Origin of the sequence: Corynebacterium matruchotii, from assembly GCF_011612265.2 — a bacterium.
Lineage (GTDB): Bacteria > Actinomycetota > Actinomycetes > Mycobacteriales > Mycobacteriaceae > Corynebacterium > Corynebacterium matruchotii.
Genome location: NZ_CP050134.2, coordinates 1,325,546 through 1,556,231 on the forward strand (window position 1 = coordinate 1,325,546; position 230,686 = coordinate 1,556,231).

At 58.0% G+C, this 230,686-nt stretch carries 181 protein-coding genes, 4 tRNA genes, 3 rRNA genes, 11 pseudogenes and 2 riboswitches (2 of these 201 cut by a window edge); of the genes and pseudogenes, 57 read left to right on the plus strand and 142 right to left on the minus strand.

Annotated features, from left to right (window positions below):
* On the plus strand, positions 1–413 hold the 3' portion of the coding sequence (gene cobM, locus HBA49_RS06010; RefSeq protein ID WP_005525692.1) for a precorrin-4 C(11)-methyltransferase. Its footprint begins 361 nt before the window's first position; only the last 413 of its 774 coding nucleotides appear in the window; its start codon lies off the left edge, out of view; it ends in the stop codon at positions 411–413.
* Positions 401–1,135: a cobalt-precorrin-6A reductase gene (locus HBA49_RS06015; RefSeq protein ID WP_005526107.1), complete on the plus strand. Its 735-nt coding sequence runs from the start codon at positions 401–403 to the stop codon at positions 1,133–1,135. Before cobM ends, HBA49_RS06015 begins: the two co-directional genes overlap by 13 nt.
* Here the strand turns inward: HBA49_RS06015 and HBA49_RS06020 are convergent.
* The 4 genes from HBA49_RS06020 to HBA49_RS06035 all read right to left on the minus strand — a co-directional run bounded on the left by HBA49_RS06020 (position 1,132) and on the right by HBA49_RS06035 (position 4,960).
* On the minus strand, positions 1,132–1,545 hold the full coding sequence (locus HBA49_RS06020; RefSeq protein WP_005521196.1) for a hypothetical protein: 414 nt from the start codon (positions 1,543–1,545) through the stop codon (positions 1,132–1,134). The genes HBA49_RS06015 and HBA49_RS06020 overlap by 4 nt on opposite strands.
* A gap of 81 nt (positions 1,546–1,626) precedes the next feature.
* On the minus strand, positions 1,627–3,153 hold the full coding sequence (gene cobJ / locus HBA49_RS06025) for a precorrin-3B C(17)-methyltransferase (RefSeq protein ID WP_005521197.1): 1,527 nt from the start codon (positions 3,151–3,153) through the stop codon (positions 1,627–1,629).
* Complete coding sequence (locus HBA49_RS06030) at positions 3,150–3,803, minus strand: precorrin-8X methylmutase (protein WP_005525615.1); 654 nt, start codon at positions 3,801–3,803, stop codon at positions 3,150–3,152. Before HBA49_RS06030 ends, cobJ begins: the two co-directional genes overlap by 4 nt.
* A 5-nt stretch (positions 3,804–3,808) precedes the next feature.
* Positions 3,809–4,960: a precorrin-3B synthase gene (locus tag HBA49_RS06035; RefSeq protein ID WP_040431832.1), complete on the minus strand. Its 1,152-nt coding sequence runs from the start codon at positions 4,958–4,960 to the stop codon at positions 3,809–3,811.
* Positions 4,961–5,150: 190 nt separating this feature from the next.
* On the opposite strand from HBA49_RS06035, the pseudogene cobN reads away from it, so the two are divergent.
* The 4 genes and pseudogenes from cobN (at position 5,151) to HBA49_RS06055 (ending at position 11,732) form a co-directional block, all read left to right on the plus strand.
* Positions 5,151–8,775 (plus strand): annotated as a pseudogene (gene cobN / locus HBA49_RS06040) (cobaltochelatase subunit CobN).
* Positions 8,776–8,845: 70 nt separating this feature from the next.
* On the plus strand, positions 8,846–9,397 hold the full coding sequence (locus HBA49_RS06045) for an FxsA family protein (RefSeq protein ID WP_005521207.1): 552 nt from the start codon (positions 8,846–8,848) through the stop codon (positions 9,395–9,397).
* Between the two features lie 39 nt (positions 9,398–9,436).
* Positions 9,437–10,852: pseudogene (gene lnt / locus HBA49_RS13150) on the plus strand (apolipoprotein N-acyltransferase).
* Between the two features lie 91 nt (positions 10,853–10,943).
* Positions 10,944–11,732: a polyprenol monophosphomannose synthase gene (locus HBA49_RS06055; protein WP_005521211.1), complete on the plus strand. Its 789-nt coding sequence runs from the start codon at positions 10,944–10,946 to the stop codon at positions 11,730–11,732.
* A gap of 45 nt (positions 11,733–11,777) precedes the next feature.
* On the opposite strand, the gene HBA49_RS06060 is transcribed toward HBA49_RS06055, so the two are convergent.
* Positions 11,778–12,176, minus strand: coding sequence for an RNA polymerase-binding protein RbpA (locus HBA49_RS06060; RefSeq protein WP_034995327.1), 399 nt, complete (start codon positions 12,174–12,176; stop codon positions 11,778–11,780).
* Between the two features lie 181 nt (positions 12,177–12,357).
* Between HBA49_RS06060 and HBA49_RS06065 the strand changes: the two genes are divergently transcribed.
* The 3 genes from HBA49_RS06065 to HBA49_RS06075 are packed head-to-tail and all read left to right on the plus strand — an operon-like array spanning position 12,358 to position 13,547.
* On the plus strand, positions 12,358–12,693 hold the full coding sequence (locus HBA49_RS06065) for a hypothetical protein (protein WP_034995600.1): 336 nt from the start codon (positions 12,358–12,360) through the stop codon (positions 12,691–12,693).
* 9 nt (positions 12,694–12,702) lie between these two features.
* Positions 12,703–13,398, plus strand: a complete 696-nt coding sequence (locus HBA49_RS06070; protein ID WP_005525654.1) for a YceI family protein — start codon at positions 12,703–12,705, stop codon at positions 13,396–13,398.
* Positions 13,395–13,547, plus strand: coding sequence for a hypothetical protein (locus HBA49_RS06075; RefSeq protein WP_005521216.1), 153 nt, complete (start codon positions 13,395–13,397; stop codon positions 13,545–13,547). The genes HBA49_RS06070 and HBA49_RS06075 overlap by 4 nt, the downstream gene beginning before the upstream one ends.
* On the opposite strand, the gene HBA49_RS06080 is transcribed toward HBA49_RS06075, so the two are convergent.
* The 4 genes from HBA49_RS06080 to HBA49_RS06095 form a co-directional block, all read right to left on the minus strand.
* Entirely contained in the window at positions 13,539–14,519 is a 981-nt protein-coding gene (locus tag HBA49_RS06080) for an alpha/beta fold hydrolase (protein WP_005525696.1), read from the minus strand. The genes HBA49_RS06075 and HBA49_RS06080 overlap by 9 nt on opposite strands.
* A gap of 38 nt (positions 14,520–14,557) precedes the next feature.
* Positions 14,558–15,919: an MFS transporter gene (locus tag HBA49_RS06085; RefSeq protein ID WP_005526039.1), complete on the minus strand. Its 1,362-nt coding sequence runs from the start codon at positions 15,917–15,919 to the stop codon at positions 14,558–14,560.
* Positions 15,920–16,040: 121 nt separating this feature from the next.
* Entirely contained in the window at positions 16,041–16,556 is a 516-nt protein-coding gene (locus HBA49_RS06090; RefSeq protein ID WP_005525888.1) for a cyclophilin-like fold protein, read from the minus strand.
* 83 nt (positions 16,557–16,639) lie between these two features.
* Entirely contained in the window at positions 16,640–17,953 is a 1,314-nt protein-coding gene (locus HBA49_RS06095) for a class I SAM-dependent methyltransferase (RefSeq protein ID WP_005526558.1), read from the minus strand.
* Positions 17,954–18,112: 159 nt separating this feature from the next.
* Here HBA49_RS06095 and HBA49_RS06100 point away from each other — a divergent pair, with 159 nt between their 5' ends.
* A complete protein-coding gene (locus HBA49_RS06100; RefSeq protein WP_005526161.1) occupies positions 18,113–19,465 on the plus strand; it encodes an NAD(P)/FAD-dependent oxidoreductase in 1,353 nt (450 codons plus the stop codon).
* A 4-nt stretch (positions 19,466–19,469) separates the two neighbouring features.
* On the opposite strand, the gene HBA49_RS06105 is transcribed toward HBA49_RS06100, so the two are convergent.
* Positions 19,470–20,081, minus strand: a complete 612-nt coding sequence (locus HBA49_RS06105; RefSeq protein ID WP_005521225.1) for a class I SAM-dependent DNA methyltransferase — start codon at positions 20,079–20,081, stop codon at positions 19,470–19,472.
* Between the two features lie 55 nt (positions 20,082–20,136).
* Between HBA49_RS06105 and corA the strand changes: the two genes are divergently transcribed.
* Complete coding sequence (gene corA, locus HBA49_RS06110) at positions 20,137–21,276, plus strand: magnesium/cobalt transporter CorA (RefSeq protein WP_005525539.1); 1,140 nt, start codon at positions 20,137–20,139, stop codon at positions 21,274–21,276.
* On the opposite strand, the gene HBA49_RS06115 is transcribed toward corA, so the two are convergent.
* The gene (locus HBA49_RS06115; RefSeq protein ID WP_005521228.1) at positions 21,273–21,749 is read right to left on the minus strand and encodes a PaaI family thioesterase; all 477 of its coding nucleotides are present in this window, start codon (positions 21,747–21,749) and stop codon (positions 21,273–21,275) included. The genes corA and HBA49_RS06115 overlap by 4 nt on opposite strands.
* A gap of 117 nt (positions 21,750–21,866) precedes the next feature.
* On the opposite strand from HBA49_RS06115, the gene HBA49_RS06120 reads away from it, so the two are divergent.
* The 6 genes from HBA49_RS06120 to HBA49_RS06145 all read left to right on the plus strand — a co-directional run bounded on the left by HBA49_RS06120 (position 21,867) and on the right by HBA49_RS06145 (position 29,997).
* Complete coding sequence (locus HBA49_RS06120) at positions 21,867–23,015, plus strand: tyrosine-type recombinase/integrase (protein ID WP_112767189.1); 1,149 nt, start codon at positions 21,867–21,869, stop codon at positions 23,013–23,015.
* A gap of 547 nt (positions 23,016–23,562) precedes the next feature.
* Positions 23,563–25,017 carry an NADP-dependent phosphogluconate dehydrogenase gene (gene gndA, locus HBA49_RS06125; RefSeq protein WP_005521234.1) on the plus strand — a complete coding sequence of 485 codons (1,455 nt, stop codon included), beginning with the start codon at positions 23,563–23,565 and terminating at the stop codon, positions 25,015–25,017.
* A gap of 76 nt (positions 25,018–25,093) precedes the next feature.
* Positions 25,094–26,458, plus strand: coding sequence for a hemolysin family protein (locus HBA49_RS06130; RefSeq protein WP_005525946.1), 1,365 nt, complete (start codon positions 25,094–25,096; stop codon positions 26,456–26,458).
* Positions 26,459–26,468: 10 nt separating this feature from the next.
* Entirely contained in the window at positions 26,469–27,557 is a 1,089-nt protein-coding gene (locus HBA49_RS06135; protein ID WP_005521236.1) for a hemolysin family protein, read from the plus strand.
* Complete coding sequence (locus HBA49_RS06140) at positions 27,554–28,423, plus strand: hypothetical protein (RefSeq protein ID WP_005526376.1); 870 nt, start codon at positions 27,554–27,556, stop codon at positions 28,421–28,423. Before HBA49_RS06135 ends, HBA49_RS06140 begins: the two co-directional genes overlap by 4 nt.
* Before the next feature lie 95 nt (positions 28,424–28,518).
* Complete coding sequence (locus HBA49_RS06145) at positions 28,519–29,997, plus strand: vWA domain-containing protein (RefSeq protein WP_005526268.1); 1,479 nt, start codon at positions 28,519–28,521, stop codon at positions 29,995–29,997.
* Between the two features lie 26 nt (positions 29,998–30,023).
* Here HBA49_RS06145 and HBA49_RS06150 read toward each other — a convergent pair whose 3' ends face one another.
* The 5 genes from HBA49_RS06150 to secA2 all read right to left on the minus strand — a co-directional run bounded on the left by HBA49_RS06150 (position 30,024) and on the right by secA2 (position 35,174).
* Positions 30,024–30,575, minus strand: coding sequence for a MerR family transcriptional regulator (locus HBA49_RS06150; protein WP_005525633.1), 552 nt, complete (start codon positions 30,573–30,575; stop codon positions 30,024–30,026).
* A 187-nt stretch (positions 30,576–30,762) separates the two neighbouring features.
* Entirely contained in the window at positions 30,763–31,344 is a 582-nt protein-coding gene (locus HBA49_RS06155) for a bifunctional nuclease family protein (protein ID WP_005521240.1), read from the minus strand.
* Positions 31,345–31,356: 12 nt separating this feature from the next.
* Positions 31,357–32,073 carry a transcriptional regulator FtsR gene (ftsR, locus tag HBA49_RS06160; protein WP_005526124.1) on the minus strand — a complete coding sequence of 239 codons (717 nt, stop codon included), beginning with the start codon at positions 32,071–32,073 and terminating at the stop codon, positions 31,357–31,359.
* A gap of 150 nt (positions 32,074–32,223) precedes the next feature.
* Positions 32,224–32,652, minus strand: coding sequence for an oxoglutarate dehydrogenase inhibitor Odhl (gene odhI, locus HBA49_RS06165; RefSeq protein ID WP_005525903.1), 429 nt, complete (start codon positions 32,650–32,652; stop codon positions 32,224–32,226).
* A gap of 230 nt (positions 32,653–32,882) precedes the next feature.
* Positions 32,883–35,174, minus strand: coding sequence for an accessory Sec system translocase SecA2 (gene secA2 / locus HBA49_RS06170; RefSeq protein ID WP_005526402.1), 2,292 nt, complete (start codon positions 35,172–35,174; stop codon positions 32,883–32,885).
* 135 nt (positions 35,175–35,309) lie between these two features.
* On the opposite strand from secA2, the gene HBA49_RS06175 reads away from it, so the two are divergent.
* Both HBA49_RS06175 and HBA49_RS06180 read left to right on the plus strand, forming a co-directional pair.
* A complete protein-coding gene (locus HBA49_RS06175) occupies positions 35,310–36,503 on the plus strand; it encodes a bifunctional alpha/beta hydrolase/OsmC family protein (protein WP_005525768.1) in 1,194 nt (397 codons plus the stop codon).
* A gap of 64 nt (positions 36,504–36,567) precedes the next feature.
* Positions 36,568–36,641, plus strand: a tRNA-Pro gene (locus HBA49_RS06180).
* Between the two features lie 43 nt (positions 36,642–36,684).
* On the opposite strand, the gene HBA49_RS06185 is transcribed toward HBA49_RS06180, so the two are convergent.
* From HBA49_RS06185 to HBA49_RS06195, 3 genes and pseudogenes are all read right to left on the minus strand, one after another.
* On the minus strand, positions 36,685–37,014 hold the full coding sequence (locus HBA49_RS06185) for a hypothetical protein (RefSeq protein ID WP_005526085.1): 330 nt from the start codon (positions 37,012–37,014) through the stop codon (positions 36,685–36,687).
* 19 nt (positions 37,015–37,033) lie between these two features.
* On the minus strand, positions 37,034–38,545 hold the full coding sequence (glpK, locus tag HBA49_RS06190) for a glycerol kinase GlpK (protein WP_005526515.1): 1,512 nt from the start codon (positions 38,543–38,545) through the stop codon (positions 37,034–37,036).
* 3 nt (positions 38,546–38,548) lie between these two features.
* Positions 38,549–40,266: pseudogene (locus HBA49_RS06195) on the minus strand (glycerol-3-phosphate dehydrogenase/oxidase).
* A 129-nt stretch (positions 40,267–40,395) separates the two neighbouring features.
* On the opposite strand from HBA49_RS06195, the gene HBA49_RS12925 reads away from it, so the two are divergent.
* Positions 40,396–40,797, plus strand: coding sequence for an EamA family transporter (locus HBA49_RS12925; protein ID WP_244248387.1), 402 nt, complete (start codon positions 40,396–40,398; stop codon positions 40,795–40,797).
* A gap of 98 nt (positions 40,798–40,895) precedes the next feature.
* A complete protein-coding gene (locus HBA49_RS12930; protein WP_244248388.1) occupies positions 40,896–41,504 on the plus strand; it encodes a DMT family transporter in 609 nt (202 codons plus the stop codon).
* Positions 41,505–41,566: 62 nt separating this feature from the next.
* Here HBA49_RS12930 and HBA49_RS06205 read toward each other — a convergent pair whose 3' ends face one another.
* Complete coding sequence (locus tag HBA49_RS06205; RefSeq protein ID WP_005525530.1) at positions 41,567–41,731, minus strand: Rv0909 family putative TA system antitoxin; 165 nt, start codon at positions 41,729–41,731, stop codon at positions 41,567–41,569.
* A 127-nt stretch (positions 41,732–41,858) separates the two neighbouring features.
* Here HBA49_RS06205 and HBA49_RS06210 point away from each other — a divergent pair, with 127 nt between their 5' ends.
* The gene (locus HBA49_RS06210; protein WP_225866118.1) at positions 41,859–42,650 is read left to right on the plus strand and encodes a class I SAM-dependent methyltransferase; all 792 of its coding nucleotides are present in this window, start codon (positions 41,859–41,861) and stop codon (positions 42,648–42,650) included.
* A 270-nt stretch (positions 42,651–42,920) separates the two neighbouring features.
* The gene (locus HBA49_RS06215) at positions 42,921–43,565 is read left to right on the plus strand and encodes a hypothetical protein (RefSeq protein WP_005526614.1); all 645 of its coding nucleotides are present in this window, start codon (positions 42,921–42,923) and stop codon (positions 43,563–43,565) included.
* Between the two features lie 111 nt (positions 43,566–43,676).
* Here the strand turns inward: HBA49_RS06215 and der are convergent, their stop codons facing one another.
* From der to pheS, 32 genes and pseudogenes are all read right to left on the minus strand, one after another.
* The gene (gene der, locus HBA49_RS06220; protein ID WP_005526435.1) at positions 43,677–45,131 is read right to left on the minus strand and encodes a ribosome biogenesis GTPase Der; all 1,455 of its coding nucleotides are present in this window, start codon (positions 45,129–45,131) and stop codon (positions 43,677–43,679) included.
* On the minus strand, positions 45,132–45,836 hold the full coding sequence (gene cmk / locus HBA49_RS06225; RefSeq protein ID WP_005526618.1) for a (d)CMP kinase: 705 nt from the start codon (positions 45,834–45,836) through the stop codon (positions 45,132–45,134).
* Positions 45,837–46,694 (minus strand): pseudouridine synthase, encoded by an 858-nt coding sequence (locus HBA49_RS06230; protein ID WP_005525831.1) that lies wholly within the window; start codon positions 46,692–46,694, stop codon positions 45,837–45,839.
* Between the two features lie 57 nt (positions 46,695–46,751).
* Positions 46,752–47,306 carry an SMC-Scp complex subunit ScpB gene (gene scpB, locus HBA49_RS06235; protein ID WP_005525971.1) on the minus strand — a complete coding sequence of 185 codons (555 nt, stop codon included), beginning with the start codon at positions 47,304–47,306 and terminating at the stop codon, positions 46,752–46,754.
* Positions 47,307–47,324: 18 nt separating this feature from the next.
* On the minus strand, positions 47,325–48,911 hold the full coding sequence (locus HBA49_RS06240) for a cation:proton antiporter (protein ID WP_005526208.1): 1,587 nt from the start codon (positions 48,909–48,911) through the stop codon (positions 47,325–47,327).
* A 104-nt stretch (positions 48,912–49,015) separates the two neighbouring features.
* Positions 49,016–49,813, minus strand: a complete 798-nt coding sequence (locus HBA49_RS06245; RefSeq protein WP_034995605.1) for a segregation and condensation protein A — start codon at positions 49,811–49,813, stop codon at positions 49,016–49,018.
* Between the two features lie 23 nt (positions 49,814–49,836).
* Positions 49,837–50,682 (minus strand): ParA family protein, encoded by an 846-nt coding sequence (locus HBA49_RS06250; protein ID WP_005526349.1) that lies wholly within the window; start codon positions 50,680–50,682, stop codon positions 49,837–49,839.
* Positions 50,683–50,738: 56 nt separating this feature from the next.
* Positions 50,739–51,656: a site-specific tyrosine recombinase XerD gene (gene xerD / locus HBA49_RS06255; protein ID WP_005526501.1), complete on the minus strand. Its 918-nt coding sequence runs from the start codon at positions 51,654–51,656 to the stop codon at positions 50,739–50,741.
* Positions 51,649–52,302: an NUDIX domain-containing protein gene (locus HBA49_RS06260; RefSeq protein WP_005521270.1), complete on the minus strand. Its 654-nt coding sequence runs from the start codon at positions 52,300–52,302 to the stop codon at positions 51,649–51,651. Before HBA49_RS06260 ends, xerD begins: the two co-directional genes overlap by 8 nt.
* Before the next feature lie 20 nt (positions 52,303–52,322).
* Positions 52,323–53,141 carry a copper transporter gene (locus tag HBA49_RS06265; RefSeq protein WP_005521271.1) on the minus strand — a complete coding sequence of 273 codons (819 nt, stop codon included), beginning with the start codon at positions 53,139–53,141 and terminating at the stop codon, positions 52,323–52,325.
* Positions 53,141–54,319, minus strand: coding sequence for a putative cytokinetic ring protein SteA (gene steA / locus HBA49_RS06270; RefSeq protein WP_050773712.1), 1,179 nt, complete (start codon positions 54,317–54,319; stop codon positions 53,141–53,143). The genes HBA49_RS06265 and steA overlap by 1 nt, the downstream gene beginning before the upstream one ends.
* Before the next feature lie 53 nt (positions 54,320–54,372).
* Positions 54,373–56,084, minus strand: a pseudogene (recN, locus tag HBA49_RS06275) (DNA repair protein RecN).
* A 9-nt stretch (positions 56,085–56,093) separates the two neighbouring features.
* Positions 56,094–57,020 carry an NAD kinase gene (locus HBA49_RS06280; RefSeq protein ID WP_005521274.1) on the minus strand — a complete coding sequence of 309 codons (927 nt, stop codon included), beginning with the start codon at positions 57,018–57,020 and terminating at the stop codon, positions 56,094–56,096.
* Positions 57,020–57,841: a TlyA family RNA methyltransferase gene (locus HBA49_RS06285; protein WP_005521278.1), complete on the minus strand. Its 822-nt coding sequence runs from the start codon at positions 57,839–57,841 to the stop codon at positions 57,020–57,022. The genes HBA49_RS06280 and HBA49_RS06285 overlap by 1 nt, the downstream gene beginning before the upstream one ends.
* Positions 57,841–57,975 (minus strand): hypothetical protein, encoded by a 135-nt coding sequence (locus HBA49_RS13155; protein WP_005521279.1) that lies wholly within the window; start codon positions 57,973–57,975, stop codon positions 57,841–57,843. The genes HBA49_RS06285 and HBA49_RS13155 overlap by 1 nt, the downstream gene beginning before the upstream one ends.
* Positions 57,966–58,967 (minus strand): HAD-IIA family hydrolase, encoded by a 1,002-nt coding sequence (locus tag HBA49_RS06290; RefSeq protein ID WP_005525612.1) that lies wholly within the window; start codon positions 58,965–58,967, stop codon positions 57,966–57,968. The genes HBA49_RS13155 and HBA49_RS06290 overlap by 10 nt, the downstream gene beginning before the upstream one ends.
* A gap of 2 nt (positions 58,968–58,969) precedes the next feature.
* A pseudogene (locus tag HBA49_RS06295) lies at positions 58,970–59,788 on the minus strand (tetratricopeptide repeat protein); the annotation flags it as partial.
* Positions 59,789–59,912: 124 nt separating this feature from the next.
* Positions 59,913–60,029 (minus strand): 5S ribosomal RNA (rrf, locus tag HBA49_RS06300).
* Positions 60,030–60,210: 181 nt separating this feature from the next.
* A 23S ribosomal RNA gene (locus HBA49_RS06305) occupies positions 60,211–63,308 on the minus strand.
* Between the two features lie 530 nt (positions 63,309–63,838).
* Positions 63,839–65,390 (minus strand): 16S ribosomal RNA (locus HBA49_RS06310).
* Together the 16S, 23S and 5S rRNA genes form the textbook arrangement of a ribosomal RNA operon.
* 303 nt (positions 65,391–65,693) lie before the next feature.
* On the minus strand, positions 65,694–66,950 hold the full coding sequence (gene tyrS, locus HBA49_RS06315) for a tyrosine--tRNA ligase (RefSeq protein WP_005527241.1): 1,257 nt from the start codon (positions 66,948–66,950) through the stop codon (positions 65,694–65,696).
* Positions 66,951–66,953: 3 nt separating this feature from the next.
* The gene (locus HBA49_RS06320) at positions 66,954–67,133 is read right to left on the minus strand and encodes a Trm112 family protein (RefSeq protein ID WP_005527291.1); all 180 of its coding nucleotides are present in this window, start codon (positions 67,131–67,133) and stop codon (positions 66,954–66,956) included.
* Positions 67,130–68,563 (minus strand): argininosuccinate lyase, encoded by a 1,434-nt coding sequence (argH, locus tag HBA49_RS06325; RefSeq protein WP_005527065.1) that lies wholly within the window; start codon positions 68,561–68,563, stop codon positions 67,130–67,132. Before argH ends, HBA49_RS06320 begins: the two co-directional genes overlap by 4 nt.
* Before the next feature lie 5 nt (positions 68,564–68,568).
* Entirely contained in the window at positions 68,569–69,765 is a 1,197-nt protein-coding gene (locus HBA49_RS06330) for an argininosuccinate synthase (RefSeq protein WP_005522929.1), read from the minus strand.
* A gap of 16 nt (positions 69,766–69,781) precedes the next feature.
* Positions 69,782–70,261, minus strand: coding sequence for an arginine repressor (locus HBA49_RS06335; protein ID WP_172458875.1), 480 nt, complete (start codon positions 70,259–70,261; stop codon positions 69,782–69,784).
* A gap of 23 nt (positions 70,262–70,284) precedes the next feature.
* Positions 70,285–71,247 (minus strand): ornithine carbamoyltransferase, encoded by a 963-nt coding sequence (argF, locus tag HBA49_RS06340; RefSeq protein WP_005527487.1) that lies wholly within the window; start codon positions 71,245–71,247, stop codon positions 70,285–70,287.
* Positions 71,237–72,394 carry an acetylornithine transaminase gene (locus HBA49_RS06345; RefSeq protein ID WP_005527249.1) on the minus strand — a complete coding sequence of 386 codons (1,158 nt, stop codon included), beginning with the start codon at positions 72,392–72,394 and terminating at the stop codon, positions 71,237–71,239. The genes argF and HBA49_RS06345 overlap by 11 nt, the downstream gene beginning before the upstream one ends.
* Entirely contained in the window at positions 72,394–73,326 is a 933-nt protein-coding gene (gene argB / locus HBA49_RS06350) for an acetylglutamate kinase (protein WP_005522933.1), read from the minus strand. Before argB ends, HBA49_RS06345 begins: the two co-directional genes overlap by 1 nt.
* A 16-nt stretch (positions 73,327–73,342) precedes the next feature.
* The gene (argJ, locus tag HBA49_RS06355) at positions 73,343–74,485 is read right to left on the minus strand and encodes a bifunctional glutamate N-acetyltransferase/amino-acid acetyltransferase ArgJ (RefSeq protein WP_005527220.1); all 1,143 of its coding nucleotides are present in this window, start codon (positions 74,483–74,485) and stop codon (positions 73,343–73,345) included.
* On the minus strand, positions 74,482–75,510 hold the full coding sequence (gene argC, locus HBA49_RS06360) for an N-acetyl-gamma-glutamyl-phosphate reductase (protein WP_005527373.1): 1,029 nt from the start codon (positions 75,508–75,510) through the stop codon (positions 74,482–74,484). Before argC ends, argJ begins: the two co-directional genes overlap by 4 nt.
* Positions 75,511–75,545: 35 nt before the next feature.
* Positions 75,546–78,014, minus strand: coding sequence for a phenylalanine--tRNA ligase subunit beta (gene pheT, locus HBA49_RS06365; protein WP_005527404.1), 2,469 nt, complete (start codon positions 78,012–78,014; stop codon positions 75,546–75,548).
* Between the two features lie 16 nt (positions 78,015–78,030).
* Positions 78,031–79,047, minus strand: coding sequence for a phenylalanine--tRNA ligase subunit alpha (pheS, locus tag HBA49_RS06370; RefSeq protein WP_005522943.1), 1,017 nt, complete (start codon positions 79,045–79,047; stop codon positions 78,031–78,033).
* A gap of 139 nt (positions 79,048–79,186) precedes the next feature.
* Between pheS and HBA49_RS06375 the strand changes: the two genes are divergently transcribed.
* Positions 79,187–80,377 (plus strand): HNH endonuclease signature motif containing protein, encoded by a 1,191-nt coding sequence (locus HBA49_RS06375; protein WP_005527212.1) that lies wholly within the window; start codon positions 79,187–79,189, stop codon positions 80,375–80,377.
* Here HBA49_RS06375 and HBA49_RS06380 read toward each other — a convergent pair.
* The 4 genes from HBA49_RS06380 to infC form a co-directional block, all read right to left on the minus strand.
* Positions 80,349–81,149 (minus strand): TrmH family RNA methyltransferase, encoded by an 801-nt coding sequence (locus tag HBA49_RS06380; RefSeq protein ID WP_005527043.1) that lies wholly within the window; start codon positions 81,147–81,149, stop codon positions 80,349–80,351. The genes HBA49_RS06375 and HBA49_RS06380 overlap by 29 nt on opposite strands.
* A 69-nt stretch (positions 81,150–81,218) precedes the next feature.
* Positions 81,219–81,602 (minus strand): 50S ribosomal protein L20, encoded by a 384-nt coding sequence (gene rplT, locus HBA49_RS06385; RefSeq protein WP_005522946.1) that lies wholly within the window; start codon positions 81,600–81,602, stop codon positions 81,219–81,221.
* Positions 81,603–81,642: 40 nt separating this feature from the next.
* Positions 81,643–81,837, minus strand: a complete 195-nt coding sequence (gene rpmI / locus HBA49_RS06390; protein WP_005522947.1) for a 50S ribosomal protein L35 — start codon at positions 81,835–81,837, stop codon at positions 81,643–81,645.
* Between the two features lie 31 nt (positions 81,838–81,868).
* The gene (gene infC / locus HBA49_RS06395) at positions 81,869–82,390 is read right to left on the minus strand and encodes a translation initiation factor IF-3 (protein ID WP_081446640.1); all 522 of its coding nucleotides are present in this window, start codon (positions 82,388–82,390) and stop codon (positions 81,869–81,871) included.
* A gap of 268 nt (positions 82,391–82,658) precedes the next feature.
* Between infC and HBA49_RS06400 the strand changes: the two genes are divergently transcribed.
* Positions 82,659–84,155, plus strand: coding sequence for a DUF2339 domain-containing protein (locus tag HBA49_RS06400; protein WP_081455700.1), 1,497 nt, complete (start codon positions 82,659–82,661; stop codon positions 84,153–84,155).
* Here HBA49_RS06400 and uvrA read toward each other — a convergent pair.
* Entirely contained in the window at positions 84,104–86,956 is a 2,853-nt protein-coding gene (gene uvrA / locus HBA49_RS06405) for an excinuclease ABC subunit UvrA (RefSeq protein ID WP_005526933.1), read from the minus strand. The two genes, HBA49_RS06400 and uvrA, sit on opposite strands and share 52 nt — an antisense overlap.
* 29 nt (positions 86,957–86,985) lie before the next feature.
* Here uvrA and HBA49_RS06410 point away from each other — a divergent pair, with 29 nt between their 5' ends.
* From HBA49_RS06410 to HBA49_RS13160, 3 genes and pseudogenes are all read left to right on the plus strand, one after another.
* Positions 86,986–87,576: an MBL fold metallo-hydrolase gene (locus HBA49_RS06410; protein WP_005527367.1), complete on the plus strand. Its 591-nt coding sequence runs from the start codon at positions 86,986–86,988 to the stop codon at positions 87,574–87,576.
* 63 nt (positions 87,577–87,639) lie between these two features.
* Positions 87,640–88,398, plus strand: coding sequence for a DoxX family protein (locus HBA49_RS06415; protein ID WP_034996052.1), 759 nt, complete (start codon positions 87,640–87,642; stop codon positions 88,396–88,398).
* A gap of 36 nt (positions 88,399–88,434) precedes the next feature.
* Positions 88,435–90,620 (plus strand): annotated as a pseudogene (locus HBA49_RS13160) (HelD family protein).
* Here the strand turns inward: HBA49_RS13160 and HBA49_RS06425 are convergent.
* The 5 genes from HBA49_RS06425 to HBA49_RS06445 form a co-directional block, all read right to left on the minus strand.
* A complete protein-coding gene (locus HBA49_RS06425) occupies positions 90,617–91,057 on the minus strand; it encodes a universal stress protein (protein WP_005526949.1) in 441 nt (146 codons plus the stop codon). The pseudogene HBA49_RS13160 and the gene HBA49_RS06425 sit on opposite strands and share 4 nt — an antisense overlap.
* An 85-nt stretch (positions 91,058–91,142) precedes the next feature.
* Positions 91,143–93,197 carry an excinuclease ABC subunit UvrB gene (gene uvrB, locus HBA49_RS06430; protein ID WP_005522959.1) on the minus strand — a complete coding sequence of 685 codons (2,055 nt, stop codon included), beginning with the start codon at positions 93,195–93,197 and terminating at the stop codon, positions 91,143–91,145.
* Positions 93,198–93,206: 9 nt separating this feature from the next.
* Complete coding sequence (locus tag HBA49_RS06435; RefSeq protein ID WP_005522960.1) at positions 93,207–93,620, minus strand: hypothetical protein; 414 nt, start codon at positions 93,618–93,620, stop codon at positions 93,207–93,209.
* Positions 93,621–93,623: 3 nt separating this feature from the next.
* On the minus strand, positions 93,624–94,211 hold the full coding sequence (coaE, locus tag HBA49_RS06440) for a dephospho-CoA kinase (RefSeq protein ID WP_005522961.1): 588 nt from the start codon (positions 94,209–94,211) through the stop codon (positions 93,624–93,626).
* Positions 94,212–94,267: 56 nt separating this feature from the next.
* A complete protein-coding gene (locus HBA49_RS06445; RefSeq protein WP_005527407.1) occupies positions 94,268–96,310 on the minus strand; it encodes a glucose PTS transporter subunit IIA in 2,043 nt (680 codons plus the stop codon).
* A 544-nt stretch (positions 96,311–96,854) separates the two neighbouring features.
* On the opposite strand from HBA49_RS06445, the gene HBA49_RS06450 reads away from it, so the two are divergent.
* Positions 96,855–98,429, plus strand: a complete 1,575-nt coding sequence (locus tag HBA49_RS06450) for an aspartate:alanine exchanger family transporter (RefSeq protein ID WP_172458870.1) — start codon at positions 96,855–96,857, stop codon at positions 98,427–98,429.
* Between the two features lie 66 nt (positions 98,430–98,495).
* Here HBA49_RS06450 and HBA49_RS06455 read toward each other — a convergent pair whose 3' ends face one another.
* From HBA49_RS06455 to polA, 3 genes and pseudogenes are all read right to left on the minus strand, one after another.
* Entirely contained in the window at positions 98,496–99,224 is a 729-nt protein-coding gene (locus HBA49_RS06455) for a hypothetical protein (RefSeq protein ID WP_005527245.1), read from the minus strand.
* Positions 99,225–99,852: 628 nt separating this feature from the next.
* On the minus strand, positions 99,853–101,334 hold the full coding sequence (gene rpsA / locus HBA49_RS06460) for a 30S ribosomal protein S1 (RefSeq protein WP_005522970.1): 1,482 nt from the start codon (positions 101,332–101,334) through the stop codon (positions 99,853–99,855).
* Positions 101,335–101,555: 221 nt separating this feature from the next.
* A pseudogene (gene polA / locus HBA49_RS06465) lies at positions 101,556–104,188 on the minus strand (DNA polymerase I).
* Between the two features lie 124 nt (positions 104,189–104,312).
* Between polA and HBA49_RS06470 the strand changes: the two are divergent.
* Positions 104,313–104,386: transfer RNA gene (locus HBA49_RS06470), tRNA-Leu, on the plus strand.
* 169 nt (positions 104,387–104,555) lie between these two features.
* On the opposite strand, the gene HBA49_RS06475 is transcribed toward HBA49_RS06470, so the two are convergent.
* Positions 104,556–105,083 carry a hypothetical protein gene (locus HBA49_RS06475; RefSeq protein ID WP_112767194.1) on the minus strand — a complete coding sequence of 176 codons (528 nt, stop codon included), beginning with the start codon at positions 105,081–105,083 and terminating at the stop codon, positions 104,556–104,558.
* Positions 105,084–105,488: 405 nt separating this feature from the next.
* On the opposite strand from HBA49_RS06475, the gene HBA49_RS06480 reads away from it, so the two are divergent.
* Entirely contained in the window at positions 105,489–106,313 is an 825-nt protein-coding gene (locus tag HBA49_RS06480) for a helix-turn-helix domain-containing protein (RefSeq protein WP_005527381.1), read from the plus strand.
* A gap of 5 nt (positions 106,314–106,318) precedes the next feature.
* Here HBA49_RS06480 and HBA49_RS06485 read toward each other — a convergent pair whose 3' ends face one another.
* Positions 106,319–107,116 carry a DNA methyltransferase gene (locus tag HBA49_RS06485; RefSeq protein ID WP_005527519.1) on the minus strand — a complete coding sequence of 266 codons (798 nt, stop codon included), beginning with the start codon at positions 107,114–107,116 and terminating at the stop codon, positions 106,319–106,321.
* Positions 107,117–107,292: 176 nt separating this feature from the next.
* On the opposite strand from HBA49_RS06485, the gene HBA49_RS06490 reads away from it, so the two are divergent.
* Positions 107,293–107,910 carry a glucose-1-phosphate adenylyltransferase gene (locus HBA49_RS06490; RefSeq protein ID WP_208634960.1) on the plus strand — a complete coding sequence of 206 codons (618 nt, stop codon included), beginning with the start codon at positions 107,293–107,295 and terminating at the stop codon, positions 107,908–107,910.
* Between the two features lie 31 nt (positions 107,911–107,941).
* Here the strand turns inward: HBA49_RS06490 and HBA49_RS06495 are convergent, their stop codons facing one another.
* The 9 genes and pseudogenes from HBA49_RS06495 to HBA49_RS13225 form a co-directional block, all read right to left on the minus strand.
* Positions 107,942–108,517 (minus strand): TetR/AcrR family transcriptional regulator, encoded by a 576-nt coding sequence (locus HBA49_RS06495; RefSeq protein WP_005522984.1) that lies wholly within the window; start codon positions 108,515–108,517, stop codon positions 107,942–107,944.
* 10 nt (positions 108,518–108,527) lie between these two features.
* Complete coding sequence (locus HBA49_RS06500; protein ID WP_005527174.1) at positions 108,528–109,259, minus strand: ABC transporter permease; 732 nt, start codon at positions 109,257–109,259, stop codon at positions 108,528–108,530.
* A gap of 11 nt (positions 109,260–109,270) precedes the next feature.
* Positions 109,271–109,987, minus strand: a complete 717-nt coding sequence (locus HBA49_RS06505; protein WP_005522987.1) for an ABC transporter ATP-binding protein — start codon at positions 109,985–109,987, stop codon at positions 109,271–109,273.
* A gap of 99 nt (positions 109,988–110,086) precedes the next feature.
* Positions 110,087–110,569 carry a pantetheine-phosphate adenylyltransferase gene (gene coaD / locus HBA49_RS06510; protein ID WP_005527512.1) on the minus strand — a complete coding sequence of 161 codons (483 nt, stop codon included), beginning with the start codon at positions 110,567–110,569 and terminating at the stop codon, positions 110,087–110,089.
* A gap of 3 nt (positions 110,570–110,572) precedes the next feature.
* The gene (rsmD, locus tag HBA49_RS06515) at positions 110,573–111,154 is read right to left on the minus strand and encodes a 16S rRNA (guanine(966)-N(2))-methyltransferase RsmD (protein WP_005527522.1); all 582 of its coding nucleotides are present in this window, start codon (positions 111,152–111,154) and stop codon (positions 110,573–110,575) included.
* A gap of 6 nt (positions 111,155–111,160) precedes the next feature.
* Positions 111,161–111,406 (minus strand): biotin/lipoyl-containing protein, encoded by a 246-nt coding sequence (locus HBA49_RS06520; RefSeq protein WP_005527051.1) that lies wholly within the window; start codon positions 111,404–111,406, stop codon positions 111,161–111,163.
* Positions 111,407–111,449: 43 nt separating this feature from the next.
* A complete protein-coding gene (locus HBA49_RS06525; RefSeq protein ID WP_005527226.1) occupies positions 111,450–113,585 on the minus strand; it encodes an ATP-dependent DNA helicase RecG in 2,136 nt (711 codons plus the stop codon).
* Between the two features lie 2 nt (positions 113,586–113,587).
* Positions 113,588–114,544, minus strand: coding sequence for a hypothetical protein (locus HBA49_RS13220; protein ID WP_244248363.1), 957 nt, complete (start codon positions 114,542–114,544; stop codon positions 113,588–113,590).
* 314 nt (positions 114,545–114,858) lie between these two features.
* Positions 114,859–115,263 (minus strand): annotated as a pseudogene (locus HBA49_RS13225) (DAK2 domain-containing protein); the annotation flags it as partial.
* Between HBA49_RS13225 and HBA49_RS13230 the strand changes: the two are divergent.
* Positions 115,262–115,411: a hypothetical protein gene (locus HBA49_RS13230; RefSeq protein WP_425267531.1), complete on the plus strand. Its 150-nt coding sequence runs from the start codon at positions 115,262–115,264 to the stop codon at positions 115,409–115,411. The pseudogene HBA49_RS13225 and the gene HBA49_RS13230 overlap by 2 nt on opposite strands.
* Before the next feature lies 1 nt (position 115,412).
* Here HBA49_RS13230 and HBA49_RS06535 read toward each other — a convergent pair whose 3' ends face one another.
* Together HBA49_RS06535 and HBA49_RS06540 are read right to left on the minus strand one after the other, a co-directional pair.
* Positions 115,413–116,165, minus strand: a complete 753-nt coding sequence (locus HBA49_RS06535; RefSeq protein WP_005527365.1) for a uracil-DNA glycosylase — start codon at positions 116,163–116,165, stop codon at positions 115,413–115,415.
* 3 nt (positions 116,166–116,168) lie between these two features.
* On the minus strand, positions 116,169–117,230 hold the full coding sequence (locus HBA49_RS06540) for a thiamine-phosphate kinase (RefSeq protein WP_208634949.1): 1,062 nt from the start codon (positions 117,228–117,230) through the stop codon (positions 116,169–116,171).
* Here HBA49_RS06540 and HBA49_RS06545 point away from each other — a divergent pair.
* From HBA49_RS06545 to HBA49_RS12975, 3 genes and pseudogenes are all read left to right on the plus strand, one after another.
* Complete coding sequence (locus HBA49_RS06545; protein ID WP_040432213.1) at positions 117,225–118,172, plus strand: DUF3515 domain-containing protein; 948 nt, start codon at positions 117,225–117,227, stop codon at positions 118,170–118,172. The two genes, HBA49_RS06540 and HBA49_RS06545, sit on opposite strands and share 6 nt — an antisense overlap.
* A 111-nt stretch (positions 118,173–118,283) precedes the next feature.
* Positions 118,284–119,246, plus strand: a complete 963-nt coding sequence (locus HBA49_RS06550; RefSeq protein WP_005527223.1) for an SPFH domain-containing protein — start codon at positions 118,284–118,286, stop codon at positions 119,244–119,246.
* Positions 119,247–119,249: 3 nt separating this feature from the next.
* Positions 119,250–119,452: pseudogene (locus HBA49_RS12975) on the plus strand (type II toxin-antitoxin system antitoxin).
* Positions 119,453–119,464: 12 nt separating this feature from the next.
* Here the strand turns inward: HBA49_RS12975 and HBA49_RS06555 are convergent.
* A complete protein-coding gene (locus tag HBA49_RS06555) occupies positions 119,465–120,535 on the minus strand; it encodes a D-alanine--D-alanine ligase family protein (protein WP_005527087.1) in 1,071 nt (356 codons plus the stop codon).
* A gap of 64 nt (positions 120,536–120,599) precedes the next feature.
* Positions 120,600–121,625 (minus strand): NAD(P)H-dependent glycerol-3-phosphate dehydrogenase, encoded by a 1,026-nt coding sequence (locus HBA49_RS06560; protein ID WP_005527238.1) that lies wholly within the window; start codon positions 121,623–121,625, stop codon positions 120,600–120,602.
* 191 nt (positions 121,626–121,816) lie between these two features.
* Here HBA49_RS06560 and HBA49_RS06565 point away from each other — a divergent pair, with 191 nt between their 5' ends.
* Positions 121,817–122,842 (plus strand): NUDIX hydrolase, encoded by a 1,026-nt coding sequence (locus HBA49_RS06565; RefSeq protein ID WP_050773728.1) that lies wholly within the window; start codon positions 121,817–121,819, stop codon positions 122,840–122,842.
* 29 nt (positions 122,843–122,871) lie between these two features.
* Here the strand turns inward: HBA49_RS06565 and leuD are convergent, their stop codons facing one another.
* Both leuD and leuC read right to left on the minus strand, forming a co-directional pair.
* Positions 122,872–123,462 (minus strand): 3-isopropylmalate dehydratase small subunit, encoded by a 591-nt coding sequence (gene leuD, locus HBA49_RS06570; RefSeq protein ID WP_005527192.1) that lies wholly within the window; start codon positions 123,460–123,462, stop codon positions 122,872–122,874.
* 18 nt (positions 123,463–123,480) lie between these two features.
* Positions 123,481–124,935: a 3-isopropylmalate dehydratase large subunit gene (leuC, locus tag HBA49_RS06575; protein WP_005527389.1), complete on the minus strand. Its 1,455-nt coding sequence runs from the start codon at positions 124,933–124,935 to the stop codon at positions 123,481–123,483.
* 61 nt (positions 124,936–124,996) lie between these two features.
* On the opposite strand from leuC, the gene HBA49_RS06580 reads away from it, so the two are divergent.
* Entirely contained in the window at positions 124,997–125,722 is a 726-nt protein-coding gene (locus HBA49_RS06580; RefSeq protein WP_005527171.1) for an IclR family transcriptional regulator, read from the plus strand.
* On the opposite strand, the gene HBA49_RS06585 is transcribed toward HBA49_RS06580, so the two are convergent.
* A complete protein-coding gene (locus tag HBA49_RS06585) occupies positions 125,717–126,283 on the minus strand; it encodes an HD domain-containing protein (RefSeq protein ID WP_005527030.1) in 567 nt (188 codons plus the stop codon). The two genes, HBA49_RS06580 and HBA49_RS06585, sit on opposite strands and share 6 nt — an antisense overlap.
* 577 nt (positions 126,284–126,860) lie before the next feature.
* Here HBA49_RS06585 and HBA49_RS06590 point away from each other — a divergent pair.
* The 5 genes and pseudogenes from HBA49_RS06590 to HBA49_RS13235 all read left to right on the plus strand — a co-directional run bounded on the left by HBA49_RS06590 (position 126,861) and on the right by HBA49_RS13235 (position 130,806).
* Positions 126,861–127,598, plus strand: coding sequence for an ABC transporter ATP-binding protein (locus HBA49_RS06590; protein ID WP_040432216.1), 738 nt, complete (start codon positions 126,861–126,863; stop codon positions 127,596–127,598).
* 184 nt (positions 127,599–127,782) lie between these two features.
* The gene (locus HBA49_RS06595) at positions 127,783–128,991 is read left to right on the plus strand and encodes an FtsX-like permease family protein (protein WP_338107275.1); all 1,209 of its coding nucleotides are present in this window, start codon (positions 127,783–127,785) and stop codon (positions 128,989–128,991) included.
* Positions 128,992–129,086: 95 nt separating this feature from the next.
* Positions 129,087–129,320, plus strand: a pseudogene (locus tag HBA49_RS13280) (class III lanthionine synthetase LanKC N-terminal domain-containing protein); the annotation flags it as partial.
* A 23-nt stretch (positions 129,321–129,343) separates the two neighbouring features.
* Positions 129,344–129,913, plus strand: coding sequence for a recombinase family protein (locus HBA49_RS06600; RefSeq protein ID WP_040432218.1), 570 nt, complete (start codon positions 129,344–129,346; stop codon positions 129,911–129,913).
* Entirely contained in the window at positions 129,817–130,806 is a 990-nt protein-coding gene (locus HBA49_RS13235; protein WP_420888496.1) for a hypothetical protein, read from the plus strand. Before HBA49_RS06600 ends, HBA49_RS13235 begins: the two co-directional genes overlap by 97 nt.
* Here the strand turns inward: HBA49_RS13235 and HBA49_RS06610 are convergent.
* The 3 genes from HBA49_RS06610 to HBA49_RS06620 all read right to left on the minus strand — a co-directional run bounded on the left by HBA49_RS06610 (position 130,766) and on the right by HBA49_RS06620 (position 132,137).
* A tRNA-Glu gene (locus tag HBA49_RS06610) sits at positions 130,766–130,841 on the minus strand. The two genes, HBA49_RS13235 and HBA49_RS06610, sit on opposite strands and share 41 nt — an antisense overlap.
* A gap of 24 nt (positions 130,842–130,865) precedes the next feature.
* Positions 130,866–130,937, minus strand: a tRNA-Gln gene (locus tag HBA49_RS06615).
* Between the two features lie 177 nt (positions 130,938–131,114).
* Entirely contained in the window at positions 131,115–132,137 is a 1,023-nt protein-coding gene (locus HBA49_RS06620; RefSeq protein WP_005527514.1) for a CE1 family esterase, read from the minus strand.
* Between the two features lie 265 nt (positions 132,138–132,402).
* Positions 132,403–132,559: riboswitch (FMN riboswitch) on the plus strand.
* 90 nt (positions 132,560–132,649) lie between these two features.
* Here HBA49_RS06620 and HBA49_RS06625 point away from each other — a divergent pair.
* On the plus strand, positions 132,650–133,411 hold the full coding sequence (locus tag HBA49_RS06625) for a nicotinamide mononucleotide transporter family protein (protein WP_005527379.1): 762 nt from the start codon (positions 132,650–132,652) through the stop codon (positions 133,409–133,411).
* 86 nt (positions 133,412–133,497) lie between these two features.
* Here HBA49_RS06625 and gltX read toward each other — a convergent pair whose 3' ends face one another.
* Together gltX and HBA49_RS06635 are read right to left on the minus strand one after the other, a co-directional pair.
* Positions 133,498–134,991 (minus strand): glutamate--tRNA ligase, encoded by a 1,494-nt coding sequence (gene gltX, locus HBA49_RS06630; protein WP_005527131.1) that lies wholly within the window; start codon positions 134,989–134,991, stop codon positions 133,498–133,500.
* Between the two features lie 114 nt (positions 134,992–135,105).
* The gene (locus tag HBA49_RS06635) at positions 135,106–135,723 is read right to left on the minus strand and encodes a class I SAM-dependent methyltransferase (protein ID WP_005523038.1); all 618 of its coding nucleotides are present in this window, start codon (positions 135,721–135,723) and stop codon (positions 135,106–135,108) included.
* Between the two features lie 93 nt (positions 135,724–135,816).
* On the opposite strand from HBA49_RS06635, the gene HBA49_RS06640 reads away from it, so the two are divergent.
* The gene (locus HBA49_RS06640) at positions 135,817–136,617 is read left to right on the plus strand and encodes a MerR family transcriptional regulator (protein ID WP_005523039.1); all 801 of its coding nucleotides are present in this window, start codon (positions 135,817–135,819) and stop codon (positions 136,615–136,617) included.
* A gap of 41 nt (positions 136,618–136,658) precedes the next feature.
* Here the strand turns inward: HBA49_RS06640 and HBA49_RS06645 are convergent, their stop codons facing one another.
* A complete protein-coding gene (locus tag HBA49_RS06645; protein WP_005527492.1) occupies positions 136,659–137,186 on the minus strand; it encodes a TetR/AcrR family transcriptional regulator in 528 nt (175 codons plus the stop codon).
* 36 nt (positions 137,187–137,222) lie between these two features.
* On the opposite strand from HBA49_RS06645, the gene HBA49_RS06650 reads away from it, so the two are divergent.
* Complete coding sequence (locus tag HBA49_RS06650; protein ID WP_005527021.1) at positions 137,223–137,612, plus strand: DUF5360 family protein; 390 nt, start codon at positions 137,223–137,225, stop codon at positions 137,610–137,612.
* Between the two features lie 73 nt (positions 137,613–137,685).
* On the opposite strand, the gene HBA49_RS06655 is transcribed toward HBA49_RS06650, so the two are convergent.
* From HBA49_RS06655 to HBA49_RS06715, 14 genes are all read right to left on the minus strand, one after another.
* On the minus strand, positions 137,686–138,483 hold the full coding sequence (locus tag HBA49_RS06655; RefSeq protein ID WP_040432315.1) for a fumarylacetoacetate hydrolase family protein: 798 nt from the start codon (positions 138,481–138,483) through the stop codon (positions 137,686–137,688).
* 99 nt (positions 138,484–138,582) lie between these two features.
* Entirely contained in the window at positions 138,583–139,602 is a 1,020-nt protein-coding gene (locus HBA49_RS06660; RefSeq protein ID WP_005527257.1) for a 3-isopropylmalate dehydrogenase, read from the minus strand.
* A gap of 111 nt (positions 139,603–139,713) precedes the next feature.
* On the minus strand, positions 139,714–140,730 hold the full coding sequence (locus HBA49_RS06665) for a hypothetical protein (protein ID WP_005527359.1): 1,017 nt from the start codon (positions 140,728–140,730) through the stop codon (positions 139,714–139,716).
* A 48-nt stretch (positions 140,731–140,778) separates the two neighbouring features.
* Positions 140,779–141,558: a SufB/SufD family protein gene (locus tag HBA49_RS06670; RefSeq protein WP_005527504.1), complete on the minus strand. Its 780-nt coding sequence runs from the start codon at positions 141,556–141,558 to the stop codon at positions 140,779–140,781.
* A gap of 62 nt (positions 141,559–141,620) precedes the next feature.
* Positions 141,621–141,911: a hypothetical protein gene (locus HBA49_RS12980; RefSeq protein ID WP_225866129.1), complete on the minus strand. Its 291-nt coding sequence runs from the start codon at positions 141,909–141,911 to the stop codon at positions 141,621–141,623.
* A gap of 31 nt (positions 141,912–141,942) precedes the next feature.
* The gene (locus HBA49_RS06675) at positions 141,943–142,674 is read right to left on the minus strand and encodes an ABC transporter ATP-binding protein (protein ID WP_005527325.1); all 732 of its coding nucleotides are present in this window, start codon (positions 142,672–142,674) and stop codon (positions 141,943–141,945) included.
* Between the two features lie 202 nt (positions 142,675–142,876).
* Positions 142,877–144,472 (minus strand): phosphoglycerate dehydrogenase, encoded by a 1,596-nt coding sequence (gene serA / locus HBA49_RS06680; protein ID WP_005527270.1) that lies wholly within the window; start codon positions 144,470–144,472, stop codon positions 142,877–142,879.
* A 214-nt stretch (positions 144,473–144,686) separates the two neighbouring features.
* Positions 144,687–146,333, minus strand: coding sequence for a hypothetical protein (locus HBA49_RS06685; protein WP_005527420.1), 1,647 nt, complete (start codon positions 146,331–146,333; stop codon positions 144,687–144,689).
* Positions 146,326–148,128, minus strand: coding sequence for a GmrSD restriction endonuclease domain-containing protein (locus HBA49_RS06690; RefSeq protein WP_005526986.1), 1,803 nt, complete (start codon positions 148,126–148,128; stop codon positions 146,326–146,328). The genes HBA49_RS06685 and HBA49_RS06690 overlap by 8 nt, the downstream gene beginning before the upstream one ends.
* A 44-nt stretch (positions 148,129–148,172) precedes the next feature.
* Positions 148,173–149,222: a cation diffusion facilitator family transporter gene (locus tag HBA49_RS06695; protein ID WP_005527159.1), complete on the minus strand. Its 1,050-nt coding sequence runs from the start codon at positions 149,220–149,222 to the stop codon at positions 148,173–148,175.
* 126 nt (positions 149,223–149,348) lie between these two features.
* The gene (locus HBA49_RS06700) at positions 149,349–151,853 is read right to left on the minus strand and encodes a tetratricopeptide repeat protein (protein ID WP_005527518.1); all 2,505 of its coding nucleotides are present in this window, start codon (positions 151,851–151,853) and stop codon (positions 149,349–149,351) included.
* Positions 151,854–151,979: 126 nt separating this feature from the next.
* On the minus strand, positions 151,980–152,993 hold the full coding sequence (gene ilvC, locus HBA49_RS06705; protein ID WP_005523066.1) for a ketol-acid reductoisomerase: 1,014 nt from the start codon (positions 152,991–152,993) through the stop codon (positions 151,980–151,982).
* A 148-nt stretch (positions 152,994–153,141) separates the two neighbouring features.
* Positions 153,142–153,672, minus strand: a complete 531-nt coding sequence (ilvN, locus tag HBA49_RS06710; RefSeq protein ID WP_005523067.1) for an acetolactate synthase small subunit — start codon at positions 153,670–153,672, stop codon at positions 153,142–153,144.
* A gap of 12 nt (positions 153,673–153,684) precedes the next feature.
* Positions 153,685–155,529 carry an acetolactate synthase large subunit gene (locus tag HBA49_RS06715; protein WP_225866133.1) on the minus strand — a complete coding sequence of 615 codons (1,845 nt, stop codon included), beginning with the start codon at positions 155,527–155,529 and terminating at the stop codon, positions 153,685–153,687.
* A gap of 383 nt (positions 155,530–155,912) precedes the next feature.
* Here HBA49_RS06715 and HBA49_RS06720 point away from each other — a divergent pair, with 383 nt between their 5' ends.
* The 5 genes from HBA49_RS06720 (at position 155,913) to HBA49_RS06740 (ending at position 163,119) form a co-directional block, all read left to right on the plus strand.
* Complete coding sequence (locus HBA49_RS06720; protein WP_005527158.1) at positions 155,913–157,814, plus strand: mechanosensitive ion channel family protein; 1,902 nt, start codon at positions 155,913–155,915, stop codon at positions 157,812–157,814.
* Positions 157,815–157,908: 94 nt separating this feature from the next.
* On the plus strand, positions 157,909–158,421 hold the full coding sequence (locus tag HBA49_RS06725) for a PH domain-containing protein (RefSeq protein ID WP_005526982.1): 513 nt from the start codon (positions 157,909–157,911) through the stop codon (positions 158,419–158,421).
* 104 nt (positions 158,422–158,525) lie between these two features.
* The gene (ilvD, locus tag HBA49_RS06730) at positions 158,526–160,367 is read left to right on the plus strand and encodes a dihydroxy-acid dehydratase (protein WP_005523080.1); all 1,842 of its coding nucleotides are present in this window, start codon (positions 158,526–158,528) and stop codon (positions 160,365–160,367) included.
* Between the two features lie 217 nt (positions 160,368–160,584).
* On the plus strand, positions 160,585–161,871 hold the full coding sequence (locus HBA49_RS06735) for a glycosyltransferase 87 family protein (RefSeq protein ID WP_005527279.1): 1,287 nt from the start codon (positions 160,585–160,587) through the stop codon (positions 161,869–161,871).
* Between the two features lie 693 nt (positions 161,872–162,564).
* Entirely contained in the window at positions 162,565–163,119 is a 555-nt protein-coding gene (locus HBA49_RS06740) for a hypothetical protein (RefSeq protein WP_225866134.1), read from the plus strand.
* 29 nt (positions 163,120–163,148) lie between these two features.
* Here HBA49_RS06740 and HBA49_RS06745 read toward each other — a convergent pair whose 3' ends face one another.
* The 4 genes from HBA49_RS06745 to HBA49_RS06760 form a co-directional block, all read right to left on the minus strand.
* Positions 163,149–164,243, minus strand: coding sequence for a DoxX family protein (locus HBA49_RS06745; protein ID WP_040432229.1), 1,095 nt, complete (start codon positions 164,241–164,243; stop codon positions 163,149–163,151).
* Positions 164,244–164,490: 247 nt separating this feature from the next.
* Positions 164,491–164,841 (minus strand): hypothetical protein, encoded by a 351-nt coding sequence (locus tag HBA49_RS06750; protein ID WP_146743674.1) that lies wholly within the window; start codon positions 164,839–164,841, stop codon positions 164,491–164,493.
* Between the two features lie 20 nt (positions 164,842–164,861).
* Positions 164,862–165,692: an HNH endonuclease family protein gene (locus HBA49_RS06755; RefSeq protein ID WP_005527345.1), complete on the minus strand. Its 831-nt coding sequence runs from the start codon at positions 165,690–165,692 to the stop codon at positions 164,862–164,864.
* A gap of 39 nt (positions 165,693–165,731) precedes the next feature.
* Positions 165,732–166,625: a LysR family transcriptional regulator ArgP gene (locus HBA49_RS06760; protein ID WP_040432317.1), complete on the minus strand. Its 894-nt coding sequence runs from the start codon at positions 166,623–166,625 to the stop codon at positions 165,732–165,734.
* An 82-nt stretch (positions 166,626–166,707) separates the two neighbouring features.
* Here HBA49_RS06760 and HBA49_RS06765 point away from each other — a divergent pair, with 82 nt between their 5' ends.
* Positions 166,708–167,442, plus strand: a complete 735-nt coding sequence (locus HBA49_RS06765; RefSeq protein ID WP_005527183.1) for a LysE/ArgO family amino acid transporter — start codon at positions 166,708–166,710, stop codon at positions 167,440–167,442.
* Positions 167,443–167,536: 94 nt separating this feature from the next.
* Here the strand turns inward: HBA49_RS06765 and gatB are convergent, their stop codons facing one another.
* From gatB to HBA49_RS06810, 9 genes are all read right to left on the minus strand, one after another.
* Positions 167,537–169,045: an Asp-tRNA(Asn)/Glu-tRNA(Gln) amidotransferase subunit GatB gene (gene gatB / locus HBA49_RS06770; RefSeq protein WP_005527068.1), complete on the minus strand. Its 1,509-nt coding sequence runs from the start codon at positions 169,043–169,045 to the stop codon at positions 167,537–167,539.
* A 32-nt stretch (positions 169,046–169,077) separates the two neighbouring features.
* Positions 169,078–169,749, minus strand: coding sequence for a response regulator (locus tag HBA49_RS06775; RefSeq protein ID WP_005523109.1), 672 nt, complete (start codon positions 169,747–169,749; stop codon positions 169,078–169,080).
* Entirely contained in the window at positions 169,746–170,903 is a 1,158-nt protein-coding gene (locus HBA49_RS06780; protein ID WP_005527369.1) for a sensor histidine kinase, read from the minus strand. The genes HBA49_RS06775 and HBA49_RS06780 overlap by 4 nt, the downstream gene beginning before the upstream one ends.
* A complete protein-coding gene (locus tag HBA49_RS06785) occupies positions 170,900–171,652 on the minus strand; it encodes an ABC transporter permease (RefSeq protein ID WP_005527203.1) in 753 nt (250 codons plus the stop codon). Before HBA49_RS06785 ends, HBA49_RS06780 begins: the two co-directional genes overlap by 4 nt.
* Positions 171,653–171,658: 6 nt before the next feature.
* Positions 171,659–172,387: an ABC transporter permease gene (locus HBA49_RS06790; protein ID WP_005526948.1), complete on the minus strand. Its 729-nt coding sequence runs from the start codon at positions 172,385–172,387 to the stop codon at positions 171,659–171,661.
* Positions 172,384–173,295 carry an ABC transporter ATP-binding protein gene (locus HBA49_RS06795; protein ID WP_005527539.1) on the minus strand — a complete coding sequence of 304 codons (912 nt, stop codon included), beginning with the start codon at positions 173,293–173,295 and terminating at the stop codon, positions 172,384–172,386. Before HBA49_RS06795 ends, HBA49_RS06790 begins: the two co-directional genes overlap by 4 nt.
* A 213-nt stretch (positions 173,296–173,508) precedes the next feature.
* Positions 173,509–174,624, minus strand: a complete 1,116-nt coding sequence (gene ald, locus HBA49_RS06800; RefSeq protein WP_005527098.1) for an alanine dehydrogenase — start codon at positions 174,622–174,624, stop codon at positions 173,509–173,511.
* 87 nt (positions 174,625–174,711) lie between these two features.
* Positions 174,712–175,740 (minus strand): ATP-dependent 6-phosphofructokinase, encoded by a 1,029-nt coding sequence (locus HBA49_RS06805; protein WP_005523118.1) that lies wholly within the window; start codon positions 175,738–175,740, stop codon positions 174,712–174,714.
* A gap of 94 nt (positions 175,741–175,834) precedes the next feature.
* Positions 175,835–177,274, minus strand: a complete 1,440-nt coding sequence (locus HBA49_RS06810; protein ID WP_005527027.1) for a DHA2 family efflux MFS transporter permease subunit — start codon at positions 177,272–177,274, stop codon at positions 175,835–175,837.
* 56 nt (positions 177,275–177,330) lie between these two features.
* Here HBA49_RS06810 and HBA49_RS06815 point away from each other — a divergent pair, with 56 nt between their 5' ends.
* Positions 177,331–177,993, plus strand: coding sequence for an SGNH/GDSL hydrolase family protein (locus HBA49_RS06815; RefSeq protein ID WP_005527383.1), 663 nt, complete (start codon positions 177,331–177,333; stop codon positions 177,991–177,993).
* Here the strand turns inward: HBA49_RS06815 and HBA49_RS06820 are convergent.
* The 7 genes from HBA49_RS06820 to HBA49_RS06850 all read right to left on the minus strand — a co-directional run bounded on the left by HBA49_RS06820 (position 177,985) and on the right by HBA49_RS06850 (position 184,651).
* Positions 177,985–179,208, minus strand: coding sequence for an MFS transporter (locus HBA49_RS06820; protein WP_005527502.1), 1,224 nt, complete (start codon positions 179,206–179,208; stop codon positions 177,985–177,987). The two genes, HBA49_RS06815 and HBA49_RS06820, sit on opposite strands and share 9 nt — an antisense overlap.
* A 67-nt stretch (positions 179,209–179,275) precedes the next feature.
* Entirely contained in the window at positions 179,276–180,499 is a 1,224-nt protein-coding gene (locus HBA49_RS06825; RefSeq protein WP_005527239.1) for an MFS transporter, read from the minus strand.
* Positions 180,496–180,636, minus strand: a complete 141-nt coding sequence (locus HBA49_RS06830; RefSeq protein WP_225865999.1) for a hypothetical protein — start codon at positions 180,634–180,636, stop codon at positions 180,496–180,498. Before HBA49_RS06830 ends, HBA49_RS06825 begins: the two co-directional genes overlap by 4 nt.
* A gap of 174 nt (positions 180,637–180,810) precedes the next feature.
* Positions 180,811–181,029: a hypothetical protein gene (locus tag HBA49_RS06835; protein ID WP_005527530.1), complete on the minus strand. Its 219-nt coding sequence runs from the start codon at positions 181,027–181,029 to the stop codon at positions 180,811–180,813.
* A gap of 667 nt (positions 181,030–181,696) precedes the next feature.
* A complete protein-coding gene (locus HBA49_RS06840; protein WP_005527207.1) occupies positions 181,697–182,770 on the minus strand; it encodes an ABC transporter substrate-binding protein in 1,074 nt (357 codons plus the stop codon).
* Positions 182,771–182,830: 60 nt separating this feature from the next.
* A complete protein-coding gene (locus HBA49_RS06845; protein WP_005527019.1) occupies positions 182,831–183,598 on the minus strand; it encodes an ABC transporter ATP-binding protein in 768 nt (255 codons plus the stop codon).
* Positions 183,599–184,651, minus strand: coding sequence for a FecCD family ABC transporter permease (locus HBA49_RS06850; protein ID WP_005527471.1), 1,053 nt, complete (start codon positions 184,649–184,651; stop codon positions 183,599–183,601). It abuts the gene before it with no gap.
* Between the two features lie 226 nt (positions 184,652–184,877).
* Between HBA49_RS06850 and HBA49_RS06855 the strand changes: the two genes are divergently transcribed.
* Entirely contained in the window at positions 184,878–185,201 is a 324-nt protein-coding gene (locus tag HBA49_RS06855) for a hypothetical protein (protein WP_005526976.1), read from the plus strand.
* A 369-nt stretch (positions 185,202–185,570) separates the two neighbouring features.
* On the opposite strand, the gene HBA49_RS06860 is transcribed toward HBA49_RS06855, so the two are convergent.
* On the minus strand, positions 185,571–185,747 hold the full coding sequence (locus tag HBA49_RS06860) for a hypothetical protein (protein ID WP_155808089.1): 177 nt from the start codon (positions 185,745–185,747) through the stop codon (positions 185,571–185,573).
* Positions 185,705–185,902, minus strand: a riboswitch (cobalamin riboswitch). (Overlaps the previous gene by 43 nt.)
* 964 nt (positions 185,903–186,866) lie before the next feature.
* On the opposite strand from HBA49_RS06860, the gene HBA49_RS06865 reads away from it, so the two are divergent.
* Positions 186,867–188,105, plus strand: a complete 1,239-nt coding sequence (locus HBA49_RS06865; protein WP_005527180.1) for an RtcB family protein — start codon at positions 186,867–186,869, stop codon at positions 188,103–188,105.
* A 148-nt stretch (positions 188,106–188,253) separates the two neighbouring features.
* On the opposite strand, the pseudogene gatA reads toward HBA49_RS06865, so the two are convergent.
* Both gatA and gatC read right to left on the minus strand, forming a co-directional pair.
* Positions 188,254–189,746, minus strand: a pseudogene (gatA, locus tag HBA49_RS06870) (Asp-tRNA(Asn)/Glu-tRNA(Gln) amidotransferase subunit GatA).
* A 7-nt stretch (positions 189,747–189,753) separates the two neighbouring features.
* Positions 189,754–190,047, minus strand: coding sequence for an Asp-tRNA(Asn)/Glu-tRNA(Gln) amidotransferase subunit GatC (gene gatC / locus HBA49_RS06875; protein ID WP_005527424.1), 294 nt, complete (start codon positions 190,045–190,047; stop codon positions 189,754–189,756).
* 360 nt (positions 190,048–190,407) lie between these two features.
* Between gatC and HBA49_RS06880 the strand changes: the two genes are divergently transcribed.
* Positions 190,408–191,070 (plus strand): ACT domain-containing protein, encoded by a 663-nt coding sequence (locus tag HBA49_RS06880; RefSeq protein ID WP_005527303.1) that lies wholly within the window; start codon positions 190,408–190,410, stop codon positions 191,068–191,070.
* A 136-nt stretch (positions 191,071–191,206) separates the two neighbouring features.
* On the opposite strand, the gene HBA49_RS06885 is transcribed toward HBA49_RS06880, so the two are convergent.
* Positions 191,207–191,533 carry a hypothetical protein gene (locus HBA49_RS06885; protein ID WP_005527193.1) on the minus strand — a complete coding sequence of 109 codons (327 nt, stop codon included), beginning with the start codon at positions 191,531–191,533 and terminating at the stop codon, positions 191,207–191,209.
* Between the two features lie 61 nt (positions 191,534–191,594).
* A complete protein-coding gene (locus HBA49_RS06890; RefSeq protein WP_005527336.1) occupies positions 191,595–192,398 on the minus strand; it encodes a hypothetical protein in 804 nt (267 codons plus the stop codon).
* A 334-nt stretch (positions 192,399–192,732) separates the two neighbouring features.
* Between HBA49_RS06890 and HBA49_RS06895 the strand changes: the two genes are divergently transcribed.
* Positions 192,733–192,951 (plus strand): hypothetical protein, encoded by a 219-nt coding sequence (locus HBA49_RS06895; protein WP_005526947.1) that lies wholly within the window; start codon positions 192,733–192,735, stop codon positions 192,949–192,951.
* A gap of 28 nt (positions 192,952–192,979) precedes the next feature.
* On the opposite strand, the gene HBA49_RS06900 is transcribed toward HBA49_RS06895, so the two are convergent.
* The 14 genes from HBA49_RS06900 to HBA49_RS06965 form a co-directional block, all read right to left on the minus strand.
* On the minus strand, positions 192,980–193,774 hold the full coding sequence (locus HBA49_RS06900; protein WP_005527429.1) for a carbon-nitrogen hydrolase family protein: 795 nt from the start codon (positions 193,772–193,774) through the stop codon (positions 192,980–192,982).
* A 28-nt stretch (positions 193,775–193,802) separates the two neighbouring features.
* Positions 193,803–198,230 (minus strand): hypothetical protein, encoded by a 4,428-nt coding sequence (locus HBA49_RS06905; RefSeq protein ID WP_050773739.1) that lies wholly within the window; start codon positions 198,228–198,230, stop codon positions 193,803–193,805.
* Between the two features lie 104 nt (positions 198,231–198,334).
* The gene (locus HBA49_RS06910; protein ID WP_005527195.1) at positions 198,335–202,765 is read right to left on the minus strand and encodes a hypothetical protein; all 4,431 of its coding nucleotides are present in this window, start codon (positions 202,763–202,765) and stop codon (positions 198,335–198,337) included.
* Between the two features lie 18 nt (positions 202,766–202,783).
* A complete protein-coding gene (locus HBA49_RS06915) occupies positions 202,784–203,650 on the minus strand; it encodes a DUF4132 domain-containing protein (RefSeq protein WP_005526995.1) in 867 nt (288 codons plus the stop codon).
* Between the two features lie 139 nt (positions 203,651–203,789).
* Positions 203,790–206,495, minus strand: a complete 2,706-nt coding sequence (locus HBA49_RS06920) for a hypothetical protein (RefSeq protein WP_005527442.1) — start codon at positions 206,493–206,495, stop codon at positions 203,790–203,792.
* 92 nt (positions 206,496–206,587) lie between these two features.
* Positions 206,588–208,309 carry a hypothetical protein gene (locus HBA49_RS06925; protein WP_040432234.1) on the minus strand — a complete coding sequence of 574 codons (1,722 nt, stop codon included), beginning with the start codon at positions 208,307–208,309 and terminating at the stop codon, positions 206,588–206,590.
* 36 nt (positions 208,310–208,345) lie between these two features.
* A complete protein-coding gene (locus HBA49_RS06930) occupies positions 208,346–211,084 on the minus strand; it encodes a hypothetical protein (protein ID WP_005527108.1) in 2,739 nt (912 codons plus the stop codon).
* Between the two features lie 68 nt (positions 211,085–211,152).
* A complete protein-coding gene (locus HBA49_RS06935) occupies positions 211,153–214,449 on the minus strand; it encodes a hypothetical protein (RefSeq protein WP_005526968.1) in 3,297 nt (1,098 codons plus the stop codon).
* Between the two features lie 39 nt (positions 214,450–214,488).
* Complete coding sequence (locus HBA49_RS06940) at positions 214,489–217,206, minus strand: hypothetical protein (RefSeq protein ID WP_005527385.1); 2,718 nt, start codon at positions 217,204–217,206, stop codon at positions 214,489–214,491.
* A gap of 55 nt (positions 217,207–217,261) precedes the next feature.
* The gene (locus HBA49_RS06945) at positions 217,262–222,016 is read right to left on the minus strand and encodes a hypothetical protein (protein WP_005527004.1); all 4,755 of its coding nucleotides are present in this window, start codon (positions 222,014–222,016) and stop codon (positions 217,262–217,264) included.
* 212 nt (positions 222,017–222,228) lie between these two features.
* A complete protein-coding gene (locus HBA49_RS06950) occupies positions 222,229–226,974 on the minus strand; it encodes a hypothetical protein (protein WP_005527351.1) in 4,746 nt (1,581 codons plus the stop codon).
* 14 nt (positions 226,975–226,988) lie between these two features.
* Positions 226,989–227,855, minus strand: coding sequence for a DUF4132 domain-containing protein (locus HBA49_RS06955; RefSeq protein WP_040432237.1), 867 nt, complete (start codon positions 227,853–227,855; stop codon positions 226,989–226,991).
* Between the two features lie 237 nt (positions 227,856–228,092).
* Positions 228,093–229,694 carry a hypothetical protein gene (locus HBA49_RS06960; protein WP_005527529.1) on the minus strand — a complete coding sequence of 534 codons (1,602 nt, stop codon included), beginning with the start codon at positions 229,692–229,694 and terminating at the stop codon, positions 228,093–228,095.
* Positions 229,691–230,686, minus strand: the end of a protein-coding gene (locus HBA49_RS06965) for a DUF5682 family protein (RefSeq protein ID WP_005527031.1). Its footprint extends 2,328 nt past the window's final position; the window shows 996 of its 3,324 coding nt (coding positions 2,329–3,324); its start codon lies beyond the right edge, outside the window; its stop codon occupies positions 229,691–229,693. The genes HBA49_RS06960 and HBA49_RS06965 overlap by 4 nt, the downstream gene beginning before the upstream one ends.

Below are 230,686 nucleotides of genomic sequence, written 5' to 3' on the forward strand. Positions count from 1 at the left end.
GCCATGAGTTGACGGTGCCGACGGTGGGGCAGACGGTGATTTTGACTAGAGTGTCGGGTCGGGCGTCAGCCATGCCGGAGGGGGAGGATTTACCCACGTTGGGGGCGTCGGGGGCCACGATGGTGATTCATTTAGCGGCGCACGATATTCGCCGGGTGGTGGCGGAGTTGACGCCGAATTATGGACCTGATTGTCCGGTGGCGGTGGTGGCGTTTGCTAGCCGCCCGGCGGAGGTGATTGTGCGGGGCACGTTGGCGGATATTGCGGAGCAGGTGGAGTTGGCGGGGATTACCCGCACCGCGGTGATTATTGTGGGTCGGGTGTTGCAGGCGACGGAGTTCCCGGATTCGTTTTTGTATTCCGATGATCGGCCGCGTGATGATGAAGGGCGTACTATACCGTGCATGCATTAATTTTGGGTGGTACTCATGAGGGCCGGGAGTTAGCCCGGTTGCTTGTCGACGCTGGGTGGTATGTGACTAGTTCGCTTGCTGGTCGGGTTGCGGCGCCACGCCTGCCGGTGGGGGAGGTGCGGGTTGGTGGTTTTGGTGGGCCTGCCGGTTTGACCCGGTGGCTTATGGGTAGTCAGATTGATGTGATTATTGATGCCACTCACCCGTTTGCGGAGCGGATTTCGTATTCCGCGGCGGAGGCCGCGAATGCTACCGGGGTGCCGCTGATAGCATTGCACCGGCCGGCGTGGACGCCGGAGCCGCGGGATAAGTGGATTCTGGTGCAGTCCATGGCGGAGGCGGCTCGGATTGCGGCCCAGCAGTTTCATCACGTGTTTTTGACGATTGGCCGGCAACAGTTGGCTCCGTTTGCTGATGATCCGCATAATTTATATGTGATTCGGGCGGTGGAGCCGCCGCAGGTGGTGTTGCCGAAGCGGAATCGGGTGATTTTGTCCCGTGGCCCGTTTACTGTGGCGGATGAGAAGAAGCTGATGCGGGATAATCAGATTGATTGTGTGGTGACAAAAAACTCCGGGGGCGAGTTAACTCGTGCGAAGTTGGTCGCCGCCCGGGAGTTGGGGATTACGGTGATTATGGTGCAGCGCCCCCAGTTGCCGAAGGTGAAAACGGTGGTGCACACCCCGGCGGAGGTGCTGCAGATGCTGTCAGATTCTGTTTAGATGTGGAAGAAGTTGTACACGGCTACCCGCAGCGGCCCAATGACCAGGCCGATGACACCCATGACGCCGAGGATGAGTACCGCGGTTTGGATGGTGGGGTTTTGCCGCTCAAACCAAGCTTCGGATTTGGAGCTGCCGTCGCCGACTTTGAGTTTTTTCACCTCTGCGGAGCCTGAGGAATTCTTCGTCACACCCGGCACGCCGGCGGTGTGGTGCAGGTCCGTGTTGTTGTTTTCCGACGATAACCCGTTCCCTTGGGCGGAGCCTTCTTCCGGTTTGGAAGAGAGTGATTGCTCAGCGGAGGTTGCCTGGTCAGCGCTGCCGGTGTTGGGGGCGGCGTAGGCGGCGGTAGTACCGGTAGCAATCAGGGCAGTGGTGGTTGCAACGATGAGAGCGCGGGTGATCTTCATGCGAAACAAAACGAGTCCTCCTCGATGGACAAAAAATTCAATAAGAAAGTTATTGGATGAGACTAATACAAACTTAGTTCACTAGCCATATCGTCGAGAAGTAAAGACCCGTTTCACTCCCCCCTCATCAGTGCCCACACCCGCTTGGTATGTGCGGGTGGTTGAGGCGCCGATGATGAGCATGGTTTGCATGTCAACCACGGACGGATCGAAATCAGCAAGAGTGGTAACGGTGACTTGTTCGTGGTTGCTACCCACCGCCCGCGCCACGATAACGGGGGTAGTGGGAGCCTGATATTCCGCCACGATTTTCTTGAGGATGGCCACTTGATCGCGGCGTTCTTTGGACGCTGGATTGTACACGGCGAACGCCATGTCGGCGCCGGCGAGTGCCCGCACCCGGTTTTCCACCACTTCGAATGGTTTTAGCCGGTCCGAGAGGGAGATCATGCCGAAGTCATGCCCGAGCGGGGCGCCCACCCGGGACGCCACCGCCTGGGCCGCGGTCATGCCCGGCACGATCCGCACCGGCACATCCCGCCATTGGTCGTCGTCGGCGGTTTCGATCACGGCCGCGGCCATGGCGAATACCCCGGGGTCCCCGGAGGACACCACCGCCACCCGCCGACCACGTTTGGCCAGGTCCAGGGCCATGGCGGCCCGTTCCGCCTCCACCTTGTTGTCCGACGAATGCCGTTTCTGGCCGGCCCGGTGCGGCACCCGGTTGACATAGGTGGAGTAGCCAACAATGTCGGTGGCGTGGGCGAGTTCCATGGTGGCTTCCGGCGTGATCCATTGGGGGGAGCCCGGACCCAGGCCCACAACCACGACTTCGCCGCGTGGCTTATCGCCGGCGGGGATCGCGTCGGTGGCATCGATTCCCCCGGTGGAGGGCACGACCGCCACCGCGAAATAGGGGATGGTTTCCGGGTCGGCGGCTAGCACCGGGATAATGGTTTCGTCGGTCATACTGGCCCGCACCACAACGTAGGCTTTGTCGGCCACACCGGCGTCGATGAGGGCCTGTTTCACCTTGGGGAAGGTTCGCCCAAGCTTCATGATGACGGCGCAGTCGGTGTCCCGCAGCCGGGCGGTCAAAACCACCTGGTCCAGGGTTCCTGGCAGCACCGTGAGTATTTCTTCTTCCTCGCACAAAGGTTGGCCGAGCGCGTCGGCGGCCGCGGTGATGGAGGGAATGCCGGGGATGATGGTGCTGGGGAATTGTTCCGCCAGCACCCGGTGCAAGTGCTGGTAGGAGCTGTACAGCATGGGGTCGCCCAGGGTGAGGACGGCCACGGTTTTGCCGGCCGCCAGGTGGGCGGCAAGCCGGGTGGTGGCCTCCAGGTAGAAGTCCGCCATGGCGCCGGCGTAGCCACCGGGGTGGTCGACAATGCCGGTGGTGACGGGGTATTCCAACAGTTCCAGCTCGTGGTTATCGCTGAGGTAGTTGGTGGCGATGGTTTTCGCGGCGGATACTCCACCGGGTCGGGCGTGGAAGGCGATCACGTCGGCGGTTTGGATGGCCTTGACCGCTTTGATAGTGAGCAGTTCGGGGTCGCCGGGCCCAACCCCAACGCCGATGAGGGTACCGGTAGGTGGCTGTGTCATGATTGTTCTAGGATCTCTTTTTCGGTGGCGAGGGCGTTGATGGCGGCGCAGGTGATGGCCGAGCCGCCTCGACGCCCGTGGACGGTAAGGAATTCGGTGCCGACCGCCGTGGCGGCGGAAGCGAGTGCTTGTTTCGATTCCGCCGCCCCAACGAATCCCACGGGGATGCCGAGGATAGCGGCAGGGCGGGGGCGGGCCGGGTCCGCCAGTAACCAGTTCAGGAGGTGAAACAGGGCGGTGGGGGCGTTGCCGATGGCCACCACCGCGCCATCGAGGTGGGGTTCCCACAGCTCCACGGCGGCGGCGGTGCGGGTGGTCCCTAACTGTTTCGCCAATCCCGGAACCCGATCGTCGCGGAGGAAACATAGTGCCTCGTTGTTGTGGGGGAGTCGGGTCCGGGTGATGCCAGAGTGCACCATGAACACATCCGTGAGGATGGGCTTGCCCACGGCCAACGCCATCCGGGCGGCCGTCACCAGGTGTGGGGAGAACTCGATGTCGCGCGCCAGGTCGGTTTGCCCCGCCGCGTGGATCATGCGCACGGCAACTTGCGCCTGATCCGGGGTGAACGCGCCAAGGTCGGCCTCGGCGCGGATGAGGGCAAAGGACTGGCGGTAGATTTCATTACCGTCGGTGAGATATTCAAACATGTTTTCTATCGTTGGTGGGTGATGAGGTATTCGCCTTCGGCAACGGCCAAATATTCGGTGTGGGCGACCCGGGGATGCCCACACCGGCGATCACAGCCGGAGAAATGCACCAGGCCATCGGGAATATTATCACTGTTCATGAGGGCCACAGCATCGTCGTGGGTGTGCGACTTGGATTTCGCGCACCCGGGGAGCCCGGTGCAGGCGGTGATGCGCAGCCAGGGGGAGTCCGCGTCGAAAATAAGTCCGAGCGGGGCGAGCGCCTTAATGGCGGCTTCGGCATGGGATTCGTCAAGGTCGTGGATGACAAGTGACGCCCACGGGGTGATGGTGGTTTCCGCACCCAAGGTGGCGAGCATAGCGGCGACGGCGGCGGGGAAGAACCCGAACCGCAGCCCGGCGCCCAAGGTGACGCGCCCGTGATCGTTATCGATCCAGCCGATGGGTGCGGCGGTGGTTTCCGGCACGGCGGGCAGCTCATCCAGCTTGTCGACGGCAAACGCTTCGGCAATGTCTGCCAGGATGAGGGAGATGTCCTCGGGGGTTTCGTGCAACCGCCACGCATCACCCCGGTGGGCTTGCCACCAGGCAGCAGCGAAGGCGAGCACCTCCGGCACATCCGACTCGGAGACGGTGACGTGTTGGGGGGCTCCGCCTAACACCAGTTGGTAGCGGTCACCAACCTTGCGGGCTGCGAAGTCGGGTTCTTGGCTAATGATGGCCCCATCCCCAGCGTCGATGCCGAAAAGGGTGCGGCCGGACAGGCCGGCGGTTGCGTCGGTGGCCAGGAGGGCTGCATCCAGGGCGTCGACAAGCGGCCAAAGTTCAGGGGACAGGGGAGATGCGATGATGTTGCGGATTTTGTCGTGGGGCTGGGAGGGGACAAAACCGGCTTGGGTGACCACGCACCCAAATTCTTGGTCTTGGGTGACGCCGCGGAATTGCATATTACCGCGGGTGGTGACGTGAATGTTGCCGTCGCCGAGTTCGGTGGCGATGCGGGCAATGTCGGCCCATTGTTGAGGTCGCACGTGGCCGCCGGGGAAGCGGACCCGCCCGATAGAGCCGTCGGTGGCGTGGTGGAGTTTGAATGCACCTGGGCAAATATCGCCTCGGGTGCGGTCTGGGGCTGAAATAAGGGAAGTCATGGTGCTCATCCTAGTGCGAAATCTCATTATCCGACCAAGTAGGCTAATGTGATTTTATGCTGTGGTCCTGGAAACCAGTGGAATTCTGGGCGGTCGCGCCACTGTCATAGTCAGACCCTGGACCAGGCGTTATTGCCTTTCGCTCCTAGATTAAAAGGCGCGTCACCTTAAACCAGTTTTTGAAAGGACTATTTTTCTCGTGATTACGTTGCTTTCCACTTCGGACACGGATTTGTTGTCGGCGCAGGCCGCCACCCACACCGAGGATGTGCACTACCAGTACGCCAATCCGAACCTGCTCACCGAACAAACCCTGGCCCAGCTGGTGGACACCACGGATGTGTTTGTGGTGCGCCTGTTGGGCGGCAAACGGGCCTGGGAGTGGGGGCTTGATGCGCTGCTGGCCAGCAAAAAGCCCCTGGTGGTGGTGTCCGGTGAGTTGGCGGTCGATGCGGAGCTCACCGACCTGTCAACGGTGCCGGCCGGTGTGGTCACCACCGCCCACACGTATTTAGCGGAAGGTGGCAAGCAGAACCTTGTTAACCTGCATAATTTCCTTTCCGACACGGTGCTGCTCACCGGTTTAGGGTTTGAGGCGCCCAGCCACATGCCGATCTGGGGCCACCTGGAGGACGGCACGTGGGATGCGGGCGCGGATGCGCCCCGGGTGGGGATCGTGTACTACCGGGCGCAGCATTTGGCCGGTAACACGAATTATGTGCATGCGTTAGCGGATGCGCTTGTGGCCCGGGGCGCCACCGCGGTGCCGATTTTTGCCGCCTCGTTGCGGCAGGCCGAGCCGGAGCTATTGGCGGAGCTTGCGACGTGTGATGCGCTCATCACCACGGTGTTGGCGGCCGGCGGGACGAAGCCCGCCAGTGTGGGGGCCGGCGGGGATGATGAGGCGTGGGATGTTGCGGAGCTCGCCGCATTGGACATTCCGATTATCCAGGGGTTGGCCTTGACGAATTCCCGGGCCGAGTGGGAAGAATCCGATGAGGGGTTGAGCCCACGGGATGTGGCGTCGCAAATTGCGGTGCCCGAGTTTGATGGCCGGCTGATTACCGTGCCATTCTCGTTTAAGGAATATAACGCCGAGGGGCTGATTACCTATGTGCCGGATCCTGAGCGGTGCGCCCGCCTGGCCGGTATCGCCTACCGGCATGCCCGGCTGCGACATATTCCGAACGGGGAGAAGAAGTTGGTGCTGATGTTCTCCGCGTATCCGACTAAGCATGCCCGCATCGGTAACGCGGTGGGGTTGGATACCCCGCTGTCGGCCTTGCGGGTATTGCGGGCCCTGCACCAGGCCGGCTACGACCTTGGTGATGTGGAACACATTCCCGGGTTCACCGTTGACGGTGATTTGGATGGGGACGCCCTCATGCACGCAGTCATTGAGGCCGGCGGGCACGACCCGGAGTGGCTGACCGAGGAAGTGTTGGCCACGAACCCGCTAAAACTGTCCGCCGACGACTACAAGGGGTTTTTCGCCACCCTGCCCGCAACCATGCAGGAGGAGATGACGAAGCATTGGGGCGCGGCCCCCGGCACGCACTATGTGAACCCGGACACGCAGGAGATTTATATTGCCGGCCTGCAATTCGGCAATGTGGTGGTGATGGTGCAGCCGCCCCGCGGGTTTGGCGATAACCCGGTGGGGATTTACCACGACCCGGATTTGCCCGCGAACCACCACTATTTGGGCACCTATTTTTGGTTGCGTGAGGTGTTCGGGGCGGACGCTATCGTACACATGGGCAAGCACGGCAACATGGAGTGGCTGCCGGGGAAGAACGCCGGCCTGTCCGACGGGTGCTACCCGGATCAGGCGATTCATGAGCTGCCGCTCATCTACCCGTTCCTGGTGAATGACCCGGGTGAGGGCACCCAGGCGAAGCGGCGCGCCCACGCCACCCTGATCGACCACATGATTCCGCCCATGGCCCGGGCGGAGTCGTATGGGGATATTACCCGCCTGGAACAGTTGCTTGACGAGCACGCCACCATTGCGGCAATGGACCCGGCGAAGCTGCCGGCCATCCGGCAGGAGATTTGGACGTTGCTGCAGGCCGCCAAGATGGACCATGATTTGGGTTGGTCGGAACGCCCCGACGAGGATGCGTTCGACGACAAGATCATGGAGATCGACGGTTGGTTGTGCGAGATCAAGGACGTGGCCATCCGAGGTGGCTTGCACGTGCTGGCCGAGGCCGTAACCGGTGACATGCGGGTGGAATTGGTGCTCGCCATGCTTCGGGCCCGCCAGCTGTGGGGCGGGGAGACCGCCGTGCCGGGGCTACGGGAGTCATTGGGCCTGTCGGAGGCCGGCGATGAGTCCCGCACCCGGGTGGATGAGGTGGAGCGGATCGCCCACGGCCTGCTGGCGGATTTGGAGGCCGCCGAATGGCAAACCGACGCGGTCGAACGGGTGATCGAGGATAATGCGGTGTACCTGCCGGAGGATGCCCGCCGGGATGAGCTGCGTTCCCTGCTGGTGTTCGCCTGCACCGAGATCATTCCCCGCCTGGCCCGAACCGAACGAGAGATCGACCAGATTCTGCGCGCCTTGGAGGGGCGGTTTATCGAGGCCGGCCCGTCCGGTTCCCCCATGCGCGGTTTAGTGAATGTGCTGCCCACCGGCCGGAACTTTTATTCCGTCGACCCGAAGTCGTTGCCGTCGCGTCTGGCGTGGGAGACCGGCCAGTTGTTGGCGGATTCCCTGGTCGCCCGCTACAAGGAGGAGCACGGCGAGTATCCCAAGTCAGTGGGCTTGTCCGTGTGGGGCACGTCGGCGATGCGCACCTCCGGGGATGACATTGCCGAGGTCTTTGCCCTGCTGGGGGTGCGGCCGGTGTGGGATGAGGCATCCCGGCGCGTCGTGGATTTGGAGCTGATTCCGTTGGCGGAGTTGGGTCGGCCACGGATTGATACGACGGTGCGGATTTCCGGGTTTTTCCGGGATGCGTTCCCGCACGTGTTGGCGTTGTTGGATGATGCGGTGCAGTTGGTGGCGCAGGCGGATGAGCCGGTGGAGCAGAATTTCGTGAAGGCACATGCGCTCGCTGATAGCGGTGCGGCGGGCGTCGATAAGCATGTGCGGCGGATTTTCGGTTCGAAGCCGGGGACGTATGGTGCCGGGTTGCTGCAGTTGATTGAGTCGGGGAACTGGCGTGACGATAAGGATTTGGCTGAGGTGTATACCACGTGGGGTGGGTATGCGTATGGTCGGGGCCTGGAGGGGGTTGCGGCTGCCGATGATATGCGGACGGCGTATAAGCGAATTCAGGTTGCGGCGAAGAATGTGGATTCGAAGGAGCATGATATTGCGGATTCGGATGATTATTTCCAGTTCCATGGGGGGATGGTGGCGACGGTTCGGGCGCTGACCGGGTCGGATCCTGAGGCTTATATTGGGGATTCGACGCGGCAGGAGACGGTGAAGACGCGGACGTTGCATGAGGAGTCGCGGCGGGTGTTCCGGGCTCGGGTGGTGAATCCTCGGTGGTTGGCTGCTATGCGGGAGCATGGGTATAAGGGGGCGTTTGAGATGAGTGCGACCGTGGATTATTTGTTTGGTTATGATGCGACGACGAACATGATGGAGGATTGGATGTATGAGACGTTGACGCAGACGTATGTGGCGGATGAGGTGAATCGGGAGTTTTTTTGCGAAGTCGAATCCGTGGGCGTTGCGGGATATTTCGGAGCGGTTGTTGGAGGCTGCGGAGCGGAAGTTGTGGGAGAGCCCGTCTGAGGAGGCGTTGGAGACGCTGCGGGAGACGTATTTAGCTATGGAGGGTGAGTTGGAGGATCGAATGTAGTAATAAGTTTTCGGCATGCCCTGAGCGAACATACAGCTTTTACGCAGGTGTGGTCGGTATCGTTAGGGGCATGCGAGCTTCTGTGATTTTTGGTTATGTTCTTGTTGAGACGTTGGTGTTTTATGCGGTAGCGAAGTGGCTGGGGGTGGGTACTGCGCTGCTGCTGCTTTTGGGGGTGTTTTTTGGGGGATTTTTGGTGGCGTTGTGGCAGATGTCGCGGTTGGGTCGGTTGGCGCAGCGTCGGGGGTTGTCGCCGCGGGATTCGTCGAGATTGCTTGGTGATATGGGGTTAGTGGCCGCCGGTACGGTGGGGGTGGCGTTGCCGGGGTTTGTGTCGAGTGTGGTGGGGTTGGTGTTGATTGTGCCGGTGACGCGGGCTGTGGTGCGTCGAGTGGTGGCGAAGCGGTTGCAGGAGCGGATTTCGGTGGCGGGGGCCCGGAGTTTTGCGCGGGTGTATCAGTCGCGGCCGCGGACGAGTTATGGGAGTTTTGGGGGCCAGTCGGCGCCGATTGTGGTGGATGAGTCGGAGATTGTTGAGTGGTCGAAGTCGGTGAAGCCGGAGGATTTTGCTGGTCCGCGGGGTTCGTCGGATAATGATTCGGGTAAGGATGTGAAAGGATAGTTAGTCTGTGAAGTTTGCGCTGGTGCGGCTGGTGGGGGGATGGTTGCTGGGGGTTTGGTGTTTTTGTCGTATCAGCCTGTGGGGTGGTGGTGGGCTGCCATAGTGGGGGTGGCGTTGTTGTTTGTGGTGCTTGCGCCGTGGCCTAGGGGTGGGGGACCGTCGTTGCGGTTGGGGGCTGGGATTGCGGTGGCGCATAGTTTAGTGTTGTTTTTGTTGTTGTTGCCGTGGATTGGGTCGTTTGTGGGGACGATGCCGTATGTGGCGTTGGCGATCTGGTTGTCGCTGTATAGCGTGCTGTTGGGGGTTTTGGGGGTGGCGGTGGCCAGGTTACGGTTTGGGCCGCTGGTGTTTCCGCTGGTGTTTATGGCTGTGGAGTGGTTGCGGTCGACTGTGCCGTTTGGGGGGTTCGCGTGGGTGCGGTTGGGGTGGGGTCAGGTGGGTGGCCGTTGCAGGATGTGGCGAGTGTGGGGGGTCCGGCGTTGGTGAGTGGGGTTGTTGTTGCGGTGGGGTGTTGTGTGGGTGCTGTTGCTTTGCGACGCCCGGTGCTGCCGGTTGCGGGCTTGTTGGGGTTGTAGTGTTGTTGGCGGTGGGTGCTTCGGTGTCGTTGGGGTCGGCGGATGTTGGTTCGGTTCGGGTGGCGGCGATTCAGGGGAATGTGCCCAGGTTGGGGTTGGAGTTTAATGCGCAGCGGCGGGCGGTGTTAGCGAATCATGTGGCGGAGACAAAGAAGTTGGCGGGGTCGGAGCCGGTGGATATGGTGGTGTGGCCGGAGAATTCGGCGGATGTGAGCCCGTTTTATGATGCCCAGGCGGCGGATATGGTGTCGGAGGCGGTGGCTGCGGCAGGTGCTCCGGTGTTGGTGGGGACGATTACTCGGGATGAGGTGGGGTTGCGGAATACTATGTCGGTGTTTAATCCGGGTCGGGGGCTGGGGATTTTCACTATAAGCGGTATTTGCAGCCGTTTGGGGAGTATATGCCGTTGCGGAGTTTTTTTCGGCTGTTTTCCGAGAAGGTGGATTGGGCTGGGGATTTTAAGCCTGGTGTGACGAGTGATCCGGTGCGGATGGGGGATGTGTTGGTGGGGGTGGCGACGTGTTATGAGGTGGCGTTTGATAATGCGGGCCGGGAGGCGGTGCGTCGGGGGGCGCAGATTTTAACGACGCCGACGAATAATGCGACGTTTGGGTTTTCGGATATGACGTATCAGCAGTTGGCGATGAGCCGGATGTTGGCGATTCAGACGGATCGGGCGGTGGTGGTTGCCGCGACGTCGGGGGTGTCGGCGATGGTGCACCCGGATGGGAGTGTGAGCCAGGAGACGGGGATTTTCACGGCGGCGACGCTTCGGGAGTCGTTGCCGCTTCGGGAGAGTCAGACTGTTGCGGTGCGGTTTGGGTTTGTGATCGAGTATGTGCTGGTGTTGGCCGGGTGGCTGGTGGGGCCGGTGCGGTAATTCGGGCTCGGCGAAGTGGTGGCGGGTTTCCCTGATTTGGGGTGTGCTTGGTTATCATGGAAGTAATTATCGAACATGTAGAAGGTTTAATATGAAGACATTGGTTATTATTCCCACCTATAATGAGCTGCAGAATTTGCCGCTCATTACGTCCCGGGTGCGGGCTGCCGCCCCGGAGGTGGATATTTTAGTGGTTGATGATAATAGCCCGGATGGGACGGGGGAGGCCGCGGATAAGTTAGCGGCCGAGGATTCGAAGATTCATGTGCTGCATCGTGCCGGTAAGGGCGGGTTGTGTGGCGCCTATGTGGCGGGGTTCCGGTGGGGGTTGGAGCAGGATTTTGATGTGTTGTGCGAGATGGATGCGGATGGGTCGCATGCGCCGGAGGAGTTGCATCGGCTGTTGGAGCAGATTGCGTTGGGGGCGGATTTAGTGATCGGGTCCCGGTATGTGCCGGGCGGCAAGGTGGTGAATTGGCCGAAGCAGCGGTGGGTGTTGTCGAAGGGCGGCAATGTGTATATTTCGGTGGCGTTGGGGGCGGGTTTGAAAGATATGACCGCCGGCTATCGGGCGTTTCGCCGTCAGGTGTTGGAGACCGTGGACCTGGATGAGTTGTCGAATGCCGGCTATATTTTCCAGGTGGATATGGCGTGGCGGGTCGTGCAGGAGGGGTTTGATGTGCGTGAGGTGCCGATCACGTTCACGGAGCGGGCGATTGGGGAATCGAAGTTGGATGGTTCGTTCGTGAAGGATTCCTTGTTGGAGGTCACAAAGTGGGGGATTCGGCACCGGAAGCAGCAGGTGACGGGGTTGGCGCGGGAGATGCGCCGGCTGGGGGCGAAGGGGATTCAGAATTGGCGGAAGAAACACATGATATAGAAAAAGGTGCACCACCTGCGGGGTAATGCACCTTCATCAGTAGGTTTATTGTTCTGCTGCTGCGGCCGCTGCTGCTTCCTCTTGCTGTTGTTGTTTCAGTAGGCGGGCGGCGTTGCGGCGCCGCTTGCGTAGTTGTTCGATGCGTTCTTCCAGGAGAATGTCGAGGTCTTCGATGCTGCGGCGTTCCCGGAGCATATCCCAGTGGGTGCGGGCGGGTTTGGAGGGTTTCGCTTCGATGCCTTCGCCCTCCATGAGAATGCCCACTTGCCCGTTTTTGCACAACCATTCGCCGGGTATTTCGGCGTCGTGAGCGAAGGGGACTTCGAATACTTCGTTGGTTTCGGTTTTGTAGCGCACCATTTGGCGGGGTGCTAAATCGTGGTCCCGGTCAGTTTCGTAGCTGACCGCCCCCATACGGGAACCACGGAGAACACGATCTGCCATATACATCAACCCTTTCGTATTAGGCCCATAAGGTCATACATTATAACGTAATTTCGGTGGGGTTTGTTCCCCATGGGGTTAGTTCCATCCGTGCATCTTTGTGATGACCTGCCAAAGTTGCACTTACAATGGGGGTAGGTTCATGCTTGGAGATGGGATGGATATGACTAGACTAAAGCGAATGGCAGCCAAGAGGCACCCAACCTGTCAGTGGTGTGGTACGGAGCTTCGTAGTTCGAGGCGTGGTCGGCCGCGGAAGTACTGCAGCCAAGCATGCCGGCAGCGAGCGTATGAGCAGCGGAACGCTATTGCGGGTACCCAGATTCCGGCGGAGGCGATTATACTCCGGCCGGAGTTGGCGCAACGGTTGCAGGATTCGTTGTTTGAATTGCGGTGTGCCGCCGAGGACGTGAAAACAGCAGTCAATGAGGGCGCTACCTCAGCGGAGATTACCCAATTATGCAACGAGTTTGTAGCATTAGCGCATAAAACTGAAAAGTTTCGCATGAAGGAATAACTATTTTCGATGGATACTCGACGTAAACCTATTATCATCGGCGGTGTTGTCATTATTGTGCTGTTGGCGATATTCGCCCTGGGCACGGTGGTGATGTCGTTATTAAGCACTCCAGGGGTGCACACCCCGGAGTTGAATGCGGATAACGCCAAGCCGGCATCAACGGATGTGGGGGGCGAATGGCAAGTGGTCACCGGTGACGCGCCAAATATTTCCTCGGTAGGGTTTACGTTCGATGAGATTTTACCGTCGGATAAGCGCACTACCTCCGGCTCTACCCAGGCGGTGCGGGGAACCATTACTGTCGACGACGTAACGTTGCAGCCTGGTGGCCGGATCGAGGTGGACATGACGTCGATTAACACGGACACGCAGCGGCGCGACGTGAACGTGCGCACCAAGCTGTTCGACACGGACAACTACCCGGATGCGGCTTTTGAGGTGACCGAGCCGGTGGATTTGTCCGCGTTGCCAGATGACGGTTCAGTGGGCATGGTTACAGTGCCGGGGAAGCTCACTATCAAGGGGGAAACCCGGGAGGTAAAGCCCGAGTTCCAGGCGGTGCGTGATGGGGACAAGCTCACGGTGAGTACGGTGCTGCGGTTTAACCGGTTGGATTACGGGGTAAAAACCCCCGAGTTCATTGCGGCAAAAGTGTCCGAGGAGGGTGACCTGAATGTGCTCTTGACTTTCAAAAAGTCATGATCCTTCCAATGCTATGGCTGCGGCTCGTCGTGGTCATTGGGTTCACCATTTTCGTGGCCATCCAACAAATGTGGCTCATCACGGCCATAGGGGTGGTGTTGACGCTGCTCACCGGCTATCAAATCTACCACGCCTATTCGTCACGATGACGTTTCCCAGAAGTCGGTGAGTTTCTTCCCCAGCGGTTCGGCAACCTGCATGGGGAGCGAATGAGTGGTATCCGGCCACACCTCCACCTGGGCGTGGGGGAGTAGCTCACCTGCGCGGTGCTGAGCTTTGTCCCCGCCGGCGAGCGAATCCGTGCTAGCTATCGCCACATAGCAGGGCATGGTGAGGGCACGCGCATCATCGTCGGACAGCAGGCTGGGGGTGGGCAGGTGCGCGTCATAGTGGTGGGTGCCGGCGTCAATCATGCGGGCCATGGGTTCGGTGGGATCATAGTCGGTACCACCAATGCGGCCCAAGGCGTGGTTCCGCCAACCGGTGGGAAGCCCCGGCAGTGAGGCAACCATGGTCCAGGCCATGAGCCGGGCGGACGGGTAGCTGAACGTGAATACCGGCTCCAGCAGCGTGAGTGATCGCACCTCGGTGGGGTAGTGGCGGGCATAGGCCGCGGCAGTGGCGCCGCCGAAGGAATGCCCAACAATATGCGCCCCGCGGGGCGCCTGCCTAACTAAAACCTGGTGAATCCACGCAGCCTGATCGGCCATATCCGCCAAGGGGGCGGCCTGGACCGACAGGCCAGCGTCCCCCAACGCGTCGAACGCTATCACCCGGTGGCGGCTACTGAACGCGGCAAGATTATCCGCCCACATTGGGGCTCCAGACGACCTCCCGGGAATAAGCACCACCGGCATGCTGTCCCTCGTCTCTGGGGTGTGCCATTCGTACACCCGGACCGCCCCAAAATCCGTGTCAACATCAGCCGTAACACTAGGCGGGGTGGGGAAGCGTCGCATAGCCTCCCGATAGTGCGTGACATATTCCTTCCGGCCGGCGACAGAACGGAACTGCCCAACAGTGGCATCGGAATCAGGGTGCAGGAACCAACCAAACGCGATCATAACAACCGACACCACAACGAGGGTGCGTTTCCGGCCGCGGAGGTCAGCAAGCTTCATACCCCCAGTATGGCACGCCAAACCCCCAGAAACATGTGTTAAATGTCAGACATATCAAAATGCTTGGTTTCCTTCATCAGCAAGATAGCGATGAGGGAAAGCACGGACACAACAATAAGATAAATACCAACGGCACCCACACCATAGGACTTCACCAACGCCGTCGCAACAAACGGGGCGATAGCGGCACCCAGGATGGACGCCACATTATAGCTAATCCCGGAACCGGTGTAGCGCACATTGGTGGGGAACAGCTCGGGCAGCACCGCGGACATGGGGCCGAAAATAAGGCCCATGATGAACATACCAACCGTGAGGAACACTAAAACCGTGCCCTCAGTGGCGGTATCCGGGCGCAGCAACCAGGAGAAGGTAAGACCAAACGCAATCATGACGGCGGAAACCGCTATAAGAGTGCGCTTCCGGCCCCGGGAATCAGCAAGCCGCCCCGCAACCGGAATGCTCACGATGAACGCGAAAATCGAGACGAGCTGCAGCTTCAAAAAGTCCAGGTAGGGGATACCCAACCCAACACCCTTCTTGGCAATACCATAGGAAAGCACCCAGGTGGTGACCAGGTAAAACAGGGTATAGCAGGACACCATGATGAACGTGCCCAGAATTAACGGCTTCCATGAGGTACGGAACACCTCGGCCAGGGGAGTCTTCACCTTCTTCCCGGACTCCACAGCCTTCTTAAACACCGGGGTTTCCTCCAGCCGGAACCGCACATACAACCCAACAATGACCATGATGGCGCTGAGCAGGAAGGGAATCCGCCAACCCCAGGTCATAAAGGCCCCCTCAAAATCACCATCAGTGTGGTTTAAGACGGTGACAAGGATCAGGAAGAAACCGTTAGCAACCAGGAAACCAAACGGGGCACCCAGCTGCGGCCACATGGCGGCCCAGGCACGTTTCCCCTTGTCGGCGGTTTCCGTCGCCAGCAACGCGGCACCGGACCATTCGCCACCCAGCCCAAGGCCCTGACAGAACCGCATGAGAGCCAATAGGGCAGGGGCGATAATACCAACCTGGCCATAGGTGGGGAGCAGACCAATGAGGAATGTGGCAATACCCATGGTCAGCAACGAACCAACCAGGGTGGCTTTCCGGCCGATACGATCACCGAAGTGACCGAAAACAATAGAACCCAAAGGGCGGGCGACGAATGCCAAGCCAAACGTAGCGAAAGACGCTAAAAGCCCAATGGTGGGGTCGTCGTTTTTCGGGAAGAACAAATACGGGAAGACAGCAACGGCGGCAGTGGCGTAGACGTAGAAGTCATAAAACTCAATGGTGGTGCCCACCATAGACGCGATAATAATCCGCCGGCGAGTGGCCGCGTCAACTCGGGGCGCGGCTGTAGGTTTGGTGACTGTTTGTTGCAGTTGAGACATGTTGGTGCGAGAATCCGGGGTTAGAAAATGTGGAACCTTGTGGGTTCATATTTGATTGTGTGGTTATAAACGTAGTTCATCAGTAGCAGCATTGCAATCATACGGCGATATAATTTCAAACTTACGATGCACGCTCAATAGTGGCGTGAAAGAACCCCGTCTGCGCCTTCACAAGATCAATAGGATCATCAAACCGGCCAATACGGGCAATCCCACCCGAATAACTAACATCACCATAATAAAAAGCAAGAGTATTCCACGGCCGAAACCACCCAATATCACCAGGCTGCGGATCATCACCCTCGGGCATACCATCCGCAGACAACGGTGGTTTCGGCAAATACCCAACCTTTTCCTGATTATCTACATCCTGCAGTCTTACCGTCAGCGGCAACCGATCAAGCAGATCCCGCGCCGGAGCATTGTCCCATAGGCGGGCATGTAGCACCTGACCGTTGATGGTGACCCGGATCGGCGTGCTTGCGGCCGAATCGTTCCCAGACGCAGATGATGTGGATGGGGACGGTGATTGTTGCGACGGCGTGCTGGAGCAGGAGGCGAGTGCGAGGATCCCGGCAACTATAAATATGAGCGATAGGGCACCCCGGGGGCGCGCTGGAGCCAATGAAACGATCATATCCCTTTATACTATTAGCGGATGCAGCAACAGGGTAGGGCGCCTAATACAGCCGTTTTGACATAATGTACATTATCGGCGCGTTACCCCCAGGCGCGTCGATACCGAGACGTCACCACTAGCTGCAGCGCATCGAGCGCCCCCACCCGGAATAATGCCTCCCGCAGCGCCAGCTGAAACACCCACAGGTTCCGATACACCCGATCATAACCATTCGCGGCGGCCTCCCGGGACTGCGCCTCAAACGTCTCCCGCTGCATCGCTAGCCCCTCAACATAGTGCGACCCCATGTGCGTTTGCGCAATGATCCGCAGGTCCGTGTTCACGTCGAAAAGACGATGCAGTTGCTCGATAGTGAGATAGTTCAATGCCGGCCAAATATACGCCCGCAGCACATCCGCACACCGGTCAAGCGTTACCGACAGCTTATCTGTCGCCACCACCGTTTGGATCGCTAAAAACCCACCATGCACCAGCATCCGGTTTAACGATTGCGCATACACTCGCTGCGCTTGGGTATCCATGACTTCGAGCTTTTCGACGCTGGTAATCACATCGTAATGGCTTGGCCACGTGCGCGGATTAGGGAAAAGCGACTCCAACAGCCGCACCTGCACCGACGAATCCACATCCGCCAGCGCCACCACATCCTGCACATCCGCCACCTGCTGAGCGTCACTGCTTAACACATCCACGGTGGCCGACCGCCGGGCCGCCGCAATGGGAATCGTCGGACCCGAACTGGGAAAATCCAGCACATGGGTGCCTATGCCTACATGCGCCGCGTCTAACAACCCCACGGCCGCCCGCACCTGGGCGTCCCCCAAATCCGCCCGTTCCACCAGTGTGGGGGGCGATAATTCGGTGATGTCCACAAAATGCTGGCCCGGCTCGTCTTTCTTCCCGGCTCCCGGCACATAGCTTTTCATGTACACCCGTTCCGTTGTGGGCACCCCAGAGGAAAATACTGGACCGTGCGTGCTCATCCCATCACCGGAATACAGTCGCACCAAACTGTCGGGGATTTCCTCCCCTAAATATAATCCGCCCACCTCTAGTTTGCCGCACCTAGGACGGTAGCCCGCCTCCAGCAGGCCGGTGAGTACCCGCACCAGATTATCACTTTCCCACTCCCCGGCCATATAACCTTCGGCCAGCCCCAGCCAACCGGAGTACGCAATCCGGGTAAAGACCTCCTCGTATAGCACCCGCAGATCCGGTTGAGGGCCGTCAAGATCCAGCCCGGCCTTTTCGCAGGCGGTAGCAAACTCGGCTTCCGCCCGGCGGGCTTTTGACGCTGCGAACATTCCTGTAGGAATCGTGACGATGCCCGGCCACACATCCGCATTTATCGCAGCTAAATGATGATACCTGCCGGTATCTTGCAGAGCTTGCACGCACCCTCCTCACATACGTATCTAACCCAAATAGTGTAATTCGCACACTTCCCCACCCCGCGGTGCCACACCGATCCCGATTCGAATGTGTTATTTGCTGAAACGCCGACTACCATAGGTGAAGCATTATCATTGCCTAACTGCAGGAGTTATACTGTCATGACTGACGCTCCCTATCGTCCCGAGGGTGGTCGCCATCACGTTGTCGTTATTGGTTCCGGCTTCGGCGGGCTTTTCGCCGTCCAAAACCTCAAAAACGCAAATGTGGACATTACCCTCATCGACCGCACAAACCACCACTTATTCCAACCCCTGTTATATCAGGTGGCGACCGGCATCCTCTCTCACGGCGAGATTGCGCCCTCCACCCGGCAGATTCTCGCTAACCAGGATAATGTGAGTGTGTTTAAGGCCGAAGTCACCGGCATTGATACCAAACACAAAACCGTCACCGCGGAACTATCCGAATACACCAAGGTGTTTTCCTATGATTCCCTCATCATTTCCGCCGGCGCCGGCCAATCCTATTTCGGTAACGACCATTTTGCCGAGTTCGCCCCCGGCATGAAGACCATTGACGACGCCCTAGAGCTTCGCGCCCGGATTCTGGGCGCGTTTGAACGCGCCGAAGTCACCGAGGACCCCCTAGAACGGGAACGCCTGCTCACTTTCGTGATCGTGGGTGCCGGCCCCACCGGTGTGGAATTAGCCGGTCAGGTTGCCGAAATGGCGCACCGCACCCTGGCGGGTTCGTTCCGGCGTTCGAATCCCGCCAATGCGAAGATCATTCTGCTCGACGCCGCACCCCAGGTGTTGCCGCCGTTCGGGAAACGGCTCGGCCGTAACGCCCAACGCCAATTGGAGAAAATCGGGGTGACCGTCAAACTGAACGCCATGGTCACCGACATCACCGACAGCACGGTGAAATACCAGGTGAAGGGCGACGATACGGTTTACACCATTGAATCGTTCTGTAAGATCTGGTCCGCCGGCGTGGCCGCCTCCCCACTGGGGAAGATGGTTGCCGACCAATTGGGTGCCGAGGTGGATCGTTCCGGCCGGGTGCTGGTCAACCATGATTTAAGCGTTGGTAGTGACAAAAACGTGTTCGTCATTGGGGACATGATGAACTACCAGAATCTTCCCGGCGTAGCCCAGGTAGCCATCCAGGCTGGCGAATATGTGGCGGAACAAATCGCTGCCGAGGCCCAGGGCCGCTCCGACATGGAACGCCCCACCTTCGAATACTTCGACAAGGGGTCCATGGCCACCATCTCCCGGTTTAATGCCGTGGTGAAAATGGGCAATGTGGAGATCACCGGTTTCTTCGGCTGGGTGTTGTGGCTGGTGGTGCACGTCATGTTCCTGGTGGGGTTCCGCAACCGGATCACCTCCATTGTTTCTTGGGGCATTAATGCCCTGTCTCGGAACCGGTGGAACCTGGCAGCCACCCGCCAACAGTTATACGCCCGCGCCGCCATGCACGAGGTAGAGAAGAAACCCGAACACTAATCCCCTACTGCCCCAGGCCATAGGGCTTGGGGCGGCGCAGCACTGCCACCAAGAATTCCGACCGGTCCGTGTACGGGTCCAACTCCCAGGAGGAGAATTTATGCTCCACCACGAAACCGGCGGTTTCCGCATTAGCAAAGAACTCCGGGAAGCTCCAGGCCCGGCCGGGGCCACTACCATAAGCGATCACGGCCCGCCCACCGTTTTTCAACGCCCGGTATAGGTGGTCAAGGGCTGGTTGGCGACCCTCCGGCGCGAGGAACCCCATGACGTTGCCGGCGGACACGATGAGATCGAAGTCGGATTCGGGGATTTCGTCTGTGCTTAAATCCCCCACATAGAAGGTGGCGTCAGGATTCGCTTCCTTGGCTATGTCGATCAGCACCGGGTCAACGTCAAACCCCACCACGGTGTGCCCCCGATCGGTGAGGAATCCCGTGAGTCGACCCTGACCACAGCCGGCGTCCAAAATGCGGGATCCCCGCTGCGCCATGGCGTCGATAAGCCGCGCCTCACCAACAATGTCATGCCCCTGCTCCGCCAACATCTGCCATCGGTTGGCATAGTTGATAGAGTGAGCAGGGTTGTTTTTTACAATTTCGTTCCAGGTTGGCATGCGCTACAGTCTAGCTGCTAGTAACCCCACACTAAAAATATTTAAGGAGAGTGATATGTCTCGCCGCAGGTTTCCCCTTACCCCTAAAAACCTCATCCCCTCAGCCACCGCCGCGGCGCAGAAACCTCCCGCCCCGCATCGTTCGTTCGCCGACGTGGTCGATCATTGTTGCATTTTCATCGACGGCATCCGCATGCCCGGGGAACTCAAGCAGCATGCTGGCGCCCTGGAAACCCTGCATCGTCATTTGGCCGAGGCGAAACGGGAGGGTGGGCACCCGCACGGGTTTGTGTGGCTGAGTCTCAACGCACCTAACGCCAACCACATGCACGCGGTTGCAGACTCATTTAAGGTCCATGATCTCATCATTGATGACATCGTTGCTGCCCACCAACGCCCCAAGGTGGAAACCTACGATGACCAAATATTCATGGTGCTGAAATCCGTGAAATACTCCGATTTTGATAACCGACAGGATTCGGTGCAGCAATCCCGCCAGGTTATTGAGGTTGGTGAGGTACAAATGGTGTTGGGTAAGCATTTCATTATCACTATCCGCCACAACACTCCCCTGCCGGACCTGAAATCCCGCATCACCATCACCGACAACGAGCCCGCCACCAAGCAAGGACCATTGGGGTTAGCGTGGGCCATTGCCGACGCGCTTGTCGACGACTACCGCAGGGCTGCCAACGAGCTTTCCGAAGACGTCGACGTGTTGGAAGAAGAAGTCTTCACCCCCCAATCAGAACTCAACGTTGACCAAATCTATCTGCTCAAACGCGAGGTTCTAGAGATGCGGCACGCTATTAACCCCCTCGAACCCGCGCTGAGTACCTTCAACCAGTTGTTGAAAACCCGTAAGGAGGGTGAGGAGCTGCGCAGCTATTTCCGGGATGTGCTGGACCACGAGATCGTGGCCAAAGACTCGGTCAATAGCTCCAACGAGCGGCTCACCGCCCTCATTGATGCCGCCGTGGCGAAGATTTCCCTGCAACAAAACGCCGACATGCGTGCCATCTCCGCCTATGTAGGCATGGCGGCCGTGCCCACACTGGTGGCCGGCATTTACGGCATGAACTTCCAAAACATGCCGGAACTGGCGTGGAAGTATGGTTATTTCGGCGCCCTTGGCCTCATGGTCGTCATCGTCATCGCAGTATGGTGGGCGTTTAAACGCCGCAATTGGCTTTAGTTCTTTTCATCAATCACCATGGTTCGCACTATCGAGGTGGCCACCAAGTGGCCCCGGTGGAACATGTCCACGGAAATGAGTTGGGTCCGCCGCCCCGGCTGAATGACTTTCGCCTCGGCGGTAATAACCCCGGCAGATACCGGGGCAATGAAGTTCGTGTTGTTATTAATGCCCACGACCACTTTCCCATTGCTGGCGGTGATCCCCATGATCGACCCCACGGTTTCCGCAATCGCGCAGCACACCCCACCGTTAACGATGCCGGTGATCTGCAAATGCTCCTGGGTCACATGCAATTCGGCCACAATGTGTTCCCGATCCGCCTCGGTGAACCGCAACCCGAGCTGATTGCAGAATCCGCCGGAAAGATCATTGAGACGGGCTAGTTCTCGAATGTGTAGCCCATTTTCCCCCATGTTATGCAGTAGTTCCAACAAGTCAGCCGCAGTATTGGGGATTTCTGTATGTGTCATAGTAATTAGCCTACTTATTTTCAGTAGCACGTGGATAATAAGCTTCCTGGCTCACATAATTTTCACTATCATATATGGGATAGCCAAGAGAAAATTTTTATCGTAGGGGCGCGGACTATGCCAACAAAGCGGATACGAAACACCGGGATCAGCTGGCAGGGGCGGTACCGCGATGCCTCCGGCAAGGAACACAGTAAAACATTTAGAACCAAACGGGAGGCGAAGGCGTGGGAAGACGACCAGATCCGCGCCGTCCGCCGCGGCGAGTGGCTGGACCCGCAAACCAGCACCATCACCGTGCATGAACTGGTGAAAAAGAAACTCTCCCAGTCGGCGAAACCCAATACCCAGCAGGCACGGAACTACCTATTGGCAAACCTTGGTGACCTCTCCCCCATCCCAATCACGGCGCTGCGGCCGGCAATGGTCCGCTCCTGGCTGCACGTTTTAGAAACCGGGCGGCCGTGGGTGTCGGACCGCAGCCCGCTGGCGGCAAACACCATCAGCATGATCGCCGGCCAGCTGCGGGCGATTTTGACCCAGGCGGTCAACGACGACGTGATTTTACGCCACCCCATGCGGGGTGTGGTGATTTCATCCGCGTCAAAGCAGGTAGAGCGCGACGATATCCCAGATACCGAGGAAATCCAGGCCCTGATTCGGGCGGCCTACTCGTCCGGCCGGGGAGTGTCGCCGAACCCGCAACTGGCCCGCATGATTATCGTGGCGGCCACCACGGGGCTGCGCGGCGGCGAAATCGGGGGGTTGCGGGTCAAGGACGTGGATTTCTTCCGCCGGGAACTGCACGTTTCCCAACAGGTGAGCCAGAATAGTGCGGAGCCGACCGCCCCGAAATCGCGGCGGGCCTCCCGAACCGTTCCACTCACGGAGGAAACCCTGGCGGCATTGAACACGCAACTGCGGGAACGACCCCGCGGCCGGGAGGAAACCATTTTCGCGGCGAAAAGCGGCGAGCCCTATAATTCCCTAGCGATCGGAACCCAATTTAAAAACCTGACGAAACGAGTTGGGGTAACCACAACCTTTCACGCTTTACGTCACTATTACGCTTCTAAGCTGATCGAGTCCGGGGTGAGCGTGTCGGTCGTGCAACGGGTGTTGGGACATTCGTCGCCGGCAACAACGCTTGGGGTGTATGCGCACCTGTGGCCGGGGGCGGAAGACGAGGTCCGCGACGCGGTGCGGTCATTCTGCGGTATTTCAGACCAAAAACCCACGAAAGATATTGGTAAAATACCAGGTTAAACGGTATAAATATTTTTTCACATGGTCCATGTTTTACATATAATATGCGAAAGATTCCTGACGACGGTCACCCATGAAATAAGTGACCGTCGTCACTTTTTATGAGTGGTTTTTATCTCATTTTGCCCACAATCATATCTATTATTTCTTAAAAATTAGCACCCATCTTTTCGCAATGTTGTCAGTATGCCTCAATTCTATTGTACGGAAATACATTTCACGCACATCACTACACATGCCAACTAATGGGCAATTTTAGCGAAACACTATTTTTAAAACATGCTTTTACCTGCGACTACGTTATACATAAAGATATTATTATACATCGCCTGGTACGGTAATCTTGATGAAGAAACTAACTGCTTTTTATATAAAACATGATATCAATATGGAAATTAAAAATAAGAATACTACGCAAATAAAATGATTGTAGACGATAATATATTAAGACAAATATAAAAATATGGGCGGGAAAATCGTGCCGCAACCTTGCATCAACACCGCTGCATATTTCCTATTCCCCCATTGGGGGCTAGACTAAGAAACCATGACTGAACAAGGCAATCTCGCCCAAATCGGCGTCGTCGGACTCGCCGTCATGGGATCCAACCTCGCACGCAACTTCGCACGCAATGGCCACACCGTCGCGGTCTATAACCGCAGCACGGAAAAAACCCGCAATTTTATGGCCAACCACGGCGCCGAAGGCGACTTCATCCCCTCCGAAACCATCACTGATTTCGTGGCATCCCTCGAAAAACCCCGCCGCGCCATCATCATGGTCCAGGCAGGGAACGCCACCGACGCTGTCATTCACCAACTCGCCGACGCCATGGACGACGGCGACATCATCATCGACGGCGGCAATGCCTTGTACACCGACACCATCCGACGCGAACAAGAAATAGCCGATCGTGGCCTCAACTTCGTCGGCGCCGGCATCTCCGGCGGCGAGGAAGGCGCCCTCAACGGGCCAGCCATCATGCCCGGCGGCCCGGAAAAAACCTGGGAAGCCCTAGGCCCCCTCCTCGAATCCATCGCCGCCAACGTCGACGGTGTCCCCTGCGTCACCCACATCGGCCCCGACGGTGCCGGCCACTTCGTCAAAATGGTGCACAACGGCATCGAATACGCCGACATGCAGGTCATCGGCGAGGCCTACCAGCTCCTCCGCTACGGCGCCGGTATGACCCCCGCCGAAATCGCCGAGGTTTTCCGCACCTGGAACGCCGGCGACCTTGACTCCTACCTCATCGACATCACGGCCGAGGTACTCGCCCAGGTGGATGCCGAAACCGGCAAGCCTCTCATCGACCTCATTGTTGACTCCGCCGGTCAAAAAGGCACTGGCCGCTGGACCGTCAAAGCCGCCCTCGACCTTGGGATTCCCGTCACCGGCATCGGCGAAGCTGTCTTCGCCCGCGCCCTCTCCGGGGCCACGAACCAACGCCAAGCCACCATCGGCAACCTGCCCTCCGGCACCCTCACCACCCTTGCCGAACTCGGCGTCGACCGCGACACCTTCATCGAAGACGTCCGCCGCGCCCTCTACGCATCCAAACTTGTGGCCTACGCCCAAGGGTTCGACGAAATCACCGCCGGCTCCGCCGACCACAATTGGAATGTTGACCCCCGCGACCTTGCCACCATCTGGCGTGGTGGCTGCATCATCCGCGCGAAATTCCTCAACCGCATCGTCGAGGCCTATAACGCCAATCCCGAACTACCAACCCTCCTGCTTGATCCCTATTTCAAGGCCGAGCTCGCTGGTCTCATCGATTCGTGGCGTCGCGTCGTCACCCTGGCCACCCAAATCGGCCAGCCCATCCCCGTATTCGCGTCCTCCCTGTCTTACTACGACAGTCTCCGCATCGACCGGCTTCCCGCCGCTCTCATCCAGGGCCAACGCGACTATTTCGGCGCCCACACCTACCAGCGCGTCGATAAGCCCGGCACCTACCACACCCTTTGGTCCGGTAACCGCACCGAAATCGAAGCCTAACCCACACCACAACCAGCGGACCTAGGATTTTCTCCTAGGTCCGCTCAACCAATCGTCGACACCGAAACTAGCCACCATGGATCTCCTCTTCTCCATACTGTCACTCATAGGATTCATCCTCCTCACCGCCAGCACCGGCCTCTTCGTTGCCGTCGAATTCGCCCTCACCGGTCTCGAACGCGCCACCATCGACCAAGACCTTAACACCCATAACGATTCCCGCGCCCACGCAGTCAAACGCGCCTTCCATAACCTTTCTTTTGTTTTATCCGGCGCCCAACTTGGCATTACTATCACCACTCTCACCACCGGTTACCTCGCGGAACCTATCCTCGCTAAATTCCTCAATCCTCTGCTTCGCCTCACCGGACTGAGTGAAACCTGGACCACCCCAACGGCCCTCGTCCTTGCTCTCATCATCGCCACTTTCCTTTCCATGGTCTTCGGCGAGCTTGTCCCTAAAAACATTGCTATCACCAACCCCATTCGTACCGCCCGGTTTACTATCCAACCTGCCCACGCCTTCAACCTCATCTTTAAAGGATTCATCACCCTCCTTAATAAAACCGCCAATGCCCTCGTCCGCGCCATAGGTATCGAACCTGCCGACGAGCTCGCCACCGCCCGGTCCGCCCAAGAGCTCACAACCCTAGTCCGCAATTCTGTCGGCGACGACGGCTTCGACGAAACCATCGCCAACTTCCTAGGCCGCTCCCTCCTTTTTGGCGCCACCACCGCCGAGGAGCTCATGACCCCCCGCTCCACTATCGAAACCCTCTCCCACGACGACACCATCCTTGACCTCCTCGCCAAGGCCGCCACCACCGGCTATTCCCGCTTCCCTGTCGTCAACGGCGACCTTGACGACACCATCGGTATCGTCCATTACAAAGACGCCTTCGCTATCCCCACCCACCAGCGCGCCACCACCACCTTAGGCAGCATCGCCCACACCGTCCGCGCCGTCCCCGAATCCCTCGATGGTGACGCTGTCCTCAATACTGTCCGCGCCGCTGGCGCCCAAGTCATCCTGGTCAAGGACGAATACGGCGGCACCGCCGGCCTCATCACTATTGAGGACGTCATCGAAGAAATCCTCGGCGACGTCTACGATGAACACGACAACGAAGAAGAACAGCAAGAATTTCACCAAAACACCACCAGCACCTGGACTATCTCCGGTCTCGTCCGTCTCGATGAACTGGAAGAAAACCTCGGATACCTCGCCCCCGAAGGCCCCTACGAAACCCTCGGCGGGCTCATCATGTATAACCTCGGACGCATCCCCAAAACCGGCGACGAACTCATACTCCCACCCACCGCCAACCAGCCGACCGACGACATTACCCCACCGCCAACCACCTGGCATGCTACTGTCCTCGCCATGGAAGACCGCCGCGTCGACAAAGTACTCCTCACCCCCACCACCAACCTAAACTAAGGAATAAGCTATGGGAGTCATCACCACCATCACCCTCATTATCGCCCTCCTCGGCGGCAATGCCCTTTTCGTTGCTGCCGAATTCGCCCTCATTTCTTCTCGCCGCGACCGCATCGAAAACCTCATTGCCAACGGCAATACCAGAGCAAACCGAGTTCTCGGCGCCATATCACACCTCTCTATCAACCTCGCCGCCTGCCAACTCGGCATCACTATTTGTTCCCTCATTCTCGGCAAAGTCGCCGAACCTGCCATCGCCCACTACCTAACAATCCCCTTCGAACACCTCGGCATTCCCCACCAGCTTCTGCATCCCCTTTCTTTCGTTCTCGCCCTCGCCATCATTACCTATCTCCATATCCTCCTTGGCGAAATGGTGCCCAAAAACATTTCCCTCACCAACCCGGAAACCCTCGCCATCTGGCTCACTCCCCCACTACTGTTTTGGGCACGACTCTCTCGTCCCCTCATCAGCATGATGAACGCCGTCGCCCGCCACACCCTCAAACTCGTTGGCATCGAACAGCGCGATGAGCTCAATGCCACCGTCGACGAAAACCAGCTCAAAACCATGATTACCGAATCCCGCTCCGAGGGCCTCCTCGATGCGGAAGAACACGCCCGCCTCAGCAAGGCCCTCCGCAGCGGTCGCACCCTCGCCGAAGTCATGATCCCTCTCACCAAAGTCCGCACCCTCACCTTCGGTGCCCGCGGCCCCCTGCTCACCGACGTCGAACAAGCCGTCAGAGAAACCGGTTTCTCCCGCTTCCCAGTCGAAATCACCCCCGGCACCTTCCAGGGATATGTCCACGTCAAAGACGTCCTCGACCGGTTTGACGCCGGCAAAACCTACCCACCCAACGCTATTGTTCACCGTAGCGAGATTCGTCCCTTGCACAATATCGACGTTAATGAAACCCTCGACCGGGCTCTCCACGACCTCCACCACAAATCCGCCCACATGGCCCAAGTCCGGGACCACGGCCGCGTCGTCGGCGTCGTCACTCTCGAAGATCTTATCGAGGAATACCTTGGCACCTTCAACGACTGGACCCACAGCAATAACCGTGGCGGCAACACCACACCACCAGCAGCATGAACATCCTCACCGAAACCGAATGGCGCGCCCACAACAATAACCACATCACCCGTGCCCGCCGCTACACCGACGACCACCTCGCCCGTCGTAAAGCCGGCACCGCCCACCCCATCTTCGATTTCCTGTTCGAGTACTACCCCATCCGAATCTCACACCTCCACCGCTGGCACCCCGGCATCGGCATTGGGCTCGCCGACCCTCACCGTGCTAGCCCTCACAGCGCCTGGCGGTACTACTACCACCACAATGGGGTAACCACAACAGACGTGTCCGCCTTCCTCGCCGCGCATAAACCTGCCATCACCCAAATCCGCACCATCCTCACAAACACCACCGCCAACCCCACCCGTTTCGACTGCTTTGGCCTGCACGAATGGGCCATGGTTTACCGCACCGACCATCCCCGCCACAATCTTCCCCTCCGGCTCACCCCCGCGGAAACCAACCAGGTCGTAGAACAGCACACCATCAAATGCACCCACTTCGATGCTTACCGATTTTTCACCCCCGAAGCCCAACCCCTAAATCTCACAGTTTTAACCCGTGAAAACCGGGAGCATGGGGAACAACGGGGGTGCCTACACGCCACGATGGATTTGTATAAATGGGCGGCGAAATTGGGGCCGCTCATTCCCGGGGATTTATGGTTGGACACGTTTGAATTGGCATGGCAAGCCCGTATTTTGGATATGGAAGCGTCCCCGTATGATTGCCGAAGTTTAGGGTTTGGGGTGGTCCCGATTGAGACCCCCGAGGGGAAGCACGAGTATGTACATCGGCAACGATTATTGGCTCATGCGGGGGATTTATTACGGCACCGGATCCTGACCACGATCGAGCAGGCATTCGCGTTCAACTATAACTAAACGGTAACATTGGAGATTAATGCCGGCCCTTTGAATAAAAGTTATATGCCGGAAAATCTTTGTCGCGGCAACATGATAGAAAGGGTATCTCTGCCATGGGGCGCCATTCCGATGGACTCACCAATTACAAGTTTTCCACGCATGTGTATGTGGTTATCGCGTGTTTAGTTGTTGCCGTCATCATTATTGTGTTTTGGGTTAAGGCAATTCATGGTGATTCGACTACGGATAAGTCGAAGTGCTTGGCTGGTGATCTCACGGTGAAAATAGCGTCGTCGGCGGGGGCAGAGTCGCTGGCCACTAACGTTATCGACCAATATAATGCGAAGAAACCGGTGGTGCGGGATCATTGCATTACTGCGGAGGCCACCAAGTCGTTGGCGGAGGCGAGTGCGTATATTACTGACGAGTCGGACGGTATGGCAGCGCAAGCGGTGACCCAGGCACAGCGGGCGCCGGCGCAGGCCGCAGCTGAATGGCCGATCGTGCAGGTAATGAAGGTGGGAATTGCGTCGACGGAACACGATGTCAGCCGGGAGAAACTCACCGATGTGACCTACCCGGTCAAGGATAATGCGATGGCATCGGCGCTGGTTGCGGCCAGTTTGAATAATAATTCGGTGGACGCCACGAAGCAGGCGTTGACAAAGGATAAATCGGTGACGGTCGCGTCTGCGGTACAGGACGGCAAGAAATTCATTGTTGTCAACGAAACAAGTGCGCCGGCGAATTACACATTTACCGAGATCAAGGATGTGGTGCAGCCGGTACGGGTGGTGTCGTTGACGGCCACGGATACGGTCGCGGAGGATGCGGTGCGAGCCGGGGCGGATCTTGGTTCTAGCATGGTCAACGCGGATGCTGGAAAGCAGGCCACGTCGGTGACGTCATTGGCGGCGACGCAGGCGTTGCAGCAGTTTGATACGGAAGCGAATTCGGCGGCGCCAGCATCTCCTGCTCCCGCTCCGGCCCCGGAGGCCCAGCCGCAGGCCGCGGCAAGTGCTGTGACGAGTGCGAATACGTTGTTCCTGTTTGATACGTCGGCGGCGATGGCGCAGGCGTCGGATGATGGCCGAACCTGGTTCCAGGTGGTTTCGAATGCGATTGCGCAGGCGGTGCCGATGGTGGGGGCACAGCACCAGGTGGCGTTGTGGAATTATTCGTCACCGCTGAACCCGGGGGTGAAAAAGGGGTGGCGGGAGAATGTGAGTTTTGCCTCGTCGATGACGAATGAGCAGATTGGTAATACGGCGATTGGGTTTACTACCGGTGGTGTGCCGCAGACTCGGGCGGCGACGGTGGCGGCGGTGAATTATGCCACGTCGTATGCGAAGGAGTCTGGTCAGCCTGCCCGGGTGGTGCTCGTTACTACTGGCACGTCGGATTTGGGGGATATGTCGGCGGTGACGCAGGCGCTGTCCGCGGCGAAGGCTGCGAAAGTGGAGCTATCGGTGGTGCATGTGGGTACTGGTACGCAGGACAGCGAGTTAATGAAGGCAGCCCAGGCATCTGAGGTGGTGACGACCGCTGATAATGTGGCGGATGTGATAGAAAAGCTCAGTGGGGTGAAATAAGAGAAACCGACTGTTACGTCGGTTTTTTAGGAGCTTTTGCGACGCCTAGCGGCGAGTTCATCGACCTCCGATTCTGGGGTGGTGTCGGTGGTGGCGGGTTGGTCGACTCGTTCCGAGGGGAATGCGGAAATGGTGCCGGTGAGTTCTTTCATGATGCCGGGCACCGCAATGCCGAACACGCCTTGTCCGCCGCCGAGCAGGTCAATGACTTCTTCGGCGCTGCGGCATTCGTAAACGGTGGTGCCGTCAGAGACGAGGGTGATTTCGGCGAGGTCTTCGACGCCGAGGTCCCGGAGCTTGTCGACGGCCTGTCGAATGTTTTGGAGGGAAATGCCGGTGTCTAACAGTCGTTTGACGATTTTTAGGACCAAAATGTCTTTAAAGGAGTAGAGGCGTTGCGACCCGGAGCCGCGGGCGGTGCGGATACTAGGTTCGACGAGTTTGGTGCGGGCCCAGTAGTCGAGTTGCCGGTAGGTGATGCCGGCGACTTGGCAGGCTATGGGCACTCGATAGCCGAGGGCTTCGTCGGGTCCTCCCATATCGAAGAGTGATTCTTGAATGGGGTGGTCATTAGTCATTATTGTTCGCACTCCTTGCGGTCTTATGCTCCATTAAAGAACTTCATGGTTTTGTTAGGGCGTTAGGGCAAGGTTAACGAAGCTCCACTGTGAGGGCCTGCGACACGCCGCTAATTTAAACCTCAGGTTGAAGTTTAAACTTATTTTAGATCTTTGTCACTCACCCGCGACAAAAGTATCTTCATTATTATTCTTTCGAATCTTTTGGGGGGTTATCATCCGAACCCAATAAATCCGCTTCGCTGACTCCCATGCTCTCCATGAGCTTGGAAAAATCCGCATCGGCGGCCGCGTCACCGGATGCTGACTCCTCAAGGTGAGATTCGACTGGATCCGTGGTGAGGTAGAGGCCTAACCAGGTTTCCAGGTCGGCTTCGGAAATAAAAACGCTGGCATGTGATAACACATCCTCACTCGCCATGATCGGCAAATTTAGTAAATATGCCACCCCCATGGCGTCGCTGGGGCGACATTCAAGTTCGTCCCCATTATTGGTAACCAAGCTGGCAATGTAGTCACCAGCAAAGTAGGAATCGATGTGAACTTCCTTGAACCCACCCGCCGTTGCAGCTGCCAAATCAATGAGAACATTGACCATGCGTGGGCGTCGCGTTGGCACCCCAGCCTCGTGTTGCAACAGTTCAAATGCATCGGCGGCGTCGATCCACACGGGTAGTATTCGGTTTTTCTCAATCCACCGCAGCACGATGCAATATTGGTTTTCGGGGAATTCCGAAATTTGGAGGTATTCAACGAGATGGTAGGTCATAAAAAGCCAACTTTAACCTGATTGGTTACGCAATTCATTCTTCACCAGAACCGCATGCAAGGAAACTACAAGTGCTGACATTCGCCGACTCATTTCTTCGGCCTGTTCTCTAGCCACATCCTTGTTGGACTTGGCTAGGGGGGTAACAACCTGGGAAATCAAACCAGCCTGCCGGCTTGCAGCATTTTTCACCGATTTTAAATGGCGGGCGTCAATACCAAATTCGCTCAAGGCATTAGCGGTACTCACCACTTGGATGTCATCAGCGGTGAAAAATCCTGACTGATCCGGTCCGATAATTCCTACGTTAGCCAAATCAATAACAAATTGCAGTTCTACCCCCGCTTTCTTGGCGACTTCCACATCACTTAGGCGGGTGATAGCCGGTTTTCGAAATTTTTCGGGGCTGATAATGGTTTGGGCCGTTGCGGCTTTAGTGATGGGAATGACTGAACGGGAATCCATGGCATCCAGCTGCTTTTTGATTTCTTTGAGGGGCATATAGGTTTCTTGCTGGATGGTGAGGACATAACGCAGCCGCTCCACATCCGCGTTGGTGTATTTGCGGTAGCCGGAACTGGTTCGTTGGGGAGACACCAGCCCCTCCGACTCCAGATACCGGATTTTCGACAGGGTAATGTCAGGGAATTCTGGTGTTAGCAGCTTGAGTACCTCACCGATATTAATCGGTTTGGGATCGGGCCCAGTAGGTTGTGGGATTGCGCTCATGGACTAGTGTTTCCGGCTCGGGGGATGGACAACGACAAAATTATTTTGACTTTATAAGGATGCCGAAATACCGCATCCCTAGTGCTACCTACCGATTGTGCCCGAAAAAACCACGGCGGTGGGCTAAACGTCAACTTTAACGTTAAATTCTCAGTTTTCCGGACCCGCAATGAACACTAGTCGGAACTTACCGATTTGGATTTCATCACCAATAGATAGCACCTGTGAGTTGCGAGGTTCCCTATTGACATAGGTGCCGTTGAGGGATCCCACATCCACAACTTCGAAAGTTCCGTCGTTAAGCCGAAATTCAGCATGCCGGCGAGACACGGTGACGTCGTCGAGGAAAATGTCCGACTCGGGATGCCGGCCGGCGGTGGTGGTTTCCTGATCCAGTAAGAACCTAGCGCCGGCGTTCGGCCCCCGCTTCACGATCAAAATGGCGGCGCCGGCTGGTGGGGTGATGTCAGAACCGGTGGCGGGTGCTGCCGCTCCGCTCTCCATTTCTTTCAGCAGATCAGCGCGAAACACGGATGTGGTCTCAACCTGAACATCCTGGTTATCGTTGTTATCACTCATGCGTGAACCCTCCATCAACAAAGTTTATAATTACCGGATGCATTCACAATGTGATGCAAGGAAAACATCGGAACCACCCGCATAATAATTTTCAACCAATGTAAACATAATAGCGCCTGAACTCTGTTTTTGGGCAGAACTCATAAGCTATCTCCAGCTTGTGGCGTCGTTGTAAGCTATCGTAACACAAATAACAGCTGTGTAATTTCATCTCACCTGACGCATAAAACTCACCGGAAGATATTACCAATGCCGCGGAGCAGCGAATTCCCCGAGCCAGCTAGCGGGTTGTCCGACACCATATAGGTCCAGGTTGCGGACGGCCGCGCGAGTCCTTGCTCCTCAAGATGTGCCCCGTCGGCGTCGATTGGTACTTCGTTAAACGTATCCACGGCGTTATCCACCGCCCGCTGTGCTAATTCTTTGAATTCGCGTACCGCGATCCGGTGGAATTCGTCGATGGGGGTTTCCCGGGCAATGGCCCGCAGGTGGATGGATTCCCGCACATCATCCATGAGCGCCAGGTGGTCGCTCCACCCAAGGTCTAGGTGGTAGAGCATGATTTCCCGAGCCGCCCGCACCAGGGTGTCGCGGGGTAGCTCCTTGTCTAATAAGGTGGCGCGGGCGGAGCGTTCGAAGATTTCCTGCCAGGCCCGGTCGGTGTCGAGCAGTTCCGCCCGGCGTTTGTCAATGATATCGCGTTGGTCGGCGAGGAGTTTATTATATTTCCAGGTTTGGGAGTGGATTTCCAGCAGTTGGCCTTCGGTAACCCGCTGGCAGTGTTCGATCCAGTCCCGAATCCGTTTCGATTCGATACTGCCGTCCGCCGCGGGTCGGGCAGTGACTTCTTCCCCAGCGCCGCCCACGACTACCACATCGTCTTCCAGGGAGACGAAGAATAGGGCAAGCCCAGGATCCCCCTGCCGGCCGGCCCGACCCCGCAGTTGGTTATCCAGCCGGGCGGTGCGGTGCCGGGAGGTGCCGATCACGGCAAGCCCGCCGAGTTTCACTACCGCGTCGTGGTCGTTTTCGTCCGCCCCGCCGAGTTTAATGTCGGTGCCCCGACCGGCCATTTGCGTGGAGACGGTGACCCGACCAATGTCCCCGGCTTCGGCGATGATTCGGGCTTCCTCCGCGTCGTTTTTCGCGTTGAGCACGTTCACGTCGATGTCGTATTCCCGCAGGGCTTCGGCCAATGCTTCGGATTCCGCCACGTCTTGGGTGCCGACCAGCACCGGCTGGCCCGTGTCATGGATGGCTTTGATTTCGTCGATGATGGCCCGGTTTTTATCCCGGATTGTGGCGTACACCCGGTCTGCCTCGTCGAAGCGTTGCAGTGGTTCGTTCCGGTCGATCACGCTAACCCGCAGGTCGTAGAAACTGCGGAGCTGGTCTGTGGCTTCCACCGCGGTGCCGGTCATGCCGCACACCATGGGGTATCGGTGCATGAGGGCCTGTAAGGTGATGGTGTCGAGAATGCGGCCCCCCTCCGTCACGGCCAGGCCTTCCTTGGCTTCCACGGCGGCTTGTACCCCATCGGGCCACCGCTGGAGGTCCGCCACCCGGCCTTTGGAGGCGTCGATAAGTGCCACTTTGCCGTCCCGCACGATGTAGTGCACGTCCCGGGTGAGGAGCGCGTGCGCGTGCAGTGCCAGGTTGACCTGCACTAATGTGCTGCCCACGTGTTCGTCATCGTAGAGTGAGGCAATGCCGAGTTGGCGTTCCAGCAGCCGCGCCCCCACGTCGGTGAGTGAGGCGTTCCGCCCGTCCTCGTCCACCACATAATGCTGGTTTTTCTTTAGCCTGCGCACCAGGTCCGTGATTCGGCCGCCGGGTGCGGTTCCGGGCTCGTTGCCAGCCAGCACCAGGGGCACCAGGGCCTCGTCGACTAGCACCGAGTCGGCCTCGTCGATAAGCGCCACGTCCGCCCCGTGTTGGACCGCATCTGCCCGGTCGGTGATGAGCTGGTCGCGTAGCACGTCGAAGCCGATTTCGTTGACAGGCGCGTACACAATGTTTGCTTTGTATGCTTTTCGACGCTCATCCGTGGTCATCGACTCCGTGACCGCCGCCACCGTCAGGCCGAAAAATTTCACCAGCGGACCCATCCATTCCGCATCCCGGGCCGCCAGGTAGTCGTTCACGGTGACCGAATGCACCCGCTTGCCCATCAGCCCGAACCCGGTGTTTGCCATGGCTCCCACCAGGGTTTTGCCCTCACCGGTGGCCATTTGGATCACGTCGCCTTCCAGCAGGCGCAGCACCGCCTGGAGTTGCACGGGAAACGGGGTCATCCCCAGGGTTCTGGTGGCGGCTATGGATAATATGGCCAAAAATTCTGCCGCGTCCGCAACCTCACCCGATGCGGTGATCTCCCGGGCCCGAGCTACCAGATCCTCATCTGAACGGGCGTTTAGTTTCGCCACCCGGGCTGCGGCCTGGTCCACAATGGCCAAGCTGCGTTTTTGATTGCGGCCCTGTTTGCCGCCCATTGCTTTCCAAAACCAGTCGAAACCAGCCACCACATGCCTCCTCATACCGTCGCATCTTAAATTTATCCTTAATAGTAATCACAACACCAGAGAATTTATCCGCCCCCGATTATGTCCTAAGCTAGTGATGCGTTTTTTCCTAGCCTACGAAAGAGAACAATCTTCATGCATTCGATGAGTGTTCAGCTGCCTAGTTCCGCCGGCCACACCATGGCCGGCACCATTGACATGCCCGACACCGAACCAGTCGCCTACGCCCTTTTTGCCCACTGTTTTACTGGCTCTCGGTTCACCCCCGCGGCGGCCCGGGTGAGTAAAACCCTCGCCGAGCAGTCCATTGCCTGCCTCCGGTTTGATTTTCCCGGCCTGGGCCAGTCCACAGGTGATTTTCATGAAACCTGTTTCAGTGAAAACGTGGCCGATATCATCAGCGCCCACCAGTGGCTTGCCGACAATTACCGCACCCCCCAGCTGCTCATCGGCCATTCCCTCGGCGGCGCCGCCGCGCTTAAGGCCGCAACCAGCATCAAGGATCTCAAGGCGGTGGCGACCATTGGTGCCCCATTTGATCCGGCCCACGCGGTCCTGCATTTTGCCGACCGGATCAGCGAGGTGGACGCCACCGGAGCAGTCACGCTCACCCTTGGGGGCCGCGACATCACGATTTCCCGGGAGTTCCTAGAGGACCTGGCCGAAACCAACCCCGAATCCTACCTGCCCCGCCTGCGGAGACCCTTGCTCATTCTGCACTCCCCCATCGACCAAACCGTGGGTATCGACAACGCCCAAAACATTTACCGCACCACCCGCTACCCCAAGTCCCTTGTCACGTTGAATAAGGCGGATCATCTCCTCACCAAACCGGGTACCGCCGCGGCGGCAGCCCGCATGATTGCCACCTGGTCACAGCAGTACCTCATCCCGGACACTGCCCCTACCGCTGCCGATGTGATCCCCGAGGGAGTGGCTATTTCCCGCACCACCAAGGCCGGCCGGTTTACCGACGTTGTCCGCACCGGCACCCACACGCTGTACACCGACCGGGATAAAGCCCATGGCGGCCGAAACCTAGGTGTGGCCCCCACCTCGCTTATTCTCACCGCGCTGGCCGCCGCCACCAGCCAGGCCATTCGGGTGGCCGCCAACGAATCCCGCATCACCACGTTGGATGATGTTTCTGTCACGGTTTCCCGCATTGTTACCGAATCCGCCACCATTCACCTGCGCCGCGAAATCGCCCTCATCGGTGACCAGCTCACCGACACCGACCGCATGGAACTCCTCGCCGCAGCCAACGATAATGAGATCCAGGCCATGCTCGCCCACGGCATCATCATTGAGGACGTGCAACCAGCATAAACGCCCCCGGTTGGCGCTTTAGGGCCTCATGATGTAACCTAAACAAGTCGCCAAAAGCGACACTCGGACTGTGGCGCAGTTTGGTAGCGCACTTGACTGGGGGTTAAGGGGTCGCAGGTTCAAATCCTGTCAGTCCGACAAGATAAGGCTCACACCATATTGATTATGGTGTGAGCCGTTTTTAATTACGCAGCCACGAAAGCAATCTCATGGCAATAAGCGTGCTCAGCATTGATGCCAACGCAATCATCCACGCCGGCATCCCACCGGATTGCGCCTGCGGCTGCGCTACCGGCACCACTACCTGTGGGGGCATCACCACCGGCGGCTCCGACTCGGGTTCTGGTTCCGGTTCCGGCTCAACCAGCACGAATTCCGCCTGGCCCACCACCCGGTTTGTTTCATTATCAAGCAGCACCCCCCGATATGAGCCCTCCGTATCTTTCGATGACGCTAAATGCGTCCCCTCCGGGTGCACCGCCCGATACAACTGTTCCCGATTATTATCCATAAGAAAACACTCCTTTTCATCATTCCCAATCATAAGTTCGTTCCACGGCTCGGTTCCATTCCGAATATAACATCGCAACCTCTTGCGGCATCCGCCTGGGCGACCAGGTTTTTTCCGGCCGAATCTGATTCCGTAACTGTGTTAAATCCTGCACCAACCCCACACTCAACCCGGCCGCGAACGCCGCCCCCAATGCGGTAGTCTCAATCAGCCGCGGCCGCACCACATCCGTGCACACCACATCCGCCTGAAACTGCATCAATAAATTATTCCGCACCATTCCCCCATCAACCTTCAACTGGGTAAGCGGCACCCCGGAATCCGCCACCATCGCATCCACCACCTCTTTCGTTTGAAACGCTGTTGCCTCCAACGCCGCCCGCGCCAAGTGGCACCTATTCGCAAACCGCGTCAATCCCACAATCACTCCCCGCGCATCCGGCCGCCACCGAGGCGCAAACAACCCCGAAAACGCCGGCACAATATACACCCCACCGTTATCCGACACCTGCAACGCTAACTCCTCCACCTCGGAGGCGTCACGAATAATCCCCAGGTTATCCCGCAGCCACTGCACCAACGCCCCACCAATGGCCACCGACCCTTCCAACGCATACACCGGCCGCTGCCCCCGAATCTGGTAGCACACCGTTGTGATGAGCCCATTCTCACTCCATTTCGGCTCCATTCCCGTATTGAGCAACAAAAACAGGCCCGTACCGTACGTGTTTTTCGCCTCCCCCGGGGAAAAACACGCCTGCCCGAACATTGCCGACTGCTGATCCCCCAACACCCCCGCAATCGGCACCCCGGCCAACACGCCCCGCTGCCGCACCTGCCCGAACTCCCCCACACTGGGGCAGATCTTCGGCAGCATGCTCATGGGAATCCCCAACTCCGCACAAATGTCCGCATCCCACTGTAACGACCGGATATCCATCAGCAATGTCCGCGACGCATTCGTCACATCCGTCACATGCATTGCGGGTTTCCCCTGGTCGCCGGCCGCACCACCCGTCAAATTCCACAACAACCAGGTGTCCATCGTCCCAAACAGCAAATCCCCCGCCACCGCCTGCTCCCTAGCGTGCGGCACATTATCTAAAATCCACCGCAACTTCGGGCCGGACGAATACGAATTCACCAATAACCCCGTGGTCTCCCGCCACCGATCCGCGCCCCCACCAGCGGCAGCCAACTCCTCACACAACTTCGTCGTCCGAGTATCTTGCCACACAATCGCATGACACACCGGCTTCCCCGTATGCCGATTCCACACCACCGTCGTTTCCCGCTGATTCGTAATCCCCACCGCAGCAATATCTTCCCGGGCCACATTCGCCTCCGCCAATGCGGCCGCAACACTAAGTCGCACATTATCCCAAATCTCCACCGGATCATGCTCCACCCACCCCTTATGCGGAAAAATCTGCTCATGCTCATACTGGCCTACCCCCACCACCGAAAAATCCGCATCAAAAATAACGCACCGAGTCGACGTCGTGCCCTGGTCAATAGCAGCAATAAACATGTCTCACCTATCCTGACTCACATCAATCCGACTCCGGGGATCCGACACCCGAGCCACCATCTCATTCGCCCCAGCATCGGTTGCCTCCTGCTCCGCAGATAGTAATGCCGCAACCGTTGCGGCATAACCATCCACCTCAGCAGTCACCTCCGTAGCCGACCACCCCAAATATGGTGCCACCACCTGCGCAATCGGTGCGGCGCACTCCACCCCCCGATGCCCATACTCCATAGCGATCCGCAACCGCCGCTCAATAATATCCGCCACATGCAGCGCCCCCTCATGGGTGACCGCATACACCGCCTCCACCAGCAAATACCGGGGCGCACCCGGGATCGGGGCCAACAGGGCAGGATCACTCACCCCCAAAGCCAGCACCTCCCGCACCAACGACCCGTACCTTCCCAACAAATGCTCAACCTGCGCCGTCGTCAACCCATATTGGTGAGCCAGCGCCGGGGTGTGATTCGCCACAGCCTGATACCGCTCCGCCCCCAACAATGGCGTGGCATCCGTCACCGACTCTGGTACCATCCGGCCCCGAATATCTTGTACCGCCGCCGCAACCGCATCCCGACCAATAACCCGGTAGGTGGTGTACTTCCCACCAGCCACAGACACCAATCCGGGCGTCACCCGCGCCACCGCATGGTTACGGGACAAATTCGTGGTGGACTCCGACGTCCCACTCACTAATGGCCGCAACCCCGAATACACGCCCACAATATCCGCCACCGTGATCGGGTGCCGCACCTTCTCATTCACATGCGCCAAAATATAGTCAATGTCCGCCCGGGTTGCCGCCGGATACGCCAAATTCTTATCCCAATCAGTATCAGTCGTACCAATAATCCAATACTCCCCCCACGGGATCACAAACAACACCGACTTCTCAGTCACAAAACACAACGCAGCATCCGCATCCAAACAATCACGCGGCACCACAATATGCACCCCCTTCGACGCCCGCACCGTAAACGGCCCCGTCACCCCGGCAAGCTTATGGATCTCCTCCGTCCACACCCCCGTAGCATTAATAAACACATCCGCCGATAGTGTGGTCTCCGAACCCGTGTCGGTGTCCAACAGCCTTGCCCCCACCACCCGACTCCCCACCTTCGTCAACCCCACCACCTGCGTCGACGGCCGAACAACCGCCCCCAACTCCGCGGCCGTACGCAACACCGTCAACGTGTGGCGGGCATCGTCGACAAGCGTGTCAAAATACCGCACCCCACCAACTACCACGTCATCTTTCAACCCGGGGGCCAACCGCAACGTGCCCGCCCGCGACAAATGCTTCTGCATGGGCACAGACTTCGCCCCACCCATCAAGTCATACAGCGCAAACCCCGACGCCATATACGGCCGCTCCCACACCCTATGCGTCAACGGGAAAATAAACCGCAACGGTTTCACCAAATGCGGCGCCAACGTCGACATCGAAAGCTCCCGCTCCCGCAACGACTCCGCCACCAGCCGAAAATCCAGCATCGCTAAATACCGCAACCCGCCATGAAACATTTTCGACGACCGCGAACTCGTGCCAGAGGCAAAATCCCGCGCCTCCACAACCGCAACTTTCAACCCCCTACTCGCGGCATCCAACGCCGCACCCGCCCCCACGGAACCCCACCAATAACACACACATCAAAATGCTGCGCCCCAAACTCCGCCCACGCCTGGGAAAATACGCAGGATTCCAACTCACCATGGCCCATGCTCCTTACCTGGTTACTAATTTCCCAGTCTAAAGGCTCCCACCCGATCAGGCTAGCAATTCTTGTGTGAGTCTCACCCACAATCTACAATTTCCATTGTTCACAACCCCAACCAGGCAGGAATACGGCATGCCTCTAACATCCAAGAAAAACACCGCCATCCTCTTCGCCATCCTGGCGGCAGCGTTCTACGCGCTCTCCGCCCCCGCCTCAAAATACATCCTGGCCACCACCACCCCCACCATGATGGCGGCCTTCCTCTACCTCGGCGCCGGCAGCGGCATGCTCCTCATCACCCTGGGCCACCGCATCACCCACACCCCCAACCCAGCCGACCGCCTCACCCGCGCCGACCTGCCCTACACCATCGCCATGATCGTGCTGGACATCGCCGCCCCCATCCTGCTCATGCTCGGCATCGCCCGCACCACCGCCGCCAACGCCTCCCTACTCAATAACTTCGAAATCGTCGCCACCTCCCTCATCGCCCTCGTGGTGTTCAAAGAAATCATTTCCCCCGCCTCTGGGTAGCCATCGGACTCGTCACCGCGGCCAGCATCATCCTCAGCCTCGACATCACCGGCGGTTTCCACCTCGACTATGGCTCACTCCTCGTCCTCGGCGCCTGCGTGTGCTGGGGCATAGAAAACAACTGCACCAACCGGCTCGCCACAAAATCCAGCGAACAAATCGTCATGGTCAAAGGAATTTTCTCCGGCCTCGGCAGCCTCACCGTAGCCCTCATCATCGCCAACCCCATCCCCCCAATCGCCACCATCCTGGCCACCATGATCCTCGGCTTCGTCGCCTACGGGCTCAGCATCAACTTCTATATCCTGGCGCAAAAAGACCTCGGGGCCGCAAAAACCTCCGGCTACTACGCTATCGCCCCCTTCCTCGGCGTGCTGTTCTCCATGGTGCTCCTGCGGGAACTACCGGCATGGAACTTTTGGCTGGCACTGGCAATCATGGCCGCAGCCACCTACCTCATGATAAAGGACTCCATCGGCCTACAACACACCCATGAACACGGGCACACCCACACCCATCCCCACAGCCACATCTCAGGAGGCCGAATCATCACCCATAATCACGAGCACACCCACCATCATGTTCACGCCCACACGCATGCTGCCGGCACCGACCCCAACAGCCACGATCACGACCATGAATTCCTCCACGCCGAACACTCACATGATGACCACACGCACGAACACCCCGAACTCTTAGGGCTATAAACCAAAGACAAACCGGCCGGCACCAGATAGACAACGTGGTGCCAGCCGGTTTATTTCTGCAATTATTCGCTGCCGACCTTCTTGTCAATAAAATCTCTAGCCATATCAACCTGGCTCGCCTTGTCCTGACCAAGCTTGCTCTTGGCGGCGGCAGCGGCTTTATCCAAAACCGCATCGGTGATAAGTTCAGATTTCAATGCATCCTTGGCTTTGTCAAAGGTACCCATATATACGTCCTTTCGTCACGGGTTGTCCAAGAACATGATAGCTAAAACTTGACGCACCGGCACCATGGGCGTCGAAAAGCTAGAAACGCATAATAAGCATGAAAAAGATAGAAAACCTAGAATTATTGTGAATATTCCTCCGGTCTCTCGCCGCCACAGCCCCAAATTCGCCAGCGACTCGCACCGACTCACCAGCGCCAGGGCGTTTACCAGCGGTTCTAACACATACCACGATGTGCGACCCAGTTACCCGCCTGACATCCTGCGTCTGCTACGGCCGGCGCGCCGGGTGCTTGATGTGGGGGCGGGGACCGGAAAATTCACGCAGTTATTATGCGAAAGCCCACGGTTCGACCAGGTTTATGCCCTCGACCCCAGTATGGACATGCTGCGCACGCTGGTGCGGTTTGCGCCGGTTCCGGCGTGGCAGGCGACCGCCGAGCATACCGGTTGCGCCGCGCAGCTTTTCGACGCCGTAACGTGCGCCCAAGCCTGGCATTGGGTGGATACGAAACAGGCTAGTGCGGAATTGGACCGCATCACCACCCGTGACGCCCAGGTGTTGTTGGTGTGGAACACTCTTGACGTGAGTGTGCCGTGGGTGCATAGGCTCAGCCGCATCATGCATTCGGGTGACATGCTCACCCAGGGGTTTCTTCCCTCGGTATATAAGCCGTGGATAATAACCGATCAGGTTCATGACAGATGGGAGCAGGAATTATTACCAGCTCAGGTTCACGAATTGACTCACACCCGGTCGTATTGGCTGCGGAGTAATGAGCGCATTCGCGCCCGGGTGACGGCTAATTTGTCCTGGTACTTGGGCGAGCATCTGGGGTATGGGCCCAATGACATAGTGACGTTACCGTATCGGTTGGATGGGTTTGTGCTGTCGAAAATAGCACAGAAATTACCTTAAAATTACCCCCGTGCGCGGCTCACAAAGATCTCAATTTGATAACTGAAATCCCCCCAAAATGTGTGAGGGTGTTATTTGTCATTTTTGCTGCTTCTACCAGTTATATTCACCCGTGTGTTCAGTATCACCTGTGCGTTATGTAACGTTTTGGTCGACGACCATGGGGGATAAAACTTGAGTAAAGGATTAGCCAGACTCTCAGAAAGTATTTATGATGGGGACTGTTCCTCATGAGGAGAGGGAAAAACTTAAAACTTTCAAGGAGAGATTATGCGTAACCGCGCAATCGCAATCGCACTTGCTGTAGCAACCGCTACCGCTACCGCCATTTCTGCCCCCCAGGCTTTCGCCCAGGAGACATCTGCTCCCGCTTCCGCTTCTGCATCTGCAACCGCAGAAAAGCCGGCAGATAAGAGCAACGACCAGTCCAAGAAGGACGGGGACAAAGATCCCAGCGCCGACCTCAAGCACAAGGCTGAACAGTCCAGCGATAAGATCAAGGAAGATCTGAACGGCGCTTCCTCCAAGCTCGGCCTGGGTGGCAATACCAGCGAAGTGAAGCCGAGCCCCAGCGCCCCCAAGGTTGACGACAAGACCAAGGATCCCAGCAGCGACATCAAGAACCAGGTCGACAAGTCCAGCGATAAGATCAAGGAAGATGTGAACGGCCTGTCCTCCAAGCTTGGCCTGACCAAGACCACCTCCGTCACCCCGAGCGCCAGCGCCCCCAAGGACAAGGATTCCAGCAAGGATAAGCTGAACGACCTGTCCAATAAGCTCGGCGGCAAGGATAAGGTTGCTATCTTCGCCGGTGTCATTGCCTTGATCGCCGCTATCGGTGGTGCTATCGCCGCCTTCCTGCCGCAGATCCCCGGCCTGAAACTCCCCGCCATCCCTGGCATCCCCGGCCGCTAAATCGCAATAACTAGCTGTTTCCCCAACAAACAGCTGGCGTGTGAATGCTACGAAAACCCCCTTTTACCATCAATGTTGGTGGTGGTAAAAGGGGGTTTTGCTCTTGCCCAGTTATTTTTGTCGGCGTTCCCGCACCCGCACCGCTATGCGCACCGGGGTGCCCTCAAACCCAAAGGCTTCCCGGAATTTCCGCTCCAAATATCGGCGGTAGCCGGCGTCTAAAAACCCGGTGGTGAACAGCACAATCACCGGTGGTTGGGTGGATGCCTGCGTGGCAAATAGCACCCGTGGGATCCGGCCGCCCTTCATTGGCGGAGGATTCTGCGCCATGGTTGCCCGCAGCCACGTGTTTAACTGGCCGGTTGTGATCCGCTTATCCCAGTTCTCCAGGGCCTCTTCCATGTAGGGTTCTAGTTTTTGCAGCGCCCGACCGGTTTTCGCGGAAATATTGACCCGCCGCACCCACGGGATGTGTGCTAGCTGCTGTTCAATATCGCGCTCTAGCTCCCACCGGCGGTCCTCGGTCATGAGGTCCCATTTATTAAAAACCAACACCAGGGCTTTACCAGCATCTAAGATCATGCTCAGCACCCGCTGATCCTGCTCAGATACGGGTTCGGAACTATCAATCATGAACAAGCACACTTCGGCCGCGTCAATCACCCCCCGGGTGCGTAGTGACGCATAATATTCGTGCCCCTGGGCGTTTTTCACTTTCTTCCGCAGGCCGGCCGTGTCAATGAATTTCCACAAGTGCCCATCCAGTTGCACCAGGGAATCTACCGGGTCGACGGTTGTGCCGGCCACATCATCAACGACGGAGCGTTCCTCACCAGCAATCTTATTGAGCAGCGAGGATTTACCCACATTGGGTTTCCCCACCAGCGCCACCCGGCGGGGCCCCTCAGTGATCGAGGGTTGCCGGGGCTGGTCCGGAAAGCTGCGGAGAATCTCGTCGAGCACGTCGGCGCCACCCCGACCGTGTTGGGCGGACACCGGCCACGGGTCGCCCAAGCCCAAGGCATAAAATTCGGCCATGTCCGCGTACTGCATGTCCGAGTCGAATTTATTGGCCACCAGGATGACCGGCACGGATGCGCCGTGGAGTTTCCGGGCCATGACCGCATCGGTTTCGGTGATCCCCACCTTGGTGTCTACCACCATGACGATCACGTCCGCGGTTTCCATGGCGGTTTCAGCCTGCCGGGCGATCGCCCCGTGGATGCCTTTCACGTTTGGGTCCCACCCACCGGTGTCTTGCACCCAGAATCGTTGCCCACCCCAGTCCGCAATATACGAAATCCGGTCGCGGGTCACCCCAGGAAAATCCTCCACGACGGCTTCCCGCCGCCCTAAAAACCGGTTGACCAGGGTGGATTTGCCCACATTAGGGCGGCCCACGATGGTCACGGTGCACAGATTTTCTTCCAGGTGCGGGGTTTCACGTTCGAACCCGAATTCTTTTTCTAACTGTTCCCAATCCGATTCGGAAAAATCCTCGCCAAAATGCGGGTCGAGGAATTCCGACTCGTCAGGAATGCCCATGGCGTTTTCTTCGCTACTCATTTATGAGGTGCCCCCTTCGGCTGATTCTTCCACGAGGGAAATAAGCGTATCGATGGCTTCCGGCAGTGACAGGTCGGAGGTGTCAAGGATGATGGCGTCATCCGCCGGGTGGAGCGGGTCCACGGCCCGCATGGAATCCGCAGTGTCCCGCTGGATGACGTCGGCAAGCACAACTTCGTAGATTGTGTGCCCGCCGGAAGCGATGATCTGTTCATACCGGCGTTGCGCCCGCACCTTGTGGCAGGCGGTGAGGAATACTTTCAGCGGCGCATCCGGCAGCACATTCGTGCCCATGTCCCGCCCGTCGAAAATGCACCTGGGGGCGGTGCTTGCCCACTCCCGCTGCTGGGCGATGAGTGTCGCCCGCACCTCGGGGATCGCCGACACTGCTGACACCATGCGCGTGACTTCCTGCGACCGGATTTCCTCGGACACGTCCTCCCCGTCCAGCAGCACCGTCTGGTCGTCGAGCGTAATGTTCAGATTATTCGTCGCCGCAATGACCGCCGCCCGCTCCGCCGGGTTTACGCCGGCCCGCAGCACCGCAAGTGTGGCGGCACGGTACATGGCGCCTGTGTCAAAATACTGTGCCCCGAAATGCTTTGCGACGGCGCGACACAGCGTCGACTTCCCCACCCCGGAGGGACCATCCACGGCCACAACCAGCCGATTGTCGGGGGTGTTTACCAAATTTTGTGCAGTCATTTACATCTCCACCGCTTTATACAAGCTTCGCAGCTCATTATCGTTTAACGCCCGAATCGTCCCAGGCTTTTGTTCACCTAGCTGCACCGTGTGCAGCTTCGTGCGGACCAGATACTGCACGGGATACCCCGCGGCTTTCAGCATCCGCCGCACTATATGTTTCCGCCCCTCATGGAGTTGCACCCGGACCAGCGACCGGCCCTGGTGCACGTCAACAATCTGCACATAATCCGCGGCGGCCGGGCCGTCATCCAGCTCCACCCCATTTTTCAATGTGGTGACAAGCGACCGATCCGCTTCCCCCAGCACCTCCGCAATATATGTTTTCGACACCTCATACTTCGGATGGCTCAGCCGATTCGCTAACTCCCCGTCGTTGGTGAGCAGAATCAGCCCTTCCGTGTCCGCATCCAGCCGGCCCACATGAAACAGGCCCTGGCCGGCACTAATCCGCTCCGACACCAGGTCACCAATGCAAGGCCGCCCCAAATCATCACTCATGGTTGAATGAATTCCCCGCGGCTTATTCAACACAAAATACTGGTGGTTGTTGTTCACATTCACACGCACCCCATCAACCCGAATCACATCAACCTTCGGGTTCACGCGCACCCCCTGCTGCATCACCACGGCACCATTGACCTCAACCCGACCCGAGTCAATCATGATCTCGGCATTCCGTCGGGAAGCCACCCCAGCCTGCGCCAACACCTTTTGCAGCCGCACCCCATCGGTGTAGCTTTTCGGGTCGGAGGAAACATTCCGTGGCGACACATGCTGCCGCCGCGCAGGTTTCGCGTTAGAAAGAAGCTGCTTTTTTGAATCCGGTGTGCCATCACGGCGAGCGGGTTTTTTCACAATACGTCCTATCCCATATGCGGTTATTCAACATGGTTACTTTAATCTATCCGACTACTACAGGTCGAATTCGTCAATGCTATCAATATCCGGCAGGAGCGGCGCTAAATCCGGCAGCCGATCCAACGAATCAATCCCCAATAACTCCAAAAACAACTCCGTCGTCTCATACCGCCGCGCATGACCACCCGCAACCTCCCGAATCAGCCCCCGTAACACCAACGTGCGGATCACCCCATCAACATTCACCCCCCGCACCGCCGACACCTGTGCCCGCGTCGCCGGCTGCCGATACGCAATAATCGCCAACGTCTCCATCGCCGCCCGCGACAATTTCGATTGCGCACCACTCAATAGGAAGTGTTCCACCACCTCCGCATTCTCCCGCCGAGTATACAGCCGCCACCCCTCCTCAGTCTCCCGCAACTCAAACCCGCTCCCCCGCTCATCCAACTCCCGACGCAACTCCAATAACTCCCCCACCACAACATCCTCCGACACCGCCAACCCCACCGCCAACGCCGACACCGACACCGGAGCATCAACAACAAGCAACACAGACTCCAACTGGGAACGCACCAACGACACCGACGGCAATGAAAAATCAGTCATTGCCCCAGTGTATTCGGTTTAATCCATCTTCCGGGCCTTCGCCCCCAAAATCTGCCGATCAATCAAAAACAACACTTCATCCAAAATCGCCGGATCAATATCCCGCTCCCGCCGAGCCCGCAACAACTCCAACTGGGCAGCCCGCAACGCCTCAATCTGCGCCTGCTGCAACTTCACCTCAATATGCTTCGCCTTCTCCCGACGCTCCTCCGGGGTAATACCCTCCTCATTCACCTCCTCCAAATTCGTCTCCTCATCAAACCGTGACATAAGCGCCTCCAACCGCTCCTGCGGAATCTCACCAGCATACGACTGCATCTTATTCCGCGCAGCCCGCCGAGCCCGATTCACCAACTTCTCCCGCGACACGTCACCAAACGCATCCGGATCACTATCCAACGTCAGCTTCTTCATCAACGCCGGCAACGTCAACCCCGGAATCACCATAGTAAACAACAACACCACCAACGCAACCACCGGAGCCTCCTGATACAAACCAAAATCACCAGTATCAGGAATAGACAAAATCAACGCCAACGTCACCAACCCCCGCATACCAGCCCACGTAAGCAACAACGTCTCCTGCAACCGCAACGGACCCCCCACCCGATACCTCGTATACTTATTCGTCGCATACATCCCCAAAAACCACAGGCCACGCACCACAATAGCCACCGCAGACAACACCACACCCAACATCACGGCCTCCCCCCAATCCGAACCAACCGTGAAAATCGCATCCCGCGCCATAATCCCAATCAGACCAAACGCCACACCAGTAAACAACAACTCCACAATCTCCCAAAACACCGTGCCCGACAACCGGTCCTCCGCACCAATCGCCACCCGGGAGTTATACTCAATCGCAGCAATCACCACCGCAATCACCCCAGACGCGTGAATCTCCTCCGCCACCAAATACGTAATAAACGGAATCACCCACGTAAACGCATTCCGGGCAGTCGCCGACGTCATCCAACTAGACAAAAACGCCGCCCCCCGACCAATAAACCACCCAATCAACACAGCCGCACCACTGGAATACCCAAACTCCCAAATAGCCTCCCACCACTTCACCGTCTCCCCCTGAGTCAAAACCCCCAACGCAAGATTAAACACCAAAATCGAAGCCGCATCATTAAACATCCCCTCCGTCTGCAACGTATTCATCAACCGCCGCGGCACCCCAGCCGGCTCCGCCACCGCATCAACAGCCACCGGGTCCGGCGGCGAAATCGCCGCCCCAATCATCATCGCCCCAGCCACCGACAACGTAGGCACCAACCAACTAACCGTCAACCCCACAGCCACCGCCGTCGCAATCACCAACAACACCGACAACATAATGATCGACCGCCACTGCCGTCTAACCTGCGCCCACGACGCCCGCCGCGCCAACGCCCACAACAACGGCGGAATAAAAATCGGCAACATCAAATGCGAAAACTGCGACAACGAACCCGCCGACGGAACCCCCGGAATAAAAATCACACCAGCAGTCACAATCGTCAACAACACCGGCCACGGCAACCCAACCCGATCACCAATCGCCACCATCACAACCGTGGCAAACAATAACCCAAACAGCCAAATCATCACCGACACAAATCACATCCTTTCCACCCGACCCCCACAAAAGTGGGGAAAACAGGCCAAAACACCAAAATAATTCGTGATTTATGTTACCAATCTTCCGGCGACAATACGGCCTACTCCCACCGCCCCGCCAACACCACCATCGGATCCACATCCACCCCAGTCCACGCCACCTTCAACTCCCCCAACGACTCTACCTGCTCAAACACCACCACCTGAGCCTTATACAACTCCAACAACGCCAAAAACCGCCCCACCACCTCTAACGACACCCCACAATCCCGCGTCAACGCCTCAAACCCCAACCACCGATCCGGCCCCACCAACCGAAACATATCCAAAATCCGCACCGCCTGCTCCGGCACCGACACCCCCACCTTATGCACATGCCCCACCTCCACCACCTCCGGCGGCCGCGGCCGAAACACACTCGCAGCAAACTCCGCAAAACTCTCCGCCGAATGCCCCAACACCACCGGCGGCAACAACCCCACAAACCGCTCCTCCAACCCCACCACCCGCGGATACCGCAACCGCGCCGACGCCTGCCACACCGCAAACAAATCCGCCACCTGCCGATACGCCCGATACTGCAACAACCTCGCAAACAACAAATCCCGCGACTCCAACAACGCCAAATCCGCCACATCATCCACCTCCCCCCGAGGCACCAACCGCGCCGCCTTCAAATCCAACAACGTCGCCGCCACCACCAAAAACTCCGTAATCTCATCCAGCCGCGCCGACACCCCCAACTGCTTCACATACCCCACAAACTCATCCGTCACCTGCGCCAACGCCACATCAGTCACATCCAACTTCTGCGCCGAAATCAACTGGAGCAATAAATCAAACGGCCCCTCAAAATTATGCAAAACAATACGAAACCCCGTAATCTCCGGCTGCTGCACATCACTATCCACAACCACACATCCTAACCCCCCAACCGCCCAATCACCTCCCGCGCCAACTGCCGATACTGCACCGCCCCCTGCGACCCCGACGCCCACGTAATAATCGGCTCATGATGATACGACGTCTCCGGGAACCGCACCGTCCGGGTAATCACCGTATCAAACACCTTCTCCCCATACGCCGCCACCACACTAGCAATCACCTCCCGCGAATGCACCGTCCGACGATCAAACATCGTCACCAAAATCCCCACCAACTCCAAATCAAAATTCACCCGATCCCGCACCGTCTTCAATGTATCAATCAAAATATTCAACCCCCGCGACGCAAAATACTCACACTCCATCGGCACAATCACCCCATGCGCACACGCCAACGCATTCACCGTCAACAACCCCAACGACGGCAAACAATCCAAAATAATAAAATCATACTTTCCCACCACCGGCCGCAACACCCGAGCCAACGCCTGCTCCCGCCCTACCTCATTCACCAACCGAATCTCCGCCGCCGACAAATCAATCCCCGCCGGCACCAAATCCAACCCCGGAACCTTCGTCTTCACCGTCGCCGACTCCACCCCTGACTGCGCATCAAATAATAGATCATAAATAGTGAAATCCTGCTCATCCGGCCGCACCCCCAACCCCGCGGACAACGCCGCCTGCGGATCCAAATCCACCAACAACACCCGCCGGCCCGCCTCCGCTAAACACGCCCCCAAATTAATCGCTGACGTCGTTTTCCCCACGCCACCCTTCTGATTACACATGGCAATGATCCGCGCCGGGCCGTGGTGGGTGAGTGGTTGGGGTTCGGGGAATTCGCGGATGGGCCGGCCGGTCAGGCCAAGTTCGGGAACCATGTCAATCCATCTTCCTTGATCGCACTAGTGTTCGCGTTTTATAGTACCGGTATTTTTTAGGCCCTCGGGTGCGACATGACCCATGCTTGCCGTAAATTCTCGGCGGACACGTGAGTGTAGATCTGGGTGGTGGTGACCGATGAATGCCCTAACAGTTCTTGCACTACTCGTTCTCCCGCGCCGCCTTCGAGTAGGTGGGTGGCGAAACTATGCCGGAGTGTGTGGGGGGAAATGTCTTTGGTGATGTGTGCCCGAGCGGCGGCGGTTTTCAGGACAGCCCAGGCGCTTTGCCGCGATAACGTCCGGCCGCGGGTGTTGAGCAGGAGCGCGTGCGAGGCCCCGGTGGCGAACACGGGTCGGGCCCGCACCAGGTATTGGTCGACGGCCGCCATGGCTTGGCTGCCCACTGGGACGAGGCGTTGTTTGTTGCCTTTCCCGGTGATGCGCAGCATGCCGTCGTTGTCGTGAAAATTATCGACAGTGAGGGCGGTGATCTCGCTAATGCGCGCACCGGTTCCGTACAGGAGTTCGATAAGGGCTCGGTCGCGGAGGTCTATGGGGCTGGCGGTATCGTCGGTAGGGATGGCGTCAATGAGCTGGGTGACTTCGGCAATGGTGAGTACGTCGGGCAGGTGCCTTCCGGTCGCGGGTGGGGACACATCGGCCGCCACATCCGTGGTGACCAAGCCCTCCAATAACGCGAATTTATGCAGGCCCCGGGCAACGATGAGGGCCCGGGCCGCGGAGCTCACAGCTAGGGGTTTGATGTTCCGATCGGGGTCGCCGCGGCGCAGCTCGGTGACATACGCCTCAACCTGACTGGTCGTGACCTGGTTGAGGTCGGTCACCCCCACGGCATGCAGCCAGGTCACGTAGCGGTACAGGTCGCGGCGATAATTGCTTAAGGTGTTGCTGCTATACCCCTTTTCCACCTTGAGGTGCGTCAACCACGCGGCGACCACATCGTCAAGCATGGGGTTGTTTCTTCATGTCTCCGACCATGCCTGCCGCTTTACGACGCCGCGTCAGCGCCGTGGGCCGCAATTCAAACGGAGTTTGGGCCGACCGAGGCCTGCGCACTTTCCGCTCCACAGCGTCCGCCGTCATGATGCCGGCAATGGCAATCCCATTGGTGATCTCCCCTTTGAGCACCATATCCACGGCATAGTTCAATGCCACCCACCGGTTTTCCAAGTCCGCTTCTTCCCCCTCGCCGGCGGGCCGATCCTGCTTATATAAGCCCGTGGCCAAATACACCCGGACGGCTTCGTCGCTAAACCCCGGGCTGGAAACCAGGTCCACCAACACCGACCATTTCGTCGCCCCCAGGCCGGCTTCTTCCAATAGTTCGCGTTTCGCCGCATCAAGCGGATCCTCATCAGCAATATCCAGCAAACCCGCAGGTAATTCCCACAGGCGTCGATCCACCGACCTACGATACTGTCGCACCAGCGCAATCTTTCTACCGTCATACGCCACCACAGCAACCGCACCAAAATGCTCCACAAGATCCCGGGTTGCGGTGCCCCCCTCGGGCATGGTGAGGGTATCCCGACGAACCCCAAAAATGGCCCCGTCAACCAACAGCTCAGAATCAACAACCTGATATTCAAACGCCATAACTGTACAGATTACACAGACTATTCGGCATCCCCCACCGAATCCGGGTCGTTCGGGGGCACCAGGAGGGCTACCTGCCGCACAACCGCGAACTGCCCAGTCGCCCGATCAATAGAATCCACCGTAACAACCCGCCCCTGTAACGCCGCAAGCTGCGCAGATCCCGTGTCGCCGGCAACCACTAACCCCCCACCTCGTGAGCCCAATGCCGGGGCGAACCGAGTAAGGAATTCCGTTGGAACATCCGGCCCCACTATGAGAACCACCGCATCCGCAGGCTTGACACCCCCATCACCATAGGTGAGAAACCCAGCATTCCGCAGTGTCCCCAACCCCGAGGCGCGCTCCTCATCGGTGGCCGATGAGTGAAACACCAGCGACCCCAATACCTCACCCGCGTGAGTCCCCACATCCAACTTATCCTCAGATAAGGTCGCCCCCGCCGGCAAAACATTGCTCGCAATATTCTTCATGGCAGGGGTGAAAAATTCCTCTCGAAGCCGCATGCTACCGGCATCCCGCGCCCCAGCGTCGGCAAGCAACCCCCGTACCTTCGTCACATCCGCATCCCGAACCCCACCGGCATACACCACCATCACCGACCGCTCCGCTAACGTCCCAGCCAAAGTCTCCCGACCCACATCCAAAACCACCGAATCCGCCGACCGCAACTGCGCCCGCGCCGCCTCTAGCTCACCCCGCGCCTGCGCTACCGCCGTCGACAAGCCAGCAACCCGCGAATCGGCGCTCCCCGCCAAGCTAGGCGCCAGGCCTAAACACCCCACAACAATACCGACAGCAAACGCCACTGCCGCCTTAAATACCCCACCGCCACGCATCACGACGCCACCCGACCAATAATATTATTCCACGTATCCACCACATTCACCATAAACGACCCCTCCCCAGCCAAACCAGCAACCATAATCACCGTAGCCAACGCAACCAACACGCCCATCACCCCCCACAAAAACGCAATATTCTTACCAGACCGTATATTATACAAAGTGGCTATCGCGGACGCATCCACCAACCGCGGCCCCAACTTCATCCGCGACAACAACGCCGACGGGCTCGCATACCCCGACTGTGCAAACAACGAATCCAACGTCACCGACGCCCCCACATTCACCACTAACTCCGCCTGATGAAAATCAGCCAAAAACAACGCCAAATCCGTCGCATTCTCCACCGCCGACGGAAACGTCAACGCCCCCACCCCCAAATCCTGGATCCGCTCCAACCCCACCACATGCCCATCAGGGCCCGCAGGAACCACCACCCGCGCCCCCGAACGCAACGCCGCAGCCCCAATACCACCAGGATCCCCCACTATAAAATCCACCCCATACCCCAACTCCACCAGCGCATCCGCGGCCTCATCAACCGCGATAATCACCGGCGAAAACTCCCGGATAAAATTCCGTAACTCCTTCAACTCCGACCGGAAATACCGGCCCGGACTCACCACCAACACCTTCCGATCCCGTAGCGCATCCCCCACCTCGGGAATCCCCAACCCATCAATCAATAATGGCGACTCGGAATGAATAAACTGAATCGTATTCCCAAAAAACGCCTCCATATAATCAACCAACCGCTGCTGCGCCACCAAAAACCGCTCCTCAGCATCCGCCGGCGTCACCACCACCCCCGAACCAAGCAACTTATCCCCACAAAATAACTCACCCGACTCGGTCAACCTCCCCTTCTTCCCATCCTTCAACCCCACCAACACACCATCCCCCACATCCTCAACCAACATAATCCCCGCATCCAACATCATCTGCGGCCCAAAATTAGGAATAGCACCAGTACTAAACTCCCCCGTGTTCACCACCGCAACCACCTGCGAATCAATCAACCACTGCGCCACCGCCCGCGACACATCCGGCGCATCAATCACCGCAATATCCCCCGCACCCAACTTCTTATAACCCTTCTTACCCCTCACCGAAAGATCACGCATTACCGCCTGCACACCAGGCAAATCCACAGTCCGAGAAAACAAACTCATACCCCCATTCTCCCCAACCACCCCCACAAACCGGGGAACGCCACGCACACAACCTACCGGAAATCCGCCACCTCAGCCTGCGCCTTATCCAACAACTCCTGCGCATGCGCCCGACCCGTCTCCGTATCCTCCAACCCCGCCAACATCCGCGACAACTCAGCAACCCGAGCACCACCAGTCAGCTCAACCACCCCCGACGACACCGACAAATCCCCCACATCCTTCGACACATGCCAATGCGCATCCGCATACGCCGCCACCTGCGGCAAATGCGTCACCACAATCACCTGATTATGCACCGCCAACCGAGCCAACCGCCGCCCAATCTCCACCGCAGCCCGACCCCCAACACCAGCATCAACCTCATCAAACACCAACGTCACCCCCCGACTATTCGACGACAAAATCACCTCCAACGCCAACATCACCCGCGACAACTCACCCCCCGACGCCGACGACGCCACCGGCCGCGCCTCCCCGACGCACCAACCGACAACAAAAACTCCACCACATCCACCCCCAACTTCCCCGGAACCGCCACCTGCGACACCGACACCGAAAACACCGCCTTCGCCATCGCCAGTCCCCGCAACTCCGCGGTCACCGACTCCCCCAACCGCCGAGCCGCCCGCCCCCGAGCCGCAGACAACTCTCCTGCAATCCGCCACACCTCAGCCTCAGCCGACTTCACCTCAGCCTGCAACCGCTCCACAGCCTCCGGCGACGTATCAATCCCCGCCAACTTCACCTCAGCCTTCCGCAGCCACTCCAACACCCCATCAACATCCGGCGCATATTTCCGCGTCAACCCCTTCAACTCCTGCTGCCGCAACAGTAGCCCCTCCAACTCCGCAGGATCCCCCGACAAATTCGACAAAAAACTCCCCAACTCAGCCGAAACCTCCCCTAACTCCGCGGTCACAGCCCCCAACCGCACAGCCAACTCCTGCAACTTCTCATCCCCACTCTTCTGCAACGCCGACACCGCCTGCCCCACCAAATCAGACGCCCCCGCCATCTCGGAACCAAAATCACCATCAATAACACCCAACGCCACCGACGCCTGATGCCGCAGCTCATCCACATCCTGCAACCGGCGAATCAGCGACACCAACTCCACATCCTCACCCGGCTGCGGATCCACCCCCCGAATCTCCGAAATCGCAAACTGGAGCCGATCAGCCTCCTGCGCCAACTCCCGCCGAGACTCCGTCCGCGACCGCAAATCCCGCACCAACCGACGCCACCGACCAAAAGCCTCCCGATAACCAACCAACAACTCAGCAATCTTCGGATCACACCGATCCACCGCTGCCAACTGCTCCTCCGGCGCCAACAACCGCAACTGATCGTTCTGACCATGAATCGTCAACAACTCCGCACTAAACTCCTGCAACGCCGCAGCTGGCACCAACCGGCCCCCCAAATGCGCCTTCGAACGACCCCCCACAGACACCGTCCGCGACACAATCACCTCACCCCCCTCATCCAACCGGCCCCCAGCCGACACCACCACATCCCGAGCAGCCCCCGCCACCTCGGAATCCACCCCATCCAACACAAACCGCCCCTCCACCGCGGCCTGCGCAGCACCGGAACGCACACGACTAGCATCAGCCCGACCCCCCACAAGCAACCGCAACCCAGTCACCACCATGGTCTTACCAGCACCAGTCTCACCAGTTAACACCGTCAAACCCGGACTCAACTCCATAGCAGCCCGGGAAATAACACCTAAATTCTCAATAGCAATATCGGCGAGCATTCCGACATCCTAGCACTCATGCCGCCGCTGCCCCGGACCCCGCCAACCCTCAACCGGCAACCGTAACTTCGACACCAACCGATCCGTAAACGGCCGCTCATCCAACCGCACCCACTTAATGCTCCGCTCCCCCCGAACCACCTCAACCCGACTCCCAGGCGGCATCTCAAACTTCCGAAACCCATCCATCACCACATGCGCCGGAAACGACGCCGACCGGGACTCCACCGCCACCTCCGACCGCGGACTCACCACCAACGGCTTCGTAAACAACGCATGCGCATTATTCGGCACCACCAAAATCGCATCCAACTCCGGCCACAACACCGGCCCCCCAGCCGAAAACGCATACGCCGTCGAACCCGTCGGCGTCGAAATAATCACCCCATCACACCCAAACGAACTCACCGGCCGACCATCAACCTCCAAAATCGCATCCAACACCCCAGACCGATTCTGATTCTCCACACTCACCTCATTAAGCGCCCACCCAGAACCCAACGACTCACCGTTACGACCAATCCCCTGCACCGCAATCGTCATCCGCTCCTCAATACTGAACTCGCCAGACACCACCCGCTTCACAGCCTCATCCAACGAATCACGCTCCCACTCCGCCAAAAACCCAATATGGCCCAAATTAATACCCAACATCGGCAAATCCGCCATATACGCCAAATCCGCCGCCCGCAAAAACGTCCCATCACCCCCCATCACTAACACAAAATCCACACCAACAATCGCATCGCTACAATGCGGCACCAACTCATACCGACTCAACACCGGATGCGCCGCAATCGCACCATCATTCTTCGGCACCACCACCCGCACCGAAATACCAGCATCACGCAATAACTCCGCCGCCAGCGCAGCAGTCTCAATATTCGACTTCCGCCCAGCATGCGACACCAATAACACTTTCCGGGGCTGAGACATTACTCCGGTCCTTCCCTCACTGCCCGATCAACCATAGCGGCAACCTCCCCCCGAGGTAACTTTGCCACCCCACCATCTTTCACGAGCCACAAAAAATATTCCACATTACCCTTCGGGCCCGGAAGCGGCGACGCCACCACCCCCCGCAAACTCAACCCCAACTCCTGGGCAGAAACCGCAACATCGGTAGTCACCTCGGCCCGCAACTGCGGACTACGCACCACCCCACCGGACCCCAACCGATCCTTCCCCACCTCAAACTGCGGTTTCACCATGGGCACCACATCCCCACCATCAACCACACACGACACAATCGCCGGCAACACCAACGTCAACGAAATAAACGACAAATCCCCAACCATCACATCACATAACCCCCCACACTGATCCGCCGTCACATAACGAATATTTGTTCGATCCACCACCCGAACCCGATCATCATTCTGCAACCGCCACACCAGCTGACCATAACTCACATCAACCGCAACAACCTCCCGCGCCCCCCGACGCAACAACACATCCGTAAACCCCCCAGTAGACGCCCCCGCATCCAGCACTTTCTTCCCCACAACGCTTAAACCCGCAGGCTCAAACGCCTCCAACGCCCCCAACAACTTATGCGCACCCCGCGACGCCCAATCATCAACCGCACCCCCCAACACCTGAATAGACACCCCAGACGACACCTGAGTGGCAGGCTTAATAGCGGGCATACCCTGCACCAACACCTGCCCACCCCGAATCAACTCCACGGCCTGCTCCCGCGACCGCGCAATCTTCCGACGCACTAACTCCGCGTCAAGACGCCTCCGATCCGACATTACTGCAATGCCTCATGCAAAATCTCATGCGCCTCGTGCAAAACCGCAGCCTCCTGCGCTAACGTGTCCATCGGCTGCGCCAACACCGCATGAAGCCGTTCAATCACCTGCTCCGGCTCCACAACTACTGCCACCCCGCCAACGCTCGCTCCGCCCCAGCATCCGCAGGTACAACTTCACCGGTAAACCCTGCGGAAGGATCAGTCCAGGCAACAGCCAACACGGTACGCAACGCCTCCACAGCACCCCCACCGGAAGCATCGCCGCTGGTGAGCACAATCGTGTTATCGTCGGCGCGCCGGGCAGCGAATCCGGCTTGTGCGTGTGGGGTGAGTTCGGCTGCCGGCAGGTCGAGTCCCCGTAGGTCTTCCGCGATATAGGTGGGGCGTTCGGTTGGTTCTGCGTGGACGAGCGCCCAATGGCGGGAGACACCGGTGAGCACGTGGAAGGTGTCCATGTTGGCGGCGACGCCGCCGGCAATGTCAGTGTTAAGTCGATCGCCCACGGCAAGGGGGCGGGTGGATTGCACTTTCGCGGCGGCGGAGTGGAACATTGCCGGTTCGGGTTTTCCTGCCGATAGCGGGGTGACGCCGGTAGCGGTGGTGACCGCAGCCACCATGGAACCGTTACCCACCATGAGTCCCCGTTCCATGGGCAGTGTGGTATCCAGGTTGGACGCGAAATAGTAAGCCCCGTTGCGGATGCTGAGTGCAGCCTCGGAGAGTTCCGCCCAACCGGTTTCGGGATTATGCCCATGAAGTACGGCCTTGGGGTTGTCGTCGGCAGAGTCAACGACGCGGAGACCGCCGTGGCGGGCCAGGTTTTTGAACGATTCGGAACCAAGCACATAGACAGGGTCACCGGGTTGCAGTCGCTGTTGAGCGAATTCCACGGCCGCCTGCGCCGAGGTCACTACATGGCGCTCATCTGTGGGAACCCCCAGTTTGGTGAGTATTTCTGCCACTACTTCCGGGCCCCGCGAAGCATTATTGGTGATGTACATGACGGGTATGGAAGCGGTGGTGAGGTATTTTTGGGCGTGCGGCAGGAGGCGGCCGCCTTCCCATACTGTGCCGTCCAGGTCGAAAAGTAAACTGTCGTATGTGGTGAGAAGTGATTCGGTCATGGTTAACCTAACTCTGCTAGCCGTTCTTGTGCATCTAAGAATTCTTCCGCGTCCTGCTCGACGGCGTGGGTGAACCAGGTGCGGGCCTGCGCGATCTGCCCGGCGGCGGCCAGCGCGTCGGCGTAGGCGTAGGACAGCCGGGCCCATGCCGGTTCGATGCGACTGGGATCGGGATTCATGTCCTGCAAGGTAACGACAGCGGCGTCGAATTGCCCCATGTCTTGGTGAGCGCCGGCGGTGACGATGGCTAATTCGATACGCATGGGCATGTCGAGGTTTTTCGAATCAGCTTCGGCGGCAAGTTCTATGGCTTTTTCGGGCCGGCCGAGACCGCGTTCGCAGTCGGCCATGACGGCAATGAGCCCCGGACCACCACTGATGCGCCGGGCGGCACGCAATTCGGAGAGTGCTTCTTTCCATTCGCCGGCTTTATAGGCGGCAATCCCACAGGTTTCCCGCACGACTGATACTCGCCCTGCCCGCTCTTTGGCCGCCCGCGCATGGCTGAGTGCTAGTTTGGGGTCTTCCTCCATTAAGAGCGCAGCCATGAGGATATGCTTTGCGACGGCGTTAGCGTTGTCCTTCGATAGGACCCGGAGATCTTGTAATACTAGCGGGTCGAGGTCTCGAATATCGAGATCATCGGGTAAATCGGGTTCATTCAGCCGTGACGTCATGCGGTCTTCTCGATAGTTGGGGCGCTGAGTACGAAACCCGTTTTGTTTTTTATTGGCCCCAGCCCGGTTAGCGTGTCGACGTCCCCGGGAACGATCTGGACGGCGATTATTATTGCGTTGCGGCTTCCGACGGGAAGAACCGGGGGATTTATGATCGTCAGTCATGCTGTCCTTTGGGGATATAGAAAAAGCGTGGTGCATTATTGGAAAATAACAATAATACACCACGCTTTCCTTATACTATTTTTTCTTTATTAAGTTTTTGGTGTGTTGGCGGTGTCTTACTCTCCCACAACCCCACGATTGCAGTACCATCAGCGCAGTCAAGCTTAGCTACCGGGATCGGAACGGGACCGGGCGTACCCTCGACGCTAAAACCACCAACACAAACCCATTTGAAACAAACCACCCCCACACCCCAACAGGGTACGGGCAGCGTGTTGCGTCAAACACTGTACAACAAACACAAACACAATAATCATTCTTCTTTTTGCGGCAAACACATGCTCTCGGCGCAATCAACTGCTCATTTTTCATCGCCCACACACGTGAAAAACACTCTAGGTGTGTTTTTTTGTGTCGGTGTATTAGTACCAGTCACCTCCAACACGTCACCATGCTCACAGCCCTGGCCTATCAACCCCATCATCTACAGGGAACCTCAACAGAAACCTCATCTCAAAACAGGCTTCCCGCTTAGATGCTTTCAGCGGTTATCCCTCCCGCACGTAGCTAACCAGCCATGCCACTGGCGTGACAACTGGCATACCAGAGGTACGTCCATCCCGGTCCTCTCGTACTAGGGACAGCCTTCTTCAAGTTTCAACGCGCGCGGCGGATAGAGACCGAACTGTCTCACGACGTTCTAAACCCAGCTCGCGTGCCGCTTTAATGGGCGAACAGCCCAACCCTTGGGACCTACTCCAGCCCCAGGATGCGACGAGCCGACATCGAGGTGCCAAACCATCCCGTCGATATGAACTCTTGGGGAAGATCAGCCTGTTATCCCCGGGGTACCTTTTATCCGTTGAGCGACACCACAACCACACGTAGGTGCCGGATCACTAGTCCCTGCTTTCGCACCTGCTCCACCCGTCAGTGTCACAGTCAAGCTCCCTTATACACTTACACTCACCATCTGATTGCCAACCAGACTGAGGAAACCTTTGGGCGCCTCCGTTACCATTTAGGAGGCAACCGCCCCAGTTAAACTACCCACCAGGCACTGTCCCCAACCCGGATCACGGGCCAAGGTTCAGGTACCCAATCACACCAGAGTGGTATTTCACCTGCGACTCCACCACAACTAGCGTTGCGGCTTCACAGTCTCCCACCTATCCTACACAAGCATGACCAAACACCAATACCAAGCTATAGTAAAGGTCCCGGGGTCTTTTCGTCCTGCCGCGCGAAACGAGCATCTTTACTCGTACTGCAATTTCACCGGGCCTGTGGTTGAGACAGCAGGGAAGTCGTTACGCCATTCGTGCAGGTCGGAACTTACCCGACAAGGAATTTCGCTACCTTAGGATGGTTATAGTTACCACCGCCGTTTACTGGGGCTTCAATTCTCCGCCTCGCACACACATAAGGCGTGCTCACGGGTCCTCTTAACCTTCCAGCACCGGGCAGGCGTCAGTCCGTATACCTCAACTTCCACGTTTTCGCACGGACCTGTGTTTTTAATAAACAGTCGCTTCCCTCTCTCCTCTGCGACCACCACCAGCCAATTCGCTGTCAGCAACCAGTAATGGTCCCCCTTCTCCCGAAGTTACGGGGGCATTTTGCCGAGTTCCTTAACCACAGTTCACCCGAACGCCTTAGTATTCTCTACCTGACCACCTGTGTCGGTTTCCGGTACGGGCCATGCACGCACTCGCTAGAGGCTTTTCTAGACAGCACAGGCACACTAACTACCACCACAACATGGTGTCCGCATCACGCCTCACCTCATATGCGGGGCGGATTTCCCAACCCCACAGGCCACACGCTTGCACTCCAATCCAATAAGGAAGCCTAGCTACCACTCTGCGTCACCCCATCACTTGACTACTACCCACGAAGATCCCACGCACCTGAAACCACCAACCAAAAAGATCAGCGGAAACAAGCGGGCGGTTAGTACCATAAGATTCATCACTTGTCGCACGCACACGGGTACGGGAATATCAACCCGTCATCCATCGACTACGCCTGTCGGCCTCGCCTTAGGCCCCGACTCACCCTGGGAAGACAAACTTCACCCAGGAACCCTTAGTCATCCGGCGGATATGTTTCTCACACATCAATCGTTACTCATGCCTGCATTCTCACTCGCACACACTCCACCACCTGTCACCAAATAGCTTCAACACATGCACGACGCTCCCCTACCCAACACACCTTTACGTGTGTTGCCGCGGTTTCGGCGGTGTACTTAAGCCCCGCTACATTATCGGCGCAGAACCACTCGACCAGTGAGCTATTACGCACTCTTTCAAGGATGGCTGCTTCTAAGCCAACCTCCTGGCTGTCTTCGCGATCCCACATCCTTTCCCACTGAGCACACCCTTAGGGGCCTTAACCGACGATCTGGGCTGTTTCCCTCTCGACCAACGGAGCTTATCCCCCGCAGTCTCACTGCCGCACCCACATTGCTGGCATTCGGAGTTTAGCTGATGTTGCTAAGATTATCGTCCCGCTCAACCAACCAGTAGCTCTACCTCCAACAAGCACACTATGCGACGCTGCACCTAAATGCATTTCGGGGAGAACCAGCTATCACGGAGTTTGATTGGCCTTTCACCCCTACCCACAACTCATCCCCTCAGTTTTCAACCTAAGTGGGTTCGCGCCTCCACAAAGTCTTACCTCTGCTTCACACTGGCCATGGGTAGATCACCCCGCTTCGGGTCCAGAACATGCCACACACACCCTAATTAGGATTCGCTTTCGCTACGGCTCCCCACACTCATGGTTAACCACGCAACATGCCACTGACTCGCAGGCTCATTCTTCAAAAGGCACGCCACCACCCCACCCAAAAAAAAGGGGGGGCTATGACGGATTATCAGCACATGGTTTCAGGTACTCTTTCACTCCCCTCCCGGGGTACTTTTCACCATTCCCTCACGGTACTTACTCCACTATCGGTCATGCTAAGTATTTAGGCTTACCGGGTGGTCCCGGCAAATTCACGACAGATTCCACGAGCCCGCCGCTACTCAGGAAACACAACAACCCCGCAAGCGAGTGTTTTCGTGTACCGGACTCTCACCGTCTCTGGCAGGCGATTCCACACCACTTCCACTAACACACACCAACAACAGCACCAGCCGAGGTAGAACTGATACGCCGTGCTCCTCTAACCCCGCATGCGTAACCCCTACCCGGTATCACACGCACACGGTTTAGCCTTATCCACGTTCGCTCGCCACTACTAGCAGAATCACTCTTGTTTTCTCCTCCTACGGGTACTAAGATGTTTCACTTCCCCGCGTAACCCCCCAACCAACTATTTCATTCACTGGCGGGTGACCACACATAACCATGGCCGGGTTTCCCCATTCGGACACCCTCGGATCAACGCTCATCAGGCAACTCCCCGAGGCTTAACGCAGCCTATCACGTCCTTCATCGGCTTAGCATACCCAGGCATCCACCATGCGCCTAAAAAACAAAAAACACACACATTTTTCACGCACAGACAACAAAAAATACCAAGAACAAAACCACAAAAAAGAAAAAACAAACAACAACCATTCATTGTTGCTTTTTTTATCGCATTCGCGTCCACTATACAGTTCTCACACAACACACCACCCCACACACAACACCCAACCAGACACAACCCAAACACACGGGCCGCAACCAGCAAAAAGGCCTTGCTCACCAGGGGTGATCCATAGAACAACACTCGTGCTGCTCTAGACACCCAACAGCATGCCACAAAACAAAACAAACCCGAACACAAACACACTTGTTACTCTGCAAAACCCTTTACAACCAACAAGGGCTGAAAGACCGCAAAAAATTCTTGTTTCATCAACTCCCAAAACCACACACATGAAATGCGTGCGATACCTGTCTTCACCTGAAAACAAAAACTTGCCACCACCAGGCGCCCAAACCAGACACCAAACAATGACAAAAACTTGTCACCACCAGGTACTAACCAGCACCCAGGCGACAAAACAAATACTCTATTCTCCTTAGAAAGGAGGTGATCCAGCCGCACCTTCCGGTACGGCTACCTTGTTACGACTTCGTCCCAATCGCCAATCCCACCTTCGACCACTCCCCCCACCAAATGGTGGTTAGGCCATGGGCTTCGGGTGTTACCAACTTTCATGACGTGACGGGCGGTGTGTACAAGGCCCGGGAACGTATTCACCGCAGCATTGCTGATCTGCGATTACTAGCGACTCCGACTTCATGGGGTCGAGTTGCAGACCCCAATCCGAACTGAGATTAGCTTTCAGCGATTCGCTCACCCTCACAGGTTCGCAGCGCGTTGTACTAACCATTGTAGCATGTGTGAAGCCCTGGGCATAAAGGGCATGATGATTTGACGTCATCCCCACCTTCCTCCGAGTTAACCCCGGCAGTCTCTCATGAGTCCCCACCCAAAGTGCTGGCAACATAAGACAAGGGTTGCGCTCGTTGCGGGACTTAACCCAACATCTCACGACACGAGCTGACGACAACCATGCACCACCTGCACACCAACCACAAAGGGAGGTACGTATCTCTACAACCGTCTGGTGCATGTCAAACCCAGGTAAGGTTCTTCGCGTTGCATCGAATTAATCCACATGCTCCGCCGCTTGTGCGGGCCCCCGTCAATTCCTTTGAGTTTTAGCCTTGCGGCCGTACTCCCCAGGCGGGGCGCTTAATGCGTTAGCTACGGCACAGAAACCAAACCGGTCCCCACACCTAACGCCCACCGTTTACAGCATGGACTACCAGGGTATCTAATCCTGTTCGCTCCCCATGCTTTCGCTCCTCAGCGTCAGTTACTGCCCAGAGACCTGCCTTCGCCATCGGTGTTCCTCCTGATATCTGCGCATTCCACCGCTACACCAGGAATTCCAGTCTCCCCTACAGCACTCTAGTTATGCCCGTATCGCCTGCCACCCCGAAGTTAAGCCCCGGAATTTCACAGACGACGCAACAAACCACCTACGAGCTCTTTACGCCCAGTAATTCCGGACAACGCTCGCACCCTACGTATTACCGCGGCTGCTGGCACGTAGTTAGCCGGTGCTTCTTAACAAAGGTACCGTCACCACACCCAAAACAGGTGCGGCTTCGTCCCTAACGAAAGGAGTTTACAACCCGAAGGCTGTCATCCCCCACGCGGCGTCGCTGCATCAGGCTTGCGCCCATTGTGCAATATTCCCCACTGCTGCCTCCCGTAGGAGTCTGGGCCGTATCTCAGTCCCAATGTGGCCGTCCACCCTCTCAGGCCGGCTACCCGTCGACGCCTTGGTAGGCCATTACCCCACCAACAAGCTGATAGGCCGCGAGCTCATCCTGCACCAAAACAATAATCTTTCCACCATGAGACACTAAACCATGGTCCTATCCGGTATTAGACCCAGTTTCCCAAGCTTATCCCGAAGTACAGGGCAGATCACCCACGTGTTACTCACCCGTTCGCCACTCGAGCACCCCCACCAAAAAAGTGGGGGCCTTTCCGTTCGACTTGCATGTGTTAAGCACGCCGCCAGCGTTCGTCCTGAGCCAGGATCAAACTCTCCAAAAAAACAAACAAAAAATTACAGGCAAAAAACAAAGAAACCAACAAAACAACAACAAACAACAAACACCAACAACTATCAATAACTATTTGGTGCCCACGTTCGCGTTCATGTTCAAACAATAATTCGTTTCATCAAATGACACAACTATCGAGTTCTCAAACAACACCACCACCCACAACCCCACCCAAAACCAGGCAAGGGCCGCAAACAGCGACCACACAAATATACAAACCCCACCACAAAACCACAAACCACCACGTCACAACAACAAAAACCAGGATGGTTCTCATGCCATCCCGGTTACGCTATTGGATTTTTGCCCCTGCGAAGGTTTTCTTGCCTCGCCGCAGCACTAGCCATGTGCCATACAGCAAATCATCGGCTGTTGGTTCCCAGTCCTCGGAGGAAATACGCTGGTTATTCACGTATGCGCCGCCTTCATTTATTGTGCGACGCGCAGCTCCTTTGGATGCTGCCAAACCGCTGGCCACCAATAGGTCCACGATTGTGCGTGGGTCCTGTGGCGCAATCTCTGCCACCGTGGTTTCCTGGAGCGCCCCCCTCAGGGTTGCTTCATCCAGTTCGGTCAATTCTGCCCGACCGAATAGCGCTTGAGCTGCTAGTTCTACCGCTTCAGTTGCCGCTGAACCGTGCACCAGGGTGGTCATTTCTTGCGCCAAGCGTCGTTGCGCTTCCCGCAGATGCGGTCGTTCCTGCACCGCCACTTCGTATTCGGCGATTTCCGCTTGGGACAGGAACGTGAACCAGCGCAGGTAGTCAATGACCACGGAGTCTCCCGCGTTGAGGAAGTACTGGTACCACGAATAAGGGCTGGTCAGTTCAGGATCTAACCAAAGTTTGCCGCCACCCGTGGATTTGCCGAATTTTTGCCCTTGCGCATCCGTAACCAATGGCACGGTTAAGCCATGCACCTTGGTTTGGTTCATGCGACGGTTGAGATCTACGCCGGAAACAATATTGCCCCACTGGTCACCACCACCGATTTGCAGCACACAATCGTATTCCCGATTGAGGTGCACATAATCGTAGGATTGGAGCAGCATGTAGGAGAATTCGGTGTAGGAAATCCCATCGGATCCTAGTCGTCGTTTCACGGTTTCCCGATCCAGCATCGTATTGAGCGAAAAGTTTTTGCCCAGGTCACGCAGGTAGTCAATGAGCGAGAATTTCCCCAACCAATCGGCGTTATTGACCATGATGGCTTTACCATCCGTATAGTCGATAAAGGACCGAATTTGGTCTTGGATCGCCGCAATGTTGTGGGCGATTTCTTCCTCGGACAGCATGGACCGCTCCCCCACATCCCGCGGGTCACCGATCATGCCGGTGGCGCCACCTGCCAAGGTGAGTACCCGGTGCCCCGCGTTTTGGAAGCGTTTCAGCATGATGAGGGGCACAAGGTGCCCCGCATGAAGCGACGCCCCGGTCGGGTCGAACCCGCAGTAGAGGGTGATGGGTTGCTCGCAAGCGGCACGTAACTCGTCAACATCGGTGGCTTGATTGATAAGCCCCCGCCACAGTAGTTCATCAACGATATTCATGTGTTAGTCCTCCAGGGAATAGGGGGTAGCTTCGTCGATAAGCATTACGGGGATGTCATCAATAATCGGGTAGGCAATCTTGAGTCGCGGGTTGACCAGCACATTTTTGTCTTCCAGATAAGTGAGCGGCCCATGGTCCTGGGGGCATGCCAGCACTTCTAATAGTTGGGGGTCGAGGCTCATGCGTAATCCCCTTGCGCCCATGCCCGATAGTCAGCGGTCAACGTGTCTACCCGGTGCCGCTGCTCGTCGACTCGCACCTGCGCGGTCCCGCCCCGGGTGGTGCGTGATGCCACCGCACCCGCAACCGTCAACACTTCCCGAACCCCCGGATGCAGCTGCTTGTGAGCGCTGGCCAGTTCCTCGTCCGTGAGCTCGTCAAGGCCCACGCCGCGTTCCTCAGCGATGCGTACACAGGCACCGGACGCCTCGTGTGCTTCCCGGAACGGCACACCTTCCCGAACCAACCACTCGGCCAGGTCCGTGGCCAGCGTGTAGCCGGCCGGCGCCAGTTCCAGCATTCGCCGCGGATGGAACACCAGAGTGGCAACCAACCCGGTCATGGCCGGCAACAGCAGGTGCAGCTGCGTCACCGAGTCCACGATGGGCTCTTTGTCTTCCTGCAAGTCCCGGTTATAGGCCAATGGCATAGCCTTGAGGGTGGCCATGAGCCCGGCCAGGTTGCCGATGAGCCGACCGGTCTTGCCTCGGGTGAGTTCCGCCACGTCGGGGTTTTTCTTTTGCGGCATGATTGATGATCCTGTGGACCAGGCATCTGCCAAGGTCACATAGCCAAATTCCGGGGTGGACCAGGCGATGATTTCTTCCGCGAGGCGAGACATGTCCACCGCAATTTGGGCCAACACGTATGCGGTTTCGGCGGCGAAATCCCGGGAGCTGGTGGCGTCGAGGGAGTTGTCTGCAGCCTCGGCAAACCCCAATTCGGCGGCGATTGCCTCCGGGTCGAGGTGCAGGGAGGATCCCGCCAAGGCCCCCGACCCATAGGGGCTCACCGCGAGGCGTTTGTCCAGGTCTTGGAGCCGTTCAATGTCCCGCAACAACGGGTGCGCGTGCGCGAGCAACGCATGGGCCAACAGGATCGGCTGGGCCGCCTGAAAGTGGGTTTTCCCGGGCATGATAACCCCCGGATGATTGGCAGCCTGAGTGCTGAGGGCCGCAATCAGGTCGGTCACCTCGACCGCAATGTCCCGGATAGCGTCCCGCACCCACATGCGGAAAAGGGTCGCCACCTGGTCGTTTCGGGAACGACCGGCCCGTAACCGACCGCCCACCTCGGGGCCCACAATCTCAATGAGGCCGCGTTCCAAAGCACCGTGCACGTCTTCGTCGGTGGGCAGGGGGACGAAATCGCCGCTGGCTACTTTTTCACCAAGACGATCAAGGCCGTCAAGCATGGTGTCCAGGTCGGCGTCGGAAAGCAGGCCCGCCTTGTGTAAGACCTTGGCGTGCGCCTTGGATGCCTGGACATCGTAGGGGGCAAGCACCCAGTCGAAATGGGTGGATACGGACAGGGCGAACATGGCGTCGCTGGGGCCGCCGGCGAATCGGCCACCCCATAATGCACCTTGGTTGGTTTTGTGTTGCTGTGCCATGAGGATTATGCTTCGCGGTCCCGCCGGTTCGAAATCTTGGTGGAAAGGCCATGGAGTTCCACGAAGCCCTTGGCCAGGGTTTGATCGAAGGTGTCACCGGTGTCGTAGGTGGCCAGGTTAAAGTCATAGAGAGAGTGATCGGAGCGCCGACCGTTTACCACCGCACTACCGGCATGGAGGACCATGCGGATATCACCGGTCACGTGCTCTTGGGTAGAGTCGATGAAGGCGTCCAGGGAGCGTTTCAGCGGGGAGAACCACAGGCCATCGTAGACTTCTTCGGACCAGCGGGCGTCAACAAGCCGCTTGTAGCGGGCAAGTTCGCGCTCCACAGTGACGTCTTCCAGGGCCTGATGGGCGATGAGCAGGGTGATTGCCCCGGGGGCTTCGTACACCTCGCGGGATTTAATGCCCACCAGGCGGTCTTCCACCATGTCGAGGCGGCCCACGCCTTGAGCGCCGGCACGCTGGTTGAGCTCTTCGATGGCTTCGAGCACGGTGACGGGCCGGCCGTCGATGGCCACGGGCACGCCGGATTCAAAGGAAATCGTGAGCTCGTCGGGGGCATTGCCCAGCCCTGGGTCCTCGGTGTATGCGTAGAGGTCCTTGGTGGGCGGGTTCCACAGGTCTTCGAGGAAACCGGTTTCCACGGCACGACCCCACACGTTTTGGTCGATGCTAAATGGGGACTTTTTCGACTGTTCGATAGGAAGGTTGATTTCCTCAGCAAAGGCGATGGCCTTGTCCCGGGTCCAGGCGTAGTCGCGGGCGGGGGCAATGATTTCCAGCTCGGGGGCCAGGCTGCGGAACCCGACTTCGAAGCGGACCTGATCGTTGCCCTTGCCGGTGCAGCCGTGGGAGACGTGAGTGCCGCCGAACTCTTGGGCGGCCTGCACCAAATGCTTCACAATGAGCGGCCGGGAAATGGCGGAGACCAGCGGGTATTGCTTCATGTACATGCCGTTGGCCCGAATAGTGGGCAGGCAGTAATTATTGGCGAATTCGTCTTTGGCGTCAATGACGACGGCTTCGACGGCACCACAATCGAGGGCGCGTTGGCGCACGGATTCCATGTCCTCGCCGCCCTGACCCAGGTCGAGGGAAACAGCAACGACTTCACCACCGGTCATTTTCGCCAGGTATGGGATAGCAACGGAGGTGTCGAGGCCACCGGAATATGCGAGGACTACACGGTTGGTCATAATGTAATTTTTCTCCTTATCGAACGTTGAGTAAGTCGACGAGTTCCTTGCCCGTCAATGGGTCGCGGGCCAGGACAAACACGGTATCGTCACCGGCGATAGTGCCCACCACTTCATCCATGCTGACCCTATCAATAAAGCTAGCAAGGAAGGCCGCGGCCCCGGGCGGGGTGCGCAACACCGCAATGTTCCCGGAATGATCGCTGGATACCAGCAGGTCATCCAGCATTTTTCGTAGTTTTTCCCGGGTGCCGACGGTGGTGGGGGCAAGGGTTTCTTCGGTGTTACCGACGGCATAGAATGCGCGGCCGCTGTCCGGCCGAATTTTTTTGGCCCCGAGCTCGTCGAGGTCACGAGACAGGGTTCCTTGGGTGATTTCAACGCCTTTGTTTTTGAGCAGTTCCGAGAGCTGCATTTGGCTGGAAACTAGATTCTGTTCGAGCAGTTCCAAGATCAATGCTTGGCGGACCGTTCTAGTGATTGGTCCAGGGCTCACGGGACTCATGGGCGCTCCTTCGATTATTTATTTGGTTTAGGCTGATTCCACAGTAGCCACGTCATCAAAGCCTTTTGGGCGTGGAGCCGGTTTTCGGCTTCGTCGAAAACTACGGATTGTGGGCCGTCAATCACCGAGGCAGTGACTTCACTACCACGATATGCCGGTAAACAATGCATAAAGATGGCGTTTTTATTAGCTTTACTCATTATTTCATCGTTTACCTGGTAGGGCAAGAATGGGGTACGCCGATCCAGACCGTCATTTTCCATGCCCATGGATACCCAGGTATCCGTGATGACCACGTCGGCACCGGCTACCTGGTTAATGTCACTAGTGACGGTAATGGTAGCACCGGTTTCCGCGGCCCGAGTGCGAGCTCGTTCCACAAAATAGGGTTCCGGTTGGAAATCGGCGGGAGCGATAATACTGATGTCCAGGCCCGCGGTAGCGAAGCCCAACATGTAGGAATTGGCCATATTATTGCAACCATCGCCCAGGTATACCGCTTTATGCCCCCGAAGCCCACTAGGCCCCTGTTTGGGGCATAAATTTTCGATAATAGTTTGCAAGTCGGCAAGCACCTGACAGGGGTGGAAACTATCGCACAGCGCGTTAATGATAGGCACTTGCGAGGTTTCGGCCATGTCCCACAGGTTTTGATGGGCGAAGGTGCGCCACACAATAAGCGATACCATGCGCGACAGGAGCGCCCCGGTGTCCTGGTAGGTCTCGCCTTTGCCCATTTGGGTTTTGCCGGATTCGACCACGATGGCGTTACCGCCGAGCTCGGCGATGCCCGTCGCAAAGCTAAATCGGGTGCGTGTAGAGGTTTTATCAAAGAGCACCGCCACAGATTGCGGCCCTTTCAACGGCTGTGAGGCAAATCGCGCATGCTTGAGCTCCGCGGCCATGGTGAGCACTTCGGCCTGTTCGGCGGGGGTGAGGTGGTCGTCGGCGAGAAAATGCCGCACATTAGTAGTCATCGTGGGAAACTCCTTTAAGAAGGTCAGCGAAGCGTGCTACCGCTTGGGTGATCTGGTCATCACTAATAATAAGCGGTGGTGTGAGTCGCACTACATGAGGTTGCGGGGCATTCATGAGAATTCCGTAATTCGGCGCCTCGGCCACGGCTTGCTTTGCGACGGGCTCCCGCAGCACTACCCCAAGCATCAATCCCCGACCCCGCACCGACTCGACCTGGGGTAATTTGAGTAGTTCTTGACGCAGCAGCTCCCCTTTGCGCGTGACCTCCGCCAGGAATTGCTTATCGACGACATCCAGGACCACTCGGGCAGCGGCACAGGTCACCGGATTGCCACCAAAGGTACAGCCGTGGTCCCCAGGTTGGAAGAGCTTGGCGGCCTGGCCTGCGGCGATGCATGCCCCCATTGGGAGGCCACCACCGAGCCCCTTGGCCATGGTGACCACGTCGGGGCGAACATTGTCGTGTTGGAAAGCGAAGAACTCACCGGTGCGACCAACCCCGGTCTGCACCTCGTCGCAGATCATGAGGATGCCATGCTCGTCGCACAACTGGCGCACCTGGGCGAGGAACCCATCGGGGGCGGGTACCACGCCGGTTTCGCCCTGAATGGGCTCCAGGAAGATGGCGGCCACGTCGTCGTCAAGCGGTGGGAAGCTCTCAATGTCGCCGTAGGTGTAGTATTCGACGCCCGCGGGCATGGGCTCGAATTTTTTCCGCTTGTCGGGCTGGCCAGTGAGGGCCAGCGCCCCCATGGTGCGACCGTGGAACCCATGCTCAGCGGCAAGGATTCGACTCCGGCCGGTGGCACGGGCGATTTTGAACGCAGCCTCGTTGGCCTCGGTACCGGAATTGCAGAAAAACACCCGGGCATCCGGGTCGCCAAACCGGTCGATGAGACCAGCAGCCACATCAATGACCGGCTGGGAGGCGTACAGGTTGGAAACATGCCCCAGGGTGGCAATCTGTTCGGATACCGCCTGCACTACTGCCGGATGACCGTGCCCCAAGGCGTTCACCGCAATGCCCGCCAACAGGTCGATATGGGTTCGCCCCTCGGAGTCGGTGACCTCGGCACCGGCACCGCTGACCAGGGTGATGGCCGGGGTGCCATAGGTGTTCATTATTACGTCAGGCCAGGTTGGCATTATTCGTCTCCTTCGTTGCGATAAATCGTGGGGCTGGCGGGGTCGGCCACCACGTCGTCCGGCACCACCATGGTGCCGATACCGCCGGCGGTAAGCAGTTCCAGCAGCACGGAATGACCCACCCGGCCGTCAATCACGTGGGCCGCCCGAACCCCATGCTCCACCGCCCGCAGACAGGACTCCATTTTCGGAATCATTCCGGTGTCGAGCTGTGGCAATAACTCCGCCAGCTCGCTCACGGAGGTTTGGGAAATGAGCGAAGTCCTGTCCGGCCAATTGGCGTACAACCCCTCAACATCGGTGAGGATCAGGAGCCGCTCGGCACCCAGGGCAACCGCCAGGGCACCGGCGGCGGTATCCGCGTTGATGTTATACACCTCGCCGTCGTCGAAGCCGGGGGCAATGGTGGAGACCACGGGAATGCGTCCGGCATCAATGATGTCCATGAGGCTGCTGGCGTCCACATTTACGATCTCGCCCACCAGGCCGATGTCGGTGAGCTTCCCATCGACCTCCACCAGGCGTTTTTCCGCCTGAAACAGGCCGGCGTCCTCCCCAGAGGTGCCCACCGCGTAGGGGCCATGATTATTAATGAGCCCCACCAGGTCGCGGCCAACCTGGCCGAATAGCACCATGCGAACAACCTCCATGACCTCCGGCGTGGTGACCCGGAAACCGCCCTTGAATTCCCCTTCGAGGCCTAACCGGTCCAGCATGGCGGTGATTTGGGGTCCGCCGCCGTGCACCACCACGGGTTTCACGCCGACGGTGCGCAGGAACGCCATGTCTGCGGCGAAGGCGGCCTTGAGCTCATTGTCGATCATGGCATTGCCGCCGTACTTCACTACCACGATCTTATTGTTGAGATGCTGGAGCCAAGGCAACGCTTCCACCAGAACTTGTGCACGTTTTTGAGGGGTCATATACCTCATTATGATCGCTTCTTTCCTAGGTAGAATAGGCGGAATTGAATTCGACGTAGCCTAATGACAGATCAGTCGTTCGAATCGTGGCTTGGCCGGGGCCGCCGGTGCCTAGGTCCACCACCACATCAATATCCACACCGGTCAGGTCCACGTCCCGCGCCCCCGGGGTTCCGCACGAGTCAATGCACACGGCTTGATTATTGAAATACACCGAGATTTTTTCCGGATCCATATCAGCATCAGCCATGCCCACCGCGGCAAGGGTGCGACCCCAGTTGGGATCCGAACCGAACATGGCGCACTGAAACAGATTATCCCGCGCGATCGTCCGGGCAGCATTCAGCGCCATGTCATCGGTGGTGGTGCCGGTAACGGTGACGGCGACCCGCTTGGTCACGCCCTCGGCATCCGCCTGCATCTGCTGCGCCAAATCCGCACAGGCCTCCCGAACCGCCTCGTCTAATTCCTGCTGGGTTGGGGTGATCCCCGACGCCCCCGACGCCAGCAATAACACGGTGTCGTTTGTGGAGGTAGACCCGTCAATGTCCAGGCGGTCAAAGGTGACCGCGGTGGCCTGCCGCAGCGCGGCATCCGCCATGTCCGGGGTGATCGACGCATCGGTGGTGAGGCACACCAGCATTGTGGCGAGTGACGGGGCCATCATCCCTACCCCCTTCCCCATGCCGGCCAACGACCAGCCGCCGGCGTGCGTCACCAGGGTGGTTTTCCGCACCGTATCCGTGGTCATGATGGCTTCCGCCGCCGCATCAGCGTGATCCCCCAGGCCGGCAACCAGCGGGTCGACCGCATCGAGCATCAGGTCCAGGGGCAGCTGCTCCCCGATGAGCCCGGTGGAGCATGCGGCCACATCCGCCGCCTCGCAACCAATGGCATCCGCCACCCGCCGCACCACGGCAGCGGCGTCCGCATCCCCCTGCGCCCCGTTGCAGGCGTTGGCGTTGCCGGAATTATAAACCACCGCCACAAGCCGGCCATCAGCCACGGCCTTCCGGGTCAGCTTCACCGGTGAGGCCACCACCCGGTTCCGGGTAAACACGCCGGCCGCAACAAACTCCGGTCCGGTATTGACCACCAGCGCCATGTCCGGCTTCCCCGATGGTTTAATGCCCGCGGTCACCGCCGCGGCAACGAAACCTGGAATCATGGTGCCACCCCGTTCACGGTCAAACCGGCAGCCTCATCCAGCCCCAACGCAATATTCATGCACTGCACCGCGGCGCCGGCAGTACCTTTGACCAGGTTGTCGATGGCGCTCACCACCACCAGGCGGCCGGCGGCTTCGTCGACCTCCACCTGGAGCTGACACATGTTCGCCCCCACCACGCTCTTGGTTTGCGGCTGCTGATCCCCCGGCAACACCGATACAAATTGCTCGTCTGCATAAAATTCCGCATAGGTGGCATAGGCCTGTTCCGCGGTCACCCCGGCAACCAACGGCGCCGTGGCCGTGGTCAGGATGCCCCGCGACAGCGGTGCCAGCACCGGGGTGAAACTCACCGTCACCGGCACCGTCGAATACGCGCCCAGGTTTTGGCGAATCTCCGGGTTATGGCGGTGTTTACCAGCGGTATTATAGGCCCGCAGGTTACCCATCACCTCCGAACCCAATAGGCCCACGCTGGCTTTCTTCCCCGCACCCGAGGTGCCCGTAATGGACACAAATTGCAGATCCGGGTGCACCAAATCATGCACCACCGCCGGCAACATGGCTAAGGTCGCGCCGGTAGGGAAACAACCAGGCACCGCAATCCGGTTCGCCCCCCGTAGTTTACTGCGCTGACCAGGAAGTTCCGGCAACCCATAAGGCCAGCTGCCGGCGTGTTCCCCGCCATAAAATTTTTCCCAATCATGGGAATCCGTTAACCGGAAATCGGCGGCACAGTCAATCACCAGCACATCATCACCCAAATTTCGGGCGATTTCGGCGGAATGCCCGTGCGGCAACCCCAAGAAAACCACATCATGGCCGGCTAAAATATCCGTGGTGGTGGGCTCAATCGTGCGGTCCGCCAAGCTCACCAAATGCGGCATGAGCTCGGCCACGGACTGGCCCGCGGTGGTGGCGCCGGTCAGCGCGCCGATCTCCACGTCTGGGTGCGCGGAAATCAGGCGGAGAATTTCGCTGCCAGCATAGCCGGAGGCTCCGGCGACGGCTACGTTAATTGTCATGCACCCAGCATAGCAATTATTCGGAAACTTGCAATTTATGCACGCATGTGGGCGCCGAACCGTTTCGCTGCCAACTCCGCGGCAGCTAGCCGGCCCACCGAGCACTCCTCATCTGTCAAGGTCCGATCTGGGGCCCGGAACACCAGGGCAAAGGCCAACGATTTCACGTCGGCCCCCAACCCTGCCGAGCGGTACACGTCGAAAAGCTCCACGGTTTCCAACAGGTCGCCGCCACCAGCAATAATGGTCTGCCGCACCGTCTCGGCCGGCACATCCTCCGGCACCACCAACGCCAAATCCTGCTTCACCGCCGGAAACGCCGACAGCACCGGCGCCGGCAACACCTGCGTGAGCGGCAACGCCGACACATTGAGCTCCATGGCGCACGTGCGCTTCGGCAGACCCAACCGCTCCACAACCTGCGGATGCAGCTCACCGGCATGCCCCACCACGACACCATCCACCAACAATGCGGCACACCGGCCTGGATGCCACGGCAAATACTCCGCATTTTCCACCGTCAACGACACCCCGGCAGCCCGCGCCACCAGCTTCGCCGACTCGATCGCATCCGCATACGAATACTCCCGGCCCTCACCCCACGGGCCTGAAAACTCAATCAAACCGGTGCCCACGGTCGCCACATGCAACGGCTGGTACGGCAATGTCGACAACAACCCAGCGATCTCCGCATCCGACGGCCGCTGCGCCACCGACAGCATCGGCGACATTCCCGCGCCCTGCACCACCGACACCTGCTGTTGGCCAAACAACGACAAATTCGTCATGCCCCGCGCCACATTCCGCGCCACGGCCTCCAGCATGGACGGCAATAACGTTGTGCCCACAATGGCGTAATCCGCATCCAACGGGTTGCGCACCGCCACCGCGTTACGACGCTCATCCTCGGCTGCCAACCCCCACGTATCAAACGTGTCCTGCCGAATAAACGGGGTCGGCAAAATCTCCACATAACCGCCATAAGCCAACGCATGCCCAATGGCCCGCCGCCGCTTCTGGGCCGGAGTCAACCCCTTACCCGCCGACACGGTCGGCACAATCGCGGGAATATCCGCCAACCCCTCCAGGCGCAGCACCTCCTCCACCAGGTCCGCATCCTCGGTCAAATCCGGGCGCCACGTCGGCGGAACCACATCCAACATGCCATCATGCTCCGTAACCTTGCACCCCACCTCGCGCAGCCGACCGACCACCGTCTCCGGAGCATAATCCACCCCGGCAATCTGGCCCGGACGCGACACCGCCATCCGAATCGTGGGCATCACCGGCACCTCCCCCACCACGGTGCGGCCCGTGGAAATGGTGCCACCCGCAATATCCTGCAACAAGGCGCAGGCCATATCCAAGGCGACCTCCACCAATGCTGGATCCACGCCCCGCTCAAACCGCCGCGACGCCTCCGAACTCAACTTATGACGCCGTGACGACCGGGCCGTCACAATAGGATCCCACGTAGCGGCCTCAAAATACACTTCCGTGGTATCAGCAGAAATCTCCGACGACACGCCCCCCATCACAGCCGCCAACGACTGGATGCCGGCATCGTCGCAAATCACCACATCTTCAGGATCTAGCTTGCGCACAACATGGTCCAGGGTTTCCAGCTGCTCACCTTGCCGGGCCAACCGCACCACCAAATCACCGCTGATCTTCTCGGCATCAAACGCATGCATCGGCTGACCCAACGCCAACATCACATAATTCGTCACATCCGTCGCCGGATTCACCGGCTGCTGGCCGGAAAGTAACAACTCCCGCTGCAACCACCACGGCGTCGTGGCCTTAGGATCAATGCCACTTACCCGACGCAACCCAAACCGCTTCGCCTTGGTCTCCGGTCGCAACTCCACGCCGATAAGCTTCGATGTTGGCTGCGGCACCTGCGGAAACTCCGCCAAAGCCGGATCCTGGTAGACCGCCGACAGCCCAAACCCGGACGCCAATTCCCGAGACAACCCCCGAGCCGACAACGCATAGCCACGATCCGGGGTGATATTCACGTCAAAAACCGTGTCATCCAGGCCCAATACCTCCCGGGCATCTGCACCCGGCTCCCCCGAATCCAACGTGAGAATACCTGACGACCTGGTGGTGAGTCCCAACTCCGCCGCGGAGCAAATCATGCCCTCCGACACGCGACCATACGTCTGCCGCGCCGAAATCTCGAAACCACCAGGCAGCACCGTCCCCGGCAACGCCACCACCACAATGTCGCCCACCGAAAAATTCTGGGCGCCACAAATAATATTCTGCACCTGATCCGGCCCCACCAACACCTGGCAGTAGCGGATCGGCTTCTTAAACTCCGTCAACTCCTCGATGGCGACCACCCGGCCCAACACCAGTGGGCCGGTGGTTTCCGGAATCGACTCGTATCCTTCGGTCTCAAACCCCACCTGCACATACATGGCATCCAACTCCGCCGGAGTCACACCAGCGAAATCCGGAAGCAAACTCTGAACCCAACTCTGAGTAATAAGCATTATCCCAATATCTCCTTTATGCCTGGATTCCGAAAGGTGCAGTGAAACGAATATCGCCCTCCACCATGTCCCGCATGTCATTCAGCCCATTGCGGAATTGCAACGTCCGATCCACCCCAATACCAAACGCAAACCCGGTATAGACCGCCGGATCAATGCCCGCAGCACGCAGCACATTCGGGTTCACCATGCCGCAACCACCCCATTCAATCCAGCCAGCCCCACCTTTCTTCTGCGGGAACCACACATCCACCTCGGCAGACGGCTCCGTGAACGGGAAATAATTAGCGCGCATCCGGGTACGAGTCTCCGCACCAAACAACGCTTTTGCTAAATGGTCAAGCGTGCCCCGCAAATGCGCCATCGTCAACCCCTCAGCCACCGCTAGGCCCTCCACCTGGTGAAACACCGGCGTGTGCGTGGCATCCAACTCGTCGGTGCGGAATACCCGACCCGGGGCAACCACATAAATCGGCAGATCCTGCGACAGCATAGTGCGCATCTGCACCGGCGACGTGTGTGTCCGCAACACCTGCCGCGACCCCTCGTGAGAAACATGGAACGTGTCCTGCAAGGTGCGCGCCGGGTGATCCGGCACAAAATTCAAGGAATCGAAATTGAAATACTCCGCCTCCACCTCTGGACCATCCGCCACCTCATAGCCCATGGAAACAAAAATATCCGTGATCGTCTCCAACAACGTCGTGATCGGGTGCAGCGCCCCCACCTGCCGTCGGGTGGTAGGCACGGTAACATCCACCCGCTCAGCAATCAAAACCTCGGCGTTCCGCTTCTCCTCCAGGGCGGTCTTAGCGGTGGCGTACGCCTTCTCCGCCTCGCCCCGCGCCTGATTGACAAGCCGTCCAGCATCCTTCCGCTCATTCTTCGGCAACGACCCCAACGCACGCCGTGCCTGTGAGATAGGCGCATCATCACCCAAATGTTCCCTGCGGGCGACAGCCAATTCTTCGAGGTTAGTCGCAGCAGCAAAGGCTTGCCGCGCGGCCTCCACAGCTTCGGTCAGCTCGGACACGGATTCTCCTTGGTAAATCGATAAAAATGTAACTCATCCATAATAGCGACTAGTTTGCAAACCACCAAGATCATAAATGGGGGTGATTTTGATCAAAATCACATTTCTTCTTTCTTCAGGCTTTACTAGGGTATAAAGCATGGAAACGCTTTACGACGCCTACTGCACCGCACAACGCAGCGGTGCCGCACTTGTTGCGCATGTGCGTCGTCAAGGCCTGAAAAAGCACCAAATCGCCCGGGATTTCCGCATCACCCAAAAAGAAGCAGACCTTTATATCTGGTTGGGCCACCAATTCACCGCCAAACTCCTCATGCTCGCTGCCGAGAAACAGCTATCCGTCAGCCAGCTCCAGGTGGTGGCCAAGGCCGCGAATAAGGCCAGCGCTAACCTCGTCGACAAGCAGGCACTGCGGCAAGAATTCATTCACCACGCCGCCACCTGCACCGTCGACGAGCTGCACCTCTACGTCAACACCCGGGTGCTCGAAGTCAACAGTGGGCGCGCGCCACGGAAAGCCGCAACCGGTATATCCAAACAAGCCGACGCTGACGGCATGGGCCATATCCACGCCGCCATGCCCTACCACGAAGCCAAAAAAGTCAGCGCCATCCTCGACACAGACGCCAAAAAACTCCGGCGGCTCAACCCCAACCTCGGCTATGCGGAAGCCCTCACCCACGCGCTCATCAACCGGGTCACCGCCCCCAGCGCCGACAGCAGCCCCACCAACACCCCCTGCTTCCTCTTCCCGCTCCAGGCGGACGCCACCTACTTCGCGGACGGCACCGTCGCCTTCACCAACGGCTCCACCCGCCCCCTCAAAGAACTAGTCAACGAACAACTCAGCGACTACGGCTACGTTATCGTCACCGCACTAGACGAAAACGGCGTCCCCACCGTCGCCACCTCCTACCTCTGCCGGCGCCGCAACCCCGACGGTGGCGGCCGGGACAAACAACGAAGCTTCAGCCCCTGGCAAAAATTCATCAGCACCGCTGAATACCTGTGCTGCATGCACCCCGATTGCAGCTATCCGGCAATCTCCAGTCAGGGCCACCACCTCAAAGCTTGGACCAATGGCGGGCCCACCACCCTCACCAACTGTGTGCCCCTCTGCGGCCCCCACAACGCCCAAAACGACGACAACCCCGCCAAACACTGGCACAACGGCCACGCCATCAAAGACCCCGCCACCGGGCGAGTCGGCTGGCAATTCACCCGAGGCGGGCCCATCTACCACAATAAAAACCCGCTCATCCGCAAAGGAATGCGGGAATGGGCACTCGCCTACTACGGATTCATTTCGATGACTCCCACAAACAAATAGACGCCGCGGTAGCCAAATTCAACGACTCCGCCGAACCCTTAATGGGAATCGCTACCCGGTGATCGGCCAACTCCATAAGCTCCGGCCCCAACCCATGCGCCTCATTGCCAAACAACCAGGCAGTAGGTCGGGCCAGGAGCTCATTAGCCGTGCCCAAATCCACCTCACCATCAGCCGCGGTCGCCATCAACTGCAACCCCCGACCTTTCAACAGGCGCAGCACCTCCCCCACATCCCGCGACCGCGCCACCGGCACATGAAACACCGACCCCGCCGAAGCCCGCACCGCCTTCGAAGACTGCGGATCCACCGTATCCCCCGCAAAAATCACCGCATCCGCCCCCAAAGCATCAGAAACCCGCACCAACGTCCCCGCATTCCCCGGATCATTCGTCCCCACCGCCACAGTTACCAACCGGGGACTACGACCCAACGCCTCCCCCACCCGCCACAACACCGGACGGCACACCGCAAAAATCCCCGGCGCCGTCGCAGTATCCGCCAACGACCGGGCCGCCCCCGTAGTAATCGGGTGTACAAACACCTGCATATGGCCCGCAGCCACCACAATATCCGCAAACCGCTTTGCCGCCTCCGCGGTTATAAACACATCGGTGGCGGAACCCGTAGCAACAGCGGCCTCCACGGAGTTGGAGCCTTCAACGATGAATCTCCCCTCTTTTCTTCTGACCGCTGTCCGATGTAGCTTTGCTGCTTTGACGATGCGGGGGGTGCGTTCGGTAAACGCTTCAGTGAAGTCCAGGCTGCTCATTCACATTATGGTAGCAGGTAGCAAAAACTCCACCACTTTCCTTCTGGGAAGCGGTGGAGTCAGAATGTTTTAGGCAGCCTTGGGGGCGTTCACGTCTGCCGGTAGCGCGGCCTTGGCGGCCTCGCAGATCACGGAGAACGCAGCGAAGTCGTTCACCGCAAGGTCGGCCAGGATCTTCCGGTCTACTTCAATTTCGGCCAGCCGCAGGCCTTGGATCAACCGGTTGTAGGTGATACCGTTCATGCGGGCGGCAGCGTTGATGCGGGTGATCCACAGTTTGCGGAATTCCGATTTACGGGCCCGGCGGTCACGGTAGGAGTAGGTCATGGAGTGCAGCCATTGTTCCTTGGCCTTGCGGTATAGGCGGGAACGCTGTCCCCGGTAGCCCTTGGCTGACTTGAGAATCTCGCGACGTTTCTTCTTGGCGTTTACTGAGCGCTTAACACGTGCCATTGTTTACAACTTTCCTTACAGCAATAGATTATGTGGTGGATTAAGCCTTGCCCAGGAGACGCTTGACGCGCTTGGTGTCGGCTGGGGCTACATCCGTCGTTCCCTTCAGGCGACGGGTGCGTTTCGACGGCTTTCCTTCTAGGAGGTGGCGTCGATTAGCCCGCTCGCGGCGTAGTTTGCCGGAACCAGTGGTCTTGATCCGCTTAGCGGTGCCCTTGTGGGTTTTCTGCTTCATGGGATTAAACGTCCTTCTAACTTTTAGGTCTCTACTTTTTGCCTTTGCGCACTGGGCCGAAGACCATGGTCATATTGCGACCATCTTGTTTGGGCTTCGATTCCACAATGCCGTAATCGGCAACATCCTCTGCCAGTCGGTCTAAAAGCCGGGTACCGAGCTCCGGTCGGGACTGCTCCCGGCCCCGGAACATGATGGTGACTTTTACTTTGGACCCTTTTTCGAGGAAGCGGATCACATTGCTCTTTTTTGTCTCGTAATCGTGATCGTCGATCTTGGGACGGAATTTTTGCTCCTTGACCACAGTTTGCTGCTGATTTTTGCGAGCTTCACGAGCCTTTTGAGCCTGTTCGTATTTGAACTTGCCATAGTCCATGATCTTGCAAACCGGCGGCTTGGCGTTGGGGGCGACCTCAACGAGGTCAAGGTCGGCGTCGTAAGCAAGTTTGCGTGCATCTTCAATATGCACGATGCCAACCTGCTCCCCATTAGGTCCAACAAGTCGAACCTCGGGTACTCGGATTCGCTCATTAATGCGAGCTTCAGCGCTGATGGGAACTCCTCAAGTAGCAAAGTGGATTATGTGATCTACCGTTATTCGCTAGCGATTCCCGTGACATACGAAAAACCCGTTTGCTTCTTCAAGAGCAAACGGGAGACCTGATACCTTGACCTCTTTACCGAAGCTTGAGGTGGGAAGATCTCCACTTGCGTTGGGCGGTAGTGGGTTAACTATAACACAGTAGGTACCCCCAAACAAGTCTGCGGCTAAGATAAGGGGCATAACCCAAGATAATTCTGATAAACATCAGACTAGTCTGATGGATCTTCCCAAATTTAGTGAGACTGACGTCCTACAACCATCAATGGAGTCGAAGCCGCCGGATACGCAACAAGCGCAAATTCAATCTGAACCGTGGTGGACTAATGAGAATATTATTATTCGCTTATGGGCCAGTTTTGGAGCGCTCATCACGTTTATTGGTGTGGCGTTCCTTGTTGCTTGGGGTATTAAAAATGGGTGGCTCACCCCCACCATCCGGGTTGTGCTTGCAACCTTGTTGGGCATCGCTTTGTTGGCGACCACCCCGGTTTTGCGGCGTCGTCAGTTGCATTCCGCCGCCGTGGGTTCGGTATATGTCACCTCTCTTCTGACTCTTGGCGCCACCGCCATTAGCGTTGGCTATATTTTTGATATGTGCCCGCCGGTTGTTGCGTCTGCGGTGCTGGGGGTGATCGTCGCCGCGTATGGTCTGGGGAACCGGTGGTTGGCGCAGGAGGGTGTCGCTATAACCGTTGCGATTGTGAGTTTCATTCTGCTCGGGTGGCATATCAGCCGCGCTGGCCTTACCCCTCACGTGTTTCCGTATAGCCTGCCGGGTCTGCTGCTTCTTCTGACCGCTTATCGACGCCCAACCTGGCCAAACGCCCAAGCGGTTGCCGGGATCCTGATCTTTGCTGGTGCGGCCGTCGGCGACACCGGTAATTCGTGTTTCTTCCTGCTGGGGGCGATGCTTGTCACCATCGTGCTGCGTGGCCATTGGCTCATCACCATCAGCCTTTACCCGGTGATGTTTTTCCCGGGCACCCATCAGATATATTTCCTGCTGGTTTTCGGCATTTTCATCCTATGGGCCTGCCTGGAGCGCGCCAACCCTGTCCCATGGGGGCTTATTGCCGTGAATTTCCTATCCTTCCACAGCTATTTTTCCCTGGTGCAGGCCGGTTATTTCGTGGCGTTCGCCATCACCATTTGGTTCCTGCACCGGATTGACTACCGCGAGATTCTGTGGGGGCTTTGGACCCTCATTGGCCTATATTTGGTTCGCGGCCTGCTGGTGGCGGCCATTCTCAACCGGCCCATTGTGTTGGGGAGTCCGCACCCCATGGTGTGTTGGGCGATCGTCATTATGTTGGGGGTCACCGTCTACCGCTATAAGCAGGTTCTTCAGCTGCCGCGGCCCATACCCGCAGTGCTTGCCGTTATCGGGCTGGCGTTTTCGATGATTGTAGTGCTGCTCATCACCAGCACTCTCATGCCTTCCGAGGTGGGGTTTTATGCGGGCCATGCCATTGTGTCGGTGGCATGGTTGCTGTTGGCTGCTTGGTTGGCGATCTGGCGGCACACGTCGTTGAGCGTCGGCATGTTTTTAAGCATTGGCGTGATTACGAAACTCATCTTTTTCGACATGCAGGCAATCCAGGGGGTGCCGCGCATCGCCGCGTTTATCCTCTCCGGCATTATTTTGATCGGTATCGCCGTCGGCTACGCCAGTAAGGGGGCCAAGAAGGCGCCGGTGTATGAGCCGGCCACTTGAGCTACTTCTTCAGGCGTGCCGGCGGCGACGATCTCACCACCGCCGGCACCGCCTTCGGGCCCCATGTCGATAATCCAGTCCGCCGCCTTAATCACATCTAAATTGTGCTCAATGATAATCACGGAGTTGCCCTTATCCACCAGCGACTGGATGACCAGCATGAGCTTCCGAATGTCTTCAAAATGCAGGCCGGTTGTCGGCTCGTCCAAAATATAGATGGTGCGACCATTGGAGCGTTTCTGTAGTTCCGCAGCCAGCTTGACCCGCTGCGCCTCCCCACCGGATAGGGTGGTGGCCGCCTGCCCCAACCGCACATAGCCCAACCCCACCTCGGTCAGGGTGTGCAAATACCGGTGGATGGCAGTGATGGGTTGGAAAAACTCCACAGCCTCCGCAATCGGCATCTCCAACACTTCGGCAATATTTTTGCCCTTGTAACGCACCTCCAGGGTTTCCCGATTATATCGGGCCCCGTGGCACACCTCGCAGGGCACATACACGTCGGGGAGGAAATTCATTTCTATCTTCAAGGTTCCATCGCCTTGGCAGGCCTCGCACCGGCCGCCCTTCACGTTGAAGGAGAACCGGCCGGGCTTATAGCCCCGCACTTTGGCCTCGGTGGTTTCCGCAAACAGTCCCCGAATCTTGTCGAATACCCCGGTGTAGGTTGCGGGGTTTGACCGGGGGGTCCGCCCAATCGGCGACTGGTCTACCTGCACCAACTTGTCGAGGTGTTCCACCCCATCCACCCGCACCGCCCGACCCGGCACCTGCCGGGCCCGGTTGAGCTTATTTGCCAGCGTGCGCGCGAGAATCTGGTTGACCACCGTGGATTTGCCCGACCCGGACACCCCGGTCACGCACACCAGCACGCCCAGGGGAATGTCCACATCAATACCCTTCAGGTTATTTTCCCTGGCCCCCACCACCGTGAGTTTCCGATCCGGGTCGATGGGGCGCCGCTGGTTCGGCACCCCCAATTTCCGACGGCCCGCAAGATACGCGCCGGTGAGCGACTTCTCGCACTCCCCTATCCCTGCCGGTTCCCCCTGGTACACCACTTCCCCACCGTATTCGCCGGCCTGCGGCCCAATGTCGACCAACCAGTCCGCCGCCTTAATGGTGTCTTCGTCGTGCTCCACCACGATCAGCGTGTTACCAATGTCCCGCAACCGTTCCAGGGTGGCGATGAGCCGCTGGTTATCCCGCTGGTGCAGCCCAATGGATGGTTCGTCGAGCACATAGAGCACCCCCGCCAAACCTGAGCCGATCTGGGTGGCGAGCCGAATCCGCTGCGCCTCCCCACCAGACAGGGTCCCGGCCGCCCGGTTGAGCGTCAAATAGGTGAGCCCCACATCAATTAAAAATTGCAGCCGGGCCTGAATCTCCTTCAGCACCGCCCCAGCAATGAGCTGTTCGCGCGGCCCTAATACCAGGCCACTTAAGAATTCCGCGGCCTCGGCAACGCTCAGCTCGGCCAGGCCGGCGATGGACAAATCCCCGTGATGCTCAGATGCCATGCGCACCGCCAGGATCTCCGGCCGGAGCCTGGCCCCCTGGCAGGCGGGGCACGCCACCTCCCGGGTGTACCCCAAGAGGCGATCCTTCTGCGTTTGGGACTCCGAGGTTTCGATCTTCCGGTTCATGTACCCCAGCACGCCTTCAAAGGGGGCCGACCAGTTCCGCACCCGCCCGTACCGGTTTTTGTAGTGGACGGTCACCACATCGTCGCTGCCGTGGATGAGCGCATGTTGCGCTTCTTCAGGCAACTGGTTGTAGGGGGTTTGCGGGTCGAAACCCATGGTGGCGCCCAGGCCGGCAATGAGTTGGGAGAAATATTTGGAGTTGGGGCTGGAATACCAGGGCTGCACCGACGTGAGCGCGGGGGCGCTGGGGTCCGGGATCACCAGGTCAATGTCGATTTCTTGGCGCATACCCAACCCATCGCAGGTGGGGCACGCCCCGTAGGGAGAGTTAAAGGAGAACGAGCGGGGTTCCAACTCGTCGATTCCGAGGGCGTGGCCGTTGGGGCAGGCGAGTTTTTCGCTGAAACGGCGCACCCGGTGCGGGTGGTCGTCGGCAAGTGAAACAAAGTCGAGCACCACTACCCCATCGGCGAGCCGCAGGGCGGTCTCAATGGAGTCGGTGAGACGCTGCTTTTGGGTGGGTTTGACGGTCAGCCGATCCACTATCACATCAATGTCGTGCTTGACCTGCTTTTTCAGGGTTGGCGGGTCGGTAAGCTGGTAGGTTTTCCCATCGACTCGGGCCCGCGCATAGCCTTGGGCGGCCAGGTCGGCAAACAGTTCCACGAATTCGCCCTTGCGGGTGCGCACCACCGGCGCCAACACCTGGAACCGCAACCCAGCCTCCATTTCTAACACCTGGTCGACAATCTGTTGGGGGGTTTGCCGGTCGATGATGGCGTCGCATGTGGGACAGTGCGGGGTCCCGGCGCGGGCGTAGAGGAGGCGGAGGTAGTCGTAGATTTCGGTGATGGTTCCGACGGTGGATCGGGGGTTGCGGTTGGTGGATTTTTGGTCGATGGAGACTGCGGGTGAGAGTCCTTCGATGAATTCGACGTCGGGTTTGTCCATTTGGCCGAGGAATTGGCGGGCGTAGGAGGAGAGGGATTCAACGTAGCGGCGTTGGCCTTCGGCGAAGATGGTGTCGAAGGCGAGGGAGGATTTTCCGGATCCGGAGAGTCCGGTGAAGACGGTGAGGGCGTTGCGGGGGATGTTGATGTTGATGTTTTTGAGGTTGTGTTCTTTTGCGCCGCGGACGATGAGCCGGTCTGCCACGTTGGGTCCTGTTCTGTAGGGTTGGGGTTATGGATTTGAAGCGTGTTTCAGTGTCGGATATGGATAATAATTGCTACTTATTGTTTTGCAAAGGTGAGGGGTTGCTTATTGATGCGGCGGATGATGCGCCGCGGTTGTTGGGGTTGGCTGCGGAGTGTGGGGTGCGGATTACGAAGGTGGTGACGACGCATGCACATTGGGATCATGTGCGGGCGTTGGGTGAGGTGTTGGCGGCGACAGGGGCGGTGCATTATGCGTCGGCGTTGGATGCGCCGGAGTTGCCGTGTGGGGTGGATGTGAAGTTAAGTGATGGGGATGTGATTGAGTTTTGCGGGGTGGAGTTGCCGGTGGTGGTGTTGCGGGGTCATACTGCTGGTGGGGTGTGTGTGGTGGCGGAGTTGGGTGGGGTTCCGAATTTGTTTGTGGGGGATAGTTTGTTTCCGGGTGGGTTGGGGAAGACTGGGTCGGTTGCGGATTTTGAGTTGTTGTTTTCGGATGTGTCGTCGCGGTTGTTTGATCGGTTTTCGGATGATGCGGTGGTGTGGCCTGGGCATGGGGCGTCGACGACGTTGGGGGCGGAGCGGGGTAGTTTGGGGTCGTGGTGGGAGCGTAAGTGGTAGGTGGGGTTTTTGGGTAGCATGTAGGGGGTAAGTTTTGTTCCGTTTTTGTTGGGAGTGTTTGTGGTGATTCGTAAGGTTGCGCGTCCGATGGTGGCGTCGGTGTATGTTGCTGATGGTGCGGATATGGTGTTGAATACGCAGGCTCATGTGGAGGGGGCTGAGGCGGTGTTGCGGCATGTGCGGTCGATTGTGTCGCGGTCGACGTATCAGAAGTTGCCGCAGGATCCGGAGTTGTTGGTTCGGGTTGTTGGGGGGTTGAAGGTTGGTGCGGGGTCGTTGTTGGGGTTGGGGCGGTGTCCGCGGTTGTCTGCTGGGGTGTTGGCGTTGTTGAGTGTGCCGACTATTGTGGCGCGTCATGCGTTTTGGGAGACGCAGGATGTAGAGGAGAAGGTTGCGCGGCGTCAGGGGTTTTTGACGTCGGTGGCGTTGTTGGGTGGGTTGGTTATTACGAGTATGGATACTGGGGGGAAGCCGGGTTTGGGGTGGCGGGTGCGTCAGGCGTTGCCGTCGCGGGCTGAGTCGGAGTCGATGGTGTCGCAGGCTGCGGATTGGTTGGGGGATGCTTCGGGCCGGGTGGTTCAGTATGTGGGGGATAATCGGGAGGATTGGTTGCAGGCGGCTCAGGCGAATTCGCGGGTTGCTGGTAAGCGGGTGGTTCGGGCTGCGGTTGCGGCGCAGGAGCAGGCGCAGGCTGCGTATGCGGATGCGCAGGTGTTGTCGGGGCGGGCTGCTCGGCGGGCGGTGCGGCAGGCGGATCGGTTGCAGGTTCGGGCGGTGCGTGCTTTGCGACGTGCGCAGGAGCGGTTGGATGGTAAGGTTTAGCTTGTAAGGTTTTGGTTGTGCCAGCGCTGGGGGGCGCTGGTTTTTAGTTTTTTGGGAGTGATTGTGGTGTGTGATGTGGTGGCGTTGGAGCAGGGTTTTGTGGATGGGTTGTTTGGGGTGTTGGATGCGCGGGTGCGGGTGGCGCAGGAGCGGTTGGTTGCGGTGCAGTTGCAGGGTGATGATGTGGATGCGTTGGTGGAGCGTGAGGTGGAGTATCACGGGTTGGTTGGGCGGTTGGATGAGTTGCGGGTGGCGGAGTTGGGGTTGGTGTTTGGTCGGTTGGATATGGTTGGGGGTGAGTGTCGGTATGTGGGCCGGGTTGGGTTGGTTGATGATGGGGGTCGGGTGTTGTTGGTGGATTGGCGGGCGCCGATGGCTCGGCCGTTTTATGTGGCGACGACGGCGCAGCCGTGGGGGTGGAGGCGGCGGCGGCATATTCGGATGCGGGGTCGGGTTGTGGTGGGGGTGACTGATGAGGTGTTGTCTGGTGTGGATGTGGGGGGTGTTGGTGATTTGGGGGTGGTTGTGAGTCGGCGTTGTTTCGGGCGATGCGGGCGGCTCGGACTGGGCGTATGGGGTCGATTGTGTCGACGATTCAGCGGGAGCAGGATGTGATTATTCGGGATGAGAGTCGGGGGGTGATGGTGGTTGAGGGTGGTCCGGGGACGGGGAAGACTGCGGTGGCGTTGCATCGGGCTGCGTATTTGTTGTATGTGTGGCGGGAGTTTTTGTCGCGGACGGGGGTGTTTGATTTTGGGGCCGAATTCGGCGTTTTTGGAGTATATTTCGCAGGTGTTGCCGGAGTTGGGTGAGACGGGGGTGGTGTTGTCGACGGTGGGTGAGTTGTTTCCGGGTGTGGTTCCGGTGGGGGTGGAGTCGGTGGTGGGCCGGGAGGTGAAGGGGTCGGTGGAGATGGTGACGATTTTGGCGCGGGCGGTGCGTCGGTATCAGGTGGTTCCTGATGAGCAGGTGGTGTTGGTGGTTGATGGGGTGGGTCTTGAGGTGTCGCCTGGGTTGGTGCGGGCGGCGCGGGCTGCGGCGCGACGGTCGGGGCGGCCGCATAATGAGGTGCGGGGGTTGTTTGCGGATTTTTTGGCGTCTGGGTTGGCGCGGCAGTGGGCTGGGTTGATTGGGGCGGATCCGTTGGGTGGTGAGAATTTGTTGTCGGCGGGTGATGTGGCGGAGTTGTATGATGATGTGGTTTCGGATGTGGGGTTTGTGGGGCTTGTTGATGAGTTGTGGCCGGTGTTGGATCCTCGGGTGGTGTTGGCGGAGTTGTTGTCGGATCGGGGGTGATTGCTCGGGTGGCGGGTGATTATGATGAGGTGACGCAGGGGGCGTTGTTTCGTGAGGTGGGTGATTTGTGGTCGGCGTCGGATGCGGCGTTGGTGGATGAGTTGGCTGAGCTTATTGGGGGGTTTTCGGGGTTGATGAGGGGGTTGGTGATGGGTGGCGTCGTCAGGTGGCGGATGCGCAGGGGTGTTGGATGTGTTGAGTTCGTCGGCGAGTTCGGATTTGGATGATGTGTCGGATGCTGAGGTGTTGTCGGCGTTTGATGTGGTGGATGCTGAGGGGTTTGGCGCGGCGTCAGGAGGTGCGGGAGCATCGGAGTGTGGCTGATCGGGCGCGGGGGGATATTCGGTGGTCGTATGGGCATGTGATTATTGATGAGGCGCAGGAGTTGAGTGCGATGGAGTGGCGGATGGTGATGCGGCGGTGTCCGACGAAGTGGATGACGATTGTGGGTGATACGGCGCAGACGGGGTCGCCGGCTGGGGTGGATAGTTGGGCGAGACGTTGGGGCCGTTTGTGGGGGACCGGTTTTGTGACGCATCGGTTGTCGGTGAATTATCGGACGCCGGCGAGGATTATGGCGGTGGCGGAGCGGGTGTTGGGGTTGTTTGCGCCTGATGCTCCGGTGGGGGTGGCGTTGCGGGGTGGGGATGATGGTGTGGTGCGGTTTTGTGCGGCTGGTACGGATCCGTGGGCGGTGTTGCCGCGGGAGGAGGGCCGGTTGGGGGTGGTGATTGTGGCGGATTCGCGGAAAGGTGAAACCCTGGCGTTCTCGGGGTGAGTGACGTCAAGGTTTGGAGTTTGATGATGTTGTGGTGGTGGATCCGTTGGTGATTGTTGATGATTCACCGCAGGGGTATCAGGATTTGTTTGTTGCGTTGACGCGGGCAACAAGGTCGCTGGTGGTGATTGGTGAGTTGCCGGGTTAGTTGACGGTGTGGACGATCATGACGTCGCAGTCGGATTGGCGGGCGACGTCGGCGGGGACGGATCCGAGGAGTCGGCCGGTGAGGGAGTTGATGCCACGGTTGCCGACGATGAGGAGGTCGGCGTTGGTTTCGTTAACGATGCTCATGAGGGCTTCGACGGGGGTGCCGGGGCGGATGGCGGTTTGGATGCTGGGGGCGCCCATGGCGCGGGCGTGTTCGGTTGCTTTGTCGAGGTTTTCTTGGGCGGGGTCGGTGCCGAGGACGGTGACGGAGTCTTGCCGGAGGGTTTTGGAGGCGTCTTCTTTGGTTTCGTAGTAGGCGCAGCCGATGACGAGGGTTGCGTCGAAGGCCGCGGCGATTTTTGCGGCGCGTTCTACGGCTAGCATGGAGGATTTGGATCCGTCAGTGCCGACGACGATGGTGGAGTAGGCGCTCATGAGTAACCTGGTTTCTTTGGGTCGAAAGTAGTTAGGAACAGCGTTTAGTGTAACAAATCACGTTGTGGAAGCTGAATTGGGGTTTTTAGAGGCCGGCGTCTTTCATGCCGCGGAGTTGTTTTTTAAGGTCGGCGATTTCGTCGCGGAGGCGAGCCGCGAGTTCGAAGTTGAGGTCGCGGGCGGCATCACCCATGTGGGTGGTGAGGGTGGTGATGAGTTGTTGGATTTCGGTGGTGCTATTGGGCTGGTGGGTGATGGCAACCAGGTCGTCGGGGGTGTCTTCGTGGGGGGTGTCGGTGAGTTGGTCGAGAATGTCGGCGATTTTTTTGCGGAGGGGTTGGGGGTCGATGCCGTGTTCGGTGTTGTAGGCGATTTGTTTTTTGCGGCGGCGTTCGGTTTCGTCGATGGCGTATTGCATGGAGTCCGTGATTTTGTCGGCGTACATGATGACTTCACCGGAGACATTGCGGGCGGCACGGCCGATGGTTTGGATGAGGGAGGTGGTGGATCGGAGGAAGCCTTCTTTGTCGGCGTCGAGGATAGCGACGAGGGAGACTTCGGGCAGGTCGAGGCCTTCGCGGAGCAGGTTGATGCCGACGAGAACATCGTATTCGCCGAGGCGGAGTTGGCGGAGGAGTTCGACGCGTTGCAGGGTGTCGACGTCGGAGTGGAGGTAGCGGACTTTAATGCCGGTGTCGAGGAGGTAGTCGGTGAGATCTTCGGCCATTTTTTTGGTGAGGGTGGTGACGAGGACGCGTTCGTTTTTGGCGGTGCGGGTGCGGATTTCGCCGATGAGGTCGTCGATTTGGCCGGTGGTGGGTTTGACGGTGATTTTGGGGTCGACGAGGCCGGTGGGTCGGATGACTTGTTCGACGTATTCGCCGCCGGCGGCTGTGAGTTCGTAGCGGCCGGGGGTGGCGGACATGTAGACGGTTTGGCCGACGCGTTCTTCGAATTCTTCCCAGGTAAGGGGCCGGTTGTCGAGGGCGGAGGGGAGGCGGAAGCCAAATTCCACCAGGTTGCGTTTCCGGGACATGTCTCCTTCGAACATGGCACCGATTTGGGGGACGGTGACGTGGGATTCGTCGATGATGGTGAGGAAGTCGTCGGGAAAATAGTCGAGGAGGGTGGCGGGGGCGCTGCCGGCGGATCGGCCGTCGAGGTGGCGGGAGTAGTTTTCGATGCCGGAGCAGAAGCCGACTTGTTCGATCATTTCGAGATCGTATTCGGTGCGCATGCGAAGTCGTTGGGCTTCGAGAAGTTTTCCCCGGTTTTCCAGGTCTTTGAGCCGGTCGGCAAGTTCGGCTTTGATGTCGCAGGTGGCGCGGTGCATACGCTCCGGGGTGGCCACATAGTGGGTAGCCGGGAAGATGCGGATGGTATCGGCTTGACTGATGATGTCACCGGTGAGCGGGTTGATGTGGTAGAGGGCGTCGATTTCGTCACCGAAGAATTCAACCCGGACGGCGGTTTCTTCGTAGGCGGGGATGATGTCAATGGTGTCGCCTTTCACCCGGAAGGCGCCGCGGGTGAACCCGATGTCGTTGCGCTCGTATTGGATATCGACGAGGAGCCGGAGGAAATGATCCCGGTCGATCTCGTCACCGGTGTTCAGGAGGACGGAGCGATCCAGGTAGGTTTGGGGGTTACCAAGCCCGTAGATGCAGGACACGGAGCTCACAACCACAACATCCCGGCGGGAGAGGAGGCTGGAGGTGGCGCGGTGGCGGAGCCGCTCCACATCGTCGTTGATGGCGGAGTCTTTTTCTATGTAGGTGTCGGTTTGAGCAATGTAGGCTTCCGGCTGGTAGTAGTCGTAGTAGCTGACGAAGTATTCGACCGCATTATTGGGGAGAAGTTGGCGGAGTTCGTTAGCGAGTTGGGCGGCCAGGGTTTTATTAGGCGCCATGATGAGGGTGGGGCGTTGGACTTGTTCGATAAGCCAGGCCGCGGTGGCGGACTTACCGGTGCCGGTAGCCCCGAGAAGAATGATGTCGCGCTCGCCCCGGTTGATGCGTTGAGTGAGTTCGGCAATGGCGGCGGGTTGGTCGCCGGCGGGCTGGTAGTCGCTGATGACTTCGAACCGGCCGGGGGTGCGGGCTATGTCGTCGGGTTGGTGGTGGGAGTTAACGGAAGACATAGTGTTTCATCATAGTGGGGGGATGTCCGGTCCGGCGGGTTGCCCCATCATGATGCGGGCGTCACGCATGAGGTGGAGTCCCTCGACGGCGATATCGCGGGCGATCTCCGCCTGCCTGCGGGTTTGGGCGGCATCCAGGGTGGTTTGGGCGGTGGTGTAGCGTTCGGTGGCGGTGGCTATCAGGTTTTTCGAGTCGGGGTCTATGCCGTCGGTGGTGAGCACTTCGGACCCCAAGCGTTCCAACCAGCGGCGGGCTTCAGCCTGGGCGTCGAGGGTTTCAAGCTGCCGTTCCTGCTCGGCTTGTTTCCGGCTTTCGGCCTGTTCTTTTACTTGGCGAATGTTGTTGTAGGTGATGAGAACGGCGGTGGTGATAATACACAACGGCACAATAATGAAGGGAAGAAAGAATAATGAATTAATCACACACTATATTTTACCTATAAGTTTTGCCACTTGGTTGCGCAGGTGGGCTTCCGTGCCATTGTTATCGAGGATGATGTCGGCGGCCCGCAGCCGGGTTGCTTCGTCTATTTGGCTTGCTATACGACGCCTAATGTCCGCCTCGTCCAGGCCCCGGTGGCGCATGAGGCGGCGGATGCGGATGTCTTCATCAGCGTGGACGACGATCACAAGATCCATGCCGGTGTGCAACCCATTGTCAATGAGGAGGGGCATGTCGTAGACGACACGGGGCTGCCCGGCAGCCTCGGCCTGGGCGAATTGGCGGCTGGTTTCCGCCTGAATGCGGGGGTGGGTAATGGTATTAAGCAGGCTGGTGGCCTCGGGGGTAGCGAAGGCGCGCCGGGCCAGTTCGGCACGACGCAAACTCCCATCAGGGTGGAGGATATCGCTGCCGAAGGCGTCGACAAGCTCAGCGAGTGCGGGAGTGCCGGGTTCGACAATGCTGCGGGCGATCCGATCGGCGTCAATGATGGGAATGTTATGGTCGCTCAGCATACGGGCAACCGTGGATTTACCGGAGCCGATGCCACCGGTGAGGCCAATTTTTTTCATAAAAACACTATAGGCGCCCCCACCAAAACTGGTAGTGGCGCCTAGTAGGCGACGGCTTATGATTCGGCTGTCTTAGCGGTGGTCTTCACCACCACGGTATCGGTGTCCGCATGGTCGGTGGGGAAGCCCTCCACCTCGGCGAACTTCTTGGTGTTGCTGACCAGCACCGGGGTAATCATGTTATAGCCCTTGGATTCGATAAACTTCGTATCGAACGTGATGAGCGGGGTGCCGGCGGTCACATGTTGCTTGGCCTCGACGTGCACGGTGAAACCTTCACCACCGAGCTGAACGGTGTCGATACCAACGTGAACCAGCAGCTCTACCCCACTGTCGAGACGCAACCCCACGGCGTGCCCGGACTTTTGTACCGCGAGCACGGTGGCGTCGGCGGGGGCGAAAACCGTATCCCCGCTGGGCTTGATAGCAACACCCTTGCCCAGCTTAGCGCCGGCGAAAATGGGGTCAGGCACGTCTTTGAGTGCCACTGCCTCGCCCTCTAGCGGGCTGGTGATTTCGGTGACTGCACCCGACTGGAGGGCGGTTTTCACCGGCTTCGTCAGGGTTGCTACCCCACTGCCGTCGGCGGGTGCATCCGATGCTGCGACCGCGGGCGCATCATCAGCCACGGGGGCCACAGCTGGCGGTGCCGCCTCACCGTGTTCCGCAGCAATCTTCGCCAGGGCCTCAGCCTTTTCCTCCGGAGTGCGGTAGTCAAACATGAGCACCAGAGTAAGCGAGGTGCCGAAGGCCACGGCGATACTCAGGGCATAGCCAAGCATGGGGTCCATGGCGGGGATGGTCAGCAGAGAGGTGAACACGAATGCGTGAGCCTTGATGCTGAAGAACCCGGCCACAAAACCACCGGCGAGACAGCCTGGCAGCAGGCGGGAGTAGGACTTCTTGAACCGCAACAGCACACCGTACAGGGACGGTTCGGAAATACCACCCAGCAGGCCGGCCATAGTGCCACCAAGTGCAACCTGCTGCATGCTCTTGTTGCGTTCTTTGATGGAGAGAATCAACACACCGGTGATCACGCCGAAGCAGGCAAAGTTCCAGGAGCCCATGGGGCCTTGGATGACGTCTTCCCCATAGGTGGCGATGTTTTGAATCATGATGGCGTTGAGCGGCCAGTGCAGACCCAACGGCACCAGGAACGGGTAGATCAGCGGGATGATGATGGCCAGGATGAAGGCGCTGAAATCATTGACCGCGGCAAACGCTGCGGCGATACCATTACCCACGCCGATACCGAACGGGCCAAGCAGGAACGCAGTAAGCGGGACCATGATGAGCAGGGAGAGGAACGGGACGAACACCATGTGCACGGACGACGGAATGATCTTCTTCAGGCCCTTTTCCACCCAGAACAACCCAATGGCGGCAATGAGCGGTGGGAACACCTGACCGGAATAGGTGTTAATCACCAGCGGCAACCCCACCACGTTCACGGTATCCCCCTGGCTACCCATGGCGAGGAATTCAGGGGTGAGGAAAGCCGCGGGAATAGCGGCACCCACCCACTCGTTCGCCCCAAGTTTCCTAGCGGCGCAGGCACCCACCATGATCGGCAGGAAGTAGAACACCGACTGGTAGGTGGCGTGCAACAGCTGGAACACTGGTGGCTGGGTCTTAATATCATCCCGGAACGCCTGAATTCCGAAGGTGTCAAACAACACCAGGAGGGTAATCACCAGCGAGGCACCAAGCAATGCCCACAGGATAGGGCGGAACGTGTCAGACAAAAATTCGAAAGCATAGTCGACGAAGGCATACTTACCGCGCACCCCGCCATATTCTTTCTTGTTGCTAGCGGCAGCAGCCTTGGTATCATCGTCGCCCATGCCAGGCAGGGCTTTAATACCCTTGTAGTATTCGGCGACGTCACCACCCATCACAACCTGCAACCCGGTGGTACCCTGCGGGACCACCCCCAACACGGAGGGGTTATTGTCAAGCGCATCCTGGTCGGCCTTCGACTGGTCCGCCAATTGGAACCGCAGGCGCGTTGCACAGTGGGTTAAGGATGTAATGTTTTCCGCGCCACCGACCTTATCAAGGATAAACTCGGAGACTTCTTTGACATTTGTAGCCATGAAGTACCTTTCACTGGAAAAACCACACATTATGGTGGTTTGGACATAATCGGAAACATAACCGGAACAATATACACAACATTAGGACATGAACCACCCCACATCAAAGTATTTTTCCGTAATCTGTCACACATCCTAACAATAGTGGTAATAACCAAGCTCCTGCTTAGATTTTTATGAGCGGCTCCCCCGCCGGCCGAAATAACTACATGGAGTATTACCCCCATATACCCCAGTACGTGAGAAATTGATTGCACATAACCAAGCTTCGAAAAGCCAAAACTGACGATTTGATCACATCACACCCCACGGCAACTATGTGGCTCCCCACTCCCCTAACCTCATATGGGGGAAGTCGCAATCAGCCCCGCACGCTGGGAGATTACCACGCACTCCCCCACTCGTTTTCATTAACAATCACGCGCCACACCGCGCCGTTAGGCACGATAAGCAGTTGAAAGTTAATTTTAAGCGTGGAACTATTGGTACTGTGGACCTTCTACACCTCCTTGTTGACAACCAAATTCTCGCGCTCGTGACGATCATGGCCATAGGCCTGGTTATTGGTCGAATAAAAATCGGTAATTTCCGCCTGGGTGTTGCCGCCGTACTCTTCGTTGGCCTAGCCTTCGCCACCGTTGAACCGCAAATCACCCTACCGCCCCTGCTGTACATTCTAGGGCTCAGCCTCTTCGTGTATACCATCGGGTTGGAAGCCGCCCCCGGATTTTTCCAATCCATTAAAACCACCGGCCTGCGGCTGAATGTTTTTGCCCTCATTATGATCTTGGTCATCACCTTCGTGTCCTTTGGCCTCATTAAGTTGTGGGGAATCGCCCAACCACAAGGCGTGGGCCTCTTCACCGGTGCCATGACAAACACCCCCGCCATGGCTGCAGTGGTCGACGCCCTCCCCTCCTTCCTCCCCGAAGCAGACAAAGCAACCTTAGAAATGCCCGTGGTCGCCTACTCCCTCACCTACCCCATCGGTGTGCTCGGGGTGATTCTTTCCGTGGCGATCCTGTCGAAGATCTTCAAAATCGACCATGATAAAGAGGCCGAAGATGCCGGCGTGGCCCTGCAAAAACTCGAAACCCACCGCATCAAGGTGACAAAAGAGAACTTGCCGTCTGTCACCAGTATGCCGTTCCGGTTCAACCTGGAAATTATCGTGTCCCGCATCGAACACAACGGGAAACTCTTCCTGCCCGAACCGCACGACACCGTAGAACCCGGCGATATCATCTCTGTGGTGGGCACCGCCGAAGAAGTGGACAAGGCCGCCGAACTCATCGGCGAACCCTTACCCGGCGACCACCCAGTCCACGACGAAAACCTCGACTTCCGCCGCATCTTCGTCTCTTCCTCCTCCATTGCCGGTAAATCCATCCGGCAGCTCCAGCCCCGCCTGCAGGGCGTGCTCATCACCCGGGTGCGCCGCGGCGACATGGACTTTGTGGCCCACCCCGACACCGTGCTGCAGCTCGGCGACCGCGTACGGGTCGTTGCCGACCACGAACATATTGACATTGCCACGAAACTGTTCGGTGATTCCTACAAAGGCATCTCAGATTTCAACCTGCTCCCCCTGCTGATCGGCATGACCTTGGGCCTGCTTGTCGGCCTGATCGAAATCCCCCTCCCGGGTGGCGCCAGCCTGAAACTCGGCAGCGCTGGCGGTCCCCTGCTCGCCGCGCTTATTCTCGGGGCCGTGGGTCGCACTGGTCCTTTTGTGTGGCAAGTCCCCTTCGGCGCTAACCTGGCCCTACGCCAACTCGGTATCACCATTTTCCTGGCGGGCATCGGCACGACCGCCGGCGCCGGCTTCGCCAAAGCCCTGCAGGACCCCACCTCGCTCACGGTCATCGGCATTGGTGCCATCGTCACCGTTCTCTTCAGCCTGATGACGCTCATCATTGGCTACAAGATACTGAAGATCCCATTCGGCCAGGTTGCCGGCATGATCGCCGGTATGCAAACCCACCCGGCGGTCCTGACGTACGTGTCGGATCACACCAAAAACGAGCTGCCGGCCAACGGCTACACCACGGTCTACCCCATGTCCATGGTGGCGAAAATCCTCTGCGCCCAGCTGCTCCTATTCCTCCTATTCCTATAACTTCTATTTGTAACCTGCCTCTATCATTCCGGAGAATTAAAAATCGCACGCCACCCACTGATGCACTTATCCCACACAAGCATCGGTTCGGGTGGCATCGTTTGGGTAATCTACAAATTTACGGAACACCAGCGGGTCAAACGACGAGGTCGGAAGGTTTTCTTCTGAGGCTCGCAGCCGCTCGTCTTCCATCACCACATAGGGGCCCTGATCACCACTGGCGGCAGCCTTGATGAGGGTCATGCGCTGCGGAATGCGAACGCTTCGCACGGCCTCCCCCACCGAGTTTCGCTCAATAATAGTGCCGTACACAATGGCAGACACGGTAGAATCAGCCGCCCCCGACGTCCCTACCCCCGAGATTCCCGCCCAAGCCCAGGCACCCCGGCCAGGATTCTGATTTTGCGCCGCCACACTATAAATCGCAAACCCAATGATTGGGGCGAAACATGCCCGCTCGCTGTCCCGACCCACCAGGTTTGCACGTTCCTGCTTGGTGAAGACCGACCGTTCATCTGGCACACCGGGGATTGCCTTACTCGACGCGGAGCAATGCGATAGTGTGCAATCCTTATCAAGCCATTCCGCGTTGAGGACTTTCAGGTATTTCTCTACCGCCTCACCCACCGCCTGATCGACCAGCGAGCCGGCAGTTTCCTGCTTCTGATACATGGGATTAATGGCCTGCTCGTAGGGGTTATTATAGATAGTGAGAATGGCGGTATACATGACTGCAACAAAGCCAATAGCGCTCAGCGCCACAAACTTATCCCAGTTGTGTCCTATTAATCTCATGGTCCATCCCACATTGTTGCTTATGCTACGTGCGACCCTACCTGTGGTAGCACGCTGGCACCATCCTTGAGATCGAACCGGGGGTAATGATTCGAAAATTTGATCCCATACATGACGCCGACATGCCAGCGGGAAACCCTAAGTGCTACCTTGAGGTTCCACCGCCTCCTGCCCCACACCCCCACCTGACACTCAGTATCGAATGACAGTGATAAGTTTTACCCCCAAGGGTGGGGGTCATTGGTACGACGCACCTGCGAATGTGGCTGGCGCACGGCGATAGGTTCTTAGCGGTAGCTAGTCGACGCCCGTAAAAGCGAGCACTCAAATGGCGAAAAACGTCAGGCCGCGGCGGGGGTCGCGGAGATAATCGCGGGTGTGAACAGTCCCCCAACAACAATGACCCCAATGGCAACAACGGTAGCAACCAGACCGGAAATAATGGTTTTTCTCATACCGCGCATTGTATACATTAAACCAGATTTCAACAGCAGAAACACCCCCACCCTATCGGTTAACTTGCGGTTATCCGTTATGGGTGAGGGTGATAATTCATCACGCTCTTAGCTACCCAAGGCAGCGTCGCACCGCATGTGCATGTGTTACTACTGCCCTGGTAGTGGCTGGGTTAGCTGTTCTCGTTCGACTCAGCCTTGCCGGTGAGCTTCTCCCGCAGGGCCTTCAGCTGTTCTTCAGAGGCCAGGGAGTTACCGGAGGTCACCTCGGCGGCGGCCTCGCCGGCGGTCTCGGAGGAGTAGTTACCACCGGTGGCAGATTCGCCGGCGGCAGCTGCCTCGGCGGCGGCAATCCGGTTCCGCTCAATCTGGGCGGTGTGCAGCTGGAAGCGGCGCTCCGACTCAGCATAGCGGGCTTCCCAAGCCTGACGTTGCTCGTCGAAGCCTTCAAGCCACTCGTTGGTCTCGGGGTCGAAACCTTCGGGGAAGATGTAGTTGCCCTGCTCGTCGTAGGAGTCGGCCATGCCGTACTTCGACGGGTCGAACTCTTCGGTGTAGTCCTCGTCGGCCTGCTTCAGCGACAGGGAGATCCGGCGGCGCTCCAGGTCGATGTCGATGACCTTCACCATGGCGTCTTCGTTGGCGTTGACAACCTGATCCGGCACCTCAACGTGGCGCTGAGCCAATTCGGAGATGTGAACCAGACCCTCGATGCCTTCTTCGACCCGCACGAATGCGCCGAACGGCACCAGCTTGGTGACCTTGCCTGGCACAATCTGGCCAACAGCGTGGGTGCGGGCGAAAACACGCCACGGATCTTCCTGGGTTGCCTTGAGCGACAGGGATACCCGCTCGCGGTCCAGATCCACATCCAGCACCTCGACGGTCACTTCGTCGCCGACGGAAACAACCTCGGACGGGTGATCGATGTGCTTCCACGACAGCTCGGAAACGTGAACCAGGCCGTCGACCCCGCCCAGATCCACGAAGGCACCAAAGTTGACGATGGAGGACACCACACCCTTGCGCACCTGGCCCTTTTGCAGCTGGTGCAGGAATTCGGAACGCACCTCGGACTGGGTTTGCTCCAGCCAAGCCCGGCGCGACAGGACAACGTTGTTGCGTTGTTTGTCGAGTTCGATGATTTTGGCTTCGATTTGCTGGCCGATGTAGGGGTCGAGGTCGCGGACGCGGCGCATTTCGACGAGGGATGCGGGCAGGAAGCCGCGCAGTCCGATGTCGAGGATGAGGCCGCCTTTGACGACTTCGATGACGGTGCCGGTGACGGCTTCGTCTTTTTCTTTCAGCTCTTCGATAGCGCCCCATGCGCGTTCGTATTGTGCGCGCTTCTTGGAGAGGATCAGTCGGCCTTCTTTGTCTTCTTTGGTGAGGACGAGGGCGTCGATCTGGTCGCCCACTTCGACGACTTCGTCTGGGTCGACGTCGTGTTTGATGGAGAGCTCGCGTACGGGGATGACGCCTTCGGTCTTGTATCCGATGTCGAGCAGGACCTCGTCGTGATCGACTTTCACCACGGTGCCTTCAACGATGTCGCCGTCGTTGAAGTATTTGATGGTGGCGTCGATGGCTGCGAGGAATTCCTCAGGGCTGCCAATGTCGTTAATGGCAACCTGGGGGGCTTTATTGGTGGGCATATGTTAGGTGCTCCAAATTGTGTGTAGGAATTGTTGATGGACAGTGGTTCATGTCTTTTAAAAGCAATGGTGATTCGTTGTTTTAATCTCACTTTGATGGGGGCCGCACTCTCCTACCGCAGTGGGGTTCCATCGTAGTAACGACATGCTTTTGCTACTTTACCGGGTTTGCCCAGCTAGAGCAAATAGATTGGTGGTTTTCTTTTTGGGGGTTTGGTGGGTTAGTGGGCTGCGGCGTCCCAGTTGGGGCCGTGGCCGGTGGAGACTTCGAGGGGGACTTTGAGGGTGATGGCGTTGTCCATTTCGTGTTCGATGAGTTTTTGACTGTGGTGAGTTCGCCGGGGGCGATTTCGACGACGAGTTCGTCGTGGACTTGGAGGAGGACGCGGGATTTGGCGTTGGTTTTTTTGAGTTCGTGGTGGATGCGGAGCATGGCGATTTTGATGATGTCGGCGGCGGTGCCTTGGATGGGGGCGTTGAGGGCGGCGCGTTCGGCGTTTTCGCGGGTGGCGCGGTTGGTGGAGGTGAGTTCGGGGAGGTAGCGGCGGCGGTCGAAGAGGGTGGCGGTGTAGCCGTCTTTGCGGGCTTGGGTGACTACGGTGTCGAGGTAGTGTTTGACGCCGCCGAATCGGTGGAAGTAGTTTTCCATGATTTGTTTGGCTTCTCCGGCTGGGATGTTGAGTTGTTGGGAGAGTCCGAAGGCGGAGAGGCCGTAGACGAGGCCGTAGGAGAGGGCTTTGACTTTGCGGCGGAGTTCGGGGGTGACGCCGCTGGGTGGGACGTCGAAGACTTTTGCGCCGACGTAGTTGTGGAGGTCTTCGCCGTTGTTGTAGGCGGTGATGAGGCCGGGGTCGTTGGAGAGGTGGGCCATGACGCGCATTTCGATTTGGGAGTAGTCGGCGGTGAGGAGGGTTTCGTAGTTGGTGCCGACGGTGAAGGCGGAGCGGATTTTTTTGCCGGCTGGGGTGCGGATGGGGATGTTTTGGAGGTTGGGGTCGGTGGAGGAGAGTCGGCCGGTGGAGGTCATGGTTTGTTGGAAGGTGGTGTGGATGCGGCCGTCGTCGCCTACGGCTTTGATGAGTCCTTCGAGGGTGGTTTTCATTTTTTGGTATTCGCGGTGTGCGAGGAGGTGGTTGAGGAATTCGTGGGGGTGGTTGGCGGCGAGGGTTTCGATTTCTTTGGCGGCGGTGGAGTATCCGGTTTTGATTTTTTTGGTTTTGGGGAGGCCGAGGGTTTCGAAGAGGACGACTTGGAGTTGTTTGGGTGAGGTGAGGAGGAGGTTAGGGTCACCGGCGATGGTGCGGGCTGCGGTTTCTTCTTGGGTGACGAGGTTGGTGAAGGTGTCGAGTTGTTCTTCGAGGGTGGGGATGTCGACGGCGATGCCGGTGGCTTCCATTTCGGCGAGGATAGTGGTGAGGGGGAGTTCGAGGTCGAGGTAGAGTTCGAGTTCGTTGATGGTGGCGAGTTTGGTGGGGAGGGTGGCTGCGAGTTCTAAGATGGCGGCGGCTGCGGTGATGAGGGTGTTGGTGTTGGTGATGTCGAGGAGTGAGAGTTGGCCGGTTTCGGTGATTTCGAGGGTTCGGTGGAGGTGGCGTTGGTAGGTGGTTTTGAGGTCGTAGGTGCGTTGGCCGGGGTTGAGGAGGTAGGCGGCGAGGGCGGTGTCGTGGGCGATGCCACCAAGGGTGATGCCGCGGCCGGCGAGCATGTGGTAGGTGGTTTTAGCGTCGTGGAGGAATTTGGGTTGGGTGGATTGGAGGTAGTCGGCGAGTGCTTTGTCGTCTTTGGGGTTGAGGTCGGCGAAGTTGCCGGCGATGGCGTGGTGGTTTTGGTCGATGATGGCGAAGGATTCGGCGTCGCCTGTTGCGGGGGTGCCGCGGCCGGTGATGTGGACGGCCATGGCTTCGGTTGGGTGTTGTTTGAGCCACTTTGCGACGCCTATGGTGTCGACGGTGGTGGGGGTTTGTGGTGGTGTTGCGGTGGTGTCCACGGTAACGCCGCGAGCTTTGAGGATTTTGGTGCGGAGGGTGGTACCGAATTCGAGGTTGTTGAAGTCTTCGGTGAGGGTTTTGGTGTTGACGGGTTGGAGTTTGAGTTCTGGGGGTGTGTGGGTGAGGTCAAGGTTTTTGACCATTTCGGTGAGTTGCCGGTTGAGTTTTACTTGGTCGATGCGTTCCCTGAGGTTGGTGCCGACGACGCCTTTGATGGTGTCGGCGTTGTTGAGGAGGTTGGTGAGGTTTCCGTGTTGGACGATCCATTTGGTGGCGGTTTTTTCGCCTACTTTTGGTATGGAGGGGAGGTTGTCGGATGGGTCGCCGCGGAGGGCGGCGAAGTCTGGGTATTGTTCTGGTGTGAGTCCGTATTTGTCTTGTACCGCTTGGGGGGTGAAGCGGTGGATGACGGATACGCCTTTCATTGGGTAGAGGACGGTGGTGGTGTTGTTGACGAGTTGGAGGGAGTCGCGGTCGCCGGTGACGATGAGGGTTTCGAATCCTAGGGGTTGGGCTGTGGTGGCGAGGGTGGCGATGATGTCGTCGGCTTCGTAGTTGGGTTTTTCTATGGTGGTGATGCCGAGTGCGGTGAGGAGGTTTTTGAGGATGGGGATTTGGCTGATGAATTCGGGGGGTGTTTCGTCGCGTTGGGCTTTGTAGTCGGGGAACATTTCGGTGCGGAAGGTGGTGCGTCCGACGTCGAAGGCGACTGCTACGTGGGTGGGTTGTTCGTCGTGAAGCAGGGTGGCGAGCATGGAGAGGAACCCGTATATGGCGTTGGTTGCTTGGCCTGTGCTGGTGGTGAATTTTTCGGTGGGGAGGGCGTAGAATGCGCGGAAGGCCATGGAATGTCCGTCGATGAGCATGAGGCGGTTTTTCTCGTCAGTCACAGTGCCACAGTGTAGCGGACGGTGGGGACATTTCGGCCGGGTGGTGGCTGTGAACAGGAAATTTCGTGGCTGGGGTGTTTTGGGTTATTATTTCTTTTGCGCCCCAGTAGCCCAATTGGCAGAGGCAACGGATTCAAAACCCGTCCAGTGTGAGTTCGAGTCTCACCTGGGGCACTTGTTATCCCCCACTGTTGCTGGTGTTTGTGCTGGCAAGTGGGGGTTTTGTTTTAGTTTCTTGTGTTGTCTCACTTTTGGTAGCAGGATTTACTGTTAGATGCCATGGACACAAATAGGACCCCCACCCGGCGCGCCGCTTAGTTTAGCCGGTGAGGGTTGTGTGGTTTTAGTATTTGTTGCTGATGTCTGTTTGGGGGAAGCCGCAGCCTTCGCGTAGTGATTTTAGTTCTTGGTGGATGTTTTGTAGGTCTGTTTGGATTCTGTGTACTGGGGTTTTGGGTTTCGCGGTGCCAAAGAGTAGTACAGCGTTGAGTTCGAAGATGTCGCTGTAGTGGGTTGGTTTTTTGTACCCGTCGGTGTAGCTGATTTTGATTGTGGTTTTGGCGGGGATTCCTTCTGCGGAGACATCGAATTTGCCGTTTTCGTTGGGGAACCAGAACAGCATTGTTATTTCGTAGCCTGGGACCCAGGTTTGGATTGGCTCGCCGAGGAGTCGTTGCCGGATGATGTCGAGTGGGTTTTGGTGCCATGCTGGGTTTTTTGTTGGGGCGGCGGTTTTTTCTGGTGGTGGTTTGGGAAGGTCGGGAATAAATTCAAATTTTACATTGTGGGCAATTGTTTGCCCTGGGTTGGAGATTACTAATTCTGCGCAAGAGAAGGGATCTTCGGCCATGCGTAGATGGGCCTGCATCATGGGCCGGATTCGCTGCTTCTCGAATTCTTTCGTTTGGCGAGATGGCGGTGATTAATGTTCCGAAGGCAAAGATCGCCAGGATAATGTTCATAATCTGACTAAAATCCATGCTCATCATGATAGATCATTTTCCTAAATAAGTAATGACGAGACTTATTCAATACTGCTCGGGTTAGGGATGCTGTGGCTGAGGTCTTTTGGGCTATTATTTTTTGCGCCCCAGTAGCCCAATTGGCAGAGGCAATGGATTCAAAACCTGTCCAGTGCGAGTTCAAATCTCACCTGGGGCACTTGTTATCCCCCACTGTTGCCGGCGTTTGTGCTGTTAAACTGGGGAGAAAGATCACATAATGAGTAAAGTGTCGTTATAATCTAAAAAATCCCATTTTGGGATATTGCTGGTTGATGGCTGATGTTTATTTTATGCATTCCATCGCTCATGTCATTGCAGGATTCCGAGAGGAAGCAGCCCTCACCCAATCCCAACTTGCACAACGACTGGGAAAACCTCAGTCTTTTATTTCGAAGTTGGAAAGTGGAGAACGGTCGTTACGCGTTGAGGAATTGCCGCAAATTGCACAAAGTCTAGGGGTTTCACCACTTCGTATTGTTACTCGAATGCTTGGATTACGCAGTGTGCTTGATGATTGGGATATGGATGAAATAGATTTTACTAAATTGATTCTGGATAATCCTTCCATGCGGGGCCTTGTGCTTGGGTATGCGGCTGAATTCATGTTCTGTAAGAAATATCTTGATGCTCGTACAGATATTATGAGTGTGAAAGATGATGATCATGACCGAAAAAAGAAAGGAGATCGACGACTTTGGTATCAGGAAAAAGAGCTTATTATTGAGGTAAAATCCATCCAAACCAATTCTGTCAGGTTACTTCAAGAAAATCCACGATTACTCAGGGGTGGCACCCAAGTGGATGCTTCTGACAGACGTAGGGTAGATTTTTCCGATGGGACTTCACTCGATACAACATGTTTACTTGTTGGTGAATTTGATATTCTTGCAGTAAACTGCCGTCCTTTTACCGATAATTGGGATTTTGCTTTTGCTCTCAATGTGGATTTGGAACGTAGTTCTTATAAAAAGTATTCTCCGTTGCAGCAATCCAAGCTCATCAAATCAATGCAATATCTTACTTGGCCTTTAAAAGCAGATGGCATATTCACTACTGATTTTCAAGATGTGCTGGATCGCGCATGGAAAATAAAGTAATTCACCTATTTTGAAGAGGCACCACGGCGTCGCTTAGGCCGCGGTTTGATGAATACAAGGAAATAAGAATGGTTTTTCCGGGCATGGACTTGTTTTTTCACTCGGGAGATTCCAGCTTTATTGGTTCGGGTGACGACAAAGAGATCTTTGGCGTAAAAACCGTAGTTGGCGTATTCATTGATGATTTCTACATGTGTTAACCATTGCTTATTTGCGGATACTTCGTCTTGACATTTGACGATAAGGACACCGTTGTCTTTAAGAACTCGCCATGCTTCTCGCCCGGCGCGGAAATATAGGTCGGTGACTGCCGCATGCCATTTGGGTGGTGGGGTGCCATTATCTCCGGGAAGAGTGGATTCGGTGCCATTGCTGTAGTAGTCACGAAATCCTGCGTGTGTTCCGGTACCGGCACTGCTGGTTTTATTGGCTCGCAGTAAACCTTCCATGTAGGGCGGGTCTAAAACAACTGCGTCTAGGGAGGCATCATCATAGGGGAGATCACGGCAATCTACTCCGGTAGCAAGATCTGTGGCCAGTAATGTGTAGTTGTCGAGGTTAACGTTGCGCCAAAACACTCCTTTTCCATAGGTGACATCTGCAATGGTGGCGCCTTCTGGGACGTGGAGCGCAAGGATGTTGGGGAATACGTCACTATTTCCTGACCGGTAGGAGGAGAAAATCACATCGCTGCGGGTTTCGCCTCCTTGGGTGCGTTGTGATTTGTTTTTCGATGGCGTTTCGGCAACTTCCACGCCAAATATGTCGAGGACAGGGTGTGTTTCTTGTTGCGATTGAGCCATGATTATGAATGTTACCGGAATTATTGTTGCAGAAAGATTCCGGGTTCTTCTTTTATTTCACGCCGCTCCCCCGCTGATTGTGCAGTAAAACACCCATTAATCAGATTAGCTGCCTGCTGGTTGGCGGTATTATTTAAGGTGTTTTGTTCAGCATCCGTTGTGTAGGGAGCAGTCTCGTGGCTAAGCATTTCGAATTTACTGGTGATGAGCGTGTGTTTGAGGGGGTGACGGTGCACCGGATTCGCGCGCTTGTCGATTTGCCGGAGCTTAATGTTGTAGCTGGTGATGTTGGGGGTTGGGTGGAGTCGGAGGATAATGTGTCGGATTCTGCTTGGGTCATGGGTGAGGCTGTGGTGTGTCAGGATGCGCGGGTCATGGATTCCGCGGTGGTTTCGGGTAGTGCGGTGGTTTCGGGGCAGGCCAAGGTGTCTGGTTCGGTGGTGGTGACGGATAATGCCCAGGTGACCGATGGTGCGAAGGTTTCGGGTAGCGCGGTGGTTTCGGGGCAGTCACAGGTGCGGGGGAAGGCGAAGGTGAATGGTTCGGTGACAATTATGGATAATGCGCAGGTGCGTGATGATGTGGAGATTAGCGGCAAGGTGAAGTTTTTGGGGAATGCGCAGGTGTTTGGTTCAGCGTTGATTTCGGGTTCGTGTCGTATTGAGGATGATGCGCAGGTGTTTGAGCATGCGGAGTTGTATGGTCGGGTGCGGGTGAAGGATCGGGCGCAGGTGCACGGGAGCGCGGTGGTGTATGGCAAGGTGAAGATTAAGGGGAAGTCGAACGTGCACTGATTTGTTGCTTGTCGACGCCCTCCCGGTGGGGTTAGGTCAGGTCGCCGTCGATGTAGCGTTGGAGGGTGGGGCCTACTGTTTTGACGAGGGTTTCGGTGTCGAGGCTGGCCATGGGTTCCATGCCAATGAGGTATCGGGTGGTGGCCACACCGGAGATTTGGCTAACGAGGAGGGCGATGCGGGTTTCCCGGTGGGGGTCGTCTGGGTCCAGGATGTGTTCTGAGAGCGGCAGGATAGCGTCGGAGATGATGGACCAGGTGGCGGTGGCGTTGCTGGCGATGGCGTGCCGGAGGGCGGCGAGGTAGGATTGGCCCGCCGGGGAGGTCCAGAGGATTTCGGCGTAGCGGATGATGCTTTCCCCTAGTTGTTCCCGGGGGGTGGTGGTGAGCATGGTGGTTACTTCGTCCATGTTGATGGTGTAGGTAACAACGGCGTAGAAGAGTTTTTCTTTGCCTCCGAAGTAGTGGTTGATGAGTGCTGCGTCCACGCCGGCGGCGGCAGCTATTTTGCGGACGCTTACTCGGTCGTAGGCGGCGGCGGCGAAGAGTTCCCGCGCCGCTCGGATGATTCGGGCCCGGGTTTGGTCGCCTTTGCTTGTTTTCGCCATACCCCAAGTATTACTTGGTGGTCCGCCGCATCGTCAATGAGGATGCGTACAAGGCCACAATGATGAGGATGATGAGCCCGCCGATGTAGCGCCATACGCTGGTATCGAGGGTGTCGGTGGTGGTAATGGTGCGGACTACTTCAACCGCCCAGGTCATGGGGAGGATTCGGGCGATGGTTTCGAGGATGTTGGGCATCGCTTCGAGGGGGATGAAGAGGCCGCAGAGCAGGAGTTGGGGTGCGATAAAGACGGGCATGAATTGGACGGCCTGGAATTCGGAGCGGGCGAGGGCGCTGGCGAAAAGGCCGAGGGATACGCCGAGGAAGGCGTCGAGAAGCGCGATAACCAGCAGCATGGGCCAGGGGCCGGTGATGTCAACGTTGAAGGGGCCGAGCACCATGAAGCAGAGGATGCCGGCCTGGATGAGCCCGAGTACGCCGAAGACGATGGCGTAGGACACCATGAGATTGATGGTGTTGATGGGGGTGGTGAGGATGCGTTCGAGGGTGCCGGTGGTGCGTTCGCGGAGCATAGCAACTGAGGTGATGAGGAACATCATGGTCAGTGGCAGTATGGCGAGCATGGTGGGCCCGATGCGGTCGAAGGGGGATGCTGGTACTTCGTGGAATTCGTAGTAGAGCAGGCTCAGTAGGACGACTGGGACGATGAGGATGAGGGCGATGGTGCGTTTGTCTGCTTTGAGTTGTTGGGCGATTCGGATGGTGGTGGCGAAATGTTTCATGATGACCCCAGTTATGAATTGTTCGCAATGTAAGCGAGGAAGGCGGCTTCCGGGTTGGTGGTGTGGGTTTCTTGTTGGATCGTGTCGATGGGTGCGTGGGCGAGGATGCGGCCGCGGCGCATGAGGATCACGTTGTCGCAGTGGTTGGCTTCGTCGAGGACGTGGCTGGAGACCATGATGGTGATGCCGGTGTCGGCGAGTTGGCGGAATACTTCCCATAGGGATTTGCGGGTGACGGGGTCGAGGCCGACGGTGGGTTCGTCGAGGATGAGCACTTGTGGGTGGGCGACGAGGGCGCAGGCGAGGCTCACGCGGCTGGCTTGGCCGCCGGATAGGTTTTCTACCAGGGTGGTGCGGTAGTCGGTGAGGCCCACGGTTTCGAGCACGTTGTCGTAGTCGGTTGCGCCGTAGAGTCGGGCGAAGTAGGTGATGTTGGCCATGACGGTGAGGTCACGGTAGATGCTGAGGTTTTGGGTGGCGTAGGCGACGGTGGTGCGTAGTTGTGCGCTGCCGGCGGGTTGGCCCAGGATGGTGATGGTGCCGCTGGTGATGCGTTGGCTGCCCACGATGGCGCGGATGAGGGTGGTTTTGCCGCACCCGGAGGGGCCGAGCAGCCCGGTAATGCTGCCTTTGTCGAGGGTGAAGGTGAGTCCGTGAAGGATGTGGTTTTTGGCGCGGGTGATATGGAGGTCGGCGACTTCCACCGCGGCGGTGGTTCGTGCACTCATACCACCACCATAATTCAACAAGTGTTGAATTTGCAATGCTGTGAAGCTTTTCGACGGCTAAAGAATAAGGCAATGCCCACTTCAGGGCGTCGTAAAGCGTTAACCACTCAATTTCTTCTGAATTGCCTCCTCCACATCGGGGGGCAGCACATCATGGATATCGCCGCCGTATTTAATGACCTCTTTGCACAGCGTGGACGACACGTGGCCGTATTTCGGATTGGTCATGAAAAACATGGTGTCCACCCCCGACAGACTGCGATTCATCTGCGCCATCGGCACCTCATACTCATAATCCAGCGCCGACCGCAGCCCCTTGACGATCACCCCAATATCATGCTTGGTGGTGTAATCCACCAACAGGCCACCCCACCAATCCACCGTCACATTGGGCAAATCGGCCACCGCTTTTTCCGCCAATTCCACCCGCTCGGAAATACTAAACAACCCGGATGGCTTATTGGGATTCCCCGTCACCAACACCACCATCTCGTCGAACTGTTGTGCGGCTCGGCGGAAAATATCGACATGCCCCATCGTGATCGGATCAAACGACCCCGGGCACACGGCACGATGAACCATCGGTTACTCCTCTCCCCCATCATCAGCCGAAAACACCGCCATGTCCATGCGCGCAATACCAAACGTGCGCTTTTTCAGCTTCTGCGGCGTCGGCGTATACCCCGCCGGCCACTCGGTGTGCGGCGAATCCCGATGCCGCTCCACCACCACCGCGGCCCCATCGACCAGCAACGGCCGCAACGCCTCAAGCATCTCCACCACCGTCTCCGGGGCCAAATCGTAGGGTGGATCCGCCAACACCATATCGAAATACTTCCGGGGCGCCTGCGCCACATACGCCGATGCCGCCATCTGCATCACCTGCACATTCGGGTGCCCCACCGCCTCGGCGTTCCGCCGAATCACCGCACACGTGTGCGGATCCGACTCCACCAGCACCACCTCGGCAGCGCCCCGGGAGGCCGCCTCTAACCCCAACGCTCCCGAACCGGCAAACAAATCCAACACCACAGCGTCCTGAAACCCAAACCGCACCTGCAGCGACGAAAACAGCCCCTCCTTCGCCCGATCCGACGTCGGGCGGGTCCCCTCCGACGGCACCTGCAGCTTCCTGCCCCGGGCCTCACCGGAAATAATGCGCGTCATCCCCATTTACTTCCCCTCCCCCACCAACGTTGCCGGCTCCGAACCATCCGCGAGCTCCACCAATGCCTGGCCGCCCACCACATCACCGAAATCGGCGACGCTCAACTCCACCACCACGCCCGGCCCCGGCGCGATCACGGCAGCTTCGAGTTTGGTGGCTTCGACGCTTGCGAGTTTTTGTCCGGTGGTAACGGTGTCACCGGCTGCGACATGGTAGTGCACAATGCCGGCGAAGGGGGCATAGATTTTCATGGGGACTACCCTAGCAAACCGGTGGTGGGGTTTCGGTAATGGGTTAGGATTTGTCCAGGTAGTCTTGGGTGATGTCGTCGATGCCGGCGATGAGTTGGCGGGCTAGGTCAAGGTTGTGGGCGACAATGTTTTTGGCGTCGCGGTTGGCCCGGTTGATGAGGCCTATGTCGCGGGCGAGGTTGAGGAAGGCGATTTTGCGGTTGGTGCCGGATTGGCTGGTGCCTAATACGTCGCCTTCGTGGCGTTGGATGAGGTCGATTTCGGCGACTTGGAAGCCGTCGGTGGTGGCGGCCATTTGCCATATGCGTTTGTCGGCGGGGGTGCCGCGTTCGGCGGTGTGGTGGAAGAAGCAGATGGAGTCATATCCGCCGCGTCCGACGCGGCCGCGGAGTTGGTGGAGTTGGGAGACGCCGAGGTTTTCGGATTCGCGGATCATGATGATGGTGGCGTTGGGGACGTCGATGCCGACTTCGATGACGGTGGTGGCTATGAGGATGTCGAGGTCGCCGTTGGCGAATTGGCGCATGGTGGTGTCTTTGTCGGCGTCTTTGAGTTGGCCGTGGAGGAGGCCGATGCGGTAGTTTTTGAATTCGGTTTCGCTGAGGTGTTGGTGGGTTTCGAGTACGCCGCCGGGGCCGTTGATTCGGGGGCAGACGATGTAGATTTGGTGGCCTTGGTGGATGTGTTCGCGCATGACTTCGTAGGCGCGGGTGGTGTATTTGGGGAGGTATTCGGGGACGACGTAGCTTTTGATGGGTCGGCGGCCGCCGGGGAGTTCGTTGAGGGTGGAGTGGTTGAGGTCGCCGAAGAAGGTCATGGCGATGGTGCGGGGTATGGGGGTGGCGGTCATGACGAGGAGGTGGGGGGTGGTGTGGTTTTTGCCTTTGGTGCGGAGGCTGTCGCGTTGTTCGACGCCGAAGCGGTGTTGTTCGTCGATGATGACGAGTCCGAGGTCATAGAATTCGACGGTGTCTTGGATGAGGGCGTGGGTGCCGATGATGATGTTGGCGTCGCCGGAGATGATGGCGAGGAGGGCGTGGTTTTTTTGGGTGGGGGTCATGTCGCCGGTGAGGGTGGTGATGGTGAGGTTGATGCCGGCGTTGGTGAGGAGTTCGGTGAGGCTGTGTCCGTGTTGGTGGGCGAGGACGGAGGTGGGGGCGAGGAGGGCGCATTGTTTGCCGTTTTCGACGGCTTGGAGCATGGCTATGAGGGCGATGATGGTTTTGCCGGAGCCGACTTCGCCTTGGAGGAGGCGTTGCATGGGGTGGGGGGAGTTGAGGTCGGTGGCGATGGTGTTGATGATGGTTTGTTGGCCGGTGGTGAGGGTGTATGGGAGGTTGTTGATGAGGGTTTCGCGGTGGTGGGGGGCGCCGGTGGGGTGGGGGCTTAGTGGGGTGGCGTGGCGGGTGGTGGTGTCGTGGCGGCGGATTTCCATGACGAGGGCGAGGGCGAGGGCTTCGTTGTAGGCGAGGCGGTGGCGGTAGGTGTAGGCGTTGGTGCCGTCTTGGTGGATGCCGCGGAGTGCGCGGTCGAAGGTGGGGAGGTCGGGGGGCGTGAAGGGGCCGAGGGGGTCGGGTATGGGGTTGGTGTGGTCAAGGATGTGGTGGATGGCGCCGAGGATGCGCCAGGTGGTGATGCGTTGGCGGGCTGGGTAGATGGGGATGGCGGGTAGGCTGGTGAGGAAGTTGCTGATGTCGGTGTCGTTGCCGTAGGCGGTGAGTTGTTTGAGGGCGCCGGTGCTGGTGGGGTGGGGGGTGTTGAGGAGGAGGAAGTCGGGGTGTTGGAGTTGGGGGGCGCCGCGGTAGGTTTTGATTTTTCCGGTGAAGATGGCGGTGGTGCCGCGGGTGAGGGTGCGTTCGCACCAGGCGGCTTGGTGGGGTTTGGCGTGGAAGAAGGTGGCTTTGATGAGTTCGTTGGTGGTTTGGATGGTGATGGTGTAGATGGTGGTGGTTTTTTTGGTGTGGATGGTGGCGGTGTGGATGATTTCGCCGATGCAGGTTACTATGTCGCCGTCGTTTGCTTGGTTAAGGAAGGGGGTGTCGTTGTGGGTGGCGTAGGCGCGGGGGTAGTGGGTGAGGAGTTCTTTGGCGGTGGTGTAGCCGAGGGTGGTGCGAATAGTTTTGGCTTCTTTTTCGGGGAGGAGGTCTGTGAGTTTGCGGTTGTCTTCCCAGTTGAGCATGGTTATTCGACTCCGATTTCGGCGAGGGATCCGAGGTTTTGGGTGCGGTAGGTGATGATTTCTACGCCGTGGAATTTGGGTAGGTCGCTGGCGGAGAATTCGGGGGCGGTTTCGTCGATGAGGATGGTGATGCGGCGGGTGGTGGGGTCGATGAGGGTGGTGAGGGTGTGGGATATTGCTTGGTGGAGGCTGGTGGTGGTGCAGAGGGTGGTGGGGTGGCGGTTTTTGTCGTTGGTGATGGCGTGGATTTCGGTGGTGGTGGGGTCGGTGATGATTCGGGCGGTGCGGGTGGCTTGGGCGGCTTCGCCCATGGTGTAGGCGTCGACGGCGAGGGGTTGGGTGTTGTTGCAGGCGGCGAGGGCGGCGAGTCCGCGGATGATGGTGCCGGTGGGGACGATGGTGAGTGCTTGTTCGAAGGCGTGGCTGGAGCGTTCGATGCTGGCGAGTTGGTGGGTGGTGAGCATGCCGTTGGGCAGGAGGATGATTTCGGTGGCGCCGCTGGCGCGGGCGGCTGCGGCGATGTCGAGGACAATGTCGTCGCCGGGGTTGATGGTGAGTGCTCCGGCGGATTGGTAGAGGTGGGTGATGAGTCCGGTGGGGGTGAGTGCGAGGATGATGCGGTGGTTGGTGGTGGTGGCTTCGGGGAGGGCTTCGATGTGGAGGTTGGTGATTTTTCCGAGGTGGTGGGCGGTTTCGATGACGGTTCCGGCTTGGTGGGTGTGGATGTGGACGCTGGCGGAGTGGGGGCTGATGGGGGCGATGATGAAGCTGTCGCCGAGGGGTTGGAGTTGGTCGCGGACGTGGTTGAGGTCGGCGTTTTGGATGAAGAACATGACTTCGAGGTAGTCGACGCGGGGGCGGGTAGTTTCGGTTGGGACGGTGGGGTTAGCGTTGGTGGTGGTGTGGGGTTTTTGCTGGTTGTGGGTGGGGTGTCGATGGTGGGTGGTTGGTGGTTCCAAAGGCGGGCGAGTTGGGTGGGTTGGCCGAAGGGACTGCGGGGTTTGGGTGGGGTTTTTCCCTGTTGTGGCTGCTCGGTAGGGTTGGATTTGGTGTTGGTGGGGGCGGTGATGCGGGTGGCGCCGAGGAGTTGGGTGAACATGTCGACGCTTCCGGGGGCTGCCGTCCCCACCACTTTAATCGAAAGTGCTTTCGGTTTTGGTGGTTGGAAGCTGGGGTTGGTGCTGGTTTCTATGGTGCCGCCGCTTACTTCGTCGAGCATGGTTTCGAGGAGGAGGACGAGGCCTTGGGCGCCGGCGTCGACTACTCCGGCGTCGCGGAGGACGGCGAGTTGGGAGGGGGTGTTGGCCAGGGCGATGGCGGCGGCAGTGGTGGCGGCGGTGAGCACGTCGATAAGCGAGTCGGTGGGGGCTTGGTTCGCGGCGATGGCGGCAGCCCGCAGGACGGTGACGACGGTGCCTTCGACTGGTTCGATAATGGCGTGGTGGACGAATTTATTGGCCGTGGTGAGTGCTTGTTGCACGGTGCGTCCGGTGATGCGGTCGGAGACTGCGGATTGGGCGAGCCCGCGGAGGACTTGGCTCAGCACCATGCCGGAGTTGCCGCGGGCGCCTTTCACCGCACCAACGGCAATGGCCGCGGTGAGTTTGGTGATATCGCATTGGTGGGCTGCCGGGAGGTTATTCACCTCGGCGAGGGCGGCTTCCATGGTGTGGGCCATGTTTGAGCCGGTGTCGGCGTCGGGGACGGGGAAAACGTTGAGTTTGTTGATTTCGGCGCGGCGGGCGACCAGTTCAGCGACGGCCCGGGTGAGCCACCTATGCAACGCGGGCCCGTCCAAATACTCAACGTTTACCATAGAAAAGTAGTCTACAACGCCCAGTTGACTTGCGGAGCACCCAGCTTTCCGAGGTAATAGTTTGCGGTGGTAAATGGGCGGGAGCCGAAAAAGCCCCGGCTGGCGGACAATGGGGACGGGTGCACGGACTTTATCTGTTTCACATTGGGGTGCCCGGAAAGAAGGGGGCTGAGGGATTGGGCGTCTTTACCCCAGAGGATGGCGACGAGTGGAGTGCCCCGATTCACGAGGGAGGTGATGACATGGTCGGTGATTTTTTCCCACCCTTTTTTCCTGTGAGAGCCGGCCCCGCCGGTTTGGGCGCGGACGGAGAGGACTCGGTTGAGCAGCATGACGCCCTGGTCGCTCCAGGCGCTGAGATCACCGTTTCTGGGCCGATCGACGCCGAGATCGGATTGGAGTTCGGCGAAAATATTCACCAGGCTTTTGGCCAGGGGTTTCACCTCGGGGCGGAGGGAGAACGATAGGCCCATGGCGTGGCCCGGGGTGGGGTATGGGTCTTGGCCGACGATGAGGACGGTCACTTTATCGAAGGGGTAACGGAAGGCCCGCCACCGGTCTTCCTCCGGGGGCGCAATGGTGTAGCCGGCGGCCTGTTCGGCGGCGAGGAAGTCTCCCATGGCATTAATGTCGGGGGCGATGGGGGCGAGAACTTGCCGCCAGGAGTCGTCAATGTTGAGGGTGGAGAAATAGTCCCCATTGGTGGTCAGTGGTTGGTGCGCACTGGAAAACAGGTCTTCTTGCTGGTTGAACTGGTTAGTCATCGGTCAGTAGCTTTCCCATCCGTAGGTGTAGGGGGGTGCTGCCCTATCAAGGGTGACGGCACCCATGGAGTTATGTCGAACCACTGTACCAATTTCTACGAATCCGGTGGGTGGTGGGCCGAACGTTGTACCAATAAACGTGTGATCTTCCCCACCAGACAAAATGAACTCCCACGGGTCGGCCCCTACCAGCTCAGCGGCCCGCACAAGCAGATCATCAGGTTGCAGGGCGGCGGAATCCAGGTTGATGGTGACGGCAGATTTTTTCGCCATAACATACAGGTCGTGGACGAGCCCGTCGGAATTGTCGGTCATGGCCGTCACCCCGGCGGAACGGGCCACGAACCCGCGGCCGGGGGTCAAAATGGTGGAGCAGTGGGCGCGAAGCATCGGGTCGAATTCGGCCGGAACACCCGCGCGACCGAATTCTTTCAGCAGCGCATAGCCAGCGGCGGAATATCCAATGTGCCCGGAGGCGACGAGGATTTGGCCGGGCCGGGCCTGGTCGAGCCGGAGCGGCGGGAGGGAACCACCAAGTTGGCCGATACCGGTGACCGCAATGGTGATCCGATCATTGTCGGTGACGTCACCGCCCACGAGTTCCGCATCATAGTCGGTGACCCGTTCGTTGATACCGCGGGCCAGGTCGGCGACAAATTCCAGCGGGGTGTCCCCCGGGGCGCTGAGGGCGAGCAGGGCCGCGATGGGCCGGGCCCCCATGGCTTCCACATCGGCGAAGTTTTGGGTGATGGCTTTCCGCCCAATCTCGGCAGGGTGAGACCAGTCACGGCGAAAATGGCGGCCTTCGACCAGGGTGTCGGTGGTAATCACGGTGCGGGAGTTCGGGGCGGCATGGTCGAGGACCGCCGCATCGTCACCATTCCGGGTGCTGGGGGCGTGGGCGACAATAGCGGTAATGACTGCCTGTTCACCGACGTCGGCAAGTGTGGGGTTGGGGTTTTTACGATGCGTGTCACGAACATCATCCTTGCAGTCTTCAATATCACATATTGTTGGGGTACCTTGGGCCCAGTTTTTCCGCAGATTACACTGATCTCCATGCATGATGCGAATGAGGGTATCAATAAGGTTCCTATTATTATCGCCCTAGTATTGGCGATACTTTTGGTTGTGGGGGTAATCGTGGGGGCACGAGTGGTGGCGGAGCGGGCGCATCAAACACCGGTAGCGATCGCCGAGGTGGATTCTCCTGCGGCAGATTCGTCGGAATGCGGGGATTTCATCGCGGCCATGCCCACAACGGTGATCGGGCTGCGGCGGGCGGTGATTGCCGACCCCGCCCCGGCCGGGGTGGCGGTGTGGCAGAAAACCGCGAGCCGGCAAATCACCGTGCGGTGCGGGGTGGCGGCGCCCGCACAACTCACGGACCTGTCGCAGCTTGAGGAGGTTGCGGGAACGAAATGGTTACAGGTGGCAGACACCACTCCCGGCTCAACACTGCAAACATGGTACACAACAGATCGGGATAAAGTGGTGGCGGTCACGGCCGACGGGGAAGCACTGCAGTCACATTCCATGCCGGAAGTAATCACCACATTTTCCGATGCGCTGGCAGCGCTCCCCGCGGGTTCGGCGAACCGGTCACCGATCCCCCTATCGGAGCTACCCGCGGCCGAGGGGGAGGACACGTCGAAATGCAACGGGCTACTCTCCACCCTGCCGGCCACGATTGATGCTGGCGGAACCCAGTATTCGCGGGCGAAACAGCCGTCCGGGGCGCCGAAGTTAGCGGCGTGGACCGCGCCGGGGGCGGAACCCATCGTGGTGCGGTGCGGTGTGGAGTTCCCAACAACCTATGAGGCGGGGGCCCGATTATCGCAAGTCAATGACACACCCTGGTTTGAGGACACCACATTAGGCAATGGGACCACCGCATCCGTGTGGTACGCGGTGGATGCGCACCCGGTGGTAGTGCTCTCCGCCCCACAGGCGGCCGCGCAGTCCGCATTAGTGCAGGTGAGTGCGGCAATCCGGTCAAAACTCTAGTCGCAGCCTGCGCATGCTTGACGACGCCGAAACGAGCAAGGTCTTGAAAAAGTGATATCACATTAATATAATGTGATATCAGATTAATTCTTCGCTTGTTAGGAGCCCCCAATGTCCACACCAGACATCACCGCCACCCCGGTTGGCCACAGCGGCACCGCTGTCGACATCACCGAACGCAAATCCTGGTCCGGAGGAGGCGGACTCGCCACCATCATCATCCTCATCAGCATCATCCTCATCGCCCCCGCAATTTTCCTCATCGGCTCCACCGCCCCCAAACTCGACGCAGGCACCATCAGCGTCCCCCTGGGTGTTGCGCTCATACTGGCCGGCGCCTGCTGCTTCATCCTCAGCCTTCTCGGGCTCACCAGCATACGCATCATCAGCCCCGGCGAAACCCGAGTCATCCAATTCTTCGGACGCTACATCGGCACCATCCGCCACACCGGACTCCGAGCCATCCCCCCACTCAGCAACCCCACCAAAGTCAGCATCAAAGTCCGCAACTTTGAAACCAACACCATCAAAGTCAACGACCTCAACGGCAACCCCATCAACATCGGCGCTATCGTCGTCTGGCAGGTCGCCGACACCGCCAAAGCCACCTTCGCCGTAGAAAACGTCGACGACTTCATCCACTCCCAAGCCGAATCCGCCCTCCGGCACGTCGCAACCACCCACCCCTACGACTCCACCGACACCACCACCATCCCCTCACTCTCCGGGTCCACCGACATTGTTTCCGCCGAACTTGCCGAGGAAGTCGCAGCCCGCGCCACCATCGCCGGCCTGGAAATCATCGAAACCCGCATCTCCAGCTTGGCCTACGCCCCCGAAATCGCCCAATCCATGCTGCAACGCCAACAAGCAGCCGCCATCGTCGACGCCCGCGAAACCATTGTTGACGGCGCCGTATCCATGGTAGAAACCGCCCTCAGCCAACTCGACGAACGAGACATCGTCGACCTCGACCCGGAACGCCGCGCCACCATGGTCTCTAACCTGCTCGTGGTATTGTGTTCGGACAACAATGCCCAACCCGTCATCAACACCGGATCCCTCTACACCTAAACCATGCCCCGAAAAAGCGTGCCGCTTCGCATCGACCCAGCCGTCTACAACGCCATAGCCGCCTGGGCCAACCAGGAAATGCGCAGCGTCAATGCCCAAATAGAGGTGATGTTGCGCGAAAACCTCCGCAAAGCCGGCCGCCTCCCCAAAGACACCGGGAAATCCCCAAACGCGGCCGGCCTAAAAACCCCAAATCACAAACCTAGCCAAACACTCCCCTACGCCAACGCCCGAGCAATCAGCGTATCCAACAACTCGGCATACGGCACCCCCGATGCCGCAAACACCTGCGGATACATCGAAATCGGCGTGAACCCAGGCATGGTGTTCACCTCATTGAGCACCGGCCCGGCCTGGGTCACAAAGAAATCCACCCGGGCCAACCCGGAACACTGCAACGCCTGAAACGCCTCCCGGGCAAGCGACTGAATCAGCCGCGTCGCCGCGTCGTCAAGCGGGGCCGGAATCATCGCCGAAACATCACCATCAACATATTTCGCATCAAACCCATAAAACCCCTCATGGCCCACCGACGTGTTCACCAACTGCGCCGGCACCGACGCCACCACCGTGCCATCCGGGTACTCCAACACCCCACACTCCACCTCGTCACCGATGATCTCTGACTCCACAATCACCTTCGTGTCATACTGACGAGCCTCACGCAACGCCGCATCCATGTCCTCCCACCGGGTCACCCGGCTAATCCCAATCGACGAACCACCCCGAGCCGGCTTCACATACACCGGCAACCCCAACAACTGACAATCAGCCTGGGTGAGTGTCTCCTCCCCCCGCAAAATGACTTCCTTCCCCACCGGCAGCCCCTCAGCAGCCAACAGCTTCTTCGTGTACTCCTTATCCATGCCGCACGCCGACGACAACACCCCCGTGCCCACATACGGAACCCCCGACAATTCAAACAACCCCTGAATCGTCCCGTCTTCCCCATACAACCCATGCAACACGGGGAAAATCACATCCACCGTCACATGCTCCGAACCGTCCGCAAACCGGAACTGCCCCCGGCGCGCCGGGTCGGCGGCGAGGGATACTTCTTTGGTGAGGGTGACGGTTGGCATGGCCCCGTTTGTGCTGCGGAGTTTCTCCGGGTCGGACTCCCCCACTGTCCAGGTGCCTTGTTGGGTGATGCCGATGGGGTACAGCTCGTATTTTTCCGGGTCGAGGTGGCTCATGATGGCGCCGGCTGAGATGCAGGAGACGGAGTGTTCGGAACTCCGGCCGCCGTAGATGATTGCAATTTTAATCGGTTTAGTAGTCAGACTCACGGTATTTTACTGTACCAGTTGCCTAGGGCCTGCCGTTTGGGTTACCTGGGGTTTTCTTGTGGGGTTATTCGGATTTTTTGGTGCGGCCCATGAGTGCTGCCACCATGTCGATGACGGCGAGCCCTTGGTGGCATACGCCGTAGACGGCCTGGGTGATGGGCATTTCGACGTTGTGGGTGTGGGCGAGGGCGTTGATGGCGGCGGAGGAGGTGACGCCTTCGGCGACTTGGCCGTTGGTTGCTTGGGTGGCTTCTTTGAGGGTGCCGCCTTGACCGAGTCGGTAGCCGAAGGTGCGGTTTCTGGAGAGGGGTGAGGAGCAGGTGGCTACGAGGTCGCCGAGGCCGGCGAGGCCGGCGAAGGTGCGGGGGTCGGCGCCCATGGCGGTGCCGAGGCGGGTGATTTCGGCAAGGCCTCGGGTGATGAGGGAGGCGAGGGTGTTTTCGCCGAGTCCGTTGCCGGAGGCCATGCCGCAGGCGAGGGCGATGACGTTTTTGCAGGCGCCGCCGATTTCGGCGCCGATAACATCGGTGTTGGTGTAGGGGCGGAAGTAGGGGGCGCCGACGGCTGCTTGGACTTGTTTGGCGCGGTGCTCGTCGGTGCAGGCGATAACGGTGGCCGCGGGTTGTTGGAGGGCGATTTCTTTAGCGAGGTTGGGGCCGGAGAGGACGGCGATGCGGCTGGGGTCGGCGCCGGCGACGTCGGCGATGACTTGGCTCATGCGGAGGAAAGTGTCGGTTTCGATGCCTTTGGCGAGGCTGACGAGGGTGGCGTCTGTGGGGATGTGGGGTGCCCAGGTGGCGAGGTTGTCTCTGAGGGTTTGGCTAGGTACTGCGAGGACGACGATGGTGGCGCCGGCCAGGGCGTGGGTGGGGTTGGTGGTGGCGGTGAGGGTGGTGGGTAGTTGGATTCCAGGGAGGTAGTCGGGGTTGTGGTGGTGGGTGTTGATGGTGTCGGCTATTTGGGGGCGGCGGGCCCAGATGGTGACGGTGCTGCCGGCGTCGGCGAAGACTTTGGCGAGGGTGGTGCCCCAGGAGCCGGCGCCCATGACTGCGATGTGTTCTGGTGTGTGGTGGTTTGTGGTGTGTGGCACGGTTGTGTCCTTGGTTGTTTGTGAGGTTTTGCGTTTTGGTGGTGGGGTTGGTGAAAGGTTTCTTTAAAAGATTAGCCTAGTGGTGTTTGGGTGTTGGGGTGGGTTTGGTATGGGGCCGGGTTGGGGTTTTGGTGGTGGGCGTTTTACGGTGAGGGGTAGTTCATTGTTGTTTTTCCGCGTAAAAGTGAAGGATGGTTGTTGTGGCTGGTCGGGGTTTTCCGCAGGGTGTGGTTGGTCGGTTTCAGGTGGTGCCGGCGGATCCGGGGTCGGGGTTTGCCCGCCCAGTGTTGGCGGCAGGGGCAGTGTTGTGGCGGTGGGCCGCGAGTGCCGATGGCGCCGCGGATGCCGCTGGTGGGAGGCAGGTGTTTGCGTGTGTGCACCGGCCGGGGTATGACGATTGGTCGTTAGCGAAAGGAAAGGTAGATGCGGGGGAATCGTTGCCGGTGACGGCGGTGCGGGAGGTTGGTGAGGAGACGGGTTTTGCGGTGCGGTTAGGGAAGCTGATAGGCCATGTGACGTACCCGCTGCCCGATACAATGTCTGGGGGGAAGGGGCCTCGGACGAAGGTGGTGTATTACTGGGTTGCTGAGGTTATTGGTGGGCAGTTTGTGCCGAATGATGAGGTGGATGAGGTTCGGTGGTTGTCGGCGGATACGGCGCGGGAGTTGTTGTCGTATGACACGGACCGGCTGGTGTTGGCGAAGGCAGTAAAGCGGCTTACTGCGGCGCCGGTGACGTCGCGGGTGTTGTTGGTGCGGCATGCGAAAGCGGCCCGCCCTGAGGGGGTGCCGGATGAGAAGCGGCCGTTGACCGCTAAGGGGGTGCGGCAGGCGAAGGCGTTGGCGTCGATGTTGGCGCCGTATGGGCCGACGGCGGTGTTTGCGGCGGAGCCGGATCGGTGTGTTGCGACCGCTGCCCCGCTGGCGGATGCGGTGGGGGTGCCGGTGGTGACGGATTCCCGGTTGGGGGATGCGAGTTGGTGCGCGCAGTTGGTGGCGTCGCAGGCGCGGGTGTCGGAGATTATCGGTTTGGGTGGGACGAGTGTGATTGTGTCGCAGGGGTTGATGATTCCCGATGTGGTGGCGTGGTTGTCGGCGCGGGGCACGCTGCCGATTGATTCGCCGGTGGCGAAGAAGGCGAGCGTGTGGGTGTTGTCGTTTACCGATGGGGCGCTAACTGGCGCGGATTATTTAGAATCGCCGCTAGCGGTGTTGTAGTGTGCTTGACGACGACCCTAGGTGGGGGTTTATTTGACGACTGGTTTGAAGCTGGGCCGGTGGGCTTCGTAGGTTTCGATGTCGGCTTCTTTGCGGAGGGTGAGCCCGATGTCGTCGAGGCCTTCCATGAGCCGCCAGCGGGTGTAGTCGTCCACATCAAACCGGTAGGTGTGGTTTTCGCAGGTGACGGTGCGGTCTTCCAGGTTGACTGTGAGGCTGAGGCCGGGCTGGTCGGTGAGCTGTTGCCACAGTTGTTCGATGTCTTGTTGGTCCATGAGGGCTGCGAGTAGGCCGGCTTTGCCGGCGTTGCCGCGGAAGATGTCGGCGAAGCGGGAGGAGAGCACGACTTTGAATCCGTAGTCCATGAGGGCCCAGACTGCGTGTTCGCGGGAGGAGCCGGTGCCGAAGTCGGGGCCGGCGACGAGGATGGTGCCGTGGGTGTAGGCGTCTTGATTGAGGACGAAATCGGGTTCGTTGGTGCGCCAGTTGTTGAAGAGTCCATCGTCGAAGCCGGTGCGGGTGACACGTTTGAGGTAGACGGCGGGGATGATTTGGTCGGTGTCGACGTTGGAGCGCATGAGGGGAACGCCGACGCCGGTGTGGGTGGTGAATTTTTCCATGATGGTTCCTTGTGTGGTTTAGCTGGTGGTGTGGGTGGGCAGGTCGGCGGGGGATGCGAGGGTGCCCATGATGGCGGTGGCGGCGGCCACTTCGGGGGACACGAGGTGGGTGCGGCCGCCGGGGCCTTGGCGGCCTTCGAAGTTTCGGTTGCTGGTGGATGCGGAACGTTCCCCGGGTTTGAGCTGGTCGGGGTTCATGCCGAGGCACATGGAGCAGCCGGCGGAGCGCCAGTCGGCGCCGGCTTCGGTGAAGATTTTGTCGAGCCCTTCGGCTTCGGCGAGTTGTTTGACCATGGTGGTGGAGGGCACGACCATCATGCGGACCGTGTCGGCGACTTTATGGCCTTTCATGATGTGGGCTGCGGTGCGGAGGTCTTCGATGCGGGCGTTGGTGCAGGAGCCGAGGAAGACCGTGTCAATTTTGATGTCCCGCAGGGGGGTGCCGGGGGTAAGGCCCATGTAGGTGAGGGCTTTTTCGGCGGCTTTTTTGTCGTTTTCGTTGGTAAAGTCGTCGGGTGAGGGCACAACCGCGTTGAGGGGGAGGCCTTGGCCAGGGTTGGTGCCCCAGGTGACGAAGGGGGTGAGGGCGGAACCGTCGATGGTGATTTCGGTGTCGAAGGTGGCGCCTTCGTCGGTGGGAAGCGTTTTCCAGTAGGCGACGGCTTTGTCCCAGTCGTCGCCGGTGGGGGCGAGTTCGCGGCCGTAAACGTAGTCGAAGGTGGTTTGGTCGGGGGCGATCATGCCGGCGCGAGCACCTGCCTCGATGGACATGTTGCAGATGGTCATGCGGGCTTCCATGGAGAGCTTTTCGATGGCTTCACCACGGTATTCGATGACGTGTCCTTGCCCACCACCGGTGCCGATCTTGGCGATGATGGCGAGGATGAGGTCTTTGGCCGTGACGCCGGGTTGGAGTTCCCCGGTGACGTTGATGGCCATAGTTTTGAACGGTTTGAGGGCGAGTGTTTGGGTGGCCATGACGTGTTCGACTTCGGAGGTGCCGATGCCGAATGCCATGGCACCGAACGCGCCGTGGGTGGAGGTGTGGGAGTCGCCGCACACGATGGTCATGCCGGGTTGGGTGGCACCAAGTTGGGGTCCAACCTGGTGAACGATGCCTTGGTTGATGTCCCCCATGGCGTGGAGGCGTACCCCGAATTCTTCGCAGTTTTTCCGCAGGGTGGAGACTTGGGTGCGGGAGATACTGTCGGCGATTTCGGTCAGGTCACCGGTTTTGATGCCGGTGGTGGGGACGTTGTGGTCTTCGGTGGCGAGGTGGAGTTCGGGGTGCCGGAGGGTGCGGCCGGCAAGCCGAAGGCCGTCAAAGGCTTGGGGGGAGGTTACTTCGTGGAGTAGTTGGAGGTCGATAAAGATAAGGTCGGGTTCGTCACCGGTGCCGTGGGTGACGACATGGTCGCGCCAGACTTTTTCGGCCAGGGTGAGTTTGGGTTGGGAATCCACGGGGCTGGTCATGGATTGTGTTACCTCTACTTCCGCATAGTCATCTCATTTTATGAGATGGTAATATCACACTATGGGACAAAATATTACACCACCCGCCACCACAAGTGGAATTAAGGTATTAGACCGGGCGATGCTTATTCTCGTCACCATTGGGGAAAAACCCCGGTCGCTCACGGAATTATGCGAAGCAACCGGCCTGCCGCGTGCCACCGCGCATCGGCTTGCCAGCGCGCTAGAAACCCACCATATCCTCACACGCACTGCTGATGGCCGGTGGACCATTGGTGCGGTGCTCACGTCCCTGGGGGCACGCAGCGCCACGACGCTTGTCGACGCCGCAACCCCCATCATGGCGGCCCTTATGGCCGATACGGGTGAATCGGTCCAGCTCTACCAGTTGGCGGGCGCCCACCGGGTGTGTATCGCCGCCCAGGAGCCGGCCAGTGGCCTGCAAAACACGGTGCCCACCGGCTCTAGGCTGCCACTAACCGCCGGGTCGGCCGCGAAAATATTTTTGGCCTACTCCTCCCCCGCCCTCAAAGCCACCATCATGGCGGAAAACCCCAGCTTCACCCTGCAAGACATTGACGAGGCCCGGGACCAGGGCTGGGCGGAATCCATCAGTGAACGCGAAGTCGGCCTCGCATCCCTGTCCGCACCCGTGTTCAACGGTGAAGGCCTGTTCGTGGCGGCCTTGTCAATCTCGGGGCCTGCGGAGCGGCTGAAACCCCACCCCGGCGCGCTATGGGCGGATCATCTCGTAGCCGCTGCTACGCAGCTCAGTGCCGCCCTATAGGCCCTGCAGTTTTTGGAGCTGCTCCCGGTAGCAGGCCACCAGCGGATGGCCGTCCGGCAGCTGGGGTTCAGCCGCAGCCAGGACCATGGTGTACCACCATTGTTGGTCGGCTTTCCCCGCATTGAACCGCTCCCATAACACGTCGCCAAGCTGCTCATAGTCAGCTAGAATGCTGGTCAAATTATGGTATTTATCGGATAGACTGATAAGCGCCACGTCAGGGCCAGCCTGCCGCAGGTGCGCCAGGTAGGCGTCGGAGCGGGCCCGCCAGTCGGGCAGAGTGGAGTCTTTCGTCACGCCTTGCACGAGGTCGACGACCCGCGGCCCGAAGTCGGCGGCCATCTGGTCGAAGCTGTAAGTGTCGGGGCGGTCTTCCATGATGTCGTACAGCAGGCAGGCGACGAGAATGTCCTCGTCATCGGTGTATTCCGATGCGATAAGCATGACGGAAACCACGTGGGTGACGTAGGGTTTCGTGCTGCCTTTCCGGTAGTGGCCATCATGGGATGTGGCGGCCTGCGTGATGGCCTGCTGCAGTCGTGAGGTCAGGGGAATACTCATGGCCGGTAAGTGTAATAGATTTCTGAGTGTTTTTGAGTTGTCTGTGGCCGCACAAAACTGACCATGAAAGAATAAAGAAACTACTGAAGCTTATTCAGCCGCTGGGAAAACCTGATAGATGGCAAATCTCAAGAGGTTATAGTAAAGAATATCAGAACAATAATTACTACAAACTCAATTAAGTGATTCAAGAATAGCTGTATAACAAGAGCGCCTGTTAATTAATAAAAATTTAAAAGAAACACCTATTGTCGAATCATCTATAGCTATGTCATAATCCAACACGTATTCTCAACATTATTGGAGGAAATCGGAAAAACTTTTGAAAATACTTGCACCACCAGGACGACAGTGGCAGTATACCGAACATGTTACGAAGACATCTTGACATGACCTATCGGTTCAAAACGTCATATAAGGATCATTGAAATGTTGCGAGTCGTGTCAACATGATTATTATTAACTGACAACCGGCAGTATTTCCTAGACAACTCATGCTCAAACTGTTGTAATGGCCAACAAAGGCGAGAAGAGATGTCATGTATCGAAATCAAACAAGCATCCAAGGAGTGTCAGGATGACAGGTATAGCTGTTTCAGCACACAATCTGCGCAAGTCATTTCCAGTTCCAGATGCGACTTCTGTTGAAGTTCTACACGGCATATCCTGCTCAATTGAGCAAGGAAGAATGACGAGTATGGTCGGGCCGAGCGGATCAGGGAAATCAACAGCATTATTATGCCTGGCAGGACTAGAATCAGCCACCTCAGGCCAAGTTACGCTGATGGGAAGGGACCTCAATGCTCTGTCGCCCGCGAAAATCGCAAAGTTGTATCGAGACAAGGTTGGTTTTGTTTTTCAATCCTACAACTTAGTCCCATACCTGAGCGTGCGTGAGAATATTGCCATATCGGATACGTTAGCAGGGCGGCGTTCTGATCAAAGACGTCTAGAAGAAGTGCTTTCTAGACTGAGATTAGAATCACGAACCAATTCGTTGACTAGTACGTTGTCGGGGGGTGAGCAGCAGCGAGTAGCTTTAGGTAGAATTCTTTACAGGCGCCCGGCTATCGTATTTGCCGACGAACCAACGGGCGCATTAGATACTAGATCCGCTTCTGTCGTTCTCTACGAACTTCGCCGCTTAGCCGACGATGGCGTCACAGTTGTGTTGGTCACTCACGATTTGAATGCCGCTTCCTTGGCTGACTCAGTAATGATTCTGCGTGACGGACATATCATTAGTCGCTTAGACAGTGGAATTAGTTCGGAGATTCTACTCTCGATAATGAATAACGCTGTTGAGGAAGAATAGAATTATGACACGGTACATATTGCGCTCCTTGCTATCTCAATGGAAATCATGGTCTGGTACAGTGTTAGTGTTAGCTTTCGCTGCAACATTAGTAAATGTGTGTCTAGCCCATAGATTTTCAGTCATCAGGCCTGAAGTAGTAGCTACTGCTAGAGCATCTGGGGTTAGTCCGGCGGAACTTGAAATGAGTGGACTATCGATCTACATTTATTCGGCATTAGTTGCTATCCCAGTGGTTGCCGTTGTCGGACAATCATGCGTACAGGCACTACGCACGAATTGGGCTCGCTGGCGATTAGCGGGAGCCGTACCACGGCAAGTGTTCTTGAGCGTCATTATGACTATAGCGACACTAGGTTTAGTGTCGTGCATTCCCGGTATACTAGTGGGGATCCTAGTTGATCAAACTTTTTCTTCGATCCTCACCCGTATAGCGTCCGAAAAAATGGGCGCCATCGAAGTGATTCAAACACCGACCACGATTCTTTTTACAGCCGTTTCGGTAGTAGGAATCGCTGTTCTGGGAGCTTTCGGGCCAGCAAGAACAGCTGTTAAAGTTCCAGCTACTGAAGCTATTCGCGAAATGAGTCTCTCTATTCGTCGTATGAGTCTAACTCGATGGGGTCTGGGCGCGTTATGGAGTCTGATCTGCGCAGGCCAGCTATTCCTGGCGTTCACCAGTCAACCACGGAAGATAGACGATGGATTACCCGCTGGCGGCGGTCAAGCAATGCTTGCAGCCATATTGATCTCTATTCTGTCTGTTATTATTGCTCCGGCTCTCGTGCCGGGTCTATTAAAAGTTTGGTCGTCACCATTGGCGCATCTTGGTGGACCATGGCTTGTCGCCCGTCGCTCAACGAGCTGGCGCGCATCGCTGTCTGGTAGCGCTGTGGCATTACTTGGATTAGGATTCTCATTTACCGCCGCTTTAATGACCAATTTGTACACTACAGAATCTGTAGTGGTATCAGCTCACCTTCCCAATAAGATCAATCAACTCGATACTCTCGTTATGATTGCTATTCTCGGTTTGATGGCGCTTTTAGGAGCTATCGCCGTGGTGGCTATGACTTCTCGTTCCCGACAGCGAGAGTTTGCCATCCTTCGGTGTGGAGGAAGTACCATCAAGCAAATCCGGAGTCAAGCAGTTATTGAGTCTTTACTATACACCTGCACCGCCTTATTGCTGTCGAGCGTACCTCTCATTGTGACCGCAGTAGGAGAAGCACTATTTTTCTATAAGGCGGGCCTAGGCTTCCTGCCGGATCCAGCTATCGGCCCACTGATGGTTGTAGCTAGCGTTTCGTTTATCTCATTATCTATCGTTCTTTTGGCACCAGTTAAAAAGGCGTACAGTGCTCCGATTGGACATACTCTGGCGAACGAATAGGACTTGATCTATGTAGTCTTTTCAGCTCTCAGTATTATTTAATCCGCAATGTGACCGACGTTGGCGAAACGTAAGGAGATATAATGCCGCTGGATATGAAGTACCTCGAATTCTGCCAAGATGGGTCGCCATTTTATGTCCCATCCAAGTCTGCTGCGATAGACCCTTACAAGGTAGACATTCCGAAAGAATGGAGTAAACATATTCACGGACCTTGGACTAGTTTGACGAGCCCCAATACAGAGCTTCCTATACAAGGGTGGAAAATTCATGTTACAGCAACGTTAGATAATGCACAAAGTATTCTAGATGCTGTATGTTCGTATTGTTTTGAGCACGGACCATCAAGGGGATGGGAGAAAAGGCCAGGAATGGTGGGACACTGGGCAAGGCACCGCTCGGCTACCTCAACGTGCGTGCAAGGGACGAGAACGGCCGAGAGATCCGCACCATCGCCCTCGATGAGGAGCGTGCACCGCTCATCCGGCTAGCCTTCACCGAGTATGCGACGGGGCAGTGGACGACCAAGAGGCTCGCTGCGCACCTGCACGATCGTGGGCTGACGACCGTGCCAACGGCCCGCAAGCCAGCCAAGGCAGTGACGGGCGCTCAGCTGCACCGCATGCTGCGCCACCCGTACTACAAGGGCGTCATCTCCTTCCAAGGCGTGGAGTACCCCGGAGCACACGAACCCTTGGTGGATGAAGAGACCTGGAGCCAGGTGCAGGCCGTGCTGGACTCTCATCGCTTCGGAGAACGCGACGCCAACACAACCACCACCTCAAAACGACGGTGTACTGCGGCCTGTGCGGTGCCCGCCTACTGGTGCAGAACACACGCAACAGCAAAGGCGACCTGTACCCCTACTTCATCTGTGCTAGGCGGCAGCGAACTCACGACTGCTCCTTCCGCGCCGTCCTGATCGACGTCGTCGAAGAACGCATGAGTGACCTCTACCGGACGATCCAGCTCAGCAGCCAGGATCGCCAGCTCGTAGAGCAGTACGTCCGGGAGGAGCTACGGCACCTTGAGCGCGACAAAGATCGGACAATCCGCTCCCTCACCACCAGGCGGACGAACATCGAAGACAAGCGCCGCCGCCTGATGCACGCCCACTACGAAGGTGCCGTCCCCCTGGAGCTGCTCAAGGAGGAACAGACCCAGCTCACGGCCGAGCTCGACCATATCGAGCGCCAGCTGACCGCCTACCAGGCCGACATAACCGAAGTCCGCCAACGCCTCACCCAAGCCCTTGACCTCCTCGAAGACTGCCACCGCCTCTACACGGCGGCACCCGCCCACCTGAAGAAGCTGCTCAACCAGGTGTTCTTTGAGCGCGTACTGGTCAATCCATTGGTCGATGACGACGGCCGCGTCATCCTGCCGAAAGATGGAACGAATGATGACGGAGGCAGGAACGCGACCGATGCAGCAGCTGGCGACTGCCCGATAGGAGAGAGCGACGACGGGCCGTTGCAGCAGGCCGCAGCGCCGCGCCTGCTGGCCGACGCCAGCAGCGACGCCAATCTGGCAGCCGACCTGCGGCGGCCCTTCGACTGGCTGACCAGCCGACGAATGCACAACGTCGCACGACACCGCAGTGCGACCTTGTTGCAGGACAACACACGAGAAAACCGGGACAACCAAGTGGACTGCCCGGTCACCAACACCGTCTGCAACAACGAAGCGCTCACCAGTGGTGGTGAGCGCTTCGCATCTTCATCAACCAACCCAGACCGTGTTACTCATGACCTAGGTTTGGGTAAGGCTATCGTGGTACCCCGTACGGGATTCGAACCCGTGTTACCGGCGTGAGAGGCCGGCGTCCTAGGCCTCTAGACGAACGGGGCTTAGAACTAGCAATATTATTGCTGCTGGCCTACCAGGACTCGAACCTAGAATGACGGTACCAGAAACCGTTGTGTTGCCAATTACACCATAGGCCATTGTGGAGTATTCTCCGTATTGCTTCACACGTGATCGCGCTGGGCAACAGGAAGAAATATAACAATAAAGCGTTTACTTTGGCAAATTCCCTGGTCAATGGCCACCCTGGGCCGCCCCCACTGTGGGGCGGCGCCGCGCGTCGACAAGCGTCGATAGGCGTCGATAAGCGGTTACGGCTAGCGGGCTTGGCTGGAGAGGAACTGCCAGGCTTCGAATGCAATGTCGGGGTTGCGGGGCCAGGTGTGGCCGCCAACATTGACCCTAATGTGCTGGGTGGGTTCCTCACAGTTATTGAAGGTCAGGCGGGTGCCGTTGGTGATGTCGCTGCTGGTGGGGGGCAGCAGGTCGCAATGGTTGCGGTGTGCGTACTGGTAGGCGACCTCGTAGACGGGGATGAGTTGGCCACCGTTTCGGGGCCCGCCCTTGTAGTGGACCACGGGGTCGTCGACATTGTGCACGATCATGGCGGGGATGGGCCGCTCGGAGCAGCCCACATTGACCTGCTGGTAGTAGGCGCCTGACACGGAGGCGAAGGCGGCAAACTTGTCCGGCAGGTGGCAGCCAACAACGGCCGCCATGCCACCGCCGTTGGAGAACCCGCTGGCGTAGACGCGGTGCCGGTCGATGAGGTAGTTGTTGTCAACATCGGCGATGATGTCTTCCACGAAGGCGAGGTCCTTGCCTGGCCTACCTGTGGCGTATGGTGCCGCCTCCCAGGCCCCGTCGAGCGCTTCCGGGTAGATGACAATAGCGTCATTCCAGGCGCGGGTGTTTTGGTAGGCGGAGGATTCCATAAAGGAGTCCACCGACTGGTCCCACCCGTGGAAGCTAAAGAGCACCGGAATGGGGTTGGGTTTGTCGGGGTTATAGTTGGCGCCCACATGCATGATGTAGCGGCGCTGGGTCCCATCCTTGGTGGTGAGCGTGATGCTTTGGGTATCACCGGACGCTACCGGGGGGTTGGGATTCGATCCGTGATCGTCCTCAATGGTGGGTTCCGCCGGTTTCGACGGCTGCGCCGAGGCGTCCGCCGCAGCGTTACTGTCCGCAACAGTAGTGACCTGTGGGGTGGCGGTGCGCTCGAAGAATTGCCGCAGCGTTTCGGCGGATTCCGCGTTGGAAATGCCTAAGCTGCTGGCGGTGAGGAGCGCCACGGCACCTGAGGTGCTAAAAATCTTTTTAACCGATTGAGGTAACACGTTTTCAAGCCTAAAAATCAATTGTTATAAACTAATCCATAGCTAGTAGGGTGTCGATAGGGCCGGGTGACCGCATCGAAGCCATCTCATCTTAACACCACTGGTGATAAGAATGACTATAGAATATATCCGCCTTCCATACCTCGTTGTTACAATCCTCACCACCATTTATGGGTTAATCTTTGGCAAATTTTCGTGGTTCACTTATCGAAACTTGCTGGTTAATTCGGCTTCCATTTCCCCCCAGTTTGTCCTACACTAAGGGATACGTTCTCAGGGCGGGGTGAAAGTCCCCACCGGCGGTGATCCCCCTTTTGGGGGCGAGCCCGCGAGCGCTTCTTGGGGTTTTCTCCAAGAAGGTCAAGCTGATTGTGGTGTGATCCCACAGCCGACAGTGACAGTCTGGATGGAAGAGAATGGGCCGAAAATTTTTGGTTTTCTGGCTACATCACTACATATTGCCTTGAGGATTTACTCTTGTTCGTTCCTTTATTTTTAAGGAGTAACCATAAGTGGATCTTCTCACTCAACTACTCAATGCCACACTGACGATTGGCGGGGCGTCGATTCTGTGGCGGGAAATCATTGGTAATGCATTCGGGCTTGCTTCCGCGTTCGGCGGCATGCGGCGCATGGTGTGGGCGTGGCCCATCGGTATTGTTGGCAATGCCCTACTGTTCACGGTGTTTTTGGGCGGGGTTTTCCACACCCCCCAGAATTTGGATCTTTACGGGCAGGCCGGCCGGCAGGTCATGTTTATGATCGTGAGCTTCTACGGTTGGTGGAATTGGTCGCAGGCCCGCAAAGCTGGTCTGCGTGAGTCACACGAAACCGACCCGTCGCGGTCAATTGTGTCCGAGCCCGCCGAGGACGTGAAGGCGGTGCAGCCGCACTGGGCGTCGACCCGGGAGCGGGTGAGCATGGTGGCGTTCGCCGTTATTTCCACACTTGTGTGTGCGTGGATCTTCACGCAGCTGGGTTCGTGGGGTCCGCTTGCCGACGCCTGGATCTTCACCGGTTCCATGCTCGCCACCTACGGTATGGCCCGCGGCTGGACGGAGTTTTGGCTGGTGTGGATTGGTGTGGACATTGTGGGTGTTCCGCTGCTACTCACCGCCGGCTATTACCCGTCGGCCGTGTTGTACCTGGTGTATGGGGCCTTTGTGCTGTGGGGGTTCTTCGTGTGGTTGAAGGTGCAGCGCACCGAGGCCGCGGCAGCCGACGCCCCAGCCGATGTCGAAGTTAACGCGGAGCCGCAACCGGTCCGCCACTAAACCAAACCGGCTATCCGCAAATTCTTGTGGCCCCAGGTCTGGAGGAGCACAATGCTCTTCTAGGCCCGGGCCATTGGTTTTTATGGTTATGAGCCGGAGGAAGTATCCGGCACGAAGGGGGTGACAGCCCGGGCGGCCCGCAGCCGGGCCAGGGTGGATTCCTTCCCCAACAGTTCCATGGATTCGAACAGTGGTGGGGACACGGCCTGCCCGGAAATGCCCACCCGCAGGGCGCCGTAGGCGACCCGGGGTTTGAGACCCAGATCCTCGATGAGGGCGGTAGAAAGGGCCGATTCGATGGCGGCAGTGTTCCAGTCGTCGACAAGCTCCAGGGCGGCGATGCCGGCGTCGAGCGGCTGTATGGCGGTTTCCTTCAGGTTTTTCTTCGCCGATTTTTCGTCGAGCGTGAGGTCCTCATCCGCGGTAACGAGGAATTTCACCAGCCCCCACGCATCCGACAGGGTTTTGATCCGGGTTTGCACCAATTCGGCCAGGAGGGCGAATTTCTGCTCTGGGTAGTCGGCGGGGAAATCGTAGTATTCGGCCAGGTAGTCGCGGAGCCGGCGGGTGAAGTCGTCGAGTGGGAGTTGGCGGATGTGGTCGGCGTTGATGGCTTCGAGTTTTTTCTGGTCGAAGCGCGCCGGGTTGGCCAGCACGTCGGTGACGTCGAAGTTTTCGATGAGTTCCGCCATGCTGAAAATGTCTCGTTCGTGCGAGAGTGACCAGCCCAGGAGGGCCAGGTAGTTCAGCATTCCCTCGGGGATGATCCCGGCGCTCCGGTGGTGGAACAGGTCGGATTGGGGGTCGCGTTTGGAGAGTTTTTTGTTCCCCTCCCCCATGACGAACGGCAGGTGGCCGAATTGGGGGGTGTGGTGGGCGACGCCGATGGCTTTGAGCGCCTCGTAGAGGGCGAGCTGGCGGGGGGTGGAGGGCAGCAGGTCTTCACCACGCAGGACGTGAGTGACGCCCATGATGGCGTCGTCAACCGGGTTGACCAGGGTGTAGAGGGGGGCGCCGTTGGAGCGGGCAACCACGAAGTCGGGTTGGCTGCCGGCCTTGAATTCGATGTCGCCACGAACCAGGTCGGTCCAGGCCCAGTCGGTGTCGGGCATGCGGAGCCGCCACACGGGTTTGCGGCCCTCGGCTTCGAATGCGGTTATTTGCGCCTCGGTGAGGTCACGGTCGTAATTGTCGTAGCCGAGTTTGGGGTCGCGGCCGGCGGCTTTGTGCCGGGCCTCGACTTCCTCGGCGGTGGAGTATGCGGGGTAGACGAATCCGCCTTGTTTGAGTTTTTCCAGCACGTCGGTGTAGATGTCCATGCGCTGCGATTGCCGGTAGGGGGCGTGCGGGCCGCCTTTCTCCACACCCTCGTCCCAGTCCATGCCGAGCCAGGTGAGAGAGTCGACGATGGCTTGGTAGGATTCTTCGGAGTCGCGGGCGGCGTCGGTGTCTTCGATGCGGAAGATGAGTTTCCCTCCGGTGTGGCGGGCGTAGGCCCAGTTGAAGAGGGCGGTGCGCACCATCCCCACATGGGGGGTTCCGGTGGGTGAGGGGCAAAAGCGAACGCGTACTTCGGACATGGTTTCTTAGTGTAGTGGATGGGTGGGCTGGGGCTATAGCCGGTTGATGGCCGTGGGAAACCGGCAGGTGGCACCCCATCCGGGTGCTGGGTTCCTGCGGTTCAACGGCTGTTGTTATGGGCGTCGGATGATGTGGAGGACCCGGTCGATGGTATGGCCGGCACCCATGCCACCGGTGACGTGGCGGGTGAATTCGCCGTGAGTGAGAACCTCGTAGTCGTCCAGGTAACGGCTGGTGATGATCTGGTGCAGCCGATCGGGTGTGAGGAAGTCGGTAACGTTGGCGTTTTCGCGCTGGGCCATGTGGGTGATGTCGTCGTGGTGCACGATGATGAGGTGGCCGCCGGGTTTGATGCTGCCGAGGAGTTTGGTGAGGGTTTCTTCGGTGTTCCGCAGCGGGGTGTAGAACGCTGTGACCAGGTCGTATTCTTCAAGGTGCGCGGTTTCGAACGGTTCGGTGCGGACGGTGACGTGGCGTCGCAGTTCCTCGGTGGTGAGGGCACACGTGATGCGGCTGCTGGCGATTTCGGAGGGTTCGAGGGCGGTCACGGTATAGCCGTGGGTGGCAAGATACATGGCGTCAGCGCCTTCGCCCGCACCAATGTCGAGGGCGGTGGCGGAGTATTCCGGGGTGGGGATAAGCGCGATTTCCGCGATGAGGGCCTGGTTGGGGTTGCCGCTCCAGTGGAGTCCATCATGGTCGTGGTACATGTCGTGGGTTTGGTTAGTCATGGTGTGCCACTATAGTGCGTCGATAAGCTAATGTCAGTGTGTCACCAGCGCTGTTTGGTGGTGACGTCGCGTCAGGGTTTTAGGGTTGGAGTCATGCAGGAAGAAGAAACCTACACAATAGGTGATGTTGCCGCCCAATTTGGGTTGACAGTGCGCACGTTGCGTTACTGGGATCAGATTGGGTTGGTGGTTCCTAGCTATCGGGATTGGCAGGATTTCCGCCAGTACACGGAGTCCGACATGCAGCGCATCCATGATGTGTTGACATATCGGGCGGTGGGGTTGAAGTTGCAGGCCATCCGGGAGCTCTTGGATGATCCATCGGGCGATAACGCCGATGTGGTTACGCAGTTGCGGACGCAGCGGCGGCTTCTCCTGCAGCAACAAGATCACATTTCGGGCATGCTGAATGCCCTGGATACGCTTTTGGAGGAAGCAATGAGCACTCATGAAGTTCCCGAGGCTCGGCGGAAAGAAATCATGGGCGAGTTTTACCGCCCCGAGTTGGAGGCCGAAGCAGAGGAAAAATACGGCCACACCGAAGAGTGGGCACAAGCCATGGAAAAGCAAAAGTCCATGTCGGAGGCCGATTGGGCAGCAATGCGGGAGAAAACATCCCACGTGCAGGAAACGCTGGCTGACGCAATGCGGCGGGGCGTGAAGCCAGGTTCCGCAGAGGCCAATGAGCTGGCGGAGATGGCCCGGGAGTCGCTGGATTGGTTCCCGGTGACCCACTCCAAGCACGTGATTTTGGCCCGCAACTATGTTGCTGACCCCCGGTTCAAGCAGTACTACGACGGGTTCGCCGACGGCCTGGCAGTGTGGCTGCGTGACATTATTGAGGCCAACGCCCAAGCACACGGCGTGGATTTGGAAAACGTTCGCTGGCAATAATTGCATGCTTGACGACGCCGAACCTTGCGGCATCGCGGCCGCTAGTCGATGAGCTTTTCCAGTTCAGCGAGCATGCGGCTACGGGTGGCGGGGTTCGGGGCGGCCAGGTCGAAGGTTTCCGCCAACCACAGGCCGTCTATGGCGCAGCGGACAAGGGTGGCGACGTGCGGGGGAATGCCATCGTGGTCGAGCCGGCGCTGCCACGTGGTATAGCGCTGGTTCAGGCTTTCTAGCGCCGCCGGGTTGCTGATTGCCGCCGCCAGGAGGGCGAGCACCGGCCGGGGTGCCGGTTGGGCGGCGGAACGCAGGTAGGCGCGGGTGGCAGCGCCGGGTTCGTCGCTGGCCTGGGCGATGAGCTGGTCGAAGCCGGAAACATAGTGCTGGATGAGGCCGGCGATGAGCTGGTCTTTGGATTCGAAATGGTAAAACAGGCCGCCCTTGCTCACGCCGGCCTCCTTGGCTACGGCGGCAATGGTGAAGCCATCGCTGCCGTCGCGGACAAGGATACGGCCGGCGGCATCGAGGATGCGGGCGCGGGTATCGGTTGGGGTGTCGGGTTTCTCACTCACACCCCCACTATACCGGACGGCCGGTATAGTAGTGGCATGTGTATTCGCAAAGCATTACTTGTCGGCACCGACCTGGGCCTTTTAGGCTATTGGACGCTCTCACTCATCGGGGTCATCACCGTGGGGGCTCACGACGCTACGCTTCACACCTGGAATTGGTCGTTTGTTCCCCTGGATCTCGCGGCGATCATTCTGGGGTTGGCCTGGTCTTTCACCCCACAACGCCACCAGTTGAGCCAACCACTCCAGATCACCGCCCTGGCGTTTACGCACGCGGCCGGGCTCATGGCCATTAGCTTCTTCGCCCAACAGCCGGCCGAGTGGGGCATCTCATGGTGGCTGGTCAATCTGTGGCTCATGCTTTTACCCATAGGCCTGGCTACGCACCAATTCCTATGCCTTCGCCCCGCGGGTGAACAAAAATAACACCAACCGGCCGCTCCCCCTTTTTTAAGGGGAACACACCGATTGGTGTCGATACCGCGTTCGAATTTGCCGGTTAGGCGCGTTTGACGGGATTGCCCAGCTTACCGATGCCGGGGATTTCGATCTCGATGAAATCTCCCGGGAACATGGCGGCGGTTCCCGCCGGCGACCCGGTGCAGATAACATCGCCCGGCAAAAGGGTCATGGATTCGGTGATCATTTCGATGATCTCCCCCAGGTTCATAATCATCTGGCTGGAATTGGAATCCTGCTTGGTTTCGGTCACACCATCGTGGGTGAGGTGGGCCTTGATCGGCAGGTTGTCCACGTCGATGGAGTTAATATCGGTTTCGATCCACGGGCCAAGCGGGGCGAAGGTGTCAATACCCTTCGCCCGAGCCCACTGCCCGTCGGCAAATTGCAGGTCGCGGGACGACACGTCGTTGATAATGGTAAAACCTAACACCACGGACTTCCAGTCATCAGCCTTGACCTTCTTACATGGCTTCCCGATCACCAACGCGAGTTCCCCTTCGAATTCCACCTTGGTGGCAAAGTCGGGAATCTTAATGGCGGCGCCCGGACCCACTACCGCCGTGGGAGGCTTGATAAACAGGGTGGGCGGCAAGTGCTCCGCGGACTTTTGAAAGACCTCAGCCACGTGGTCGGCATAGTTACGACCGATGGCCACAATCTTGCTGGGCAACACCGGGGCCAAGAGTCGCACCTGGTCCTTGGTGTACTCCTGGCCGGTGTAATTGGGGGTAGTAAAGGGGGTATCTCTAATGACCCGGTATTTTTCGTCGTCACCCACACCATCTATGGTGCAGAAAAACATGCCATCAGGTGTAGCAATTCGTCCAAAACGCATAACGGTCATACTACTATGTCTGTTTTGGGCTACCTCTAAATTACCCCCAGTTGGTGGGGCCGGCGGAAAAACACCCCACCCAACCTCAAGGAAACCTCGCTAGCACTTCACGGCGGCGGCAATCCGGTCCCCCACCGCCACGGTTCGAATCGGCTCGTCGCCGCGGGCTGCCACATCTGCCGCGACGGCCGCCTCGATCCGTGCCGCATTCTCCTCATCCCGCAAATGCCGCAGCAGCATTGCGGCAGACAGGATCGCGGCCGTGGGGTCGGCAATCCCCTGCCCGGCAATGTCCGGGGCCGAGCCATGAACCGGCTCAAACATGGAGGGGTTCACCCCGGTGGCATCAATGTTCCCGGAGGCGGCCAACCCGATGCCACCGGTGACCGCACCGGCCAGGTCCGTGAGAATATCGCCAAACAGGTTATCGGTCACGATCACGTCATACCGCGCCGGGTCGGTCACCATATAGATGGTGGCGGCATCAATATGGTTATAGTCCACGGTGACATCCGGGTATTCCTGAGCCACCTCGTCGACAGTGCGCTGCCACAGGCCGCCGGCATGCACTAAAACGTTGGTCTTGTGCACCAGGGTGAGGTGCTTGCGGCGGTGTTGGGCGCGTTCGAAGGCGTCGCGCACCACCCGCTCCACCCCAAACCGGGTGTTCTGGCTGACCTCGGACGCCACCTCATGGGGGGTGTTCTTCCGCAGGGAACCGCCGTTACCGCAGTACAGGCCCTCGGTGCCTTCCCGAACCACCACGAAATCAATGTCACCGGGGTTCGCCAGCGGCGAGGTGGCGGTGGGGTAAAGCTTTGCCGGCCGCAGGTTTACGTGATGGTCGAGGGCGAACCGCATGGTGAGCAGCAAGCCGCGCTCTAACACCCCGGGCGGCACCTCGCCCGGCGCGCCAATGGCCCCGAGGAGGATGGCGTCGTGTTCTTTGAGGGAACGTAGGTCGTCGTCGGTGAGGAGTTCGCCGGTTGCGAGGTAGCGGCGGGCGCCTAGGTCGTAGTCGGTGGTGTCGATGTCGTCGCGGCAGGCGCGGAGTACTTTCAGTGCTTCGGCGGTTACTTCGGGGCCGATACCGTCGCCACCAATCACAGCCAGTCTCATATTGTGGAATTCCTTTCTCGCATAATGGACGGTTTTAGTGTATCACCCCGATTGGTGGGTATAGGGCGAGTCGCGCTTTATCGCGGCTTCAAGCACACGGTTTGGGTTGCGTTAGTCGCTGCCGCAGACGAACCGCACCACAGTCCGGCAGATTTCGCGGCAGAAGAAATATGCCGGTTTTCCAGGGGTTTTTGCCAGTAGGTTCCAGGCGCCGGAGTCCCGCACGAGCCGAAGATATCGTTTGAGGCCCAAATGGCGGGGGCGTCGGTCGAGGATGCGTTGTTGTGCATGGGGGTTGGCAGCGATGGCCCAGCTTAGCGCCTGGCCGTCCATGGTGGTGAAGAAGCGTCGGGGGAGCGACCGGAAGCCGTCTGTCGTGTGTGCGAGGGCGGCGACGAGTTGGGCGTCTGCTTCTTCCCTGGTGAGGGCTGCGTGGTGCCCGAGTTGCCGCATGAGGATAACGGCGTCGGAGTTGATGGGCAGGCCGCCGGTTGCTGGGGCGACGAGGAGGTTGAGGCCGGCTGGGACGTCACGGGCGGGGATGATGGTGTTTTTGATGTGGTCGGTGATGATGTTGGGGTCCACAATATCGTGGTGGGCGGCGAATTCTGCGAGTACGGCGGTGGTTTTGGCGATGTCGGTGCAGGTGGCGTGGCGGCGGGAGGTGGTGAAGGCGTGTTTGACGTTCTGGTGGGCTGTTTTGCTTTTGGGGGTGGTGAGGAGGATGCGGGTGGCTTCTTCCCAAAAGACTTGGTGCATGCTTTGCGGCACGTCTTTCGCAATGGTTCGGAGGGCTTGGTATGCTGCTTTGCGGCTGTTGGGTGCTTGGTTTCGGACTTTCCTGAGTCGGAGTTCGATGGCGAAGGCGATGTCGGCATTGTCCGGGTCACTACGGGCGGCGTATTCGGGGAATCGGTAGATGCCGTCGTCCCCGCAGTAGCCCACTGTGGTGTTGGTGGTGCAGGTGATGCCGTATTTTTCGTAGAGGTTTTCGTAGGCGGGGATGGATTCTTTTGGGGTGAGGCAGACCAGGCTCCCGCCTTGTGGGAGCGGGAATTCGAGGGCGTGCAGGGTGGTGGGGTTTGCGATTGGTGTGGCGGGTTGCAGTGGGGTCAGGGAGGTGATCACACGTTTTACGGTAGTCACACCCCCGGACATGTTTTGTTGGTGGTGGGGTTACATTTTTTCGGCACCCCGGGCGGCGGTCACGAGGTTGTCGACGGTGGCGCGTACTGAGGCGGGGACTTGTTGGTCGTCTAGGTTGAGGAAGCCTTGGACGATGAGGTCGCGGGCGCGGTCTTCGTCGAGGCCGGTGGCCATGAGGTAGTCCATTTTGTCGTCGTCGATCATGCCGACGGATGCTTCGTGGGAGAGTTGGGCGCGGGCTACTTTTGCGTCGAGTGCGGGGATGGATTCGATTTGCCCGGTGTCTTGGAGCATGAGGCCGTCGCATTCGAGGAAGCCTCGTACTTCGGCGACGGCGGCTTCCAGGGTGGAGCGGTTGACGATCACTCCCCCGTCGCTGACCATGCGGGCGACTTGTTCAGCTTGAGCGCCGGGGCCGGTGAGCGACACGGTGTTGGTCATATCGCGGCGGGTGCCGGTTGGGGCGAAGAGGATGGTGTGGTCGGTGATGGCGGCGCCGGCGGCTACTTCGGTGTGGGAGTTGTTGACGCTTTGTTTAAGGCCGGATACGGCGACGCTGACGGAGGTGACGCGGGCGTTTTCGTCGATTTTGGTGCGGTCGTAGGAGTGGACGGTCATGTTGGCGCCCCACCGGTCGACGTCGATGGAGCGGACGGTGGCGCCGGCGCCGATGTAGGTTTCGGAGACGGATACGTGGGTGGCGTGGGTGAGTTCGGGGGCGACGGCGGCGCCGGAGACGAAGTCGACGGTGGCGTTTTTCCCGATCACGGTGATGTCGTGAACGAATTGTCGTTCTTGGGGTTTGGTCATGATGGTGAAGCTTTGGGAGGGCAGTTCGACGTGGGCGTTGTCTTTGACCCAGGTGAAGGTGCCTAGGGGTTCGCGTTGGGATTCGAAGGCGCGGCGGAGTACTTCGTCTTCTTCGGGGTGATGAGGTCGAAGACGAGGGTTTGGACCCAGGGGTAGCGGACGAGGGCGTCGGCGAGGGTGGTGACGATGACGTCGCCGTCGGTGGAGGTGAGGGTGCCGAAGTGGTGGTCGATGAGGATGCTAGTGCCGGATCGTTGGGTTTCGGGCGCCCAGCCGATGGTGGTTAAGAGTTCGGGAGTGGCGGTGGCTGGGCCGATGCCGGAGTGGATGGCGGGAATGTTGTTGGTGGTCATGGTGTGTCCTTGGGGGGATGTGGGTCGTGGGTTATGCGGTAGGTACGTATCCGGTGCGGCGGATGCGTTCGAAGAGGTCGCGGGGGTTGGCGGTTTCGATGATGCGGCCGTCGACCATGAGGTGTCCGGCGGTGGCGTCGACGCCGTCGAGGAGGAAACCAGTGTGGGTGATGGCGAGGGCGGCGCGGTGTTTTCCGCTGGCGGTGGGGGTGGACATGAGGTGGTTGATGGCGGTGGAGACCACGCCGACTTGTTGCAGGTCGACGCCGGATTCTGGTTCGTCGAAGAGGCAGACTTGGGGGTCTTGGAGTTCGAGTTTGGCGACTTCCCATCGTTTGAGTTCGCCCCCGGAGAAGCCGGTGTTGACGTCGCGGTCGATGAGGTAGTCGACGCCGAGGCGGTGGGCGGCGGTTTCGAGGCGGTGGGTGGCGCCGAGGGCGTGGGCGAGGCGGCGGACGGAGACGCCTTCTAGGCCGATGGGTCGTTGGAAGGCGAGTCCTAAGCCGGCGCGGGCCCGGTCGGTGATGCCATAGGTGGTGATGTCGACGCCGTTGAGGAGGATGGTGCCGGAGGTGATGGTGAAGGGTTTGATGCCCATGATGGCGCAGAGTAGGGTGGATTTCCCGGATCCATTGGGCCCAATGAGGATGTGGCATTCGCCGGGGTTGATGGTGAGGTTAATATCGTGACAGATTTCCTTGCCCGCAATGGAAATGTTGATGTTGTTGAGGCTTAGTGCTGGGGTTGTTGGCGGTTGTGGCATGGTTGCTCCCTGCGTCCATGATGCCAGGCACCTGCCGCGGAGACGCTATTTTGTGCAGCTAGCGCCGGGCATTCTTCTTTGTTGTGGTGGTTCTACTCCCATCGTAGGATTAATTCTGAAAAAAATAAAGAGTTAGGTTATGCTTAGCGACGCCCGACGGTGGGTAATCCCCCACTATCGGGCGTCGTAAGGCATGGTGCGGCTAGCTCAGGTTGAGTTGGAACGACTCGGCATGGAGGGACTCGGCGATGGATTCCAGCAGTTCGTCGGGGACTTCCCGCTCAACGCGGAGGATCAGGACGGCGAACTCACCACCGGATTCCTGGGTGAGGGCGGCCGCCACAATGTTAATGCCAGCATCCCCCAGGGCGGATCCGACGATACCCAGCGCGCCGGGGGCGTCGGAATAGTTAAAGAACAGGTTATGCCCGGAGGCGCGTAGATCAATGCCGCGGCCGTTGATACGCACGATTTTCTCCACCCGCTCCAAGCCGGTGAGCGCGCCCACCACGCTCACCCGGGTGCCGTCGGCGGCGATACCGGTCACATCCAAAACGGACCGGTGGGACACGGACTCGGGTGCAGTCGTCACGGCAATGGTCACGCCCCGGTCGGCGGCGATGGTGTCCGCGTTGACGAAGGTCACGGGCTCGTCGACGATGCCGGAGAACAGACCCCGCACCGCGGACAGGCCCAGCACATTCACGTCCTCGGTGGAGAGCTCGCCCCGGGCCTCTACCTCTAGGCGCACGGGGGCTTTGGCGAGCATGCGCCCCACCACCAACCCCAGCTTCCGGGCCAACTCTAGCCACAGGGCGACTTCCTCGCTGACCTGCCCGCCGGACACGTTGACAGCATCAGCCACGAACTCGCCAGCTAAGGCTTTGAGCACGCTGGCCGCCACGTCGGTGCCGGCCCGATCCTGCGCCTCTGCGGTGGAGGCCCCCAGGTGCGGGGTGACCACGACTTCCGGCAGGTCAAACAGGAGGCTGTCCGTACACGGCTCGGTGGTGAACACGTCGAAACCCGCGCCCCGAATGTGGCCGGACCGGATGGCGTCGGCCAGGGCTTGCTCGTTGACGAGCCCACCGCGGGCGGCGTTGATAATGATCTGCCCCTTCTTGGCCTTCGCCAACAGTTCGGCGTCGAACATACCGGCGGTTTCCGGGGTTTTCGGCAGGTGAATCGTAACGAAGTCCGCACGGGACATGAGTTCGCTAAGGTCAGCGACCAGCTCCACCCCGAGTTGGGCGGCCCGGGCCCGATTCGCATACGGGTCGTACGCAATGATTGTGGTTTCGAACGCTGCGAGCCGCTGGGCGAATAATTGCCCAATGTGGCCGAACCCCACGATGCCGATGGTTTTCCCGAAAATCTCCACGCCGGTGAATTCGGACCGCTTCCAGGTGTGTTGCCGCAGGGTGGCGTCCGCGGCGGGGATTTGACGGGCGGTGGTGAGCAGCAGCGAAATCGCATGCTCACAGGCCGAATGGATGTTCGAGGTGGGGGCGTTGGCGACCATGACGCCGCGTTCGGTGGCGGTGGCAATGTCCACATTATCCAACCCCACCCCGGCGCGGCCCACAATTTTCAGGTGGGGGGCGGCTTCGAGAACTTCCCGGTCGACTGTGGTTGCGGAGCGGACGAGGAGGGCGTCGGCGTCTTTGACGGCGTTGATGAGTTCGGGCCGGTTGGGGCCGTCAACCCACCGTACTTCTACCTGGTCCCCTAGGGCGTCGATGGTGGATTGCGCGAGTTTGTCCGCGATGAGGACTACCAGTTTGCCGTTGTGGCTCACGTTGAAATCTCCTGGATTTTCCTTGGAATGGTGGTTGTCATTGGGGTTTGGTCTCCGCCGGGTGGCGTGTGACTTGCCCATAGTGTAAACGACCCGGCGGGTTTTTACCTGTTCTTCGACAGGTTTCCCGTGTGGCGGTTACTGCTATCATGGGTGGGTTTTTGGGTTTGTGCTGGGGTTTTGTGGTTTTTGGTCCTGGTTGTGGGCTTGGTGGTTATCCGCGGTTAATCATGAGTGGTCGGGGCGTGAGTTGGGTCATGTCCCAGGCGTTGAGGGGGTTGTGTGCGGAAATGCTGATTCCGGGGGTGACGCCGGATGGGAGCTGGGTTGCTATTTTGTGGTAGTCGTCGGGGGTTTCTGCGGCGATGAGGGCGACGGGGGCGAGGTCGTCGTGGTGGGTGGCGGTGTTTTGGGCTTTTTCGGCGGTGGTGGCATCTAAGGTGAGAAGGAGTTTCTGGGGGAGGTTGTGGTCGTGGGTGAGGGTGGCCAGCCAAGTTGCGGCTTGGGTGTGGTCACCGGTGGGGGCCATACCGACGTTGGGGTTGGTGAGTATGGTTTCGAAGGTTGTGAGGTGGTGGAAGTCACCGTGGAGTATGAGATAGGTGTTGTTTCGGGTGGCCTCGGTCAACCAGAGTTGGAGTTGTTCGGGGCGGAGACCATCGACGGTGAGGATGAGGGCGGGGGTTACTTGGGTTTCGGGGTCTGGGGTGATGTAGCGCATGACCCGTTCGTGTAGGTGTTCGAATTCGCCGTCGATGTCGACGGGGTTGTCGGGGCGGGCGGTGGTGAGGTTGATGGGGTGGGCGACGATGATGCGGTGGGGGTATACGGTGCCGCGGTGGTATTGTCCTGGCTGGTATTGGTGGGTGCGTTCACCGCGGCGGATGCGGTCGGCGAGGATGCTGGCGGTACCGAATTGGGCGCCGAGGGCGATGAGGGGCTGGTCGGCCAGGCCGGCGACTTGTTTCATGGTGGTGAGGCTGTAGCGGGGGTCGGGGTCGTCGAGTATTCGGATGGTGGCGCCGAAGGCTTTGGCGGTGGCGATGCCGGCTATGGTGGAGGCGGCGGTAGCGATGACGATGGGGGCGGTGTCGGCGTCTCGGCGCGATTGGGCGGGGAATGCTTTGAGGTCGGTGGGGGCTTGTGTGGGCCGGGTTGTGGGGGCAGCAGCAGTGCTGGTGGAAGTTTCCGCGGTGGTGCTGGTGGTGCTTGTGGTGGTGTTGGCCCATGCGGGGACGAGTTCGACGGCAGTGTCGCCGTCCAGGTCAGCGATGGCGTGGGGAATATGCCGTGGGTTGGTGACGGCGCGGGTAACAAACTGTAGGGCGGTGAGTTTTCCCAGGGCGTCTGGGGTTTCAGGGTCGGTGATGTAGTCGATTCCGGGTTGGGCTGGCAGGTGAGGTATGTCGCCAACGATGAGGATGGTGTGGGTTTTCAGGCGGGCGATCTCGTTGAGTATGGCGGCCCGGTTGGTGGTGGTGAGGGTGAGCATGGGTGCGTGGCTGATCACCGCAATGGAGGCGGCCCGGAGTTGGCTGGCGGGGTCGTTGCTGGTGACGACGAGGGTTTCCGAGGTGGTGAAGAAGTGTTGGGATGCGTCCACGCCGGTGAGGTCCCGGTCGGGCAGAACAATGGGGTGGTTGGGAAAGTCGGGGGAAACGTGCCGGTTGAGGTTGGTGTTGCGGGCGGCAATAAGGTCGGGGTTGATGCCGGTGTCCGCCTTGGTGTCATCGGTGCTGGTGGGGGTGCTGGTCGAGGTTGCGGGGGTGGGGTGCGGCGTCGAGAGGCAGCCGGCGACCGGGAGTGCCGCAACCAGGAGGGTGGCTGCGGCACAGGCGCGGGCGTGGGGGCGGCTAGGCAAATGCGCCGGGCCCTTCTTCACCTGCGTGTAGGTCGGTTTCGTCCACGTCGTGGATGGCCGTCATGCCCATGGCTTCTTCGATCATTTTCAGCAGGCGGTGGCGCCGGTCGGTGAAGAATTTCGGGGCGTTGGCTTGGAAGAGCAGTTTGGGGTCAACAAGGTGGGTTTCGAGCACGGCGTCGAAATCGTCGTCGTTGAGGAGGCTCTTGGATTGGACGCGGTACAGGTAGCGGGCCGGGGAGGATTCCTCGACCATGACGTGGGTGCGGCGGCTCATTGGGGTGCGGTTGAGCACGGAGTTCGCCAGGATACTGTCAATGCCGTTGGCTTTGCACCAGCTGAGGGGGAAGATGGGCCGGAAGTGAGTTCCCAGCTCGGAGAAGGTTTCGTGGTTGAATTCGATGGTGGTGCGCCAGTCTTTTGCGCCGCGGCCCATGATGAGCGAGTAGATGCCTTTATATAGGCCGGAGTTCGGGCCGGCGGAGAGTAGGCGGGATTCCACGAATCGGGCTTGGACGATGGACCGGGGGGTGGGAACATTATTGCGCCCATCGAAGTCGGTGACCCATGCGGTGACTTCGTCAACATCATTACCGATACGGATGGTGAGCGCCGGGGAGCCGTAGAGTTCGCCGAACACGCCGCACCAGAACCATTGGTGGATGCGGTCCCAGGCCTGTTGTTGGCTGAGCACGCCAGGCCGTTCGGCGAGCAGGGCGACTATGACGGCGAGGGGGACGAGCTGCGCGGAGTAGGGTACTTGGGAGGTGGTGATGATGCATCGGTGGGCCATGAAGTTGGCGGCTTCGTGGAAGGCCAGGCGCATGGTGTCGGCCGCGGGCCGGTATTCGTCGAGGGTGAGTTCGATGATGGATTCACGGAATGCGGATGCGTGCCCTTTTTTCGCCGTGACGTAGAGTGCGACGGAGGTGAGGAAATCGGTACGGTCGATTTCGGCAAGCGCGGGGTAGGCGCGGAGGATTTTTTCGGTTTTTTCCCAATCATCCTGGAGCCGGAAGGTGGGGTCTTCGGTGGCAAATTTCGCGGTGAGGAGTTCGAACACATCCATTTGCAGGCCAACAGAGTTGGCGTGGGCGAAGATGGATCCAATGCCCGCATGGTCGGTGCTGCGGGAGAGTTGGATCACGGGGACGGCGTAGCCGACGAGGGGTTTAATGATACGGGTGTAAAAGTTTTTTGCGCGTTCGCGGGCATCAGCGTCGGCGGATTGTGCAATATCAAAAAGCAGGTCGGTGCCGCCGTCGAAAAGCAGGTCGCAGACGGGAATGTAGCCGGCGGCGAGTGCGGCTTCGCGGGTGGCGAGTCCCTCGGGTAGATCTGGGGCGAAGTGGGATTTCACATGACCGTTTTCGTCGACGGAGACCACTGCCTCGTCGGGCAGCACGTCTTCGGAGACGGCTTTATTCACGTCGATGAAGAAACGGCGGCGTACTTTCTTCTTACGGAAGTCCGTGCTTTCCACCAGGCCGTCGCCCCGCATGCATTGGTAGAGGGTGGTGAGGCGCTGTTGCCCGTCGAGGAGCAGTAGACCTGGGGAAACCCCGATGTCGGGGGCGGTTTCGATCGGCCGGGGGCGGAAGTAGACGGGCACATCATGCGTGTCGAGCGCCATGAAGGAGCCGATGGGGTATCCGCGGAGCACCGTGACAAGTAGCGAGCGGATCCGGTCGACGTTCCACCGGTAGTCGCGTTGGAAGTCGGGGAGTTGGAGTTCTCCGCGGTTGATGAGGTCAAAAAGGTCAATGAGATCGTAGCTTGGCGTGGTAAAACCCATAATTTGAGTTTAGCCGCTTCCACCCAACTACGGCATGACTTGTGCTAGGTGTGGCAAATTATTTCGTGATTATGGTGTTTTGTTCCTTCGATTTGGACGGTGGTGTGATCGATTCCTAATTCCTTGAAGGCTTGTTGCACATCATCGAGCACCCCGCAGTCGGCTCGGGGTTTTTCGTCCACCATCACCACATGGCAGGTTGCGAGCAATTTATTGCCGTCGAGTGACCACACGTGCAGGTCATGGACGGCTGATACGCCTTCCACGGTTTCGAGCTTTTCGACGATCCCCTCGGTGTCGACGCCTACTGGCACTTGTTCGAGGAGAACCCGGAGCGATTCCCACGCGAGTTTCACGGAGCGCGGCAGGATGAGTGCCGCAATGATGAGGGAGGCTACCGTGTCGGCCCATAGGATGCCGGTGAATTGCATGAGGAGGGCGGCGACGATAACGGCAACGGACCCGAACAAGTCGACGAGAACATGCAGGTAGGCGCCGCGAACGTTCATATTTTCGTGGGAATGCCCGTGGAGCACGATGGCGCCGAAAATATTGGCGATGAGGCCGATCACGCCGACTACAAGCATGACGGTGATGTCGATGGTTTCGCCGTTGCGGAAGCGTTCGATGGCTTCGAACACGATCCAAACGGAGATAATGGACACGCTCACGGCGTTGAGGAGGGCGGCCACCACTTCGAATCGTTTATAGCCGTAGGTGGCGGTTTTCGTGGCGGTGCGTCGGGCTAGGAGGATAGCGACGGCAGCCACAACAAGCCCGGTGGAGTCGGACAGCATGTGCATGGCGTCGGAGATGAGCGCGAGGGAGCCGGAGTACCAGCCGCCGAAGAGTTCGGCGAAGAAAATAACCGCGGTGAAGAATAAGACGCCTAATAGGGCTCGCAGGGAGGAGGGCACATGACTGTGATTATGGTCATGATCGTGATCGTGCTGGTGGTCGTGATGATCGTGGGCATCGTGGGAGTGTTGGTGTTCCTCGTGATGAGCCTCATGGTCGTGATGGTCGTGGTCGGCAACAGCGGTCGCCCCCACATTGGTGGTGTCAGCCTGGTTTTCGGTGTTCGGCTTGGTCATGAATCTCACCTTACACGCTGTTTTCATTTAGCGCCAGTTATTGAAAATAAACATTAGGTATCACTACTATGTGGTTTATCACTATTGATAGTTCCCCCACTGTCGCCGAGGGACGTTTCGGCGTCGTCAAGCGGAGCCTTCCTCACCATGCCATCGCTGCTCACATTCCGCATGCCGGTTTTCTACCCACGAACGCAACCAACTTGTGTCATAGGGGGATGTGATCGAATCACGCAGAATTTTCCAATATTCGCAAGCCTTTTCATAATGCCCTGCACTGTCGTGGGCGACCGCCGCGGCATGAAATAGCTTCATCATTATTAGATGCACACACCCAAATTCATAAGCACACAGCGTTATCACCCACGGGGCTTCGGCCACAACCTGTTGATATTCACCCGCCCAATGCAGGCAACACACATAAGAAGCCCATTGAAGCGCAGTCATTGGATGCCTGAGCCCCCACCGATGCTCACAGGTGGTCGCCAACTCCGCAGCTAATACCAACCCCTGTCTCTTGCGGCCGGCTAACACTAACATCTCCGCATGGCGCCGTTGGATTTGCAGGGTTAATGGGGCGTCCACACCACAAAGTTTTTCACTCGCCCGTGCCGCATCGCGTAGCTGCCCAAGCGCCACCGAATCCTTGAGCCCAATATCTTGCAGGTAGCAGGCATAATTATAGCGAGCACACATCACAATAAAATCATCGTTCCCCCACTCATCAGCCATCACATCGATCAGCTGCCCATACCCTCTAGCAAAGAGCTTATACCCATCAGGCTTCTTGGACGGAGCATGGTACTCCCCTTCAGACCATCGGCGAAACCACCGGGTTGTGAGATCATTCAAATGGAAAACTTCATAATCGGCGATCAGGGGAATAATCTGGCGCCACGCCTCGGCAGGATGCCCTAGCAGGATTAAGTATCTTACGTACACAACCCGCGCTAAGAACGCTTCTGCGCAATAGCTGCGTTGATCCCATGTATCATCGGTATAATTCCACATTCGCTGCAATTCATCGTATGCCTTCTCCCGCTTACCCAGGTCACAAAGCACTTTCATATAACCATCATGAATGTTCACCAGGAGTACTTCTAAGTCATGATCGTCACAATAACAGTAGCCAGTGTATGGGATGCCATTGACGTCAATACCGCTCTCCACATACTCCTCAAAAAACGCAGAATATTCCCACTCCGCCAGATCCAACCACCCTTGGTTCCGTAACTGCCACAGATACCGCGACCGACACAAAAGTAACTCATCAGGTTTATTCATCACACCATCAAAAAGCCGCAGCGCAGGCCCCAATAACGCCGCCGCTTCCTCAATACATCCATGGCGTACAACATAATCAAGATAGCGGTAGCACTTATTACGGCTTCGAGGACCCATACATCCGTAAAATCGAAGCCACTGGGTGAGACACTGACACACATGCCGACTTGTGATAGCCGGATCGCTCTTCTTCCCTATCACTGTGCGCTGAATGTATTTCCACCAATCATCCAAGATCTTTGGAATACTGGTCCCCAACTCTCGACACGTACCCCACTGTTTTCGCACTTGCGCCATTGTTTTCAGCCAATTCCCGGTTCTCCGCGCTTGCCCCAATTGGTTATTTCCCGCAGCAATCTGCTCTTTCGAAAGCTGGCGAAGCTCATTGACGTGTTCCATGGCAAGGGCATGCCGGTCAGACTTGTGCAGCTGATACCAATCCAGCTCCAAAACAATGGAGCGAAATAAATCAGATTGCGTCCCATATTTCCCCGCCACAAAATCAATAAGTTTCACGTATTCGTCTACGGCCTCGTCAATTCGGCCAATACGCGTCAGCCCCGCGCAATACGCCCGCCGCTGTGGCACATCGCTTGGATCCGTAGGCGCCTTGAGCGTGGGATCCAGCCTTTGCAGTAGGTTAGGGTAGAAATCTTCACGATGTTTCAGCCGCTCGGCAAAGCGAAAAAACTCCGGGTTCCGCACTGGTAACGTAGCCACCGGGTTAAAGGTTTCCCTAATATATTTCGGTTGGTTGGCGGTAATATCATCCAAAAGCACTCGGGTATCTGCCAGGATTCCCAGCGGCCGGTGCATTGACCGCTTGTCGACGCCCCACAGGCGGCCATACTCCACCAACGCTTCTTTCTGATGCACCCCGGCCAGGAGGAAAACCAAGGTACCCCGGGCTAATCGGGTCAGGTCGTGCCTGCCACCCAGGGTTTTTGCATAGCCGCGCACCACCGCATGCAGCAGGTAAGTGGCCTCTTCAAAACAGCCCAACCGAATGAAACACCCGACCGCGGCAAACCGCACATCGTAGCCATCGTCATAATCCGCGACCAGCAGGTATTGTTCCAATGCCTGGAGATGTAAATTGGTTTCTTTCAAACACAGCGCCCAGTCGGCACGGTTACTTCTGGTTGTGGGATGCTCTGGACCAAACGTCTGTTCGCAGGCCGCCACAAGCCGCCGCAACTCGGGTTGGGCTGTCTTATCATCCCCCTCGTCCATAAGCGCGGTGGTGTAGTCCCGCCAGGCGGCTAACGTATCGGGGTGCTCCTCCCCCAAGGTTGCGCGTAACTGGATTAACTGGTGATAGTACTGTGCCGATGGAGTTTGACCCATGCATCAACTGTACTGCGATGACCGGTCCGAGCAATCCGGTGCCGCTCCCCCACCCCAATGATGTGGAAACCCACCTGCCGGCAAGTTGCCAGGCAGGTGGGTACACCGCAATACGTTGTGACGATGCTACGCGGTCTCGTCCAGTGGGTTCTTCACCCAGCTCATGAGGTCACGCAGCTTGTCGCCAACCTTCTCGATCGGGTGATTGGCGTTCTTGGCGCGCAACTCCTCCAGCTCCTTGTTGCCGCCCTCAATGTTGGCGAGCAGCCGCTTGGTGAAGGTGCCGTCCTGAATGTCGGACAGAATGTCCCGCATGCGCTGCTTAGCACTCTCATCAATCAGGCGAGGGCCGGACAGGTAGCCGCCGAACTCGGCAGTGTCAGAGATCGAATAGTTCATGTTAGAAATACCACCTTCGAACATGAGGTCGACAATGAGTTTCATTTCGTGCAGGCATTCGAAGTAGGCCATCTCTGGCTCATAGCCGGCTTCGGTCAACACTTCGAAACCGACCTTGATGAGTTCCTCAATGCCACCACACAGCACAGCCTGCTCGCCGAACAAGTCGGTCACAGTCTCCGCTTCGAAAGTGGTAGGAATCACACCGGCGCGGGCGCCACCGATAGCGGCAGCGTACGACAGGCACAGGGCCTTGCCCTCACCCTTGGGGTCCTGCTCCACGGCGATGAGGCAGGGAACACCCTTGCCATCCACGAATTGACGACGCACCAGGTGGCCTGGCCCCTTGGGGGCAACCATGCCCACGGTGATATTGGCGGCCGGCTCAATCAGGTGGAAGTGAATGTTGAGGCCGTGGCCGAACAACAAAGCATTGCCGTCAGACAGGTTCGGCTCGATCTCTTCCTTGTACACCTTGGCTTGGGAGGTGTCCGGGATCAACACCATGATGACATCGGCCCAGGCGGTGGCGTCCGCATTGGACAGCACCTTGAAACCGGCCTCTTTGGCTTTTTCGGCGGACTTGGAGCCCTCACGCAGGCCAACCACAACCTCCACGCCAGAATCCCGCAGGTTCTGGGCGTGAGCATGCCCCTGGGAGCCATAGCCCAACACCGCAACCTTACGTCCCTGGATGAGCGACAGATCGGCATCGGCGTCGTAAAGCACTTCAATAGCCATAAGTAACAATATACCTTTCGTTGAAAAACTGACTACCTAACGTTATATCACAGAATGAGATGAAACCACGGGGCCAGTCTCACTTTGTGGGATATGTCGGCATATGGTGTGGGTGCGACGACCGCGACAGTCGCCGCACCACCACACTCTAACGTACGCTTGGTGCCATCGTCTTCGGGCCCCGGTTGAGCGCAATCTGGCCGGAAGAAATCAACTCACGGATCCCAAACGGCTCCAACACCTCCAACAATGCCCGCAGTTTCCCCTGCGTACCGGTTGCTTCAATAACCACCGAATCCGGTGCCACATCCACCACCCGGGCCCGGAAAATATTGGCGGCATCAACCACCTGCGGCCGATTATTGGCATCCGCAGCCACCTTCACCATCATCAACGCCCGAGCTACCATGGTGCCTTCTTCCAGCCGCACCACTTTCAGCACCGGAACCAGCTTATTTAGCTGCTTAGTGATCTGCTCAATATTGACCTCATCGGCATCCACCACCACCGTAATCCGGTTGATCTTCGGATGCTCGGTCTTGCCGGAAACCAACGACACCAACGAAAACCCCCGGCGCGTAAACATGGCCGACACGCGGGAAATGATGCCGTCTAAGTCTTCCACTAGCACGCTTAAAACATGGCGGGATACCACGGTGTTATTAGGATTATTAGGCATTATCTCGACTCCTTATTCCTCGAATTGTTTTTCGATAACGCTTGGGTCGGCATCGAAGAAGGGGCGCAGGCCGCGCGCGTATTCGATATCCGAATTGGAGTGGCCGGCGGCAACCATGGGCCACACTTGGGCGTCTTGGCCCACGATGAAGTCGATGACCACGGGGCGGTCGGTGATTTCTTGGGCCTTACGGATCGTGGGTTCGATCTCTTCGTCTTTGGTCACGCGGAACGCCACGCAGCCTTGGGCTTCGGCAAGTTTGACGAAGTCGGGCATGTATTCGTGTTGTTCCCGCAGTTTCGTGTGGGAGTAGTGCTCATCGTAGAACAGGGTTTGCCACTGGCGAACCATGCCAAGGTTACCGTTGTTAATGAGGGCGACTTTAATGGGGAATCCTTCAACGGCGGCGGTGGTGAGTTCCTGGTTTGTCATTTGGAAACAGCCGTCGCCGTCAACAACCCAGATTTCTTTCTCGGGGGCGGCTGCTTTCGCACCAAGGGCTGCGGGGATGGCGTAGCCCATGGTGCCGGAACCACCGGAGTTCAGCCAGGTGCGGGGGTTTTTGAAGTCGATGAATTGGGCTGCCCACATTTGGTGTTGGCCCACGCCGGCAACGTAGACGGCTTCGGGGCCGGCGATGCGAGAGAGAGTTTCGATGACGTGTTGGGGTTCTAGCAGGCCGTCGTGGGTGCGCACATAGCCGCGGGGGAATTTCTCTTTCAGTCCCTGGACGTGGCGGGACCAGTCGCCGATGTCGATCCCGTCGGGGAGTTGGCGTTTGAATTCGGCGAGCAGTGCGGCGAGCACTTCTGCGGCGTCGCCGACGATGGGGACGTCGACGGGCCGGATTTTGCCGATTTCGGCGGGATCAATGTCAGCGTGGATGACTTGGGCGTCGGGGGCGAAGGTTTCGGTTTGGCCGGTGACCCGGTCGTCAAAGCGAGCGCCGATGGTAATGAGCAGGTCGGATCCCTGCATGCCACCCACGGCGGCGACCGTGCCGTGCATGCCAGGCATGCCCAGGTGCAGCGGGTGGTCGTCGGGGAAGGACCCTAATGCCATGAGAGTGGTGACCACCGGGATGCCGGTGTGGTTAGCGAATTCTAACAGTTGGGGGGCCGCGTTGGCTTTAATGACGCCGCCGCCGATGTAGAGAACTGGGCGTTTGGCCTCGCCGATGAGTTTAATGGCTTGTTCGATGGGTCGGCTGTGTGGGGTGGTGACAGGCCGGTAGCCGGGCAGTTCGAGTTGGGGTGGCCAGACGAAGTCGAGTTCGGTGTTTTGGATGTCTTTGGGGATATCAACGAGGACTGGGCCGGGGCGGCCGGTGGCTGCCAGGTGGAAGGCTTCGGCGATGACCTGCGGGATTTGGGCGGCGTCGGTGATGATGAAGTTGTGTTTCGTGACCGGCATGGTGATGCCGCGGATGTCGGCTTCTTGGAAGGCGTCGGTGCCGAGAATGGGGCGGGGCACCTGGCCGGTGATGGCGACGAGCGGCACGGAATCCAGGTAGGCGTCGGCGATGGGGGTGACTAGGTTGGTGGCGCCGGGCCCGGAGGTGGCGATGCATACCCCGACTTTGCCGGAGACTTGCGCGTAGCCGGTTGCGGCGTGGCCGGCACCTTGTTCGTGCCGGACGAGAATATGCCGTAGTTTAGTGGACGAGTAGAGCGCTTCGTAGAGCGGAAGGACGGCGCCACCGGGCAGGCCGAAGACGAGGTCGGTGCCAAGGTTTTCAAGTGACCGGACGATCGCTTCGGCACCGCTGATGCGTTCGGCTTGGGGTTTGGTGGTGTCCTGCGGTTTTTGGCTTCGGTGGGCGACCGTTGCCGGGGTGGGGTGTGAGGAAGCTGCCACGACTTCAGACTCCTTGAGTAAAATCACTGGGTTTTTAAAGGTTTCTGCCGACTCCACATCGTGGGTGAGATATGACTTGGTAGAAATCCTATGCAAAAACCCTCGCTTCAACACTTGTGGCGTGAACCGAGGGCGCTTGACAAATCAACTTGCACTAGGCAGTTGACACGGCAGGCGCCGCGACAATTACCACGAGTACAAGCTGAATAATGTTCATGGGATCACATACTACCCTCCTAGGGGTGGTTCATCGCAAATCCACCCCCGTATGCTAGAAAATTCAGTCTCCTCTTAACCTCACCGTAATGTAGCAGTTCAGCTGTGGGGTAGGCGTGGTCGAACACTTGTATCCCTTCTTCAGGTCTTCGCTATGCTCGAACATTATGCCCCTATCTACCATTGCATCTTTGTTTTGGGCTTGGATTGTTGATCCGGGTCTTACTCTTGGGCTGTGGCTCATTATTGCATTGCTGATTCCTCGCGCCGGGCGATTGGCGATGTATTTGATTACCAATAAAATCGTGGCGCCTGATGAGGATGATACGAAAACTCAACTGGCGTTAGCCGGTGTGTTGGTGTATTTAGCGCAGATAGCTGCGTATTTCCTGGTTTTCGTATTTGCGTTGAGCGCGTTGGGCTTTTCACTGGCGGGCGCGACCATCCCGGCGACCGCGGCGTCGGCCGCTCTTGGTTTTGGCGCTCAGTCGATTATTGCGGACTTTATTGCCGGGTTTTTCGTGTTGAGCGAGAAGCAATATGGCGTGGGCGACTGGGTGCGGTTTGAGGGTGGTGCCACGGATATTGAGGGCACCGTCATTCAGATTACGATGCGGTCCACGAGGATTAGGACCTTGGCCGAACAGACGGTGATTATCCCGAATTCCAAGGCTGGCGTGTCGATCAATAATTCCAATCACTGGTCGTCCGCGGTGGTGACCATGCAGATCCCGTTGTTGGAGTCGTCGACGGTTGATGAAGCTGTTGAGCGGGCGACGAAGGCTGCGGAGGCTGCGTTGACGGAACCGAAGATAGACGAGGTGGTGTGGGGGGCATTGACCGTGCACCCCGCGGTGAATGTGACCGAGCCAACCACTGTGGGTATGCCGTGGACGGTTGGTGTGCGGTTCTTGGCGCAGGTGAAGCCGGGTAGCCAGTGGTTGGTGGAGCGGGCGATCCGCATGAGTTTGGTAAGCGAGTTTTGGAATGAGTACCGGTCGACGTCGTCGCTGGATGGTAAGTATTCGCTGAATGATGCCAACGCCAAAGGTAGCGTGGGCGCGGACCAGGCTTCCCCGAAGACCACCATGTTTGCCAGCACGTCGGCTAGCGACGCGGCGAAGGCGGTGGATCAGGATCATAAGTTTAGGTCATTGACGACCGAACAGCTGCGGGAGGTGCGGCTGCGGCATGCGCCCGAGGGGGTGTTGTCGCCTGACGACGTGGTGCCTCCCGAGAAAGTGGAGTCGCAAACCGAGCGGGGCCTGCTCACCACTAATGATCCAGCAATCCCTGACCATGATAAGAAGAAGACCTCAAAGGAAGAAGAGAAGCCCAAGGAGGAGCGCAAGCTCAAGGGCTGGGAGAAGCTTTTGACGATTGGTGGCCGGGTGCGGGTTTCCACCACCATGCTGTTGGTTGCCGCCCTTGTGTTGTTGGTGTTGAAGGGTCTTACTTTCACCCCCGCCAATGGTGCAGAGGGTAATGCCGGTATTTTGGCCCCCAAGGCCACGCAGAGCGTGAACGCCCCTGGTAATGGTTATGGGGTGTCCCAGTCGACGAATACGAATGCGCCGACTACCGGGACGAATTCGGAGTCAACGAATCCTAGTGACGAACAGTCGCAGAGCACCGACTCGTCCGGACACCCGCGTGGTTCGGAGGTCGCTCCGACGCAGGGTTCATCATCCCGTGGGGCGGGGGGCGCTAACTCGAATGATGATTACAGCGGCCAGGAGCCGTCAGGTGGCACGAATGGTACCGCTGGTGGTACTTCGGGGGGCACGAGTGGCGGCACCGGCGGTAACGCTGGCGGCGGTACTGCCGGGGGTACTTCGGGTGGCACATCCGGTGGCACCAATAGTGGTGGCACTGGCGGCGGTACCGCAGGCGGGACATCCGGTGGTACCGGTGGTAATACCGGTGGCACCACTGGCGGCACTGGTGGTGAGACCGGCGGCGGCACAGGTGGTACCGGCGGTGGCACCACTGGCGGCACTGGTGGTGAGACCGGCGGCGGCACAGGTGGTACCGGTGGCGGCACCGCAGGCGGCGCCGGTACCCAATAATCCCCGACGCTAGCCGCACCCGGATAATCGGATAGCCCCAGTTCAATATCGAGAACTGGGGCTTTTTGCCGCCCATCAACTACTATGGGTGCCCATGGCAGAGCAACAGCATCACGTGTTCCGGCCCGAACGCACCCATCTTTTGGCGGCCATCATCATGATTCTCCTGTCGCTGTTTATCATTGGCAGTGATCTTCTCTACCTGTTTTGGTTGCCGCTTCTGCCTGTTGTGTTCATTATGTGGGTAGTGCGTGCCCACACTATTGTTGACGACACTGGGATCACCGCCCATCCCGCATTTGCTCAGCCCACCACCACCGATTGGGCGGATATTGCCGGCATTGGGTTTGGTCGGTCCCAGGCATTCCTGCAAACCAAGGAGGGGAAGAAAATCACGCTGCCTGGGGTGACGTTTAATTCTCTCCCCCAGCTGGAGGCGACCTCTGCCGGCCGGATTCCCGATGCTCTCACCCAGGGCAGGCAGGCTGCGGACGACAAGGTGGTGATTGTGCATAAGGATGGCCGGCAGGTGCTCGTCGATAAGCAGGAATACGAGCGGTTGGCGGCAGAGGACGTCGATAAGCAGGCGAAAACCGACTCGGATTAACAGCATGCCACGACGCGGTATAGGCTAAGAACACACTCTGACTTAATACGTGCGGGGACACCCATACCCGCCGCACCCACATACGATTGTAAGAAGACTAGTTTATGTTTCCGCTTCGATCCCGCGTGACCACTGTTGGCCGTAATGCGTCCGGGGCCCGCGCTCTTTGGCGCGCCACCGGCACTCAAGAACACGAATTCGGCAAGCCCATTGTCGCCATTGTGAACTCGTACACCCAATTCGTGCCCGGCCACGTGCATTTGAAAAACGTTGGCGACATTGTGGCTGACGCTGTCCGGGCCGCTGGTGGGGTGCCGAAAGAATTCAATACCATTGCGGTCGACGATGGTATTGCCATGGGCCACGGTGGCATGCTGTATTCCCTCCCGTCCCGGGAGATCATTGCCGATTCGGTCGAATATATGTGCAATGCCCACACCGCCGACGCCATGGTGTGCATCTCTAACTGCGATAAAATCACCCCCGGCATGCTTAATGCTGCCCTCCGCCTGAATATTCCCGCCGTGTTTGTGTCTGGTGGGCCTATGGAGGCCGGGAAGGTCGTGGCCGTTGATGGCATAGCCCACACCCCAACGGACCTTATCACGGCGATTACTGCCTCTGCCTCGGAAGATGTTTCCGACCAGGATTTGCATGCTATTGAGGCGTCTGCCTGCCCCACCTGCGGTTCCTGCTCCGGCATGTTTACCGCGAACTCGATGAACTGCCTGACGGAGGCATTGGGGCTTTCACTTCCGGGGAACGGTACTACCCTGGCTACCCACACCGCCCGCCGCCAGTTGTTCGAACAGGCCGGCGAAATGATTGTGGATTTGTGTCGCCGCTACTACGGTGAGGAAGACGAATCCGTCCTCCCCCGCAGCATCGCCACGAAGGATGCGTTTTGTAACGCTATGGCCCTCGACATGGCCATGGGCGGCTCCACGAATACGGTGCTCCACACCTTGGCCGCCGCGCAGGAGGGTGATATTGATTTCACTCTCGCCGACATTGATGAGCTTTCTCACCGCATCCCCTGCATTTCGAAGGTCGCCCCCAATGGCACCTACCACATTGAAGACGTGCACCGGGCCGGCGGTATCCCCGCCATTCTTGGGGAGCTGCGGCGGGCCGGCCTGCTCAACGAAGACGTGCACACCATCGCCTACGATACGGTGGATGGGTGGCTCAACGACTGGGATATTCGCAGCGGAAAAACCATTGACCAGGCGATCGAGCTGTTCCACGCCGCGCCTGGTGGGGTGCGTACCACGGAGCCGTTCAGCCAGTCCACCAGGTGGGAATCTCTGGACCTGGATGTGGTCAATGGGTGTATCCACGACATGGAGCACGCCTATTCCGAAAACGGCGGGTTGGTTATTTTGCGCGGCAACCTCTCCCCCGACGGGTCTGTGCTGAAAACCGCCGGCGTGGATGAGGAATTATGGGAATTCACCGGGCCCGCACGGGTGTGCGAATCCCAAGAGGAGGCGGTGTCCACGATCCTCAAGCATGAGGTGCAGCCAGGTGAGGTGGTGGTCATCCGCTATGAGGGGCCGGCCGGGGGTCCGGGAATGCAGGAAATGCTGCACCCCACATCGTTCTTAAAGGGGGCTGGCCTGGGCAAAAAGTGCGCGCTCATCACCGATGGCCGGTTTTCTGGGGGCACGTCCGGGCTGTCTATCGGCCATATGTCTCCCGAGGCCGCCCACGGCGGGTTGATTGGCTTGATTGAGAACGGCGATTCGATCACAATTTCGGTGAAGAACCGGCTGCTCACGCTCAATGTGCCCGATGATGTGATCGAGCAGCGGCGGCAGGAAATGCTGTCCCGGGAAAAGCCGTGGACACCACGCAGCCGGGACCGGCAGGTGTCGAAAGCGCTGCGGGCCTATGCGAAAATGGCAACCAGCGCCGATAAGGGCGCGGTGCGGCTGGTCGATTAACCAACCGCCACCGTTCCTGGCCCGAAAACGCCATGGCCTATGGCCCGCACAGGCAGGTAATGGGCACCGGGTAGGCCCTTAGAGCCACGCTCGCCACAACTTGCTGGCCGACGGGTGGTGATGGGCCAGCTATTGGTCGGTGTGTCGGTGTTTCGGGGCGTGCGTTACACTTGCCGTGCAAGCATACCGCCTCTCAACCAAGGATCGTCAGCGACCAGTGACTGCCAATAAAACATTAACCCTGCTGCTCGAAGCCATTGAATCCGCATTTTCGACAAAAATCGTGGTGCGGAGTCTCACCATCTGCGGTTTCCTGGCATCAATCATGGTCATGGTGGTGCAGGTGCTCAGCACCACCGACCGGATCGACATGATGGTGTACCGGGCGGGCGCCCAAGCCTATGTGGATGGCGGGAGTCTTTACGGGGAACCGTTCGAAGTGTTCGGCCTCAAACTGCCGTTTATTTACCCGCCGTTTGCGGCCCTGCTGCTCGCCCCGTTCACCCTCTTGACGGATGTGGGGGCGGGTTATGCCATGGTGGCTATTTCCGCACTCTTCATGCTGGCGTGCATATGGTTTTTGGCCCAGAATTTACTACGTGACACCGGGTTAGCGTTGCTGCTCACCAGTTGGGCGTGGGGGCTCATACTGTTGTCGGAGCCGGTGCGGGCCAATGCGTCTTTCGGGCAGATCAATATGTGGCTGCTGGTGCTGGTGTTTTTGGACCTGGTTCCCCGGCGCCGGCGCATCCCCCAGGGGTGGCTGATCGGGGTGGCGGCCGCCATTAAGCTCACACCAGTGGTGATGCTGTTTGTGTTCCTGATAAAGAAGGATTGGCGGGCGATCACCTCAGCGATCGTGGGGTTCCTGGGGGCCACCGGGGTTGCGGCATTATATAACACCCGGGAGACGGTGGATTTTTACACCCGGGCGATTTTCATCATGAACGATAACTCCAAGATTGGGGTGAATATCGCCTATATTTCCAACCAGTCCATCAAGGGGGTTATCACCCGGTTGTGGCCGTCGAACGATGCCGCGAATGCCGCCAGCAGCCTCATTAATATTATTTGGTTGGTCCTGGTCGCCGTCACCATCACCGCGTTCTATTTCATTATTAAAGCCCTGCTGAACCGGGATCTGTTCCTCCTTGCGGCGTTCGCCAATTCGGCGTTGATGCTGTTGATTTCCCCGATTTCGTGGAATCACCACTGGGTGTGGTTACCACTGTGGCTGATCGTGTTGTGGCATTACAGTTGGCGGCTGCGCAGCCGTGACGGCCTGGTGACCGCCGCGATTCTTAGCTTCTTCACGCTGACGGTGCCGCCGCAATGGTGGCTGGGGGATCCCACCGGGGACCAGGATTTTCAGCAGCACCTGTTTATGAAGATTTTTATGGACGATTATTTCTTCTGGTGCCTGATGCTCACCATCATGCTGTGCGTGGCCATGCCGCGGATCATGGATTTAACCCGGCCCGACCAGGTTTCCCCTGCTCGCTAAGCTTGTCGACGTGACCACTGGCGGGATTATTGGCTAGCGCCGGCACTGGTTCGCGTATGGATCGTGGCTTCGTGATAAAGAACAATGATCTCCTCTTCGAAATCTATTTTTCCGCCACATCCACGCACGATGACCGTTACTACAGCACCAGGTTGTGTACTCAGCCATGCTCCCTAACCTTCCTCAACTATGTTCCCAATTACTGCGGCTTTCCCTGGGCAATGAAATCCTAATTTTTAGAGAAAACAACCATCGGTAAACATTGGGAAGAATTATTCACACAACTCGATCAGGATTTATCAGTCGCATGGTCAGAATTAGCAGATGCTCAAGATCTATATACCGTGGTAGAACACGTGCATTCCTGGACAACGAAAGACATCAACATTCAAGGGCTCCCGCCCCGACCTGGTAACTAGACCACTCAAGAAGAATGAGACAACGCCATAAAAATGGTGACGGAATACGTCGATAAGCATCAAAAAGCGCACCCCCGCTCACCACGGGCATGATGGTGGTATGGATTACCAGGAATTAGCGGCGAAACAGCGCGGGTTTCTTCTTTCATCCCAGCTATCCGATCGAGAGTTTTCCGATGCTATCCGCACCGGTTTCATCTGCAGCCCGCCGGGAATGCAATGGTACTTTCACCATGGTCGCTCCAACGAAATACCATGTGCTTCTACTAAGTACATGCAATACGCGTACTGCACCAAACTTGTCGGTGGCCACATAGCCGATAGTATTTACCTGAATTGGTTGGTCGCATTCCCCACCATCCCGCCGGAGCACCGACATCCAACCCCCTATGTTTGTGGCACAAAGGCATTAAAAGCCCGCGGGTTTGACACTGGCCGGTGCGCGGTGGCTGATATCATCATGACCCCGCCGGAATTACTGCCCTATATCGACGAAACTTCCCTGTGCGACTACATCATAAATGAGCATATTACCCCTGATGATTGGGAGCTTGTCGATAATATTCCGGTGGAAAATCCGCTTCCTGCCATGCGTAAATTCCACGAAGATGGTGACGATCGGATAGATGCTATTGATATGGCGTACCAGGCCTACCACCGCGGGTATTCCTGGGAAGACATTGCCTGGACCATTGAACCCGCCAAAGATTTATGGGTTGATGACGATACTGGCACCCAGCCCGCTAACGGCAAAGAGCTCCTCGATATTTTCTTTGCCGAGCGTTCCCCGGATGACCCTCGTCCGCCCTACGATGATGACGACTGGTGATAAGCCCCCACCAGAGGGCGTCGGCAAGCCTAGTTAAAGGGGTTCGCACCCGCACCAAACCACCACAGGGCTGCGGCGCCAACCAGTCCGACGGCGGCGAAAATCCAGGAGGATGCCAACGGCCGACGGGACCAGCCCCGGCTGCGGTCGAATGATATGGTGCCCGGGCCGGTGAACACCATGGCGAACGCAAGCGCGGTGAGCAGCACGCTCAACCACACCGAGTCGTTAGGGCTGAGCACGCTGAAGTTGGGTTGTTTATCAATGGCGTGCAGGGTGCTGAAACCGCACACGGTAATTACCAATGCGGTGGCCACCGGGCTGAGCAGGCCGCACAGGAGGAAAACCCCGGCAGCCAGCTGCAGGGTGGGGATAATGATCGACAAGGCGGAGCCGAACGTGTAGGTGGCGAAGTCGTGTTGCAGGCCGGTGAGGCCGGGGTTCGCACCAATCTGGAAGAACGTGCTCACCGACACAATGATGAGGTAGGTGGAGATAATCGCCCGCACCAGCAGCAACCCGAAGTCCAGGGTGCCGCGTTTTTCTTTGGGCTCGTCCTGGGATCGTGCGTTGAGGAATTCCTCGTTGACGATTTGCCGGTCCCTGGCCATGGCGGGCGCCGCCACCACCGGCGAGGCACCCGGCGTGGGAATCGCCTCGTTTTCGGATGTGGCAGGATAGGACTCCTCATAATCGTCGTAATCCTCATAGTCGTCCACCGGATCGGGGGTACCCCCTGGGCTATTGGGGCCGCCTGGCGCGTAGCTGTCGTCGCGGGTGAGTTCGGCGGTGGCAAAATATGAGGAGTCGGCGTAGTCATCCGCCGTCGACTGCTGCTGTTGTGTTGGCCTAGGTGTGGGCGGGAAATATTGGGGGGTTTTCGACCCATCGCCGGAAGGGTTTCCGAATACGTTCGCGGATAGGTCTTGTTGTGATGCGGCCATCACGGTGGTGTCGTTATCGGTTTTCCTAGGTTTATTGGGGGTGATTTCTTCTGGCACGACCCGGCCGGCCCGGTTGTAGACGTCAGATGCTGGGGTGGCGGGTTTTCGTTGCCCGCCGAATGTGGGAAATTGGTTAGCGAAGGGGTCGTGTTGATGAGAATTGTTAGTGTTGTCGCTCATACTTATCAAGGGTATTCGATAACTATACGGGCATCCCAAACCGGCCACACCGTACCGGGTGGGATTTCTGTGCCAGAAATTATTTTCGAACCTATTATTGGGGGTATGCGGTGGGGATATGCCTGGGATGGGGGAATTTGTTGCGGCGGACACGCAACCATCATTGGTGAATGTTTGTTCGAAAGATTTTCCCATTTGGCATGTTTTATCTGCTACCCCTCCTCCCCCATCATTGGATAAGAGCGCGTTAAGGAAAAGCCAGTGATGATGGCCGACGTTTCATAGCATGCAGGGAATGCATGGGCAGGCCCCGGGCCACTGTCGGGCCGCCGGATCGCCGAAAATTTGGTCGCCTGCTACCGGCATGTGCCGAGGTGTTGGTGTGTAGGCAGACCTCGGGCCGATGTACGTGGCGGCGTTTGGGCCGCAGCTCACCCGACGCGGGGCTGCCGCGATCCCATAGCCTGCTTGCGGTATGGCGGCAGGTGGTTGGCTGCCGTCTCCGGCCGCCTCGCCTGGTTGCCATGCCGGCCGCACCAAGTATCGACCGGTACAAGTCCTGGTTGCCGCGCTCCAGGGCGTTTGAAGAGCGCGGCAACCGGTCATGCTTGGGCAGGTTTAGGAGCAGGTGGCGAGTACTTTCTCCATTGCGTTTTTCTCCGCCGGGGTGACGCTGAGCCCATAGGTGGATTTGATGGTGATTTGCCGGCCCACGTATTCGCACTGGTAGGCGGTGTTTGGTGGGAGCCACTCGGCGGCGTTTTTGGCGGATTTTTGGGTGTTGGATTCCCGGTTGGTGGCCTGAAGGTTGATCGGATCGTTGGCGAAGTTGCGTCGGCGGTCCGCATCCCACTGGTAGGCGCCCGAATACCAAGCGTCGCCTAGGGCCACCACGTGGTCAATGGGAATCAGGTCACTGGATTTTCTTCCGCGTTTGAAGTCAATGGTGGTGTTGGTGTAGGGGTCGTTGAGTTTCCCCTTGGTCACGATGCAGTTGCGTTTGGCGGGTTTGAATTCCACGTCGGTGAGGTCGCGGGCCAGAATGTCGTTGCGGGTGTCGCAGCCGTTATGGCCACCGTCCACGGTGACATCGTCGCTCCAGGGTTTGCCGAATTCGTTCCGATCGTATTTGGGGACGTTGGGGCTAAAACCGCGGGTGGGGAGGCTGCCGAGGGCGGTGCGGGCGGCATTGATGTCGACCGCAGAGAGCGCCGGTGCCGGCTGGCCGGTGGCGTCACCAGCGTCGCCGGTATCACTGGTGTCAGCATCGTCGGGGAGTTCGTTTTCTTCCCCGTTGCTGCTGGTCCCGTCGTCGACAGGCGGTTGTTGGCTGCTTGTGGTGGTTGATTTGCGGGCGAAGGAGCTGCCACTACCTTGGTCGCAGGCTACAAGCGATAGGGCTACGAAGAGGGTGGTTGCGCATGTGGTTACTAATTTTGTTCTGGTCATCGGCGCTAGATTATCACGACATTGAGGCAACATTAGCGATTACTGCTGTAGTGTTTGCGCAGCAGTTTGTACGGCGGTGGTGAGTTTTTCCAATGCTGGTGATTCGAGCCGCCACCTGTGCCAATAGAGGGGCACGTCAAGGATGGTGTCGTCGAGTCGGACCACGTCGCCGCTCATGAGGAGTGGTTGTGCGTGTTGTAGTGGTAGTAGTGACCAGCCGAGTCCTACTCGGGTTGCTTCTGTGAAGGCTTCGGCCGAGGGGATTTGTGATATTCGACGCATGATTGGTTGCGCGTTATCGGGTTCGTGGCGGGTTTTTTGGACGTGGGTTTTGAGGCCTTCGTCTTGGAGGCCGTCGCGGGGGCCGAAGCGGAGTGCTGGCATGGCTTCCCAGTCGACTTGCCCGTCGGTGGTGTATTTGTCGAGTAGCCAGGGGTTGGCGACGGATACGTAGCGCATGGTTCCGAGTTCGATGGCGTCGCAGCCGGGGGCGGGGTGGGGGTCGCGGGTGACTGCGCCGAGCACGTCGCCGCGGCGCAGGAGGTTGAGTGAGTGGGATTCGTCTTCGATGCGGAGGGTGAGGGTGACGGCATCCCAGCTGGCTACCCTGGCGAGCACGGGCGGGAACCAGGTGGCGAGCGAGTCGGCGTTGATGGCGACTGATAGTGGGATGGTGGCGATGCGTTCTTTGAGGTTGGCCATGGTTTCGGCTTGGAGTAGTGCCATGCGGCGGGCGGCTTGCATGAGGACTTCGCCGGCTTCGGTGGCGCTGACGGGGGTGCCGCGGCGCAGCAGGAGGCGGCCGACGGTTTTTTCCAGGGTTTTGATGCGTTGGCTCACGGCTGATGGGGAGATTCCGAGGATGTAGGCGGCGTCTTCGAAGCTGCCTTCGTCCACAATGGTAAGCAGGGTTTGGAGGTGAATGGGGTTCATGACCAGCATTATAAAGCGGTTCTTACGCAAGTTAATAAAAAGTAATTTTACTTAAGTGGGTGTTTCGGTAACACTAAGACCTATGAGCATTGCTGTTGCTGGTTTCCTCTTGGGTCTTTCTCTCATTGTTGCCATCGGCCCGCAAAACGCCCTGGTGATCCGTCAGGGCGTCAAGCGTGAGGGTTTGATTGTCGTGCTTGCTATTTGCATGCTGAGCGATATTTTCTTGATCTTTGGTGGCACTGCCGGCGTGGGCGTGATTATTGAAAAAGCCCCTCTTGCCCTGGTGGCGTTGAAGTGGTTTGGTGCCGCCTACCTAGCTTGGTTCGCGGTTTCGTGTTTTAAGGACATGGTAAAGCCGCGGGCGTTGGACAGTTCCGCCACCGATAATGGTACTTCGCTTGACGACGCCCCCACGGTGGCACATATTTCGAACGTGGATTCGACCAGTGGGAATGGTGGCCAGGTGCAAACCAAGACCCGGCCCATCACCACCACTGCCCCAACCCGGCAGGCTCACCCGGCTCGGCCGTGGGTGAAACCCGCATTGGCGGCGTTGGCGTTTACCTGGCTCAACCCGAGCGCCTATATTGATACGCTCGTCATGTTGGGTGGGATCGCTAACCAACATGGGGAATCCGGCCGGTGGGTGTTTGCGGCGGGCGCGCTGATGGCGTCGGCAGTGTGGTTTCCATTGTTGGGGTTTTTCTCGACGCGGTTTTCCCGGGTGCTGAGCCGGCCGCAGGCGTGGCGGGTCATCAATGGTGTGATTGGGTGCATCATGGTGGTGATGTGCATTCGGCTGATAATGCACTAGGAAGACCAGGTGGAGGAAATAACAATAGGCCGCAGATCGGCGGAAGTGGGGGTTGCCGACCTGCGGCCTTTTGGGTTTGCGGCTCTCGCGGGGGTTATTCGGCGAGTTTCGCGGCGATGAGCTTATTCACCTGCCCGGGGTCGGCCTTGCCGCGGGTGGCCTTCATGACCTGGCCAACGATAGCGCCGGCCACCTTGGTGTTGCCGGCCCGGTATTTGGCCACAATGTCGGGGTTGGCGGCAATGGCCTCATCGACGGCGGCTTCGATGGCCCCGTCGTCGCGGACGACCTCCAGACCGCGGGCGGCAACAACCTCGTCGACGTCGCCTTCGCCGGCAAGCACCCCATCAACCGCCTGGCGGGCGAGCTTATTGGTGAGCTTCCCCGCCTTGATGAGCTCCACCACGTGGGCGACCTGGGTGGGGGTGATGGGCAATTGGTCGAGCTCTATGCCTTGCTGGTTGGCTTTTTGCGCCAGGTAGGAAACCCACCAGGAGCGGGCCTCGCCGGAGGTGGTGCCCGCCGCAACGGTGGCGATGATGGGTTCGAGGGCACCGGCGTTGACAATGTCCCGCATTTCAGCGTCGGAGATGCCCCATTCTTGCTGGATGCGGGCCTTCCGCACCCAGGGCAGTTCCGGTAGGGTGGCCCGGATTTCTTCCACCCATTCCCTCGGGGCGATGACTGGGGGCAGGTCGGGGTCATTGAAGTAGCGGTAGTCCTCGGCGGTTTCCTTGGGCCGGCCCTTGGTGGTGGTCCCGTCGGTCTCCTGATAGTGGCGGGTTTCCTGGATAATGGTGCCGCCGTCGGCGAGGACCTGGGCTTGCCGCTGCATTTCGTAGCGGACCGCCTGGTAGACGGAGCGCAGGGAGTTAATATTTTTCGTTTCGGTGCGGGTGCCGAACTCGGTGGCACCAATGGGTTTGAGGGACACGTTGGAGTCGACACGCATGGATCCCTGGTCCATGCGGGCGTCGGAAACCCCGAGGGCCTTGACCAGGTCGCGGAGGGCGGCAACGTAGGCGCGGGCAACCTCGGGGGCGCGGCGGCCGGCGCCAATGATGGGTTTCGTGACGATCTCGATGAGGGGAACACCGGCCCGGTTGCAGTCAACGAGGGAGGAGGTGGCGCCGTGGATGCGGCCGTCGGTGCCACCAATGTGGGTGAGCTTGCCGGTGTCTTCCTCCATGTGGGCGCGCTCGATTTCGACGCGCCATTCGGTACCATCGTCGAGAATAACGTCAAGGTAGCCGTCGTAGGCTATGGGCTCGTTGTATTGGGAGATTTGGTAGTTTTTGGGCTGGTCGGGGTAGAAATAGTTTTTGCGGGCAAATCGGGATGATTCGGCGATGCTGCAGTTTAAGGCCAGGCCGATCTTAATGGCCCACTCCACGCCTTTGGCATTGACGACTGGGAGCGCCCCGGGCAGTCCTAGGGAGACGGGGTCTACATGGGAGTTGGGTTCCGCACCAAAGCGGGCGGAGGAGGTGGAGAACATTTTCGTTTCGGTGGCGAGTTCCACATGGACTTCCATGCCCATTACTGGTTCGTATTGTTCTAAGACGTCGTCGTAGTCCATCAATTCGTCAAAAGCGGTTGTCATACCCACAAACTATACCGCTTGGGTGGGGATTTTTAGACTTGGCCACCAGAGAGTAGTTCGTCGGTGCTTACTACCCCAGTACGGTAGGCGAAAAGCACTGCGTGGACCCGGTCACGGGAATTGGTTTTCATGAGAATGTGCCGCACATGGGTTTTGACGGTGGCCATGGATACGTATTCGTGGTCGGCGATTTCCTGGTTAGTCAGGCCCAAGGCGATGAGCCGGAGAATAACGGTTTCTCTAGGGGTGAGTTCGGCCACGGCCGGTGAAGGGGTTGGTGCGGCGGGCTGGTTGGGGTGTTTGAGTAATTCCAGCACGTGGGCGGTGGCGGTGGGCGCGAGCACCGCCTGCCCGTCATAGACGAGGCGGATGGCGTCGAAAAGCTCTTCCGGCTCGACATCTTTGAGAAGGAAACCGCTGGCTCCGGCGGCGATGGCGCCGGCGACAAATTCTTCATCATCAAAGGTGGTGAGCATGATGACCTTGGTGTCGGGGTTGGCGGCGATGAGCTGTTTCGTGGCCTCAATACCGTTGAGTTCGGGCATTTGGATATCCATGAGCACAATGTCGACGGGTTTTTGGTGCGCAACCTGGGTGCCGTCGGCAACCTGCCAACTCGCTTCCATGTCAGCTTGGGAATTGATGAGCAGGCTAAAGCCGGTTCGGACAAGGGGTTGGTCGTCAGCAAGGCCGATGGTTATCATCGTGGGATTTCTACTTTCACAAGAAACTCGTTGTTATCGGTTCTCACCTGCGTGGCCCCACCCAGGGCGGTAGCACGCTCCCGCATGCCCTGTATCCCATATCCGGGGTCGGGCCGGTGTTCGGGAAGGCGGTTTGTTGCGGTAATGGTGACATGTTTCTCGGTCGTTTCTACCGTAAGTTGGCCACGTTGTCCAGGGGAATACTTCAACATATTGGTGAGTAATTCCTGGATGATGCGGTACAAGGTGGTTTGGATAAGCTGCGGCAGATCATCAGGCAGGGTGTCGATTCCACTGGTGTGGACATCCAGCCCGGCATGGCGGGCGTCGTAAAGCAGGCCGCGGATCGCCGCAATGTTGAAGACCGCGTCGGCGTCACGGCCTTCATTATCGCGGAGCACGCTGAGCAGACCACGCATTTGTTTCAGCGCACTGCGGGACGTTGCGGCTATGGTCTCCAACGCTTCGGTGCCGACTTCGGGGTTGGTGGGGTTGGTGTAGCGGGCGCCGTCGGCGAGGGCGATCACGGCGGACAGGTTGTGGGCCACAATGTCGTGCATTTCGCGGGCGATGCGGGTGCGTTCCACAATGGCTGCCAATTCGGCGCGGTCCTGCAAAGCCTGGTGTTCCGCTTGCCGACGCCGGGCCACACCACCCAACTGCCAGAAGAACCCCACAATGATCCAGCTTATTACGACGGCTGTGACACGAAGCTGCCAGGCACTCACATAATTTTGGGCATCGGCGTCAAGAAGCTTGTCGTTCATCATCTCGGCCGCAGCAATACCGGCGAGAATCCAAACCAGCCACAGGGGCCGCCACCTAGGATTACAGTTGGCGCTGGCGAGATAGATGACGTAAAGGAGTGGAATACCGACCCGAGGGAAATCGCTGGCCACCTGCGCAACAAGGAGGGCGGTAAAGGAGCAGGCAATCACCCCCATGGTAGCGTCGGGATATTTCGGGTGGATGCATAACGCCACCGTCACAGTAAGGTAAACAACAAACCCGATGATGTGTTGGGTGGAGGTCAGCGGCGGCACCCCAACCGTGGGATGGGGATCAAGGAAACTGATGGTAAAAAGCACCCCCAGCGCGACGATGATGAAAAGTCGGAGCGGGTGCCCCACCCAGGTGTTGAGACGCTCGATCATGAGTATTCCCGGTTAGTGAAGATACGGACGAACCCGATCAGGAAAACACCGGCAAGCACGGCACTGGACAGGAAAATCGTGACCACACTCCCCATATCAATGCTGGTGCCGGTGGTGCCGGTGGCCACGGAAATAAGCGAAAGGCTACGGCTCACCAACGAATAGGGGAACAACCAGCCGAGATCCCGGATCCAGCCGGGGGCGAAACTAAACGCAATCCCGATAATGAGCCCGAGGAACGACCAGGCGATGGGGGCGGCGAACGATTTCAGGTACATGGACAGCACGGACTGCAGCAACACCAACGGCACGGCGGCAACAATGCTGATGAGCACCAACACCAGATACTTCAAGGGCGGGGCACCGTTATGGCTGGCAAAAGTGACGCCAACAACGAAAGTGCCGACCACGAGAATGAGCTGCATAAATAGGATCAGAATACTCACAGCCGTGGTTTTCGCCGCAATGAGGCTCACTGCCCGGCGCGTGTTGGTGCGGAGCATGGTGTAGTTCGAGCCTTGGTGTTCCATGCGCCAGGCGGCGGCAACAATAACGGCGACACCAATGCTGAGGTAGAACATGCCGTAGAAGAGGAGAACCTGGCTGAACAGGGAATCCCAGCCGTGGGTGAGGGCCCCTGGGTTACTGAAATAGTTGATGCTGCCGGTGATAACTGCCAGAAGCGGGAGGACGATGGCGATGAGCCACAGGTGGGAGCGGCGGAGTTTGAGTAGTTCGGCGCGAAGCATGATAGGTCAGCTTTCTCCTTTGTTGAGTTGCGTGGTGTGGTAGTAGAACCCCCCGGCGATGAGGATGGTGAGGGTGGTAAAGCACAGGTAGGTGAGGATTCCGGGGTTGGTGTAGACGAGGCTGTGGGTTTCGCTGCTGGCGGTGGCGGGTAGGATGAGCGAATAGTATGCCCAGGGGATAAACCGGGTGATGTAGCGGGGCAGCAGGAAGGAGAACATTGCGATAAACGCCCCGAGGGTGCCCACGCCGATGCTGACGAGTTGGTTGTCGTAGCGGTGCGCCAGGATGATGTGGACCATGCAGGTGAGCAGGTTCATGATGATGACGCACAGGATGTAGCTGACCCAGGCGGAGGCCTTGAAGTTTGTGCCGCCGGCACTGAGGTAGAAGGCGAGTGGGACGAGGATTTCCACCAGGGTGAAGGGGATGAGAATGATCGTGAGGATGGCGAACTTGGTTCGGCAGAGGGTGCCGGGTGGGGCGCCGATGAGGGAGAAGGATCGCCATCCGCCCCCGGAATGTTCGATTTCGACGATCCTGGTGGTGATGGTGGCAATGAGGATGGGCACCAGGAAGGCCTGGATCATGCCGATGCCGGAGAGTTCAGCGGCGAGGTCTTTGATGCGGCTGGCGCCAAAGCTGCCGATGTTGAAGAGGCAGAGCAGGAAGAGCATCCCCAGGACCATGGGCGCGATTTTGAGGTGGCGGAGTTTGCGGAATTCGATGGCGATCATTGGAGTTGCCCCTGTGCGGTGAGTTTCATGAAGATGTCTTCGAGGGATTGCGATGCCCGATAGGCTTCGAACACTCGTGCGCCCACGGCGTGGAGTTCGCCGAGCAGGTGGGCACCATCGTCCTTGCTAAGGTTGGACAGGCTGACGGTGGTGGGAGAAAGCATGCGGGCGCCCGGGAAGTTTTGGAGCCGGCCAGCTTGGTCGGATTCGATGACGAAATCGGGGATGGACTGGCCGGACAGCTCTTCGCGGCTGCCCTGGAAAATGAGGGTGCCGTTATTGATAATGCCGAGCACGCTGGCCATTTTGTCGATTTCGTCGAGCAGGTGGCTGGACACCATGATGGTGATGCCCTGCTGGGCGAGGTGGATGATGAGCGACCGGATTTCTTCAATGCCCGCAGGATCCAGCCCGTTGGTGGGCTCGTCCAGGATGAGCAGTTCGGGTTCCCTGGCCAGGGCCATGGCGATGCCGAGGCGCTGTTTCATGCCGAGGGAATAGTTTTTGACCAGCTTGTCCTTGTTTTTGGTCAGGCGCACAATGTCGAGTGCCTGGATGATTTGTCGCTCCTCCAGCCCCAGCATGGATTGGACGATTTGGAGGTTTTCCCACCCGGTGAGATGCCCATAGCCTGGTGGGGCCTCAATCATGGAGCCAACCCGGCCCAGCAGTTCGGGGCGGCTGGCTTTGGTGAGTTTCCGGCCGTTGATGAATACCTCACCGGCGGTGGGTTTCATGAGCCCCAGGAGGAGTTTCATGGTGGTGGATTTCCCGGAACCATTGGGGCCGAGGAACCCGTAGACGGTGCCCTGGGGCACGAGAAGATCAACGTTGTTGACGGCGCGGTGCTCGCCGAATGTTTTGGTGAGCCCGTGGGTTCGGATGATGTGGAAATCATGTTCTTGCATGGTTTCTATCATTGCTGGTTATTGCCGTAATAGCGTCACCCCATGGTGTGAAACTCTGGTCGTAGTGATGTCATCCCTGGGGCTAAACCCGAACCGCTCCCCCACCGCTGTGGGTTTCATGTGGGTTTATGCCATATCACCCCACCCGGTTGGGTGAGGTGCGAGTGTGTGGTGTGCCATACGCGCCACCAAGACTGTCGAGATGGCTCGTGGTTAGCCTGCGAGAATCGTGTCAACCGGCACATAATCTCGGCCCAGGGCTTCGGCGGCCTCGGGGTGGGTGAGCGAACCGGCGTGAACGTTCAGGCCCCGGGCTAGGTGCGGGTCGCGGGTGAGCGCTTCCTGCCACCCCAAGTCGGCGAGCCGCAGCAGATACGGCAGGGTGGCGTTGGTCAGGGCTACCGTGGAGGTGCGGGGCACCGCGCCGGGCATGTTGGCCACGCAGTACATTTGCTTGCCGTCTTGGTCGAAGACCGGGTCTTCGTGGGTGGTGGGGCGGGAGCCTTCGAAGCAGCCACCCTGGTCAATGGCAATATCGACCAGCACGGAGCCGTTGCGCATGGCGGCGATCATGGGCCGGGTGACAAGTTTGGGGGTGGCTGCGCCGGGGATGAGGACGGATCCGACCACCAGGTCCGCGGCGACTACCACGTCGGCGACGTTATATTCGTTGGACATGAGGGTTTTCAGGTGGGGGCCGTATTGGGAGTCCAATTGGCGCAGCCGGTTGATGTTGATGTCGACAATGGTGACGTTGGCGCCCATGCCGAGTGCCATGCGGGCGGCGTTTTCTCCGGCGATACCGGCACCGATGATGGCCACATTGGCGGGTGGGGTGCCGGGGACTCCGCCGAGGAGGATGCCGGAGCCGCCGAAGGGTTTCATGAGGTAGAAGGCACCCACTTGGACGGCGAGGCGGCCGGCGATTTCGCTCATAGGGGCGAGTAGTGGCAGACCGTTGTTGCTGGTGACGGTTTCGTAGGCAATGCCAGTCACGCCGCGGTCCATGAGCGCTTGGGCGCCGTCGGGGTCGGCGGCAAGGTGCAGGTAGGTGAAGAGCACTTGGCCGTCGCGCATGTGTGGCCATTCGCTGGCTTGTGGTTCTTTCACCTTCACGATGAGGTCGGCGTCGGCCCACACCTGGGCGGCGGTGGGGATGGTGGTGGCGCCGGCAGTTTTGTAGTCGGTGTCGGTGAACCCGGAGGCGGCACCAGCGGCGGTTTCCACGAGGATGGTGTGGCCGTTTTTGGAGAGTTCCCGCACGCCGGCGGGGGTGAGGGCAACGCGGGATTCGCTGGGTTTGATTTCTTTGGGGCAGCCGATAATCATGGGGTTTTCTCCGTTCGTGTGTTTTGAGAGTGAAAAAGCGTCGAAAAGCCTAAAAAGGGGAACGCTTTTCGACGCTGCCAGCAGGGGTTAACCGAATAATGCGCGCGCGGTGCGGTACCGACTGTCGGGAACAACCTTGAGCTTGCCGACGGCATCTTCCAGGTCGATTAGTTCAACGTGTTCGCCGCGGAGGGCCACGCATTTGCCGAAATCTTTGTCGTGACAGGCGCGGGTGGCGTGCACACCGTAGCGGGTCGCCAATACCCGGTCGAAGGCGGTGGGGGTACCGCCCCGTTGGATATGGCCCAGCGTGGTGGTGCGCACATCGTGGCCGAGGCGTTTTTTGATTTCGTCACCAATGACCTGGCCGATGCCGTTGAACACTTGGTGGCCGAATTGGTCGACGGCACCTTCGGTAAAGTCCATGGTGCCAGGCTTGGGCAGTGCACCTTCGGCGACCACGATAATGCCGTATTTTTCACCCAATTGGAATCGGCGTTCCATTGCTTTGGTTATTTCGGCAATATCGAAGGGAACCTCGGGGATGACAATATAGTGGGCGCCGCCAGCCATGCCAGCGTGCAGGGCAATCCACCCCACGTGTCGGCCCATGACCTCCACGATCATCACCCGGTTGTGGGATTCCGCGGTGGTGTGCAGCCGGTCGATGGCATCAGTGGCGACGGACACCGCAGTGTCGAAACCGAACGTGTAGTCGGTGCCGTTCACGTCATTATCAATGGTTTTAGGCACACCCACAACAGGGATGCCATTATCGGATAGCCATTTCGCACCCTTGAGGGTGCCCTCGCCACCGATGGGGATGAGTGCGTCAATGCCTGCCTCTTCAAGGTTTTCCCTGATCTGTTCGAGGCCGCTTTTGAATTTATCGGGGTGGAGTCGGCCGGTACCCAAAATGGTGCCGCCGCGGAGAAGGATTCGGTCAATGTTTTCATCGTCATACAGTTGTATGCGTCGATCTTCCATGAGACCGACCCAACCATCCTCATATCCCACGACTGTGGAACCATATTCAGTTGCGGTACGAACAATACCGCGGATAACAGCATTCAGGCCGGGGCAGTCACCACCGGAGGTCAGTGTGGCAATACGCATGCTATCAATCCTAATGTAAATTTGAACTGAATGCCCGATCAAACATAACCCCACAAAACCTTTCTACCTGCTGTTTTCCCGAATCATAGGTGGTTTAGGAGTGTGAACTTTCTCGCATATGGGGTTTGTACTCGAATTTTGATACCGAAATCAGGCCGATGACAAGCACAAGCACGACCGGAATGAGGGAATTTCCCATGGCCGTAGTGAACGCCGTGTAGGCTGTCCCAATCTGCATGGCCGCCCCCACCACGGCGGCACCCACCACCGACCCCACCTGCCGAGTTGCGTTATACACCCCGGAGGCAGCACCCATGTGGTGCAGGGGCACATCCCGCAAGCTGGTGGACGAGTTCGGGGACCACACAAACCCATTGCCGATACCCAATAACGCCACGGGGATAAGAATGCACCACAATGGCACCCCGTCTCGCATGACCAGCACGAACCCGAAGATGCTGGCGAGCATGAAGCTAAACCCAATCATCGACAGCACCCGGGGGTTGATGCGATCGCTCATGCGGCCAACGAAGGGCGATAGGCTGCCGGAGAATAGTGCGATGGGAACCATGTACAGGCCAGCCTGCTGGGCGCTCAGGTGGTGGCCGTTTTGCAGAAACAGCATGGCTGGGATGAAGATGCCGCCAATGGCGAATCCCATGGTGGTGATGGATATGGTGCCCAGGGTGAAGTTTTTTATGGTGAAGAGGTCGAGCGGCACGAGGGCTTCGGTGTTGCGTTTGGTTGCGGTGGCCTGGAGTCGGACGAAGACGACGGCAAGCGCCAACCCCACGACAAGAATGGGCCAAATCCAAATGGGCCACCCCAGGTCGGGACCCTGTTGGATGGTGAACACAATGCTGCTCATGGTGATAATGGACACGATGACGCTGAGGAAATCCAGGCGGCGGGCCAGCCGCGGCAGGTCCGGCACCATGAGCCACACCATGATGATGGACACGATACCGAATGGCACATTGATAAAGAAAATCCATTCCCAGCCAATGGCGCTCACAATAATCCCGCCGAGGATGGGGCCGGCGAGTGATGCGAGGCCAGCAACGACTCCCCACATTCCCATGGCGGCGCCGCGGCGGTGGCGGGGAAAAATGCGGTTAATGACGCTCATGGTTTGCGGGGTGATGAGCGACGCGCCGATTCCCTGAATAGCACGGGCAATGATGAGGATTTCCACGGTGGGTGATAACCCGCAGGCTAACGAGCTGATGGTGAAAATCACCATGCCAATGAGGTAGATGTTGCGCTGCCCGTACCGATCCCCGAGTCGGCCGGTGACGAGCAACGGCACGGCGAAAAACAGGAGGTAAATGCTGGTGACCCACACGACTTGGTTGAGGCTGGCGCCAAGCTCGGTTTGCAGGTCCGGGGTGGCGACCGCGACGATGGTTTGGTCGAGAAGGATCATGAAAAACCCGATGCATAACGCTAGGAGCGCGCGCCAGGCTTGCCGTTCGGTTATTGGTGGGTTCTTATTGGGTTGTGGCGTGGACGATGCGGAGGGATTATTAGTCATCGGGAAAGAATATACTACGCTTGGTTTCAGCTGATCGAGTGATGGTGGTGAGGGTGATGACCGAGTTTAAACACGTTGTGGTGTATGGGGATTCGTTGTCGTGGGGGATCATTCCTCTCACCCGGCGGCGGCTGGATTTTGCTTCCCGGTGGCCGCAGGTGATGGCGCGGGATCTCAACGATACGGCCGAGGCGGCCGGCCGGGACTATCGGGTGCATGTGACGGAGGAGTGCCTCAATGGTCGGCGAACCGCGTTCGAGGATCCCTATAAGCCGGGCCGCAGCGGTTTGATTGGGATTCAGCAGGTGATTGAGGCCCAGTCCCCACTGGATGTGGTGATTATCATGTTGGGGACGAATGATTTCCAGTCGATTCACCGGCATACGCCCTGGCATTCGGCAATGGGGATCGCGGCGATCATTGATGCGATTCGGGCGACCACGCTGGAGCCGGAGATTCCGGTACCGAAAATCCTGGTGGTGGCGCCGCCGGCGTTGGATCACCCGCGGGGCCCGATTGGGCCGAAGTTTACCGGGGGCGATACCGCATCGGCGGGGTTGGCGGATGCGTTGCGGCAGATCACGGCGGAGTATGGGTGCGAGTTTTTCGACGCGAATTCGGTGATCACAAGCAGCACGGTCGACGGGGTGCATTTAGACAAAGAGCAGCACCGTGTGCTGGGTAAGGCGGTGTCGAAAGTGGTGGCGCAGCTACTGTAGGTTGCTTTGCGACGCCCCCAAGGTGCGATACCCCATGACCCCAAGCCACAGGAACATGGCGGTGACGCACAGGGAGCATCCCAGGGCAACATGGTAAATGTCGGTGGCCTGAAGCGCCGCCGTGGTGGCCATGAGCCCGATGGGCCCGGCGAAGGAATCCAGGGCACTGAACAGGGAAAACACCCGACCCCGAATGGTTTCCGGCACGTTTTCGGTCACCACGACGGTGCCGATCGGCCGGAGTATCCCATTGCCGCAACCGGCGGCGAACATGCCCACCACCACAATGGTGGTTACGGTGAGACAGGAAACCCCCAAAAATCCCATGGCGGTGGCACCGATCGCCACCAGCCACAGCAGGTTACGGCGCAACCGCTCCCCCACCGCCGCGATCACAATACTGCCGGCGATCATGCCGACGGCATAGCTGGATAGGGCAAACCCCATGGTAGTGGGGCTATTGGTGTGGGTGAAGTGGGCGGGCAAGATCACCATGAGATAGGGGAAAACCGCCATGGCGATGACTATCTCTACGACGAGAATGGGCCGAAGCATGGGGTGCTTCACCACGTCCCGCCACACCGTGACAGTACCGCGCACGCTGGAATGCTCCGCCGGGGCGTGGTGCGCGTTGAGGCGGATAACCCAGGTCATGAGGGCGGCAATCCCAGAACAGGCGGCGGTCAACCAGAGGATCCAGGTGATCGGCAACTGCCCCAACAGCACGCCGGCAAGCGCCGGCCCCACAAGATAGCACACCCCCATGATGGATTGGTTGGCGCCGGCCAACCAATCCAGGCTCTTGCCAGAACGCTCTGAAATGTCGCCGACGAGGGCGGTGCGGGCGGCCATGCCGGGCACGTCGCCGACGGCGCCGAAAATACCGATGGCGATGAACCATGGGAGGGTGGCCCCCACCGTGGTGTCGACGGCAATGAGCCACACCACGGAGACAGCGGAAATAATGTCGGAGATCACACTGATGCGTTTGCGCCCGTACCGGTCGATGACGTCTCCGCCCATGGTCGCCACAATGATGGAGGGGAGCAGAATGCAGGTGGCGACCAGGCCGGCCGCGGCGGGATCCCCGGTGCGGTGCAGCACCAGCCAGGGCCACACCACATTAGAGATGGCGTTGCCGAGCGCTGATGATAGCCCAGAGCCAAGATAGAGCCAGGCTGCCCCGGGATGCCGGGTGACGGGATGGGTGGTCATCACAATCGCCTTCTTTCGACCATCGGTCAGTTTCCACTCCCCATAATACCGACCATTGGTCGGTTGGTCAACGCGCTGCGACGTCGTAAAGCACCCGCACCCCGGCGATCGCCGCCCCCACCATCACCACGACGCCCGTCAGACCGCACACCATGGCGACCCGATACACGCTGGTCAGCCCCAATGCCACGGTTGTGGCGGCCAACCCTATCGGGCCCGTCAGCGACCCTACCGCAGTAAACAGCGAAAACGCCCGACCCCGGCGCGATGTGGGAATGGTTTCGGTCACGAGGACTGTGACGATTGGTTGCATCATGCCGCCGGCGATTCCGGCGGTGAGCATGCCAGCGATCACTATAGGGGTGAGGCTGAGCCAGGCGATGCCAATGAATGCGAGGCCGTTGAATCCCATGGCTATGGCCCATATCAGTCGGCGGTGGCTGGTTCCGACCTGGGCGATGATGGTGCCGCCAACGATCATGCCTATGGCGTAGCTGGAGAGGGCGAATCCTAGGGCTGTTGAGTTATTGATGCTTTCGAAATGTGCGGGTAGGAGCACCATGATGAAGGGGGATACCAGTATTTGGGTCATGAGGGTAATGATGGCGAACAATCGAATTGCTGGGATGTGGAGGATTTCCCGCCATATGGCCCATTCTGGTGCGGGTGTGCTGTGTTCTTGTCCGGGTTTTTGTGTTCCTAGGGTGATGAATGTGGTGAGTAGTGCGGCGGTGGCGGAGCAGCCGGCGGTGATCCACAGGATTGATGTCATGTTCATGGCGGAGAGCATGAATCCGGCGAAGGCTGGTCCGAGGAGGAAGCTGATGCCGCTCATGCCTTGTGATGCGCCAGCTAACCAGTCGGTGGTTTTGCCGGAGCGTTCCGAGATGTCGCCGACGAGGGCAGTGCGGGCAGCCATGCCGGGTACGTCGCCGACGGCGCCGATGATTCCTAGGGCGATGAACCAGGCCATGGTGAGTCCGGTGGTGGCGTCGACTGTGATGAGGGCAATGACGGAGGCGGCGGAAATGATGTCCGAGATGATGCTCATGCGTTTCCGGCCGAATCTGTCGATGAGGTTGCCACCGATGAGGGCGAATGCCGCTGAGGGGAGGACGATGCATGTGGTGACTAGTCCTGCGGCGGCGGGGTCTCCGGTGCGTTGGAGAACGAGCCAGGGCCATATCACGTTGGCTATTGCGTTGCCGAATGCCGAGAGGAATGTTGCGCCGAGGTAGAGGTAAGCGGCGTTGGGGTTGGGTGGGGTGTTGGTGGAAGTTGGTGGTGTCATCGTGCTGCTTTCCAGGTGTTGAGCAGCGTGATGGACACATGGGACACCGATGATGGCGGCCGATTATGGGGGTGAAACGCTACGGGTATTGGCGGGTGATTATGCGGTAGTGTGCCGGTGATAATAGGAATAGCCATGGGGGTATTGTGCAGCATGGCATAGAGGGAAACAACGCCCAATCAGGGGAAATATTAGCCTCCCCCAAATGGTGGAGGTGTGTGGTGTTAGATTGCACACATGGTGGTAGCGGCCGGCGGCAGGGTCGGTCGTCGATAAGCGATTGGGTGTGACTAATGGGTTTTGGCAACCGGTTATTCGGCAATGGCGCTGGCTTTTTGGCGTTCGGTTTCCATGCGTTCGTTGAAGCGTTCCATGACTTCTTCTTGGCTCATTTCGCCGAGCGCGAGGAGGACGAATTCGTGGATGGTTTCGGGAGGGATTTCTTCGTTGGGGAAGCGAATGCTGTTAACAATGAGCTTAAGCGATTCCAATGTGTCTGGATTCAGGGGAGCATTTTCTAACGTGTACATGGTATTCGCCTTTCTGTTCATTATTGATACATCAGGTTTTCAGCAATTATCGCCCAAATCCACCAAACAAGCATTTATCAAATGTGCGTTTTACCCCCTGGCGGCAAATTGGGATAGTTCCCAGCAAATTCGCCACGATAATTTTACGTAATTTCTACCACACCTTATTGGGGAAACGTCAGGTAATAATTTTGTAATGAATATCTGTTACAGTGCAGTTTTACCGGTTATAAATGGCCCAGTTCACTTATTTCACCGTGAGTGTAATTGGGCACTAATTGGCAAAAAAGTGGCGTTGGTCGAATTTTATTGGGGTGTTGCCACTGGATCGGTTTTTTCTTGGGCGCATCGCTATGACACGTCGTCTGTTCCGATGTCCCACGTTTCAGTGGCCCACATTTCGGTGGCAGACCAACACGTGACATATGGTCAAGGTCATACTGAACTTTCCCACGTCCGTTGTGGTGAACCGATTTCGAAGGGTACTTGATACCTCGCCAGAATAAAAATCTACCCGCACGCGGGCGCCCACACGTTACCTGTGATGTTTCGGAAAATCCGCCACATCACCCCCACGTGCCGACTGTGGTCATAGCACGGCATCGAGTAAGTCGCGGCGGATTCTCTTGGGGGTTTTCTTAAAACCCCGTGGTTACTTACATGCGGGTTAGCCCACGAAGTATTCCTTCCCCTGCAGGGAATCCGGCAAGGTCAGGGCGGGGGTAATGTCCGATGCTGGGGCCAGGCCGAATTTTTCGTAACCCTTGCGAACGTATTCCGCCGCATCAACATTGAGCGGGCTCGATGTCCACATGGCGTAGGGCAGGTTAATGAACCGGTTTTCCTTCACCGCGGGCAGATCCTTGGTGGCGTCCCGCTCCTTGAGGATCTTCACCTTTTCTTCGAACGTTTGTCCGGGATAGTCGACGAAGACGAGCACGTCTGGGGCCTGCTCGGTCAGGTCTTCCCAGTTCACGCTGACCCAGGTGTCGTTGATGGATTCGGTGGAGTTTTTTCCACCGGCGGCCTCGATGATGGCCTGCGGTCCGCCGAACCTGCCCGAGGTGAAAATGCCTTCCCGGGCAGTGTCGAACACGAAGGTGTTGGGCACGGTTTCGGGTCGCTCGGCCGCAGCGAGCGCGCTCAGGCGATCCTGTTGGTCCTTGACCACGGCCGCGGCAGTATCCTCGTGGCCGGTGAGTTTGCCCATGTTGGTGACGTCTTCTTCCACGGCCTTCCACGGGTCGACCACGCCACGTTTCTCACTACCTGCTTGGCGGCATGATTCGGTGAGAATGTACGAGCCGATGCCGTGCTGTTTCAGCGCGTCAGGGGTGAGGTTTTTGCCGTCGCTGAAGCCGTAGTTCCAACCGGCCACCATGACGTCGGGTTTCTTGGCTACGACTTCTTCTAATGATGGTGCTTCGGGGGCGATGTCGTCGAGCCCTTCAGCGTCCTTGCCGTATTTGGCCTTGAGAATGTCGGCGTCGTCTTCGAGAGATGACACCCATTTGATGTGGTCGCGCCCACCCGCGGCCAGCACCATGGCGATGATATTGCCATCGTTGACCATGAGTTTGTCGGCAGACGGGTAGGTGACTTCCTCACCGCAGTTCGTGAGGGTGATGCCGCCGGCCGCATCGGTGGTGCCGGTCTTGGCCGATTGTTGGGCGCAGCTGGTCAACCCGGTCACGGTGAGGGCTGCCAGTGCAAGAACTGCTAGTGGTTGCTTCCAACGCATTATTCTTTTCCTTGGTTGTGTGCTTGTCGACGCCCTTGTGTGCCGGGCCGCCAACCAGCGTCAGAGACTGTCAATAATCAGATGCGGATTGATTGCCTCCGGCAATCGCGCAATGTATGCTCGCACGTCGAAAACGACGCGCAGATTGTCTGGGATGAGTACTTCTTCGGGCGGGCCGGCACACAGCATGGTGCCGTCGTAGAGCACCACCACTTGGTCGAAGTGTGACATGGCCAGATCCAAATCGTGAATGGTGGCTAGAATCGTGCGGCCGGATTCCCGCAGCACCTTGAGCAGGTGCAATTGGTGGTGCACATCCAGGTGGTTTGTTGGCTCGTCCAACATCACCATGTCGGTGTGTTGCGCGAAGCCTCGGGCCAGCAGTGCCCGGCGGCGTTGACCACCGGAGAGCTGGTCGCAGGGCCGGTCGGCAACGTCGGTGAGCCCCACCATGGCTATGGCTTCCGCCACGATTTCTTGTTCCTCACGGCCACCCATCTGCCACGATTTCAGGTGTGGTAGGCGGCCTAAGGTCACCATTTCCGAGACGGTCAAATCGCCCGGAGGGTTTTCTTCTTGCCCAACCAAGGTGAGAAGCTGGGCGCGTCGGCGAGGGCGAATCTCGTGAACCGATTCACCGTCGAGGGTTACTTCACCATGGTGCGGTTTGGTGATACCCGCTAGGGCCCGCAATAGTGTGGATTTGCCGGCGCCGTTGACCCCCACCAGGGCGGTCATGGTGCCGGGAGTGATGGTGAAGTTAATATCATGAACAATAGTGGTGTTTCCGATTCCGGCGGAAACCCGAGTGATTTCCATGTGGCTCATTTAACTGCCCCCAAATTGGTAGCGTCCTCGTCCCATGAGCAGCAGGAAGAGTGGGGCACCGAGCACGCCGGTGACCACACCCAAGGGGATTTCCTGCGGTGGTGCCGCGATGCGGGCGATCACATCGACCCACACCATAAACACCGCGCCCAATACCATGGCGATGGGCAGCAGCCTGCGATGCAGGGAGCCCACCATGATGCGGGCCAGGTGGGGAATGACTAACCCCACGAACCCGATGCCACCGGCCACGGCCACCATGGCACCCACCAAGAGCGCCTGGATGAAAAACAGTATTTGCCGAAGCCGCTCCACATTGACGCCCAGGGCAGCGGCAGTGTCGGGCCCGGCAGCCATGGCGTCTAGTGGATTGGACATAAACATGAGAATGAGGAATGCCGCCAGCACCACAAGGGCAGGCAGCAACAACCTGTCCCATTGGGCGCCGACGACGGAGCCGAGCATCCAGAACATCACCCCTTGCGCGGCGCGCGCATCTTGGGCTTTGAACACGAGGAAGCTCGCCAGGGCAGAAAATGCTGATGATGCCACAACACCCGTCAAGATGAGGCGCAGCGGTGTGAGTCCGCCCTGCGCCAGGGTGATGAGGTACACGATGGCTGTGGCCGCTAGTGCACCGAAGAGCGCACCAACCGAAATTGCGTACAGGCCAAACGAGGTAAAAACACCAATGGTGATGACCGCGGTTGCACCCACGGATGCACCGGATGACACCCCCAAAAGATAGGGGTCTGCCAAGGGGTTACGCACCAGGGTTTGCATGACAACACCGGCGAGCGCCAGGCCAGCACCCACGATGAGCGCCAGCAGACCACGGGGTGCCCGAAGACTCCACACCACCGAGTCTATGGTACTGCCGAAAACGTCGTCACCAGGAATAATACCAATGTGTGCTGCCACCACGTCCCACACGTCGATGGCATCATAAGCAACAGAGCCGAAGGTTAAGGAGATCACAAAGCTCACCGCGGCTGCTGCGAGAAGCAACACAAAAATCACGGGAGCAGCAATTTTGCGACGTGTAATAATCACAAAACTCCTTACAATGACTCACAAAAGATATCGCCGTGAACTCATTCACGACGGGGGTAAAAATATTATTGAAAATACCCCTGCTTCAGAGCTTATCTGATTACCAGTACCAATATGAAGTCAGATACTTGATTCGTAACCATAGGTATGCTGCGGATTCATTCCATTGGTTGAGTTTCGGGCGTTTCCCTGTTCTTCCTGGGCATACCCGAGTAGCGTTAGGCACATGAGCTTTACATTAAAAGATGCTAAGGATGTCAATACCGCTTCGCTTGTTATCACCGGGCTTGTGGGTGGCTGGTTGACCGCCCGAGAAACCGGGATCCGGCCGCTTGGCGGGGTGCTATTGACGGCCGCTGGACTGTGGGCAGGCCGGTCATGGTTGGCAAAGGGCGGGGTGCCGCTCGCTGCAGGCTTGGGCGCCACCTATGTGGCAGCGTTTGGGTTGTCGCACCCGTTGGCAAAGAAGATTGGGGCGTGGCCGTCGGTGGTTGCCGTAACGACGGTAGCTTCGGGCGCAGCCTGTGTGTTGAGCGACCTCAAATCTTAAACAGCTATAAAAACATAAACCGATGCCCACCATGGGGTTTAACCAGAATTGGCGCTCACATTCACCAATATCCCCACGGTGGGCATCGGGCATCCTTAGCAAGATAGAACACTGGCATGCTCCACCACGAGCTCATAAGTCTGGGAATGGTCGGCCATGGGAAACATGGGAGTGGCTAGTTTCACACGATGCCGTATTCCACACCTTATTGCAGCCCTCACCTGTGTGGCGAAGACATATAGCGTTCTGTGCTATGCCGCAGCACCGCTGGTACTTATGAACATCGCGTTATTTGGACAGTCACCCGATGTGTGCTACTCAACAGTACGTAGTAGCGCTACGGCAGCACGCAGGAGCACCAATGATCGCTCATCGGCGGACCTTGCTGATGCTGGAGTCGGCGGTTACCGTCCACTCCCCCACGACTTGCCCCATGGTGGTTGTCACGAAACCACCGCGAATAGAAGCCGGGTGTATCAGGCGACGCCTGGACGCGAGGGTCGCAATGATGGTCAGAGTTGGTCGGTCTTCGGACTTGTGGATCATCCCGGAGCCCCCTATGCCTTCCCAGCTTGGAGTAGCCAGTGGACTTGTTCAGGGGTCAGTCCCCACTCACCGCTGCGCGCCAGTTCCGGTTTTGCACCGGATTCCCATGAAGCCGTACACACACTTATGGCTTCACCAACTCGCTTCTGAGTGCGATGCTAAGTATAGCACCTTGGGGCAGCATGCGTACACGTATTCGCATGAATGAATTCAATCTCATCCGGTTTCTCCCCTGGTGTTTCACGGGCGGCATTCATGTCACATGGCGGCCACACCACCCGCCGTCACCCCGCTTCACGCCCCAATGAATTACCCCCGTTCTACGCTGATTCGTGGCCGGAAACAATCTTAAGATGTCATCCCGGCAGCCCAAGAAAAGACCGTGGGATGGCGTCGACAAGCTCACACCATTATCCAGCACATAATCGCAGACCACAGCGGATAACCTCCCCTCTTGTTGCAAGACGACGTTCCTGCGATCATCGGCGATCATGGGCAAAACATTACGTCACTTGGCCACGAGGCGACCGGGGGTAGTACCCCTTGCAGACTTGCGCAATCATCAACTACTACTTGTTAGTGGCGATAGTGCCAAATGTTAAGAAGTTTTTCTGCCGCCCACAATCAGGCCGCGGCGATGAATCAAGTGAAAGGATGGGATCTGGAATGCAACCGCTATTATTGCCGCTACTATTGCTCAAACGGCACGAACGCGATGCACGGCCGGAGGTCTTCCTGGCGGATTCATCGCAGGACTATGATTGCGGAAGAAAAATTTCACACCAGCGGGGATACCGACAACACCCCCACTGATCGTAGGTGGTGGGATCCTCTTCACCATTACCCGCCACCACCGTTTTTCTATTTTCAGCCGCATCATGTGCCACAAGCATCATGGGCGGCATTTTTCATATTCCTATACGGCTCACCAGCACTTTTATCGGTCACTCACCATGGATGCCACATGGTAAGTGCCCTATAACACCACAAACACACACATCTTCAGTGGGACAACGCTAGTAGGTCGCGGCGGAATAGTTGTCACCGGCAATGTACATCTCCCCATCCGAAGCCCACACACGGTTTTGGATTATGAAAAAGATAAGGAGAATGCGTGCAATGACGCGCAAAGATCGAGGTAACCGCAAAGGCCGCAGGGGCGCGAATTACCTCAACCGTCACTTGAAGCCCCACCAGCCCAAGGACGTGGTGTCCTTTGCTTCAGAGTTGGAGGAATCCACGCTTGAGCAAGCCCAGCAGCTGGCAAAACTGCCGTTTATTTACCCGCATGTTGCGCTCATGCCCGACGCCCACACCGGGTTAGGGTCGTCGGTGGGAACCGTGTTCGGCACCATTGATGCCGTGATTCCCGCCGCCGTGGGCGTCGACATCGGATGTGGCATGATTGCCGTGCGCACCCAATTCACAGCCACCGATTTGGCGGGTAAGGATCTTACCCAACTGCGGGACGCCATCGAAGCCGCCATTCCGCTGTCGCCTGGCAACTATAACAAGGACTGGATCCTGCCGGGTTCTGCCGACGATCGATGCCGGGAGCTGGCGAAACTAGCGGAGGAAACCGATGTTGACCTGTCGCATTCGCCGAAGTGGCGGCAGCAATTAGGGTCGCTGGGCGGCGGCAACCACTTCATTGAGCTGTGTTTGGATGAAACCGATACCGTGTGGATGTTCCTGCACTCGGGTTCCCGCGGCGTGGGCAATAAGATTGCCCAAAAACACATCGCCATTGCAAAGAAATTAATGGCGAAGTGGTGGATTCCCATCGAAAATAACGACCTGGCCTACCTGGTGCAGGGCACTCCGGAATTCGGGAACTATATCAAGGATTTGCACTGGGCGCAGCGGTTTGCGTTCCTCAATCGGGAGGAAATGATGGACCGGTTTAGCACCTGTTTGTCCGAGTTTATGGGCACCGATGTGGAGGAAGTGGAGCGCATTAACTGCCACCACAACTACACGCAGCGGGAAGAGCACGCCGGCCACACGGTGTGGTTGACCCGCAAGGGTGCGGTGAATGCGGACGAGGGTCGGCTGGCGCTGATCCCCGGTTCGATGGGTACCGCCTCCTATGTGGTGGAAGGCAAGGGCAATATCCAGTCGCTGCATTCGGCACCGCATGGGGCCGGCCGCCGCTATTCCCGCACGGAGGCGCGCCGCCGGTTTACCGTTGAGGATCTGGCGTCCCGCATGACCGGTATCGTGTACCGTCCGGGCGAGGCGTGGATCGACGAGATTCCCGACGCCTATAAGGATATCGACCAGGTCATGGCGGATTCCCGCGACCTTGTGGAGATCAAGCATAAGCTGCGCCAGGTCATGAATGTCAAGGGCACATAAGTTGACGCCACCCATGTCGCTTATCGACGCCCGAACCTGCCGGCCCGGGGCTGGATCGCACCCCACCAACACACCACGGTAAGTGGTAGTTGGTAGGGTGTTTTTGCTGCCTAGCCCAAAGGTAATGTGAGCGCCAACATCCGCCAGTTTAGAACGTGGCTTCGAATGCTGCGCCGACCTTGTACAGGCGATCGTCGGCGAACGCTGGGGCCATGATTTGTAGTCCGACCGGCAGGTGGGTGTCGTCCGCCAGGCCGGCCGGCAGGGACATGCCGCACAGGCCCGCCAGGTTGAGCGGCAGGGTGCACAGGTCAAAGTTATACATGGCCAGCGGGTCCGATACCTTATCGCCCAGCTTGAATGCCGTGGTGGGGGTGGTTGGTGACACCAGCACATCGCACTGCTCGTAGGCCTTGCTGAAGTCTTGGGCGATGAGGGTGCGCACCCGCTGCGCCTGCACATAGTAGGCGTCATAGTAGCCCACCGAGAGGGCGTAGGTGCCCAGGATGATGCGGCGCTTCACCTCGGGGCCGAAGCCGGCGGCCCGGGTTAGGGCCATGACTTCCGCCGCCGAATGCGTGCCGTCGTCCCCCACCCGCAGGCCGTAGCGCATGCCGTCGAACCGGGCCAGGTTGGAGGACACTTCGCAGGGAAGAATCAGGTAGTAGGCGGCAAGCGCATCATCGAAGTGCGGGCAGTCCACCTCCACGACGGTGGCCCCCAAGGATTGGAGATGGTCGACCGCCTTGTGGAATTGGTCCAGCACCCCACTTTGGTAGCCGTCCCGGTCGAACTGTTTCACCACACCAACGCGCACCCCGGTCAAATCCCCCCGGCGCCCTCGCGGGCGGCCGCAACGACGGGGGCCACCGGCCGATCCACGCTGGTGGCATCGTACGGGTCGGGGCCGGCAATGACCTCATGCAATAGTGCGGTGTCGAACACGGTGCGGGCGGTAGGACCACCCTGGTCCAGGGAAGATGCGCACGCCACCAGGCCATACCGGGATACCGTGCCGTAGGTGGGTTTGACCCCCACGGTGCTGGTGAGCGCCGCCGGCTGGCGGATCGACCCGCCGGTGTCGGTGCCGATCGCCAGGGGGGCTTCCCCAGATGCTAGGGCCGCGGACGAGCCGCCGCCGGAACCGCCGGCGGTGCGCTCCAGGTCCCAGGGGTTATGGGTCGGCCCGTAGGCGGAGTTTTCGGTGGAGGACCCCATGGCGAATTCGTCGGTGTTGGTTTTGCCCAGAATGGGTATACCGGCCTCCCGGATGCGCTTGGTCACCGTGGCGTCGTAAGGCGACATGTAGCCTTCAAGGATTTTCGACCCGCAGGTGGTGGGCGCATCGGTGGTGGTAAACAGGTCTTTCAGCGCCAACGGCACGCCCGCCAGCGGGGAGGCCGGTCGAGCGCCGGAATCTAATTGCTCGTCCACCTGCCGGGCGGCAGCCAGGGCTTCGTCGGCGCCCACGTGGAGGAAGGCGTGAATGTCGCCGTCAATGTCGGCGATGCGATCAAGGTGGGCCTGGGTGACTTCCTCGGAGCTGAGCTCCCGGGCGTGGATTTTTTGGGCAAGGTCGGCGGCGGTCATGCTGGTGAGCTCGGAGGAACCGGCTGCACCCACAAGGTATTTATTAGTCATTATGGTGTTATTCCCCCAAAATTTGCGGAACGACGAAGCGCTGTTCGGCGACTTCCGGTGCCTGGTCGAGTGCTTGTTCGGGCGTGAGGAGGGGTTTGACAATGTCCTCACGCATAGTGGTGTGGATAGAGTGCGGGTGGCTCATGGGTTCGACGCCAGCCGCGGCAACTTGCTGCACTGCGGACACATTGGTCACGATGTCGTCGATTTGTGCGGCAAAGCGATCGAGTTCTTCATCTGTTAATGCCAGGCGGGACAGTTTGGCCAGGTGTGCGACTTGGTCGCGCGAAATCTCAGGCACGTGTCTTTCCTTACAATATGTTTCTATTGGGGGCTAATGTACGGGTTGTGACACCATTGAATAAGGTTCACGCAGTTATCTTACTGCAATGGTGGACGGTTCAAATTCGTAACCGGATAACTAGCTGATAGGTGACAATTTCATAACTTCCGATCCTCGCCCTCACTATTGGCACGGGTTTGTTCGTAGAATATTGCGGGTAGCAGGTTTCAATAATTATTCGGGTTGGTGCCATGGTGTTGGTTACGTCTCTAGGCGGCCCACAGCCAGGTGCCCTTAGTTTTATGGGCTAGTACTGTGGCTAGGTGGGAAACGGTCCCAAATAGTATTTATGTTTTGTGAGGAAGGTGGGTTTCGCAGGTGTCGTATCTTATTCGGGTGTTGCTCCCTGATGCCCCAGGTAGTTTAGGTAGGTTAGCCGAGGCGATTGGCACGGTGGGCGGCAACATTAAAAGCGTCGACGTGGTGGAATCGCTCCCAGACGGCACGGTCATGGATGACATGGTGATTAGCCTGCCCACCAATACCATGGCTGACGTGCTGATTTCTGCCGCACACATGGTGGAAGGCGTGGTGGTTGACTCCATTCGCCCGTTCTCGGGGACGGTTGACCGGCGGGGGCAGATTAAGATGCTGGTGGATGTGGCGGGTGCCTCATCGAATTCGGATAAGATTGCGCAGCTGATTGATAATATTCCGCAGGTGTTAACGTCGTCGTGGGCGATCCTTTTGGAGGACGGCAGCCCGGTGCGGCGGATTACCGCCTCCTATGGGGCGCCGGAGGATGATGGGTCGACGCCAAGCCTGATTAATATTACGGCAGCCCAAATTTTGAACCCTGCGGAGGACACGTGGATTCCGGAAAGCTGGGCGCTGCTGGATTCCTCACTGGCCGCGGCCCCGCTGGGGAATTCGGGACTGGTGCTCATCATTGGGCGGGTTGGTGGCCCGGAATATTTACCCTCTGAGGTGGAACATATTGGATATTTAGGGACGATTCTGTCCCGAATGTTACAGCATTAACGGCTAGACGCAGGTTGGGGCTTATTCAGTTAGTGGGTGGTGGGAGTATTAATCTGCCTGAATAAGCCTTAGATTGTGGATCGCAGAGAAAACCCGGAACCCCTGGCTCATACCTAGCGCGGGTCGGACCATGTTCTCATCGTATATATGGTTCAATAACGCATACCCGCATTCCTCGTAGCGATTCCAAATCGACTACTGGTTCCATTGCTGCGAATTTGTGGGCGTCTGCATTGGTAAGAATCTCAATGGGGTCATCTACATCAGGATCATCAAAACTCTCCTCATTCACCCATATGGCTAAAAACGGCCTTTTGAGTTCTAGGTCAAGCCACGCACCAGACTCTACTAGGTCATGCAGAAGCACCTCGACAAAATAGTCGGGTGGGCCGCACCCTGGCCGACCCCATATTGCCGGGGGCTTAGCCTCGTCAGCAACCCGCTGAAACAAACGCTTAGCCATTATTACCACTACCTTGAAGATTATTTTCGCTTCAAACTATTCAGTCCACAATAATTATAGATTAGTAGCTTTCTCCCGGATACGGTGGCAACGTTTCCAGCATTGTGCGTGACCACTCATGCCATAAAACCTTATCCCTACCCGTCATACTCACAACCCGCATGCCGTCTTCCCCGAAATGCTTAAACACTTCCGCGTTTTTCATATCGGTTGTGTATACCTTGCCATCTGTTTTATCAACAATACAATTATAGGGTGGTATAGGCCAATCCTGAAACAAAATCGCCACCACCAAAAACTGTGTAGGTGACTCAAACCCCCACGTATCAAGCAGCGTTAATGGGCGATCCAAATCCTTCCTGGCAGCCACCGCCTTACGGGCATCATCCAACGACGCAATAGGCGTGGAAAACGTAATAGCAGGTGGGTAAAAATCAGGTATCCCTGTTTCATTGTCTAGCTCCGCGAAGCTGTTTTGTATCCGCTCCTCATCCCAACACAAACCCTGTACACTACAAATAGCATTGTAGGGTAATTCTGAGATAGGAAACTCTGAACCATTTACAATACTACTTAATACATTGTTTTTTGCAGAGCACCTAATGTCCTCCTCTACGGTAGCTGCTGACTCTTCGTCCATGATTTTCGCGTACTTCGCATAAAACTGCTCAACCTTACGAATATATACAGGATCCTCGAAAGAAGATTCCGACAACTCTATTACACACTGCCATGCATCACCATAAGTCACACCATTTTCCCGCATATAATGAAACATAAACCGCTTCGCTAACTCTACTGGGCCATACTTAGCCAACCCAGCATCAATAGCAGCATTCAGCTCAGGAGAAAAACCAAAATACATAAGTCAACAACTTTCTACAATAGAGATTATCTAAAGACACTTGAAGCTTATTCAGCATCACCAAACGATGACTCCGACAAGTCACGCACACACTTCCATCATTCATCCACGTCATCTACCTTGTTTTTCTTCACTTCCAGAGAGTGGCCATGTGTTAATACTTTGAGAAGCTAAACCACATTTCCGGGCAGTTGAATAAACTTCAATAATAGCCATACGAAAATCCAGACCCACAAAAACCACATATTCTTTTGATAAAATTATCAAAATATGCCACCGATCTTGTTTTTACCCACGTTTACACTGTAAAACCAAACCAGTATCGGATTTCATAATGATTCAAAAACCTGCCATGATGACCTGCGTCGATGGACATGCCTACATCAGTATTGGCAAGTCCGATGGACCACGAACCGTTGCCTACACCATCCCCTTGAACTCCGAAAATGGTGGAGTATCAGCATTGTTGGACATTTCCGAAGACGATGAGCTCTTAGGCATTGAACTCCCATGGTTGGGCACGGAGATTGCGAATTATGCCTCCGGGCTGTGATTTTTTGCTTGTCGACGCCCTACCGGTCCTAGTCGCCGTAGATCACCGGTAGTTTTTCCCGGATGCGATGGACGAGATGAGGGTCGACGTCGTAAAGCAGCATTTGCGCATTGGGGCCGGCTTCCAGGGCGATCATGCCATCGGGCTGCACAAATGCGGAATGGCCGACGCCGCGGGGGTGGCTGGTGGCGTGATGGGTTTGGTCGGCGGCGATGACCCAGCTGGTGGCGTCGAGGGCACGGGCGCGGATGAGTAATTGCCGCTGCTGTAGTTTGCCGGGACCATCGGCCCAAGAGGTGGGGACTAGAATAATATCGGCACCGCGGCGCGCAAGCTGCCGGAATTGTTGGGGAAACCGCAGGTCATAGCAGGTGGCAAGCCCAAAAGTGACGGCGTTATATGTAAAGGTGACGAGATTTTTCCCGGGTTTGATGGTGTCGGATTCGCGGTAGCCGAAGGCATCATAGGTGTGGATCTTGTCGTAATGGACGACCGTGCCGTCGGGACAGATCGCAACGGTGGTGTTGTACACACGATTGATGGTTCTTCCACTCACCACATGCTGGTCGGCTGGTCGGAACATACCAACAACAATGGCAATATTGTAGTTCTTGGCAAGACCCGCAAGTGCACTCACAAATGGCCCATCGAGGGGTTCGGCTATTTCGTCGAGTCGGCCGGTGCCGAATGCCCGCATGGTGGCTTCGGGAAACAGGATCAGCCGGGCATGATTCATAGCTGCGGTGATGACCGCTTGGGCTACGAGAGCAAAGTTGGCGGTTTTATCTGCGTCGGTGCCGATTTGGCCAATGGCGATTTTCATGGTGGCCCTAGGGTAACACTTTCTTCACCTACCGTTGGCGGTATTTCACGGTGGGAGCATCCTCAAACCCTGGTTTGTCGCCGTTCTTATAACGCTCCCACGCCACAGTAAACAACTCCCCAACAGAACCCAACGGAGGACACCCACCAACAACCGGACGAAACACCACATCACCCCACACCAAAAACAACGACACCTTCCACACCTCCACACCACACAAACCACCAACACCAGACAACCACCCACCCGGCAAAAACCACGAACGACCCGCACCAGACCGACGACCACCAACCAACAACCCCCGACCAACCAACACCTCACCAACCCCACGAATATCCCCACTCCCCCAACCATTCCACCGACGCACACACACATCAGACGGACACACCAACGCCAACACCTGCAAAAAATACCGCGCACAATCCAAAGACACCCCCAACACCTCCGAAACCTCAACAACCAAACCAGGCACAGACACACACGGATCAAACCCCACACCAACACCACCAACAACACCCAAACTATCAACAAAACCATCCAACAAACCCTCCAACAACACACGAATCGTCTGGGACGAATGGTTGAATTTGGGGGTAAACGCATCGTTGTGGTAGTCACAGCCTAACGGCATTGTCCCCAACCTGCCCCATGTTGAAGGCGGTTGGTTGGCGAATGCCTTCAGGTCTCGTAGTTTTGTGGCGAACATTGCCCGGTTTGGGTCGGACAGGTCCGTTTCATGCGCCAGATACAACAGGACTTCGAGATAATGTCCAGCTCGTTCGTTAATAAGAAGAGGAGGCACTCCCAGGTGGGGGCTGATGGCGTGAATAATCACACTGTCCATGCTCCCCAACCGTTTAAGATAATCAATTTGCGCTGCTGTAAGTACCACGATGGGTTTACCATACTGTTTCAGTAGGTAGTCCCGCATCTTATCGATGTTAAGGCCCCGAGCCGGGAAGGAGTCATCCACCCCCGAAGCAAGCAACCATTCAAGATGATCAATACCCCAAATCTGGGTCAATACCGCCCGCTCTGTCACCCGGGTAAACCCAAGCTCAGCACGACCAGCTTTGCCTAACACTGTGCGAGGCCACTCCCATACGAAATAGTTTTTCAGACCATGGAGCAGATATGTAGCGGTTTCCGGCAGCAGAATGGTACCGTCCGACAACCGGGTTGCCGCATCAGCCAGCGAACAGCCACCGAAAAGCGTTTTCTTATCCCCTGGCCGTTTCATGCGCTGCTCCGCCCACACCTTAACCGCCGCAACACTATCCATAAACTTCTGCTTATTCATCGACAAATCGGGCTGTTCAGGGCTGGCATCTTTGAGCCGTGTGAGCGCATGGAGATCATATCTAGTACTGTATACCAAAGTTTCTTGACGCCATTCAAGAGTCTCTGACTCAGGTTCATCATCCAACTGGTGGTAGTGCCAACCAGAGGCAAACACCCCAGATGCTGCCATATCCAGTAACCACTCACACAGTTCGATCACTACACCTGGATCATTTGATGGGGTGGAAATAGCGGCAACAATGACCTTCTCCCTGCCAATCAACTCATACCATGCACGCGAAACCCATTTCTTATGGCTGGGAATCTCTCCAGGATGGGCAAATAGCCACGGTAGTGGGCCACCATCCCACGGGCCAATCCGCCGCTTCTGTTTATTTATCCTATGCCTGGGCTTGGCCTGCCAAAGGACTTTCGATGCAGCATCACTGACTTGTCGTGGAGCAGGCGGATTATTCTGCACAGGATTACGTGCAGTCGCCAACCAGCGGGAAAGTTCCTGTACCTCGGTGATAACCTGAAGGATGGCAGCCCCCAGCACCGGATCCGTACCAAATATTTGTTCGACTGTATCGGCCGTGGGTGATGCCAACAGCATGGCGGCCTGCTCATAGCTCACATTCCGCAGCCGCACACTCATATTCTCGTCACGGGGCTGCAACTGGTGGAAGGCGCTTAGCGGTAAGTCGTATATGTAGCTGACCTGTCCCTCTGTTGAGTGCCGAGTGCTGCCGAACGCTTGACGATCAGTTTCTGAATCATAGAAGTATCGACCCCGGTAGGGGCGATCCTCGATGAGCCATACCCCACCACCGGGCCTGCGGATCGCCCCCATGATGCCGTGCTGGGAGGAAAAACTTCCCAAGGGAGTCCAAATATGACTGGGTTGCCTCCCCGGCAGATAGGGACCGCGGAACACAATTCTGACGTGCTGGCCATTAAGAGTGCCACACAGGCTATCGCGGGTCTGCGGTTGAGCGGGAATAACGGTACTGTGCCACAGGCTAAACCCCTGACCTGCCGGTGACGGGCTGGTAGGCAGGCCGGTCAAGTCCACCCCAGGAATGTTTTCACCCCGACCGATGGGATCGAAATAGTCGTCGTCTCGATCGATATCAGTCTCCCATTCCTCAGCCTTATAGTTATAGGTAATAAGATAATGCGGACCGGTGCCGAGTACTCGACCGCCGAAATTTTCGGGCTGCTCGGGGTAGGTAAGCTCACCATAGCCGGTAAGCCGCCCCGCCAGAATCGGGAGAGAATAGGATTCCGCAGTTATGCGACGATCGTAAAGTTCCTCATCTAATACCGGGGTTTCACCCAGCCAACCAGCATGAGGTTCCCAAGAGGTGCAATAGCATTGCGGATCCCATCGGCTAAGCTCGTACAACATCGCCACCTTATTTCCCTCATGCTCATCGCATACCAGATACGCCGCCCGCACACGCGCTCCCCTGGGAACGGTGCCGCAGGCCACAACCTGGTCACCGTCAATGATCTCTACGGTTTCACCCACCCGGATGGCGACGGCGGGATAGGTTTCGCAAAACTCCACCTTGGCGTCCGTGAGGGCCTCAGCCCGGAGTCGATCTATGGCCTGCTCAACGGCGGGCCAGGCAAATTCTTCTACCATGCCGGTGCGCAGCCTGGCTTGCAGTTCAGCAACCGGGTCGAAGGCGAATATCTTTTCGATAGCCTCGGGATACAGCTCACTGAATCGTGGGTCGAGAAGCTGGCTGGCTGTGTAGCGAATAAACCGGTCCCATTCCGGCTGGTATCCGGTCAATTGGTCGCGCTCCGCGGCGCATTGTTCGAGGCGTCTGCGACAAAGTTCCCAAAGCGCAGGCATGGTGGATACCAGGTCGTAGTGCTTGGTGATGCAGTCCAGGGGAATGGTGGCGGACGCCCAATCCGCCAGTTGGTTGTGGTGAGCAATGCCCGCAAGGTCACGTCGGGGCGTATCGGAGTGAAACCATTCGTGCCAGCGGGGAAACTCGGCGTCGGGCAGTTCCCACATGACACCACCCGCAGACAGGGCATCAATGAGATCAATACTCATGCATCGGCAGTCAAGCGGCAGCGCCATCCCTGCTAGACCGGCGCTTGCCGACGTTACGACGTCGATAAGCTTCTGGCTGTGCGGTAAACCCCACTGGTAGAGGCGGCCGCATTCCGTGGTGATAAATTCGATGAGCCATCGGGCATAATCGGTGCTGTTGGTGGCGAGTTCGGCAAGCGCCCCGGAATCTTCCAGGAGCGTGAGGTATTTGTCGATGCCCAGTTTGGGGGGACGGCCAGTCAACAGTACCTGCCTACACTGTTGGGATTGGGTAGCAATGGTCACGAGGGATGCACGGATACTTCGGTAGAACCCTGCCGGTGCCGACATGAATCCGGGTGAGTCCATGATGACCTCGATCAGGGCTTTGTCGGATTCGAAGTCGCTCAATCCTGCTGCTTGCGCTAGTTTTCGCAGGTCATTGGCCATGGCGCTGTGGCAGCCCCGACGGAACTTGACGCATGCAGCGCATAGGCGGAGGAAATAGTCGAAGGCTTCCCGTGGTGCCATGCGGTTTACCACCGTGGTGGCCTCAGCGGTGAGCTCACGGGCCCCCACAACACCAAGGACTGCAAATTCGGTAAACACGGCCACATGTTGTGTGATGTCCACGTCAATGGCGTACATGCGTTCGACATCACGGGCGTTATGGAAACAACGCTTGGCGTACGCCTTCTTGCCCACACCGAGAAAAATGCGGGCGAGCTCTTCCCAGAGGGTGGGAACGAAGTGCGGCACGGACCTCGTTAACGAGGCGGTGAGCTCATCAAAGTGGGTTATCACCTGCTTACCATGACGGCTAACATTGCGTTTTGCCCATTCCAGATCCCCCACCAGATTCACTGCGTGGTGGGCGTTTGCCGGGTCTTGGCTCATGGGCCAGGTGGGAAATCCTGCCGCACGAGCAAGACAGCGACCCACATCATGCGCGTTCACGAGGCTAAACCCGACGGATTCGAGTGCCCGGGCTTCGGCCTCGACGAGTTCTGCTGGAATGATACGAACCATGGTGGTGCCATTGGTGTGAGTGAATTCCGCGGCACACAACACAGTATCGTGTTCTTGGTGGTGGTGCAGGGCTGTGATCTTCGTGGTCATTTTTTGGGCTTGGTAGTAATGCTGTACGCCCACGGGTTTTTGGGGTACAGCATCGGCATGGTTCTTTTTCAACCATACTAGGGGTGAACCACTCGGGTTGCTACCTACCGGCGTTGGTAGCGGCTAGTTGTGATTTCTTCGAATCCTGGTTTGTCGCCGTTCTTATAACGCTCCCACGCCACAGTAAACAACTCCCCAACAGAACCCAACGGAGGACACCCACCAACAACCGGACGAAACACCACATCACCCCACACCAAAAACAACGACACCTTCCACACCTCCACACCACACAAACCACCAACACCAGACAACCACCCACCCGGCAAAAACCACGAACGACCCGCACCAGACCGACGACCACCAACCAACAACCCCCGACCAACCAACACCTCACCAACCCCACGAATATCCCCACTCCCCCAACCATTCCACCGACGCACACACACATCAGACGGACACACCAACGCCAACACCTGCAAAAAATACCGCGCACAATCCAAAGACACCCCCAACACCTCCGAAACCTCAACAACCAAACCAGGCACAGACACACACGGATCAAACCCCACACCAACACCACCAACAACACCCAAACTATCAACAAAACCATCCAACAAACCCTCCAACAACACACGAATCGTCTGGGCCTCATGGGTGACTTTGTAGGTGAATCCCTTTTGGTCGTAGTCCCCGCCGAGTTCCATGGTGCCGAGTTCTTTCCAGGTTTGCTGCGCCGCAAACTCTTTAAGTTCTACGAGTTTTTTGGCGATCATTGCCCGGTTCGGGTCCGATAGGTCCATTTCGTGCGCCAGATACAACAGACCTTGCAGGTACTTCCCGGCTTTTTCGGCATCAAAAAGAGAAGGCACTCCCAGGCGGGGGCTGATGGCGTGGGCAAGGAAGTCTGCGAATAGACCGAGTCTCCCTGCCTCGCTAATCTGCCGCACGGTGGGTTTCATAATGGGTGTGCCGTAGCGTTCCAGCAGGTAATCCCGCATCTTCTCCACATTCACTCCCCGAGTCGGGAAGGAGTCGTCCACCCCCGAGGCAAGCAACCACTCAAGATGACCAATACCTCGAATCTGGGTCAACACTGCCCGCTCGGTCACCTGGGTGAACCCAAGCTCGGCACGGTCGGACTTGTCTAATCCCGCAGGATACCGCCATGAACATGGGGAATAGTTTTTCAGACCGTGAAGCAGGTATGTAGCGGTTTCTGGCAGCAGAATGGTACCGTCCGACAACCGGGTTACCGCATCGGCCAGCGAACCGCCACCGAAAATCGTTATCGTATCCCCTGCCGCCTCCTCCGCTTGTTCCTTACGCTGCTCAGACCACGCCTTAATAGCCACAACACTATCCATAAACGATTGCTTATTCATCGACATATCGGGCTGGTCAGGATCGATTATGACGCACAATTCGGCCTTGTCTTTATGCTCGGAGCGCACGATGGCGTGCAGGTTTTCGTCACCATAGCGGCCATAGCTGTACACCCAAGCGCCGTGCCGCCACTCCCCCACCTGATGGTCAGCAATATTTTTCTCTGTCAACCGACAATCCTGCCACTCAGAGGCAAACAACCCGGCTTCCGTGGCCTCCAACAGCCACTCGCACAGCTCAATCACCGCATCGGGGTCATTTGACGGGGCGGAAATAGCGGCAACAATGGTCTTCTCCTGGCCGAGCAGCTCCCACCATTCTTTTGCGGCTTCCCTTACTTCGCTGAGTTCCGGGGTAACTTCCCCAGGGTTGGTGAGAAGATCCGAAAGAAGACCACCATTCCACGGACCCACACAGTTATCCGTATTACGCCCAGGAGTGGCACGCCACAGGACTTTGGCGGCCGCCAGGCTGACCTCCCGTTCCACGGGCTTCTCTTCCTCCGGTTCGTAGCCTTTTGTTGCCAACCAGTTGGTAAGGTCCTGCACCTTGGTGACAACCTGAAGGATGGCCGCACCCAACACCGGGTCTGCACCGAATTCTTGCTCAACCACCTCGGCCGTGGGCGACTCCAACAGCATGGCGGCCTGTTCATAGCTCACATTCCGCAGCCGCACACTCATGTCTTCGTCACGGGGTCGCAGCTGATGATAGGCGCTTAACGGTAGTCGGCACGCGTAGTCCAAGTTAGCGGTGTTTGCGCCGCTGAACACGTATTGGTCGGTTTCCGGATCGCAGAAGCCTCGGCCCCAGTTGTGGTACTCGCCGAGAAGCCACACCCCGCCACCTGGCCTGCGGATCGCCCCCATGATGCTGTGTTTGGATGTAAAGCTTCCCAAGGGGGTCCAAACATGACCAGGATGCCCATCGCCTTCATAAGGGCCACGGAACACAATGCTGATGTGTTGATTATTGAGGGTGCCGCACAAGCTGTCGCGGGTGGTGGGCTGGACCGAGGCAATGGTGCTTTGCCGGCTGAACCTGTATGTTGATGGTGGCGGGCTCATGGGCAGGTCGGTCAGGTCCACCCCGGGAATGCTCTCGCCCCGGCCAACAGGCTCAAGGGCAGCACCGTCGTCAATTTGCGCGTGATTCGCAAAGCGATAATAGGGGCCTGTGCCCAATACTTGACCACCGTAATCCTTGAGTTGGTGAGGGTAGGAAAGCATGCCGCAACCGGCAAGGCGTCCCTCCGGGGTAGGAATGGAGCATCCATCCATGAAACTGCGATAGGAATCCAAATCCCTGTCCAACACCGGGGCTTCCCCCGACCAGCAAGAATAGTGGTTCCAATATTTCAGGCGGTAGAACGTAGCCACGTGTTCCCCCACCTGGTAGATGGCATTCATACTCGCGTCTGCTGGAACGGTGCCACGGGCTATGACCTGGTCACCATCAATGATTTCAATCTTTTCCCCAAGCCGGATGGCAACGGCGGGGTAGGTTTCGAAAAATTCTACGGCTGCTTCTTGCGGCGCGTCCGCAAGCAGTCGGCTCATGGACTGCTCCACGGCTGGCCATGTGAGCTCCTCTACGATACCGTTGCGTAGTCGTGCCTGAAGTTCGGCTACCGGGTCGATGCTGAAGAGTTTCTCTGCCGCCTCGGCGTTAATGTCGACCACCCGCGGGTCGGTCAGGTGTGACAGCACGGTACGGATGAAGTGATTCCATTCCGGCCCGAACCCGGTCAGTCGGTCGCGTCCCGCAGCAAACTGGTCAAGGCGTTTGCTGCAGAGTTCCCGCAGCGCAGGCGTGGCGAGGATACGGTCGAGGTTATCGCCAGCGATGAGCCCCACGGGGATGCTGCCTAGGAGAAGGCCACGGAGCTGTTCGTGGTAGACGACCCCGGAAAGGTCACGGCGGGACGTGCTTGGATCCTCGTAGGTCTTATCATCAAACCAATCAACCCAGCGGAAATGCCGGACATCCTGAAGATCCCACACAATGTTATTGGCGCATAGGGCGTCGATCAGGTCCAGGTCTATGCTGTTGTTGTACAGGGGTAAGGTTTTCCCGGCCATATGATCGCCGGCCAGCACCACGGCGTCGATAAGTTTTTGGCTGCGGTGCCGTTGCCGGTAATAGTAGGAACTGCAGTATTCCGTTGTGATGAATTCCACCAACCATTCGGCAAGGTCTTCTTTGTCGGCGGCAAGCTCGGCGAATGCTCCGGTCTCGTGCAAGATGGTGAAGTATTGGTCAATGCTTAATTCCCGGGGTCGGCCTTTCAGTAGTGCCGCCCGGCACCGCGCGGATTCCGCAGCAATCTTTGGCAGGGACAGTTTAATGCGCCTAAAGAACCCGGCCGATGCCTCCCGAAAGCCGGAAAATTCGATGATGCCCTCAATCAGGGCCTTGTCGGCGTCGAACGCGCTCATCCCGGCCGCCTTGGCGAGTTTCCGCAGGTCGCGGGCGAGCCCAACGTAGGCCCCGGTCCCGGCGCGGGAGCGGGCGATGCTGAGTTGTAGGAAGTAGTCGAAGGCGGCTTGTGGTTCCATGCGTTCGCCGGCGGACTTGGCTTCGGCGGTGAATTCTCTGGCGCCGATGATGCCGAAGTTGGCGAATTCGGTGAACATGGCGGCGTGTCGTTCGGCGTCGATGGTGATGCCGTATGCGCGTTCGATTTCGCGGGCTTTGCCGAAGTATTGCCGAGCGAAGTTGGTGTTGCCTACGTTGATGAAAATGCGGGAGAGTTCTTCCAGCAGGGTGGGGACAAAGTGTGGGGCGGATTTTGTGAGTGAGGTGATGAGTTCGTCGAAGCGTTCCTTGATACGTCGCGGATTGTGTTCCGCGTTGCGTTTTGCCCATTCTAGGTGCCTCACTAGGTTGAGGGCGTGTTGGGCGTTGTCTGGGTCGGTGATGATTGGCCAGGCGGGGAAGCCGACTGCCCTGGTGATGGTGCGCCCCACGATTTGGTCGTCACCCCGGTTGAGGCCGACGGATGCGAGTGCGAGTTCTTCGGCTTTGAGCAGTTCGGTGGGGACGAGTCGGACGATGGTGGTGCCGTCGTGGCTGGTGAATTCGGTGGCGTGGAGTTCCGAGCTGCGGGTGGTTGGGGTTTCCGGGGTGGCGAGGGGGGTGATGTTCATGGGGTTCCTTTGGGCGGGTTATTGGTTGTCGTCGGTGTCGATGGTGCGGCCGGCATAGATGTATTCGCACATGCGGATGCCTTCGGACCAGGCTACGGGTCCGACGTCGGCAAGCGGGAGGCGTTTGCCGTTTGCTTTAAAGTCCAGGGCGCCTAGTTCTGCTTCGTCGGAGGGATCCCAGCTATTAACGTCGAGTGATGCGGTTACTTCTTGGCCGCTGTCGTGTACGATGACGGCTACTTCTCCTAGTGTGGTGCGGAATCCGCCGCCCCGGCCGCGGCCTAGTAGATGTGAGCAGCGCGCATATTTTCCGCCCGAGTAGGCGTTGACGGCTTTTCGTTGGCTTTCGGCGTCGGCGGGTTTGAAGTATACGTCTCGGAAGAGTTGGTCTAGGCCTTGGTGTACGCCTAGTTCGGAGGCGAATTCTCGCCATTGTTCTACTTCGTCGATGAGTGCTGGGTGCAAGATGGTGAGTACTCCGGAGTCGGTGACGGGTATTTCGATGGTTTCGCCGTCGAGGTCTACGAGTTGTAATGATGTGTCGGTGACTTCTTGGAGCATGCCTGATTCGGATTCATGTGACACGATTAAACCTTGGAAATATTTGCGCCATAGTGCGTCTTTCCATACGGCGTGTACGACTAATACGGGGATGGTGTCTCCTTGGAGGAACCATTCTTGTACTTGGTCGCGGTTTGATTGTTCGTGTTGTTCCAGGGTGACTCGTTGTCCGTCGAGCATGTCGAATTCAGGGAGTTTTCTGGCTTTGGCTGGCACGGTTTTGAGTACTCGGCCTGCGGCGTTGCGGGCGATGATTTTGTTGTCTGGTCCTAGTGCGAAGGAGTAGTCGCCGGCGTCGAGCCAGGCTAGGTCGTCGGTGTTCATGGTTGTGTTGTGTGCCTTCCGCTGTAAGGTTTGTGGTTGTTGGTTCCACTGTATCTAGTTTGTCGGACACAACACGTCCGTGGTCGAAAATTTGTTTGTTTTTGCTTGTCGACGTTGTTCCCTGCCGGCAGCGCGGCACCTACGCCTGGTCTTGTGCGGTCTCGGGGGTTGGGCGAACCTGTGCCGCGCGTGCCGCCTGGTCGTTCACCTGAACGGTGGCACGGAGGATAGCTGCAACCAACACGGGGTCCGACCCAAATGTTTGTTCGATAACATCTGGGGCGGGGTTGGCGAGGATGGCGGCAACTTGTTCCCGGGTGGCCCGGCGCAGTCGGATGCTCATATCAAGGTTGCGGGGTTGTAGTTGGTGGTGGGCGCTGAGCGGCAGGTCATAGAGATGATCCGCAGGATTATGATGGGGGGCGTTATCGCGGGCTATGATCTGGTCGGTTTCGGGGTCGATGATTATGCGGTCTGTGGCTTTGTCACCGATAAGCCACACGCCGCCGCCGGGGCGTTTGATGGCGCCTAGCAGCTTGTATTGTGACTGGAATTGTCCCAGCGGCGTGCAGAGCCAGCTGGAGTCATCATGAAAGTCTCCGCATTCACAGCATCGCGGCTGGAAAACAATGTTGATGTGTTGATCGTGGAGGGTGCCGCAGAGGCTTTCCGTGGTGGTGGGGCAGGTGGGAACGATCGCAGTGTGCCAGAAATGGAAATGATAGTCTGCCGGTGGTTTCATGGGTAGCAGCCCAGTGAGGTCTATTCCTGGTATTCCTTCCTCCTGCAGGATGGCGTTGGTTTCGTAGGTGTTGCCATTGGGCCATTCTCGGATTTTCCCAGCTTTGAATAGATAGTATGGTCCGGTACCTATGACGGGACCACAGAAGTTTTTAGGCAGGTGGGGGTAGGTGAGGAGCCCGTCAGAGGCGAGTCGGCTTTCGGTACCAGTGATGCTATTAATTATGGGGATGGTGTAGCCAGTTTCGTCATTACCATAATAGGAGCCATAAGGAGGACTGATAATGCGCGGTTTTTGCCCTAACCAGTATGCATATTTTTCATCACTACTATAGACGCTGTAAAACACTGCGATTTTATCGCTAGCTAGGTGTGCCGAAGATAGGTAGCAGTCGTCCGGAATGGTGCCGTGGGCGATAACTCGATCCCGGTCGATAGCCTCCACGGTTCCATCGACGCGAAGAATCACCGCGGGATAGGTTTCGTGAAACTCTATCCGATGGTAGGTTCGGGAGGATTCATTTAGGAGGCGTTCCAGTTCTTGTTCGAGGAGGGGCCAGGCGAGTTCTTGGAAAAAGCCGAGGTGTAGGCGTGCTTGTAGTTCCACCACCGGGTCGTAGGAGAATATTTGTTCGACGGCTGTGGGGTTGATGTGCCCTAGTTGCGTGTGGGCCAGCTCCTCTAGTACCTGGTGGTAGAAGTGTTTCCACACATTCGGGTAGCCGATGATGTTTTTTCGCCTGTCTGCTTGGTGTTGCAGGCTACGGCTGAGCAGCTGCCGGCCAGGTTCGGTTGCGAGCAATGGTTGCTTGAGGATCCGAATGTCGGAAAACGGGATTGTTTTTGCCATCAAATCTCCCAGTTGCGGGTGGTTGACAATCCCGGCCAGGTCGCGGCGGTATTCACCTGCGCCGGGTCTTGCCCACGAGCGCCAATTAAAGTACCTGCTTTTTGTATCACTCAGGTCCCAGGTGATGCCGCCTGACGATAGGGCGTCAATGAGGTCGATGTCCATGCCGCGCTCGTTGAGTGGGAGGGTTTTCCCTTTTAGGGCATCGCCCGCATGGGCCACGGCGTCGATAAGCTGCTGGCTGCGCCAGAAGTTATAGTTGTCACGGGAGTATTCGTGGCGGATAATTCGCACGAGCCACGTGACGAGTCGGGATTTGTCGGCGACGAGCCCATCATAGACGCCGGTTTCGCGCAGTAGTTCGAAGTATTCTTCGATGGTGAGTTTTTTGGGTTTTGCAAGAAGAAGCTTGTCATGCCACTGGGGATTGTCGCGGACGAGTTGCACGAGGGTTGGGCGGATGTCGCGGAAAAACCCGGTTGCTGCCTGGTAGAAACCTGCGAGCCCCAGGATATTCGTGACGAGTCTCCGGTCGGATTCTTTGGCACTGATGCCAGCTGCTTTTGCTAGTCGACGCAGGTCGCTGGCCATGCGCGAATACGTTAGCCCACCGGCGCGGCAGCGATCGACGCAGAGGTCGAAGAAGTAGTCGTAGGCTTCTTGCGGTTGGAGGCGTTTCGCAGCTTTTCGGGCTTCGGTGGTGAATTCTTTCACCCCGATCACGCCCATGCGGGTGAATTCTTGGAACATGGCGGCGTGCCGGCGCGGGTCCACTTCAACGTCGAATTTGCGTTCGATTTCGCGGGCCAGGTTGAAGAATTGGCTGGCGATGGGCGCCTGGTTTATCCGAACATAGATGCGCACCACTTCTTCAAGGAAGATGGGAATGAGGTGGGGCATGGAATGGGCGAATTCCGTGGCGAGTTCGACGAGTTTCTTTTGGGTGGTCTGTGGGTGCTCCCGGGCTTGCTGCTCCACCAATTGCAGGCGGGTTGCAAGATTACGCACATAGTATGCGTTTGCCGGGTCACTGAGGATCGACCAGGTGGGGAACCCCACTTTTTGCGCCGAAGCGTAACCAACCACCTGGTCATCTGCGCGACGGCACCCGACGCTTTGCAACGCTAGGGTTTCCGCCTCCAGTAGTGTTTCCGGCACGAGCCGGATAATGGTGGCGCCGTCGGGAGCGGTGAATTGGGTGGCGTGCAGTGCTAACGTGTGCGGTGGTTGACGATCTAGGCTGGCGATGTTCACGATATGACCGTAACCCGCACATCGGACACGCTTATATATGTTATCGAAAACCTGTACCCATTGAGGTCAAGCATCCAGCACAATAGCATCGTTTAACCGAATCGTTTTTCGATATCTTTTATTATGTTGCGGATGATTGTCCCCCAATGACCTTCCCTTTCACTGTACCCTACGGCGGATTCACGCACGACAGCTCGGTTTTCGGTAAACAACCGTTCGATTTCCCGCATCTTTACCACCACCTTGGCAATATCGGGGCCACACGAATTAGCATAATCAGCATCTTCGAGTAACCTAGCAGCTTTACGTTTTGATACCTTAATATAGGCGGCCAGTTCGATCACCGGGTCAAAGGCAAAAATCTGATTCATGGCTTGGGCATTGATGAGCCAAAGTTCGGGGTGGGCTAAGTCAGCAATCCGACTTCCGAACGAGCCAATGTAGGAGAACAAATACACCTGACGGTTTTCGTACACCCGATCAAGAAAAGCTGCCGCTAGTTGCCTAACTGGCTCATTAGCGAGAAATAGGTCTATGTGTGAAATAATGTCGGTAACGCTGAGCTCACGAATAGCTTTGGCGCGGAGATACGGGTCTGCAGCCACCCCCGCTAAATTGGTATAGTGATCTCGATACCAACCATCCCACCACCACCCAAGATCGTCGGGTTTTTCCCAGGTCACACCAGCATCAGCAAGTGCGTTAAGAAGATCTGGGCTATTGATACATCGGAATTTGTGTTTTATGGCGGGGAGCACTACACCATCAAGTTCGTCCTTGGCCCGGTAGATGGCATCAATAAGCCACGGTTGGGTGTATACCACACCAGGTGCAGTAATAAGTTGACAGATCCAGTGGGCGAACGCACGGTTGTCACTGGTAAGTTCCCGCCACGCCTCGGTATCCACCAAGAGCTCGTGATAGAATTCCAGCGACATGTAGACAGGCCGAACAGCAAGAAGATGGTCCTGCCGCTCACGGTCAGCCTGCACTATGCGCCGCAGTGATGATTCCACCCTAGTGAAGAACTCCGGCTCTGCTGTAGTAAACCCTTTCGAATAAATGATATCGGCGAGCAGACGATCAATGATGTCAGCTGGCTTGAGCCCCAATGGCCTACCCAGACGATGCAAGATAATCACAGCGGCCTTATCGAGTATCCCACCGGCTTGTGCTTGGGCAACAATGAGCTTGTACGCATAATCGAAGGCTGCTTGGGGTTCGAGCGATCGCTCCACGATGTCTACTTCGTCCCGCAAAACGCGAGAGGTCATTGCCCGCCATGAGACAAATTCAAATAGTAGTTCTTGGTATTCGGGCGAGCCGATGGGGAGATCGTATTGGGATATTACCTTAACGATTTGTTTCAGGTAGTGGGTTAAAAACCCGGCGCGACCAGCCATCGCGAGGTGGCGGGCCAGTTCGGTAATAAACGCCGGTACGCAGTGTGGTGCCTCCTCCTCCAGTTTAGCGATCACCGGTTTCATCCGGTTTTTCACCCTGGTTGGTTTGCTGGCTACGGCGCCTTGTGCTCGACTGAGTTCGCCCAGGTAGGGTAGGGCAACCGTCAAATCGTCTGGGCGATGAATAGCCACCCAGTCGATGAATCCCATGGGTTGTGTTGCTGCCGTCCTCCCCACCTGCCTGGTGGTGGCCGGTGTCAGGCCAACTGTCTCCAGGACAGTTTCCGTCACATGCAATAGTTTTGTTGGTACGAGCCGCACCACAGTGATGTCGCCGATCGTGAATCGGGCTGCGTGTACTTCGGCATCGCTTGCCGACGCCGTCGGGGAAGCAAGTGTGTCAATGTTCATGGTGCCTACTGTAACGACGAGGGCGGACACGATTGGTTACATAGGGTTGTCTGATTTCTCAAGGTGATCTAGTACGCACAGCTTATCTGCCACAACACGTTGACGTGGATCATCCGGTGGGAACATGTGGGCCATGCGGCGCAGAAGCACACGGTATTCCGCCGCTTTGTCCGGGGTGTCAGGAAGCCGATCCGTTAAGGTCTCCCCCACTTTTATCCGGGAGCATAGCGGCATGAGCTGGGCGTATTCGTCATCGCTGAGATGGAGTTGTGGTGTGCCGTAGTTTTTAGCCCAACGGCCTGCCACTATGTCGGGCAAGCTGTAGGCGCGAAGAAGCCCCATGGTGATGTCGGAGGTGAGCTGGTCTTCGGCGATGATTCGCAACCTGCGCGGCATGCCCTGCGGGTGTGTGGGGGTGATACCGAGCAGCACATAGTAGATGGCCGCCGGGGTGAGGGTGGTGGCGTCGACAAGCAGCGCCGCAATGGTTTCAATGGGAAGGTTGCCCGGGAAAATGCTTTGCTGTTTCCACCGTTTGGCCAGGTTAATCGGTATTTCACCGAGGCGACTGATGACGACTGTGTAGGTCATATCCAACCATAAAAAGAGATCTTCTGGTTCATAGTTACTGCGAGCAAGGTCCTGGGTGAAGGTAATGCCGAACGTCTTGAGGTTGGTGTGGTCGGGATGGATAAGCATGTCGATTATGACGTGTTTGCCCTCACGGCGAGATTCGACGACCCAGGCGCCGTGGTGCCAACCGGGAGAAAGCTCAACGTGGTAAGGCACCGTGTGGTACAGCCAATCCGAGGCATAAATGCCCGCAAGGGCACCGGCTGCAAGGAATTTGCAGACTGTTTCCGCGAGTTGCGGGTTGACGAAGGGGCGTTGTAATAGTTGTCGGATTATGGCGTCACATCCGATGGCCTGCACCCACAGGTTGTTGGTGATGGGGATGCGTGGCGGCGGGCCGGATTGTTGGGGGTGCGCCAGTTCGTCGGCAAGCTGCGTGAATTGCGCCGCTATGTCGGCGGCGGTGAGGTTCAGATCGGGGTGGTATCCGCTGAGTTCGTATAGGTATGCGGCGGCCGGCTCGGTAAGCACGGTGAAGGGATTATCGAGGCTGCGGAGATACGTGGTGGTCTTGGTTGCCCAGTGGTCGATGTCGTCAAGGTTGGACATGACCTCGGAGAGTTCGGGGATAAAAATCCCAAGATCATAGGGGAAGCCTTCCCCGAAGGCAGCGTAGGCGTCGTTCAGCGACGTAACAGCCTCATTCTCGTAACAGTAACCCACTAGATCGTAGAATGAAACATGTGAGGCAAACAGTTGATATATTCGAACTAGGTTGCGGGTTCTTGTGTGATATTTCCATAATTCAATGGAGCCGATACTCACGGAAAGCGCTTGTTCAAAACAGCGAGCAACGGTGCTTCCAAATGCTGTCCCAGGCGTCTCAATCAATTTCTTGTGCGCCATGTCATCGACTACTTCATGTTCACGAATGACGGGTAGATTGTCCTCAATGTCTGCAACATCAAGGTGATGTTCGAGAATGTAATGATGGTCGTTCCTCATTAATGCCGACAAGTTGCTGCGCTCCACCCCCATATCCTCGTAGTTTTTACTATCAAACCAGCACTCCCACATCCACGCATCTCCCGAAACATCGTACTCATCTACCCCGCCAATAGCGACGAGTGCGTTAGTAACGTCCAGGGGGCAGTATCGGAGTTTCTTATCCGGCACATCCAGGCACCCCCATGCACGCCTGACCTGGTGGATGGCGTCAATGAGCCACTTTCGGGGCGGGAAGGGAATGGGGTGATCCACGATGATGTCGAAGATGAGATCCTTGAGCCATGCGGCGAATTCCCACTTGTTTTTTGCCAGTTCGTCCCAGGCCTCGGTGCCTTCTAATAGGTCATGGTAGCGGTCCAGGGTCATAAATTCTGGGCGAACATCAAGAAGTTTTTCCTGATAATCAGGGCGGGAACGAACCAACGCCCGTAACGATCGGCCGACCATAGCAAAAAATGTTTCCGGGGCGGCACGAAAGCCGGTTGTGTCGAAGACCGCCGTTACCACCGCGGCATCCACCCGATCGGTGTCGAGCCCCACCGTGGCGCCAAGTTGCCGAGCCTGGTCTACAAGATCCGGCTGCATGGTAATGCCCGACCGGGAGGCCAAAGCAACGAGCCGCACATGGTAGTGGAATGCTTGTTCTGGTGTGAAATGTTGGGCTGCGGTAGCAGCTTCCGCCCGCACATGGTCGATGTTCAGGGCGTTCCATGCAGCGAATTCCCGAAACACGGCCAGCCGGCGTTCGGGGTCAAGCAGCAGATTATGGTGGCGCGCTATCCACAGGATTTGGTCGAGGTAGGCGGTCAAGAAATCGGACCGACCGGCCTCCATATAGTAACGTGCCAACTCCCGCACAACGCTTATAGCCCGGCGCGGCCTGGTCGCAGCCAACTGGTTGATTACTTTGACCATGCGGGTTTTCACCAGGTGCGGTCGGGTGTGGACCATGCCACGTGCCCACCCCAGTATTGGCAGTGTGCAGGTGTCGCGTGGTGTGGTCCAGCCGATCACCTGGGTGTGGGTGCGACGCAGCCCGCTTGTCGCTGCCCGAATCGTTGCCACGGGGAGGGTATCTGTGGGCGTCAGTTCAACGATGGTGATGCCGTCGCCGCTGAACCGTGCGGCCTGCACCTTGACGCGGTTGGATGGCTCGGTGGGGGTTTCCAGAGTAGTGAGCGGGCGGATATCCATGGTTGTCCACCATAGTTTCCTTGTCGGACATGTATGCCCGCCCTCAAACCCATGTTCGAAAGGATGTACTATTGCTGTTGGTGGAGATCCCAGGCTCGGTGGAACAAAACCGGCAAGGGCACCAGGGGTGGGCAGCCCCGCACCACCGGCTGGGGTTTCGGGGTGTTCCAGATCAGGTAGAGCGGGGTTTTCGCTTCTTCCATGAGGGGCATGAGTTTTGTTTTTGGAAGCCAGTCGCCGGGGAGGAATCGGGTGCGCCCGGCGCGTCGATTCTCCTGCACTACCAATCCTCGTTCCACGAGGGGTGTTGCGGCGTTGGTGAGTTGTTTGGGTTTCCACCCGTTCCAAGCGCGCACGTTTTTGTCGGTGGGGTTGGGGAGTGCGGCGATTTGCAGGAAATACCTGGCGCTGTCTTGCGGGATGCCGAGCGTGCCTACGACCTGGGTGACCAGTTCGGGTGCGCTCACGCATGGATCATATGGGTTTCCGGCAGCGGCGGCTTCCTGGTGGGGTGCCTGTTGCAGGTCGGCGATGAGTTCGTCCATGTGCCCCTCGGTCAGTGCTCGAATAGTTTGCCAGTCCAGCAATTTCGGGGAGTTTCCGGGCTGTAGTTCGCCCAGGTTTCCGGTGAAGAGCATTCGCCAGTGGCCCTCCCCTGCCTGACGGATGGCGAGGTCTTTCAGCCGGAGCAGTTGGTCTGCGACCGCAGCCCGGCGCGGGTCGGTGCGGGGAAACAGGTGGGCCATGGCGATGAGAATGACGAGGTATTGGCTCATGACTGAGGAGACGTCATAAAATTTGTCTGTGAGGGTGTTGGCCACCCGGACGTATGGTTCTTTGAGTTCCAGTGGGATGAGCTGGGCGTATTCCTCGTCGGTGAGGTGGAGTTGGGGGGCACCGTAATAGCTATCCCAGTAGTCGCCGATGGCGGCGAAATCGAGGCCGGTTTCCATAAGGTTGTTGGTGGTTCCAGCATCGAGGATGTCTCGCACCATGCCGGGCGCGTAGAGTTGTGGGGTTGCGTTGTCGTTCATGACCCCGGAAAGTACGGCGTGGGCAGCGTCGGGGGTGAGGGTGGTGTAGCCTGCGAGTCGGTCAACCCCTTCGGCCAGCGTGAGGCCACCTGGCAGCATGGGGGTGGCGGCTTGATGGATGGTGTCGAGTTGTTCTAGCTGGTGAAGGAATTGTTCGCCGGTGAGGCTGCGGGGTGGTTCATCAACGAGGCGGAGGGCGCCGAGGTTGGTGTGGTCGGGGTGGACGAGCATGTGGGTGGTGCGGCGGTGTGAGGCGCAGCGGGATTCCAAAACCCAGGCACCATGGTGCCATCCGACGAGGAGTGCTTGTTCGTCGGTTTCTCGGACTTCGGTGCGGTAGCACCAGCCGCTGCCGTAGACACCCGCGTGGGTGGCAGCGATGAGGAAGTCGCGGATTTCTGCTGCTAATTCGGGGTTGATGTGTGGTCGGGCGAGCAGTGCGGTGAGGGTTTGTTCGTGGCCGATGCCGCGAACCCAAGCGTTCACGAAGGTGCCGGCTTTGGGTGATTGGGCGAATTGTTGGGGACGAGCAAGCCGGTCGGCAAGGTCGGTGATTTGGTTGATGATGGATTTGGCGGTGGGGTTGCCGCGGGTTTGTTCTAGCTCGTAGAGGTATCGGGCAGCAGGGTCGGTGAGGGTACCAATGGTAGAGGTGGTGCCGCGGATTTCTTGGTTGAGTTTCGTGAACCAGTTGTGGGTTTCGTGAATGTTGGCCACAATGAGGGCCATGGTGGGGTCGAGGTGGTCGAGGGCCAGCAGATCGGCGGCTTCCTGCCTGGATGGGACGTGGTTGGTGCGGTAGTGGGTTTGATCGGTTTGGTAGCTGATCGTGTTGATGAGTTCGGTCACTGGGTCGAAGTCCATGATGCGGTCGATTGCTTCGGGGTTGAGCTGCCGACATCGCGAGTTGGTGAGGCTAAGAATTTTCTTTTCGTAATACCAGTCGACTGCACCTAGGTTTTGGGTGGTGTCCCGGCGGTGGTCGGCGAAGCGGTCGAGGGCGACGGCCGCAAGTTCCCCAGCCGCTTTATAGCGGAGGAATAGCTCACTTCGGTCGATAATGTGCATGACGTCGAGGGCGTTGCTGACGCTGCGGCGCAGGTGTGGATCGGCCGCGATGGCGGGCAGGTCGCCTTCGATTTCGTCGAGTTCCCGACACCACCGGGTCCATAAAGCACCGTATAGGGTTGTGGGCCCGTCGGGATTGTCCCAGGTAGCGCCGGCGTCGACAAGCGCGTCAATGATATTGAGCGAACCATAGCCCAGTTTTTTCGCGGGTAGTGTCATGCCGTCGAAGCCGCCTCGGGCCTGTTTGATGGCGTCAATAACCCAGGCGCGTGTGCGCGGGCTGGGGCTGGTGAAATGGTTGAGTAACCATTCCGCAAGTCGGCGTGGGTTATGGGTGAGTTCCTGCCAGGCTTCGGTGGTGCAGAGCACTTCGTAGCAGGCATCGGTTTCCCAACCCCAGGGCTGGGCGGCAATGAGTTGTTCTTGGCATTCGCGGTTTTCTCGAATGAATTTTCGGATTGATTGGGCGTTTTCGGTTTCTCGGAAATGGCCGATGGCTTGTGGCAATAGTTTTTGCACACTAAAGACTGCTTTCAGCATGATGTTGTCGACGCTGTCACCGTTGAGTTCCTTGCTGTACCCCAGCCGCCACCGGATGTCGTACAGAACATTATCATGGCGTGTTGCTGCGGTGATGATTTGCGCCAGGTAGTCGATTATTTGCTGCGGGGTGCAGCCTTGTGCTACAAGGTTTTCCGCTTCCATCCACATGATGTTCCCGGTCACGACTTTTTTACAGCCGGCGAATTCCACGAAGTATGTCATTCGCTGGTCGTAGTCGATGGGAAGGTTATGGGTTTTTTCCAGCTTGTGGATGAGGTTTAGGTATGGTTTAACGAAGCTGCTTTTCTTTTCTGCCGCAAAATAGTGCGCGAGTTCCATGATGAAGGCAGGGGCGCAGTGGGGTGCGACCACGATAATGTCGTCGATGGATTTTTGTAGGCGGATTTTTACTTTGACCGGGTTGGTGATCACATTGTGTTCCGCCCAGCTGAGTTCCCGCAGGTATTTGAGCATGTTGGGCATGTTTTGCGGGTGGTTGATGGCAACCCAGTGGATAAATCCGACCGGTTGTGGTGGCGCCCAACCGACGGGCCGGTACGTGGTGCGGTGCAGGCCGCGCATGCCCATGAGGCTATCGGTGACTGCCTGTAGTGGCTTCGGCACGAGTTCCACAATGGTGGTGGTGCCGTTGGTGAATCGGGTTGCGTTAATAGTGTGTGCGCTTGTCGGCGACGAAACGGTGAGCGGGGTAATGTTCATGCCCCCACCTTAGCTATGGGGGTGGACGTGTTTGGCCGATTACTGTGGTTTGCAGTGTTCTTGGACGCGCCGGGCTGCTTGGACCACGCTGGTGCAGAGATCGTCATCGGGGTCGAGACCTAACAGGTTCGCGGCAACCTGGTGTGGGTTGCCCGCGGAAAGGCTGTCGAGTAATTGTTGGGCTTGTTCCTTGGTGATGGCCCGAAGGACCTCGCTGGCTTTGGGGCTGCGGATGGTGAGGTTACGCCAGGCATTCCAGGGCAGGTCATGGAAGAAATGGCGGTTTCCCCATTTGTCATAGGTGGGGTTGGCGATCATGGCGAGTTCGCTGGTACCTGGTCTAAGGAGTTGCCCGTCCTCGGTGTAAAGGTAGGTGACACCGTGAAGGTGCAGGTAGCCGACCGTTCCCACGGGTGATGTGTGAGGAATGCCGTCGGCGTCGATGAGTGGATAGGTGCCATCAAGAGGCTTGAGTATTGCGCACAATAGGAGTGGGTCGTGTGGTTCCTGCCGGAAGAATAGTTGCGGGTGGTGGGGGCGGTAGTCGCGGCCCATGATGCAGGTTGGAAGTTGAGTACTGCGCCCCCAGTCAATGGGTGTGGCGGTGGTGCGTTCCAGGCTGCGCAGCGCCTCGGGTTGTGATGCGCCCAGTTCCCTGCCGGTTTCGGGGTTTACTTGCCTGATCGCATAGGTTTCTGACCAGGGGTCTTTGCGGAGGACGGTATGCCAGGTGTGGCCGTCGTTGTCGCCGAATGCGTTGCCTTCGGGCATGGTGATTTCCGTCCCCGGCACGTCTGTGGCGGTGGCGTCCGCGTGGCGGGCTATTCCGCCGCCGTAAAGCCTACCGGCGGGGATGGGCAGCGTATTGGTGGAGAGTTCGTAGTGGCCGTGCCGCCACTGGTGAAGGTTGAGCGGTTGCGGCACCCCGGTGGCCCATTCGGCGTTGAAGCCGATAGTGCCGGCCACGTATCGGATGGTGAGGATGTTTTCGCCCACGGCGATCTGCCCGGCGTCGCTGTTGGTGTCGACGTGATCGTGTTCGGATATGGTGGTGTCGTTTTCGATGTAGGCGATTCGGTCCGGGGTGGCGACGATGACGCCGGGGTAGGATTCCCACAGTGTGATGTCGGGTCGCTTGTCGACGCCCGCCCAGCGGTTTTCCAGTTCCGGCCAGGTGTATTCGGTGAGCAGGCCGGCGTGGAGGTTGGCCGCCAGTATGGTGGCCGGGCTGATGTCGAAGTGGTGGGTGATGGCGGCGCGGGTGGTGGGGCTGAGGGTTTGTGGCGGTATCCCACCCACAAGTTTTCGAAAGTTCGTTCGTCCAATGAGAGGGTGGTTGGCGCGGGCGAGTTCGTCCAGGGCGGCTTGGGTGAGGGCGTCGAAAAGCCCGGTGCCACCGCAGGCCACCAAGGTTGGGACCGCGTGGTGGGGAATGTCGGCGAGGGAGAAATCCCCCAGGGTGGCGGCGAGTAGCTCAGCATCAGCGCACAGGTCGCTGAGGTCTAAAACACTGGCATGGCAGTGGTGCAGTCGCTGAAGCACCCGGCGCCACTGGTTAGCCTCCCCCACGGGTTGTTGGGTGGGTTTCTTGTCCCAGGTCGCGCCCGCGGCGGTGAGGGTGGCGAGGATTTCCAGGGGGATTTTTGCTATGTTCGCGGGGATGTGTTGCCCGTGCACGAGGTCGGCCTTGTCGCGGATGCCGCGGATGATGGGGGTCAGGTCGCCGCCACCGCGGCGGGGTGTGTATGGTTCCAGGCAGATGATGTTCGCTAGCCAGGCCACGAAAACCCGCTGTTCGGATGCGATGATGTCGACGACCCCCAGGTCGGAGATCATGGTGAACCACTCCCCCGGGTCGCTGCCGTACCGGTTGATCTGTGTGGTGCTGTGGGCGAAAAGCCGGGCGTACAGTTCGGGTTTCCGGGTTGCTGCCGGCCGGATATGCTCGGCTAATTCCTTATAGAATTGCCAGGGCACCGTCTTGAGGGCGGGGCTGCCGGCGATACCCTCTACCAGGTGCACGCCGCTATCGGCGGCGCTGTGGCCGGCTGCTTTGCCTAGTCGGATGACGTCGCGCAACATTCCGGTATACACCTGCCCGCCAGCGCGAATCTGGTTGATGCACAACGACAGGAAATACTTGTAGGCTTCTTGCGGGTTGGCACACTGACTGCTGGCGGCCCGAGCCTCATGAGTCATGTCGGCCGCACCGATGATGCCGAGGGCGGCGAATTCGGCAGCCGCGGCCCGGTGCCGCCACGAATCCACCGGCAGATCGTATGTGCGTTCGAATTCGCGGGCTTTGGCGAAGGCGCGTTTCGCCGCGGCCTGCTTGCTGCCGGCGGCGAAGATGCGGGCCAGTTCTTCCATGAGGGTGGGGACGAAATGCGGCACCGAATCGCCCAGATCGGCAATAATCGTGGCGAATTTCTTCTCAATCTTCGCCACCTTCGGCATGGTGTTCCGCGCCCACTCCAAGTCCGACACCAGCCGTAACGCCTGGCGGGTGTCGGCGGGGTGGGTAGAAATCACCCAGGCGGGAAACCCCACGGACCGCGTCGTGGTGTGCCCCACTTCCCTGCTCCGCGTCGGCACCAACCCCAGGACCTGCAAAGTCGCCTCCTCCGCCGGGATGAGGGTCTCGGGCACCAACCGGACCACCACCACGCCAGAGCCGGCATCGGTGTTGGTGAAGGTGACGGCGTGCAGGGTGGTGGATTCCGGTTCCGGGGGCTCGACGAGTGTGCGTATGGTCATGGCATCAGTCAAGCATGGTGGTCGGACATGCTTAGCGAATCATTATTATCCCAGGTTATCGCCGGTATTTTTTGGTGGTGAGGGCATCAAAACTGGGGCGATCCCCAGACAACCACCGACCCCACACCGTAGGAAATAGTTGGTCAAACGGCTCAGTAGGCGGACACCACCGCACCGTACTCTCACACCGCTCCCGATACCGAATCAAATAAAAATTACTCTTCCACGCCTCAACCGGCATACTCCCCGACTGAGCCTCCCACCAAGCACCAGGCAGAAACACAGTCCGACCAGCCCCAGTACGCTTCCCCTCAACCACAAGATCATGGGCAACAAGTTCAGCGCGGGCCTCATCAAACTGTTTCTTCTTCCACCCATTCCAAGCCTTCACATTAGAGTCAGTAGGATCAACCAACGCAAGCAATTGAAGAAAATACACAGCAGCCGACTCAGAAAGCCCAAGCTCCCGACACACCTCAGCCACAACACCAGGCGCAGAAACCCGCGGATCACGATAACAACCAACAGGCCGAGACTTCGTCTCATCCCCCAGGTCGGCAATGATCCTATCGAAATACCCCTCCGTCAAACCCCGGAATGCATCAAAATTACAGCCCCGGTAGTACATAGCATCCCGGTCATCTTTCACACCACTAATGTCACCAGTAAGTGGAAGAGTGGTGAAATGTTGTGCCACAGCTTTATCGGTGGTGGTTTTCAGCATGGTGAGCTGGTGTGCCAGGAACGAACACACTTCCCTGGCCTCCGCATCATCAGCAAAACCCTGCGCCGGCAAATTGATAGCTAGATCCAAAGCAATAGAAGCAGCCATGCCGCTGTCCCAACCTGAAAAATGGGGGTTAGGTTCGAGCCGACAGATCAACTGGAAAAGAACACGGATTTGTACTTCAGGAGCCTGCCACTGTTTGGCAAAATATTTCTCCATAAGCTGATCAGGAACAATCACGTCACAGTCGGGAATACTCGCAACAAAAGCATCAATAAGCACGGGGTTATTATCGAACGCAGCGATGGTAAGAAGTTCTTCATCAATATAACCCACCTGACTGCAAAGTTCTATGGCTGCCTGGGTAGATTTTTCAGTGAATTTAAGTTTTCGGCTGATAGTTTCCTTCCGTTTTCTTTCAGCATCCCAACGCTCCTCATGGTCGGCGTGACAGCTACAGAAGGCGGCAATGTCAACTCCCCCCACCCTCGTGAAAGACGCGTAAGTACCACCGACGATCAACATGATTGCAGCAGTCTCGGTGAGGAAGGTTCGTGTCGTAAGGGCGTCGATAAGCGGCCGCATGCGCGACAACCACTCACCAGGATCAATATCACCCATGCGTTCTAACTTATCGGCCCAAACACGCATTTCCTCGGCGCTCATGCCCGGCTCAACACCAAGATCATAGGCGGTTTTCGCCACACCAAAAGTAGGGGCTCCACATACAGTTTCAGGAAACTCATTCCCGGCCACGATCAGACGATAATTGTTACGGTACAACCGATCAAGGACAACGACCTGGGTGTTGGCATCGGTGAAGCTCAGGCCGACCCTGGCATCATCGGGTTCTGCGGACATGCGGGACCAGTCGACCCACACCTGCCGCCACGTACGGTTATCGATCTTGGCATCGGCAAGCTCCCGCAGCAACGCGGCAGCCTCCATGCGGGCAGCCGGCGAAGTAAATGGCGCCATAGCCCAAGAAACGAGAGCTTTTTCTCGACCAACAAAAACGAACCAAGTCCAGGAATATGATCGTCTAACACCATTCTTAATGTAAAAAACATCAATGGCACCATCAATCACTTCCTTAAGTTGCTGTACTTTCGCTATCACCGCGTAGGTAGAGCATGCCGAATGGTCAGGATAAAAATTTTTCCGCGTTGCAGTGGAATGATGAGTCGCAACAGCCCCATGCTCATGCTGCCCTCGTACTTGGTCAAGCACCTCCGTAAGTTTGTCAACACTAGCTTGTGCAGATAGGGCGAGCTGCACCACACTCACACACAACTCCCGATCATCGGTGCCCAACAGGTCGGCAGCAGCCTTCATGGCGGCGGACCCCGACTGACAATTGAAAGATAAAGGTGCATACATGCACTTCCCATCAGGAATATTGTTTTCCCGGTCCACAGTGGTATCACTCTTACCAGTCTCCGGTTCCAGGGCAGCCAGCAGCGGAGCAACATCAGCGGGCTGCACGGCACGCAACCTGCGGGAGGCCTCCTCATCGCGTAGGGTGAGATTCCCCCAAGCAACCCACGGCAGCTGATACATCCAATGGGGTTCCCCACGATCATCCAGTATGGTTGCAAGTTCACCGTGGACAGCGGAAACCCCAGGCAGATACAAGACTGTACCGAACTCCTCAACACCTACCAGTCGGGTGACACCACCAAAAGTAGTTACGCCACACACCGGCGTGTCATGAAGATAACGGGTGCCATCCCCTGCGACCAGAGAGTAATCTTGCTTCTCGTCCTTAGTACGACCCGCAACGCAACAAAACTCACCGGTATCGATGACGGGAATGATTTTTGCTCGGGCAGCATCATTATCAACCGGGGCGGGAAGAAACGTGGTCCACGCCCAGTCAATGGTGATGTCGGCGGTCTCGGCAAGATCGACCACCTGCTGAGGCGGTTGATTCATAGTGTAAATACCGGTAATTGGGTCATACTGAAAAATAGTGTTACGCCACTCGTCACCATAACCCTCATCACCGGAGCACCATATGGTACCAGCATTGTCACCATACACAACACTAATTGTGCGATTAAACTCGCGGTCAGTGGGACGCAAGAGGATATCGCCAACCACCCGCCCATCAGGAGTCGCTAAGGAACTATACCGCGGCTTAGGCTTATCAAAAAGATAAGATTCACCACTAATTAATAGTGAAACACTATACCCATCATCCCATGTTGCTGCCACGTCATAAACACCAGAACAGCTGAACGCCAACACCTGGTCACCAACCGCATCGGAGACGGCAACCATATCGAACGGGACGTATGGGGTGCTGATCTTCGTATCGAGGAGGGTGGTGTCCCCAGCAACCACCACAACCTTAGTGCCACAGAACGCCACAACACCGGGATAAGATTCCGTAATCTGCAGCCTAGGACCAATACCACGTTCCGGAGAAAGTTCACCACGCATAGCATGAATATGACGCTCCAACTCCGGCCAAGTAAGCTCAGTAATCAGTCCATGAGCAAGATTAGTGGCAAGCATCGTGGCAGCATCCACATTCGCCTTCTTAACCAAACGCTCCAAATTCCCAAGCGGTAACTTAGCCTCAGCCGCAAGCGTAAAACTGGTAACAAACCGGTCAATAACAGAAAACAGCGCAGTATTCAGGTGCTGACACTCATTATTTAAAAACTCATCGTATAATAGCCCAGCACCAGCCCGAGCAATGGCATCCTTGTCTTCCATGAGTTTTTCTAGCGTCCAACCGCACAAAATATGCGCCCTTATCTGCGGAACCTTTAAACAATACAAAGCTTCTCTATACTGGGGATGCCAACAATATAAAACTCTATAAAAGAATGAGTTCAATTGGTCGTTTTCTTTGGGTGAAGCATTATCTAGACGCCATTGGACACCAGCAACGGTCAATGCCCCGATGAACTCCAAGGGAAGATCAAGGTAGGTCTCATTCAATTCGATAGCAGAAATCACATCCTTATTCGATACGATGAGGTTGAACAGGCTGAAACTATCATTGGACCTACCCACCAAAGCATCAAGAACGTTCAGCAGCCAACGCCGAAAATGCATTGGATCTTCTTGCAGGATGGTAGGTCCGCCAATGGAAATAAAATCCGTCACCCATTCCTCTAACTGATAAGGGCTACGCCACGAGCGACAATCACTTGGTGGGGCAAAAAAGAGTTGCGTTATGGCATAAGGCCGATGGTCGAGCAGACCAACCATGCGTTTACTCAAAGCTTTGGCGAAACCAGCAGGGGCACGCCGCATTCCGCTTAATCCACAAATGTTATCGAGGAGTTCCTCACCAACCTGTTGCGGAGTACGACCAGTGGGTTTCGCCACCCTGATGAGATCCCGGGGTAAACCAACATAGGGAGGAATACCAACACCCACCTGGTTGGTAATAATCTCAAGGAAATACTGGTAGGCATCCTCCGGGTCGGAGAAGCGCTGTATGCAACTAGTGGCCTCAAAAACCATTTCTTTCGGAGAAACAATGCCGCGGCGGGTGAATTCGGTAAATACTTGACGATGCCTATCAGGATCAATCGGTAAACCATAAGTACGCTCAAATTTGCGAGCCTTGTTAAAAGCACGCATGGCAAGTTTCTGGAATCCCGAATCATCGAAAATACGGGCAAGCTCCTCCAACAGAGTGGGAACGAAATGCGGGGCGGCCGTGCTGAGCATTTTGGTAAGCTCCTGGAACCTATCCCGCACTTTTTTCGTTTGAAATTTGACTACCTTTTTCGCCCACTCAATATCAGCAACCAGGTTGAGGGCATGTTCGGTATTGTCCTGGTCGATCATGATCGGCCAGGTGGGGAAACCAATGGCACGAGATCGGCCTCGACCTACCGGCCGAGGGGCAGGCTGAGGGTCCAGGCCAAACCGACCCATGATGAGGGTTTCGGTGGACAATAAGGTTTCTGGGATGAGTTTCACCACAGGAACCTCACCAATCATGGCGGTCAGTGCAACAACCGGCACAATATCCGCCGGTACGGCCGTATCATCGTGGGAGCCGGGGAATGTGAGCGGCAGCACGCCGCCCGATGCCACAATGCGTACGGGATTCATGCGTTCCATCCTAGAAGCTTATTCAACCTCTAGGAAAACCCATGCACCCTAACGAATGACAAATCAGAAAGAATGTACCACCTAGTTTCCTTTCCTCACTTCCAGAAAAGAGTCATATACGTTAATGCCGTGGAGAGCCAAAACACATTTTCCCAGCAACTAAATAAATATTCTCCTTACAATGATTCTTCATAGACGAATTCACCCCCAGGTTATCGCCGGTATTTCTTGGTAATAAGGGCATCAAAACTTGGGCGATCACCAGACAACCACCGACCCCACACGGTAGGAAATAGTTGGTCGAACGGCTCAGTAGGTGGACACCACCGCACCGTGCTCTCACACCGCTCCCGATACCGAATCAGGTAAAAGTTACTCTTCCACGCCTCAACCGGCATACTCCCCGACTGGGCCTCCCACCACGCACCAGGCAAAAACACAGTTCGGCCAGCCCCAGTACGCTTACCCTCAACCACAAGGTCGCGGGCAACAAGTTCGGCACGGGCCTCATCAAGCTGTTTCTTCTTCCACCCATTCCAAGCCTTCACATTAGAGTCAGTAGGATCAACCAGAGCAAGCAACTGAAGAAAATACACAGCAGCCGGCTCGGTGAGCCCAAGCTCCTGACACACCTCAGCAACAACAGCAGGCGCAGAAACCCGCGGATCACGATAACAACCGGCAGGCCGAGACTTCGTCTCATCCTCCAGGTCGGCAATGACCTTATCGAAATGCCCCTCCGACAAACCCCGGAACGCATCAAAATTATGGCTCCAGTAATGACCGTCTTTGATGTGGTTGATGTCACCGGTGAGTGGCAGGGAGGTGTGGTTGCCAGAAATATTTGTATTCGTAGCGGTTTTCAGCATGGTGAGTTGGTGCGCCAGGAACGAACACACTTTCCTGGCCTCCGCATCATCGGCAAAACCCTGCGCCGGCAGGTTTGTGGCAAGATCCAATGCGATGGATGCGATCATGCCGCCGTTCCACCCGGAGAATTGAGGTTTAGGTTTCAATGGGCAGAGCAACTGGAAGAGGATGTGATTTTTTTCGTCGGGCGCAGCCCACTGTCCGGCAAGGTATTTTTCCATGAGTTGGTCGGGAATGACCAGTTCGCAGGCGGGGAAGCTGGCCACGAAAGCGTCGACAAGCGTGGTGTTATTGTCGAATGCAGCGGTGGCGAGTAGTGCCCGGCTCATCGGGTCCACCCTGGTGAGAAGTGTCGTAGCGGCCAGGGTGCTTTTGCGGGTGAGCTTGAGTTTTCGGCGGATAGTTTTCGCCCGTTCCTCCTCAGCAGCCCGGAGAGCATCGCCACCGGCACGACGGAAGGCCGCAATGGCGAGTTCGCGGGGCAGAAGCGTCCCAAAACCACCAGCGAGCAGCATGATTGCAGCAGTCTTGGTGAGGAAGGTTCGGGCCGTGAGGGCGTCAATAAGCGGCCGCATGCGCGACAACCACTCACCAGGATCAATGTCACCCATGCGTTCTAACTTGTCGGCCCAAACACGCATTTCCTTGGCGCTCATGCCCGGCTCGACACCAAGATCGTGGGCGGTTTTCGCTGCGCCCAAGGCAGAAGCGTCGCACACGGTTTCGGGAAACTTATCCCCGGCCACGAGCAGACGATGCTTGATGCCCCTCTTGACGTCGTACAGCGTGTCAAGGACGATAGCCTGCGTGTCGGCATCAGCAAAGAGTAGGCCGGTGTGGACCTCACCGAGTTTCTTGGACATGCAGTACCAGTCAATGAGCACTTGCCGCCACGTGTGGTTGTCGATCTTGGCATCGGCAAGCTTGCGCAGCAGCGCGGCAGCCTCCATGCGGGCTGCCGGTGGAGTGAGCAACCCCATGGCCCAGGAAACCAGGGCTTTTTCCTGACCCGCGAACGAAAGCCAACCCCACGAATCGTCCTTGTCAATATGCGAGGCATCACGTTTCCCGTCGATCACTTCCTGAAGCTGCTGCACTTTCGCCACGACCGCGTAGGCGGAGCGCGCCGGCCGATCAGCGTGAGCGGCATTCGGCGCCGGGGTTTCTTGCGTGGCAGCGGAGTTTCGGGCTGCGATCGTCTCACGTTTGTGCTGCACCCGCGCACGGTTGCAAACATTCGTGAGCTTACGGACGCTAGCCCGCACGGACAGGGCGAGCTGCACCACGCTGACGCACAGCTCCCGATCATCGGTGCCCAACAGGTCGGCGGCTGCCTGCATGGCGGCGGAGCCCGACTGGCAGTTCGGGGACAGTGCGGAATACACACGTTCCCCGGAGGTATCACGCCCCTGATTTCTGGTGGTGGTGCTGCGCTTGCCGGAATCCGGCTTCAGGGCTGCCAGCAGCGGGGCAACGTCGACAGGCTGTATGGCACGCAACCTGCGGGAGGCTTCCTCGTCACGTAGAGTAAGATTCCCCCAGGCAACCCACGGCAATTGGTACATCCAGTGGGGTTCCCCACGGTCATCCCGAGTGGTTGCAAGTGTGCCATAGTCGACGGAAACCCCGGGCAGGTACAGAACCGTGCCGGACTCCTCGACGCCTACCAGGCAGGTGACACCACCAAAAGTAGTTGCGCCGCACACCCGCATGTCATGAAGATAACGGGTGCCATCCCCTGTGACCAGCGCATAGTCCCGGTTCTCGTCTTTGGTGTAGCCCACGACACAGCAGAACTCGCCGGTATCGGTGGTGGGAATGATTTTTGCTCGGGCGGCATCGTTATCAACCGGAGTAGGAAGAAACGTGGTCCTCGACCAGTCAATGATAATACCAGCAGCCTCAGCAAGATCGACCACCCGTTGGGGTTGTTGGTCCCTCGTGTGCGTATCGGTGGCTGGATCGTATACACGCCACTCGTAGCCGTGGCTGTAGTCACCACCGCGATACCACATGTTGCCGGCATTGTCGCCGTACACGGCGTCGTCGATGCGGTTCAGCTCGCGGCTCGTGGCGCGCAGGATAATGTCACCGACCAACCGACCATCGGGAATCGCAAGGGAGCTATGCCGTGGCCAGAAAACACTGTAACTATAGGATTGGCCGCTCAGTAGCAGCGAAGCATCCTCGCCATCATTCCATGTTGCCGAGATTTTATCACCACCGGAATAGCCAAGCGCTAACACCCGGGTGCCGTCCACATCGGGGACGGAAATCATATCGAATGGGGTGTGCTTGGTGCTAATCCTCGTATTGAGGAGAGTGGTGTCCCCGGCGACTGCCACAACCTTAGTGCCACAAAACGCCACAACACCGGGATAGGATTCCGTAATCTGAAGCCTGGGACCAATACCACGTTCCGGGGATAACTCGTCACGCATAGCATGAATGTGCCGCTCCAACTCCGGCCAGGTGAGCTCGGTAATGAGTCCATGGGCAAGATTAGTGGCAAGCACCGTGGCAGCATCCACATTCGCCTTCTCAACCAAACGCTCCAAATTCCCAAGCGGTAACTTAGCCTTGACCGCACGCGTCAAGCTTGTGATAAACCGGTCAATGGTGGGCAGTGGTGCGGCGCGCAAATGACGGCATTCATCATGTAATAGTTCCTCGTACAGCAGGATATCATTCACCTGGGCAACGGCATCACCATGCTCCATAAATCGCTCCAATGTCCAGCCACACAGAATATACGTTTTTATCTGCGGGTTCTCCAGGCAATGGGTCAGGTTTTTATGCCGGTGGTCCCGGTAATATTGGATTCGATCAAGGAAGGACTCCAGCTGGTTGTTTTCCTCATATGAAACATTATCGAGGTGCCACTGGGCGCCGGCAACAATCAACGCCTCGATAAGCTCCAGGGGAAGGCCAAGATGGGTCTCATCCAGTTCGATGCCGGAAATCGTCTCGCTATTCGACACGATGAGGTCGACCAGGCTGGGGCTGTAATCGGGTCTGCCCACCAAGGTATCGAGAACGGTCAGGAACCAACGCCGGAAATGCGCTGGGTTTTCCTTCAGAATGTTCGGTCCGCCGATGGTGATAAAGACAGTGGTCCAGTCTTCTAATTTGTGGTTGCCGGACCACGGATAATAGTCAGTTGGCGGGGTGGAAATAAGCTGCATCACGGCGTCGGGCCGGTGATCAAGCAGTCCGGGCATATGCTTGTCCAGGGCCTTCACGAAGCCAACGGGGACACGACGCATGCCGCTTAATTCGGAAATACTGTCAAGCAGTTCCTTGCCGGCCTGCTGCGGGGTACGGCCGGTGGGTTTCGCCACCCGCAAGAAATCGCGGGGAAGACCAGCGTAGGGGGCGCTGCCGGCACTCACCTGGTCAGTGATGAGCCCAAGGAAATACTGGTAGGCGGCCTCTGGGTCAGAGATGCGCCGCATGCAGCTGGTGACTTCGAAACCCATTTCCTTAGCAGAGATAAGACCACGGCGGGCGAATTCGGTCAGAGCATGCCGGTGCCGGTCAAGGTCAACCGGCAAATTGTACGTGCGTTCGAATTCGCGGGCCTTGCCGAAGGCACGCACGGCGAGTTTCGGGGATCCCGAATCGTCGAAAATGCGGGCGAGTTCCTCCAACAGGGTCGGGACGAAATGCGGGGCGGCCGTACTGAGCATTTGGGCAAGCTCCTGGAATCTGTCCCACACCTTTTGGTCTTGGGATTTCGCCACCTTTTTCGCCCATTCAATGTCGGCAACCAGGTTAAGGGCGTGTTCGGCGTTGTCTGGGTCAGTCATGATCGACCAGGCGGGGAAACCAATGGCGCGGGGCCGGCTGCGACCCACCTGGCGGGGCTGAGGCTGGGGCTTCAGACCGAGTCGGCCCATGATAAAGGTTTCGGCGGTCAGAAGAGTTTCGGGGATGAGCCGCACCACGGGGACGCCATTCACCAAGGCGGCAAGCGCAACAACCGGCACAATATTCGCTGGCACAGCCGTATCAGCCGTATCATCGTGGGAGCCGGGGAGCACGAGCGGCAGCATACCGCCCGATGCCACAATGTGTGTGGGATTCATGTATTTTCTTCTCCTTATGACGGTTCTTCGGCGGATTCCACGGTACGGCCGGCATACACGAATTCGGCCATGCGAATGCCCTCGGACCAGGTGATTGGCCCCACCTTCTCCAGTGGGAGCGACCGCCCATCCTGGTAGAACGACAGCTCCCCAATAGTTCCGTCCTCCCAGGGATTCCAGGCGTCAATATCGAGGCTGATACGCACCTCAACGCCGTCTTCCACCACAATGAGCGAGACTTCCTGCATGGTGGTGGTAAACCCGCCGCCGCGGCTCCGGCCGATCAGTACCTGGGCTTTTTCATACCTGCCATCGGAGTAGGCGCGCACAGCCTGCTGGCGGCCAACAGCATCGTCGGGTTTCACATAAATATCCCGGAATAGCTGATCCACCCCCTGCGACACCCCAAGTTCGGCGGCGAACTCCCGCCAGTCGGCAATATCCGCAATGATGGCGGGGTGCGGGATGGTGATGGAGCCGGACTCGTCGACGGGCACGGTAATCTCTTCCCCATCGAGATCGGCCAGGTGCAGGTGGCCGTCGGACACGTCCCGGAGCAGGCCCGTATCACCGGTAGCGGTCACGCACACCACAAGGTTTTCGAAGCAGGCGCGCCACAGGGGGTCGGGCCACACCTCGCTCACCACCAGCACCGGCACCGGAAGTCCCTTGAGGAACCATTCGCTCACCTGGCGCAAACATTCTTTTTGGTGTTGTTCCAGGTAAATGCGGCAGTTATTGAGCTGCTCGTATTCGGGGGTTTTCTTCGCCTTCGCCGGGACGGTTTTCAGCACCCGCCCTTTAGCGTTTTTGGCAGTAATCGTGGTGCCATCGAGGGCGAGTTGGTAGTCGCCGGCGGCAATCCAGTGCAGGTCAGTCATGGGCCATAATCCTTCAACACTACATATAAACAAATTATTATTGATTGCGGTGAGGTGAGGCCACCACACCGTCAAACAGGGAGATAACCAGCGCTGCGTGGTTGAATGTGATCGAACGCAACGGTTATGAGCACATCATAACGACCATGGTGGACATCTTTCGGTGGCATCCAGTAACCGAATGTCCACCCGCAACATGTCACCATGGTCGAACTCCCATTCCCCCAGTTGGTCGCCCTACGATTGCAGATATGCAACCAGGGATAATCCGTGCCGGGGCGTGGGGTCGGTGACGAAGCGCTGCAATAATTCGGCCGCATATGGCGCCCCCGCGTCGTTCAACAATCGCACGTCGGCGGCGCAGGCGGCATGGTGCGTCCGAATCGCACTGCGACCACCCAGGGCACACCGCTCTAACCACACCGTGAGCACATCAGACACTCCCCTGGTTGGTGGGGCGGCGAAGTCGGTTTGCTGCTGAGCATCGACCGGCGCCCCCGCCACCGCCGACACCGAGTCCAGGCCCGGAAATATTCGACCGCCCTGTTCCGGTTTCAGCTGAAGCCAGTTGTCTTCCGGCCAGAGACACACCACCTCCGAACCATGAATGAGACAGGTCACTCCCCGATCATCCGGGTTGGTGGCGAGAATCAGATTCACCAGGTTTCGAATATTTGTACGACGGGCTGCGGCGCTGAAATTCACCGTCACTATCCCCTCCCGGGTGTTCAGCGACAGTTCCTTCAAGGTTGCATCGCACACAACGCCGCTCACCAGGGACAGGTCCCCCGGCAATGATAGGGACCGAATAAGCTCCAGGCTCACCTCCTGTCCCAGGGCGGCCCGAACCCCCTTACCGGAGCCGATGCGACCATCGGCAGACCCCTTGCCGCCGCTCATGAGCAGCATATGCCGGGCCAGGTGGGCATGACTGCAATGCATGTCCCCAAGCCGCACTGGGCCATACCAAATCGTGGGAACCGCGCTCGCATCCCCGGGCGGGGTTTTCGTGATGGAAAACATGTCGCCGCCACGGGTGCATAGCGTGATAGACATCCCGGCAAACCCCGAGGTAGTCACGATGGGTTCGGCGTAGAGGGGGATAAACGTGGCGTTCTGCGCCCCCGATAACTCCAGTGGCTTATAGGCACGCCGGGCGGCACCGATGGCGTCCCGGTCGCGGGGATCCCGGTCCAGCAGGTGGGCGACCATGGCGACGGCGAAGAGCTGGCGGGCGACTTCCCCGCGCGCCACAGGCTTCCCCACTCGCGCGTCTTGCGAGAGGGTGGCGAGGGCAGTGATGGCGCGTTCGAGGCGCGGTAATCCCACCACCCGGGTTGTGCGCACGAGGGCGAGCAGCTGCATATGAAACCGAGCACTGAGATTGGCTAATCCCTGGTCGCAAATTGCGGAGGTAATGTCCTGGGCTTGGGATACGCAACCGGCGATGTCCGCGACCGCGGGCAGTTTCTTCGCCCACGCGGCCTGCGCCGCCGAATCCGTGTCGGTGGTTGTTTTGTCCGCCGCAGGTTTGTCGACGCCTCCCGCAGACGGCTCGGTGGAATCCTCAGCCTCGGCGGCAATTGGGGCAGCCATGCACACCGCCCCGATGTGGGCGCACTTGGGGCTAATGAGGCAACTACATTCGAACTTGTCTTCTACATAGGTGACGGTGGTGGTGCCGACTTCCACCCGGAACCCGTCGTCGACAAGCGTCACCTGCCAAGAGTCGCTGCCGGCTGCTAATTTTTCGGCGCGTTTGAGCAGTCGGCTGGGAATGACCGCCAAGGCGTCGGCGGACACCCCGGGGGCTAACGATGGTAGTGGTGTTGCGCTCATTGGATAACCTCCCGCACCCAGCGGGTCAATTCCAGGGGTGACACGCAGGCCACCCGCATGCCGGCCGCTGCCACGGATTCGGCAATGCCCACGTTATAGGCTGCCTTGCCGTCATCATCGAGCGCGGCACAACCGATCAGTTTCACTCCCGAATCCGCCAATGCGGCAATCTCATGGGTCAGATTATTCACGGAACCCCATTCCTCAAAGTCGCTGATGAGCACCAGAATCGTCTTGGTGGGATTCGTCACCTGGCTTGCCGCATACCGCACACCTTGGGCAATGTTAGTGCCACCACCAACCTTGATTTCCAGCAGCAATTCCAGGGGATCCTCCACGTGCCCGGTCAAATCAATCACCGACGTGTCAAAGGTGATAAAGCTTACCTTGAATGTGTTCACCCCGGCGAGAATTGCCGCGGTCATGGCGGCAAACACCGTGGAGGGTTCCATCGAACCGGAAACGTCCACGAGCACGATAATGTGCCATGGTGAAACCTTCCGCTCTGGGGCGCGGAAAATCGGGGTTACCGGAATGATCTGCGGCCGACTATTCACCATCACCGTGTGTTTCAGGTTGTTACGCACCGTCGCCGGCAGGTCGAGCCGCGGTGATTTCCGCCGCGATGGTTTCGTGTTTGCCATGCCGCCCAGGGCAGGGCTCAGCTGGGACGCTAATTCTTTCGAGAGTTCCGACACGATCTTGCTCACGAGGGGTCGCAACTGCCGCAGCCGGCTCTCGGGGAGGGCGCCTTTCAGGTTGAGCACCGTGGTGAGGAGTTCCACGGATGGCCGCACGCTTTCCGCATCAAGGCTGGTGATGACGTCACTGCGACCCATGTCGGCGGCCTTGCCGAAGATTTCTTGCAACTGGTCGGCGCCGAAAAGGGCGGTGATTTCCTCCTGCCACTGCCGCACCCCCAATTGGCTGGGGCCATTACCGGCGGCGTGCACCCGGCCGTCGGATTCCCCGGCGTGGTCCTTGCTGACGGT

What these genes read in the sequence shown, in the direction of transcription:
- HBA49_RS06020 (WP_005521196.1), bottom strand. Translation starts at nt 1,545, where the DNA reads ATGAAGATCACCCGCGCTCTCATCGTTGCAACCACCACTGCCCTGATT.
- cobJ (WP_005521197.1), bottom strand. Translation starts at nt 3,153, where the DNA reads ATGACACAGCCACCTACCGGTACCCTCATCGGCGTTGGGGTTGGGCCC.
- HBA49_RS06030 (WP_005525615.1), bottom strand. Translation starts at nt 3,803, where the DNA reads ATGTTTGAATATCTCACCGACGGTAATGAAATCTACCGCCAGTCCTTT.
- HBA49_RS06035 (WP_040431832.1), bottom strand. Translation starts at nt 4,960, where the DNA reads ATGAGCACCATGACTTCCCTTATTTCAGCCCCAGACCGCACCCGAGGC.
- HBA49_RS06045 (WP_005521207.1), top strand. Translation starts at nt 8,846, where the DNA reads ATGCGAGCTTCTGTGATTTTTGGTTATGTTCTTGTTGAGACGTTGGTG.
- HBA49_RS06055 (WP_005521211.1), top strand. Translation starts at nt 10,944, where the DNA reads ATGAAGACATTGGTTATTATTCCCACCTATAATGAGCTGCAGAATTTG.
- HBA49_RS06060 (WP_034995327.1), bottom strand. Translation starts at nt 12,176, where the DNA reads ATGGCAGATCGTGTTCTCCGTGGTTCCCGTATGGGGGCGGTCAGCTAC.
- HBA49_RS06065 (WP_034995600.1), top strand. Translation starts at nt 12,358, where the DNA reads ATGGCAGCCAAGAGGCACCCAACCTGTCAGTGGTGTGGTACGGAGCTT.
- HBA49_RS06070 (WP_005525654.1), top strand. Translation starts at nt 12,703, where the DNA reads ATGGATACTCGACGTAAACCTATTATCATCGGCGGTGTTGTCATTATT.
- HBA49_RS06075 (WP_005521216.1), top strand. Translation starts at nt 13,395, where the DNA reads ATGATCCTTCCAATGCTATGGCTGCGGCTCGTCGTGGTCATTGGGTTC.
- HBA49_RS06080 (WP_005525696.1), bottom strand. Translation starts at nt 14,519, where the DNA reads ATGAAGCTTGCTGACCTCCGCGGCCGGAAACGCACCCTCGTTGTGGTG.
- HBA49_RS06085 (WP_005526039.1), bottom strand. Translation starts at nt 15,919, where the DNA reads ATGTCTCAACTGCAACAAACAGTCACCAAACCTACAGCCGCGCCCCGA.
- HBA49_RS06090 (WP_005525888.1), bottom strand. Translation starts at nt 16,556, where the DNA reads ATGATCGTTTCATTGGCTCCAGCGCGCCCCCGGGGTGCCCTATCGCTC.
- HBA49_RS06100 (WP_005526161.1), top strand. Translation starts at nt 18,113, where the DNA reads ATGACTGACGCTCCCTATCGTCCCGAGGGTGGTCGCCATCACGTTGTC.
- HBA49_RS06105 (WP_005521225.1), bottom strand. Translation starts at nt 20,081, where the DNA reads ATGCCAACCTGGAACGAAATTGTAAAAAACAACCCTGCTCACTCTATC.
- corA (WP_005525539.1), top strand. Translation starts at nt 20,137, where the DNA reads ATGTCTCGCCGCAGGTTTCCCCTTACCCCTAAAAACCTCATCCCCTCA.
- HBA49_RS06115 (WP_005521228.1), bottom strand. Translation starts at nt 21,749, where the DNA reads ATGACACATACAGAAATCCCCAATACTGCGGCTGACTTGTTGGAACTA.
- HBA49_RS06120 (WP_112767189.1), top strand. Translation starts at nt 21,867, where the DNA reads ATGCCAACAAAGCGGATACGAAACACCGGGATCAGCTGGCAGGGGCGG.
- gndA (WP_005521234.1), top strand. Translation starts at nt 23,563, where the DNA reads ATGACTGAACAAGGCAATCTCGCCCAAATCGGCGTCGTCGGACTCGCC.
- HBA49_RS06130 (WP_005525946.1), top strand. Translation starts at nt 25,094, where the DNA reads ATGGATCTCCTCTTCTCCATACTGTCACTCATAGGATTCATCCTCCTC.
- HBA49_RS06135 (WP_005521236.1), top strand. Translation starts at nt 26,469, where the DNA reads ATGGGAGTCATCACCACCATCACCCTCATTATCGCCCTCCTCGGCGGC.
- HBA49_RS06140 (WP_005526376.1), top strand. Translation starts at nt 27,554, where the DNA reads ATGAACATCCTCACCGAAACCGAATGGCGCGCCCACAACAATAACCAC.
- HBA49_RS06145 (WP_005526268.1), top strand. Translation starts at nt 28,519, where the DNA reads ATGGGGCGCCATTCCGATGGACTCACCAATTACAAGTTTTCCACGCAT.
- HBA49_RS06150 (WP_005525633.1), bottom strand. Translation starts at nt 30,575, where the DNA reads ATGACTAATGACCACCCCATTCAAGAATCACTCTTCGATATGGGAGGA.
- HBA49_RS06155 (WP_005521240.1), bottom strand. Translation starts at nt 31,344, where the DNA reads ATGACCTACCATCTCGTTGAATACCTCCAAATTTCGGAATTCCCCGAA.
- ftsR (WP_005526124.1), bottom strand. Translation starts at nt 32,073, where the DNA reads ATGAGCGCAATCCCACAACCTACTGGGCCCGATCCCAAACCGATTAAT.
- odhI (WP_005525903.1), bottom strand. Translation starts at nt 32,652, where the DNA reads ATGAGTGATAACAACGATAACCAGGATGTTCAGGTTGAGACCACATCC.
- HBA49_RS06175 (WP_005525768.1), top strand. Translation starts at nt 35,310, where the DNA reads ATGCATTCGATGAGTGTTCAGCTGCCTAGTTCCGCCGGCCACACCATG.
- HBA49_RS06185 (WP_005526085.1), bottom strand. Translation starts at nt 37,014, where the DNA reads ATGGATAATAATCGGGAACAGTTGTATCGGGCGGTGCACCCGGAGGGG.
- glpK (WP_005526515.1), bottom strand. Translation starts at nt 38,545, where the DNA reads ATGTTTATTGCTGCTATTGACCAGGGCACGACGTCGACTCGGTGCGTT.
- HBA49_RS12925 (WP_244248387.1), top strand. Translation starts at nt 40,396, where the DNA reads ATGCCTCTAACATCCAAGAAAAACACCGCCATCCTCTTCGCCATCCTG.
- HBA49_RS06205 (WP_005525530.1), bottom strand. Translation starts at nt 41,731, where the DNA reads ATGGGTACCTTTGACAAAGCCAAGGATGCATTGAAATCTGAACTTATC.
- HBA49_RS06215 (WP_005526614.1), top strand. Translation starts at nt 42,921, where the DNA reads ATGCGTAACCGCGCAATCGCAATCGCACTTGCTGTAGCAACCGCTACC.
- der (WP_005526435.1), bottom strand. Translation starts at nt 45,131, where the DNA reads ATGAGTAGCGAAGAAAACGCCATGGGCATTCCTGACGAGTCGGAATTC.
- cmk (WP_005526618.1), bottom strand. Translation starts at nt 45,836, where the DNA reads ATGACTGCACAAAATTTGGTAAACACCCCCGACAATCGGCTGGTTGTG.
- scpB (WP_005525971.1), bottom strand. Translation starts at nt 47,306, where the DNA reads ATGACTGATTTTTCATTGCCGTCGGTGTCGTTGGTGCGTTCCCAGTTG.
- HBA49_RS06250 (WP_005526349.1), bottom strand. Translation starts at nt 50,682, where the DNA reads ATGGTTCCCGAACTTGGCCTGACCGGCCGGCCCATCCGCGAATTCCCC.
- xerD (WP_005526501.1), bottom strand. Translation starts at nt 51,656, where the DNA reads ATGCTTGACGATGTGGTCGCCGCGTGGTTGACGCACCTCAAGGTGGAA.
- HBA49_RS06260 (WP_005521270.1), bottom strand. Translation starts at nt 52,302, where the DNA reads ATGGCGTTTGAATATCAGGTTGTTGATTCTGAGCTGTTGGTTGACGGG.
- HBA49_RS06265 (WP_005521271.1), bottom strand. Translation starts at nt 53,141, where the DNA reads ATGCGTGGCGGTGGGGTATTTAAGGCGGCAGTGGCGTTTGCTGTCGGT.
- steA (WP_050773712.1), bottom strand. Translation starts at nt 54,319, where the DNA reads ATGAGTTTGTTTTCTCGGACTGTGGATTTGCCTGGTGTGCAGGCGGTA.
- HBA49_RS06280 (WP_005521274.1), bottom strand. Translation starts at nt 57,020, where the DNA reads ATGTCTCAGCCCCGGAAAGTGTTATTGGTGTCGCATGCTGGGCGGAAG.
- HBA49_RS06285 (WP_005521278.1), bottom strand. Translation starts at nt 57,841, where the DNA reads ATGTCGGATCGGAGGCGTCTTGACGCGGAGTTAGTGCGTCGGAAGATT.
- HBA49_RS06290 (WP_005525612.1), bottom strand. Translation starts at nt 58,967, where the DNA reads ATGACCGAATCACTTCTCACCACATACGACAGTTTACTTTTCGACCTG.
- tyrS (WP_005527241.1), bottom strand. Translation starts at nt 66,950, where the DNA reads ATGAATATCGTTGATGAACTACTGTGGCGGGGGCTTATCAATCAAGCC.
- HBA49_RS06320 (WP_005527291.1), bottom strand. Translation starts at nt 67,133, where the DNA reads ATGAGCCTCGACCCCCAACTATTAGAAGTGCTGGCATGCCCCCAGGAC.
- argH (WP_005527065.1), bottom strand. Translation starts at nt 68,563, where the DNA reads ATGGCACAGCAACACAAAACCAACCAAGGTGCATTATGGGGTGGCCGA.
- HBA49_RS06330 (WP_005522929.1), bottom strand. Translation starts at nt 69,765, where the DNA reads ATGACCAACCGTGTAGTCCTCGCATATTCCGGTGGCCTCGACACCTCC.
- argF (WP_005527487.1), bottom strand. Translation starts at nt 71,247, where the DNA reads ATGACTACTAATGTGCGGCATTTTCTCGCCGACGACCACCTCACCCCC.
- HBA49_RS06345 (WP_005527249.1), bottom strand. Translation starts at nt 72,394, where the DNA reads ATGCCAACCTGGCCTGACGTAATAATGAACACCTATGGCACCCCGGCC.
- argB (WP_005522933.1), bottom strand. Translation starts at nt 73,326, where the DNA reads ATGAGGTATATGACCCCTCAAAAACGTGCACAAGTTCTGGTGGAAGCG.
- argJ (WP_005527220.1), bottom strand. Translation starts at nt 74,485, where the DNA reads ATGATTCCAGGTTTCGTTGCCGCGGCGGTGACCGCGGGCATTAAACCA.
- argC (WP_005527373.1), bottom strand. Translation starts at nt 75,510, where the DNA reads ATGACAATTAACGTAGCCGTCGCCGGAGCCTCCGGCTATGCTGGCAGC.
- pheT (WP_005527404.1), bottom strand. Translation starts at nt 78,014, where the DNA reads ATGCTTATTACTCAGAGTTGGGTTCAGAGTTTGCTTCCGGATTTCGCT.
- HBA49_RS06375 (WP_005527212.1), top strand. Translation starts at nt 79,187, where the DNA reads ATGGAAACGCTTTACGACGCCTACTGCACCGCACAACGCAGCGGTGCC.
- HBA49_RS06380 (WP_005527043.1), bottom strand. Translation starts at nt 81,149, where the DNA reads ATGAGCAGCCTGGACTTCACTGAAGCGTTTACCGAACGCACCCCCCGC.
- rplT (WP_005522946.1), bottom strand. Translation starts at nt 81,602, where the DNA reads ATGGCACGTGTTAAGCGCTCAGTAAACGCCAAGAAGAAACGTCGCGAG.
- rpmI (WP_005522947.1), bottom strand. Translation starts at nt 81,837, where the DNA reads ATGAAGCAGAAAACCCACAAGGGCACCGCTAAGCGGATCAAGACCACT.
- HBA49_RS06400 (WP_081455700.1), top strand. Translation starts at nt 82,659, where the DNA reads ATGGATCTTCCCAAATTTAGTGAGACTGACGTCCTACAACCATCAATG.
- HBA49_RS06410 (WP_005527367.1), top strand. Translation starts at nt 86,986, where the DNA reads ATGGATTTGAAGCGTGTTTCAGTGTCGGATATGGATAATAATTGCTAC.
- HBA49_RS06425 (WP_005526949.1), bottom strand. Translation starts at nt 91,057, where the DNA reads ATGAGCGCCTACTCCACCATCGTCGTCGGCACTGACGGATCCAAATCC.
- uvrB (WP_005522959.1), bottom strand. Translation starts at nt 93,197, where the DNA reads ATGTCTTCCGTTAACTCCCACCACCAACCCGACGACATAGCCCGCACC.
- coaE (WP_005522961.1), bottom strand. Translation starts at nt 94,211, where the DNA reads ATGAAAAAAATTGGCCTCACCGGTGGCATCGGCTCCGGTAAATCCACG.
- HBA49_RS06445 (WP_005527407.1), bottom strand. Translation starts at nt 96,310, where the DNA reads ATGGCTACAAATGTCAAAGAAGTCTCCGAGTTTATCCTTGATAAGGTC.
- HBA49_RS06450 (WP_172458870.1), top strand. Translation starts at nt 96,855, where the DNA reads ATGGCCATAGGCCTGGTTATTGGTCGAATAAAAATCGGTAATTTCCGC.
- HBA49_RS06455 (WP_005527245.1), bottom strand. Translation starts at nt 99,224, where the DNA reads ATGAGATTAATAGGACACAACTGGGATAAGTTTGTGGCGCTGAGCGCT.
- rpsA (WP_005522970.1), bottom strand. Translation starts at nt 101,334, where the DNA reads ATGCCCACCAATAAAGCCCCCCAGGTTGCCATTAACGACATTGGCAGC.
- HBA49_RS06475 (WP_112767194.1), bottom strand. Translation starts at nt 105,083, where the DNA reads ATGATGCAGGCCCATCTACGCATGGCCGAAGATCCCTTCTCTTGCGCA.
- HBA49_RS06480 (WP_005527381.1), top strand. Translation starts at nt 105,489, where the DNA reads ATGGCTGATGTTTATTTTATGCATTCCATCGCTCATGTCATTGCAGGA.
- HBA49_RS06485 (WP_005527519.1), bottom strand. Translation starts at nt 107,116, where the DNA reads ATGGCTCAATCGCAACAAGAAACACACCCTGTCCTCGACATATTTGGC.
- HBA49_RS06495 (WP_005522984.1), bottom strand. Translation starts at nt 108,517, where the DNA reads ATGGCGAAAACAAGCAAAGGCGACCAAACCCGGGCCCGAATCATCCGA.
- HBA49_RS06500 (WP_005527174.1), bottom strand. Translation starts at nt 109,259, where the DNA reads ATGAAACATTTCGCCACCACCATCCGAATCGCCCAACAACTCAAAGCA.
- HBA49_RS06505 (WP_005522987.1), bottom strand. Translation starts at nt 109,987, where the DNA reads ATGAGTGCACGAACCACCGCCGCGGTGGAAGTCGCCGACCTCCATATC.
- coaD (WP_005527512.1), bottom strand. Translation starts at nt 110,569, where the DNA reads ATGGTTCATCGTGCCGTGTGCCCGGGGTCGTTTGATCCGATCACGATG.
- rsmD (WP_005527522.1), bottom strand. Translation starts at nt 111,154, where the DNA reads ATGACGCGCATTATTTCCGGTGAGGCCCGGGGCAGGAAGCTGCAGGTG.
- HBA49_RS06520 (WP_005527051.1), bottom strand. Translation starts at nt 111,406, where the DNA reads ATGAAAATCTATGCCCCCTTCGCCGGCATTGTGCACTACCATGTCGCA.
- HBA49_RS06525 (WP_005527226.1), bottom strand. Translation starts at nt 113,585, where the DNA reads ATGCTCAACTGGGAAGACAACCGCAAACTCACAGACCTCCTCCCCGAA.
- HBA49_RS13230 (WP_425267531.1), top strand. Translation starts at nt 115,262, where the DNA reads ATGTTTGAGCCGGTGTCGGCGTCGGGGACGGGGAAAACGTTGAGTTTG.
- HBA49_RS06535 (WP_005527365.1), bottom strand. Translation starts at nt 116,165, where the DNA reads ATGACTAACCAGTTCAACCAGCAAGAAGACCTGTTTTCCAGTGCGCAC.
- HBA49_RS06545 (WP_040432213.1), top strand. Translation starts at nt 117,225, where the DNA reads ATGCATGATGCGAATGAGGGTATCAATAAGGTTCCTATTATTATCGCC.
- HBA49_RS06540 (WP_208634949.1), bottom strand. Translation starts at nt 117,230, where the DNA reads ATGCATGGAGATCAGTGTAATCTGCGGAAAAACTGGGCCCAAGGTACC.
- HBA49_RS06550 (WP_005527223.1), top strand. Translation starts at nt 118,284, where the DNA reads ATGTCCACACCAGACATCACCGCCACCCCGGTTGGCCACAGCGGCACC.
- HBA49_RS06565 (WP_050773728.1), top strand. Translation starts at nt 121,817, where the DNA reads ATGGTTGTTGTGGCTGGTCGGGGTTTTCCGCAGGGTGTGGTTGGTCGG.
- leuD (WP_005527192.1), bottom strand. Translation starts at nt 123,462, where the DNA reads ATGGAAAAATTCACCACCCACACCGGCGTCGGCGTTCCCCTCATGCGC.
- leuC (WP_005527389.1), bottom strand. Translation starts at nt 124,935, where the DNA reads ATGACCAGCCCCGTGGATTCCCAACCCAAACTCACCCTGGCCGAAAAA.
- HBA49_RS06580 (WP_005527171.1), top strand. Translation starts at nt 124,997, where the DNA reads ATGGGACAAAATATTACACCACCCGCCACCACAAGTGGAATTAAGGTA.
- HBA49_RS06585 (WP_005527030.1), bottom strand. Translation starts at nt 126,283, where the DNA reads ATGAGTATTCCCCTGACCTCACGACTGCAGCAGGCCATCACGCAGGCC.
- HBA49_RS06590 (WP_040432216.1), top strand. Translation starts at nt 126,861, where the DNA reads ATGACAGGTATAGCTGTTTCAGCACACAATCTGCGCAAGTCATTTCCA.
- HBA49_RS06595 (WP_338107275.1), top strand. Translation starts at nt 127,783, where the DNA reads ATGAGTGGACTATCGATCTACATTTATTCGGCATTAGTTGCTATCCCA.
- HBA49_RS06600 (WP_040432218.1), top strand. Translation starts at nt 129,344, where the DNA reads ATGGGAGAAAAGGCCAGGAATGGTGGGACACTGGGCAAGGCACCGCTC.
- gltX (WP_005527131.1), bottom strand. Translation starts at nt 134,991, where the DNA reads ATGTCCGAAGTACGCGTTCGCTTTTGCCCCTCACCCACCGGAACCCCC.
- HBA49_RS06635 (WP_005523038.1), bottom strand. Translation starts at nt 135,723, where the DNA reads ATGACTAACCAAACCCACGACATGTACCACGACCATGATGGACTCCAC.
- HBA49_RS06640 (WP_005523039.1), top strand. Translation starts at nt 135,817, where the DNA reads ATGCAGGAAGAAGAAACCTACACAATAGGTGATGTTGCCGCCCAATTT.
- HBA49_RS06650 (WP_005527021.1), top strand. Translation starts at nt 137,223, where the DNA reads ATGTGTATTCGCAAAGCATTACTTGTCGGCACCGACCTGGGCCTTTTA.
- HBA49_RS06655 (WP_040432315.1), bottom strand. Translation starts at nt 138,483, where the DNA reads ATGCGTTTTGGACGAATTGCTACACCTGATGGCATGTTTTTCTGCACC.
- HBA49_RS06660 (WP_005527257.1), bottom strand. Translation starts at nt 139,602, where the DNA reads ATGAGACTGGCTGTGATTGGTGGCGACGGTATCGGCCCCGAAGTAACC.
- HBA49_RS06670 (WP_005527504.1), bottom strand. Translation starts at nt 141,558, where the DNA reads ATGACCAAACCCCAAGAACGACAATTCGTTCACGACATCACCGTGATC.
- HBA49_RS12980 (WP_225866129.1), bottom strand. Translation starts at nt 141,911, where the DNA reads ATGACCACCAACAACATTCCCGCCATCCACTCCGGCATCGGCCCAGCC.
- HBA49_RS06675 (WP_005527325.1), bottom strand. Translation starts at nt 142,674, where the DNA reads ATGCCACAACCGCCAACAACCCCAGCACTAAGCCTCAACAACATCAAC.
- HBA49_RS06690 (WP_005526986.1), bottom strand. Translation starts at nt 148,128, where the DNA reads ATGGGTTTTACCACGCCAAGCTACGATCTCATTGACCTTTTTGACCTC.
- HBA49_RS06695 (WP_005527159.1), bottom strand. Translation starts at nt 149,222, where the DNA reads ATGACCAAGCCGAACACCGAAAACCAGGCTGACACCACCAATGTGGGG.
- HBA49_RS06700 (WP_005527518.1), bottom strand. Translation starts at nt 151,853, where the DNA reads ATGGGTCAAACTCCATCGGCACAGTACTATCACCAGTTAATCCAGTTA.
- ilvC (WP_005523066.1), bottom strand. Translation starts at nt 152,993, where the DNA reads ATGGCTATTGAAGTGCTTTACGACGCCGATGCCGATCTGTCGCTCATC.
- ilvN (WP_005523067.1), bottom strand. Translation starts at nt 153,672, where the DNA reads ATGCCTAATAATCCTAATAACACCGTGGTATCCCGCCATGTTTTAAGC.
- HBA49_RS06720 (WP_005527158.1), top strand. Translation starts at nt 155,913, where the DNA reads ATGCCCCTATCTACCATTGCATCTTTGTTTTGGGCTTGGATTGTTGAT.
- HBA49_RS06725 (WP_005526982.1), top strand. Translation starts at nt 157,909, where the DNA reads ATGGCAGAGCAACAGCATCACGTGTTCCGGCCCGAACGCACCCATCTT.
- ilvD (WP_005523080.1), top strand. Translation starts at nt 158,526, where the DNA reads ATGTTTCCGCTTCGATCCCGCGTGACCACTGTTGGCCGTAATGCGTCC.
- HBA49_RS06740 (WP_225866134.1), top strand. Translation starts at nt 162,565, where the DNA reads ATGCAATACGCGTACTGCACCAAACTTGTCGGTGGCCACATAGCCGAT.
- HBA49_RS06745 (WP_040432229.1), bottom strand. Translation starts at nt 164,243, where the DNA reads ATGAGCGACAACACTAACAATTCTCATCAACACGACCCCTTCGCTAAC.
- HBA49_RS06755 (WP_005527345.1), bottom strand. Translation starts at nt 165,692, where the DNA reads ATGACCAGAACAAAATTAGTAACCACATGCGCAACCACCCTCTTCGTA.
- HBA49_RS06760 (WP_040432317.1), bottom strand. Translation starts at nt 166,625, where the DNA reads ATGAACCCCATTCACCTCCAAACCCTGCTTACCATTGTGGACGAAGGC.
- HBA49_RS06765 (WP_005527183.1), top strand. Translation starts at nt 166,708, where the DNA reads ATGAGCATTGCTGTTGCTGGTTTCCTCTTGGGTCTTTCTCTCATTGTT.
- gatB (WP_005527068.1), bottom strand. Translation starts at nt 169,045, where the DNA reads ATGACAACCGCTTTTGACGAATTGATGGACTACGACGACGTCTTAGAA.
- HBA49_RS06775 (WP_005523109.1), bottom strand. Translation starts at nt 169,749, where the DNA reads ATGATAACCATCGGCCTTGCTGACGACCAACCCCTTGTCCGAACCGGC.
- HBA49_RS06780 (WP_005527369.1), bottom strand. Translation starts at nt 170,903, where the DNA reads ATGATCGAGCGTCTCAACACCTGGGTGGGGCACCCGCTCCGACTTTTC.
- HBA49_RS06785 (WP_005527203.1), bottom strand. Translation starts at nt 171,652, where the DNA reads ATGCTTCGCGCCGAACTACTCAAACTCCGCCGCTCCCACCTGTGGCTC.
- HBA49_RS06790 (WP_005526948.1), bottom strand. Translation starts at nt 172,387, where the DNA reads ATGATCGCCATCGAATTCCGCAAACTCCGCCACCTCAAAATCGCGCCC.
- HBA49_RS06795 (WP_005527539.1), bottom strand. Translation starts at nt 173,295, where the DNA reads ATGCAAGAACATGATTTCCACATCATCCGAACCCACGGGCTCACCAAA.
- ald (WP_005527098.1), bottom strand. Translation starts at nt 174,624, where the DNA reads ATGATTATCGGCTGCCCCAAAGAAATCAAACCCAGCGAATCCCGCGTT.
- HBA49_RS06805 (WP_005523118.1), bottom strand. Translation starts at nt 175,740, where the DNA reads ATGCGTATTGCCACACTGACCTCCGGTGGTGACTGCCCCGGCCTGAAT.
- HBA49_RS06810 (WP_005527027.1), bottom strand. Translation starts at nt 177,274, where the DNA reads ATGACTAATAATCCCTCCGCATCGTCCACGCCACAACCCAATAAGAAC.
- HBA49_RS06815 (WP_005527383.1), top strand. Translation starts at nt 177,331, where the DNA reads ATGACCGAGTTTAAACACGTTGTGGTGTATGGGGATTCGTTGTCGTGG.
- HBA49_RS06820 (WP_005527502.1), bottom strand. Translation starts at nt 179,208, where the DNA reads ATGACCACCCATCCCGTCACCCGGCATCCCGGGGCAGCCTGGCTCTAT.
- HBA49_RS06825 (WP_005527239.1), bottom strand. Translation starts at nt 180,499, where the DNA reads ATGACACCACCAACTTCCACCAACACCCCACCCAACCCCAACGCCGCT.
- HBA49_RS06830 (WP_225865999.1), bottom strand. Translation starts at nt 180,636, where the DNA reads ATGGCTATTCCTATTATCACCGGCACACTACCGCATAATCACCCGCCA.
- HBA49_RS06835 (WP_005527530.1), bottom strand. Translation starts at nt 181,029, where the DNA reads ATGTACACGTTAGAAAATGCTCCCCTGAATCCAGACACATTGGAATCG.
- HBA49_RS06840 (WP_005527207.1), bottom strand. Translation starts at nt 182,770, where the DNA reads ATGCGTTGGAAGCAACCACTAGCAGTTCTTGCACTGGCAGCCCTCACC.
- HBA49_RS06845 (WP_005527019.1), bottom strand. Translation starts at nt 183,598, where the DNA reads ATGAGCCACATGGAAATCACTCGGGTTTCCGCCGGAATCGGAAACACC.
- HBA49_RS06855 (WP_005526976.1), top strand. Translation starts at nt 184,878, where the DNA reads ATGAGCTTTACATTAAAAGATGCTAAGGATGTCAATACCGCTTCGCTT.
- HBA49_RS06860 (WP_155808089.1), bottom strand. Translation starts at nt 185,747, where the DNA reads ATGATCCACAAGTCCGAAGACCGACCAACTCTGACCATCATTGCGACC.
- HBA49_RS06865 (WP_005527180.1), top strand. Translation starts at nt 186,867, where the DNA reads ATGACGCGCAAAGATCGAGGTAACCGCAAAGGCCGCAGGGGCGCGAAT.
- HBA49_RS06885 (WP_005527193.1), bottom strand. Translation starts at nt 191,533, where the DNA reads ATGGCTAAGCGTTTGTTTCAGCGGGTTGCTGACGAGGCTAAGCCCCCG.
- HBA49_RS06890 (WP_005527336.1), bottom strand. Translation starts at nt 192,398, where the DNA reads ATGTATTTTGGTTTTTCTCCTGAGCTGAATGCTGCTATTGATGCTGGG.
- HBA49_RS06895 (WP_005526947.1), top strand. Translation starts at nt 192,733, where the DNA reads ATGATTCAAAAACCTGCCATGATGACCTGCGTCGATGGACATGCCTAC.
- HBA49_RS06900 (WP_005527429.1), bottom strand. Translation starts at nt 193,774, where the DNA reads ATGAAAATCGCCATTGGCCAAATCGGCACCGACGCAGATAAAACCGCC.
- HBA49_RS06905 (WP_050773739.1), bottom strand. Translation starts at nt 198,230, where the DNA reads ATGACCACGAAGATCACAGCCCTGCACCACCACCAAGAACACGATACT.
- HBA49_RS06910 (WP_005527195.1), bottom strand. Translation starts at nt 202,765, where the DNA reads ATGAACATCACCCCCCTCGCCACCCCGGAAACCCCAACCACCCGCAGC.
- HBA49_RS06915 (WP_005526995.1), bottom strand. Translation starts at nt 203,650, where the DNA reads ATGAACACCGACGACCTAGCCTGGCTCGACGCCGGCGACTACTCCTTC.
- HBA49_RS06925 (WP_040432234.1), bottom strand. Translation starts at nt 208,309, where the DNA reads ATGAACATTGACACACTTGCTTCCCCGACGGCGTCGGCAAGCGATGCC.
- HBA49_RS06930 (WP_005527108.1), bottom strand. Translation starts at nt 211,084, where the DNA reads ATGGATATCCGCCCGCTCACTACTCTGGAAACCCCCACCGAGCCATCC.
- HBA49_RS06935 (WP_005526968.1), bottom strand. Translation starts at nt 214,449, where the DNA reads ATGAACATTACCCCGCTCACCGTTTCGTCGCCGACAAGCGCACACACT.
- HBA49_RS06940 (WP_005527385.1), bottom strand. Translation starts at nt 217,206, where the DNA reads ATGACCATACGCACACTCGTCGAGCCCCCGGAACCGGAATCCACCACC.
- HBA49_RS06945 (WP_005527004.1), bottom strand. Translation starts at nt 222,016, where the DNA reads ATGAATCCCGTACGCATTGTGGCATCGGGCGGCGTGCTGCCGCTCACA.
- HBA49_RS06950 (WP_005527351.1), bottom strand. Translation starts at nt 226,974, where the DNA reads ATGAATCCCACACACATTGTGGCATCGGGCGGTATGCTGCCGCTCGTG.
- HBA49_RS06955 (WP_040432237.1), bottom strand. Translation starts at nt 227,855, where the DNA reads ATGACTGACCTGCACTGGATTGCCGCCGGCGACTACCAACTCGCCCTC.
- HBA49_RS06960 (WP_005527529.1), bottom strand. Translation starts at nt 229,694, where the DNA reads ATGAGCGCAACACCACTACCATCGTTAGCCCCCGGGGTGTCCGCCGAC.